The organism is Desulfosediminicola ganghwensis, assembly GCF_005116675.2.
In the GTDB taxonomy this organism is placed as follows: Bacteria; Desulfobacterota; Desulfobulbia; order Desulfobulbales; family Desulfocapsaceae; genus Desulfopila; species Desulfopila ganghwensis.
Map to the genome: position 1 here is coordinate 4,045,344 of NZ_CP050699.1, position 230,686 is coordinate 4,276,029.

191 protein-coding genes and 3 pseudogenes (2 of these 194 only partly in view) are annotated in these 230,686 nt (G+C 47.8%); 93 read left to right on the forward strand and 101 right to left on the reverse strand.

Features of this window, described 5'->3' with window-relative positions:
- Window positions 1-108, reverse strand: partial view of a sulfide/dihydroorotate dehydrogenase-like FAD/NAD-binding protein gene (locus FCL45_RS17290; RefSeq protein ID WP_136799061.1) — the 5' end (the start) only. Its footprint begins 729 nt before the window's first position; only the first 108 of its 837 coding nucleotides appear in the window; it begins with the start codon at window positions 106-108; the stop codon falls past the left edge of the window.
- A 102-nt stretch (window positions 109-210) separates the two neighbouring features.
- Entirely contained in the window at window positions 211-372 is a 162-nt protein-coding gene (locus FCL45_RS17295; protein ID WP_153305563.1) for a hypothetical protein, read from the reverse strand.
- Between the two features lie 333 nt (window positions 373-705).
- On the opposite strand from FCL45_RS17295, the gene FCL45_RS17300 reads away from it, so the two are divergent.
- Together FCL45_RS17300 and FCL45_RS17305 are read left to right on the forward strand one after the other, a co-directional pair.
- Window positions 706-1,152 carry a hotdog fold domain-containing protein gene (locus tag FCL45_RS17300; protein ID WP_136799060.1) on the forward strand — a complete coding sequence of 149 codons (447 nt, stop codon included), beginning with the start codon at window positions 706-708 and terminating at the stop codon, window positions 1,150-1,152.
- A gap of 17 nt (window positions 1,153-1,169) precedes the next feature.
- The gene (locus tag FCL45_RS17305) at window positions 1,170-1,625 is read left to right on the forward strand and encodes a MarR family winged helix-turn-helix transcriptional regulator (RefSeq protein ID WP_136799059.1); all 456 of its coding nucleotides are present in this window, start codon (window positions 1,170-1,172) and stop codon (window positions 1,623-1,625) included.
- 62 nt (window positions 1,626-1,687) lie between these two features.
- Here the strand turns inward: FCL45_RS17305 and FCL45_RS17310 are convergent, their stop codons facing one another.
- Window positions 1,688-2,755 (reverse strand): uroporphyrinogen decarboxylase/cobalamine-independent methonine synthase family protein, encoded by a 1,068-nt coding sequence (locus FCL45_RS17310; protein ID WP_136799058.1) that lies wholly within the window; start codon window positions 2,753-2,755, stop codon window positions 1,688-1,690.
- Between the two features lie 465 nt (window positions 2,756-3,220).
- Here FCL45_RS17310 and FCL45_RS17315 point away from each other — a divergent pair, with 465 nt between their 5' ends.
- From FCL45_RS17315 to FCL45_RS17390, 16 genes are all read left to right on the forward strand, one after another.
- Window positions 3,221-3,403 carry a hypothetical protein gene (locus FCL45_RS17315; protein ID WP_136799057.1) on the forward strand — a complete coding sequence of 61 codons (183 nt, stop codon included), beginning with the start codon at window positions 3,221-3,223 and terminating at the stop codon, window positions 3,401-3,403.
- A gap of 269 nt (window positions 3,404-3,672) precedes the next feature.
- Window positions 3,673-5,559 (forward strand): bifunctional homocysteine S-methyltransferase/methylenetetrahydrofolate reductase, encoded by a 1,887-nt coding sequence (locus tag FCL45_RS17320; RefSeq protein WP_136799056.1) that lies wholly within the window; start codon window positions 3,673-3,675, stop codon window positions 5,557-5,559.
- A 773-nt stretch (window positions 5,560-6,332) separates the two neighbouring features.
- Window positions 6,333-7,655 carry a (Fe-S)-binding protein gene (locus FCL45_RS17325; protein ID WP_136799055.1) on the forward strand — a complete coding sequence of 441 codons (1,323 nt, stop codon included), beginning with the start codon at window positions 6,333-6,335 and terminating at the stop codon, window positions 7,653-7,655.
- A gap of 71 nt (window positions 7,656-7,726) precedes the next feature.
- The gene (locus FCL45_RS17330; RefSeq protein WP_136799054.1) at window positions 7,727-8,599 is read left to right on the forward strand and encodes a methylenetetrahydrofolate reductase; all 873 of its coding nucleotides are present in this window, start codon (window positions 7,727-7,729) and stop codon (window positions 8,597-8,599) included.
- A gap of 78 nt (window positions 8,600-8,677) precedes the next feature.
- Entirely contained in the window at window positions 8,678-11,719 is a 3,042-nt protein-coding gene (locus tag FCL45_RS17335; protein ID WP_136799053.1) for an FAD-dependent oxidoreductase, read from the forward strand.
- Window positions 11,719-12,159, forward strand: coding sequence for a hydrogenase iron-sulfur subunit (locus FCL45_RS17340; protein ID WP_136799052.1), 441 nt, complete (start codon window positions 11,719-11,721; stop codon window positions 12,157-12,159). The genes FCL45_RS17335 and FCL45_RS17340 overlap by 1 nt, the downstream gene beginning before the upstream one ends.
- A 34-nt stretch (window positions 12,160-12,193) precedes the next feature.
- Complete coding sequence (locus tag FCL45_RS17345) at window positions 12,194-12,862, forward strand: methylenetetrahydrofolate reductase C-terminal domain-containing protein (RefSeq protein WP_136799051.1); 669 nt, start codon at window positions 12,194-12,196, stop codon at window positions 12,860-12,862.
- A complete protein-coding gene (locus FCL45_RS17350; protein ID WP_136799050.1) occupies window positions 12,859-13,782 on the forward strand; it encodes a methylenetetrahydrofolate reductase in 924 nt (307 codons plus the stop codon). The genes FCL45_RS17345 and FCL45_RS17350 overlap by 4 nt, the downstream gene beginning before the upstream one ends.
- 50 nt (window positions 13,783-13,832) lie before the next feature.
- Window positions 13,833-14,216 carry a response regulator gene (locus FCL45_RS17355; RefSeq protein WP_136799049.1) on the forward strand — a complete coding sequence of 128 codons (384 nt, stop codon included), beginning with the start codon at window positions 13,833-13,835 and terminating at the stop codon, window positions 14,214-14,216.
- Window positions 14,217-14,432: 216 nt separating this feature from the next.
- On the forward strand, window positions 14,433-14,972 hold the full coding sequence (locus FCL45_RS17360; protein ID WP_136799048.1) for a hypothetical protein: 540 nt from the start codon (window positions 14,433-14,435) through the stop codon (window positions 14,970-14,972).
- 32 nt (window positions 14,973-15,004) lie between these two features.
- Entirely contained in the window at window positions 15,005-15,535 is a 531-nt protein-coding gene (locus FCL45_RS17365; RefSeq protein ID WP_136799047.1) for an ACT domain-containing protein, read from the forward strand.
- Between the two features lie 37 nt (window positions 15,536-15,572).
- On the forward strand, window positions 15,573-17,093 hold the full coding sequence (locus FCL45_RS17370; RefSeq protein ID WP_136799046.1) for a PAS domain-containing sensor histidine kinase: 1,521 nt from the start codon (window positions 15,573-15,575) through the stop codon (window positions 17,091-17,093).
- A 662-nt stretch (window positions 17,094-17,755) separates the two neighbouring features.
- Entirely contained in the window at window positions 17,756-19,501 is a 1,746-nt protein-coding gene (locus FCL45_RS17375) for a 4Fe-4S dicluster domain-containing protein (RefSeq protein WP_136799045.1), read from the forward strand.
- The gene (locus FCL45_RS17380) at window positions 19,498-20,436 is read left to right on the forward strand and encodes a CoB--CoM heterodisulfide reductase iron-sulfur subunit B family protein (protein ID WP_136799044.1); all 939 of its coding nucleotides are present in this window, start codon (window positions 19,498-19,500) and stop codon (window positions 20,434-20,436) included. The genes FCL45_RS17375 and FCL45_RS17380 overlap by 4 nt, the downstream gene beginning before the upstream one ends.
- 310 nt (window positions 20,437-20,746) lie before the next feature.
- A complete protein-coding gene (locus FCL45_RS17385) occupies window positions 20,747-21,505 on the forward strand; it encodes an ATP-binding protein (RefSeq protein ID WP_136799043.1) in 759 nt (252 codons plus the stop codon).
- 409 nt (window positions 21,506-21,914) lie between these two features.
- Window positions 21,915-22,646: a phosphohydrolase gene (locus FCL45_RS17390; RefSeq protein ID WP_136799042.1), complete on the forward strand. Its 732-nt coding sequence runs from the start codon at window positions 21,915-21,917 to the stop codon at window positions 22,644-22,646.
- A gap of 65 nt (window positions 22,647-22,711) precedes the next feature.
- Here FCL45_RS17390 and FCL45_RS17395 read toward each other — a convergent pair whose 3' ends face one another.
- The 14 genes from FCL45_RS17395 to FCL45_RS17460 all read right to left on the reverse strand — a co-directional run bounded on the left by FCL45_RS17395 (window position 22,712) and on the right by FCL45_RS17460 (window position 42,510).
- On the reverse strand, window positions 22,712-23,254 hold the full coding sequence (locus tag FCL45_RS17395) for a DUF8082 domain-containing protein (protein ID WP_136799041.1): 543 nt from the start codon (window positions 23,252-23,254) through the stop codon (window positions 22,712-22,714).
- The gene (locus FCL45_RS17400; RefSeq protein WP_167495863.1) at window positions 23,251-24,348 is read right to left on the reverse strand and encodes a HAMP domain-containing protein; all 1,098 of its coding nucleotides are present in this window, start codon (window positions 24,346-24,348) and stop codon (window positions 23,251-23,253) included. Before FCL45_RS17400 ends, FCL45_RS17395 begins: the two co-directional genes overlap by 4 nt.
- 750 nt (window positions 24,349-25,098) lie before the next feature.
- Window positions 25,099-25,272, reverse strand: coding sequence for a TFIIB-type zinc ribbon-containing protein (locus tag FCL45_RS17405; protein ID WP_167495862.1), 174 nt, complete (start codon window positions 25,270-25,272; stop codon window positions 25,099-25,101).
- Between the two features lie 151 nt (window positions 25,273-25,423).
- A complete protein-coding gene (locus FCL45_RS17410) occupies window positions 25,424-25,840 on the reverse strand; it encodes a hypothetical protein (RefSeq protein WP_136799039.1) in 417 nt (138 codons plus the stop codon).
- Between the two features lie 115 nt (window positions 25,841-25,955).
- A complete protein-coding gene (cooS, locus tag FCL45_RS17415) occupies window positions 25,956-27,914 on the reverse strand; it encodes an anaerobic carbon-monoxide dehydrogenase catalytic subunit (RefSeq protein ID WP_136799038.1) in 1,959 nt (652 codons plus the stop codon).
- Window positions 27,915-28,790: 876 nt separating this feature from the next.
- On the reverse strand, window positions 28,791-29,570 hold the full coding sequence (locus FCL45_RS17420; RefSeq protein ID WP_420811239.1) for an ATP-binding protein: 780 nt from the start codon (window positions 29,568-29,570) through the stop codon (window positions 28,791-28,793).
- A gap of 373 nt (window positions 29,571-29,943) precedes the next feature.
- On the reverse strand, window positions 29,944-30,231 hold the full coding sequence (locus FCL45_RS17425; protein WP_136799036.1) for a hypothetical protein: 288 nt from the start codon (window positions 30,229-30,231) through the stop codon (window positions 29,944-29,946).
- A 235-nt stretch (window positions 30,232-30,466) separates the two neighbouring features.
- Window positions 30,467-31,357 carry a dihydropteroate synthase gene (locus FCL45_RS17430; protein WP_136799035.1) on the reverse strand — a complete coding sequence of 297 codons (891 nt, stop codon included), beginning with the start codon at window positions 31,355-31,357 and terminating at the stop codon, window positions 30,467-30,469.
- Window positions 31,358-31,505: 148 nt separating this feature from the next.
- Window positions 31,506-32,849: an acetyl-CoA decarbonylase/synthase complex subunit gamma gene (gene acsC, locus FCL45_RS17435; RefSeq protein ID WP_136799034.1), complete on the reverse strand. Its 1,344-nt coding sequence runs from the start codon at window positions 32,847-32,849 to the stop codon at window positions 31,506-31,508.
- A gap of 98 nt (window positions 32,850-32,947) precedes the next feature.
- Complete coding sequence (gene acsB / locus FCL45_RS17440; protein ID WP_136799033.1) at window positions 32,948-35,161, reverse strand: acetyl-CoA decarbonylase/synthase complex subunit alpha/beta; 2,214 nt, start codon at window positions 35,159-35,161, stop codon at window positions 32,948-32,950.
- Window positions 35,162-35,214: 53 nt separating this feature from the next.
- Complete coding sequence (gene cooS, locus FCL45_RS17445; protein ID WP_136799032.1) at window positions 35,215-37,242, reverse strand: anaerobic carbon-monoxide dehydrogenase catalytic subunit; 2,028 nt, start codon at window positions 37,240-37,242, stop codon at window positions 35,215-35,217.
- A 76-nt stretch (window positions 37,243-37,318) separates the two neighbouring features.
- The gene (locus FCL45_RS17450) at window positions 37,319-38,869 is read right to left on the reverse strand and encodes an acetyl-CoA decarbonylase/synthase complex subunit delta (protein WP_136799031.1); all 1,551 of its coding nucleotides are present in this window, start codon (window positions 38,867-38,869) and stop codon (window positions 37,319-37,321) included.
- A gap of 193 nt (window positions 38,870-39,062) precedes the next feature.
- Window positions 39,063-41,021 (reverse strand): ASKHA domain-containing protein, encoded by a 1,959-nt coding sequence (locus tag FCL45_RS17455; RefSeq protein WP_136799030.1) that lies wholly within the window; start codon window positions 41,019-41,021, stop codon window positions 39,063-39,065.
- A 694-nt stretch (window positions 41,022-41,715) separates the two neighbouring features.
- The gene (locus tag FCL45_RS17460; RefSeq protein WP_136799029.1) at window positions 41,716-42,510 is read right to left on the reverse strand and encodes a cytidylate kinase-like family protein; all 795 of its coding nucleotides are present in this window, start codon (window positions 42,508-42,510) and stop codon (window positions 41,716-41,718) included.
- 577 nt (window positions 42,511-43,087) lie between these two features.
- On the opposite strand from FCL45_RS17460, the gene FCL45_RS17465 reads away from it, so the two are divergent.
- Both FCL45_RS17465 and FCL45_RS17470 read left to right on the forward strand, forming a co-directional pair.
- Window positions 43,088-43,588, forward strand: coding sequence for a rubrerythrin family protein (locus FCL45_RS17465; protein ID WP_136799028.1), 501 nt, complete (start codon window positions 43,088-43,090; stop codon window positions 43,586-43,588).
- Between the two features lie 275 nt (window positions 43,589-43,863).
- Complete coding sequence (locus tag FCL45_RS17470; protein ID WP_136799027.1) at window positions 43,864-44,604, forward strand: M15 family metallopeptidase; 741 nt, start codon at window positions 43,864-43,866, stop codon at window positions 44,602-44,604.
- Window positions 44,605-45,034: 430 nt separating this feature from the next.
- On the opposite strand, the gene FCL45_RS17475 is transcribed toward FCL45_RS17470, so the two are convergent.
- Window positions 45,035-45,739, reverse strand: a complete 705-nt coding sequence (locus FCL45_RS17475; protein WP_136799026.1) for a TIGR04211 family SH3 domain-containing protein — start codon at window positions 45,737-45,739, stop codon at window positions 45,035-45,037.
- 429 nt (window positions 45,740-46,168) lie between these two features.
- Between FCL45_RS17475 and FCL45_RS17480 the strand changes: the two genes are divergently transcribed.
- Entirely contained in the window at window positions 46,169-47,581 is a 1,413-nt protein-coding gene (locus FCL45_RS17480) for a PLP-dependent transferase (RefSeq protein ID WP_136799025.1), read from the forward strand.
- A 165-nt stretch (window positions 47,582-47,746) separates the two neighbouring features.
- Window positions 47,747-47,929, forward strand: a complete 183-nt coding sequence (locus FCL45_RS17485) for a twitching motility protein (RefSeq protein ID WP_136799024.1) — start codon at window positions 47,747-47,749, stop codon at window positions 47,927-47,929.
- 162 nt (window positions 47,930-48,091) lie between these two features.
- Here FCL45_RS17485 and FCL45_RS17490 read toward each other — a convergent pair whose 3' ends face one another.
- Window positions 48,092-49,240 carry a CaiB/BaiF CoA transferase family protein gene (locus FCL45_RS17490; RefSeq protein WP_136799023.1) on the reverse strand — a complete coding sequence of 383 codons (1,149 nt, stop codon included), beginning with the start codon at window positions 49,238-49,240 and terminating at the stop codon, window positions 48,092-48,094.
- Between the two features lie 97 nt (window positions 49,241-49,337).
- The gene (gene cobO, locus FCL45_RS17495; protein ID WP_136799022.1) at window positions 49,338-49,895 is read right to left on the reverse strand and encodes a cob(I)yrinic acid a,c-diamide adenosyltransferase; all 558 of its coding nucleotides are present in this window, start codon (window positions 49,893-49,895) and stop codon (window positions 49,338-49,340) included.
- Between the two features lie 448 nt (window positions 49,896-50,343).
- Between cobO and FCL45_RS17500 the strand changes: the two genes are divergently transcribed.
- The 3 genes from FCL45_RS17500 to FCL45_RS17510 all read left to right on the forward strand — a co-directional run bounded on the left by FCL45_RS17500 (window position 50,344) and on the right by FCL45_RS17510 (window position 53,089).
- Window positions 50,344-50,604 carry a hypothetical protein gene (locus FCL45_RS17500; RefSeq protein WP_136799021.1) on the forward strand — a complete coding sequence of 87 codons (261 nt, stop codon included), beginning with the start codon at window positions 50,344-50,346 and terminating at the stop codon, window positions 50,602-50,604.
- A 22-nt stretch (window positions 50,605-50,626) separates the two neighbouring features.
- Entirely contained in the window at window positions 50,627-52,270 is a 1,644-nt protein-coding gene (locus FCL45_RS17505; RefSeq protein ID WP_136799020.1) for a sodium:solute symporter family transporter, read from the forward strand.
- Window positions 52,271-52,519: 249 nt separating this feature from the next.
- Window positions 52,520-53,089 (forward strand): YIP1 family protein, encoded by a 570-nt coding sequence (locus tag FCL45_RS17510; RefSeq protein WP_136799019.1) that lies wholly within the window; start codon window positions 52,520-52,522, stop codon window positions 53,087-53,089.
- A 96-nt stretch (window positions 53,090-53,185) separates the two neighbouring features.
- On the opposite strand, the gene FCL45_RS17515 is transcribed toward FCL45_RS17510, so the two are convergent.
- A complete protein-coding gene (locus FCL45_RS17515; protein ID WP_136799018.1) occupies window positions 53,186-54,238 on the reverse strand; it encodes a multiheme c-type cytochrome in 1,053 nt (350 codons plus the stop codon).
- A gap of 263 nt (window positions 54,239-54,501) precedes the next feature.
- Window positions 54,502-55,881, reverse strand: a complete 1,380-nt coding sequence (gene mgtE, locus FCL45_RS17520) for a magnesium transporter (protein ID WP_167495861.1) — start codon at window positions 55,879-55,881, stop codon at window positions 54,502-54,504.
- Window positions 55,882-56,458: 577 nt separating this feature from the next.
- On the opposite strand from mgtE, the gene FCL45_RS17525 reads away from it, so the two are divergent.
- On the forward strand, window positions 56,459-57,004 hold the full coding sequence (locus FCL45_RS17525; RefSeq protein ID WP_136799016.1) for an LOG family protein: 546 nt from the start codon (window positions 56,459-56,461) through the stop codon (window positions 57,002-57,004).
- A 329-nt stretch (window positions 57,005-57,333) separates the two neighbouring features.
- Here FCL45_RS17525 and FCL45_RS17530 read toward each other — a convergent pair whose 3' ends face one another.
- From FCL45_RS17530 to FCL45_RS17550, 5 genes are all read right to left on the reverse strand, one after another.
- The gene (locus FCL45_RS17530; RefSeq protein WP_136799015.1) at window positions 57,334-58,422 is read right to left on the reverse strand and encodes an HlyD family secretion protein; all 1,089 of its coding nucleotides are present in this window, start codon (window positions 58,420-58,422) and stop codon (window positions 57,334-57,336) included.
- A 14-nt stretch (window positions 58,423-58,436) separates the two neighbouring features.
- Window positions 58,437-60,671 (reverse strand): TolC family protein, encoded by a 2,235-nt coding sequence (locus tag FCL45_RS17535; protein ID WP_136799014.1) that lies wholly within the window; start codon window positions 60,669-60,671, stop codon window positions 58,437-58,439.
- 11 nt (window positions 60,672-60,682) lie between these two features.
- Window positions 60,683-62,029: a glycosyltransferase family 2 protein gene (locus tag FCL45_RS17540; protein WP_136799013.1), complete on the reverse strand. Its 1,347-nt coding sequence runs from the start codon at window positions 62,027-62,029 to the stop codon at window positions 60,683-60,685.
- 11 nt (window positions 62,030-62,040) lie between these two features.
- Complete coding sequence (locus tag FCL45_RS17545; protein WP_136799012.1) at window positions 62,041-63,456, reverse strand: TackOD1 domain-containing metal-binding protein; 1,416 nt, start codon at window positions 63,454-63,456, stop codon at window positions 62,041-62,043.
- Window positions 63,457-63,707: 251 nt separating this feature from the next.
- Complete coding sequence (locus tag FCL45_RS17550) at window positions 63,708-63,890, reverse strand: hypothetical protein (protein WP_136799011.1); 183 nt, start codon at window positions 63,888-63,890, stop codon at window positions 63,708-63,710.
- 108 nt (window positions 63,891-63,998) lie between these two features.
- On the opposite strand from FCL45_RS17550, the gene FCL45_RS17555 reads away from it, so the two are divergent.
- Complete coding sequence (locus FCL45_RS17555) at window positions 63,999-65,135, forward strand: IS4 family transposase (RefSeq protein ID WP_176360061.1); 1,137 nt, start codon at window positions 63,999-64,001, stop codon at window positions 65,133-65,135.
- Between the two features lie 43 nt (window positions 65,136-65,178).
- Here FCL45_RS17555 and FCL45_RS17560 read toward each other — a convergent pair whose 3' ends face one another.
- The 10 genes from FCL45_RS17560 to FCL45_RS17605 form a co-directional block, all read right to left on the reverse strand.
- Entirely contained in the window at window positions 65,179-65,523 is a 345-nt protein-coding gene (locus tag FCL45_RS17560; protein WP_136799009.1) for a hypothetical protein, read from the reverse strand.
- Between the two features lie 501 nt (window positions 65,524-66,024).
- On the reverse strand, window positions 66,025-66,357 hold the full coding sequence (locus FCL45_RS17565) for a putative signal transducing protein (protein ID WP_176360062.1): 333 nt from the start codon (window positions 66,355-66,357) through the stop codon (window positions 66,025-66,027).
- 92 nt (window positions 66,358-66,449) lie between these two features.
- A complete protein-coding gene (locus FCL45_RS17570) occupies window positions 66,450-66,761 on the reverse strand; it encodes a hypothetical protein (protein ID WP_136800068.1) in 312 nt (103 codons plus the stop codon).
- 221 nt (window positions 66,762-66,982) lie between these two features.
- Window positions 66,983-68,533, reverse strand: a complete 1,551-nt coding sequence (locus FCL45_RS17575; RefSeq protein WP_176360014.1) for a transposase — start codon at window positions 68,531-68,533, stop codon at window positions 66,983-66,985.
- 168 nt (window positions 68,534-68,701) lie between these two features.
- Window positions 68,702-69,268: a hypothetical protein gene (locus FCL45_RS17580; protein WP_136798320.1), complete on the reverse strand. Its 567-nt coding sequence runs from the start codon at window positions 69,266-69,268 to the stop codon at window positions 68,702-68,704.
- Window positions 69,269-69,350: 82 nt separating this feature from the next.
- Window positions 69,351-69,608: a hypothetical protein gene (locus FCL45_RS17585; RefSeq protein WP_136798321.1), complete on the reverse strand. Its 258-nt coding sequence runs from the start codon at window positions 69,606-69,608 to the stop codon at window positions 69,351-69,353.
- A gap of 101 nt (window positions 69,609-69,709) precedes the next feature.
- Complete coding sequence (gene tnpC, locus FCL45_RS17590; RefSeq protein ID WP_420811240.1) at window positions 69,710-71,281, reverse strand: IS66 family transposase; 1,572 nt, start codon at window positions 71,279-71,281, stop codon at window positions 69,710-69,712.
- Window positions 71,282-71,343: 62 nt separating this feature from the next.
- Entirely contained in the window at window positions 71,344-71,691 is a 348-nt protein-coding gene (tnpB, locus tag FCL45_RS17595; protein ID WP_136798322.1) for an IS66 family insertion sequence element accessory protein TnpB, read from the reverse strand.
- On the reverse strand, window positions 71,688-72,017 hold the full coding sequence (gene tnpA / locus FCL45_RS17600) for an IS66 family insertion sequence element accessory protein TnpA (protein ID WP_136798323.1): 330 nt from the start codon (window positions 72,015-72,017) through the stop codon (window positions 71,688-71,690). The genes tnpB and tnpA overlap by 4 nt, the downstream gene beginning before the upstream one ends.
- A gap of 327 nt (window positions 72,018-72,344) precedes the next feature.
- Window positions 72,345-72,983 carry a hypothetical protein gene (locus FCL45_RS17605; RefSeq protein WP_136798324.1) on the reverse strand — a complete coding sequence of 213 codons (639 nt, stop codon included), beginning with the start codon at window positions 72,981-72,983 and terminating at the stop codon, window positions 72,345-72,347.
- A gap of 383 nt (window positions 72,984-73,366) precedes the next feature.
- Here FCL45_RS17605 and FCL45_RS17610 point away from each other — a divergent pair, with 383 nt between their 5' ends.
- Window positions 73,367-74,668 carry an integron integrase gene (locus FCL45_RS17610; protein ID WP_217907600.1) on the forward strand — a complete coding sequence of 434 codons (1,302 nt, stop codon included), beginning with the start codon at window positions 73,367-73,369 and terminating at the stop codon, window positions 74,666-74,668.
- Between the two features lie 32 nt (window positions 74,669-74,700).
- Here the strand turns inward: FCL45_RS17610 and FCL45_RS17615 are convergent, their stop codons facing one another.
- Both FCL45_RS17615 and FCL45_RS17620 read right to left on the reverse strand, forming a co-directional pair.
- Window positions 74,701-76,587: a GNAT family N-acetyltransferase gene (locus FCL45_RS17615; RefSeq protein ID WP_136798325.1), complete on the reverse strand. Its 1,887-nt coding sequence runs from the start codon at window positions 76,585-76,587 to the stop codon at window positions 74,701-74,703.
- 168 nt (window positions 76,588-76,755) lie between these two features.
- A complete protein-coding gene (locus FCL45_RS17620; protein ID WP_136798326.1) occupies window positions 76,756-77,421 on the reverse strand; it encodes a transglutaminase-like domain-containing protein in 666 nt (221 codons plus the stop codon).
- Between the two features lie 406 nt (window positions 77,422-77,827).
- On the opposite strand from FCL45_RS17620, the gene FCL45_RS17625 reads away from it, so the two are divergent.
- Both FCL45_RS17625 and FCL45_RS17630 read left to right on the forward strand, forming a co-directional pair.
- A complete protein-coding gene (locus FCL45_RS17625; protein ID WP_136798327.1) occupies window positions 77,828-78,049 on the forward strand; it encodes a hypothetical protein in 222 nt (73 codons plus the stop codon).
- Between the two features lie 28 nt (window positions 78,050-78,077).
- Window positions 78,078-79,397 (forward strand): L,D-transpeptidase family protein, encoded by a 1,320-nt coding sequence (locus FCL45_RS17630; protein WP_136798328.1) that lies wholly within the window; start codon window positions 78,078-78,080, stop codon window positions 79,395-79,397.
- Window positions 79,398-79,435: 38 nt separating this feature from the next.
- On the opposite strand, the gene FCL45_RS17635 is transcribed toward FCL45_RS17630, so the two are convergent.
- From FCL45_RS17635 to FCL45_RS17660, 6 genes are all read right to left on the reverse strand, one after another.
- Entirely contained in the window at window positions 79,436-80,593 is a 1,158-nt protein-coding gene (locus tag FCL45_RS17635; protein ID WP_136798329.1) for an acyl-CoA dehydrogenase family protein, read from the reverse strand.
- A gap of 156 nt (window positions 80,594-80,749) precedes the next feature.
- The gene (locus FCL45_RS17640) at window positions 80,750-81,535 is read right to left on the reverse strand and encodes an enoyl-CoA hydratase-related protein (protein WP_228721356.1); all 786 of its coding nucleotides are present in this window, start codon (window positions 81,533-81,535) and stop codon (window positions 80,750-80,752) included.
- A 28-nt stretch (window positions 81,536-81,563) separates the two neighbouring features.
- On the reverse strand, window positions 81,564-82,331 hold the full coding sequence (locus FCL45_RS17645) for a DUF6125 family protein (RefSeq protein ID WP_136798330.1): 768 nt from the start codon (window positions 82,329-82,331) through the stop codon (window positions 81,564-81,566).
- 71 nt (window positions 82,332-82,402) lie between these two features.
- Window positions 82,403-83,605 (reverse strand): M24 family metallopeptidase, encoded by a 1,203-nt coding sequence (locus tag FCL45_RS17650; RefSeq protein ID WP_136798331.1) that lies wholly within the window; start codon window positions 83,603-83,605, stop codon window positions 82,403-82,405.
- Between the two features lie 199 nt (window positions 83,606-83,804).
- A complete protein-coding gene (locus FCL45_RS17655; RefSeq protein WP_136798332.1) occupies window positions 83,805-84,653 on the reverse strand; it encodes a 3-hydroxybutyryl-CoA dehydrogenase in 849 nt (282 codons plus the stop codon).
- Between the two features lie 218 nt (window positions 84,654-84,871).
- Entirely contained in the window at window positions 84,872-86,050 is a 1,179-nt protein-coding gene (locus FCL45_RS17660; protein WP_136798333.1) for an acetyl-CoA C-acetyltransferase, read from the reverse strand.
- Between the two features lie 529 nt (window positions 86,051-86,579).
- On the opposite strand from FCL45_RS17660, the gene FCL45_RS17665 reads away from it, so the two are divergent.
- The 5 genes from FCL45_RS17665 (at window position 86,580) to FCL45_RS17685 (ending at window position 96,780) form a co-directional block, all read left to right on the forward strand.
- A complete protein-coding gene (locus FCL45_RS17665; RefSeq protein ID WP_136798334.1) occupies window positions 86,580-88,346 on the forward strand; it encodes an acetate--CoA ligase in 1,767 nt (588 codons plus the stop codon).
- 223 nt (window positions 88,347-88,569) lie between these two features.
- The gene (locus FCL45_RS17670) at window positions 88,570-89,715 is read left to right on the forward strand and encodes an acyl-CoA dehydrogenase (protein ID WP_136798335.1); all 1,146 of its coding nucleotides are present in this window, start codon (window positions 88,570-88,572) and stop codon (window positions 89,713-89,715) included.
- 226 nt (window positions 89,716-89,941) lie between these two features.
- On the forward strand, window positions 89,942-90,595 hold the full coding sequence (locus FCL45_RS17675) for a TetR/AcrR family transcriptional regulator (protein ID WP_136798336.1): 654 nt from the start codon (window positions 89,942-89,944) through the stop codon (window positions 90,593-90,595).
- A 99-nt stretch (window positions 90,596-90,694) separates the two neighbouring features.
- On the forward strand, window positions 90,695-93,970 hold the full coding sequence (gene icmF / locus FCL45_RS17680) for a fused isobutyryl-CoA mutase/GTPase IcmF (protein ID WP_136798337.1): 3,276 nt from the start codon (window positions 90,695-90,697) through the stop codon (window positions 93,968-93,970).
- Between the two features lie 710 nt (window positions 93,971-94,680).
- Window positions 94,681-96,780 (forward strand): PAS domain-containing hybrid sensor histidine kinase/response regulator, encoded by a 2,100-nt coding sequence (locus FCL45_RS17685; RefSeq protein WP_136798338.1) that lies wholly within the window; start codon window positions 94,681-94,683, stop codon window positions 96,778-96,780.
- Between the two features lie 213 nt (window positions 96,781-96,993).
- Here the strand turns inward: FCL45_RS17685 and FCL45_RS17690 are convergent, their stop codons facing one another.
- Complete coding sequence (locus tag FCL45_RS17690; protein WP_136798339.1) at window positions 96,994-98,724, reverse strand: sigma-54-dependent transcriptional regulator; 1,731 nt, start codon at window positions 98,722-98,724, stop codon at window positions 96,994-96,996.
- Between the two features lie 360 nt (window positions 98,725-99,084).
- Here FCL45_RS17690 and FCL45_RS17695 point away from each other — a divergent pair, with 360 nt between their 5' ends.
- Genes FCL45_RS17695 through FCL45_RS17705 form a run of 3 tightly spaced genes read left to right on the forward strand, consistent with a single transcriptional unit; the run spans window position 99,085 to window position 102,624 of the window.
- Window positions 99,085-100,632, forward strand: coding sequence for an ABC transporter ATP-binding protein (locus FCL45_RS17695; protein ID WP_136798340.1), 1,548 nt, complete (start codon window positions 99,085-99,087; stop codon window positions 100,630-100,632).
- Entirely contained in the window at window positions 100,622-101,704 is a 1,083-nt protein-coding gene (locus FCL45_RS17700) for an ABC transporter permease (RefSeq protein WP_217907601.1), read from the forward strand. Before FCL45_RS17695 ends, FCL45_RS17700 begins: the two co-directional genes overlap by 11 nt.
- Window positions 101,704-102,624: an ABC transporter permease gene (locus FCL45_RS17705; RefSeq protein ID WP_136798341.1), complete on the forward strand. Its 921-nt coding sequence runs from the start codon at window positions 101,704-101,706 to the stop codon at window positions 102,622-102,624. The genes FCL45_RS17700 and FCL45_RS17705 overlap by 1 nt, the downstream gene beginning before the upstream one ends.
- On the opposite strand, the gene FCL45_RS17710 is transcribed toward FCL45_RS17705, so the two are convergent.
- Window positions 102,604-102,819 carry a hypothetical protein gene (locus FCL45_RS17710; protein ID WP_176360063.1) on the reverse strand — a complete coding sequence of 72 codons (216 nt, stop codon included), beginning with the start codon at window positions 102,817-102,819 and terminating at the stop codon, window positions 102,604-102,606. The two genes, FCL45_RS17705 and FCL45_RS17710, sit on opposite strands and share 21 nt — an antisense overlap.
- Window positions 102,820-102,978: 159 nt before the next feature.
- On the opposite strand from FCL45_RS17710, the gene FCL45_RS17715 reads away from it, so the two are divergent.
- Window positions 102,979-104,043, forward strand: a complete 1,065-nt coding sequence (locus FCL45_RS17715) for a BMP family ABC transporter substrate-binding protein (protein ID WP_136798342.1) — start codon at window positions 102,979-102,981, stop codon at window positions 104,041-104,043.
- A gap of 105 nt (window positions 104,044-104,148) precedes the next feature.
- Here the strand turns inward: FCL45_RS17715 and ppk2 are convergent, their stop codons facing one another.
- Window positions 104,149-104,934, reverse strand: a complete 786-nt coding sequence (gene ppk2, locus FCL45_RS17720) for a polyphosphate kinase 2 (protein ID WP_136798343.1) — start codon at window positions 104,932-104,934, stop codon at window positions 104,149-104,151.
- Between the two features lie 549 nt (window positions 104,935-105,483).
- Here ppk2 and FCL45_RS17725 point away from each other — a divergent pair.
- From FCL45_RS17725 to FCL45_RS25460, 7 genes are all read left to right on the forward strand, one after another.
- A complete protein-coding gene (locus FCL45_RS17725; protein WP_136798344.1) occupies window positions 105,484-105,798 on the forward strand; it encodes a hypothetical protein in 315 nt (104 codons plus the stop codon).
- Window positions 105,795-106,247, forward strand: coding sequence for a periplasmic heavy metal sensor (locus tag FCL45_RS17730; protein ID WP_136798345.1), 453 nt, complete (start codon window positions 105,795-105,797; stop codon window positions 106,245-106,247). The genes FCL45_RS17725 and FCL45_RS17730 overlap by 4 nt, the downstream gene beginning before the upstream one ends.
- Window positions 106,247-106,816 carry an RNA polymerase sigma factor gene (locus tag FCL45_RS17735; protein ID WP_136798346.1) on the forward strand — a complete coding sequence of 190 codons (570 nt, stop codon included), beginning with the start codon at window positions 106,247-106,249 and terminating at the stop codon, window positions 106,814-106,816. The genes FCL45_RS17730 and FCL45_RS17735 overlap by 1 nt, the downstream gene beginning before the upstream one ends.
- Before the next feature lie 79 nt (window positions 106,817-106,895).
- On the forward strand, window positions 106,896-108,125 hold the full coding sequence (locus FCL45_RS17740; protein WP_136798347.1) for a TolC family protein: 1,230 nt from the start codon (window positions 106,896-106,898) through the stop codon (window positions 108,123-108,125).
- Window positions 108,112-109,776: an efflux RND transporter periplasmic adaptor subunit gene (locus tag FCL45_RS17745; RefSeq protein ID WP_136798348.1), complete on the forward strand. Its 1,665-nt coding sequence runs from the start codon at window positions 108,112-108,114 to the stop codon at window positions 109,774-109,776. Before FCL45_RS17740 ends, FCL45_RS17745 begins: the two co-directional genes overlap by 14 nt.
- Complete coding sequence (locus tag FCL45_RS17750; RefSeq protein ID WP_136798349.1) at window positions 109,766-112,906, forward strand: efflux RND transporter permease subunit; 3,141 nt, start codon at window positions 109,766-109,768, stop codon at window positions 112,904-112,906. Before FCL45_RS17745 ends, FCL45_RS17750 begins: the two co-directional genes overlap by 11 nt.
- A 64-nt stretch (window positions 112,907-112,970) precedes the next feature.
- The gene (locus FCL45_RS25460) at window positions 112,971-113,477 is read left to right on the forward strand and encodes a copper-binding protein (protein ID WP_136798350.1); all 507 of its coding nucleotides are present in this window, start codon (window positions 112,971-112,973) and stop codon (window positions 113,475-113,477) included.
- Between the two features lie 261 nt (window positions 113,478-113,738).
- Here FCL45_RS25460 and FCL45_RS17760 read toward each other — a convergent pair whose 3' ends face one another.
- From FCL45_RS17760 to FCL45_RS17850, 19 genes are all read right to left on the reverse strand, one after another.
- On the reverse strand, window positions 113,739-115,154 hold the full coding sequence (locus FCL45_RS17760) for a sigma-54-dependent transcriptional regulator (protein ID WP_136798351.1): 1,416 nt from the start codon (window positions 115,152-115,154) through the stop codon (window positions 113,739-113,741).
- Window positions 115,151-116,203: a protein-tyrosine phosphatase family protein gene (locus FCL45_RS17765; protein ID WP_136798352.1), complete on the reverse strand. Its 1,053-nt coding sequence runs from the start codon at window positions 116,201-116,203 to the stop codon at window positions 115,151-115,153. Before FCL45_RS17765 ends, FCL45_RS17760 begins: the two co-directional genes overlap by 4 nt.
- A 46-nt stretch (window positions 116,204-116,249) precedes the next feature.
- On the reverse strand, window positions 116,250-118,718 hold the full coding sequence (locus FCL45_RS17770; protein WP_136798353.1) for a PEP/pyruvate-binding domain-containing protein: 2,469 nt from the start codon (window positions 118,716-118,718) through the stop codon (window positions 116,250-116,252).
- Window positions 118,719-118,790: 72 nt separating this feature from the next.
- Window positions 118,791-119,408, reverse strand: coding sequence for a hypothetical protein (locus FCL45_RS17775; protein ID WP_136798354.1), 618 nt, complete (start codon window positions 119,406-119,408; stop codon window positions 118,791-118,793).
- Between the two features lie 182 nt (window positions 119,409-119,590).
- Window positions 119,591-121,300: a sulfite exporter TauE/SafE family protein gene (locus FCL45_RS17780; protein ID WP_136798355.1), complete on the reverse strand. Its 1,710-nt coding sequence runs from the start codon at window positions 121,298-121,300 to the stop codon at window positions 119,591-119,593.
- A 90-nt stretch (window positions 121,301-121,390) separates the two neighbouring features.
- Window positions 121,391-121,828: a hypothetical protein gene (locus FCL45_RS17785; RefSeq protein WP_136798356.1), complete on the reverse strand. Its 438-nt coding sequence runs from the start codon at window positions 121,826-121,828 to the stop codon at window positions 121,391-121,393.
- Window positions 121,821-123,506, reverse strand: coding sequence for a GAF domain-containing protein (locus tag FCL45_RS17790; protein WP_136798357.1), 1,686 nt, complete (start codon window positions 123,504-123,506; stop codon window positions 121,821-121,823). Before FCL45_RS17790 ends, FCL45_RS17785 begins: the two co-directional genes overlap by 8 nt.
- 90 nt (window positions 123,507-123,596) lie before the next feature.
- Window positions 123,597-124,049: a 4Fe-4S dicluster domain-containing protein gene (locus FCL45_RS17795; RefSeq protein WP_136798358.1), complete on the reverse strand. Its 453-nt coding sequence runs from the start codon at window positions 124,047-124,049 to the stop codon at window positions 123,597-123,599.
- The gene (locus FCL45_RS17800; protein ID WP_136798359.1) at window positions 124,046-126,160 is read right to left on the reverse strand and encodes a molybdopterin-dependent oxidoreductase; all 2,115 of its coding nucleotides are present in this window, start codon (window positions 126,158-126,160) and stop codon (window positions 124,046-124,048) included. Before FCL45_RS17800 ends, FCL45_RS17795 begins: the two co-directional genes overlap by 4 nt.
- A 36-nt stretch (window positions 126,161-126,196) precedes the next feature.
- On the reverse strand, window positions 126,197-126,556 hold the full coding sequence (locus tag FCL45_RS17805; RefSeq protein WP_136798360.1) for a response regulator: 360 nt from the start codon (window positions 126,554-126,556) through the stop codon (window positions 126,197-126,199).
- A gap of 13 nt (window positions 126,557-126,569) precedes the next feature.
- On the reverse strand, window positions 126,570-128,120 hold the full coding sequence (locus FCL45_RS17810; protein WP_136798361.1) for a two-component system sensor histidine kinase NtrB: 1,551 nt from the start codon (window positions 128,118-128,120) through the stop codon (window positions 126,570-126,572).
- The gene (locus FCL45_RS17815) at window positions 128,117-128,581 is read right to left on the reverse strand and encodes a hypothetical protein (protein WP_136798362.1); all 465 of its coding nucleotides are present in this window, start codon (window positions 128,579-128,581) and stop codon (window positions 128,117-128,119) included. Before FCL45_RS17815 ends, FCL45_RS17810 begins: the two co-directional genes overlap by 4 nt.
- Before the next feature lie 520 nt (window positions 128,582-129,101).
- Window positions 129,102-129,590 (reverse strand): MarR family winged helix-turn-helix transcriptional regulator, encoded by a 489-nt coding sequence (locus tag FCL45_RS17820; protein WP_228721357.1) that lies wholly within the window; start codon window positions 129,588-129,590, stop codon window positions 129,102-129,104.
- 423 nt (window positions 129,591-130,013) lie between these two features.
- Complete coding sequence (locus FCL45_RS17825; RefSeq protein ID WP_136798364.1) at window positions 130,014-133,601, reverse strand: mechanosensitive ion channel domain-containing protein; 3,588 nt, start codon at window positions 133,599-133,601, stop codon at window positions 130,014-130,016.
- A 140-nt stretch (window positions 133,602-133,741) separates the two neighbouring features.
- Window positions 133,742-135,052 (reverse strand): histone deacetylase family protein, encoded by a 1,311-nt coding sequence (locus FCL45_RS17830; protein WP_136798365.1) that lies wholly within the window; start codon window positions 135,050-135,052, stop codon window positions 133,742-133,744.
- A 248-nt stretch (window positions 135,053-135,300) separates the two neighbouring features.
- Window positions 135,301-137,004 carry a hydantoinase/oxoprolinase family protein gene (locus FCL45_RS17835; protein ID WP_136798366.1) on the reverse strand — a complete coding sequence of 568 codons (1,704 nt, stop codon included), beginning with the start codon at window positions 137,002-137,004 and terminating at the stop codon, window positions 135,301-135,303.
- A 187-nt stretch (window positions 137,005-137,191) separates the two neighbouring features.
- A complete protein-coding gene (locus FCL45_RS17840; RefSeq protein ID WP_136798367.1) occupies window positions 137,192-137,788 on the reverse strand; it encodes a flavodoxin family protein in 597 nt (198 codons plus the stop codon).
- 389 nt (window positions 137,789-138,177) lie between these two features.
- Window positions 138,178-138,855: a CBS domain-containing protein gene (locus tag FCL45_RS17845; RefSeq protein WP_136798368.1), complete on the reverse strand. Its 678-nt coding sequence runs from the start codon at window positions 138,853-138,855 to the stop codon at window positions 138,178-138,180.
- A 73-nt stretch (window positions 138,856-138,928) separates the two neighbouring features.
- On the reverse strand, window positions 138,929-140,071 hold the full coding sequence (locus FCL45_RS17850; protein ID WP_228721358.1) for a histone deacetylase family protein: 1,143 nt from the start codon (window positions 140,069-140,071) through the stop codon (window positions 138,929-138,931).
- Window positions 140,072-140,710: 639 nt separating this feature from the next.
- Here FCL45_RS17850 and FCL45_RS17855 point away from each other — a divergent pair.
- The 8 genes from FCL45_RS17855 (at window position 140,711) to meaB (ending at window position 149,108) form a co-directional block, all read left to right on the forward strand.
- Window positions 140,711-142,258, forward strand: coding sequence for an acyl-CoA carboxylase subunit beta (locus FCL45_RS17855; protein WP_136798369.1), 1,548 nt, complete (start codon window positions 140,711-140,713; stop codon window positions 142,256-142,258).
- A gap of 15 nt (window positions 142,259-142,273) precedes the next feature.
- Complete coding sequence (locus FCL45_RS17860) at window positions 142,274-142,681, forward strand: OadG family protein (protein ID WP_136798370.1); 408 nt, start codon at window positions 142,274-142,276, stop codon at window positions 142,679-142,681.
- Window positions 142,682-142,693: 12 nt separating this feature from the next.
- The gene (locus FCL45_RS25025; protein ID WP_136798371.1) at window positions 142,694-143,095 is read left to right on the forward strand and encodes a biotin/lipoyl-containing protein; all 402 of its coding nucleotides are present in this window, start codon (window positions 142,694-142,696) and stop codon (window positions 143,093-143,095) included.
- A gap of 75 nt (window positions 143,096-143,170) precedes the next feature.
- On the forward strand, window positions 143,171-144,334 hold the full coding sequence (locus FCL45_RS17870; protein ID WP_136798372.1) for a sodium ion-translocating decarboxylase subunit beta: 1,164 nt from the start codon (window positions 143,171-143,173) through the stop codon (window positions 144,332-144,334).
- A 280-nt stretch (window positions 144,335-144,614) separates the two neighbouring features.
- Window positions 144,615-145,211 carry a TetR/AcrR family transcriptional regulator gene (locus tag FCL45_RS17875; RefSeq protein ID WP_136798373.1) on the forward strand — a complete coding sequence of 199 codons (597 nt, stop codon included), beginning with the start codon at window positions 144,615-144,617 and terminating at the stop codon, window positions 145,209-145,211.
- Between the two features lie 85 nt (window positions 145,212-145,296).
- The gene (gene mce, locus FCL45_RS17880; RefSeq protein ID WP_136798374.1) at window positions 145,297-145,701 is read left to right on the forward strand and encodes a methylmalonyl-CoA epimerase; all 405 of its coding nucleotides are present in this window, start codon (window positions 145,297-145,299) and stop codon (window positions 145,699-145,701) included.
- 185 nt (window positions 145,702-145,886) lie between these two features.
- On the forward strand, window positions 145,887-148,031 hold the full coding sequence (gene scpA / locus FCL45_RS17885) for a methylmalonyl-CoA mutase (RefSeq protein ID WP_136798375.1): 2,145 nt from the start codon (window positions 145,887-145,889) through the stop codon (window positions 148,029-148,031).
- A gap of 96 nt (window positions 148,032-148,127) precedes the next feature.
- On the forward strand, window positions 148,128-149,108 hold the full coding sequence (gene meaB / locus FCL45_RS17890; protein ID WP_136798376.1) for a methylmalonyl Co-A mutase-associated GTPase MeaB: 981 nt from the start codon (window positions 148,128-148,130) through the stop codon (window positions 149,106-149,108).
- Window positions 149,109-149,169: 61 nt separating this feature from the next.
- Here meaB and FCL45_RS17895 read toward each other — a convergent pair whose 3' ends face one another.
- On the reverse strand, window positions 149,170-150,243 hold the full coding sequence (locus FCL45_RS17895; RefSeq protein WP_136798377.1) for an AI-2E family transporter: 1,074 nt from the start codon (window positions 150,241-150,243) through the stop codon (window positions 149,170-149,172).
- Window positions 150,244-150,355: 112 nt separating this feature from the next.
- Window positions 150,356-152,428, reverse strand: coding sequence for an AsmA family protein (locus FCL45_RS17900; protein ID WP_136798378.1), 2,073 nt, complete (start codon window positions 152,426-152,428; stop codon window positions 150,356-150,358).
- 197 nt (window positions 152,429-152,625) lie between these two features.
- On the opposite strand from FCL45_RS17900, the gene FCL45_RS17905 reads away from it, so the two are divergent.
- The 3 genes from FCL45_RS17905 (at window position 152,626) to FCL45_RS17915 (ending at window position 155,208) form a co-directional block, all read left to right on the forward strand.
- A complete protein-coding gene (locus tag FCL45_RS17905; protein ID WP_136798379.1) occupies window positions 152,626-153,156 on the forward strand; it encodes a HupE/UreJ family protein in 531 nt (176 codons plus the stop codon).
- Window positions 153,157-153,473: 317 nt separating this feature from the next.
- Window positions 153,474-153,893 carry a hypothetical protein gene (locus FCL45_RS17910; RefSeq protein ID WP_136798380.1) on the forward strand — a complete coding sequence of 140 codons (420 nt, stop codon included), beginning with the start codon at window positions 153,474-153,476 and terminating at the stop codon, window positions 153,891-153,893.
- Window positions 153,894-154,140: 247 nt separating this feature from the next.
- Entirely contained in the window at window positions 154,141-155,208 is a 1,068-nt protein-coding gene (locus FCL45_RS17915) for a fumarylacetoacetate hydrolase family protein (RefSeq protein ID WP_136798381.1), read from the forward strand.
- Between the two features lie 278 nt (window positions 155,209-155,486).
- Here the strand turns inward: FCL45_RS17915 and FCL45_RS17920 are convergent, their stop codons facing one another.
- Entirely contained in the window at window positions 155,487-156,644 is a 1,158-nt protein-coding gene (locus tag FCL45_RS17920) for a BamA/TamA family outer membrane protein (RefSeq protein WP_136798382.1), read from the reverse strand.
- A 59-nt stretch (window positions 156,645-156,703) separates the two neighbouring features.
- A complete protein-coding gene (locus FCL45_RS17925) occupies window positions 156,704-157,279 on the reverse strand; it encodes a lipid-binding SYLF domain-containing protein (protein WP_228721359.1) in 576 nt (191 codons plus the stop codon).
- A 605-nt stretch (window positions 157,280-157,884) separates the two neighbouring features.
- Between FCL45_RS17925 and FCL45_RS17930 the strand changes: the two genes are divergently transcribed.
- The 3 genes from FCL45_RS17930 (at window position 157,885) to FCL45_RS17940 (ending at window position 162,871) form a co-directional block, all read left to right on the forward strand.
- Entirely contained in the window at window positions 157,885-158,823 is a 939-nt protein-coding gene (locus FCL45_RS17930; protein WP_136798383.1) for a PP2C family protein-serine/threonine phosphatase, read from the forward strand.
- Window positions 158,824-159,044: 221 nt separating this feature from the next.
- Complete coding sequence (locus FCL45_RS17935; protein ID WP_136798384.1) at window positions 159,045-160,748, forward strand: GH3 auxin-responsive promoter family protein; 1,704 nt, start codon at window positions 159,045-159,047, stop codon at window positions 160,746-160,748.
- A 20-nt stretch (window positions 160,749-160,768) separates the two neighbouring features.
- Complete coding sequence (locus tag FCL45_RS17940; RefSeq protein WP_136798385.1) at window positions 160,769-162,871, forward strand: serine/threonine protein kinase; 2,103 nt, start codon at window positions 160,769-160,771, stop codon at window positions 162,869-162,871.
- Window positions 162,872-163,213: 342 nt separating this feature from the next.
- Here FCL45_RS17940 and FCL45_RS17945 read toward each other — a convergent pair whose 3' ends face one another.
- On the reverse strand, window positions 163,214-164,908 hold the full coding sequence (locus tag FCL45_RS17945; protein ID WP_136798386.1) for a PAS domain S-box protein: 1,695 nt from the start codon (window positions 164,906-164,908) through the stop codon (window positions 163,214-163,216).
- A gap of 881 nt (window positions 164,909-165,789) precedes the next feature.
- Between FCL45_RS17945 and FCL45_RS17950 the strand changes: the two genes are divergently transcribed.
- Window positions 165,790-166,290 (forward strand): hypothetical protein, encoded by a 501-nt coding sequence (locus FCL45_RS17950; protein WP_136798387.1) that lies wholly within the window; start codon window positions 165,790-165,792, stop codon window positions 166,288-166,290.
- A 250-nt stretch (window positions 166,291-166,540) separates the two neighbouring features.
- Here FCL45_RS17950 and FCL45_RS17955 read toward each other — a convergent pair whose 3' ends face one another.
- Both FCL45_RS17955 and FCL45_RS25120 read right to left on the reverse strand, forming a co-directional pair.
- A complete protein-coding gene (locus FCL45_RS17955) occupies window positions 166,541-167,593 on the reverse strand; it encodes an IS91 family transposase (RefSeq protein WP_176360015.1) in 1,053 nt (350 codons plus the stop codon).
- A pseudogene (locus FCL45_RS25120) lies at window positions 167,583-168,499 on the reverse strand (tyrosine-type recombinase/integrase). Before FCL45_RS25120 ends, FCL45_RS17955 begins: the two are co-directional and overlap by 11 nt.
- Window positions 168,500-168,686: 187 nt before the next feature.
- On the opposite strand from FCL45_RS25120, the gene FCL45_RS17970 reads away from it, so the two are divergent.
- The 9 genes and pseudogenes from FCL45_RS17970 to FCL45_RS18020 all read left to right on the forward strand — a co-directional run bounded on the left by FCL45_RS17970 (window position 168,687) and on the right by FCL45_RS18020 (window position 178,758).
- Entirely contained in the window at window positions 168,687-169,148 is a 462-nt protein-coding gene (locus tag FCL45_RS17970; RefSeq protein WP_136800017.1) for a HEPN family nuclease, read from the forward strand.
- A gap of 12 nt (window positions 169,149-169,160) precedes the next feature.
- Window positions 169,161-169,439 carry a hypothetical protein gene (locus tag FCL45_RS17975; protein ID WP_136800016.1) on the forward strand — a complete coding sequence of 93 codons (279 nt, stop codon included), beginning with the start codon at window positions 169,161-169,163 and terminating at the stop codon, window positions 169,437-169,439.
- A gap of 71 nt (window positions 169,440-169,510) precedes the next feature.
- Window positions 169,511-170,617: a hypothetical protein gene (locus FCL45_RS17980; protein ID WP_217907602.1), complete on the forward strand. Its 1,107-nt coding sequence runs from the start codon at window positions 169,511-169,513 to the stop codon at window positions 170,615-170,617.
- Between the two features lie 516 nt (window positions 170,618-171,133).
- Window positions 171,134-171,904: a CHC2 zinc finger domain-containing protein gene (locus tag FCL45_RS17985; RefSeq protein ID WP_136800015.1), complete on the forward strand. Its 771-nt coding sequence runs from the start codon at window positions 171,134-171,136 to the stop codon at window positions 171,902-171,904.
- 356 nt (window positions 171,905-172,260) lie between these two features.
- Window positions 172,261-173,132: pseudogene (locus FCL45_RS17990) on the forward strand (tyrosine-type recombinase/integrase).
- Window positions 173,122-174,306 (forward strand): IS91 family transposase, encoded by a 1,185-nt coding sequence (locus FCL45_RS18000; RefSeq protein WP_176360060.1) that lies wholly within the window; start codon window positions 173,122-173,124, stop codon window positions 174,304-174,306. The pseudogene FCL45_RS17990 and the gene FCL45_RS18000 overlap by 11 nt, the downstream one beginning before the upstream one ends.
- A gap of 630 nt (window positions 174,307-174,936) precedes the next feature.
- Window positions 174,937-175,808: pseudogene (locus FCL45_RS18005) on the forward strand (tyrosine-type recombinase/integrase).
- Entirely contained in the window at window positions 175,798-176,982 is a 1,185-nt protein-coding gene (locus tag FCL45_RS18015; RefSeq protein WP_176360060.1) for an IS91 family transposase, read from the forward strand. Before FCL45_RS18005 ends, FCL45_RS18015 begins: the two are co-directional and overlap by 11 nt.
- Window positions 176,983-177,621: 639 nt before the next feature.
- Window positions 177,622-178,758: an IS4 family transposase gene (locus FCL45_RS18020; RefSeq protein WP_176359988.1), complete on the forward strand. Its 1,137-nt coding sequence runs from the start codon at window positions 177,622-177,624 to the stop codon at window positions 178,756-178,758.
- Between the two features lie 64 nt (window positions 178,759-178,822).
- Here FCL45_RS18020 and FCL45_RS18025 read toward each other — a convergent pair whose 3' ends face one another.
- Entirely contained in the window at window positions 178,823-179,119 is a 297-nt protein-coding gene (locus tag FCL45_RS18025; protein ID WP_136800011.1) for an aspartate/glutamate racemase family protein, read from the reverse strand.
- Window positions 179,120-179,256: 137 nt separating this feature from the next.
- Here FCL45_RS18025 and FCL45_RS25380 point away from each other — a divergent pair, with 137 nt between their 5' ends.
- Complete coding sequence (locus FCL45_RS25380; RefSeq protein WP_136800010.1) at window positions 179,257-179,421, forward strand: helix-turn-helix domain-containing protein; 165 nt, start codon at window positions 179,257-179,259, stop codon at window positions 179,419-179,421.
- 42 nt (window positions 179,422-179,463) lie between these two features.
- On the opposite strand, the gene FCL45_RS18035 is transcribed toward FCL45_RS25380, so the two are convergent.
- Window positions 179,464-180,327: a CoB--CoM heterodisulfide reductase iron-sulfur subunit B family protein gene (locus FCL45_RS18035; protein WP_136800009.1), complete on the reverse strand. Its 864-nt coding sequence runs from the start codon at window positions 180,325-180,327 to the stop codon at window positions 179,464-179,466.
- Window positions 180,305-180,838, reverse strand: a complete 534-nt coding sequence (locus FCL45_RS18040; RefSeq protein WP_136800008.1) for a 4Fe-4S dicluster domain-containing protein — start codon at window positions 180,836-180,838, stop codon at window positions 180,305-180,307. Before FCL45_RS18040 ends, FCL45_RS18035 begins: the two co-directional genes overlap by 23 nt.
- 421 nt (window positions 180,839-181,259) lie before the next feature.
- Here FCL45_RS18040 and FCL45_RS18045 point away from each other — a divergent pair, with 421 nt between their 5' ends.
- Window positions 181,260-181,481, forward strand: a complete 222-nt coding sequence (locus FCL45_RS18045) for a carboxymuconolactone decarboxylase family protein (protein WP_136800007.1) — start codon at window positions 181,260-181,262, stop codon at window positions 181,479-181,481.
- Between the two features lie 95 nt (window positions 181,482-181,576).
- The gene (locus tag FCL45_RS18050; protein WP_228721360.1) at window positions 181,577-181,783 is read left to right on the forward strand and encodes a tyrosine-type recombinase/integrase; all 207 of its coding nucleotides are present in this window, start codon (window positions 181,577-181,579) and stop codon (window positions 181,781-181,783) included.
- Between the two features lie 276 nt (window positions 181,784-182,059).
- Here FCL45_RS18050 and FCL45_RS18055 read toward each other — a convergent pair whose 3' ends face one another.
- A complete protein-coding gene (locus tag FCL45_RS18055) occupies window positions 182,060-182,218 on the reverse strand; it encodes a hypothetical protein (RefSeq protein WP_153305577.1) in 159 nt (52 codons plus the stop codon).
- A 200-nt stretch (window positions 182,219-182,418) separates the two neighbouring features.
- Between FCL45_RS18055 and FCL45_RS18060 the strand changes: the two genes are divergently transcribed.
- A complete protein-coding gene (locus FCL45_RS18060) occupies window positions 182,419-182,928 on the forward strand; it encodes a YgjV family protein (protein WP_136800005.1) in 510 nt (169 codons plus the stop codon).
- Window positions 182,929-183,157: 229 nt separating this feature from the next.
- On the opposite strand, the gene FCL45_RS18065 is transcribed toward FCL45_RS18060, so the two are convergent.
- Entirely contained in the window at window positions 183,158-183,403 is a 246-nt protein-coding gene (locus tag FCL45_RS18065; RefSeq protein WP_176360065.1) for a hypothetical protein, read from the reverse strand.
- 484 nt (window positions 183,404-183,887) lie between these two features.
- Here FCL45_RS18065 and FCL45_RS25125 point away from each other — a divergent pair, with 484 nt between their 5' ends.
- The 4 genes from FCL45_RS25125 to glgP all read left to right on the forward strand — a co-directional run bounded on the left by FCL45_RS25125 (window position 183,888) and on the right by glgP (window position 188,833).
- Window positions 183,888-184,484, forward strand: a complete 597-nt coding sequence (locus tag FCL45_RS25125; protein ID WP_176360019.1) for a 2,3-bisphosphoglycerate-dependent phosphoglycerate mutase — start codon at window positions 183,888-183,890, stop codon at window positions 184,482-184,484.
- A 70-nt stretch (window positions 184,485-184,554) separates the two neighbouring features.
- Complete coding sequence (locus FCL45_RS18075) at window positions 184,555-184,995, forward strand: Hsp20/alpha crystallin family protein (protein ID WP_073616346.1); 441 nt, start codon at window positions 184,555-184,557, stop codon at window positions 184,993-184,995.
- A gap of 903 nt (window positions 184,996-185,898) precedes the next feature.
- Window positions 185,899-186,144 carry a universal stress protein gene (locus FCL45_RS18080; protein WP_136800036.1) on the forward strand — a complete coding sequence of 82 codons (246 nt, stop codon included), beginning with the start codon at window positions 185,899-185,901 and terminating at the stop codon, window positions 186,142-186,144.
- Window positions 186,145-186,307: 163 nt separating this feature from the next.
- Window positions 186,308-188,833: an alpha-glucan family phosphorylase gene (gene glgP, locus FCL45_RS18085; protein ID WP_176360018.1), complete on the forward strand. Its 2,526-nt coding sequence runs from the start codon at window positions 186,308-186,310 to the stop codon at window positions 188,831-188,833.
- Between the two features lie 629 nt (window positions 188,834-189,462).
- Here glgP and FCL45_RS18090 read toward each other — a convergent pair.
- The 5 genes from FCL45_RS18090 to FCL45_RS18110 form a co-directional block, all read right to left on the reverse strand.
- Window positions 189,463-190,056 carry a DUF2238 domain-containing protein gene (locus FCL45_RS18090; RefSeq protein WP_136798478.1) on the reverse strand — a complete coding sequence of 198 codons (594 nt, stop codon included), beginning with the start codon at window positions 190,054-190,056 and terminating at the stop codon, window positions 189,463-189,465.
- Between the two features lie 101 nt (window positions 190,057-190,157).
- A complete protein-coding gene (locus tag FCL45_RS18095) occupies window positions 190,158-190,628 on the reverse strand; it encodes a hypothetical protein (protein ID WP_136798479.1) in 471 nt (156 codons plus the stop codon).
- A 65-nt stretch (window positions 190,629-190,693) separates the two neighbouring features.
- Complete coding sequence (locus tag FCL45_RS18100) at window positions 190,694-191,293, reverse strand: stage II sporulation protein M (RefSeq protein ID WP_136798480.1); 600 nt, start codon at window positions 191,291-191,293, stop codon at window positions 190,694-190,696.
- A 104-nt stretch (window positions 191,294-191,397) separates the two neighbouring features.
- Window positions 191,398-191,772, reverse strand: coding sequence for a hypothetical protein (locus tag FCL45_RS18105; protein ID WP_136798481.1), 375 nt, complete (start codon window positions 191,770-191,772; stop codon window positions 191,398-191,400).
- A gap of 376 nt (window positions 191,773-192,148) precedes the next feature.
- Window positions 192,149-192,490, reverse strand: coding sequence for a hypothetical protein (locus FCL45_RS18110; protein ID WP_136798482.1), 342 nt, complete (start codon window positions 192,488-192,490; stop codon window positions 192,149-192,151).
- 1,134 nt (window positions 192,491-193,624) lie between these two features.
- Here FCL45_RS18110 and FCL45_RS18115 point away from each other — a divergent pair.
- Window positions 193,625-194,464 (forward strand): cytidylate kinase-like family protein, encoded by an 840-nt coding sequence (locus FCL45_RS18115; RefSeq protein WP_136798483.1) that lies wholly within the window; start codon window positions 193,625-193,627, stop codon window positions 194,462-194,464.
- A 186-nt stretch (window positions 194,465-194,650) separates the two neighbouring features.
- Here FCL45_RS18115 and FCL45_RS18120 read toward each other — a convergent pair whose 3' ends face one another.
- Window positions 194,651-195,829, reverse strand: coding sequence for a mandelate racemase/muconate lactonizing enzyme family protein (locus FCL45_RS18120; RefSeq protein WP_136798484.1), 1,179 nt, complete (start codon window positions 195,827-195,829; stop codon window positions 194,651-194,653).
- 47 nt (window positions 195,830-195,876) lie between these two features.
- Window positions 195,877-196,902 (reverse strand): alpha/beta fold hydrolase, encoded by a 1,026-nt coding sequence (locus FCL45_RS18125; protein ID WP_136798485.1) that lies wholly within the window; start codon window positions 196,900-196,902, stop codon window positions 195,877-195,879.
- Window positions 196,903-197,064: 162 nt separating this feature from the next.
- Here FCL45_RS18125 and FCL45_RS18130 point away from each other — a divergent pair, with 162 nt between their 5' ends.
- The 7 genes from FCL45_RS18130 to FCL45_RS18160 all read left to right on the forward strand — a co-directional run bounded on the left by FCL45_RS18130 (window position 197,065) and on the right by FCL45_RS18160 (window position 205,607).
- The gene (locus FCL45_RS18130) at window positions 197,065-198,549 is read left to right on the forward strand and encodes an MltF family protein (RefSeq protein WP_136798486.1); all 1,485 of its coding nucleotides are present in this window, start codon (window positions 197,065-197,067) and stop codon (window positions 198,547-198,549) included.
- A gap of 304 nt (window positions 198,550-198,853) precedes the next feature.
- A complete protein-coding gene (locus FCL45_RS18135; protein ID WP_136798487.1) occupies window positions 198,854-199,972 on the forward strand; it encodes an AI-2E family transporter in 1,119 nt (372 codons plus the stop codon).
- The gene (locus FCL45_RS18140) at window positions 199,969-201,492 is read left to right on the forward strand and encodes an efflux transporter outer membrane subunit (protein WP_136798488.1); all 1,524 of its coding nucleotides are present in this window, start codon (window positions 199,969-199,971) and stop codon (window positions 201,490-201,492) included. Before FCL45_RS18135 ends, FCL45_RS18140 begins: the two co-directional genes overlap by 4 nt.
- The gene (locus FCL45_RS18145) at window positions 201,489-202,181 is read left to right on the forward strand and encodes a potassium channel family protein (RefSeq protein WP_136798489.1); all 693 of its coding nucleotides are present in this window, start codon (window positions 201,489-201,491) and stop codon (window positions 202,179-202,181) included. The genes FCL45_RS18140 and FCL45_RS18145 overlap by 4 nt, the downstream gene beginning before the upstream one ends.
- A 25-nt stretch (window positions 202,182-202,206) precedes the next feature.
- Window positions 202,207-203,358 carry an HlyD family secretion protein gene (locus tag FCL45_RS18150; protein WP_136798490.1) on the forward strand — a complete coding sequence of 384 codons (1,152 nt, stop codon included), beginning with the start codon at window positions 202,207-202,209 and terminating at the stop codon, window positions 203,356-203,358.
- A 9-nt stretch (window positions 203,359-203,367) separates the two neighbouring features.
- A complete protein-coding gene (locus tag FCL45_RS18155) occupies window positions 203,368-204,414 on the forward strand; it encodes a DUF2955 domain-containing protein (RefSeq protein WP_136798491.1) in 1,047 nt (348 codons plus the stop codon).
- A gap of 194 nt (window positions 204,415-204,608) precedes the next feature.
- The gene (locus FCL45_RS18160; RefSeq protein ID WP_136798492.1) at window positions 204,609-205,607 is read left to right on the forward strand and encodes a threonine ammonia-lyase; all 999 of its coding nucleotides are present in this window, start codon (window positions 204,609-204,611) and stop codon (window positions 205,605-205,607) included.
- Window positions 205,608-205,647: 40 nt separating this feature from the next.
- Here FCL45_RS18160 and pyrC read toward each other — a convergent pair whose 3' ends face one another.
- The 9 genes from pyrC to FCL45_RS18205 all read right to left on the reverse strand — a co-directional run bounded on the left by pyrC (window position 205,648) and on the right by FCL45_RS18205 (window position 216,042).
- Window positions 205,648-206,649, reverse strand: a complete 1,002-nt coding sequence (gene pyrC, locus FCL45_RS18165; RefSeq protein ID WP_136798493.1) for a dihydroorotase — start codon at window positions 206,647-206,649, stop codon at window positions 205,648-205,650.
- A 72-nt stretch (window positions 206,650-206,721) separates the two neighbouring features.
- Window positions 206,722-207,252: a gamma carbonic anhydrase family protein gene (locus FCL45_RS18170; protein WP_136798494.1), complete on the reverse strand. Its 531-nt coding sequence runs from the start codon at window positions 207,250-207,252 to the stop codon at window positions 206,722-206,724.
- A gap of 205 nt (window positions 207,253-207,457) precedes the next feature.
- A complete protein-coding gene (locus tag FCL45_RS18175) occupies window positions 207,458-209,428 on the reverse strand; it encodes a pyruvate carboxylase subunit B (RefSeq protein WP_136798495.1) in 1,971 nt (656 codons plus the stop codon).
- Window positions 209,429-209,563: 135 nt separating this feature from the next.
- Window positions 209,564-209,770 carry a DUF8022 family protein gene (locus FCL45_RS18180; protein ID WP_136798496.1) on the reverse strand — a complete coding sequence of 69 codons (207 nt, stop codon included), beginning with the start codon at window positions 209,768-209,770 and terminating at the stop codon, window positions 209,564-209,566.
- Window positions 209,771-209,992: 222 nt separating this feature from the next.
- Entirely contained in the window at window positions 209,993-210,271 is a 279-nt protein-coding gene (locus FCL45_RS18185; protein ID WP_136798497.1) for an antibiotic biosynthesis monooxygenase family protein, read from the reverse strand.
- A 70-nt stretch (window positions 210,272-210,341) separates the two neighbouring features.
- Window positions 210,342-211,892, reverse strand: coding sequence for an acyl-CoA carboxylase subunit beta (locus tag FCL45_RS18190; protein WP_136798498.1), 1,551 nt, complete (start codon window positions 211,890-211,892; stop codon window positions 210,342-210,344).
- 84 nt (window positions 211,893-211,976) lie between these two features.
- Window positions 211,977-212,849, reverse strand: a complete 873-nt coding sequence (gene sucD, locus FCL45_RS18195) for a succinate--CoA ligase subunit alpha (protein WP_136798499.1) — start codon at window positions 212,847-212,849, stop codon at window positions 211,977-211,979.
- A 32-nt stretch (window positions 212,850-212,881) separates the two neighbouring features.
- Window positions 212,882-214,039 carry an ADP-forming succinate--CoA ligase subunit beta gene (gene sucC, locus FCL45_RS18200; RefSeq protein WP_136798500.1) on the reverse strand — a complete coding sequence of 386 codons (1,158 nt, stop codon included), beginning with the start codon at window positions 214,037-214,039 and terminating at the stop codon, window positions 212,882-212,884.
- A gap of 107 nt (window positions 214,040-214,146) precedes the next feature.
- Window positions 214,147-216,042, reverse strand: coding sequence for a propionyl-CoA synthetase (locus FCL45_RS18205; protein WP_136798501.1), 1,896 nt, complete (start codon window positions 216,040-216,042; stop codon window positions 214,147-214,149).
- 735 nt (window positions 216,043-216,777) lie between these two features.
- Between FCL45_RS18205 and FCL45_RS18210 the strand changes: the two genes are divergently transcribed.
- From FCL45_RS18210 to FCL45_RS18220, 3 genes are all read left to right on the forward strand, one after another.
- Complete coding sequence (locus FCL45_RS18210; protein WP_136798502.1) at window positions 216,778-218,688, forward strand: cache domain-containing protein; 1,911 nt, start codon at window positions 216,778-216,780, stop codon at window positions 218,686-218,688.
- Window positions 218,685-220,136, forward strand: coding sequence for a sigma-54-dependent transcriptional regulator (locus tag FCL45_RS18215; protein ID WP_275942938.1), 1,452 nt, complete (start codon window positions 218,685-218,687; stop codon window positions 220,134-220,136). Before FCL45_RS18210 ends, FCL45_RS18215 begins: the two co-directional genes overlap by 4 nt.
- A gap of 293 nt (window positions 220,137-220,429) precedes the next feature.
- Complete coding sequence (locus FCL45_RS18220; RefSeq protein WP_136798503.1) at window positions 220,430-221,041, forward strand: acetate uptake transporter; 612 nt, start codon at window positions 220,430-220,432, stop codon at window positions 221,039-221,041.
- A gap of 255 nt (window positions 221,042-221,296) precedes the next feature.
- Here FCL45_RS18220 and FCL45_RS18225 read toward each other — a convergent pair whose 3' ends face one another.
- The 5 genes from FCL45_RS18225 to FCL45_RS18245 all read right to left on the reverse strand — a co-directional run bounded on the left by FCL45_RS18225 (window position 221,297) and on the right by FCL45_RS18245 (window position 226,514).
- Entirely contained in the window at window positions 221,297-222,538 is a 1,242-nt protein-coding gene (locus tag FCL45_RS18225) for an ABC transporter permease (RefSeq protein WP_136798504.1), read from the reverse strand.
- Entirely contained in the window at window positions 222,538-223,227 is a 690-nt protein-coding gene (locus FCL45_RS18230) for an ABC transporter ATP-binding protein (protein ID WP_136798505.1), read from the reverse strand. Before FCL45_RS18230 ends, FCL45_RS18225 begins: the two co-directional genes overlap by 1 nt.
- 17 nt (window positions 223,228-223,244) lie before the next feature.
- The gene (locus FCL45_RS18235; protein WP_167495823.1) at window positions 223,245-224,693 is read right to left on the reverse strand and encodes an efflux RND transporter periplasmic adaptor subunit; all 1,449 of its coding nucleotides are present in this window, start codon (window positions 224,691-224,693) and stop codon (window positions 223,245-223,247) included.
- Window positions 224,694-224,701: 8 nt separating this feature from the next.
- Window positions 224,702-226,213 (reverse strand): TolC family protein, encoded by a 1,512-nt coding sequence (locus tag FCL45_RS18240; RefSeq protein WP_136798507.1) that lies wholly within the window; start codon window positions 226,211-226,213, stop codon window positions 224,702-224,704.
- A 142-nt stretch (window positions 226,214-226,355) separates the two neighbouring features.
- Window positions 226,356-226,514, reverse strand: a complete 159-nt coding sequence (locus tag FCL45_RS18245; protein WP_153305559.1) for a hypothetical protein — start codon at window positions 226,512-226,514, stop codon at window positions 226,356-226,358.
- 39 nt (window positions 226,515-226,553) lie between these two features.
- On the opposite strand from FCL45_RS18245, the gene FCL45_RS18250 reads away from it, so the two are divergent.
- The 3 genes from FCL45_RS18250 (at window position 226,554) to FCL45_RS18260 (ending at window position 229,140) form a co-directional block, all read left to right on the forward strand.
- A complete protein-coding gene (locus FCL45_RS18250; protein WP_136798508.1) occupies window positions 226,554-227,201 on the forward strand; it encodes a LysE family translocator in 648 nt (215 codons plus the stop codon).
- An 18-nt stretch (window positions 227,202-227,219) separates the two neighbouring features.
- The gene (locus FCL45_RS18255; protein ID WP_136798509.1) at window positions 227,220-227,426 is read left to right on the forward strand and encodes a hypothetical protein; all 207 of its coding nucleotides are present in this window, start codon (window positions 227,220-227,222) and stop codon (window positions 227,424-227,426) included.
- Between the two features lie 535 nt (window positions 227,427-227,961).
- Window positions 227,962-229,140 (forward strand): acyl-CoA dehydrogenase family protein, encoded by a 1,179-nt coding sequence (locus FCL45_RS18260; protein ID WP_136798510.1) that lies wholly within the window; start codon window positions 227,962-227,964, stop codon window positions 229,138-229,140.
- Window positions 229,141-229,232: 92 nt separating this feature from the next.
- On the opposite strand, the gene FCL45_RS18265 is transcribed toward FCL45_RS18260, so the two are convergent.
- Complete coding sequence (locus tag FCL45_RS18265) at window positions 229,233-229,673, reverse strand: hypothetical protein (protein WP_136798511.1); 441 nt, start codon at window positions 229,671-229,673, stop codon at window positions 229,233-229,235.
- Window positions 229,674-230,000: 327 nt separating this feature from the next.
- Here FCL45_RS18265 and FCL45_RS18270 point away from each other — a divergent pair, with 327 nt between their 5' ends.
- Window positions 230,001-230,686 carry the 5' portion of a bile acid:sodium symporter gene (locus tag FCL45_RS18270; protein WP_136798512.1) on the forward strand. The gene runs 274 nt beyond the window's last position, so only the first 686 of its 960 coding nucleotides appear in the window; it begins with the start codon at window positions 230,001-230,003; its stop codon lies off the right edge, out of view.

Sequence of the window (230,686 nt, forward strand, 5' to 3'; positions counted from 1 at the left end):
GATTACAAACTGGCCAGGTTTCGCCTTCTTTGCAATGAGCGGAGCCTCAATCTCATTGAGAATCACCGTTCCTTCAGCCATTTCTTCTCGTCTTACAATCTTAAACATATTGTCCTCCGGGTTGATAAATACCATTGGCCTGAACAGGTTACCTACAGTTCAGCTATATGATGAAACGAACCACTCCCGTACTATGTTCATAATTACGTTCTACATTTCTTCGTAGCAAAATATAAGAACCTCGGGGTCCTGCACGACGATGAGCATATCGCCGCACTCGACGCTAAAAAATGAACGCTCGTTCGGATTCCCTTTCGGTTTACGTACTTCCGGGTCTTTCGGTAATTCGGGTAATTGCACTGCGTCAGCCAACGCTTAGCCCATTTACAGGGGTGTAGTCAAGACAGAAAATCTCTTTTAGATAAAATAGTTACTCCATAATGCCCTACCGTGTCAGGTGACGAAGAAATTTGTGCATCTTCGTCATGTTGTGCACATCCTCCCGCCCCGAGCCTATCCAGGTACAGCAGTTACAACAAACATTCAATTTGCATAAATTGATTTCACTTGACCAGCATCCAAAATCAATAGTACACATATGTACTATGTATCTCACATAATGTATAGTCATTGAGCAAAGAGCACTTTACCAGATAAGCTGGCATCATTAAACCGTAATCCTTTACTCAAGGAGGAAACAGGAGCATGAGCAAGCTGTATGAGCTGTACAAAGCTGTTGGTAATGAGGCGTTTTCCCATGAAATCACCAAGATTGCCCCTTATTTTGGCACAATTGACCCGATGTTTGTGGCATTGCGTCCCGGCTATGCCGAAGTGACCATGCCAAACACCCCTGAAGTCCACAATCATATCGGCAGCGTCCATGCCATAGCCATGTGTAATGCCGCTGAAGTTGCCGCGGGCCTGATGACCGAAGTATCCATCCCCAAGAACTGCCGCTGGATACCCGTCGGCATGAGTGTGAAATATCTGGCCAGGGCCTCAACCGATCTCAGAGCGATTGCTGATGGTTCCGGTATCGACTGGGAGATCCCCGGCGACAAGGATGTTCCGGTTTCAATTACTGACACTGAAGGTGTGGAGGTTTGCTGCGCTGAAATCACCATGAAAGTGAGTGAACTGACAAAGTAACGGGGATAGTTGCAGCCATGGAACATCAGCTCTTTTTCAAGCTCAACCTCTCCCAACGGGTGTTAATAAAGTGGGTAGACCGGGAAATGACCGATCTGGTCGGTGCCACCACCACCCAGATCGCCGCCATCCTCTACCTGATGGAAAACGACGGCTGTCAGCCGGTAGATTTGAGCCGGGAACTGTTGCAGAACAAATCCGCCATCACCACCCTCGCAGAACGTATGGAGAAAAAGGGCTTGATTTACCGGGCTCCATCAGCGAAGGATGGACGCGCCTCAATCCTTCATCTCACTGAAAAAGGTAGAGAAATCGGAATAAAGGCCATACCCTATATTTCTGAATACAACCGGGAATTGATGAAAGGATTCAGCGAAGTGGAGGTGGCTGTTATAGACCGTTTTTTCGAATCGATCATGCGACGCTTCGAGACTGTGCCTGATAATTACTTCAAAAGGTTGAGCGAGGAATAAAAGAGCTGGGTGAGGAGCAGAAGCTACAGCCCTACTCCTCGCTCCTTAATCCTCACATTATATCAACCAAGCTCCGCCCGGATTGCCTCAGACACTTCACGGGTCAGCCTGAGCACCTTGGTCGCCTGCTCCAGGCTGATGGTTCCGGTTCCGCAACTTGGGGTGATAAAGGTTTGCTCGTAAACAGTCTGCCTGGAGATACCAAGCTCTTCAAGTTGTGCCGCCTGCTCAAACCACTGTTTCACCAGTTCCTCGGTATTGGCTGCCTCCACAAACTCGGCATTGGTCGGCACTATTCCGGAAGCGAGCATACCGCCCCTGGCAAAGAAATCCCTGAGCTGATCAGGATAGAGCACCAGGCGGTCGAAGTAGCCATAGGCATCATAACTCAGCACATCCACCCCGGCCTCAAAGAGCAGTGACCACTCGGTATTGCCGCAGACATGTACCCCGTTCAGCCCCCCCTCTGCCTTCACCGCATCGAAGACCTCAGAAAGACAGCCAATAACGTCTTCCTTGGTAATGGTGATAAAAGCGGAAGTACCAAAACCAGACAGACCAGGTTCATCGAAGAAAACAATAGCAGGAGTCTTGATTTCCGCCATCTTGCGTGCCTGGTACTGGGCTTTCAGAGCCAGCATTTTCACAGCCGCGTCACGGAGTTGATCATTATAGAAGATCGCCCTGCCCGCCTGGTCCACGGTACCGGTACAGAAAGTGATCGGGCCGGTAATCTGCCCCTTCAAACCAACAAGTTCCTCCTTTTTACTACCGGCGAGTTCAATGAATTCAAAAAAGCCCCTGGCAATATCAGGAGTAAGAGCAAATCTTGAATCCCCGAGCGGCATGGCCCCTTCGGTGACCATCAGATAATCTTCAAAAAAGGCCAGGAACTCAGCATCAAAATTTTCGCTTTCGCCGTTAATAAAGATTTTGCCGTCACATTCATCTACGCCGGGAAAACCGGGAAGGAACTGGGGCACCATGCCCTCCTTCTTGTATATCGGCAACTGAGGCCAGATTGGCATCTCAGGAGTATATTGAAAAATAAGCTCTGCAGCCTCTTTATGATCCGCAAGCGGGAGACTGCCAATGAGCAGAGGAAGACAACATGGTTTAAAATCAGACATCTTTACAACCCTTTTGTAAGCGTTCATTCAATGATGCATCAGAAGAATACTAATAACTGTAATTCCGCTCGCACCTCTGTCACTTCGTATTTCATGTCACACGGTCCGCCCGCTGTTTTTTGATCTCAAGTTTGTATAAAATGAGTACGGAGGATCTGCTCGATAGAGCCCTGTGACAGGCACCTTCAACCAACTTCAGCTCTAAACAGCACGAATGAAAACGATATTTTTCTTAACCCACCCCTTTATTCGGCTCCATGCAGTTGCTATGATTACTGCAAGGCGATTTTTCAGGCGTTAAGTAATATTTTTTTCACTTCGTCTTTCCCGGCCGGCAGGCCCTGGGCGAAATAGCCTTCCGAAAACTTCCGCTGATGGGACTGAGGATCTTCTCGGAACACGTATCAATACCAGAGCAGCAATGAAACTTCAACATTATGATGTCCTCAAATCAAGGAGAATACAATGAAAATTGAAATCGATAATAGAGTTGTGGAGATCACTCCTGAGTCAGAAACAGAAACCGAACAGCTCGATGCACTCTGGAAAGTCATCATCGACTGTGTTGGCAGCAATAAGCGGTTATTGCCCATCGGCGAATATATTCCCGGGAAATCAGATCTGGCCAGATTTTCAATAGAAGGCTGAGAGCAATCACCTCCGGCACAAACAGATGCCGGAGGTGATTACAAGGCCGGCCCCTACAATCTTGTTACTTCAACAAGATAGCGAACACCCTTGTCAATCTCAGTATTACAACCTTGATTTTTGACCTCAACAAGACAATATTGTTTAGGTTTTAATAACTCACAATTCTCTGCCGCGCGTTCCTCACTGTGTCTGGTCACACCCCAGCTGTCTGCTCCTGCTCGCAGTAATTAGTCCGGCTTTCCCCCAATTCCTTGATTAGAATCAGCATGAAGCCCAATTTTCTTGAATATATACAGGACCGGGTCATCCTCGGCGACGGCGCACTTGGTGCCTACCTTTACCAGTGCGGAGTAAGCCGGGACAAGAACATAGACCTGCTCAACTTGCAGTCTCCCGAGACGGTACATAACGCCCATGAAGAGTACATTCGAGCCGGCAGCCAACTCATAGAGACAAACACCTTCGGCGCCAGTCGCTATCAACTCGAACCAATGGGTTTTGGCGATTCGCAACGGGAAATCAACCGGGCCGGCGCTGAAATTGCGGTAAAGGCCGCTGGCGGCAAAGTCTTTGTCGCAGGTTCCGTCGGCCCATCTGGGATCCGCTTTCCGCTTATCGATGAAGAGACAACCATAGATGAGATCAGGGATTCTTTTCGGGAACAGTTCCTGGGTCTTGCCGAAGGCGGAGTCGACGCATTCATTATCGAAACCTTCAGCAGTCTCGACGAAATGCTGCTTGCTCTTGAAGTGGCAAAAGAAACTGTTACGGATATGCCCATCATTGCCCAGATGGTCTTCCCGACCGGTGGCACCACCACCCACGGGGAGGACGCCCTCCATTGCGGTGAAGCGATGCTTCGTGCCGGAGCCGATGTTATCGGCACCAACTGCGGCCGTGGCGTCGATACCGCCGCTACCGCGATCAGAAAAATGGCCCAGGCAGGCGGTGGCAAGGCTATTCTCTCCGCTTTCCCGAATGCCGGTATGCCGGAGATGATAGGACACAGAACCATTTATCCGGCCCAGCCGGACTACATGGCCAAAAAAGCGGCCGAGATGATACGCGGCGGCGTCCATCTTATCGGCGGTTGCTGCGGCACAACACCTGCTCATATCCAGCAATTCAAATCGGTCCTCAAAATTAAACCTGTCCGCCCAACGGCACACTCTGCGGTAGCGCAGGCCGCTACTGAACCTGACAGTGAAAGAACTGCCGGGCCAGGCAAATTTCTGGCTGGCCTTACCGGTGATCGCCTGCCAATAATTGTGGAACTTGACCCGCCCACCCATCTAGACATCGAACATGTGCTGACAGGGGCTGAAAAACTTGCCGAGGCAGGTACCGATGCCATATCCCTTGCCGAGAACCCCCTGGCGATACTGCGAACCGGCAACCTTGGTCTCGCCTCGCTTATTCAGAAACAGGCAAAAATCTCAACCATTCTTCATCAGACCGGGCGGGACCTCAATGCGCTTGCTCTTCAGGCCCGGATGATGGAAGCACACCTGCTCGACATCCCTGCGGTTCTCGGGGTAACCGGCGACTCAGCCACAGGCACCGACCAGCCTGGCGTAAGCGGCGTTTTTGATCTACGCTCCCACGGCATTATCTCCATGCTGAACGGTCTCAACAATGGTGCCAACATGGCAGGGAAATCACTTAAAAAAAATACTGATTTTTCCATCGGTGCAGCCTTTAGCTTCAGGCCGCAAAACCCCGATTTCCAGATTCGCCGCCTGGAAAAGAAAGTTGAACTCGGGGCCCGCTTTGTTATGACGCAACCGCTATTTTCGGCTGAAGCGATATCGCAGATGGTGGAGAAGACTTCCCACATTAATGCCATGATCTTCCCTGGGATATTTCCACTCATCTCCCTTCGCAATGCGGAATTTCTACATAACGAAGTTCCAGGAATCCATGTCCCGTCAAAAGTGCGTGAGCAACTTGCCAGGTACGACCAGGTTGCCGACCAGCGCAAGGTCGCACTTGAGTTTACTGCCCAACTGATTGACCAGGTCGCCACCATGATAGATGGCATTTACCTGATCAGCCCTCTCAACAAGTGGGATATCGTCCTCAATTACGTAAAACAGATCCGGAACGCTCAATACCAGGGCAGTGGTCGCATTAAAGATTTCACCCGCGCCTAGCCCTTTTGTGGTGCCACAGAACCACTCCTGGCACCACATTTTCGACCAATTGTGCAAACGTTGCTGCCACGAAAATTCATTCAGATTTATTTAGTAATTTCATAACTCTTACTGATATACAGCTCTATTTATCAATTATTTTTCTGGTGCAAAATTCCAACACAATCCTAATTACCCGAAACTACTGAATTGCAGCTCACCCGCGCGTTGACGATCGGTCGCTCGGCTCCGTTTTCTCAAGCCCCTGTAGTAAGTTACAGCCTAATCTAAACAATTGACTTTTAAAAATCCTCTCAGTAAATTCGGTTCTGCCTCATTGGTTATGGCAGGAAACAGGCCAACTTAGATATGAGATAATTGTCCCCCCATGTTTGGGCCGACAACTGTCTCCAACACTGATGACACTTAACGGACACCAGCGGTATGGTATGTAACCAACTATCATATTTCCCGTTCTCTTCCGCTCGCATTTGCAAGCGTTACCGAACCGCTATGCTCCGTATCCCTGAACTGGCTTATCCCAGATCACACTCCCCCTGAAAAGATCCCGCCTTCCAGCGCCCGTGAGAGTATCACAGACGCTTATCAAGCATGCTTAAACGATTCGCGCATGCAGAGTATTCAGTAAAACCCAGAAATATAAAACGGAGGTCAACTAACAACATAATGGTGATATCAGCCATAGCAGCCTGAAAAATGATGTTTTTTGTTCTGACTGACAATCGAATTTACCTGCTCCATAACGCGGGCAGGGCAGAAAGAGGATTGAGTTTATGGCAGAAAGCAGTATCAAAATCAAAGGCAAGAAAGAGAGCTTCTTCATCGACCAGGTAAAGGAGATCCTGCCGACAGGCGGGAACCTCAATCTATGTCTCACCTGTGGCGCTTGCGCCTCAGGGTGCCCGGCTACGGGACTTTCAGACATGGATCCGCGCAAATTCCTGCGCATGTGTGCCATGGGCATGGATGAAGAGGCAACCAAATCACCATGGGTCTGGATGTGCACTATGTGCCAGAGATGTATCTACGTCTGCCCCATGCAAATCGACATTCCTCAACTGGTTTTCAACGCCCGCGCCAGCTGGCCGCGTGATGAACGCCCCAAGGGTATTCGCGACTCCTGCGACATGGCCCTGAGGAACCCCTCCAACAGCGCCATGGGAACCGCTCCCGACGACTTCATCTTCGTGGTCGAAGACGTTCTGGCCGAATATCAGGAATCACAGCCCGAGTTTAAGGATATGGCAGCGCCCATTGATAAACCCGGCGCCCATTTTTTCCTGAATCAGAACTCCCGTGAACCGGTAACCGAACCGGATGAACTGGTACCGCTCTGGAAGATCCTGCACCTGGCAGGAGTAGACTGGACGTACGGTTCCAAAGGTTGGGCGGCAGAAAATTACTGCCTGTTCCTGGCCGACAATGAATGCTGGGAGCATGTTACCCGGGTCTCGGCCAACCAGGCCAACGAGTTGGGGACAAAAGTCTTTCTCAATACGGAATGAGGACACATCACATTCTCAGTCCGGGCCGGACTGAAAAAATTCGGTGTTGAGCATAACTTTGAAGTTGCATCCATCTATCAATATTACGCCAAGTGGATCCGTGAGGGTCGACTCAAGGTGAACTCCGACTGGAACCGCGATCGCAAGATCAAGTTCACCATCCAGGATCCATGTCAGATCGTCAGAAAGGGCTATGGTGACGCTGTGGCCGATGACCTCCGTTTTGTAATAAAATCAGTGGTCGGTGAAGAAAATGTCATCGAGATGACACCAAACAAATCCAACAACTACTGCTGCGGCGGTGGCGGTGGCTTCCTGCAGTCTGGATACCCTGAAGAACGCAGGGCCTACGGCAAGAAGAAGTTCGACCAGATTATCGAAACCGGAGCCGATTACTGCATCACCGGCTGCCATAACTGTCACGCTCAGGTCCATGACATCGGCCATCATTTCGGCGGAACATACAGCACTGTCCATCTCTGGACACTCATCTGCCTCTCGCTGGGAATTTTAGGTCCCAATGAGCGGGAATATTTAGGAGAAGATTTAAAAGACGTAGACGTTTTTCACCCCGAAACAGCTCTTTTTTAGTGGCCATACGATGTTTTCACCAATGTCCTGGAGCTGATCACAACTTACAGGAATGAAGGGAGCAGAAACGTATGAGTTTTCAAAAGCGATTAGCAGCGAACGAGTTTGTTGTTCTGGCCGAGATGCACACACCCAAGGGGGTGAATATCTCAAGGCTGGTGAATGACGCCCGCAGAATGAAAGGGAAGATCGACGGAGTTGTCATCCCGGACATGGACAACGGTATTATGCGAATGAGCAGCATCGCCGGCGGCGTGCTGATGCAGCAGCAGGGTATCGAGTCAATTCTGCATGTGTATTGCCGTGACCGCAACAGAATGGCCCTGCAGGGTGACATTCTCGCGGCCCATGTACTTGGTATCCAGAACCTTATTGTTGCCCATAGCGAGGATATTGAAAATGGAGACCATCCTGAAGCTGTCGTGGTCAATGACCTCAACGAAGTTGAGTTGCTGAAAGGCATTGCTCAACTACAGCGTGGAAAGGACATGGAAGGTTTCGAACTTGACGGCGTTCCCACATTCACCACCGGTTGCACTATCGAACCTTTTGCCGATGAAGCGCAAATGGTACAGCAACTCAAACTGGCCAAAGACAAAGTGGCAGCAGGTGCCTCATTTGTCATCACCCCGGCGGTGTTTGATATAACGCACTTCAGTGGCTTTTACTCCAAGGTTCGCGAACTGGGCGTTCCTGTTATTCCGACCGTATTTCTCATCAAGTCACTGGCTATAGCCCAGTACATAGCCACCACGGAACCCAGCTCCCAAATCTCCAATGAGCTCATCAACCGTATCCGTAAATCCCCCAACCGCGACCAGGAGGGGGTCAAGATTGCAGGTGAGACCATTGCAGCATTACGTGAAATGACCCAAGGCGTGCTGGTGCAGACGCTCGGCTGGGAACACAAGCTGCCTGAGATCCTGGACGCGGCAGGAATGTAATTAGAGGCGGCATATTGCAGAAGGATTGACCGATTATTTCGTTTAACCCTGCGTAACCTGTGCAAATGAAGGGTAGAAATGCAGAACACAAATAAACTTCAAAGCAGCAACAAGGTACTTGTTATCGGTGGAGGCATGGGTGGTATTCGTACTGCTCTTGATCTTGCCGAGGCGGAGAAGGATGTTGTGCTGGTGGATAAGGCCCCCGCTATTGGCGGCCTTATGACCCAGCTGGACAGAACCTTCCCCACCAATAACTGTGATCTCTGTACACTGGCTCCCAATCTCTCTGAGAGCAGCAGGCAGGATCATATCGATCTACTGGCACTCACCAGCGTCACCGACGTTCAAGGCGAAAAAGGCAACTTCACCGTCAGCCTTACCACTGCCCCACGATACGTCAATCTTGATAAATGTACAGCCTGTGGTGAATGCCATAAGGCTTTTCCGGAGTGCGTAACCTTCACTCCCGGTCTCGATCACCGCGCGCCTACCTGCATGCGGTACCCGCAAGCCACTCCACAGGCATTCGCCATCGATCTGACTAAATGCGACGATGTGGAAGCACTTATGAAGGTGTGCCCGGCCGGCGCTATCAACCCGGACGATATCGGTCGCAATCAGGAATTGAAATGCGGAGCTATCGTTTTCAGCCCCGGCGCATCTCTTTTTGATCCGAGCCACCTCGACTATCTGGCCTATGCAACACAACCAGACGTGGTAACCAGCCTGGAGTACGAGCGTATTCTTTCTGCATCCGGTCCTACCCAGGGCAAGCTGGTTCGTCCCTCCAATGGTGAGCCACCAAAGAAAGTCGCCTGGATTCAATGTATCGGCTCACGCGGTCTGCAAAAAGGTGCCGGTGAGCATTGCTCCAGTGCCTGTTGTATGTTCGCCATGAAAGAAGCCATGGTTACCAGGGAGCGTTTCGGTGACGATATTGAAGCGACCATATTCTATATGGATATGCGTACTTTCGGTAAAGACTACGAGTTGCTTTATACCCGCGCCAAAGATGAGTTCGGCGTTCGTTTCGTACATAGCCGGCCACATAGTATCCTCCAGCCTGAAGGCGAGGAGAAACTCCTGCTCTCCTACACCAACGACGGGTCAACCGAGCAGCATGACGAAGCATTCGACATGGTGGTTCTCTCCACCGGCTTCAAGGTTGGTGACGACGTCAAGGTGCTGGCCGAAAAGATGGGTATCGAACTGCGCAGCGACGGCTTTCCTAAAACCGAGTCGTTCAACCCGCAGGCAACCTCGGTTCCCGGTATCTATGTTTGTGGTGCCTACCAGGCGCCGAAAGATATCCCCGAGACCATGATCCAGGCAAGTGCCGCTGCCTGTATGGCCTCTCGCGATGTCGAGTCCGTCAAGAAAACCAAACATGCCTCAGAACTGTTCCCAGCCGAGCGCGAAGTTGCAAATGAAGCACCCAAAGTTGGTGTCTTTGTCTGTGAATGCGGTGAGAATATAGGTAATACCGTCAATGTTGAACAACTTGTCGAGAGCGCCGGCAAGATCTCCAATGTTGCCGTGGCCCAGGCTGTCGGGCATGGCTGCAGCAGGGAATCGATGGCAACCATCAAGGCTACCATCGAGGAGCAGGGATTAAACCGCGTTGTTATAGGCGGCTGCTCCCCACGCACCCACCAGGAGAAATTCCAGGATCTGCTCCGTTCCACAGGTCTCAACAAGTATCTGCTTGAAATCGCCAATATACGTGAGCAGGCAACCTGGGTCCATCCAGGTGATCCCGCAAGAGCGACCGCCAAGGCCGAAGATCTTATCAAGATGGCTGTGGGCGGCGTATTAAAGGCACAACCTCTTGCCGACCAGACCCTGCCGATGAACAAAGACGCCCTCGTGGTAGGCGGCGGTGTGGCGGGTATGACCGCTGCTATCGAATTGGCTGATCAGGGTTCCAAGGTATATCTGGCAGAGAAGTTTGATCAGCTTGGCGGTATAACCAGTATGCTCAGCAAGACCCTCGAGGGTGCCGACGTTAAAGCATTCCTGGCAGAATTGATAGAAAAGGTTAATAGTCACGAAAACATCGAGGTTATTACCCGTGCTCTTATCGTCGACCATACCGGTATGCCCGGCATGTTCAAGACCGGCATGCAGGTAGGCAAGCAGTTATTCTATCGCCAGATCTCCCATGGCGTGACAATCCTTGCCACCGGTGCCAAACCAAACCGCCCGGATCAGTACCTGCTCGACAGGTCTGACAAGGTAGGTACCCAGATCGAGATTCAGAACATTCTCGACGAAACTCCTGAGTTGGTGAAAAGCTGGGACAACGTCGTGATGATCCAATGCGTTGGCTCCCGCAACGAGGATAATCCAAATTGTTCACGCATCTGTTGCCAGAATGCGATCAAAAATGCTCTGCGGATAACTGATATCAACCCGGAGGCCAGAATTTTCGTACTCTACCGCGACATGCGCACCTACGGTTTCCAGGAAGAGTACTATCGCAAGGCCAGAGAAAAAGGTGTCATCTTCGTCCGCTACGACCTCGACAACCTGCCACAGGTAGCCGAGGCCGACGGCCTGATCGACGTAACCTTCACCGACCCGCTTCTGGGCAGAGAGATTACCGTAAGCGCCGACCAGCTCTGTCTCTCCACCGGCCTGATCGCCGATCAGGACACCAACGAGGAGATTGCGATGATCTTCAAATTGCCGCGGACCCACGACGGCTATTTCCTTGAAGATCATATCAAGTTGCGACCGGTTGACCTCCCTGAACCCGGCTTTTTTATCGCCGGTACCGCCCACTCACCGAAGTCCATTCGCGAGAGTGTCTCCCAGGCCAGAGCTGCTGCTTCCAGAGCGCTCACCATGCTGACCAAGGATACCATCAACCTTGGCGCACGGGTGGCACGGGTTGACGGCGATAAATGTGCAGCTTGCCTGGTTTGTGTACGCGCCTGTCCTTTTGACGTGCCGTTCATTAACGCAGACGGCTATTCCGAGATTGATCCGGCCAAGTGCCAGGGTTGTGGTGCCTGTGCTTCAGAATGTCCTGCCAAGGCCATACAGCTTATGGAATTCGAGGATGACCGCATACTCGCCAAACTCCAGGAACTCTTTCTGAAGGTGAACGCATAATGGAAACTTTTGAACCGGTAATTGTGGCTTTCTGTTGCCACTACTGTGCCTATACAGCGGCGGATATGGCAGGTAGCCAGCGTATTGCCTATCCCTCCAATGTCAAAATCATTCGGGTACCCTGCTCCTGCAAAGTAGACGCCCTGCACCTGGTAAAGGCCTTTGAAAAAGGCGCCGACGGGGTCTATGTGGCCGGTTGCCTGAAAGGAGATTGTCATTTCAAGAAAGGGAACGACCAGGCTGCAAACAGGGTCAAATACGTTCAGAAATATCTTGATGAATTGGGTATCGACCCTGAACGTCTGGCCATGTACCGTATGTCGGCCGGCATGGGAAACCAGTTTGCGGAAACCGCAAAAGAGATGACGGAAAAAATTCGCGAGCTCGGCCCGAGCCCGATCAATGTCGCCACCGCCCAGCTTAAAGGGCAGGCGGCGTGATGGCAGGTAAAACCAAGAAGGAGAGTGAATTACAATGATCACCGCTGAACGTAAACCTCTAGAAGAACTGATTGAGTACATCTCACCTTACCAGAAGATTCTTCTTGTCGGCTGCAACGAGTGCGTCACCGTCTGTGCCGCCGGTGGACGCAAAGAAGTCGGCTTACTCGCCTCGGGTCTGCAGATGTCCATGTTGCAGAAAGGCAAGAATATTGAAATACGGGAACACACCCTGGAGCGCCAGTGCGACCCTGAATATGTGGAAGAACTGATCACCATGGCTGACGAGGCCGATGCCATCATGTCCATGGCCTGCGGTTGTGGCGTACAGACCCTGGCCGGTCGCTATAAAGACAAGCCTGTTTTCCCTGCTGTAAACACCAAGTTCATGGGTGCCTCGGAGCAGCAGGGAGTCTGGGCCGAAAGATGCCAGGGCTGCGGTAACTGCCTGCTTGGCGAGACCGGTGGCATCTGCCCCATCGCTCGCTGTGCCAAGAAATTGATGAATGGTCCTTGTGGTGGTTCAACGAAAGGCAGCTGCGAAATCGACCCCGAGGTCGATTGCGCCTGGCAGCTGATCTGGGATCGCCTCAAGGCTCTCGGTCAGACCGAAAACTTTGTAAAGATTAATCCTGCAAAAGACTGGCGTACCGGTTATGGCAGTGGACCCCGTAAGATCATCAGAGAGGACTTGGCAGAATGAAAACTGAGAGCAGATTAGAAAAAGTACTCGCAGCAGGCCATCTTGCAGTTACCGGGGAATGTGGTCCCCCACGCGGAGCGATGCCTGATAAGGTCCGGGAGAAAGCCAAATACCTGGAGGGTGTGGTCGATGCCGTCAACATCACCGATAACCAGACAGCTATGGTACGCATGTCCAGCTTTGCTGCCTCCGTCATCTGTAAACAAGAAGGGCTGAATCCCTTATTGCAGATGGTAACCCGTGACCGTAACCGTCTGGCCATGCAGGCAGATATCATTGGCGCCTACTCTCTTGGCATAGATACCATGCTCTGTCTCTCCGGCGATCATACCAAATTTGGCGATCACCCAATGGCAGCCAACGTTCATGATATCGACTCTGTCCAGCTGATCCAGATGGTCAAAGATATGCGTGACGAAGGCAAATTCCAGGGTGGAGCCGAAATCAAGGGTGCGCCCAAGATGTTCATCGGTGCCGCCGCCAACCCATTTGCCGATCCGTTTGAGCTTCGTGTAATGCGTCTCGCCAAGAAGATCAACGCCGGGGCTGACTTTATCCAGACCCAGTGCATCTTCAACATTCCCAAGTTTGAAGAGTGGATGGAAGGCGTACGCAAAATGGGTCTGCACAAGAAAGCCTACATTATGGCTGGTGTTACACCGATTAAATCTGTCGGTGCCGCACGTTTCATGAAGAACAGAGTGCCGGGGATGGACGTTCCTCAAGAGATTGTCGATCGCATGGCGTCTGTTCCTAAAGAGCAACAGCCTGAAGAAGGCGTCAAGATCTGCGTTGAGGCTATCGAGCGCATCAAAAAGATCGAGGGCGTCGCCGGGTTCCATATCATGGCTATCGAATGGGAAGAAAAAGTTGAGGAAATTTGCGAAAGAGCGGGACTTCTGCCACGCCCTCAAGTATAAATGCGTGTTAGGATGATATCAATTCAACCTTGTGCAAGGAGGAAGTACACGTGAGCGATAAGCAACTGATTTTGGTCGTAGATGACGATACAGATCTCGTGGAAATGGTCTCCATGAAACTGGAAAATGAACACTTCCGGGTAGCCAAGGCGTATGATGGCATTGAGGCTATGGACAGGATTCAGGAAGAACGTCCCGATCTCATGGTGCTCGATGTAATGATGCCCAGAAAGGATGGCTACACTCTGTGTGATGAACTTAAAACATCAGACGACTACAAGGATATCAATATTGTCCTGTTAACCGCTGTTACCGAGGCTATCGGTACCACCAACTATACCCATCTGGGGGGCAAGACTACCCTCGCTGATGATTTTATCTCCAAGCCGATTGACCTGGATAAACTCGTCGGGATAGTTCGTGACAATCTGTAGTATATAAAGTTCGCTCTACAGGTGACTTTACACAGTAGTACAACTGCTGCAGCGGTAGAGGCAAGTCCATACCCTGCAGCAGTTTTTCTGATATATTTCAAATTGCAGCACGTAATCCCGCATTTTCCATAAACATGTGACATTCGCGGGTTGTGTTCGTTTTTCGTTTTTTTGCATGAAAACCTCTAAAACCGCTCATCTCCACTATGGAGGTCCATGGATAGAGAGCTTGCAAGAACAGAGAATCGTCTCAGTGTTGGCGGAATAAAGCTCAGCCCCGAGCTTGTTCTATTCAAGTACTCACGCCGCATACACCAGCCGTGCGCCCTGCTTTCGGCACTCCGCACACTTTCCCGTCAACAGATCAACATTTTCTTTCTCAGCCAATCGCTGTACGCTGAAAAAAGTTCCGTTACAACCAACTTTTGCACACTCCCCGAATATACAGATACCACCCTCGCCGCGCTTACGGGAATGAAACCGGCAGGGAAGAATATTACGATTCATTCAACCGTCGGGGCACTGAGCATATACCCCCACAAACATAATTTTTCATTATTAGGTAAGGTTCTCTCAACATTAGTTGGAGATGGACTGCCAATTAATGGCCTCTGTACTTCCGTCTCGGCCTTGTCCATCCTGACTGATTTTAGCCAATACGACGCTGCACTATCAGCTTTAGCGAAGGTTCTCGATCTGCCGGATAATCACTCGCCATTTCGTCAGGAATTTCGCATTCGACAGATCAGCCCCTGATACTTTCTCCCTCAGCTTCATGGAGGTACGATTTGGAAACGATTGCAGTATATTGGGAACCGGTAGTACGGGTTTATGGCTATGAAATCAAGCGTAACATATCCCTGATCGAACTGGACTTGCCGTTTGACAAGCTTGAGGCCGCAGGTGAACGTGCAGACCAGTTAGCCCGCAATAATAAAGGTTTCACCATGACTCTGGTTCAGCAGGACTCTGAACGCAGATATCGTTTCTGTATTGCCACCGACAACGAAGATGCAGATACCGTTGTCAGAATATTCTGCCAGATTGCAGCTACATCCGAGGATGTGTTGGTACGCGAACCTCACAAGGTCGAATTGCTCTCCTTTCATGGCCCCCACTTTCAGGACAGGTATGGAATCGCCGAAGCAACCTTCAGCACTTTGGCTCAAAGCGATATACTGATTTATGCCGCGAGTTGTACCGGCACCAGTGTCTATCTGATAGTGGAGGAAGGCAAAGCCGAAGAAGCCCGAAATATACTTTCAGCATCATTTGTAGTTCCTGAACCCAAAGCCAGAAAAGACCTGCTGCGAAATTGAACACCCTTTAAATCTCATTTATGGAGTTGTTACTGGCATGGAACGTTTTTTGGACGAACTCGACTGGCGGATACGAATATTTGATTCGCTCTCTCATCCTACCCTGATACTGAACAGGGAAAGAGAGATTATTGCCGCCAACAAAGTTTTTTACGAACGATTTCAAACCAGTCGTGAAGAACTGGCAGGCCGATGCTGTTATGATAAAAAAAACAATCAGCTCCTCGCCTCATTTCTGCCCTGTACCACTGAACGGTGCCCCCATCAAATTGCGGTCGAAACCGGCACCACACAATCGATCCAGATAAAATCTACAGATCTTTCCGGTAACCTCAAGTGGGAAGAACGCTTCTTCTCCCCCATCCTCGATGATAACGGCGAAGTAAAATACATCATTGAATCAATCAGGGATATTAGTAAAATCAAGCATCTTGAGCGAAAATACTCAAAAATGCGGGAGTTGATCGATAAGGTTGTGCAAAGCTCAGTCAGCGCCATTGTTGCAGCAGACCGTAGTGGGGAAATCATTCTGGTCAATGAAGCAGCTGAAAAGTTATTCGGCTATTCACTCCTGGATGAAGAATCAATAAGCATTGAGGATTTCTACCCCCCCGGCGTGGCGCGGGCAATAATGGAGGACCTGCGTGATGAGTCCATCGGCGGCCGGGGTAAACTCCCTGTCACCAACGTGGCAATAGTCTCTCGATCAGGTGAATCGATCCCTGTGGAAATGACTGCGGCCATAATTTACGAGGATGGTACAGAGACAGCCACCGCAGCCATATTCAATGACCTTCGTGAAAAGCACGCTGTCGCCAGAAGGCTCAAGGAAACAGAGGTCCAACTGGCCCACTCTGAAAAACTCGCATCTATCGGACGCCTTGCTGCCGGAGTCGCCCACGAGATCAACAACCCGCTCACCTCGATTCTGCTTTACGGCAATATCATGTATAACGCGCTTGAGTCTGACCACCCGTTTTCTGAGAATCTCCGTTTTATTCTTGAGGACGCAGAGCGTTGCACCTCGATTGTCAAAAACCTGCTGGCCTACTCACGACAGACCAGCCCGTCACGAGCTATTTTTTATCTCAACAATATGGTCAATGAAAGTCTGGGCCTGATCCGGGATCAAAAACTCTTTATCAATGTCAAAATTATCAAGAATTACGATGAACGGCCAATACTTGTTAACGCAGATAAGAATCAGCTTTGTCAGGTGGTTATCAACCTCTTGCTGAACGCCTTCGACGCCATGGGAGGAAATGGCACCCTCACCCTTACAACCTATAAAACCGAAGACTTCAAAGCTTTTATTGAAATTAAGGACTCCGGTGACGGTATCAGCAGCGAGATTCGCTCGAAGATTTTTGATCCTTTCTTTACCACCAAACAACCCGGTAAGGGTACTGGTCTCGGACTCAGCATGGCATATGGCATAATGCAGGAAAACGCAGGAGAAATTTACCTCAAGGAAACGGGCGATGACGGTACGACAATTGTTCTCGAACTTCCGGAAGAACCGGTTAACGACGATTTTCCATATTGCTCTATCTGTTGATAGATATTCCTGATTATCCCTCACGCGCTGCTTCACGAAGCAAGAGGCGTGAGGAGCAAGGAGTTAGGTGGAAAGGTGTACTATATTAACCTTCAGGAAGCGTTTCCTGCAACACGACCTAATGAATCTATTCAAGAAAAAACATTTGCCCATCTGTCACGCCTCACACCTCTCTCCTCCCCTTTTCAAGCTAAAGATTAGGGGTAATAAGCGTCCCACAGGGCTCGCCAGGTGTAATTTAATGGCTGACAGAATTCCAATGATAAAAGCCTCATACAACTTTGGCAGTTAGAAGAAAGATATTTAAACAACCTATTCCCTTAGAAGCTTGATCAATCCCTATACAAATTTAGATATTTATGCAAAAAACTTTATAAGAATATGGATTTGGCAAACAATACACGTTATAAATCAAGGAGCCTCTGACAAACGTTTACCTCAATCTTTTTTATCAACTCCAATGCTGAACCATAAGCCCTTGAAACTATATCATACATCTAAAACTACCTAGCCAGCTGAAAAGACAACGGAGGGATCCAGCAGCACAACTACACAGATGTAATCAGTATTCGAAAGGAATATATAACCAATTACATAGCGTGTTTTTTGTGAAGCCTTAACAAGTTCAACCACGAACATAACAGAGGGTAGAGAGACCTATTATGAACTTCAACATACTTCTGACACTAGCAGTTCTCACCTGTCTGGTAGGTTTGGCGCTCCGACTCTACGCATGGTTTTCCCAGGGAATTCATCCGCCATCATTCTCTATTTCACCCTTTCAAAGACTAACCTGGGCCCTGCAAGCTGTTGTTGCCACTCTTTTCAGCGGCAAGGTCATCTCGCTCATCAAATCGATATTCACCGATCTGCTTTTTCAAAAGCGGATAATGCAGAAATCACTCCTTCGCTGGACCGCGCACAGCCTCATCTTTGCTGGTTTCATACTGCTTCTTTTGATGCACGCCATGGAGTCGGTAATCAGTGCCAACCTTTTTACGAATTACGTCTCTACCCTGAACCCATATCTCTTTCTCCGTAACCTCTTCGGAGTAATGGTTATTGCTGGCATTGGTATCGCGGTCTTCAGAAGAATCACGCTCAAGTCAAAGCGTCTCATAAGTTACAATAGTGACTGGGCTGCCTTGATTCTGGTTGGGGTAATTATTTTATCAGGAATGCTGCTGGAAGGTTCGCGCATATCCTCCTACACTGTTTTCCAGTCGATGATGGAGGAGTATGGTGCATTCGACGAGGCAGAAGCTGCCAATGTTGAGGCGTTCTGGGTCGCTGAGAATGGTCTTGTTTCACCGAATATCTCTGGCCAAATTCCAGCCGCGCAGATTGAGCTTGGTCGCGAGGCGAACAGCTTCAGCTGTATTGAGTGCCACGCCTCAAACAGTTCCGCTTTTGCCAGTTACAGCCTTAAGGGTATAACGCGTCCCTTTGCCATGATTCTTGGCGACAGTACAGCGGTAGGCTTGTTCTATTTTCTCCACGTACTGTTCTGTCTGACCTTCCTCGCCTGGCTGCCGTTCAGCAAGATGTTTCATATCATCTCCGCACCGGTCAGCCTTCTTTCAAGAAGCGTAGTCGGCCCGGGCGCCCAAGAATTAGAAGAGAATGAGGGGCCCGGTCTCGCCAACACACTTACCAGTCAGATGGTTGGCCTGTCTGCCTGCACCCACTGCGGATCATGCTCTACAGAATGTTCCTCTTCCATGTTTTTCGAATCATTTAAAAATGATTTCATCCTTCCTTCAGAGAAGATGCAGTTTCTCAAGCATCTGGCAGCCGGCAATCCGATTGACCCGCAAACCCGCAAGCAACTCCAGGAAGGGTTATACGTCTGCACAAGTTGTGACAGGTGCACCGAGATCTGCCCATCCGGAATCAACCTTAAAGGTATCTTCATCAATGCCCGTTACGCGCTTCTGGAAGACGGCATACCCGAAAAGACCCTGATCAGCCACTTTTCCTTTCCGCTGGCTCTTGCTCAACGATATCCAGACAGTCATCTCAAGGCGCTGAAGGCAGTTGAAGAAATATTTCGCAGAACCTTCCAAAAACTCACGGACCTTGCCCTGCCACTGTCTCTCTCACCAGCCGGAGGCATGCTGAATGACAGTTATAAAAGTTGTTACTCCTGCCAGCGATGCACCAACATCTGCCCCGTGGTCCGCAGTTACAGCAATCCTGTCGAGTCTCTTGATATGCTGCCACATCAGCTCATTTACAGCCTCGGAATCGGTAACAGTGAAGTCGCCATGGGCTCTCAAATGATCTGGAGTTGCTCGACCTGCTACCTGTGCCAGGAACATTGCCCCAACCAGGTTGAACTCACCGATATTTTTTACAACTTGAAAAACGCTGCATTGAAGAAAATTGATTCCGGAGAACGCTCATGAAATACGCTTTTTTTCAAGGCTGTAACATCCCAATACGCATACAGCAATATGCAACGGCGACAGAGGCTGTATTGAAAGTTTTTGATGTTGAGCTGCACGTGGAAAACGATTTTAACTGCTGTGGCTATCCAATGCGTAATGTCGATGAAAAATCGTATATTCTGCCTTCAGCAAGAAATCTCGCCCTGGCTGAGAAAGCCTGCCTCGACATCATGGTGCTCTGCAACTGCTGCTTCCAGAGCCTGAAAAAAGCACAGCATGTACTCGCAAATGACGAAGCTCTTGCCGCTGAACTCAATGAGGTACTGGCCAGAGAAGGTCTGGAATATACGGGCAAGACGCAGGTGCAACATTTCCTGACCATCCTCCATGACCAGATTGGTATTGATACCATCAAGTCCAAACTCCACTACCGATACACCAAACTCGATTGCGCAGTGATTCATGGCTGTCATCTTCTGCGACCACGAAAAATCACCAATTTCGATGACTCTTTTGTACCTGCGATTACCGATTCGCTCATGCAGGCTGCAGGGGCAAAGAGCATCGACTGGCAAGGGCGGCTCGAATGCTGCGGCGCGGCCCTGGCCGGCATCAATGATGAACTCGCCAACAGTTTACTCGATGAAAAAATCAAAGGAGCCCAGGCAGCAGGAGTTGATTTTATCGTGCCGATCTGCGCATACTGCTATCTTCAGTGTGATATCGCCCAGGTCAACAACCTGAAAAAACAGCCGGATAAAGCTACCGATACGCCCTTCCCCGTATTGTTGTATCCGCAACTGCTCGGTTTATGCCTGGGACTTCCACCCACCACTCTTGGCCTGCCCGATAATCAGACCATCAGCAGTGATGACATTGATTCGTTACAATCCCTGCTCGGTCCCCCGGTCGAGCCCAAGAAGAGTCGTAAAAAGGTCAAAACAACTACCTGAGCTCCATAGATTTTCTCGCTTTAACATAGATGAATTAAAAGCCATCCTTTTATCCGCCGGGGTGGCTTTTTACTTTCATAAATTCCATGAATGGTATTATCTATGACTTGACCCGAATGACTCATGAGACAGTCGGGTTAACCGGAGCGGAGAGTGACAAAAGAGAATCGCTCTTCGTCTTTATATTTGCCCGGAAGGATGTCGCTGTTTTAGATGGATGGCGTGTCAATTCTAAGCATGCCATACTTCTACACCAAACTTCCTGCCGGTGCAGTACAACGTGTCATTTTCAACCTGGAACGGAGATAGTATGGGTAAAGTTATAGCTTTTGCTGGCAAAGGCGGCGTTGGGAAAACCACCGTTGCATCCCTCGTTATTCGTCATCTTTCCAATACCGGTCAAACACCGATTCTCGCGGTTGACGCCGACCCCAATAGTAATCTCGGGGAAACATTGGGAGTCGAGGTACCGACCACTGTAGGAGATATCCGGGAAAACTATATGCGCGACCCGCAAGGTGTCCCTTCCGGTATGGATAAGGTGAACTATCTGGAAACACTTGTTGAGCAGGCCCTCATCGAGCGGTCAACTTTCGATTTGCTGGTAATGGGCAGACAAGAAGGCCAGGGCTGTTATTGCATGGTCAACAATATTCTCAATAATTTTACCGATCGTCTCGCCGCCAGCTATAAACACCTGATCGTCGACAACGAAGCCGGCATGGAGCACCTAAGCAGAAGGACCTCCGGCAAAGTCGATATGCTCTACCTGGTAACCGATTACTCTTTGCGTGGTTTACGCGCTCTTCGCCGTATTTACGAGATGCTCGACAGCCTGAAACTCGAAGTTGTGCGGCTCGGCATTGTAGTTACCCGGGCTCCGGAAACCTTAGGTGAGGCATTCATGGCAGAAGTCGATGAAATCGGGGTGGAAATAGTTGGAACGATTCCGAATGACCCGGCTTTGCTCGAATTCGACATGGCTAAGCGATCGCTTATGGAGCTTGATGATTCTTCACCCGCTGTGCTCGCTGTTCAGCAAATGATGGAAGAAACCATCACTGCCTGAAAAACATTTCCACCCGAATATGTCATCAACTCAGGCGGTGTCTGCCTCTAAGATATTGTCGGCACTGGTCAGAAAACTACAGGTCCCGACAGTCACCCGAGTTTATGACACTGCGAGGGCAACCTCAGGCCAACGTTGAAAAACATGGTTAACATGGAAAATCTTAATATCCCTATCCCCTTGTCCCTCTCGCCTCACTTCTTGAAGCTGGGCTTTTCAAGCTGAAGATCAGGGGGAGTCAGAATAGCAAATACCAAAAGGGTGAGTTTAGCGACTCACCCTTTTTTATTCGTCTTTTTTTGATTCAGGTCAATTACCTCAATGTTGATTTCCTGTAGAGTTGTCATAGAATAAGAAAACGCTTAAATGTTTTCTGCCACTATTATCGAATTTTGCCAGAGAGGTAGATATGCGATGCCCCGGCCAGGATACCCAGTATTGGGATGCAGAAGCGATCTATGACGTCAACTGCCCACAGTGCAACAGTATCGTTGAGTTTTACAAGGATGACACCCAGAGAAAGTGCCACTCCTGCGGACATCGCTTTGTAAACCCGAAAATGGATTTTGGTTGTGCCAGCTATTGTCAATTTGCTGAGCAATGCGTCGGGACTCTCCCCGAAGGAATGGTCATTTCCAGCGACAACCTTCTTAAAGATAAAGTCGCAATTGAAATGAAGAGATTTTTCCGAAGTGATTTTAGGCGAATAGGCAGATCGATGAGATTAGCACGTTATGCTGAGCCCATAGCCATAACGGAAGGGGCGGCCCTTGGTCCGACATTATGTGCTGCCTACCTGCTTGAGGTTCATTGCTTGGAGAGTAATGACCAGGTCGAAATGAAACAGACTACGGTCGAACAACTGCTCATCAAAGCTGGGGCCGAGCCTCCGCTGAGACAGCAAGTGCACTCTCTTCTTGGCCTCCTGACCCGATCTGATTTCGCATCATCTCCGGAAATCAGAACCCTTTATGACGCAAAACGTATTCTGGAAATTGATGAACAGATTAAAGCTGGTAAGGTTTCTGCTGAAGATCTGCAAAAATTGCCAAACACCCTGGCAACATCAACAGGAAGAGATACTGCAGAAAAAGTCATCTCGGGACACCTGAATGGCTCTGCCGAAACAACCGGATCATAGGCGGAGGGTGAAAACCACTCCTTTCGCAGGAGTGGTTTTCAATTCCGGTCATGGGTGCTCAATCGTTATAGTGAGAACTTATTCTTCATTGCAGAGCCAAATTGAACAGCCTGCTCATCTGAGGGAATCTCCTGTGCCAGTTTATCAATGGCTGTAGCCAAATCCTGCTCGTCTGCCAGATGCTCCTCACAGATTATTGTGGCCATAGGACCAATAAAGATTGCCAAGCCCTCTTCAAGTGCTTTTTTCTGGTCCTCGTTCAACATACCACCTGCATAGGTCCTCGATTCAATCGCAGGCCCCAGCCCGGCTACCGCCGACAGATAGCGTAATATCTCTTCGGTATCAGGCAACTCACAGTTAAGTTCCGGTGCACCACCGTCACTGAATCGAACCCGGCCCATTTTAATTTCGGGGATCAACCGCAGGGCTTCATCACCACGTTTATTGAAGAAGTATATATAGCTGATCTCCCCATTGTTCAGAACCAGTTGCGCCGACTGATTGGCATCGGTCGCGATGTACATCATGCCTGATCTCTTATCGGCACAATATCTTTTCAGCAGAGAAACAATTTCAGCAAATGCAATACTCTCGTCATGGCTCATTTCTTCTTCCGCAGTCTGTCAAATGCCATTTGCAAACTTACGCCCATGCGTTCAATTGCCCTCGCAAGAGCCCCTATCTCATCTCCTCTATCCCTTTCGCCAATATCTGCACTTAGATTGCCTTTACTGATATCATCGGCAATTTTCGTCAATCTCCTGATAGGTGTTGCCAGATGATTAGCGAGCAGGTAGGCCATAAGCACCACACTCACCAGCGTTGCGGCCAGCAGAATAAGTGATTGGTTTTTCGATTTAACAGCAGAGCTGTAGGCTTCATCATAGTCCTGCTGAACAATAAGCTTCCAACCCATTCTGGTTTTAAATTTATAGGCAACTATCTTTTTGCCCCTCTCGGTAAAAACAAAATTGCTCCCTGCAAGTTTCTCTCTGTACTGCATGACAGGATGATAACTCATATCCTGTAGCTGGTTTTTTACCCTGCCGAGACCATGGGCAAGCAACCGGTTGTTTTCATCAAGCAAGATCGCATATCCGGTCTTGCCAATTCGTGTTTCTGTCACCGCCTTTGAAAGATCTTCCAGTGTCATGGCGATGGCGAGTACACCTTGAATCTTTTGCCTTTCAGAAAGTATAGGTTTGGCGAGGATTAAAGCAGGTTTTCCCGAGGTCTTGCCCATCAACAGCTGTTTGCCGATAGTTTTCCCACCCATAACCTGTTTGAAATAATCACGATCACCATAAAATTTTGTTTCTTTGCCATCACTCCTGCCGATATTTTCGCCATCCGGCTGTACAGTAAAGGCCAGGTACACCCAGTCATAGGTATCCTGGATAGACTTCAGGATCGGATTCTGTCCTTCGGCAGTCATACTCAACATTGCCGGAGACTTACTGTTCTGCTCGAGAAGTCTCAGATTGAATTCAGTCCACTCATCAACCCTGTTCGCCAAGGCCGAAGTATCTTGAACCAGGGCCTGAAAAACATTCTCCGTCCAATCCTGTTTCGCCTTGTGGATACTGATGAACCACAACCCCCCAATAGGAATGACGGCAATCAGCATCATTGCTGTTAAGATCCTATAGAGAATCGTAAAACCTTTAGGCCCACTTTCGAGTGCATTAGTTGCTTCCATCTCTCTCCTCATCAAAATCAAAACTCCCTAAAAGACACCTACCACTGCCAACGGAAACTTGGTTTCACAGATGTGCGGAAGCAATTGTTTATACGCACATATCGCACAGCAAAACATTTAAAACGACTGACCGCCTGGAGGAAAATGTAAACCTTGAAAGCTACATTGAGAAAATAGATCTGTCTCAAAGTGATCAGCCCTTGTGTAACGTTTGCACCACAAAAAACTTCATACCACCGTTGAACCAAATTCTTACGTCAACCTAGCGTAAAGCCAACCCAATATCAAGCAATTTCATAAATTTCATATATTTACGTGATATGCTCAAACAGAAAAATTAACCTCGCAATTTCAGGAAGATAAGAGACAGCCGCAAAAGCCCTGATAGCAAGTTGAACTTCATCTTAATCAGGATCAAACCGTAATATCGACAACCAGTACAAGGCTGAAAATGCGCTGGTACAAGAGATATAGAAAGGAGAGTGCTAAACTAGAGGGTATTGATCCCCCATCACAAAAAGAACATTTTAGATGAGGGATCAATATGAACGAGTCCAATTACCACCAATTCCTCACCTCAATATTTGAGAGGGGTTGGGAGTGACACTACATCAAAGCATGTTTTCAATACTGTGCTCAATGGTGTTTGAGCATCAGGCACATACTGAACACTGCCTATGCGCCCGCCATCTCACATCCAACCCCTGATCAGTTCTTACTGGGTGTAAGAGGTGTAATCAGAAAATCGTTTTACATAGACACAGCATCCTTGGGTGTTATTTTAACTCCACATTCCGGACACTTAATAGTTTTATCGATTTCATCCGAAAAGATTTCAATAGTAACACCGCATTCAGGGCATTTCAATTTGACCTCATTCAAGGTCTTATTGGCCTCAAAGCCAGGACAATGTTGATCACTCATGCAGATGCCTCCTTTCATTGTAGTTTGTTGAAACTCAACATAATTTTACAGCAATCTCATTTGCTCCTATGAGATTGCCCGCAACAACCTTTGTGAAATAGCTCTCTCTGGTTCAATAAAGGTACAGTACCTCAACATCATTACAGCTGTTTTACGCAGACCCCAACTCCTTGAGTTGGCTTTTTATGATCTTTTTTTCCCCTTTAAGTGGCTTTCTCTTTTCCATGCTATAAAAAGAGGTACTCCCCATTTTCCCGCTTCTGGTAAAGACAACCACATCAAAATCACCACTGTTATCTCCAAGTTCCTCTGCCCATAGCACCTTCTCAATCTCCATCGAAAAGTCGCTGCAGACTTTCTTGGCAAATTTTTCCGGATTCTCAGAGATGGACATTCCGTCACCAGTCTTTGAATAGATGCAAATGTATGGTTTTAAGTGACGAACACCAACCCCTCTGTCTGCGAGTCTGAAGATTTTCAGGTTATATGAGCCTGGAAACCAGGCTACAGGTTCCTGCTCATCATGTTTTTTGCCATCCCAGCTATATCTGCCAGCGAAAACCTTCATGACATCCTCCACCATCAAACAGCACCCGAAGCACACCCTGCACAAACGGTTGCCCAGGCATATTTCTGGTGGAAGGACTCAACATGGTCCTTCCACCTTGTCACATCTGATAAAATTATACATCTTCCAGTGCCCGTCTGTCTGCCATATCCATCAGAACCCGCTCCTGCCCCTTGTCGATACCAAGTTGCATTCTTTTTTTGTCTATGTGGGCAATCATCAACCGCGCCATGGCTATAGGGTCATCTGCAAATCCCCACTTTCCAAAACCTTTGGTTTCAAGTTCGCTGAAAAGATGTTTTTCGAATTTAGTACCCTTAGTCATCGGGAAAGTATGCCCAAACACCGTATAAACACCTGAAGCGACAAAGTACTGACCAATTGCAATCGCTTTCTCGCTCATCCATTCCGGAGCACAGCCGGCTGCCGGTAAATCCGCAATGGAATTACCCAGCCCGCCTGTCTTAACCATTTCTGCCAGAATCATCAGTATTCGCGAATTATCCACGCAAGCACCAAGTCCTAAAACAGGTGGAATCCCAACGGTTTCACAAACTTCAGCCAAGCCTGGCCCCGCCAGGGCTGCAGCGCCCGGGGTAGTAAGCCCTGCCTTGGCCAGCGCTATCTGGGAACAACCTGTCTGCACGACCAGTACATCATTCTTGATAAGCTCTTTCACCAGTTCTACATGCGAGAAATCCTGTTTTGAACGAGGATTGGTGCAGCCCACCACTCCGGCTGCTCCCCTGATGCGACCATTGATTATATTTGCGTTCAGCGGCTCATATCCGCTCCGAAACGAGCCTCCGAGCATATATTTAATGTATTCGTTTGAAAATCCGTGAATTCCCTTGGCAGTATTTCTCGGAATCTGAATTTCTTTGGACCTTTGTTTAAAGCGGCTTATCGCCTGAATAATTATCTCGTCAGTACATTCGAGCGGAGCATGCTCGTTCATTTCGATATGCCGGGCACCTTCAATTTTTGCTCTGTAATTGGTTGTAATAAATACTGTGTCGTAGCATTCACAGACTCTTTGAAGATCCTGTTTGATACATTGCACATCGACGGTCATGGCGTCAACGGCGCCAGACACGAGCACTGCTTCTGTGGAGGAAAAGTTCCCTGCATGGGGAATGCCGTGTCTCGAAAGCACATCAAGGCCAGAACAGCACATTCCCACCAGGTTTATCCCCTTCGCACCAGCCTCTACCGCCTTCTTGTTCAGAGTGGGAGAGCCTGCTGAGACAATCATTGATTCCAGCAGAATCGGCTCATGGCCATGAACGATGATATTAACCTGATCTTCTTTCAAGACCCCCATATCCACCTCAACCTCCACCGGAGCTGGGGTACCGAAAAGAATATCTGAGATATCCGTCGACACCATTGAGCCACCCCAACCGTCGGCAAGCGCAGTCCTTGAAATCTGTTTGGTCAGATTCTCGTAATCCTGATCGACACCGATCGCGGTACGATGCATCATCTCCATAATTTCACGCATTGCACCACGGGGCACAATGCCCTCCTGCCTCCACGTCTCAAGGGTTTCGGGTGGGACACGTTTAACAAGTGGAATCTCGCCATCAACCTGGGTATAGGTCCGCTCCAACTCTTTGTAGAGATCCTTTGCTATGTCAAGCAATGGCCGGTTTTCGGTTGGAATTTCAAGAGACTCTGCAACTTCACGCAATTTGATTGGATCTTTGATCTCAAAATCTTTTACGGTACCTTCAATTACTCCACGAAACAGGTCAAGCATCGCCATGCCATGATCTGTATGAGCCGCTGTTCCCGCAGCAACCATTCGGCCAAAGTTTCTGGCTACAATTGTGTCTATGGTTGCGCCACAAATACCGACCCTGGAGTACGGGTCTTTGGTGTTCAGCCGACATGGTCCCATGGAGCAGTTCTTACAACATGCAGAATCACTACCAATAGGACATGGACGCATGTTCTCTGCCCGATCAAAAAACAACTCTACACCATCTTTCCTGGCTTTAACGATCATCTGCTGTGTAGAATCACAGGTTGTAATATCTTCAGGCCGAATCAGTTCTTTGAGCTTCGCCATACTGCCTCCGATGTAAATAAGTTGGTATACGTCTCATTGTTCCGACAAATCGCCAACGCTGATCTGGCGTGATGTCTAGTCTACGTCACTGTGTTACACATCAAGAGTCTGCTAAGACATTGTTACGGCAGTGAGATCTAATCACATTTGGCACTAGGAATCATTCCCACCTACCCAAATTTATACCTCCACATAGTGGCAGTGTCAATAGTTACTGAACACATTTAACTGGTATTCCGAAACTTTCCTTAATTGCAGCATGACCAATGAGGGCCCACTCCCTTCATTGCTGCCCAGACCAGCTGATAATTAAGTGTAAAAGAAAGAGTATGAATAATCCAAGTGTCCAGTAAAAATTTCCTCTCTATGAAGATGCTGTGGGCTCGGAGGATTTTTACTGTATCTCAATTTGGTCGTTTCAATGCAAAGGAAGTATGAAATCAGCGCTATGAGTCGGCTAAAGTGGGTTTTCTACCAGGATATTTATTGCTGTATCTCCAACGGATACCAATGATCAATCATTAAGTGAGGATTGATCATATAAGGAATAATTGTAAAATATGATTACCGCTAAAACTTCGTTTCAAGGAATGAGGCGTGAGGAGTAACAGCTTAATGCTATAACGATTCATGGGATTGGTCACTTGCCAATCGGTCGCGTCTCACAGCTCACATCTGTCACCTAACTTTCTAAGCTGACGATTATGAGAAAACCGATTGTAAGATTGACTGAATCTTTATGAGAAAAGAGACCTGAAAAAAGGCAGCTCTGCGCAGGGGAAAATCTGGAAAATTCGAGGATGACTCCAGCAGATTATCTATGAAATCTGCTGGAGTCACATCTGGAAATAGCTTGAGAAGATATTCGGGCCGGTACTAATTTTTAGCGTAGCCCTGCAGTGTTTCTGCTATATCAAGGAGCTCCTGGGGGACATCATTGATGGTGGCATCAAAAGGCCTTCGTCCCATTCGGTCCGCTTTAACTATTTCATCATGCTCAGGAATACAACCCAGCAATGGAAAGTCCGGCAGAGACTCCCGGATCAGTTCTATATCTTCTTCACTTCGAACCCGGTTGCCTAAGATAACAATATTCTTTATGCCGATGTCTTCGCCGAGCTTACGGATTTTATGGGCCGCATTCCTACTGCGTGCGCCAGGGTTTACAACTACAACCAATGCGTCAACCGAACCTGAAGTTGCCCGGCCAAGATGCTCGACCCCGGCCTCCATGTCCATTAACACAATCTCATCCCTGAACAGTACCAGGTGATTCATCAATGCTTTTAAAATTGTACTCTCAGGACAGATACACCCGGAACCACCACTCTGAACAGTTCCCATAACCAGCAGTTTGACGCCATCCTTTTCTTTTGAGAAACGATCCGGAATATCGTCAACTTTTGGGTTCAAGGTAAAAAAACCACCCATGGTTCCAGGTTTGGCCCCAGTGCGCTCTGAGATAAGATCAGAAAGCTCAGCGATAGGTGTGATCGGTTCTTCCTCCGGGATGCCCAAACCCGCAGCCAGATTCGCCACCGGGTCTGCGTCTATGGCGATCACCCTGTTCTTTCCCCCAGCGGCCAGGCAACGGGCCAGTAATGCAGTTACCGTAGTTTTTCCCACGCCACCTTTACCGCCAACAGCTATTTTCAAGCCCACGTCGATTCTCCTGTAGAGATAATTTGATCCGGCACCATTCGCATATATTCAGGTTCCGGCTTGATATCATGCAACCACTCCAAGTCCGCTTTTTCATCAGTTCAGACAGTGTCAGACGTGAAATCTTCGGCTGTAGAACTCAGCATACTAGGGAATGCGAGTTTGTACCCATTGGAATGCTTACCTGTTTACTTCTAAAATACGCAAGAAACTTAGACAATATTTACTGTCTCTAAGAGCGTTTCAGTACATCTCAGGTGAACATTGGGTATACATTAAACACGTCTTCAATTTCAATTGGCAAGAACCACCCAGACACAATACACATAAAAAAATCGGTAGAGCCCCTGATCAAAATCCAGTTCTGTTAGTTCTCTTTAATAATCTTGCCATTCCCGTCAACCAGGGTTACCAGGAAGTTATTTTTGTGTGCTACGTCGTTCAATTCCTCAACATGGACAGCCTGCACTTCATATTTTTTACCCTTTTCACGGGGTATGGAAAGGAAGCAATCGTTGGCTTCATCCTTGGTTTTAAAGGCCGGGATAAAGTTCACGTCTTTATCCTGATCGTAGAGACCGAGATAACTTTCTTCAGTTCCCACTTTATCGACATATACGTATACCCACTCGTCAGACTGCTTATCAGAGGTCATTTTTAGCTCCGTTGAACATATCAGTTTGATATCTTGCCTTTTCCACGATGATAGATCAGCCGGAATTTCTCACGATAAATTCCGGCTGGTGCTACCGCTATCCTAATACATCTGAACCGTTCAGGAAATTGGTAATAGTATATAGTGCATTTGTCAACTTGCCACCCTGTTTCAAAATAAAAAAGCCCCGCTCTAAAAAGAGCGGGGCTTTTTTACCATATCTTTCCGGAAATATTTAGATATCCAGATAAGAATCAGAGAACAGGTTCTCACCGGTGATTACCCTCACGGTCTTCACGTAATCACCAAGTTCTTTGCTCAGGGTGGATGGATCAGGAGCGGTTCCGTCCATGGCCTGATGAACAACATCAACGATATCAGGACGCTGGCCCTTAGCAACTGCGGTAAGGCCATCATCGAGAGGATCGGAGATAACAGACTTCATGCCGTAACGCTCAAGCATGATCATATAGGTGGTATTGAGAATAGGACGAAGCTCTACAGGAGGTCCATTGGAGATGTTTGAAAGACCACAGGTAGACATTGCGCCAGGAGCTATGTCTTCGAGCATCATCTGGAAGTTCAACAGACTCATACACTGCTGCTGCTGAATATTCACTGGAGTAACGATACCATCAACCCAGATTTTCTCATTTGGAATTCCTGCCTCATTTGCAGCGTAAAGCAGTTCAACACAGAGAGCGGCGCGCTCATTCTCATCACGTGGCAGGCCATCCGGTCCCCACATCAGGGCAACGATGTCAGCCTCGTACTTGGCAGCCATCGGTAACATTGCATTATATCGCTCCGGACGAGCCATGATAGAGTTGACGATATGTGGCTTGGCACATGGCTTCAACACTTTCAGTCCTTCTTCAATGGCCTGTATATTGGAAGTATCGAGAAGCAGCGGAATCTCAGGAATTACTTCCTGCACGACCTGGCATACCCATGGCATCAGCTCATGTCCGTCCTTCTTGGCCGGTCCGAGATTGATGTCAACGTAATCCATTCCTTTCTCTTTCTGCTCGAGAGCTTCTTCCTGGATTGGTTTCGGATCGCGCTCCTTGAATGCTCTTCCTATTTTAGTGGAAATAACATTCAAGCTTTCACCAAAAAGAATCATTGTACTCCTCCGTAACTGAGTTCGTAATCAATATTCCAAAGTTAATCTGGAATATTTATCATCAGCGGTAGCCTCTACATAGCTTCCCACCAGGATTGTCACTCTGCCGGTTCGAGAACCGGCAGAGTGCGTCACCAATTATCACCAATTAAACACGTGCTTTCAGAAAACCTGCTAAATGGGCCGATTCTCTTGGACCTACTGTAATTTTCCAACCGGAAAGTTCTTCCTCAACGTCACCTGCGATAGCAGCAGCGTAACCAGGAATAACCAATTCCTGATGCTTGACTTTGTCCATAATTCCGCACTTCTTCACGAACATACCAACATCATCACCACCAAACTTGCCGGCCGCCCATGCTGTAAGAACTGACAGACCTTCCGCATCCTTGATAAGCAGCCATGCGGGCACCTTACTCGCTTCAATCTCACCGGAAACGATGAAGTAGGTAAGAGCAAAGTTGGTTGTTACCAGTACAGGCGAATTGTCATCCGGGTTGCCGATCGGGTAAATACCTTCGGTTACGGTCATAGGCCGCTGAGGATCGGTGAAGATATTCAATCGTTCCAGGAGCAGCGGGAAAATAACCTCGGTCTCCAGGCTGGAGAGCACGACAATACCGGCATACTTGGAAACAAACATACCGGCAACCAGTGCTTCCATATCGGAGTTTGATGCCATCTCGGATGCAAATACGATGGTCGGGAACCCGAGGGAACGGTTGGTGTCTTTGAGCGCGGCGCGACGGATAGCGACCTGATCTTCCAGGGCCTGCTTCAGCTCACGACTTCCGGAATCAATGACCAGATCCTTGAGCCCCATACCGGTAAGTTTATCGGTAAGAGCTATAATGCCGTCGATGGAATCAGCCTTAACAGCCAATGGCAGATCGTTATCAAGCGCGATCTTACCCAATTCATCTGCATTTGCCTCAGTTGCTGCATAAATTAGCGGTCTCTTGAAGGCGGACGTTGCTACTGCCGCCTCAATGGCTGCGACATCTTCACTCATGAGGATCAGGTTGAACTCAGAGGTCTCTGCAATCTGTTTGGCAAGAGCTGCAAAAGCAACGCTATCACCATTAACATCCTTCAATGCAACCAGCTCAGGACGCAGATTCAGACCAACACGCTCATATTGCAACGCGTTCCAGGCCTTCATTTTAGCTTCCACCTCGGCCGCATCGGTGTCTGAGGTGATGGTTCCCGCAAACATGGTCGGGTTGAAAAATGTTTTTTCATGCCGGAACATGACAGTTTCACCACCGGTGGTCGCCTTACGCACACCCTGGCCAACAACAACAGGACGAATTGGTGGTGCGGAAGCCTCCGCCAGCTGAGCACGGGCCTCATCGGATACGTATGGGCAGGAATCAAGCTCGGCCTTACCGGAAGCGAGATTCATTGCAAACGCCAGACAGGTAGGAACGCCACATTCCTTACAATTGGTCTTGGGCAGGAGTTTGAATATCTGTATACCTGTTAACGCCATTTGTTTTTTCTCCTTGTCTATATGTCCACACAGACTTCAGTGGCCAGCCACTTCGGATAACATATCATACGAAGTGGCTGAACCGTCTGCGAAAATAATTAGCCAATCAGCGGATCCATGCTCAGTGCAGGGTGTCCTTTCTCCTGAAGCCATGGCATGATCTCGTCCTCAGTGATACCCACGGTCTCATCGGCGATCATATCCGCAAAATTCTTCACGCCCATCTCTTCGCCTCTGGCGTTCAGTCTATCACGAATCTCATCTTTCAGGATCTTAGGCATCCAGACCATTCTCAGGATACCACCATCACCAAGGATAAACTTCTTCTGGGTAATGTTGAACTTGGAGTGGCCAACAAAACCAGGTGAAGAAGCACCACCGCCCATAACACCGGCCAGAGTGGTGAATTTCATACCCGATGGAGTCTCGCCAGCATAGTCACGTCCAACAGTCATGATGCCGTTACAGCTTGGCAACATGGCGGCGATACACTCACAACAACCACAGGTGGTCATAGGAGCTTGAACCATGGAATAGAAGTTATAGGTATCGACGGCGCCTTTGGATGCGATCTTGATGAACTCATCTACACCCTCGAAACGTCCCAGTACCGGATCGAGAACCTTGCCTTTCTTGATCGGCTGGTTCGGACCGGTGGGGTTGATTTCGTAGGAAGCTTTACAGTCCATCCAGTTATAGGCACCACAGAGACCTGTACGCTCAGGACTTACGGTACAAACGTGGCTTGGGGCAAAAGACTGACAGAGACTACAGCTGTAGAAGGTCTCGACATCTTCATCGGTCATAGTGTCTACACGCTCGTCACGCATCTTGTACTCGGCACGTGCACGGGTAGTCATCTCATCAACATCTTTCTGATTGGTGAAAAGAGTAACCTGAACCTTGTCGACGATCTTCTGAAAATCCTGATGGAACTTGGCATGCAGTACCACACCGATATCCTTCAGAGTGAAGCCCTTGTCGATGGCAGCCTTGCTGATACGTACCCAGGAGATATCTCTCTGGCCGATATGCATGATACCCTGGATATAGTTTACAAGGTGATGGATCTGACGTTCCATAATCGGCTCGAAATCAGGCTGGAACTCACGACCGGCAATCTGTACATAGATGCCCAGCGGCAGAGTGTCACCCTCTTTCATATCGCCGATGTCCGGTCCGACAACTTCAACCTTGCCATCTTCGATATCTTTCATGTCGGCCAGTTTCACCAGCTCGGTACACTGAGTCTTACCACCACCCATCTGACCGAACAGATCTGCGCCACGTACACGCTCGCCCTCAAATGCAGGACCAAACGCACATGGAATGTCGATCTCGGTGATGTTGATCTTCAGACCGCGAACCTCAACGGACTTCTGACAGATCTCATCATGGGGAACGTTGGCGACAACATGCTCGTAGGTACAGATACCCGTTGGCAGAATCTCAGGGATATCAGTATCGGCCAGAGTCGGGAAGCCCCAGTTAACACAACCGGCGGCGGCAACGGCCCACTCTGTTCCGACATCACCAAGGGCATTAACAAAAGCGAAAACACGCTCTTTGTTGTACATCAGCATCTTGCGGAAATCACCAGGCTGAACACCACCAAAGGCCATTGCTGCCCTGTTGGCGAAACCAAGTGCGAAGACGGCCGAAGAAATATCAGGGCCAAAAGGTACGATACGGGTATTCCAACCTACCTGCATACCAGCTTCGACACACTGCTCAACCGCTGTTTTTCCGTAATGGTTTGCCGCACAGAAGATATACAGAGACTTCTTCTGGTAATCTTCAATGATCATCTTGGCAGTCTCAGCATTTGGGGCTGCACCAACGATAGCTGCAAAACCCGGTGCAGAACCATCAACAAACTCAACACCACGCTTTCTAAGAATGGTATCGTCAGCAGGACCGACCCAGATCTTTCCAGCCTCTGTATCGGGATCTTCTGTAAAGGTATAGAAATCTGGCTCATTCAGAATACGAATGGCTTCTTTAATCTCATAAGCGAAGATACCGGCCATACCGGCATCCAGCAGGGGTCCGAGATATGGCAGATGATTGGCGCCTTTCAGATGCGGTGGCAACAATCCACGGGCAAACGCCAGAGGCTTCTTCAGATCCTCGAGTGTCTCACATTTCATACCTGTGAGAGAATAGATGACCGGCAGATAATAAGCAGTGTTTCCGAAACCGATTTTGGTAGATGCATCGTAAGTCTGGAGAGCTCTTTCAAGTTCGCCCTCAACCTGTGATACGACTTTATAGCCGCCCTGTATCGCTGCAAAAGCTACTAATCTAGACATGCTTTCCTCCTTCTTTGAGGATTAATTTATCACGTGTTCGTCAACTTCGAATGTTATTCCATTCCAAGAGCTTGCCTGTCGGCCATGTCCATGAGAACCCTCTCGCGTGCCTTATCGATGCCAAGCGCAGCGCGTTTCTTATCGATATGCGCGATCATCTTATGGGCGTGCTTGATAGGATCGGCCTCGCAATCCCACTTACCGCCATACATTTTCTCCATATCTTTATAGAGATAGTCCTTGAATACAGGGGCACCTTCAACCGGCATATGATAGCCGAACACGGTATAAACACCTGAAGATACGAAATACTGTCCGATAGATATAGCTTTCTCACTCATCCACTCCGGGGCAGAACCGGCCGCCGGCAGATCAGAGATGTCATCACCAAGTCCACCAGCCTTCACAACTTCAGTGGCTGCCAGCAGGATACGACTGTTATCTACACAGGAACCGAGGTGCAGAACCGGTGGGATACCGACAGTCTCACAAACCTCAGCAAGACCAGGACCGCAGTGAACACCGGCAGCCTCAGGAGTAAGCAGCCCTTCCATACCAGCGGCAATTGCTGAACAACCTGTGGTCAGAACGATGACGTCGTTCTTGATCAGTTCCTTGATGATCTTGATATGCGCATCATTGTGCTTGGTACGGGCGTTGTTACAACCAACAACACCGGCGATACCGCGGATACGACCGTTAATGATGTTATCGTTCAAGGTGTAGTAATCGCCACGGAAAGTTCCACCAAGATGATACTGGATGGACTCAACACCAAATCCGGCGATCTGCTTGGTCTTATGACGCGGGATCATGATCTCGGCGCCACGTTCCTGGAAGTTATCGATGGCCATCTTGACGATGCGCTTGGCATCCTGCATGGCGTAATGTTCGTCAAACTCAATGTGGATGACGTTTTCCTGCTCCATCTTGGCGATCGGATGGGTGGTGATCAGCTTGGTATGGAAACACTTGGCAACGTTGGCCAGGTTCTGGAATACACACTGAACGTCAACAACCATCGCGTCACAGGCACCGGTGATAATTGCCAACTCCTGCTGGAGATAGGTTCCTGCAGGTGGCACGCCGTGGCGCTGAAGGATCTCGTTTGCGGTACAGCAGATACCACCGAGCTGGATACCCTTGGCACCTTTCTCTTTGGCGTAGTCGAGCATTTCCTGAGACTGGGAAGCGGCAACGATCATCTCGGAGAGCAGCGGCTCATGACCATGAACGATAATGTTGACGTGATCTTCCTTCATGATGCCCAGATTCGCTTCAGACTGCAGCGGGGAAGGAGTACCAAACATTACGTCCTGAAGGTCAGTACCGATCATGGAGCCACCCCAACCATCAGCCAGAGAGGCCCGTGCGCCCTGCTTCATCAGGTTTTTGTAGTCCTGATCAACGCCCATATGGGTGCGGTGCATGATCTCTACGATCTCGCGATCGATTGCGCGGGGTTTAACGCCCATTGCTTCCCACTTCTCCTGCAGCGGCTTGGGAGCGCGGTCAAGATAGAGAAGTTCTCCACCGTTCTTGCCCCATTCGGCGATAGCCGACTCGGCAACGGCCAGTGCAATCTCATCGATATCTCTATCGAGGGTCTCACCATCGGCCTCTACTGTGGTCTCTACACCGTAATATGGTGCAATGGCGCGCAGTTTGGCAGGATCTTTAATGGTGTAATCCTCGGTTTCCTTACGTGCTACGGACAAAAAGGTTTCGGCAACGCCACGACCATGGTCGGAGTGAGCTGCCGCACCACCTGCGATCATACGAATGAAGTTACGTGCTGCGATTGTGTTTGCGGTTGCACCACACAGTCCTTTACGGGTGTCTTCGCCTTGGATTCCATCTTTTGGTAAAGGCAGTCGACATGGTCCCATTGCACAGTTCTTACAGCAGATCCCCTGCATGCCGATGGCACAGGGTTTCATGGTAACTGCTCTGTCAAAAACTGTCTCTATCTGAAGTTGCTGCGCGCGACGGATCATCTCCTGGGTTGCCACGTCAATGGAAGCTTCCATCGGATCTGCTAGTTTGGGAGCTTTAGCGGGTGCTTTTGTTGCTTCTGCCATCAGAGGTTCCTCCTCAAGTATGTTCTTAGCTTGTTTCGCTTGCACTACCACATTTTCTCAACAATGCATGTCCCGTTTAACGCTTATGGAACCTGTTCAGCATGTCGAGAATTTTCTCCTGAACAGTCATCTGAACAGCATCCGGGGTTTTGGCGATCTCCCCTTCCGGTGCGGTTGGCCGTGCAGTAGCATGCTTGGCACGCTCTTTGGCACGTTCTGCGCGAATTGCTGCCTCTTCCGCCTCACGCTGCTCAACAGCCTCACGTGCAGCTGCAGCTTCAGCCTCTTGCTTGGCTTTGGCTTCTGCCTCTGCTTTGGCTTCCGCATCAGCTTTAGCTTTGGCTTCTGCCGCGGCTTTAGCTTCTGCATCTGCTTGAGCTTTGGCCTCTGCATCTGCTTTGGCTTTTGCTTCGGCCTCTGCCTTGGCTTTAGCATCTACCTCAGGAGCAACCTTTGGCTCTGCCGGCGCTTCCGGTTTGGTCTCTTTCAGCTCGGCTTTTACCTCAGGCTTGGCTGCCGGTGCCGCAGGAGCTTCTTTCTTAGCCGCAGGAGCAGCTTTCTTGGCCGGTGCCGCTTTTTTCTCTACCTCTATGGTCAGATCAGGCTCAGGAGCCAGTGCTGCAAAATCGACAGAAGCCTCGGCAAGCCGCTTAGCAATGCCTGCAGTTCCGTTTAAGGAGCCGCCATCACTCATGGCCTTGATAAACTCTTTGGTCATGCGGATGGCCTCAGGATGACGCATGATCAGGATATTTGATCCGGTCATCAGGTACGATACCGCCGCAACTGATTCCATGAGAATTCCGCGACGCTCCGGGTCACCCAGCAATGGAGCCTCTTCCACAGACAACTTAGCTTCCTTACACTTCCATACTTCATTTCCGAGATTGTTGATCATCGGGAACTGCAATTTCTCGTCGCCCTGGGTCATGGCGGCCAGGTTCAGGCGCTCCATGACAGAGTAGGTGTACTCAAGTCCATACCCCAGTCCACCGGTAGTCGGATCTACCAGTATCCTGTCCATGGGCATGCCGAGATTCTCGAGCAGAATGTTGACCTGCTTGGCAAGGTTTACATCAATCGGAGAAGAAGAAATAAGTGTATGGCCATAACCCATTGCCGCAGCACCGATTCCTTTGTAGTTCTTCTCTTCAACCGGTCCGAGAACGAGATTGCAACCCTCGCACTTCTCTGCAACAACTTTCAATACCTCCTCGTCTTTCTCAGGCGATGCACAGCCCCAGACGATAAGGGGAACATCAATAGCATCAAAAACATTCTTTACTGTCTCTGCAGCCGATTCCGGGCTGGCATCCTTATCGTTTGGATCGATGGATTTCAGTTGGAGAACGATTGCCTCTGCACCATACTCATCAACACATTTTTTGGCCCAGGCGGCAGGGTCTGCCATGACCCCCTCAAAAGGAGCTGTGACCGCTTCCGGCCAGTCCTCGGGTTCCATGTCCCAAATTTCCATCGCAATTAAGGGCTTGTTCGGCATCTCTCCCTCAAATGTGTAAAATGGGAAAGATGTCTCGCCACCAACAGTTATGGCAGAATCTCCCTTGCCTATGGAAATTTCCCTTATACCACCAGTATAGGATTCCTTCTTAATTTCAAATCCCACTTTTGCCTCCTTAATGGTGAGTGTTTGTTACCTGAAGGTTGCCGTTACCACCCAACCTCAACCTTCCCTTTTTATGACTCAAAATGTAGAGGTACATATAATGAGCAGCTAGTTTCTTTACATAAAACTTCTGTTCTCCTTTTTGACCTTATTGTGCAATTCCACCTGCCATATTAAATCGCAGCCATTTTTTTTATTGATTCCGAGACTCCATTCGAGATTTGAGTCGAGGAAACTTCTCGATCTCGGTGTGCGGTATGAACATAGCCGCAACATAGTTATTCATGTACGACGGGGTTTCAGACAGCTCGAAATTTGTCATTCTCCCGGTTACTTCCACTACATCCCTGCGAATAGCGTTGGTCAATGCGCTCATACGGGCTCCAAGCAAGGAGCCATTGCCTATATACGTTACTCTTTCAGGATCAATCTCCGGCAACAAACCGAGGGTCATTGCTTTTTCAAGATCTATATAACTGCCGAAGCCACCCGCCAGGATGATTTGTTCGATAGAGTCCATGGTCAGGCCAACTTCTTCGAGCAATGTCATGCAACCACTGTAAATAGCTCCCTTGGCGCGGATCAGATTCTCCAGATCAACCTCGGTGAGAACGATGTCGCGATCAATCTGAGTTTCTTCCTGCCAGGCTACAACATATTCCCAGATGTTCTCGCGACAGCGGATACGATCGGTATTCAGTTCACGATTAAACTTACCGTTGTTGTTAATCACACCGAGTTCGAACATCACCGCAGCCATGGTGAGCAATCCTGAGCCACAAATGCCTTTTGGGCGTTCATCGCCTATGGTCAGTATCATCGGTTCATAGGTGACCGGGTCAATCAGGAAGTCTTCAATGGCGCCTTTTGCGGCACGCATGCCGAATTCAATCCCACCCCCCTCAAAGGCCGGGCCGGCCGAACATGCTGTACAGGCCAGCCAGTCTTTATTGCCTATAACCAGTTCTGCATTGGTGCCGATATCGAGAAACAGGGTCAACTCTTCACTGCGATACATGCCTGTTCCCATGATGCCGGCAACAATATCACCGCCTACGTAACTGGAAACTTGGGGAAAAACGAGAGCAATTGCCTGATCACTCAGATCGATACCTATCGAAACCGCATCAAACGGCGGGTACAGAGTAGAAGCCGGCACGTAAGGTGCCCTGCGCAGATGCCTTGGATCAATCTCAAGCAGCAACTGGGTCATGGTGGTATTGCCGGCTATAGTAATGGTGGAGATATTCTCTTTTTCCACCCCGGCCTCTCGTACCACTGACCTGATGACCGTGTTGATGGTCTCCACCACTACTTTCTGCAAGGTCTGCAGACCGCCATCTTTTTCTGCGTACATGATCCTGCTTATGACATCCTCGCCATAGCTGATCTGACCGTTGAATTCACCTTTTTCAGCCAGACACTCACCAGTTTTTAAATCGATCAACTGGCAATATACTGTCGTGGTACCGATATCCAGCGCAATGGCAAAACTTTGAGACGATGTATCCCCAGCCTGCACGTTTGTTATCAGCGTTTTGCCATCCTCACGTACCGGCTTGATCATGGTGGCAGTTACCCGGAAATCATTTTCCCTCATAACAGCTGGCAATTTGCGGATAACGGGCAGGGTTAATTCCAACTTGTGGTAGTCCGCCTTAGTCTTTAACTCCTCAACGAGCCTCGAAACATCAGGCATATTGTTCTGGGCATCGGGTGGCGGAATTTCAAGATATTCCTTAACCACCGGTGCCACGAACAGTCCTTGCTCCTTCAGAGTATCAAAATCCAATTCCTGGATTGTTGCTGTACGTCGGGGAGTTACCTGATTATTCAGGGCACTGGCATCGATTGACGATTCTACAGGGATACGAACCGTCACATCACCTTCGATATGCGCAAGGCAAGCCAGCCTGTATCCTCGCTCAAGATCCTCAGCCGCGAGTCGCTCGGAGATCCCCCCAGCTACGCTGCCCTCTTCGATGAGCACCCTGCATTTGCCACAAACCCCGCCGCCGCCGCATGAAGCGTTTACGTGCACTCCTGCCTGCAATGCAGCTCTAATAAGACTTTCACCAGCAACAACATCAATCTCTCTGCCATGGGGCAGGAAAAGGACTCTATTCGTTTCAACTTTGGATTCTTTTAGCAAAACTTCACAATCCTTTTAAAACCATTAAACAGACAGACCTCTGCATTATCAATGCAGACACGTCTGCAATAAATAACCTAAGCCGTTTAAACAGTTACCCAACCTCGGGCCGCTGTTGTCTCGGGCAAACCACAATCCATTATATAGATAAGAGAAACTAAGGCCTGATCGCCGGGACAATGTCCGGGCTACGGCATAGAGTAAAAAACAGTATTGATAGAAAACAGTATTTTTCCGGCTTGAAACGACATCCGGGGAGAAAAGACAAAGAAATGCAGTTTCTTCACGTAAACGACATGAAGAGAGGGTCATACTCGACAAACTCAATGGGTAACAATAAATTCCCACTGAAAATTCACCTTGAGCAAATGTTTAGCATCGACACGCAGAACGGCAGTCCTTAAAAACCACCCCTCCGCACTCAATTTAACTCCGCATGGTTTAACTCGTAATTTGAGAAAAATCAACATTTAGCGCGAATAGTTTTAACATAAAAATGTTGTTTCTCAAGCGCATCAAATCCATTTCAATATTGCATAAATTCTACTGATAACAACCTGCATTCCAGGGCACACCTAGCACACCCATACCCTTAATTGTGCAAATTGTTCATCTTCAACCGCAGCGATCATACTTTCTTTGTTTGTCAGGCAGTATTCACAGCCATTATCTTGCGGTATATGCCTGACCTCATTTAGTAATAGTCAGAAATCTGAATCTCAACCGCAGTAACCCCGTAGATATCTGCCAGAGAGTTTTCCATTCGCTTTCTTACTGTCTCTCGTTGGCCCTGGGGAATTTTAACCTGCACGCGAACATGCCCTGCCTCAACTGCAACTGCAGCCTGGGGGTAATCGAACAGGGCAGCCTTAACCTCTGATTTCAGGGCCAGTTCATGAATATATCGTGTAGATTCCTCAGTCGCCTGATAGCAGTCAAATTGTGCAGTTCGTGCAACGAGTTCTGCTGCTTCTCCCACACCCATTGTGCTTATATTGAGCACTATGTCGTAGTTCTCTGGCTCTGAGATATCAATACCATATAGCAACATAGCCCATTTTCGCCTCTCTTCGTCATCCTGCATGAGCTGCTGTCGCGCAACATCAGCAGAAATCCCTTTACGACGAACCTCGGCGGCAACCCTGTCTTCGATATCAGCAATGATTCTGACTTTGATGACATGACTGACCCCTTGCACAAAAAATTGCCCGGCCAGACCATGATAAATGTGATTGTCTTTTTGCAGGAATCGCAGGAGTGACGACGCCATATAATTGATGTAGCGGTCCCGGCCAAATGAGAATCGCTCAAGAATATGAGCAGCATGTTTGACATTGGGCATCAACTTGATTTCCGGTATATCAAACACTTCACTGTTCTCCAGCAGGGAATCACGAGAGATACTTTCATATCTGAGTATCTCAGCCACCTTGTGAGCGACTTCCCTGCCGCGATGAAAACTCCCTCTCGAAATACTGATTATCGGCATACGCTTTTCCCTTATGGCAAGTTCATTCGTGTCCTTGTGAGTATTTCGTCACCATCCCTTCAGATGACGTACATCGGGCAGCCTAGCGCAATAACACTGTATTTGCAACTGAATTGTATACTGCTGGCAAGCTGCAAATGGCCACACTTGCGAACATCTTGAAGGGTCTGCCGATTATCAGCGCAAGACTTGAAATATTTCTCGTGAAAGGTACCGGAATTCAGCCAAGAAGTGGCAAGCGTTGAGCAATAGTACGTTGAGTCGATATGCTCAAAAGCTTAAATGCATAACGCTGAACCGCTAAAATATTTTTTCTAAAAACAGGGTTGAATGCTTTTTCACTCCTAACTCCTAACCCGTAACTCCTTACGCCCAGATCCTCCCTCCTCCCTCACAAACCTCAACCAGAGAATTTGTGGCAACCAGAATTTCTTTTCTCTTTCCACTCAGCCAATTGCACAGTCTTGATTCTTAATGTATAATGATTCTCAGTTTCAGTTAGTTCTATGATCTCAAATAGGTACAGAAATTCACTATCACAACTGGTTAACAGCTACTTAAAGTCGAGGAGATTATTATGGCTACCACCACAGACAATTTAAATGATGCATTTGCCGGAGAAAGTCAGGCAAACCAGAAATACAGAGCTTTTGCCAAAAAGGCTGACAAAGAGGGCTTTGCCAACATCGCCAAACTGTTCCGGACCACCGCCGAGGCAGAACGCATTCACGCAGAAGGTCATCTGCGCGCTTTGGACAAAATCAAATCCACCGCAGACAACCTCAAAGAGGCAATTGGAGGGGAAACCTACGAATTTGAAAAAATGTATCCGCCCATGCTCGAGCAGGCTGTCAAAGATGGGCACAAAGCGAAGACCATGTTCAAGTTCGCTGTAGATGCCGAGGAAGTACACGCTATGATTTACCAGAAAGCCCTTGAAGCAGTTGAAAAAGGCCAGGATCTGGATATCAGCGACTTTCAGCTCTGCCCTATCTGCGGCTATATCGAGCTGGGGGAAGCCCCTGACAAATGCCCCGTATGTGGCGCACTGAAAAAAGTCTTCCATGATGTGGCTTAGAGCCACGCCCGCTTAACGAGATATTACTCAAGCGTTCATGCCTGTCATGAACGCTTTTTTTTCCCTGTCCCCAGAACACCCAGACGAGCTGAAACTTCGCAAATCCAGGCACAAGATTCTTTTAAAAACCGTAAAATTACATTGTTTCTCTCAATTCCCTGAACAGTGCTTGTTCTTTTATATTCAATAGACTATGTATGCACCATTGAGATGAAGCATGATGCCCGGCACGTGCCAAGCACCTAACATTCCCTTATTATTGATTAGTTTTGCCCATGTTTACCAATCGTTACCTACCAATTCTCTCTTTGCTTGCCTTAATGCTTATCACCCCGCTTGATGGTTTCAGCACTGAATTCCCGAAAATCGCCAAACTTGAAGACAAGATTTACCGTGGCCAAGAAACGGTCTGGATTGGAGACAAGGAATATGATGTTCCGTACCCGTGGCGAGGAAACAAAATTCCCGCTCCGGCAATACCGCCATCAAACTTCAGCCAAATCCCTGTTGAACACACCAAGGATGGAAGCAGGCTTTACGTAACCAGGCAGACCCACGCCTCATTGCTCAAGCTTTTCGACAAGGCCAGGGAGGACGGTTTTCACTTCAAGGTTGAATCAGGCTATCGCAGCCCCGACTACCAGAGAAGAATCTTCCTGCGTAAATTCAAAGAAGGCCGGGATTTTGACGATGTCATCCGATATGTAGCTCCTCCCGGATACTCGCAACATGCGCTTGGCACATGTGTGGATTTTGCGCCTGGCAACTGGCGATTTGGCCAGAGAGAAGAGTACCAGTGGCTAAAAAGGAACGCTTCAGCGTACGGCTTCACTGAGACGTACCCACAAAAGAATAAATACAACTATCCTTGGGAATCGTGGCATTGGAACTATTCTCCGAATGATGACCCGCATATTCAGGATGATATCGACATACAACCCGAAAACAGCAAAGATCAGGAGATTAAAATTCTCGCCGAAAAGGATCTGGATAACAACCAGGTCCCCGCCTCCTGAGACGGTCTGGAGATCGTTGAACTCGACAAACAACACCGCATGTACAAAAAAAATCCCTGTTTCAGAGTAAAGATCTGAAACAGGGATTTTTTTATTCTCAAACTTTCATCATCGTTACAGACCCGGAATTCTTCACCTGGTTCACGTAAACGAGCAGAGCGAGACTTCGCAGAAAGAGTTGACTTCGACAGAGGCCAGGCCTGCCCTGGTCACCAGTTCAGGCAGGCTCCGGTTCGATCTGTTGCACGATAAATCATGGTAATCTGATATTACTGCAAAAAGACTGATGAAGATCGTGATGCTCTGACCTGCGATGTGAGCATTGTGGAAGCAGCACATTCGCCGACAACTTGCCGGCGACTTTTATCTGCCTGCTCCATGATAACGATGACACAATGCTCATACAAAATCGGGCGAGTCCGACAGGCTCCTAGAGCAGGGAAGATTTCCTGCGCCTGGAAGGACTCGGAAGCCTTCCTATAAGAATACCAATAAGGAACACACCTGCACCTGCCAGAAACCAATGGATCGCAGCCTCTTTCTTCAATTTTCTATTTTCTTCCTTTACGGAACCCAGCGTTTCCTGCAACTGCCCATTCTCGGTGGTAACCCGTTCCAGATCATTCTTGATCTGGACGACATTGGCGGTATCGTCTTTCAGTATTGTGTAATCACTAAGAATTTTGTCACGCTCGGCAAGCACAACGTCCAGGTCACCCTTGATTCGCGACAGTTCGGATGATGTCTGCTGGGCCTGTTCAGATACTTCTATATTGTTCTGCTCAAGGCGATCGCGCTCCTGCTTCAGGGCGGAAACAACCTCTCCAAGGGGTTTTTCCGCACTCAGATACCTTTTGAGCATCCAACCTTCCTTATCGTCAAAGCGGATGCGGGCATAGCTCCCTGACTCTTCGAGAAAATCAACGCGATCTCCATCCTTGACCATACCGATGATCTTGAATTCATTGCCTTGCCCTCTCCTCACCACCACTTCAGCAGTCGGCTTGACATAACGGGTTTCAATTGACGCAGCTGCAACGGAAGGTGTCAGCGCCTGAAAAGATAAAGAACAAACGAGTGTGGCAAGTGGCACAATATGACGGCCAGCTATTTTCGGTATACATTTCAACTTCATATCTATTTTCTCCAGAGACGAATACAGCGTATCGGGAATAACGCTTAAATTTGCGGTAACTCACTACTTCATGTGATAAATATCCGAGCATTCTTACCGACCACCCTATGAAAGTCAACCCGTCTTTTCATCATGCCCAGCTTCGATTGCATTGCATAACTATGAAGGCCATTACCGAATTACACCTCACTCGCCTAGCAATCACATGGACCTCACCCCAATCACCCTCCACTGCAAATTGTCGGCGCCAAATCCGTGTGGCCTGCAATACCAGGCTCAATTCAACATATCCCCCCGGCCACTCTGAATTTTAGCGCATTTTTTCTCACCTGAAATTTGACTCATTATGTCAGGAAAAGCTATTATTGTCCTGTAACCACTTTAAATTCAGCCAAAGACCAACTCACGATATCAGACCAGACGTGTACTATGGAAAACCAGAACGACACCGCCATTACTCCAGGCATGCAAGAGTATATCAACCAGAGTGATCGCATACGGGCTGAACGCACTAATTACATTAACTCCGAGGTGAAAAAATGGCGATTTGACACCATAGCCGTCCATGGTCTCTACTCTGTTCAGGATGCGCTGAACTTTCACCAGGGTGCTATTATCGAACCTGCATTTCTGAGCTCCTCCCAGGCTTATCGTGATTCTGACGAGATGGCCGCCGCTCTGGCCTATAAGATCCCCACCTGGTGTTATTCACGGATCGCCAACCCCTCCACCTATTATTATGAATGGACATTGGCGTTGCTCGAAGGTTATGGATTCAGTGGAGAGACAAGTTGCTGTTCCACCTCCTCAGGTATGTCTGCGATTTTCAGTGCTGTCACTCCGTTTCTAACGGTCAAGCGGCGGGATGAACCAATCAACTTTGTAGCTACAGCTCAATGCTATGGTGGCACATTCCAGCAGTTTACAGTGCGTCTCATGAAGGAGCGCCAGATAGAATGTCGCTGGGTTGTCGATGCCACCGATATCGATGAATGGGCCTCGAAAATCGATGGCAACACCAGATTCCTTTACGGTGAACTGCCAAGTAATCCACAGCTTGGTTTTTTTGACATAGCTCAGGTTGCAGACCTGGCCCATTCCCACGAACTACCATTGATCGTGGATTCGACTATCGCGACTCCCGCCCTGCTCCGTCCACTATGCCATGGGGCAGATATCGTGGTGCAATCTGCCACTAAGAGTCTGACCAGTAGCGGTTTCGGTATCTGTGGTGCGGTTATCTCACGCAAGCCCATCACAGCAAACCTTGAGGAGGCCGCTTTACGAGATGATTTCGCCTTCAATATCAAACTCCTTCAGAACAGGGATCTCGGACCGAATCTCCACCCGATGCAGGCAATTCTGACACTCAACGATATACGCACCCTGCGCTCCAAGATGGACCTGATGAGCCGCAATACCATGCAGGTCGCCAAATTCCTGCAGGATCATCCAAAAGTTGAGCGGGTTGAATACCTCGGCCTGAAAAACCACAAGCTGCATGAACTCGCCAGCAAGTATATGTGGCTGGTCGATGCCGAACATGACGAACTCTACCAGAAACCGGTAAACCGTTACGGGCATCTGATGTCATTCTGTGTAGCTGGCGGCATTGAACCTGCGCGCCGCTTTTTCGACAGCCTGCAACGAATCTGGCGGGCAACGGATCTGGGCCGCATAAAATCTGTCGCCACTATCCCGGCGATCTCCACCCATCAGCAGCAAGGTGAAGAGGCCCGTAAAATGGCCCATGTTCCCGGCAACATGGTGCGACTCTGTGTTGGGGCTGAGCATCCTGATGATATTATCGCAGATCTGGATCAGGCCTTACATAAAGCATGACTTTCATTGCCATAAACGAACTGAGCAAACATACGATGCATGAAATTCTACCGCAATACCAAATCCCCACAGGCAATATCAGCAGATGTTTAATGTATCAACTATTACAACCAGTGTCAGAGAAACAACGACGTACACTGACGCACAACATGAGAGGGGTAGAAGATGGAATTACAAGACAACCAGTCTGCGCTTATCCTCGATATAGACGAGCTGGGCGAAATCAGCGTCAACGTAGCTTCAATTGATCAGCAGGGTCTGACAGCCCGCATTTGTCACGCCATAGCCATCAAGTTGACCTCTGATGTATCTTTTCAAACCCATATCATGGAGATGCTGGATTCATAACTGCCGTATCACTCGCTCTGCACGGTTAAGCAAACACTAAAGCCTATCTTACATGAGATGCTGGATACTATTTCGCAGCTCTGCGAGCTACGAGTATACCTCTCGTCCCGGTTCCGCGCCCTGTCGACACTGCCCGCCACTCCATATCAACTGACACCGGGTCTAAACAACCCCCGCCCCTGCGAACTCATCAATATAACTATTGCTGTATCCCAACTCCCGCAATATCTCCCGGGTGTGCTGGCCAAATGTTGCCGGGCTACTATGGATTTCTGCCGGTGTTTCAGACAATTTCACCGGGCTGGTAAAGGTCTGACAGAGTTTTCCGTTTTGCCCGGGATAGAGGTGAATCATCTGCCTCTCCCTGAAAAATGGTGAATCCACAATCTCGTCAACAGTTGCCACCGCGCTATAGCAAACATCCAGATCAGAGAGCTCTGCATCCCACTCGGCCAAGTTCTTTTGACTAAATGTCTCCCTCAACCAATCAATCAGTTCAAGCCTCCTTGCGTTATCATATTGCAGTTCGGCAAACTCTGGTCTGCCCAAATGCTCACACAGTCTGTGCCAAAATCGATTTTCCACCGCACCTATTGCTACATAGCGGTTATCTTTGGTTTTGTAGGTATTGTAACAAGCGAATTTATGGGAAAGTGTTGTAGCGGAACGTAGCGGTTGCTCCCCTGCTTTCTGCTGGAAAAATCGGGGCAGAGTCAACAGGCCGAGCACACCTTCAGTCATCGAAATATCGATATACTGCCCACGCCCGCTCTGGGTGCGGCTGTAGAGAGCCATGAGAATACCAACCGCTGCCTGCATCGCTCCGCCGAGAATATCAGCAATCTGCACTGCCGGAATGGTCGGCGCCCCACCCTCCTCGCCTATCAAATTAAGCACTCCGGCAGTACTGAGATAATTGACATCGTGACCAACCTGATATCTCTTCGGCCCGGTCTGACCATATCCTGAAATCGAACAATAAATTATTCCTGGATTAATTTGGCAAAGAGCTTCGTAATCGACGCCGAGCCTATCAACAACGCCTGGCCGAAACCCTTCCAGCACCACATCGGCATCTCTCACCAGGCGCGAAAAGATCTCTTTTCCTTTTGGATTCTTCAGATTGAGCGACATATGGCGTTTATTTCGATACAGCTCCTCAAAAAACAAGCCATCATCCTGGAACTTCCTGTTCTCGATGGCAATGACATCTGCTCCGTGATCAGCCAGAATCATCGAGCAATATGGGCCGGGCAGCAAACGGGAAAGATCCAGCACCCGAACCCCGGCAAGCGCTCCTTTATTCGACATATCCCCTCCTTGTGCTGTATGTGCTAAACCACCGGCCCGAATTGCTCAGGAGAAATCCGGGCTGGTTTGCCTTACTGCGCTAATGCCTGGAGTCAACTTAAAACTCTATGCCTTTCTGGGCTGTAATACCTTCCTCAAAAGCATGTTTTAATGGACGAATCTCTGATACAGTGTCAGCTATTGCAATCAAATCTTCATGTGCGTTTCGCCCGGTCATGATCACACTGAGTCGTTCAGGCTTGTGGGCAATAAGCTCCACGATCCGCGACACGTCGAGAAATCCAAAGAGCGGCAGATAGGTGATCTCGTCCAGGATTACCAGGTCATACTCATCGCTGGTGACCTTCTCTTCGGCAAGCGCGAAACCTTCTTCCGCAACCTTTTTATCCTCGTCGATCTTTTCTTTGTTGAATACAAACCCCTTACCACAGATAAACCAATCCAGATTATCAAATTTATCAGCCATCAAACGCTCACCGTAAGCCCCCTGGCCTTTAAGGAACTGGATGACACATACCTTCTGGCCATGCCCGAGGGCGCGAAAGGCTGTACCGAGTGCTGCTGTAGTCTTGCCTTTGCCATCACCGGTATTGAGGATTACCCGACCGGGTTTTGCTTTTTTTGCTGTTTTGCGATCATTACTTCGATGCGCCATGGATTATTCCTCCTGTGGTATTCTCAATCTCAGCTGCACCACCAACCACCATCGACATACTTACATTTTTGAAACATTACATATAAATATAGTTGACATAACTTATAAATATATCTTACAATAGTACCGATGAGCGAGCGCTCGCTCACCTTGCTTTGTTGTACCGTGTCGTTCACAAAAACGCACTTTTTTTTATTATTGGCTCGAAAAGGAAATGTCACCTCCCAGCCTGTCAAAACACTACACGGAAACCTGGTTTCCGTAAAGAATGCATGATGAGGCAATTATATTAACCCCCAGCACAAGGAGGAAGAGAACCAACCGCAAGATACCAGCTAAAAAGACTCAATGTACAGGTAGCGAACAACAACAGAAAACAGCAGCAAAAAGTATATCAGGTTTGTCAATTAACCCACTAGGATGCATCGCAATCCTCAAGGAGGCGAAGATGAACAAAGCGTACAGAAAAGAAGTCCGGTACACGCTAGGTTTTACTGTTTTACTGCTTATGTGCGGCCACCTGGGCCTGCTCTTTGTCGCATTCCCTTCCCTGCAAGATCATATGATCTTCGGCTTTCCCTCGCAATACATCATTCCTGTCATTATGGGCTGGCTTGGCCTGATGGTAGTCGTCACCATACAAACCACGCTGACCAACAGGCTGGATGATGAAATTGAAGAAATGGACGGTGTCGTCGATAAAATATAATCCTTTTACAGGGGAATAGACCATGGAACAAGAATGGGCACTTGCCGACCCCACCATGGGGATCATATTTGTTGCTGCATCTTTTGCCTTTTTCTATTTTGTTGGCTGGTACTCCCAGCGCGCTGCAAAATCCTCGACCGATTACTGGACAGCCGGTCGCTCTATCGGCTCTCTGGCCAACGGCCTCGGCATGGCCTCCAGCTATATGAGTCTTGCCACATTTCTCGGTGTTACCGCACTAATCTTAAAGTTGAAAGTGCCGTTTGTTTATATGTGGATTCAGTTTGCACTTTCCATCCCGCTTATCACTCTCTGGTACGGTACGCCACTGAGACGTATGGGCGCTTTTACCCCTGCCCAGTTCGTTCGTGAGCGCTACGGCCTCAGAACATCGTATATTGTCGCCACATTTATGATTGTGATCATGCTTATGTATGCCCTGGGACAGATGATTGGTGTGGCCAAAGTCTTCGAGATGCTTTTCGGTATTAATTATAATGTTGCCCTTATCTGCGGTGGCGCACTTATTGTCGGGTATGTGACCATCGGTGGCATGTACGGCACATCGTATAATGCGGCCTTTCAAATGGTATTGATGGCTGTGGCCTTTATCATCCCGCTGGGCGCTATCATGAAGGCCATGGGCGGTTCCGGCTGGTACTTCCCGCCGCTGCTTTATGCAGATATGGTTCCGGCCATGCTCGAACGGGTGCCTGATTTCTTTGACATGAAGTACGGCTTTAAATGGTACTTCTCGCTCATCCCCTGCTTCACCATCGGAGCCATGGGCCTGCCCCACCTCGGCATGAGAATATACACCGCCAAAAACCTTAAGAGCGCCCGCGTCGCCATGATCTGGTTCACGTTCTTCTGCGGCATTACCTTCAGCGCTACCTACACCATGGGTTTTTCCGGCGTATTTTTTCAGGCGACCTCTGGTACCCCGATTGCCCCAACCGATCTTGATAAGATCACCCTCATCCTGAACAGTGTTTTCAATCCCCCGTGGGTACTCGCCCTGGTTATTGCCGGTGCTATCGCCGCCGGGCTCTCCACTATCAGCGCTAACCTGATGGCGATCGGAGCTCTTATCGCCCAGGATATTATCAGCACCTTCAAGCCTGATCTTGAAGAAAACAAAACCAAAATCGTCAATTACAGCGCCATGACAGGTGCCGGCCTGATCAGTATCCTGATCGCACTCAATCCTCCAACATTTCTTGTCGTATCTATTCTCTGGGCATTCGGCCTTGCCGGAGTCACCGTGGCACCGCTGGTTATTCTGGGAGTATGGTGGAAACAGGCCAACAGGTATGGTGCAATGGCTGCCGCTCTTTTGGCTGGCGGTACCTATATATTGGTATCTCCATACGTGGCACCGAACCTTACCATCGCCGGGGGCTTGCCAGCCAAGCTTGGCATGTCCGGCGCGCTGCTTTGTGTCCCCCTCAGTTTTTTCATCATGGCAGTGGTTTCGATGATTACCAATCGTATCCCTGCCCTGCTTGATAAACTCCCCCATGAGGCGGATAAGAAGCTGGTCGACGGTATCCACGGCTGGACCGTATACAATGAGCAACGTTATAACTCCACCGCTGCCGGAGTCACCATATCGGCAGTCAGTCTCTTTTTTGTGATCTGGTCCCTCACCCCGGGCGGTTGGTAGGTAATACACCTGATTTTTTTTGAGGAGAGAGAGCCTCAGCGCCTCTGCCCCGGCCCAAACGTCTTGTGGCCGGGGCGAGGGGTGCCCCTATTCAGCTTGTCATAATTACAGATGAACATTCCTCATCATACCTGTCATTCTTTACCATCAGATATTTCAGCGAAATGTGTTTTTCAGGTTTTTGCTGAATACTCATGGGAAATGCTCATTCAACTGACATTATTTTAACCAAAACTCATTCTCATATTCATGAACTACGCAGATTTTTTCAAATATAGCGTCTCCTGTGAACACCGCCTGTTCCTGTTGGCGAGCGAAGGCAAAGCCCATATCTTTTCAATAGTTAACATACTTATACTTGGCACACTCTTCGGCCTTTCAGATCTGGCTGGCAGCTTGAGCCAGGGCTCGCCGGTGCCCCTTGATGGCAAATTCGCATTTATCACACCACTGATATTTTCAATCTCAGGGCTGGTAAATATGATGATCGCGGTACTTGGGCTGACTCTTGTCTATTGGGCAGCAGCAAAAGCCTTCGGCGGTTACGGCAACATGTCCCACGCTTTTTATCTGGTATCCCTGTCCCTCGCCCCCTTTTGGGTACTGGCACCACTGCTGAACTATACCGTTCGCTTTCACCCGGACACTCTTGTCCAGATCCCAATACTGGTCCCGATTCTGCTCAGTGGGATATGGGCATACAGGTTACTCTGTAAAAGTTTGATAGCAGGCCAGGAGATTAGCCCGGTCAAAGCTCACCTTGCCGTAACAGGGATGGTGATCTTCTCGGTGAGCGCTATTTATGTACTGATTCCTTAAATAAAAAATGGCCTGGAACATCCTTTTTGTTCCAGACCATTTCCGTCAGGCCTCATACCGTGAGCATTATAGATTTTTCAGGCGCTGCGTAATTACTTACTTCTGGTCATGGTAATTCATGGCATTCTTGGAGGCCCACTCTTTATCCCTGCCGCCATGACAACTTAAACAACTGTATTCCACCGTCACAAAGCCTTGAGCAAAAGTCGACTTCTTACCGTTGTCTTCTACCTCCTTAAACATATTCGCATCCGCTGCTGTATTGATCTTGAATAAGTGTGTCCTCACATCACCGGTGTAACTGGCAACACTGATAGCAGACTTTGTTGCCTTGGGCATGTGACATTCGACACATCGGGTGCCTTGTTTTCCATGGATCGTCATGGCGTATGACTTGCCAATCTCTTCGTGGCATTCCAGACAATTATCCTTGACTAAAATTGCCCGCTGGTGCGGGTTATGGCAATCAACACAACCCATATCTTTATGCACACCTGCCTTCAACTCGTTAATCTGTTCGTGATGCCTTATAAACCCGCCTTTTGCCGGTGGCTCGGGCCCCATACCTCCCCGCTGGTGGCACTTGCCACAAGCTTCAGACGAGGTATCAATCTTAATCGTTTCCTTACTCGGCTCGCGGACGTGGTTCATCCCAGGGCCATGACACTCTTCACAACCAATACCATCCTCAGACCAGGTGCCAACCATCCCTTCCATATTATCCTGATTGCCCTCCTTGGAGTAATTGGTCATATGGCATGGACCACAGGCGTATGGCTTTTTCTCACCCTTGTGATAAAAAGACCAACTGCCGTCTTCGAGGTTATACTGTGTCTTAGCTTCCGAACCGTCTTTTGCGGCGGTTACAATATACCCTTCTTTATCTATGAATCTTGCTTTCTTGATCGCACCGCCGATAACATAGGTAATGTCATCCCAGCTATAGCCTGGCGGCAGAGGAATTTTTGCATACCGCGCTTTGTCAACTTTGCGTAATTTCCATGGATGACCAGTTGCCAGCCATTGACTGTAAATTTCCTGGTGACAGCTGAAACACTGATCCGATCCGACATAGTCATTTTCCGCCGATGCCTTTATCACTCCCAAAGGTAGCATCAGTAACGCAAGTACCAATAATTTCATTTTCATGGCTAGCCTCCCTGAAAAGCTTGAAGATTAGTTGGAACACGCTTTACAGTGTGCAAAATGCACAGAATGATGACGCTTTAAAATAATTGTATCACACCGATGCGGAGCGACAAACAGCTACAGGGGAATGGATATGCAGGAGGAAGACTCTACCCAGATGGAAGCTATCGACATCAATAGAGAGATTGAACTCACATCGCAAAAAAAAACGGACAAGCTCCACGCTCATCCGCATTCTTTTCTTCGCTGGCTGAATGAGGCAATCAGATGCCGAGCATGATTTTTGCTGTGCTGAAATATATCAATAAGCCAGTGATATCTACTACGGTGGTCAGTGCAGGGCTCGCCACAACTGCCGGATCAAGCTTCATCCTGACTGCGGCCATTGGCAGGATTGCACCAATCAATGTCGCAGTAACAACCTGCATGCCCAAAGCAATTGCAATGGTTGCACCAATCATTGGCAATGAAAATCCCAGCGGAATATCACTGCCCGATGAAAGCCACATTACCTTACCAAACGAAAGTGTCGCCAAGATCACCGCCATCAGCAACGATACCCGAAACTCTTTAAATATTACCTTGAAGGCATCGCCAGCTCGTATCTCAGACAGGGCCAAAGCACGGATGACCACAGTTGCAGACTGACTGCCGGTATTCCCGCCAGTGTCAGCGACCATTGGCATATACAGCGCCAGCACCATCAGGGCCATCAGGGAATCTTCGAAACTATGGATTATGGTACCCGATAGCAGACCAAGTATTGAAAGCCCTACGATCCAGGAAGCTCTGTTTTTGAAATGAACCCAGAATGATGTTTTCAGATACGTTCCAGCCTTATGCTGACCACTGATAGCCATCAGTTTTTCCAGATCTTCCTGTTGCTCCTGAGTAATGATATCAAGGGCATCATCGTGGGTGATGATACCGACCAAAGCATCTCTGCCGTTAATAACCGGCAAGGCGATGAGGTCATATTTCTGTATTTTTCTGGCAGCTTTCTCCTGATCGTCTTCGGCACGGGCGAACAACACCTCTTTGTGCATAAACGTTTCGATTATCGCATCAGGTTGAGCTACAATGAGATCTTTCAGCGACACAAAACCTGTCAGCCTGCGCTCATCGTCTACCACATAGGCGTAATAAACAGTCTCTTTGGTTGGAGCTTCGAGGCGTATCTGGTCGATAGCCTCAGTCGCACTCATGCTTTTGCGGAGCGCAACATAATCTGAGTTCATTACAGAGCCGGCACTTTCCTCCGGATATGAGGTAAGCTTTCGTATATTTTCCCGCTCAGCCTTAGCCAGAGCCGGATACAAATGCTCTCTCTGTTCGTCTGTAAGACGACGAAAGAGATTAGCCCTGTCATCCGAATACATTGCAGTCAAAATTAAGGCTACTACCTTACGATCAAGTGTTAAAACAAGATCGTAGAGTGTGTCCTCACCAAAGCTGCAGAGAATTTCGCGCCTTATTTCAAAAGAAGTAGCCTGAAGAACTTCCCATATTTCGTACGAAGAAAGTGTGCTGAGAGCTTCAGCCACTTCGGCAGGATGCTCGGCTTCGCAAAAATGACGGAGCGCTAGAGTGTTATTTTGTGCGAGATGGTGACGAAGATCAGTGGTGGTGTTGAGAGTGGTCATGCTGCACCTCATGTAAACCGCGCTAACCCACACGGCATGAGGCAAATGCTTTCTCAGCTTTAAAAGGCTGAAAAAACATCATCACCACATGTGTGGGAACAAGCAGGGGGTATTCTGTTTTGTGATGTATTGAGTGAGTTCATGGCTCAAACTGCCATCTGGACTACCCATGTCATTCTCCCAAATTTTTTCTATTTATGGCAACGGAACAGTACAACAAAAAACGTTCAGATAATTCCGTGCCCCCGAGCGTGCGGGAAATTAGTATAAAAGAATGGTTCTAACAAGAAAAAACATCTTCAGCATTCCTTGATATAATACTCACCACTTACCCCTAACACCTTTTTTTCATTGAAATATCAGATAATTTTAACATTCTTATGCATTATGTTAAAAATTGATTAGGTTGAGTGAAGCAATGAGCAGTTCTATACCGAGAAACTGCTCTATTTTTCATTTTGACAAAAGATCTGTCTATTAAAACTGTTACATGTATTATTTCTTTGGGCAGGATGAGAACTTTACACAGAGCTCTTGGCTCTAGACAAAATATAACAAAATATTATTTGGGAATTACATGAAATCCATATGTGTTTTTCTTGGCTCCAGCGTTGGTAAAGATCCGGCGTACATGAAATTAGCCAATCAAATGGGTACGACAATAGCTCGAAAAGGTTTGACGCTGGTGTATGGTGGTTCCTCGACCGGGTGCATGAATGAACTGGCAAACGCTGCTTTGCAAGAAGGTGGGACGGTAATTGGTGTTACCGTACAGAGCCTAAAAGACAAAGAGCAATTTCACAAAGGCCTAACTGAATTGCACGTCGTCCCAACCATGCATGAACGAAAGGACCTCATGGTCCAACTCTCCGACTCATTCGTTGCCATGCCAGGAGGTATTGGAACTTTCGAGGAATTCTTTGAAGTATACACACTTCGCCAGCTTAACTATCATAACAAACCATGCGCCATTCTTGATGTAAACGGCTTCTATGCACCACTTAAAGAGATGATGGCGGTCACAGAGCGTGAAGGTTTCTTGAAACACTCATTCAGCGAGTGGGTATTGTGGTCTGAATCACCTTTGGAACTTGTTGAGATGCTTATTCAGGGGAAAGACTAAGAGTCAACTCTGTTAGTGTAATCGACCAGATGCTGAGTGTTGGAAATCAACGGCTTACTTAAAAGTGTAAACGATGTTATGACATTGTACTGTTCACATCAATCGCCAAAGACTGAGTGCTGACATTCCCTCTTTGGATCGGGTTATAAAGAAAATGCCAAGGGATTGTCGAAGGGGCTGTTTGGCACATAACAGTGCTTTTTTGATATTGCTACGATTTAAAATTTGCCGCAGCAATACAAGGCGAATGCTTTTGCAGCACTAAAAGTGTTGCAAAAGCCTCTTTATTCTTAAGGGGTGAAAAGGTCAGGGAAAAACTCCTGGCTGGTTCACGTAAACATATTTTTCACTTTATCGATTATCTGCTGGAGAGGGGTGATGAAATTAACTTCAACGGGCAGACCATCAATGCGTTCCTCCTCGGGAATAGGATCCACGGGAACAAGATGAACAATTACCATCCGCTGGCGCCCGAGCATTGGCGTAGCAAGATAAGAAGGCAATCTTCCTGTTACACTAGGATTATATTGGACGCGGCCCTTAATGATTTTTCCAGATGGAAAAATGATATCTGCAATTTCGCCTTGCTGAACACGATCGACGTCACTTGGCTGCATAAATGAGGCGATGACTTGTCTGTCCTGACGGGCCACACTGATCATCTCTCCGCCTTTTTGCACAACCTGACCCTGCGTGACACTTATTTCTGTCACTTGTCCTGCGTAGGTTGCCATAACAGAAAGCTGCTGTCGTTTTGACTCTAATTTCTCCAACTTGGCAAACGCTTCGGTAAATTCGGGTGTTTTTCTTAGATCTTTCGGGGTCTGCTGCTGACGTTGTGACCATTGCTTGAGTTGATAATCAGCTCCGTTAAGCTGGGAGAGAGCCGTGTTCAACTGGGAAAGTGCCGCTTTCTGCTCAGCGACAGTTGCGGCTCTTTGCTGATAGAGGAAAGAGATATTAGCTAGCCGTTTCTTTTGATATACAACAGCATCTTCAGCCAGTTTTTTCTGTTTTAACAAATATTCTCCAGAGATAGAATCATCCTCAGGATCAGCCAGAAGTCCATCGATGGTTCTTTGTATACGGGCAAGTTCATAGTCAAGTTCCTGATCCTTCAAAACTATCAGCTGATCACCAATATTTACCTGTTGTCCTCTCTCAACTTTGATTTCTTGCACAACACTATCCGCAGGGCTTTGGTATGGATGGAGATCCAGGACCACAAACCCTGATGAAGGGGCGATAAACATGCTGATCATCATCTTTAGGCCAAAATAGATAAACGGACTTAAGACGATGAGCAGTGTAAGACGCCATTTTAGATTGGCTAAGGTGCGCTTGGCAGGGCCATATTGAACAGGTATCTGCCCTTCTCGGGTAGGATCTCTCCGCTTACGATTATAGCTGATCTTCATTCTCTATTCCGACTTTATTTCACTTTAGAAGCTTTCAGGAATTGTGTGTATGATACCCAGTCCTGAATATATACATCTCCGTGCCATCCAGCAGTAACATCACCAGCTATAAAGTCCTGCCTAACCTTCTCAAAGACTTCTCTATCCTGATGAGCATAACTGTTTTTAAATCCCAAGGAAGGTTCAACACTTTGAGCAATCGCAAACTGTATCTTTGGATACTCTTTAGAAAAGCTGGCCATCTGTTCAGCAACACTTTTGTGATCAGTACGATAGATCATTACCACAACTCTATTAAGCGGCAGGTTGCTCAGTCCGCAACCGAAACAGATAGTGGTCTGTTGTTTGTCGAGCAATCTTGGATGTATACTTACTTCAATTGGATGCTCGCTAACCTCAGTTGCGACCTGTGTTGTCCTCAGCAATTGAGCAGATAGGTACTCAAGTCCATAGTTCTTTACATCCAGTTGAGATGGCTCCATGTCCAGATGCACACTTGCAAAGTTAAACTGATTCACACCCTGCAGTATTTCCATCAATCGATCACGAAACTCTGGCAAAATCCATGTTGGTTCGCCAAGCAACAGGCTGACTGTCAGTCCATGCTTCTGACAATCAGCTAAAACCTGTCTCAGATGCATTGTTCCCTCAGCGCTCTTGATATAGGCAAGTAAACCTTGGTCTAAAGAGACTAAGATCTTGGCGATTGATTGTTTCTTAAAGAGCAATGGTGAGAAATCATTATCGAAAATGATTGCACCATCCCACAGATACACGGCTGTTACTGGTTTTATGCTGGTCTCTGTCAGTGAAATATTTTCTGATGCTCCCTCGACGAACGAACTCGCTAAAGATGTTTCAAGGGGCAAAATGACAGAGGTCTCACTGGAAACCAGTGATTTTCTGGTGGCTTCTTCAGGACAAAAACGCAAAATTTTGGCTGCACTCTGTAAAAAGCGAATTTCCCCATCGACAAAATCTATGGCTGAGCGGTAATATCGATATCGGGCCTGCTGATATTGTTCAAAAACATCCCCATCAACTCTGTCGAGACGAAGGGTCCTCTCTCGCAACTGTTCGGTTCTCGCTTGCAACTGCCTTGCGTTATCACTTTTTCTTGAACGTTCCGAATCGAAGTTACGCAGACGATCCGTCAAGTTGAACTTAACCTCTGCAGTTTTGGCGGCCAAATCTTGTTGATATCGCCTCAAACGCTTTTGTGTCACCAGATGATTACTTGCATCCGCCGCAAAGGGATTGAGCGGCATAATCACATCAAGGCTCACCAAGCCCCCATAACCAATATCTGTATTAACATTTTCGGAACTGGCGACAAATCCCCTCACAGTGAAGTTGCCCTTCACATCATTTTTCAGATAACGCTGTTTCTTGAGTTGCAGATCAACCATGTTTTGGTACATAAGAATTTCAGGATCTTGGTGCAGGACAGTAAGTCCGTCATCCACGTTTTCGCATGTCATCGGCAGGTCGGGCACATATGCCAGTGGGCTGGCAATACGGATTTCAGTCAACAGCTGAATGATATCACGAGCACGTTCCGCTGCATTCATATTAACTTTCCGCTCACGTTCGACACGTTCTAAAACGGTTATAAAATCATAGTAATCAGAAGGTAATATCAGGCCAAGATCTTTACGTCTGCTGAGTACATGGCGATCATTGGACTCACTGCTAAGAAACGCCTCCGCAAGAGCAATCTTTTTTTCTGTTCCCCACAATATTATATAACTGAGGCGCAATTGCTCCAAAGCCTCACGGCGGTTAAGCTCTACCTTGAGATGCGCATTTTCTGCAACAGCTTCAAGCTCCAGCAGATTTGCCGTTTCGTCTTTATACTTGCCAAACAGTGGGTAAGTAAGGCCTGCAGTAATTTGAGCAGGATAATATTCTTTGCGCTTATTCGAGCTAAGTTGCTCATTGGTGTAACCACCTCTGGCTGAACCAACTATCTTCCACCCTATAACCTTCTGTTCATGATTAAGCTGAGCCTGTAGCTCTTCTAATAATGCAATTTCTGAAATTACTGCAGGAGAACTCTCGACAGCTTGTTCAAGTGCTGCTAGTGAATAATTTGAAGCATTTTTCTTGCTCGCTGCGACATTTTTATCCGCTGAAGAAGCTGGTGAATTCGTAAAAAAGCACAACGTAATCAGGCATAGAACTGGGAGCAAAGCAGGCTTGTGCTTTAACGTACCGGGCAATTTATTTTTATTGAGCAGAGAGATCATCGGGTCCTTAGTTAAAATTTAGTTTTCTTTAAAACCCACCATGGAGCCATTGATGAATCTAAATGAGCGTTCTGGATCAATTCTTTTAGTGAGGCAACAGCAGACCAGACTCTGACCACAAATGAAAAAATAGGGAAAAACGGCAAATAAAATATCAGAGCAGCATCCTGCAACTGCCGTTCTGATAAAAATATCAAAAAGACCAAGTACATAAATGCGCTGACAACCAGGTATGCCAAATAGATAAACAACATTATTGCAGCTACAAGCTCCGGCGGGAAAACTACAATAATATAAACTGTATACAATACAATCAGAAAAGGCATGACAATTTGAAAAAACAAACCTGTCCAGACCATCATGAACGAATTGCGCCAACCAAGAAGGCCAGGTCGAATACGAGATTTATGTTTTTTCAGATAAAGGTAGAGCAGATCACCGTCCCAACGTAATCGCTGTGAAAAAAACTGACGCAATGTTACGGGTGCATCTGTATGGCCTATGGCCTTGGGAGCAAAAACAATACGTAGAGATGGGTATCTTCCAAGGTATCCTTTTATTCGAATCGTCAAATCAAGATCTTCTGCTGTCCCTGCATCCCATCCGCCGACCTGTTCTAAAAATTGCCGCCGATGTATACCAAAGGCACCTGAAATATTATTGACAATGTTAAACTCGCTCAGTCCAGTCTTACCGAGATAAATTGAGATAAGATATTCAATTGCCTGTAGTTTCGTGATTAGTGAAGATGTTATATTCCGGACTCGAAGATTGCCTGCGACAGAGACCACATTGTCATCAGTAAAAGGTCGTGTCGCTTCAAAGACCATATCGTTGTCAAAAGAAGTGTCGCCATCAAGGGCCATCACAATTTCTCCTTGTGACAGGCTAAGGCCTAGATTCATTGAGGACACACGCCCGCCCCGCTGCCATTTTGGAATAATCCGCAGGGTTCTGTTTGGGAAATTGCTCACATAGGCTTCCATTGATTTTGCAGCTCTATAGGTGGAAGCGTTCTGGGCAGCACCATCCATGATGGCGAGAATTTCTATTGGCCCTTCGTATATCTGCTCCGTCAGACTGCGAATGGTCAGTTTAACAGCATCTTCTTCAGAATAGCAGAGTGCAATGCAGGATACTGAGGGGACATAGCCGGCAGAAGGAGCAGGGGTTAATCTTTTCCTTAACAAATAAAAAAACACCCCGACGACAATCAGCAAATACAGAGGAAACTCAAGAAAAAGCGCAAATGGCACAAATTTCAAGATAAATCCATCTAAATGAGCAAGTGGTGTGACAAAAAAACCCTGGAAAATCAACAGAACATCTAAGAAAAATCCTTTTGTCTGAACCAGCATAAAACGCCTCGTTAATTGATACTTAGCTGCTGCTGTATCAGTTCGATAATTTTTTCAGGTGTATCGTGTTCCTGGGACTCGCCAGGAATTGTCATTGCTGCAATACGGAAATCAAGGCTCGTGTGGCTTCCCTTTTGCGCTACGCCGGTTTTGGTTTTTAGTATTCGTTCTATCACAACTTTGCGACCTTCAAGGTCAGTCTTTGGTAGCAGAAACCAGATATCATTCTTGCCACCTAAAGAGGTAATATCGGTAGTTCTAAGATGTGATTTAACTCGCGTGATGTATTCGTCTACCAGTTCAAGTAAACGAGCAATTCCTAAATTTTCCTCAATATCGTCAAAGTTAGTAGCTCTAATAGCAAAGATGGTAAATTCATCATCTCTATAACGTTGAGTCATTGTGAAAAGCCAACTAAATAGATAAAGAAAATAAGGATAATTTACATTATCCAAGCTGTCGAACAAAGTTGAGGCTTCTTCTATTTGACCTGTCTTGGCAGCGATAATCGCTTTTTCGGTGAGGGAATAGTTTCTATAGTTTTTAACCTCTAGATCTTCCGGTTCTGTCATTTTTCCACAACGAGGACAAACAGCGACAATAAGTGGATCCGAAAAAGTACTATGGCAGTCAGTGCAGGTATAATTCTCAAGTGGCCTGTCATAATCAGTGCCGATGTGTCGCAGTCGCTCGCTACATTGAGGGCATACCAGATGTCCTGGTTGGGTTTTAAACTCTTTTTCAGGTTTCACAGCACCGCAGGTAAAGCAATGCAAGAAGGACTCTTGTTGAATCTGGATTGAACGACAGTTGCAACAAACGTCAATATAACTTGGGTTTGCAAGTTGGCAGTGAGGGCAATTCCGTACTCGGTCAACGAGCTTTCCTTCTTCTAGCAGAGATCTCTGAACCTGCATGGCCAGCCAGTCGTCCGTTTGTCTGGAAAAGCCAATCAACAGCTCCACCTCTGGATACGTATACATAGCTGGAGATTGCCAATCCTTTACCGGGGCAATATCCTTACCACGCACATACATATAGAGAAGTACAGAGAAAAGAGGACTTGCAAGGACCTTATGAAAATCATACATCAGTCCATTGAGCCTCTCACAAATAGGTTGAGCACGCTCAAGCGCTTCTTGGGTACTACTTACAAGCCCATCGGACAGAGCATCTGGTGCAGAGCCAATTGGCTCTGTTAAAAAAATAGGTTTAAGGCAAAATTGCAGTTGAGTTCTTAGCCGAAGCAGTTGGTCTTCTTTTATCTCTATATTCTTTATGTCAAGAACAACTGCAGAATATGCGAAGATCGAAGGGTCAAGAGAGTTTCCTGTAATCCTAGGAGCTTCGAGGAGATGCACCTCTTTATCCCAGTGATTGGGTCTATCTGTGAGTACCAATATGTTCACTTGTCTATCATCTATCATCAGTTCGCATAAGTAATTATTATCAAGAAATACTGAACTGCCCCGGTTTTTTCTAAGACAGTTTTCGTTTGAGTCAAGCAGCCTTTCTTGACTCTTCCGGTTGATAATACTCTTTCTCACGTTTGAGTGGGGAATTTTTTTTATTGGTTCCAGTATCCGGCAATTATTAAAACAATCCACCCACTCCAGCGTTGCATATTCAACAGCATCACAACCCTTCCAGGGACCTCGATGGTAAAAGACTGCTGGGTTCAAATAATAAGTGCAACACTCTTACCTATAAAGGCTTCCAGGGGAGTTAGCCCTGCAAGTACATTTCTCGGTGTTAGGATTAACAATAAAAACCTATCTTCTATTTTCTGCTCAGACAGAACTGAAATATCAAATCCCTTGGGCCAGAAACGTCGAGTTCTGCCATTTGTATTTTCATTCACTGCTGTCTCCCAAATAATAACGTGATTAGGTATACATAAAGGCTCAGAGAGCTTCTTGTGTTATAGTGAATTTGCGAAAAACTATATAATAACAAGGAGATCCGAGTCATGGCTCATTCTAACACAATCCTAAATCAGATTGCTTCATTTTTCCCAAGACATGATTTTGAGAAACTGGCAAAAAAGCACCATCATGGACAAAAGTTTCGCTCCTTCAACAGATGGAGCCAGTTTCTCGCCATGACTATAGCCCAAGTCACTTCCAGAAAGAGCCTTCGTGACTTAGTCAGCAACCTGGCAGTTCAAAAGTCTCGTTTGTATCATTTGGGTATGGGGCCAACTAGCCGGGCCACCTTGGCTCGTGTCAATGAGCAACAGCCTTATGAGACTTTCAAAGCTATGTTCTTTCAGCTTTTGCATAAGTGCCAGGCGAATGCTCCGAAGCATAGGTTTAAGTTCAAGGGTAAAATTTATTTACTCGATGCAACGATGGTCAATCTCTGTCTCTCAGTGTTCCCGTGGGCTAGCTACCGCAAAAGCAAGGGTGCCATGAAATTACATTTTGGCCTTGATGCAAGTGGCTATCTTCCAGTCTTCATGGATATGACGGAGGGTAAAAAACATGAAATCGAATGGGCACGATCTCTTAACCTGCCTGCCGGTTCTTGTGTGGTTTTTGACCGAGAATTCACCGATTACACTTGGTACGACACCCTCGACAAACGCAAAATAACATTCGTAACACGGCTTAAAAGTAATGCAAAAGTCTATCGTTACGGCAACCGACGTAAACCCGATTCTCCATATGTTCTTGAAGACCAAAAGATAAAAATTCCAGGATATCAGTTCACTTTTCGACGGATTATATATGTTGATCCAGAAACGGGCATTGAGTATCAGTTTGTGACAAATTCTAGGAAACTCAAAGCCTCAGAAGTTGCTGCAATTTATAAAGAACGCTGGCAAATCGAGCTGTTCTTTAAGTGGATCAAGCAACAACTAAAAGTGAAGACGTTTCTTGGAACATCTGAAAACGCAGTACTTACAGAGCTATGGATTGCCCTCTGTGTCTATCTAATGCTGTCGTATTTTAAATTCATGGCCAAATTCAAAGGATCGCTCACGCAACTGCTCAGACTATTGCAATTGAACATTTTTGAAAGAAGACCGTTGGCTGATTTGCTAAAGCCGCCTGACAAACTGGTAAAAACACAATTTACGCCGCAACTTGCATTGTGGGATTAACTATGAGACAGCAGTGGCTTGTTATACTGTTAGTGCCTTAAGTTTATATGTTATTTTTTTCATTATCTTTAGCATTTTTTTCTTCTTCATCGGTATAAATAATTCCACCCCTCTGCGAGCTACCAGGTTTACCGATTGGCATCACATATGTTTTTTTATTCTGCTCGTTGTATTCTTTGCCATGAATAAAATTCCATATAAGAACACCCCATATTAAACCGAAGCCAAAACCGAATGCAGATAAAAGGCCAACTGTTGGTAAGTCATATGAATTGAAAATCACATAAATCACAGGAGCGGTAACCATACCTGCAAGGCCGCCATAAATTGGCTTTTTTATTGAGGCAATTCCAGAAAAAATGAAGAATGCAATTATTTTATATAGCATTTAACAACCTCATGTTTAGTAAAACAATCGAGGTACGACGGCCAGTTACCCAACCGCCCCCTCACAGATCCCTGCGTGCGGTTTTCCCGCACAAGGCTCCTCTGTATTATTCGCTTCGTACAAAAGCAATTAGCTCCAGTACCCGATTATCCGAGGCCTTGGAATCACCGTGTGGTCAGTAAACAGGTTGCTTCCACACTCATCCCAGATCAGCTCGCGTTACCCTGGTTTTGATGACGTCTGTCAACGCTGATTTCGGCACCTCGTCGGTGGTTCACTTTCGTTCATCTTCCTAAAACATACCTGACAGATTTACTTTCTGCCTTTTCCTACTCGCTCACTACCATGGCTCTTTACCACAGCAGCAGTAGGTGGTTTGAACCCAAATCCTGCAACCCGAGTTTGAAGGGCCCTCCTTCATCTTTCATAAAGTTACGGAAAGCTAGTTGCTCTTTCCTTCGTGGCACACGCGAGCTTCAGCGAGTCCGGTGGAATGTCTTGTTATCGCTTTTTTAATATTCTTCTTGGGACAAACCACCTAAAAATTAAAAACTCTATAATGACACTGATCTTCACTTTTAGTTTTTCTTCTTCATTATAGTATCCATCATTATTGTATGAATTTTCTAAGTAAATTTCTATTAGTTCATTTGCTTTCTCTACATCTTCATTTATAACGTAAATAGTTTTCTGGTTGAATAGTTCAATTGGTGGCCCTAGCCTCAATGAACCAAAAAAGTCGTTATGAACATAAAAATTTACATTTTCACTCATTAAAATACTTTTGATAAAGATTAAATCGAATTCATTTTCTGGATTGTAGATCTTTATCATCAATTTTTATTTCGAAAACGTGGAGTTCAGGGGCGCGCGCCCTTTGCGCGTCCCTTGCAACGCATGGTTATATGATAATATTTGTTACATTTCTAATTTTTAAAAGGAATATCAAAGCCAGCAAAAGCAATGCTACTTAAAACATAAAAAATACTGAATGGTATAATATTACTCAGATTCACTATAAATATAGTCGTTTTACTACCATACAGGGCAAGATATTCCTCGCGTTTTATATGGCTTATCGTGAATATGTAAGTAAGATTTGTTGAAACGGAAAGAAACCAGAATAGCACATACTTTTCTAAAGAATTATCAGTCAATACTTGATACATCGTTGCGAATACGCAGGCAATAATTATAACCCCAGTTAATATTAATGCATTTTGGATTTTAGTATTCACTTTATAATTCCTCGTGCATTACCGTTTTCTGTTCATATAACGAGCCTGTAGAAAAAGGCAGTTCAAAATCCCGAAGATTCCCTCAACCGATTTCAGGAGGGTTCCAAAAATCTACTTTCCTAGCCGCCTATTTCGATTCCACTTGTTCTTTACCTTGCTCTATTTGCCCTCAAGTCCATTTGTGAACATTCTTGGAACTATTCTCCTCTACGATCTACCTGTCAGCTGCCTACTACCGCTCCATACGAGTGGATCTTTTTCAGGTTATGGACCATGCAGAACAGGTTCCACTGCGCATTCACTTTTCGTTTTCCTCGAAGACTGAATCGATCAAGTTTCATGGTTGACCGTATATGGCCAAAGGGTGGCTCACCAACAGCGAGTCGCATGCCATAGATTGCTCGACCAATGGTTGAATCAATCTTTCGTTTCATCTTCTCTGTGAATCGCTCATTACCGTTACGCTTTTTCCCCGGAAAGTAAGCTAGCTGACGGGCCTCGGTTTTCTCTGGCTTTCGTAAACACTCACGTCGCAATTGACATGGGAGGCAGTCTCGCTTAGCTCCTTTAAACTTGTAGGCCTGATAGTCTTTCACCTTGGCGTTGCAGCCATTGCGGTAGAGTTTCTTGCCGGCCGGACAAATAGCGTGGCTCAAATCATCAGCGAAAGTAAAATGTTCAGGCCGAAAGAGTCGCTTTCCACCGGCCCTGGTCGCAAAGTGATAAGCGGGGAGATCTTTATAGCGCTCCGCTGTGGCAAAGCGAGGATCTCGTTTGCGGAAACGAGTATCCGCAACATACCCATCTATATTCTCTGTATAGAGGTACTCGAGATTCTTCTCGGAATGATAACCGCTATCCGCTACAACTTTGGCCTTACCAAATACATCTTGGTCGCCTATCTGTTCCAAGTTAGACTGTATCGACTTCAGCGAAGGTACAAGGAGATTGGACTCACTGCCCTGCCCATAGGCTTCTGCTCCAACAATGACTTGGTGCTTCTTGTCCACTGAGGCAACACCGACATACCCCTGTATTACCCCTTTCGATGTGGCCATCTTGGCAGAGTCATTATCGGTAATGTTTGATTTAACCGGTTTGCCGCCACTGCCACGTCGGTCATCATGGTCTTTCAGCCAATCCCTTATCTTGGCAGCACTTTTTTGTAGTTTCTTCTTATATTTCTCTTCATGATCCCGAACTTCCGGCTCTATCTTCTCAAGATCCATGGACTTGTGACGGATGATCATTCTGTGCAGAGCTCGCTCTATCTTTTCAACCTTTTTGGTCAAATCGGCTTTGGTGCCACTCCATTCCTTAGAGGCATTGCTTGGGAGTTTGCAGCCATCAATAGCAAACATCTCTCGGCCAATAAGGTTCTGCTGGTCACAGATCAGCAGTACTTGAAGAAAGAGAGAGACAACCTCTTTGTCCATACTGGAAACGAAACTGGCAATTGTTGTGAAGTGGGGTCTGGTATTGGCTGAAAGGGCCATGAAAAGGATGTTTTTTTCACAGCACTCGGAAATTGCACGACTAGAAGTAATACCTCGTGAATAGGCAAACAGGATAATCTTCAGCAAGATCCGTGGGTCATAGGCTGGGGCACCAGTTTCGTCGTTGGTGAACCTGGCATCAAAGATGGAAAGGTCGAGTTCGTGATCGACCAGATAGTTCAGGGTGTACTCGAAAGTCCCTTTTTGTATCTGCTCACTGAAGAATACTGGTATGAACATCCCCTGAGCGTATGAATACGGCTTGTATTTGGCCATGGCTTCCGACTTTCGGCAGGGTTAAGGGGTTGATTACCATCGAATGAAGCTAAATATAACCCTAAATGCCTGATATTGCTATGACCAATACCTTTTTCTACAGGTTCAACGTGGAATTGAGGGGCGTGCGCCTTTTGCGCGTCCCTCTCTATTGATTTGTTAGCATTATTATAATTTCGATATCAAGATTACATATTTTTGTAGCAATTCGAAGTAAACTTTAAATATATCATCACCTATTTTGTATATTTTACGGTTGTCTATTTCCAACATAGACTTTGCCATTGTAGAACCGTTTTCAATTCTATGCCCATATAGATTGTTTCTTATACCTTTCAGGCAATTAAAATGATGACTAGTTATCAACCGTAATTTCTTGATTATATTTTTTAACTCTTTCAGAGGATCAGGCCCTATCGTTTCATTCGTGATTTTTGCTATTTCTTCGCCAATAATTTTATCTTGATGATTTATTAGCTCATAACTCATATGAGCTACATTTCTAGCGAAATAATTTGCCTCATATTCGTTATTTACACTCCGTGATACATCTAAATATTTGAGGCCAACAATCAAATCAGTAAGTGAAATAGCAATATACATAGCCTTTTCATAGAACGGAAAGAGATACTTGTGTTCTGGTTTATCTAGAATTTTATGGTGTGCTTTTAAGTGTTTTGTAGTGCTGTTTAGTCGCGTTATTAAATAATCGTATGATTGAATAGTTTCGATCATATTTTTCTTAAAGTGCTAACGTGGAGTTCAGGGGCGCGCGCCTTTTGCGCGTCCCTTGCAACGTTTTGTTATAACTTGTTTATTACTTATTGTTGTCTCTAATGTTTTTTCTATTTAATATTTCTTGCTTTAATGAATTTAGGCATTCATATTTTGAGTTTAGATCATTTGTAAGATTTTGCTTCTGCTGAGAATCATTGCTTAGGCTATACTGCGCTTCTATTTCACTTATATCGTTAACCAAGGAACTTAGGTTCTGCTCTTCTTCTTTGGATAGTTCGATAATCTTCAAGAATTTATCATCTACATTATCACTCAACTTATTGATTTGCTCAATCAACAGAGTAACGTCTTGGCCTGTACGGATTAATTCGTTTTTCTTCTGTTTTAAGCTTCCAATTTCAAGCAGATCTTGGGAAGCAGATTCAAAGTAAGCGGTAATTAAACCCCACTCATGGTACCGTCTATTCTCAAATCATCAGCTTGCAGGTTCATGGGCAATAGCTTCAATAAATCTGGGCGAGATTCTGCAAAAGGTAATTTCTCAAACAGGTATCTCAGATAATTATAGGGTTCCAGATTATTGGCTTTGGCAGTCTCAACCAAGCTATAGAGCGTGGCGCTTGCTTTCGCACCTTCCTGTGTGCCTGCAAATAGCCAGTTTTTTCTGCCAACAACAAATGGACGTATTGCATTTTCAGCCGCGTTATTGTCTGGCGTCATATCTGGAAAATCGAGATAGACCAGTAGGCGCTGCCATTGATTAAGGGTGTAATTCACTGCAGCTCCCAGCAAACTCTTTGGTGCCACCTGGCCTGCTTTTTTGCTTAGCCAAAGGAAAAAATCGTCCAAAACCGGTTTGGCCTTTTTCCGACGAAAGGCCAACAATTCCATGCCGGAAAGTTTATTTCTGGTACCTTCTTTTTCCACACCATAAAGCTTACGAATATAGTTCAACGCTACATCCGTGCTGCCGGTCTTTTTCGTTTTGCCACGACCTTTCTGCACATCGACAAATTTACGGCGTACATGTGCCCAGCAACCTGCATGGGCAATGCCAGGCTGTGCATCAAGAAAATCATATGCCGCGTAACCATCTGATTGCACAGCTCCCTGATAGCCGTCCAGCAACTCTTTAGCGATCCTGGCTGAGCGGCTTGGGGCATAATGATAGAGCAATCCGGGATGATGTGGATCACCACCGCGACATATCCACATATATGACTTACTTGTTGGCGACCGCCCTGGTTCAGCCAGAACCTGAACCGAAGTTTCGTCAATATTGATCAACGGACCGGAATGAACCTTCTGCCACAGCAGTTCAAGAAGTGGTGTGCAGGAATTTGCTGCTTTCATAGCCCAGTTGGCCATGGTTGCCCGGGGTAGTTCTGCCCCTAATCGGGCAAATTGTCGTTCCTGTCGGTAGAAAGGGAGTGCATCGCAGAATTTCGCAGTAACTATATGGGCGAGTAAGCCTGCAGTGGCGATCCCCTTGTTGATAATCTGCTTTGGTGGCGGGGCGATTTTCACTACCGCCCCTTCAGTCTCCAGACCTTCACAGGATTTGCAGGCATATTTGGGACGAATGTGACGTACAACCTGGATAACTGCCGGGATAATATCCAGCTTTTCAGAAACATCTTCTCCAATGCGATCCAGTTCCGCTCCGCAGCCACAGACTTTTGCATTTTCGGGAATATCATGTACGATTTCTACTCTGGGCAGGTTGGCCGGCAATGGCTTGCGACCGCGTTTCGCTCGAGTATGCTCAGGAACTTCCACAACCTCTTCGACCGATTCCACCTCAGGTTCGGGCATATCGAATAATGGCAATTGCATCACACCTGATTCGGCAGCATCTTTTTCACTCTTTTTGCCGAACAGTTTGGCATAAAGCAGGCGGACCTGTTCTCGTAAAAGAGCGGTTTCCCGCTCATAACGACGCTGGGTTTCCACCAGCAACCGTTTGAGTTCTGCAGGATCATTCGGAAGGTTTGCGGTTTCGAAATTCATGCACGCAATATACCACAAAGCCAGTGCCATAACAGCTACTTCAGGCAATATATTCATAAATATCACGATACTGAATTATAGCTGAGTTGCCTGTGTGCCTGCTGCAAATCAAGGCCGTGTAAAAGCCACTGCAAAGCTGTCTCATGAATCTCAATCACCTCTTCCTCTGATTCGGGCCAGCGAAAGGTTTCTGCCTCCAGCCTTTTCTGCCAGATGCAGAAACCGTTTTGGTACCAGTACAAAATCTTGACCATATCGCGTTTCCTATTACTGAAAGCGAAAAGACTCCCTGAAAAAAGATCCAGGTCGAACTGATCTTCCACCAGAAGAGACAATCCGTTAATCGACTTTCGCATATCTGTGGCACCAAGAGCGATGTATACTCGGACTTTTTCCGGAGTGGGAATCATGTAAGCTGCTCCAGAGTCGTCACAACTTTTTTAAACTGCTCAGAACAAAAGTCGCCCTGAATCTCAAGCTTGAAGCGATCAATATGCACAGCCAGGGAAGCTTTAACATTTGTATCAGGGGTTGATGTTGGGACTGCAAGAGGATAAAACGCTGGCTCGTTCTCGATCCGGCAATTCAGTTTTCGTTTCCAGTAGCCGAAAGTTGCCAGGGCAATTCCGTTCGACTGACAATAGGCTTTCTGGCTTTGGCTACCTGCTTCCCAGGCACTGATATGTTTTTGCCAGTAGCCCTGCTTCTTTTGAAGTTTCGAAATGTTTCTGTCCACGATGTATACCTCCTTGGTTGTAGTGAGGCATACTGGAACATGAATTTATTGGCTTGAAAAGATGGGGTTAATTTGGCGCTTACGATTCAAATAAATCTTTTCTTTCATTGTATATCTTAACAGTTAAGCAAGGTTCATCAGAACTCATAGGTATTAGCTGCAAAGAATATGCAGAACACAATGATAAGTATACTACATGTTAGCATTCTCATTTGCACAAATATTAATTACTTAACTTATTCATGAAGCATCATTTATTTGTGGTTATAACGTGGAATTGAGGGGCGCGTGCCTTTTACGTGTCCCTCTCGAATGATTTGTTAAAATTTAGTATATTTTCTTATACTTTTTTTTAAATGACTCATTTTCAATCAAAGTAAGTTCATTTTCATTATAATCAAAACTATACTCATAATATGTCTTAGCCGTTGCTGGCCATAGTCTTAGTTTTCCATTAACAATATCGTAAATCCCTCTAACATATGATGCTTCTTGAAACATAGACAAATGGATACCATTTTCGGTGTATTCATGGGATAATCTAGGATAGTCAGGGACTTTTATGTGCCATCTGCCTACTAATGGAAATTTCGAATTATATTCTCTTTCTGGCAATCGAACAGCTTCCCATCTTTCCGACAATTCTAATGGTTTTTCTGAAACAACTGCATTAAATGTTAGGATATCACCTTTTACATTATAAAAGTATTTACGTACAGGCGGATCTACTTTAGGAGTCAACTCAGTAATAGTTAATATGTTATTTTCTAACTTATATTTAGATTCAAACACCTGGCAATAAAATAACTCAAACTTACCATTGTCTTTAAAAATGTATACATCATTGTAACGATTATCATCTTTTTCAACAGTTATCCACTTGCCAACTAAATCAATAGCGTAAACTTGATTAATATTCAAAATGACACTTACTATTAACAACAAGAAGGATATTATTTTTTTCATATTTTAACGTGTAATATAGGACTAGTCCCATTTTGGGAGTTTTTCATTAATTTAAATTTCAAAATTCCCGCATAGCCAATACCCACATAGTGGTATCATGGTTTTTTTCATTTATAAAACTCATCGTTATGTAAGTGAAATGTAATAACTTTATGCCATAGTATGCCAATCAACGACAAGTTGCAAGTTCAATATTCCTAGCCAACATATGTCTTATAATACGTTGATATCCATCATATGGGACTATGTGTATAATATGCAATTCTGATATTTTTCTTATCTTTTGCATAAGGATTGTTACTAATATGAGAGGTTTTTTTGTCCTATAATACGCATTATCCCGTCATATAGGACTAGTCCTTATAACTCACGATAATTAAGCTATGGATAAAAAAACACTGTATTCACGCTCTTTTCAAGCGTCCGATTTTGGGGAATATCTTTTAAAAAGTCCTATTGTGCCCCCTGGGAAAGAGCAGTATATGGTCAGGTGGGTTCGCAAATTTTTTCAAACAAGGGTCAAGTTTACAGAAAATGACTGGCGATTACAGCTACCGCTGTTCATAGAGATTTTAGCAAAATCTGGCTTTGATACATGGCAACTTCAACAAGCGGAAGAAGCTGTTCGATTATACTTTTTCAATTTTATAAACTCGACCGTTGAAAACCCAAGCGTCGGCAAAGTCTCAGCCGAGTCTCAAGAAGTAGTAACACCCCAAAAAGCCGTAAATGCATTTTTGTCTAACCTTAGACTGAGGCATTATGCAAGAACCACTGAAAAAATCTACCTTCAATGGGTTAAACAATTTCTTGCTTTTTGTATCAAAAAAGACAAGAAATTCAACGATACCAATGCCATTACCCAAACTCTAGCCAAAGACTTTTTAGCCTATCTTGCAATAAATAAGCACGTATCCGCTTCCACTCAAAATCAGGCCTTCAATGCTTTGCTACTCTTTTTCAAGGTGGTACTAGATGTTGAACTCTCGGAAATGCGGGACGGAATTCGGGCCAAAGTTGACCGTAAGCTTCCTGTGGTATTTTCCATAGATGAGGTAAGAATTCTACTCGAAAAAGTATCCGGAACACGAGGCCTCATGCTACAGCTTATCTATGGAGGAGGTTTGCGCGTTAATGAATGTTGCCGCTTGCGAATTCAAGATATCGACTTCACACATAATCTGATCTACGTACGTGATGGAAAAGGAGGAAAGGATAGAACTACCCTTTTGCCTGAAATGCTGAAGCCGAAACTCAAACCTCACATAGAAAATGTTATCGATTTACACCGGGAAGATATTGCAGCCGGTTATGGTGAAGTCTGGTTGCCCAATGCATTATCGAGAAAATACCCTAATGCTTCAAAACAAACAGCCTGGCAATGGCTATTTCCAAGTGGCAGGATCTCAGTTGATCCGGTTTCTGGCAGGATAGGCAGGCATCATGTATTGGATAAGATGCTCCAACGGTATTTCAAAAACATATTGAATTCAAGCGGCATTCATAAGCATGCTTCGGTGCATACTCTGCGACACTCTTTTGCCACCCATCTGCTCCTGAATGGTATCGACCTACGACAGATTCAGGAATACCTTGGACATTCACGAGTTGAAACCACCATGATATATACACATGTGATAAAAGATTTGAGAGAACCAACAGCCAGCCCGCTAGATCTGCTTTAATTAAATGACAGACATATTATTGCATCATTATCTTAAATTACATCCTCAAACTTACAGGTCAGCACAAGGTCCCCGTCTTCCAAACGCTTCTGCACCTTGTAGGGTAATGTCTGAAACAGTTTGATCATGCCCTTGTTGCCCGGGGAAGTAAAAGCCATAAGGCCCGCCAAACCGTTTTCGCGCGCTGCTTCAGCCAATTTGCGCAGGAAAATTTTACCCAGGCCTTTACCCTGCAGATCCCTGCCTACCGAAAAGGCCACCTCTGCCATATTTGCCCCCCTGAGTCGCATCATCTCAGCCACACCTACGATTTTACCAAAACCGAATTCACCGGTGACTGCCACCAGGCTCAAGGCGTTGACATAGTCGGTATGCGAACGTGCTTCAACATCGGTCCGGGTAAAATGCGATTTCTGGCAAAAAAAGCGGGACAAAACGTCTTCTTTAGGCAGCGTATAATAATGCTCCTGAATTCTTCTCTCATCCACGGGTTTGCTTGGCCGGATAGTGACTCGCTGCCCATCGAGGTCAAGGACCTCTTCAAGCTTGACCGGGTAAATTGCCTTCACGGCCTCACCAAGGGTTCGCTCTGTGCCAATCAAGCCCAATTCTTTAGACTCCTTGAAGAGCTCTTCACGGAAATCGGGGTGAGCCAGACTGATCATTGCTATAACTCGTTCCTGCAGGCTTTTGCCGAACAGATTGACAATACCATATTCAGAAGCGACAAAATGCACATCACCCCGCGGGACCAACACCACATCATCCTGCAGATGTGGAACGATATTCGATCTGATTGATCCATCTTCATTCTGAGAGGTGGAACGAATCATCAGGATGGATTTACCACCAGGTGAGCGCCGGGCTCCCCGAACAAAATCTGCAATCCCAGAGATACCGGCAAAACGCGAACTGAGCCGCGCCTCTGCCGCCATCTGCCCGGTGAGATCCATAGAATGTGCGACATTGAGGGATACCATCCTGTTATGGCGTGAAATGACGAATGGGTCGTTTACATAATCCGAGGGGTGGAAATCCACCGCAGGATTGTCGTTTAAAAATTCGTAGAGATCTTCGCTTCCCACCGCCATGGAGGCAACCATCTTGCCGTCGTTAAAGCCTTTTCGCTGGTTGGTAATATTACCACGGGCATAGAGTTGCATTATGTCATCGGTAAGAAACTGGGAGTGCACGCCAAGATCGGTCTTGTTGGAGAGGGCCTGCAATGTAGCCTGGGAGGCTGCATCGAGGCCAATTTGCAGGGTCGAACCATCTTCTATGACCCGGGCGATATGTTTACCGATTAACTGGTCTGCTTCTGAAGGATCATTGGTGTATGGGACAGAAAGAATCGGTTCCTCATGCTCGACAAATACATCTACATAGTTCACATGAAGAAAGCTCTGGCCCATTACCCGTGGCATGCGAGGGTTGATCTGGGCGATAACCAGATCAGCCGCCCGTGCGGCTGCAAGAGTGACATCCACTGAAATACCAAGGCTCATCCAACCAAAGTCATCGGGTGGCGAGACCTGGATCATGGCCACATTGATCGGCAATTTTCTGGTTGAAAAAAGCATTGGTACATCCGACATGTTCATCGGGGTGATAAAGCGCTTGTGTCTTGAAATCGCCTCTGAACGGGTTGAACCAAGGTAAATGGAACGTACATTGAGACTGGTGTCTTTGGTTCTGTCGGCAATAGCCGCAAAGGAGACCGTTTCGAGGGTAAGCAGGCGCAGGATCTCAAGCCCACTGAAACTGTTGGCTTTAGCCACCAGCGCCTTTACCAGTTCCTGGGGTTCACCGCAGCCCGAGCCAATAAACACCCGCTGACCGGATTGAATTTTCCCGATTGCAGCTTCTGCGCTTACGGTTTTCTCGACATAACTGTCTGCCCAGTGTTTTGAAGTCGGCATATCCTACGTCCTTTGAGTATGATGCCAGCCCCTTTTAGCATTGCGCGGCGCTGAAATCCTTTTTTTTTTTCTGATTTCCCCAACTACCCTTAACAGTAAAGCAAGCGTGATTAAGCTACAATATTTTTAATATTTTCAAAGTACAGCACCACTATTTACCCTGCTTTTTTACCTGGCGGTCTCTCTTGACACATCTGCGTCAAAATCCGCATCTTTACCTTGCTCTATATCCGAATAGTGCTCAGCAAAAGTCCGGCGAATCTCAGTGAGCGGCAGATCCTGGAATCTGCCCCTGTCATGCAAATATTCCATATGCCTGTTCCCTTTATTATCAAAGGGATGAAAAACAGAGTCCTCTCTGCCGTTAAATTCAAGAGGCGGAAAACCAAACTTCTCGCAGAGCTGGAGGTTAAAGGCAGGCGTTGCCTTAACCCACACACCCTCTAAATACATATCGGTAAATCCGTGCCAGTAAAATACATCGGTTTTCATCAGCCGGCGAAGCCGCTCGGTGGAAAGATGGTTACGGACGTCTCCAAAGCCCAGCCGGGCCGGAATATTCTTCGCCCGACAACATGCGGCGAGCAGCACGGCCTTGCTCACACACCAGCCATACCCTTTGCTTAAAGTCGCCGAGGCTCGTATTTCCTCAAGTGTAAGATCGACCTTATATGGATTGTAGCGGAAGTCATCACGCACTGCATAATAAAGTGACACAGCCATTTCAACAACTGATGTACCGGCAACAGTGTTGCGGTTTGCATATTCTCTTACTGCGGGATGATCACAATCGATACTCGGGGTACAGGCAAGATAGCCGTCTGGCACTGTCATTATTAATAACTCCTTTTTTATGATATCTAAAGACATTACAAGGTATAGCAGGGTTGCAGTTTTCACAAACAATTTTCGCATTTCATAAAAATCTTGCCTGGATCACATTCTGATCTTTTTTCTTCTCTTCAAAAAGCCTCTTCTTTCAGCTAGGATAATTATGACAGCCTGGAGAATGCCAAATTTAAGGGTATTCCCACAAACGGGCACCAGATTGGAACAATGCTGTAGTTATTTGCCAGCGTTACCCACACGATTCATCAGCAGTGCCTGGATAGTACCAGCGGAACAGCAGACACAGTACTTATGCAGGTTTTCAATTCTGCATCAACACTAGGAATGTGAAGATGCAGCGCCCGGCAAAGTTCCAGCCAGAGCTCTAGAATTAACAAAGGAGGATTACACAATGAAAAGGTGGAAAACTACTAAACTTTCAGCTATCGCAACACTTTTTATGGTTTGCACCATGATGTTGTCCAGTGGTTGTGCACACAAAAAAAATACCGAGCAAGAAGCTATGATGAATCGGACTGAAGCCGCCGCCACCAGGGCTGAAGATGCTGCTATGAGAGCAGAAAATGCCGCCGAGAAGATGGAGCGCATGTACGAGCATGGAATGAAGAAGTAGCTATCATTACCTTTTTAAACTTTTCTTTATGAGCTATTCGTTTAAGGCTGCCTTTGCTGGTTTGCGACGGAGCCGTAATCAACAACAGCGCAACCCTGTTGCGCTGTTGCTTTTTTCCATCCTGTGCTGCGTCCTTTTTCTGCCACCTTCGCACCTTCCTGTCGCAAACGCAGGTGAGGCCAGGGCAATGGGGCGTGACGAGCATGTTTCCCATGGCAAACTCATTGTCGTGTCCCCTAACTCCAATATAGTCATAGTCGATGCCGATCAGTCCGGCAGACAGCGCATCGTTGGTGGAAAAGTCGCTCCCGACGCCATCCTGGTAAAGGATGGGAAAAAAGTCAACCTCAAGGCTTTTCGGGTTGGAGACTATGTTAAGATTCTCTGGCGCTACACCAGTATAGGTAAACAAATCGTCTCTCTTGCCACAACCGATGAAAGACCTGCCCCCAGACCCGCTCCGGTCAAGAGCAATGGTATAATTCAACCATCCCAAACACAGGCCTCATATAATGGCTCCGGGCTCTATACCTCGCAGATCCGACCTATCATCGGTTACAAGGTCAGTCATGTGGTTGGCCCTAAAGAGACCTTGCTCAAAATCGCCCGCAAATACAGTCTTGGTTACAACGAAATAATTGATCTCTACCCGCAATACGACCCCTGGCTGCCGCCGGTAGGTCAAAGACTGGCACTTCCTACCGAACGCATCCTGCCCGATGCGCGCCAGCAGGGCATCGTCATAAATATTGCTGAGCTAAGGCTCTATTATTACCATAAGCGCAATGGCATACCCATGGTCACCACCTATCCGGTCAGCATCGGCACGCCCTCGCATCAGACGCCCCTCGGTCGCTACCATATTGCCAGCAAAACCGTTGACCCAACCTGGACCGTACCGTCGTCGCTGAGGCACAAATATTCTTTCCGCTCCGTTCCACCCGGCCCGGACAACCCGCTTGGCAAATACTGGCTTGGCCTGAGCATACGTGCTTATGGTATTCACGGCACCGATATCGCCTGGTCTGTGGGCCGCACCATTACCCAGGGTTGCATTCGGATGTACCCTGAAGATATCGAACGATTTTTCGGGGTGATAAAAATGGGGACCAAAGTCAATCTGGTCTACCAGCCCATTAAAGCTGCACGGGACGGCAACAAGATCTACATCGAAATACACAAGGACGTATACCAAAAGCACCTCAGTCTCGGCAGCCTCGCAAGGCGTGCCCTGAGCGACAAGGATCTCTGGCCGCTAGTAGATCGACACAAGCTGGCGATTGCTCTGCGGGACCAGAGCGGAGTTCCGGTGGATATAACCGATGACTCTCTGCAGGCCCGCCGATAACCGCCGCTGCCACTTCAGATATTTCCGGCAAAACCTGATCAGGACAGTTCGCTCAGGATTTCCCGCGCTATGATCATTCTCTGAATTTCGCTGGTTCCCTCGTAGATTGTGGTAATACGCGCATCCCTGGTATAGCGTTCGATCGGGTAATCCCTGGTGTAGCCATAGCCTCCGAGTATCTGCATTGCCTCGTAGCAGGCTTTGTTGGCAGTCTCAGATGCAAATAACTTGGCCATGGATGCTTCTTTGGCAAAACTTCGACCCTGTTCCTTTTTATACGCGGCGTTCATAAGCAGCAGACGACTTGCTTCAAGCGCGGTATACATGTCGGATATTTTCCACTGTATGGCCTGAAATTCACTGATCAGTTTACCGAATTGTTTGCGTTCCAGCGAATATGTGGTGGCGACGTCCATGGCAGCCAACCCTATCCCCAGTGCCAGTGAACCGATGCCGATACGCCCACCGGCGAGCTCTGTCACCGCGACCCGAAAGCCATTATTTTCCTTGCCCATCATCGCATCGGCGGGGACACGGCAATTCTGAAAAAGAATCTCGTTGGTGGCCGAAGCATTCTGGCCCATTTTCTCTTCCTTTTTGCCGACTATTAATCCTTCCGTATCTGCTTCCACCAGAAACAGACTGATTCCTTTGCCTTTCGGTGCGGCCGGATCGGTTACCGCCCAGACCACGAAAACTCCTGCACAGTTACCACTGGTGATAAAAATCTTCGAGCCGTTAAGCACCCATTCATCGCCGTCGCGCACTGCTCTGGTGGTCATGCCTGCCGGGTCTGAACCGGCACCGGGCTCTGTCAGGGCAAAGGCACCAGCCAGATACTCGCCATCACAGATCCGCCTGATATACTTTTGTTTCTGCTCTTCGCTCCCAAGTGCCTGAATTACCTCATTGACCATATTATTGACAGAAACCGTCACCGCAGTCGATGAACATGCTCTGGCAATCTCTGTGAGGGCTATGCTGAATGCAACCACACCCGCTTCTGAACCACCATATTCATCATTCACATTGAGCCCCATCAACCCCAGCTCTGCCAGCTTTTTCAAGTTGGCATGGAACGTTTCAATATTGTCACCGCGATCAAGCTCATCAGCCACCGGCGCCAGTTCGGCTGCTGCAAATTCGCGGGTCATATCCTGTATCAATCGCTGTTCTTCTGTTAAATCAAGATTCATGCTTTCTCCAATCATTTGTTGTATGACCAAAGGTCGGTACTTCCGTCCCAAGCCCGTGCTGATTAAAGATTCCAGTTGGAGCTTGTGAAGGCCGGTACAGAGCAGATGCTCTGCGAACCAGCCAACCGGATCGACTCGTGGAACAATCGACCGAAATTACTCACCGGTGAACTCGGCTCTCCGCTTTTCAAGAAATGCCTTCATCCCCTCTTTCTGGTCCGAAGTCGCAAAGCATTGACCAAATTGCACCGCCTCATACCTGCAGGCACGGCCAATATCCATCTCCAGACCATTCTTCATGGTCTCTTTACAGAGACGAATTGCCACGGGGCCTTTACTGGTGATTTTCTCCGCCATGGTCATGCAGGTTGGGAGCAACTGCTCTGCCAGCACCACCTTGTTTACCAGACCGATGCGATGCGCTTCCGTTGCGTCGATCATATCGCCGGTAAAGAGCAGTTCCGCCGCCAGCCCCCGACCAATAATCCTCGGTAATCGCTGGGTTCCGCCAAAACCTGGAATAACCCCAAGATTTACCTCGGGTTGACCGAATCTGGCATTCTCTGAGGCTATTCTGATATCGCAGGAAATAGCCAGTTCACAACCTCCGCCCAGAGCGAAACCGTTTACAGCCGCAATCACCGGTTGTTTCAGGTTTTCCACCGCACTCATCACCTGATGCCCAAGTTCGGCAAATTCTGCTCCGGCCCGGGCATCGAGTTCCTGCATATGGGCGATATCCGCACCGGCCACAAAGGCCTTCTCACCGCCACCGGTAAGGATCACCGCACCGATCTCCCGATCCATATCGATCTCATAAAAACAACATTGTAATTCTTTCAACGTTTCAAAGTTCAGTGCATTGAGTGCCTTAGGACGATCTATGGTAACTACTGCAACAGCACCTTTTTTCTCAAAACGAACATTGTTCATGGCGTGCATTGATCTCTCCTTTTTGCGGTCAGTCTTCTCATACGGCCCTGGCCTGATCCGTGTCGTTCAATACAAATCTCCAGGCACAATACCAATCTTCCGGGTGCTCATCCGGAGGACAGCCGATACATTCGGTACTGATTCTGCTGTCTATGCTTCTGGCGAAATAGGTATACTCCACCAGGCCTGCAGACTTGCATGGGTAATCAGCCATGCCCTTTCGCTTCCTGGCGCTCTGCACCCGGCACTCGTTCATCTGAAAAACAAACGATTCAGGTGTTTCCTCACATATCGACTGCGTGTTGATATTTGCATACAACCTGAGCGCCAGAGCCTGCTGTAATCCTGCCAGTCCAGACTGCTCCCCCAGCTGCAGCTTTTCTTTTATTGTTTCAGCCTCAAAAGGTGAAAAGCGCGCCCAGCATGAATCGTTGCATCGTTTGGCGTCGTTCATCCCTTCCGACTTCTCAATGGTCTGAAACCAGACACCATCGTTGACCAGCCAGTTTTTCGCTATACGCTGCCGCAGTTCATGCAGCCTGGCCTCATCCATCTCCAGAAGCGGCTCCGGTATGCCATCCACCAGATCGAACTCAAAAAGCTTGGCCAGATGTTTGAGCTGAATGTTGATTGAAGTTTTAGCGGCCTTCGAGAGTATCCTGCTTGCCTTTTCATGGCCCAACTGGTGGTGCACCTCGCTGTACCAGAGAGCGTGGTGAATGATGAGACGGTGAAAAAGATCCAGCACATAGCCTGCCGTCTCTCTCTGGTCCAGCTCCGAAACATTTTTAATATCGGTTGGCATAGTATCTCCATGTTGGATATAACCGCAGCAACTGTTTGTAATGTCGTACCCTGTCAGGATTTCACATCACTTCATACCAGGGCATGGATCTCATCCGGAAAATGCGTCAACCGCTCAAGCCCGCCCGGAGTCACCACATGGGTGTTTTCAATTCCCACCACACCTTTGCCAGGGAGAATGACTTTGGGCTCCAGGGCGATGACCATGTTCTCTGCCAGCTTCAGTTTTTGTCCCTTGGCAATGAATGGAAATTCGTCCAGTTCCAGCCCCACGCCATGACCTGTAAAACGTATTTTTCGATCTCCAACGCCCATGAAGTTTTCCGCCAGCCCTTTGGCCTCTGCCAGGGATATCATCTGCTCATAGAGTTCCCCTGCTATCGCACCGGGCACAGCGAGTCTGGCAATACATTCCTGAATCTCCAGCATCGCTTCGTGGGCTATTAAAAACTCATCCGGCACAGTGCCCAGCGAGAAGACTCTGGTGTGGTCTGAGATATAGCCATTGTAAGCGAAAACATAATCAACCAGCACCGGCTCATTGGCTGCTATTTTATTAAATCCGGCACCTTGACTGATCAAACCGCTTACCCCTTTACCACCGGTGGGTGAGGCCAGATAACTGGGGACTGCTGCGGCTGCTCCCGCCATGATGTGGCCGTAAAACAGCTCGCTGCCAAAAAGCCGCATACGTACTATGCCCTGATGCCCAAGACTTCTGGCATACGCCTCCACCTCGCCTGCCAGGGCAACTTCCGTTTTGCCCTCTGCCAGCAGCTCCGGCACCCGCGACGCCACCTTGTCTGAAAGCGCGGCTGCCGAACGTAGCAGACCCAGCTCGTGCTCCGATTTAATGGAGCGGATCAACCGGATCTCAAGGGAGACATCCTCAATCTCCGCCCCATCAAAAATTTGTTTGTATTGAAAGTAGAGTGCGGTCGGCAACACGTCCAGCTCCATTCCCAGACGCTTTGGGGACGGATAGCCATACTCCTTGAGAAGGGCCGGTATCTTTTTCGGGCTGACCAGGGGTACAATCCATTCCAGCCCAGATTCCTCCTCTGCCCTTTCAAACTCTTTGAAAATCATCAGCAGCGGCCTGCCCTCAACCGGCACGAAGAGCCAGCCCTGCTGAGAGGTTCCGCTGAAATAGTAGAAATCGGTTTTCTGTACGATCAGTGCTGCATCGATACTCTTCGCCGCCAGAGCCTGTTGTAGCTTTTGTATTCGGCTGGCCAGTTCCGACGCCGGTGTTCCGATAATTTCTGCTTTCATCACAATCCCCTGAGTTACACGACGTTCAGTTTGAAGATTGGCGAAGGTGTTTTTCTACTCCGCCCGGATTTCTCATCAGCTCAGGCAGCGTTATCTTCTGCAGCATTTTGCAGATCACAAGCAACATACTGTTCGTATAAAATATTCAATACGGTATCGACTCCCTGCCAGTCAACGGCATGTTCACGAGAAATTCGGCTTAATAGTCGTAGAACCCCTTGCCGGTCTTTCTTCCGTACCAGCCCGCCTCCACATATTTTCTGAGCAATGGACATGGCCGGTATTTCGAGTCCTTGAAACCATCGTAGAGGGTCTCCATAATAGCCAGGCAGGTGTCTAAACCAATAAGATCCGCAAGCGCCAGCGGCCCCATCGGGTGATTCATGCCGAGCATCATTACGGTATCGATATCTTCTTTCTTGCCCACACCGGTATAGAGGCAGAATATCGCCTCATTAATCATGGGCATCAGGATTCTGTTAGCAATAAAGCCCGGAAAATCATTGGCCTCGGCCGGAGTCTTGCCAAACCGCTCGCACAGTTCCCAGGTGGTTGAAAAGGTCTCATCCGAGGTGGCAATTCCCTTGATCACCTCAACCAGTTTCATGACAGGCACCGGATTCATGAAATGCATGCCGATCACCTTATCAGGTCTCCCGGTCTGGGCCGCAATTCGGCCAATGGGAATAGAGGAGGTATTGGTGCCGAGGATTACCCTGGCCGGACAGATTCGATCGAGATCACGAAAAATTGCGAATTTCAAATCCTCCTGTTCGGTCGCGGCCTCCACCACATAATCGACCTTAGCCATATCATCCAGGCTTGAGGTAATGCTGATACGGTCAATGGCTTCCTGGCGGGAGTCATCAGACATTTTTCCCCGCTCTACCATCCTGTTGAGATTTTTTATGATGTGATTCAGGCCAGTTTCAGCGAATTCCTGCTTGATATCACTCATCAGTACCTGCAGGCCGCTCATTGCCGCAACCTGGGCAATACCGTTACCCATCTGCCCTGCCCCAACCACACCAAATGTCTGTACGCTCATAACTCGCTCACCTTTCAGTAATCCGTTTGTTGAAGTACTTCTGAGGCTATACAACCTGCCTGTTATCGACTGCAGTCATAGACTGTCCCCCGGCAGCTTATGACTGCAGTCTGTCTTCTCCTTTAAACAGCACACTCAACTGCTTCAAACTTTTTGACCTGTTGCGTAATTGTTGCTTTTTGACAACGTTATGGCATTGGATTTCTTTTCAATTCAGCCTAGGGTCGACGAACAATCAACGCCACCGCTTCCCCACCGCCAAGGCAGAGAGAAACCAATCCCCGCTGTAAATCTCTACGCTCAAGTTCATAGAGCAGATCGGTCAACAGTCTTGCACCGCTTGCTCCGATTGGATGACCAAGAGCGACGGCGCCACCGTTGACGTTGACTTTGTCCGGGTCCAGTTCCAGGACCCTGTTTATACCAACCGAGGTACCGCTGAAGGCTTCGTTTATCTCGAAAAGATCAATATCCTGAATGGCAATCCCTTCTTTCTTGAGAACTTTCGGGATTGCGTAGATTGGTGCCATCAACACATATTTCAACTCTATTCCGTGGGATGCCTGGGCCCCGACCTCGGCCATTATCGTGCAACCGAGTTCCTCGGCCTTTTCCCTGCTCATGAGTACTAAAGCGGCAGCACCGTCACTGATAATCGACGCATTACCGGCTGTGCCAACCCCATCCTTGGCAAAGGCCGGCCTCATTCTGGCAAGAGTCTCATAGTCCGTAGGCTGAACACATTCATCCACAGAAAATATCTGCGGCTCCTTACCTCGTCGCGGTATGGATACCGGAGCTATCTGATCTGTAAAACGTCCTTCTTCAATCGCTTTACCTGCCCGCCTGAATGATTCTGCCGCAAACCTGTCCTGATCTTCCCGGCTGATCTGCCACTTCTGGCTGCTCAACTCATTGGACATACCCATGTGGAAATCATTGACCACATCCCAGAGTCCATCATGAACCATATGATCCTCTATCTTGCCCGGCCCCATTCTGTAGCCCCATCGCGCTTTTTCCATATAGTACGGAGCGCTACTCATGTTCTCCATACCGCCGGCTACAATGATATCAGCATCACCACATTGAATGGCCTGGGCCGCGAGCATTACCGCTTTCAATGAAGAACCACACACTTTGTTGACGGTGATCGCTTCCACCAGATCAGGAAGCCCGCCCTTGATCGCTGCCTGCTTTGCCGGGTTCTGACCGTAACCGCAGGGCAGTACCATACCCATGATACATTCATCAACAGACTCTGGAGCAAGACCAGCGCGCCCCACGGCTTCCCGAATCACATGGCCACCCAGTTCTGTTGCCCCCGTTCCGGCAAGAGAGCCGCCAAAGCTGCCCAGTGGAGTACGCACCGCACTTACGATTACAGCCTGTTTCATGACATTCCCCTCATGTTGAGTTGCTGTTCAGATAGAAGGAACAATTTTTATCTCTCTGTCAGATAGTTACGACCACTTCCCCTCGTATTTACGCGCTCCCGGAGTGCTCCTGCCGGTTTACTTCACAATTGTGTAAAAAAAATATCTTGAACTACTCTGCATTTCATTGTTTAATCGAACAAAACATAAACCGACCAAGCGCTCGCTCTCCTGTTGAAGATGTTTACTCACCGGCATCTTTTTGTCAATCATTTTCAACGAAGAGCCAAACTTTCATCTCTCTGGAGATATGAGTAAAAGATTGGACGGCTGCCCTGATCCGGCAAATTGAGATTTTTTGTTCCAGCGATACAGGCAGGTAATCTGCCAGATGCAATCTGAACCCTGGCTACAATGACGAGCGAGCGCTCGTTAGATTTTCGATGTACTGAGTGAAGTTTTTTGCAGTGTTGTGGATGTTTCTTTAGTGGGCATGGGCCTTTGGCCTGCTCTGATGTACACCTCAAAACCTGAACTGCAAGGAGTCATTATGGGTATGGAAAATCTGTACAAAGAGGTTATGGACCTCAACCTGATGGAGGACAACGATCAAAAAGAGGCGGTTGCAAAGGATTTTTTTAAAAAATTCAATGCAATGGAACTCCCGGAAACTTTTAACTGGGCCGAAGAAATCTTTGAAGGGCTCCATGTCCAGGAACGCCCCGACCATCTGGCCCTGATCTGGGCAGATATTCATACCGGTGACAGTAAACAGTTCACGTATAAAGAGTTTGCTGAGCGAGGCAACCAGTGCCTGAACGGGCTTCATAAAGCCGGGGTCGACAAAGGCGATAATATGTACCTGATGGCACCCATCGTGCCGGAGACCTGGTTCGCCAGCTATGCTTGTGTCAAGGGCGGTGTTATAGCTGTTCCCACCGCCACTACCATGACTGTCCGTGAGCTGCAATTCAGATTTGAGACGTATAAGCCCGACTGTATACTGGCAGATGAAATTTACACCGACATCATGGATGAAGCGCTGAAACTGACTGGTGTAACGCCAAAAATCAAGCTGGTGCTCGGTGAGAAAGACGGCTGGACAAATTTCAAACAGCTCAACGATGAACCCACAGAGGCAAAAGCCGCAGCCACAGCCTCCAACGACCTGTTGTTCTGTTTCTTCACCTCCGGCACCACCGGGCTTCCCAAGCGGGTCGGTCATACGGCGGCCTCCTACCCCATCGGCCATCTTTCCACCTCGGTGATGATCGGTATCCGCCCTGACGATGTGCATCACAACCTGAGCGCACCAGGCTGGGCTAAATGGGCATGGTCGAGCTTTTTCGCACCGCTCAATGTCGGCGCCACCGCCACCGGTTTTAACTTTGCCGCCCTGGATGGCGACAAGTACCTCGCCACCATCGCCAAACACAAGGTTTCCACTTTTTGCGCTCCACCAACGGCATGGCGACTGTTCATTAATCTCGATGTCTCTAAATTCGATTTTTCGGCGCTGCGTCAATCAATCGGTGCGGGCGAACCATTGAACCCGGAGGTAATCTCCAAGTGGAAGGGGCTTACCGGCACCGAGATTCGCGATTTCTACGGCCAGACAGAATCCACCGCTATGATCGGCAATCCTCCATGGATGACAGGTAAAATGCGTAGCGGATCGTTCGGCTATCCATCATTCATGTACGATGTCACCCTGGTCGATGAAGAAGGAAACGAGGTCACCAAAACCGATGAACCCGGCCATATCGTCGTTCGTCTCGACCGCTGGCGCTCGGTTGGCCTCTTTACCGAATATATCGGTAACCCCGAAAAAATGACCTCGGTATTTATCGACAATTATTACTATACCGGTGATAGAGCTTCCATCGACGAAGACGGCTACTGGTGGTTTGTCGGTCGCAGCGATGACGTTATCAAGTCTTCCGATTTCCGTATCGGTCCATTCGAGGTTGAGAGTGCGCTTATCGAACACGATTCTGTCGCCGAGTCTGCCGTAGTAGGTGTTCCCGATCCCAAACGGCATCAGCTGGTTAAAGCATTCGTCATCCTGAAAGAGGGGTATGAACCTTCCAGGGAGCTGGCGCTTGATCTCTTCCAGCACACCATTCAGATTCTTGCCAAGTTCAAGATTCCGAGAATCATCGAGTTCGTCCCTGAGCTGCCCAAGACCTTAAGCGGCAAGATCCGCCGTATCGAACTCAGGCAACAGGAAACTGATCGCCCCGATTCCGGCAAGGCTGGTGAACGTAAAGAATTCTTCTATTGGGATTTTCCAGAGCTGAGTTCTAAGAAAAACTGATCAGGCATAGACGTTCGATTTCTATGAAAAGGTTTTATTAAGACTGGCAGTTGCATCATTTGAGATCATTCTGCACCCGGCTGGCAGCACGCTTCGGCCCCTGTTACCACCGCCCACTGGAACAGCCGTACACGTCGACGACTCCTCCTCCGGGTGTGGGATGCATCTCTTTTACAGCTATTCCGACCGATAATACCATCGTCAGGCATATGGAGCGGGCTATATGAATTTTGAATTATCAGAAGAACAACGGTTGATTAAAGATATGGTTCGTGACTTCGCCGAAAACGAAGTCGCCCCAAGCGCCGCCGAGCGCGATGAAGAAGAGCGGTTCGACCGTGCTTTAATGTTTGACCGCCTTGCTGAACTCGGTCTTACCGGCATAATTTTCCCGGAAGAGTATGGCGGAGGCGGGGCCGATTATCTCAGTTATGCCCTAGCCGTTGAAGAACTCTCGAGAGTCTGTGCCTCCACCGGAGTCACCCTTTCGGCCCATATCTCACTCGGCTCAAATCCCATCTACCTGTTCGGCACCGAAGAGCAAAAACAGAAATTTCTGACTCCACTCGCCGAAGGAAGCAAGATGGGCGCTTTCGGACTTACCGAACCTTCTGCCGGATCGGATGCCGGAGGTACCAGAACCACAGCCAACCTCGAAGGCGACCAGTATATACTGAACGGCACCAAGGTCTTCATTACCAACGGTGGAGATGCGGAAACATATCTGGTGCTGGCTCGAACTGATAAAAATGCGCAAAAACATCATGGCATCAGCGCGTTCATCGTAGAAAAAGGCACTCCCGGTTTTACTTTCGGAAAAAAAGAAAAGAAAATGGGAATCCGCTCATCCCCTACCATGGAACTGGTTTTCGAAAATTGCGCGATCCCTGCCTCCAATCTCCTGGGAGAGGCCGGAGAAGGCTTCAAGATCGCCATGAAGACCCTGGACGGTGGACGTATCGGTATTGGTTCCCAGGCACTTGGTATTGCTCAGGGTGCTTTGGATCTTGCTGTCGATTACGCCAAAGAACGCAAACAGTTCGACACTCCAATTGCCAGGTTCCAGGGCGTGCAGTTCCAGCTGGCAGATATGGCCTGCCTGGTTGAGGCCGCCCGGCTGCTGATATACAAGGCGGCCTATCGGGCGAGTAATAATCTGTCGTACAGCCAGGAAGCGGCAATGGCCAAACTCGTTGCCAGCGAGGCTGCCATGAAGGTGACCACCCAGGCTGTGCAGATATTTGGCGGATATGGTTATTCCCGTGAGTTCCCGGTGGAACGCATGATGAGGGACGCCAAGATCACCGAGATATACGAAGGAACCAGCGAAATCCAGAGGCTGGTTATCGGTACTCATCTTTGCCGCTGAGCTACCGGCCCGAATTTCTCTTGAGATACGCCTTTTGTCGAGACAGAAAATAGAAACCCGGGCTGTAAGCGTTTAAGAGGTGCTGACTAAGACTGTTTGAGAGATCTGCGGACGGGGCGGTTAAATCAGGTTTTTCTTTTGTTCTTTCTTAATATTGTATAGTTTACCATCGTATTTCCTTTGCAAGATCAATAGGTAACCGAACAACGATAGGCAAAAACAACATATGAGAACGAAAGATAGCGATGCAAAAGAGGTAGTTACCCAGATCAAGAATCAGGAGCTGGTGAAAGAGAGGCGCCGTCAGATTGTCGACGCCGCTGTACCGCTCTTCATTGAACACGGCTACCACAAAACCACCACCCGATTGCTGGCGAAGGCCACCGGTCTCTCAATAGGTACCATGTATGACTATATCTCCACCAAGGAGGATGTGCTGTATCTGGTCTGCATGGCAATTTTTTCCGAAGTTGAACACGGCGTCAAAGAGGCGCTGGCCAGACCGTTGAGAGGAAAAGACGCTCTGGCAGAAGTTATTCGGGAATATTTTCTGGTCTGCGACAAAATGAGTGACCACGTGCTGCTGATGTATCAGGTCACCCAGTTCCTGTCGCCCAAATGGCAGAAAAAGGTGCTCGAAGCAGAGATAAACATCACCGACCTTTTTATCGAGGCAATGCACCAGATCAGAAGCACCGGCACCTTGCCGGAGCTCGACGACGACACCATCAACCTGATGGGCCATAACATCTCCATTCTTGGCCACTCATGGACTTTTAGAAGATGGTACTTTGCCAAACACTTCACCATTGAGAGCTACATCGCGCAGCAGACTGATTTTATCATGAACTTCCTGGACAGTAAGAAGGAGCCTGTTTAGCCCCGGCGCCTTCTGCTGTATCCTCCTGGCTGCTACGCTTCGCGTGAAAGTGTCTGGAAATCGTCGAGCGCGATTTCACCTGAAACATGAGGAAACACCATGAACGCGAATGTAGAAGTCTATTCTCCCAATCACGCTGTCAGGGTCATAACGGCCACTTCACTCTTTGACGGTCACGACGCCTCAACCAATATTATGCGGAGAATCCTGCAGGACTCCGGGGTTGAGGTCATCCACCTGGCTCATAACCGCTCCGTACAGGAACTTGTAGACACCGCCATCGAAGAAGATGCCAATGGTATTGCCATGTCCAGCTATCAGGGCGGACACATGGAGGCGTTTAAATATATGATCGACCTCCTGAAAGAACGGGGGGCATCACATATCAAGGTGTTTGGCGGTGGTGGCGGAGTAATCGTCGCCGACGAAATTAAAGAGCTCGAAGAGTATGGCGTCACCAGGATCTATTCCCCTGAAGATGGTGCGACCATGGGCCTGCAGGGCATGATCAATGACATGATCTCCCGTATGGACTTTGCCACCACCAGCCTCAAGGAGCTCAATCCCGATCAGCTGAACTGTTCTGATAAAAGAGAAGTCGCCAGATTTATCACTGCGGCCCAGCAGGCGAGGACAGAGGGCAGCGGTAATCTGGCTGAACTGCTGGCCATGATCGAGCCGATGGCCGCCAAAAACACGCCGCCGGTGATTGGCATTACCGGTACCGGTGGGGCAGGAAAATCTTCTCTCACCGATGAGTTACTGCTCAGATTCTTAAACGATATACCAGATATCAATATTGCCATTATCTGCTGTGATCCGTCCCGGCGGAAAACCGGCGGTGCCCTGCTCGGTGACAGGATTCGCATGAATTCCATCTCCGGCTCTTCACGGGTCTATATGCGCAGCCTGGCTACCCGCGATTCTGCCAACGAAGTCTCCGCGTCGCTCCCCGATGCGATAAAGGTCGCCAAAGCCGCAGGCTTTGACCTGATTATCGCCGAGACAGCCGGCATCGGCCAGGGTGATTCAAAAATTACTGACCTCTCTGATCTCTCGGTGTATGTGATGACCAGCGAGTACGGCGCCCCCTCGCAGCTCGAAAAAATCGACATGCTGGATTACGCCGATATTATCGTCATCAATAAATTTGAGAAAAAAGGCAGCGACGACGCCATTCGAGACGTACGCAAACAGGTGAAACGCAATCGCAAAGCCTGGGAAACAGACACTGAGGATTTTCCGGTGTACGGTACCATCGCCTCCAAATTCAATGATGATGGAGTCACGGCACTTTATCATGGCATCATCGAAGGGTTGGCAGCCAAAACCAGCCTGCAGCTCACTCCAGGCTTACCAAAGCCGGACAAGAAGACCCCGAGTTCAAAAACCATAGTAATCCCTGCCAACCGCATCCGTTACCTCGCGGAAATTGCCGATACCGTTCGCGGCTATCATCAGTATACCGAAACCCAGTCCCTGGCTGTTCGTAACGCCTGGCACCTCAACCAATCAATCAGTATGCTTGAAGATGCAGGTACCTGCGTACCAGAGGCATTGACCGCATTGCAGGAACAAGAAGAAGCGCTGCGGCTCCATGTTGCCAAGGAGACCGAAGAGGCTCTGGAAACCTGGGAAGACCGCCGTAAAGCGTATTCCGGTGATGAGCTGGTTTATGTAATCCGCGGCAAGGAGATCAGGGTGCCACTCTACACCACGTCTCTCTCCCATTCAAAAATCCCTAAGATCGCCCTGCCCTGGTTCAGTGATCCGGGCGATACTTACCGCTGGCTGAGAAAAGAGAATCTGCCCGGTTTCTTCCCCTTTACCGGAGGAGTCTTCCCGCTCAAACGTACCGAAGAAGACCCGACCAGAATGTTTGCCGGTGAAGGAGGTCCCGGTGAAACCAACAAGCGATTCAAACTGCTCTCTGCCAACTATGAAGCCAAGCGTCTCTCCACCGCCTTCGACTCGGTGACCCTGTATGGCTGGGACCCGCACAGCAGACCCGATATCTATGGCAAGATCGGTACCTCAGGCGTTTCAATCTGTACCCTTGATGACGTCAAGCTGCTTTATGACGGTTTCGAGCTCTGCTCACCGACCACTTCGGTCTCCATGACCATAAACGGACCCGCACCGATTATCCTGGCCATGTTCATGAACACAGCCATGGACCAACAGCTTGACAGATACCAGCAGGAGAATGGCAGAAAACCCGATGCCGAGACCGAAGCGCAGATCAGAAAGGATGTACTTGCCAATGTCCGTGGTACTGTTCAGGCAGACATTTTAAAAGAGGACCAGGGCCAGAACACCTGCATTTTTTCCATAGAGTTTGCCCTGAAGATGATGGGTGACATTCAGGAGTTCTTTATCGAAAACAGGGTCCGCAATTTCTACTCAGTCTCCGTCTCGGGTTACCATATCGCCGAAGCCGGAGCCAATCCCATCACTCAGTTGGCGCTGACACTCTCCAACGGTTTTACCTATGTAGAGTACTATCTGGCCAGAGGTATGGACATCGACAGCATCGCCCCCAACCTGTCATTCTTTTTTTCCAACGGCATGGACCCGGAATACACGGTTATCGGCAGGGTGGCCCGTCGAATCTGGGCGGTAACCATGCGCGAAAAATATGGTGCTTCCGAGCGATCGCAAAAACTGAAGTATCACATCCAGACGTCAGGCCGTTCCCTGCACTGCCAGGAGATCCAGTTCAACGATATCCGCACCTCCCTGCAGGCACTCTGTGCGATCTATGACAACTGCAACAGCCTGCACACCAACGCCTACGATGAGGCGATCACCACCCCAAGTCAGGAATCTGTTCGCAGAGCCCTGGCGATCCAGTTGATCATCAACCGCGAATGGGGCCTTGCCAAAAATGAGAACCCGCTGCAAGGCAGTTTTGTGGTCGATGAGTTGACCGATCTGGTGGAAGAAGCGGTTCTCAGCGAGTTTGAACACATCAGTGATCGGGGCGGCGTGCTTGGTGCCATGGAGACCGGCTACCAACGGAGCAAAATCCAGGAAGAGTCTCTGTATTATGAGCATCTCAAGCATTCAGGCGAGTATCCGATTATCGGCGTGAATGCCTTCAGGAACCCAGATGCCAACTTCGATGAAGAAAACGCCACACTGGAACTTTCCCGCGCATCGGATGATATCAAACAGGACCAGTTGCGCCGGCTGGCGGACTTCCATGAAAGAAATTCCACGCAAAGCCAGGAACAGCTGGAAAAATTAAAAGCGGTCGCGTTAGGCGGCGGTAACATCTTTGAACAGCTCATCGAAACGGTTCGTTACTGCAGCCTCGGTCAAATCACCACTGCTCTCTATGAAGCAGGAGGGCAATACAGAAGAAACATGTAACCCTGGAACCTTCAGGGTGTCATTTACAAATGCCGGTTTGTCTTTTTACAAACCGGCATTTGTAATCTGCCCCCCATAACATCCCCCCGTTGCAGGAATAATCGCACTATATTCGGCCTGACCTCAGCATCCATTGGCCTTGCAACCAATGGATGCGGGCTGATTGCCACCCTGATAAATATTGCCACATATGTTGCACAGATTTACTATGTAGTAAGCATGAGGCTCTATACGCTCAAATAGCGCTTTGCAATACAATACGTTTATCGATACCAAACAGCACAACCGGGCAAATACTGCCTGGACAATAGACAAAGTTATTTTGCAACATTCTAATATGATTGATTTACCCGTAACACTTCCATAACAACAGGGGCAAAAAATTGTTATAGAACAGCAAACAGACTAAGGGACTGGGACAGAATATACCGGGTTTGCCTGATGCCGCTATACCCATGCACGACGTTCCGGGCAATTTGGCTTTATTGCCTGATAACACGTTTTTTACATCACAGTTGACAATCACCTAACGTCATCAATCACCATCTCATTATCCCAGCTCCATATTCTGTCTGAGAACTGCAGCACTATGCAGCAGTAGTCCTTAAAGATCCGGCCTTAAAAACTGTTGAAGCTTTTGACACCAGTGTCAGCATGTTTCAAATCTCACCGCTGTAAGGCACTGCCCCACCCACAAAGGGAAGACCAAAATGGCAAACAAACCTCTCGACAGAAACGATAAATTTTCGGCTTTGCGCAAAAGAGCAGAAAGATGGTTACGCAAACAACCCGGTCAGACCCTACCCTCACCCGTCACCAGTGAAATGCAGAAACTGGTACATGAACTTTCTACGTATCAGGCAGAACTTGAAATCCAAAATGAGGATTTACTCCAAGCACAGAGTGAATTAGAGCGAGCCAATCAAATCTGTTTCGATCTTTACGATTTCGCTCCCGTCGGCTACCTAACCATAGACAATAAAGGCCTGATAACACAAATAAACATTGCTGCAGCAGAAATGCTTGGCAGAGACAGGCTCCGACTCCTCAACAAGTCTTTTTCTTCCTTCATTGTCCGTGACGATCTTCCAGTATATTACCGTTTTCGTAAGGATATTATTCAGACCCACCTCAAACAGAATTGTGAGCTCCAAATCCTCAGCGACGAAAAAAGTACGATTCATGTTTTATTGTCCGGCACCGAGTTCAACCACTCCGATGATGACAGGCAATTCAGAATAACCCTGACCGATATTTCTGCCCGTAAGGCCCTTGAACATGTCCTCACCCGGAAAAACAAGGAATTGGAACACGCCATCGATTCAATGCATGACATGATCACTATCCATGATAGGGAAATGAACATTATCCGGGCAAGCAAATCAATGTGCGACACCTTCAATTTAGAGATTGAAGACCTGCAGGGCAAACGCTGTTATGAGATATTTTGCGGATCATCAGAGGTCTGCCCCTCGTGCCCGTCAATTAAAGCAATAGACAAACAGAAAACATTCACTTCTGTGATCAAAAATCACCAAACAGGCAAGTCATTCCACGTAACCTGCTCGCCACTTATTAATAACGGCGACGATCGTAACCTGGCAGTTCACATAGTCCGGGATATTACCCAACAGCTCAAGCTGGATGAAGAATATCTCCAACACCAGAAGATGGAAGCCATAGGCACATTGGCTGGAGGAATTGCTCATGATTTCAACAATATTCTCACTTCGGTTCTTGGTTTCTCTGAAATTGCACAGCGCAAGATACCAGAAGGAAATGAAGCGAAAGAAGATTTAGACCACGTCATTCTTGCTGCGAAGCATGCCAAAACACTCGTTCAACAGATACTTACCTTCAGTAAAAAGAAGCAGGAAAAGAGAGAACCCATACAGATAGCACCTGTTATACATGAAGTCTTGCAGCTTATTCGCGCATCACTGCCTTCTACTATTCGGGTAATTGAAAAGATTGACGATGACTGCGGCCATATCCTGGCAACTCAGATGGGTCTTTATCAGATCACTATGGACCTCTGTAGCAACGCAGTTCACGCCATGACCAGCGCCCACGGTCAGCTCTCGGTTAACTTGCAGATAGTTGCACATTCACATTCCCCATGTGAAAATGGAACGGCGGATAGTGCCCCAAAGAATTATGTACTCCTTACGATCACCGACACCGGCATTGGCATTGAAGAGAAAATAGTAAGCCGCATCTACGAACCCTACTTCACAACCAGGTCCACAGACAAAGGAAATGGCATGGGATTGGCAATGGTTTACGGACTGGTAAACGATTTTGGAGGATATATAGAATTTGAAAGCAGCCCGGGAGAAGGGACTGGTTTCCATGTCTATTTTCCTGTAATCGGCAAGGAAACTGATATAAAGATACGAGACACTGCTGGTCCCTCTCCAAGGGGTGATGAGCATATTTTAGCTGTGGATGATGACAAGGTTATAGCTCGACTTTATCAGGCTTTTTTAGGCAAACTTGGCTACCAGGTCACCATCTTTTCAGATAGCGAACTGGCTCTTGAATATTTTCGTGCAAATCCTGATAAATTTGACCTCATCATCACAGACCAGACCATGCCCCACATTACCGGTATGGAATTATTAGAGTATATTCTGCAGATCAGAAGAGACATCCCGGTGATACTTTGTACAGGATACAGCTCTTTTATTTCCGAAAAGCAGGTTAAAGAAATCGGCTTCAAGAGTCTGATCCCAAAACCCATCAGCCAGCGCCAGCTTGCCAATACAGTTCGCACCCTCCTTGATGCAACACCGACGCAAACGATATGACAATCTTCACCCTTCGGGCGAGTTGAGACGGTCAGCCATCCCGCCTCGCTTTTGAGCTTTAGCTACTTGTTATCATAAACCTCACGTCTCCCTGGCGATCAGGCCGTCTCAACGCGAGACATATGCGGGTTGGGGGTGGTTAGTAGCCGGGACTTTTCCAGTGGAAAAATATGAAAATTGTGAACTCCGTGCAAAGACAAGGGTGCAGAGCCATCAATTGGTTAGATTGTATTTGACTATTTTTCGATAAATTGTTCTACGACTCATATTGAGCATCCTTGAGGCTTTGGCCTTGTTACCACCAGTTTCTTTCAATGCTCTTTTCAACCTTTCCAGTTCGTTATCCTGAATCGGTATCTGGCTCAAACCCTCATCATCCATGCCGCTCTCTCTTTGTATTTCCATCGGCAGGTCAGATGTTGCTATCATGCCCGTTTTGCAAAAAATGTACGCGTGCTCCAGGCAGTGCTTCAGTTCACGTATATTTCCAGGCCAGGAATACTTCTGAAAAAAGTTCTGTGCATTCTCTGTCATGCCTCTGATTTTTTTGTTATATTGACAATTGAGCTGTTGAATAAAATAACGTGTCAACAGAGGTAGGTCATCCTTACGCTCTCTCAGGGGCGGAAGGGAAATTTGAACTACTTTCAGCCTGTAATAAAGATCTTCGCGAAACTCTCCCCTGGCAACCTTTAAAGCAAGATCAGAGTTGGTCGCGGCAATGATCCGTACCTCCACTTTTTCTGTCGTTGAACTCCCGACACGTTCAAAGCACATTGTCTCGATAACCCGCAATAATTGCAGCTGCGTCTTCGGCGTAATATCACCTATCTCGTCTAAAAATATCGTGCCGCCATCCGCAAAATGAAATCGCCCATCCCGTTGAGTGGTCGCCCCGGTAAATGCGCCTTTGACATGACCAAATAGTTCACTCTCGAGAATATTCTCCGACAATGCGCCACAATTAACCTTTATGAGCGGCCCATCCGACAATTTCCCGAAGCTGTGTAACGCATCAACCGTCAGCTCCTTGCCCGTTCCACTTTCCCCAGTGATTAACACCGTTGTCCGCAACTCACCAAGAGTCCTTATGAGTTTTTTAACTAATATCATTTGGGAATTTTCACCTATCAGCTTGGCAAGCTCAGGCTCATCCACGGACAGGTTCTCCTTCTGGTGCAGTTTGGTCTCATCCCGCATAACCATTACATAACCGGAAAACCCATTGCTGTTTTCAAACAATGGCGAGACACTCAAGTTGACTATCTGATTGTGTTTATGTGTACGTTGGCATTCAATATAGCAATGTTGTTTTGCCTCATTCCCGGTAAACACATCTTGCAGGATTCCCAGACATCCTCGCCCACAATCAACAGCCTGCTCGCTGATAGGTCTGCCAACCGCATCACTCAAACCACAGAGCACCATAGCGGCCTCGTTGAGGTGCACGATCCTCATAGACGTATCGACAGTGACAATGCCATCCCTGACACTTCTGAAAATTGTTTCAAGATTTGATCTATAGTATTCGTTCTCACCAGATAGATGTTTCTGGCGCAGGGCAAGCCTGGAGGCTTTGAGAAGTTCATTGAGACGAACCGGTTTGAGAATGAAGTCGATGACTCCCAGCTTAAGCGAGATTAGAGCCTTATCGATATCCGGACTGCCGGTCACAACAATTACCTGCGTATCAGAATATGATTCGCGTACTTTCTTGAGGAAATCGAAACCGAGGCTGCCAGCGATAGCAATTTCTACGAATATTATGTCGTACTCCGTACGCGACAAAAAGATTTCCGCCTCTTCGTAACTGGTAGTCAGGGTAACCTCAAACCCCTCTTCCAGGAGGAAGTAGTTGAGAGAAAAACGGGATGTTTCCTCATCATCTATGATAAGCGTTTTCTGGGTGGGCCTCCTGTAACAGGAGAGACTCTTCTGATCCATTTTTTTGCGTTATATCATAGGCGATTACTGGAAAACAAACAAAACGGCTTGGGCTGCAAACAATCACAACCGATGCTACATTCCCACAAACAATCTTATTAAATTGTATCCTGATTAGCAGCAAATGTGAAAAGCGTTCTCCCAGTAAATCGAGTTTTGGCACAACTTTTCAGCAAAGTCGAATATCTCAGTAAATGCTTGACTCCTAAAATCATCGTGCCCATGAATTCCTTTGGATGAAAATTTTTAAAAAAAAGGGTATACGCTATGTTCCCTTTATTAACATGTTATGTTTTGCTCCAGTAATCCGCAGAGTTCACTGCGATAACCTGGCAATCTTAAAGCAGTAGCGCGAGACTGATGAAGAGTAACTCTGATAAATCCAATTTTCTATTGGAACTCCAGGGAATGACCAAAAGCTTCCCGGGAGTGTTGGCCAACGATTGTGTCGATCTGTGTCTTCAATCCGGCGAGGTGCATGCCCTCCTTGGCGAAAACGGCGCAGGCAAGTCGACCCTGGTGAAGATGATCTATGGCATCCTCAAACCAGACAGCGGCACCATCTATTACAAGGGCACACCTGTTGAAATAGACTCACCAGCCAAGGCGCGTGAGCTTGGCATTGCCATGGTATTTCAGCACTTCTCCCTGTTTGACTCCCTCTCCGTCGTTGAAAACATCTCTTTAGGCATGGATGAAGAGGTTGACCGTGAGACACTCGCCAAGGAAATCATAGAGGTTTCTGATCGTTACGGCCTTCCCCTCGATCCCCATCGCCATGTCTATACACTCTCAGTTGGCGAGCGCCAACGGATCGAGATTGTTCGTTGCCTCCTGCAGAAGCCGCAACTGCTGGTAATGGATGAGCCAACCTCGGTGCTTACGCCCCAGGAGGTGAAAAAGCTCTTTGTCACCTTGAAGCGCCTTGCCGGCGAAGGTCTTGCCATCCTTTACATCAGTCACAAACTTGACGAGATAAAAGAAATCTGCCAGAAAGCCACCATTCTGAGAACGGGCAAACATATTGCCACTGTGGATGTTGAAAAAGAATCCACCTCTTCTCTGGCCACCATGATGATGGGCGAAGAATTCACCTCCAGCCAGGCAGAACGCACAACTGACTTTGGTGAAATTCGCCTTCAGGTGAAAGGCTTGAATCTGGCCGCAGCCGAATCAACCGGTGTCTCTCTCACTGATATTGATCTTGACGTCCGGGCGGGTGAGATTGTCGGCATTGCCGGTGTGGCCGGTAATGGCCAGGATGAGTTGCTCAAGGCACTCAACGGCGAGGAGAGCTGTAAAAATAACGAATGCATCATTATTGACGGAAAACACTCCGGCAGGCTTGATCCCAACGCCAGGCGACGTGCAGGTCTGGCCAGCGTCCCTGAGAAGCGTCTCGGCCATGGTGCGGTGCCGGACATGAGCCTGGTTGACAATGCGTTTATGACAGGCTTTCAGCGGATGAAACTGATCATGCGGGGCCTGATCAATTACGGCAGGACTAAAAAATTCGCCAACCGGGTCATTGACGATTTCAGCGTCAAAACCCCCGGCTCAAATGTTCAAGCCGAGAGTCTCTCCGGCGGCAACCTGCAAAAGTTCATAATTGGCCGTGAGCTGACCCAGAACCCTGACATTCTCATTATCTCCCAACCGACCTGGGGTGTTGATGCCGGTGCTGCCCAGACCATCCGCGATGCTCTGCGCGAGCTTGCCAACAAGGGAGCGGCAATGCTCATAATATCCCAGGATCTTGATGAATTGATGGATATCTCAGACAGAATCGGCGCTATCTGCGGCGGCCGACTGTCCAGATTTTACCCTACAGACGAAATGACCGTCGAAAAGGTCGGGCTCCTGATGGCAGGTGTCTCGCTTGAAAAAGGAGAGAACAATGCTGCCTAGCCTGGTCAAACGTCAGCAGATTTCAAAATCGATGGTTTACCTTTCACCGGTGCTTGCCTTTGTGCTTTCACTGCTGGCTGGTGTGATACTTTTTATTATTATGGGTGTTTCTCCACTCGCTGCCCTGCATTCCTATTTTGTCGAGCCGCTCTCATCCAGTTATAATCTGGCCGAGCTTGCGGTGAAAGCAACCCCTCTTGTTCTCATCGGCGTGGCGCTATCTTTGGGTTTTAAAGCAGGAGTGTGGAATATCGGCGCCGAGGGCCAGCTGACAATGGGCGGCCTCTGCGGTGGTGTGGTCGCCCTGTACTTTTATGATCAGCAAGGGTTTTATATCCTGCCGCTGATGCTCGCTGCAGGTATGGCCGGTGGTATGGCCTGGGCCGGAATCGTGGCCTTTTTACGGGTGCGCTTTAACGCCAACGAAATCCTCACCAGCCTGATGCTCAGTTACGTGGCTGGTCTGTTCCTGAACCTGATGGTGCATGGTCCACTCAAGGACCCGGATGGATTTAACTTTCCTGAATCAAGACTGTTTGGGGATTCCGCCATGCTGCCTATCCTCATCGAGGGAACACGACTGCATGTTGGCGCGCTGATGGCATTGATAGCTGTCGGCCTGGGTTGGGTCATAATCTCCAGAACTCTGCTCGGTTACCAGATCAAGGTTGCCGGTTCAGCACCTGCGGCCAGTGCCCATGCCGGGTTCAGCGGTGCCCGAATTATCTGGATAACCCTCCTGATCGGAGGTGCCATGGCCGGACTCGCTGGTGTCATAGAGGTTTCCGGCCCTATCGGTCAATTATTGCCGTCCATTTCTCCCGGTTATGGCTTTACCGCCATCATTGTCGCCTATGTGGGCAGACTGCATCCGGTTGGAGCGCTTTTTGCGGGCATCTTGCTGGCGCTCACCTATCTGGGTGGCGAAATGGCGCAAATCCAACTCAACCTGCCGGTGGCTGTTACAGGCGTCTTTCAAGGCTTGCTGCTGTTTTTCCTGCTGGCCTGTGACGTACTCATTCACTATCGCGTTCAATTCGGTAAGCCTGCTCTGGCTCGGGAGAAGAGATAATGGAAGCATACATTCCCATGCTGCTCACTATCATTACAGCAGCAACACCACTATTATTTGCCGCAATCGGCGAGATGGTTACAGAAAAATCCGGGGTACTGAACCTTGGTGTCGAGGGGATGATGGTCATGGGTGCCATCATCGGTTTTCTCACCGTTCATGTCACCGGCAGTGCCACCTTCGCTATCCTGGCTGCCATCATGGCCGGTATGGTAATGGCTGCCCTGTTTGGCGTTTTAATTCTCTATTTTCACGCAAGCCAGGTGCCAACCGGCCTTGCATTAACCATTTTTGGTGTCGGCCTGAGTGCTCTGGTTGGCCAGTCAATGATCGGTGTGGCGTACCAGGGTATTCCCGATGTCTCGATCCCATTTCTCTCCGATATCCCGCTCCTTGGCGATCTGCTGTTTAACCATGACATAATGGTCTATCTCAGTGTGCTGATGGTTGGCCTAGTTCATCTCTTTTTAACACGGACCAGAGCCGGTCTCATTCTGCGTGCGGTGGGCGACTCCCACGATGCCGCTCATGCCATGGGCTATTCAGTTATTCGAATCAGATTCCTGGCTACTCTTTTCGGTGGCGCCATGGCCGGCCTGGGTGGAGCATATCTCTCCCTCGCCTACTCGCCGCTCTGGGTTGAGCAGATGACCGCAGGCAGAGGCTGGATCGCCCTGGCACTGGTGGTATTTGCCAGCTGGCGCCCATGGCGTGTGTTGTTTGGCGCATACCTCTTCGGCGGTATCTCCATCCTGCAGCTCCACGCCCAGGCGTACGGCATTGCGGTGCCGGCCCAGGTGATGTCGATGCTGCCGTACCTGGCAACCATCGTCGTGCTGGTAATTATTTCCAGGGATCTTTCCAAGATACGCATCAATGCCCCGGCAAGCCTCGGCCGCTCATTTCATCCGAGCAAATAAATCATTTTCCTTTCGCTCCAGCGACGTTGTTACGCCATCGTCGATGGAGCGCTTTTCTTTTCTCTTCTCACCTGCCATCGAAAGCTGACAGGCGAGAAGACCGTTGCCGAGTCTGCACCCTTCACGGCATCTCCAGTCTATGATTCCCCGCGTAATACCGTTATCGTTGAGCCATGCTCGTTTCAAGCGTGACAAAAACTGTAACTTTATTATATTTCAAATGTTTGTATTCAGATTGTGTATGCTTTGTAAACAGGATGGCGGGTTGAAGCGAATAGAGTTGATGCTTCCAGTTCGCGAGGGGTTGTTTACAATTTAAAATTTCACCAGTTGATTTCACAAGAGGAGAGCGAGATGTTGAAAAGAGCAGCAGTAGCATTAATGCTTGCCGCAGGGCTGGCATTTGCCGGCAGCGCGGCAGCTAAAGAGACTAAGGTTGGTTTTGTATACGTAGGCCCGATCGGTGACCACGGTTGGAGCTACCAGCATAACCAGGGACGTCTTGCGGTTGAAAAAGAGCTCGGCGTGAAGACCTCTTACGTTGAGAGCGTCTCCGAAGGTGCGGATGCTGAGCGCGTTATCCGCCAGCTGGCAAGCTCCGGTCACGACCTGATCTTCACCACCTCGTTCGGTTACATGAACCCGACCGTTAAAGTGGCAAAGCAGTTCCCCAATGTGAAGTTCGAGCACTCCACCGGTTACAAACGTGCTGATAACGTCACCACCTACTCCGCCCGCTTCTACGAGGGACGCGCCATCATCGGTGCAATGGCCGGCAAAATGACCAAATCCAACGTAGTTGGCTACATCGGCTCATTTCCTATCCCGGAGGTTATCCGCGGTATCGATGCCTTTACCATCGCTCTTCGCAAGGTAAATCCTGAAGCGACAGTGAAAGTTGTCTGGGTAAACTCCTGGTTTGATCCGGGCAAAGAGAGTGACGCGGCCAAGACTCTTATCGATCAGGGCTGTGACATTATCGCCCAGCACACCGACTCCCCTGCCCCACTGCAGGTTGCTGAGCAGCGTGGCGTATACGGTTTCGGTCAGGCTTCCGACATGATCAAGTTCGCACCGAAAGCCCAGCTCACCGCCATCGTCGACAACTGGGACCCATACTACATCGAGAGAACCAAGGCGGTAATGGACGGCACCTGGAAGTCTGAGGACACCTGGGACGGCCTGAGCACCGGTATGGTAAAAATGGCTCCTTACGGAGATGCGGTACCTGAAGATGTTCGCAAGATGGCTGAAGAGATCAAGCAGTCCATCATCGACGGCTCCTTCCACCCGTTCCAGGGACCAATCAAGAATCAGAAAGGCGAGATCGTTGTCAAAGAGGGCGAGGTGCTCTCCGACAAGGAACTTCTCGGCCTGAGCTGGTATGTTGAGGGTGTTGAAGGCTCCATCCCCAAGTAATACAGCAAAGCTGATTTACCTCAAACGGCACATTGGATAAACTTCCAATGTGCCGTTTATATTTTCCCCCACCTCACTCCTCACTCCTCACTCCTCACAATGAGACTAATACAACTCTTTAACTGTATGCCTGAAGTTGATTTTCTTCGGCATCCCTTTCACCCGTTTTTTGCGCTTGCCAAGGTCGGGCGCCTCAAATTCCAGATGTTCGTAAGGAATCATACTGAGTAGGTGAGTTATGCAGTTCAACCTGGCTTTTTTCTTGTCATCTGCCCGCACCCTGTACCAGGGAGCATGTTCACTATCCGTCTCCTGGATCATTCGATTATAGGCTGCGGTATAGTCCCACCACCTCTGATATGACTCCACATCCATCGGCGAGAGTTTCCATTGCCGCCTGGGATCGGTCAACCGCTTCCTGAACCGTCTCTCCTGTTCCTCCATGGTGACATCGAAAAAATATTTAATGAGCACGATACCGACAGTTGTGAGATACTTTTCAAATTGAGGCGTGTTCGCCAGAAAATTTTCATATTCCCACTCGCTGCAAAAGCCCATCACCTTTTCCACCCCGGCACGGTTATACCACGAGCGGTCAAAGAGAATCACTTCCCCCGCCGCCGGCATGTGCTTGATGTAGCGTTGCATATACAACTGTGTTTTTTCGCGTTCATTGGGAGCAGGCAAGGCAATCACCCTGAAAATCCGGGGACTGACCCGCTCCGTTATTCTTTTTATGACTCCGCCCTTGCCTGCAGCGTCCCTCCCCTCAAAGACCACAACCACCCTGAGGCCCTGCTCTTTTACATAACGCTGCAACAGACACAGCTCAACCTGAAGCTTCTCCAGTGCCTTTTCATATTCCTCGGTGGAGAGTTTATCCCTGGCCATGAAATCCTCCCTTTATAGTTTGAGAACCACGTATCATGCTGAAACATCTACCTGATACTCACCACCTCCCTCTCAATGTGATTAGGTAGCCCCTATTCTCTATCAATATATCAGGGAATCATCTCTTTTATGCCTCTGGCGCACTTTTATTATCAGCCTTTCAGGCCTATTCCCACTTTCACCTTGCCCGTTATAAGAGAAAAGAACGTACTCTGGGCTTGATAAAGATTCTGATTTCACTGAAAATCAATATGAATATTTTGACATCAGGCTGATTATTCGAACGAAATTTGACGGCTCATGGAAAAGCAAAAAAAAAAATTACTTTTCATATACTCCGGTTCGAGAGCCGGTAGGAATCAGAAAGCTACAACAGCATGGAGAAAATGGTGCACCAGCGTTTAGCAAAAGCAGAACCACGACACATTACAGCCGAATCAAATACCAGCCCCTGCTCCCTCAAAAATTTTTCTGAAGGTAATCGAAAATGTTTTGAGGGGTCGAAGTACTGTCTTCGTATAATTATTATTAACGAACCAGGAGGTTGATATGGATAACATAAGGCGAAAAATAGACAGTTCTCTTCGAAAGCAACCTGATTACAGGCGGCTGGAAAATTTATCTGGCGATGTCTGGGAGAGAGTGCGTTCGGCCAGGAAAGAGGACAAGACCGGTTTTGTTATACCGATAGGTTTTAAAGTCGCCACCCTCGGTCTGAGTCTGCTCGCCTTTGTCGCCTTATCGCAGGTGTTGCTTCAAGCCAACCAGTATCAGTCTGATATCTTTGACCTGAGGTATTTTTCATATCAGTCCGCCCCCTCACTCAATCTTGCGTCAGTTCAGACCTGGGAGTTTACACCATGAAATGGAAATTTTTGGTTTCCCTGGCTGTTTTTTTCTTTTGCGGTATTTCAATCGGCCTGTGGGTTGGTCAGAAAACCGCTCTCGATAACGCCCTGAAAGTTGCATGCAGACCGGCTGAACCTCAGGAACTGGACTCATTCTATACAAACGTACTGAAAGTCTCTGATGAGCAGAAAACCGAGCTCACTGAAATACAGCAAAGGTATCAAAACAAAAGAAACCATTTCACCAACAGGATGCACCAGGCGAATTTGCAACTCGCGGACGTGATCGAACATGAGGGGTACGAAAGCGATAAAATACAACCTCTGGTCTCTGAAATACATGCTGCCATGGGAGAGCTACAAACACTTTCCCTGACGCACCTCGCTACGATTGAAAAGGTTCTCGACCAGAATCAGGCTGCACTTCTCAAAAACAATGCAGTAATGAGACTCCGCCAGAATTAATGCTGAACGGTCAAGAAGAAAACGACGCAATCCTGGTTCAAAGACTCGTAGCAGGCGAAAATATTGCCCTTGATATCATCATGAAACGGTATCAGGAGCCACTCTTTTTTTTCGTGCTTCGTTATGTTCACGATGAAGATGTTGCCTACGATCTGGTGCAGGAAACATTCTTTCGTGTTTACACCAGGGCGGAAAAATATAACCCGGAATACAAATTTTCAACATGGCTGTATCAGATAGCTCTCAATCTCTGCCGCGACTTTGGGCGAAAACAGACGCTTCGAAAATTTTTTTCTTTGTCTGACCAAAGCGATGGAACAAAGGCCAAAGCCGAAATGGTGCATGATGCCCGGATTGAGGAGAGTTATGACACTGAAGTTGAGATTGACAAACTGCATGAGGAGATAGCCAGACTACCTCACAAACTGAAAGCGGCTCTTATCCTCTACACCCTTGAGGAAAAAAGTCAGGCAACATGCGGCGAGATTCTTGGCATAAGTCAGAAAGCTGTTGAAACAAGAGTTTACCGTGCCCGCAAAGTTCTCGAACAAAAAATGGCAGGACGTTGAAGGAAGAAACGACTTACCATGTATCATTAAAAGCATAAGGTTATTTTGATTCTCTTAAAATAGTTCACAGGGAGGTTTTATGAAACATGTCCTTTTCACGGTTCTCCTGACATTCAACCTTTGCATAAGTCAGGTATACGGCAAAGAACTGGGCTATTATCTCGACCTGCTTGACAAGCATCCGAAGATTCAGGCCGTGCTCGAGCAGCATAACGCTCTTCAATACCAGGCCGAAGGAGCCATGGGACTACCGGACCCATCGGTTTTCCTGGGGGTTGACAATGTCCCGATATCTGACCCGGCATTTGACCGATTTCTTCCCACCTCTAAAGTAATCGGCCTCTCACAGGATATCCCCAACACCAAGGGCAGAAAGGCACAAAGAGACATTTTCCTCTCCACTGCCGGCAGTACGGAATTGCTGGCCGAGTACACCAGATCCCGTCTCCAGGCACTCTTTTTCACACGAATAGCCGAATTGCAGAGGGTGAATAAGCAGGCTGGATATGAGGAACAAAAGAAACTGATCATCGATCAACTGCAGGATTACTATGAAGGACAGATTGTTGCAGGTGAACCGATATATCAAAAGACCTTTCTGACAGAAATTGAACTCGCTGAAGTCGAACAAAAACTCAATTCCCTGCAAGCCGAGAAGGCTTTCATCGAGGCTGACCTGATCCAGCTGATTGGAGAAATTCCCGAAATTGATGATCTCGACTTTGACGAGAAACTGTGGACAGGTGACCTGGGCGAACTGTATCCGGTCCAGCTCGCCGCCAGCAACATAGAGGTTGAAAAAGCCCGTGTCAATTTAGCCGACAGCAAATATTCACCAAATTTTGGCATGGTCGCGACCTATAAAATCAGAGAGGACGGTGAAAATGATTCATTTGATGGTGACGACTGGTTCTCTCTCCAATTCAGGATGACCATTCCTCTCTGGGCATCCAAAAATCAACATCCCAAACTTGAGGCGGCCCAAAGCGGCAGAAAAAGTGCCCAGCATATTTACGACGAGGCCATCAGGACCTGGCAAATGGAGACAACCCGCCTTTTAAGTGAAAAGCACTCCTCTTTCCTCAACATAGAGGTTCTGCAAAAGAAAGACATGGCTCTTGAAAAGAAGATTGAAGCAATGGAGAGGACCTATTCGGCAGGCCAGACAAGTCTTGAACCTGTCCTCCAGGCGGAAATAGCACGGCTTTCCCTCCTGTCGCAGATTACCGGCGAAAAAACCCAGTACAGACGTATTGCTGAAGAACTCAACGCACACATAACACCTACAGATATCCATGAAACTTATTAAGCAATTTCAGGCTACTCGTGCCGCACTGTGTACTCTTACGCTCCTCTTTACCCTGCTGAGCGGATTCATCCACGCGGCAGAAACTCAATACACCTGCCCGATGCATCCGCACTATATCTCCGACTCCTTTGGCACCTGCCCGATCTGTGGCATGGATCTGGTGGAATTGGAAGGGGGGGCGGTTATCGAGGGAGATGAAGCGGAGCACGGTCTTACTTTGCCTCCCTACATGATTCAGCGCACAGGGGTTCGGATCAAACCGGCAGAAACAGCCTATTTTGGCAGATCCATCCGGAGTTTCGGCGAAGTGGTCGTCAACCAGAGGCTGCAAACCGATGTTTCGTTACGCGTGGAGGGGTGGATAGAGGAGTTGATCGTTAACGCCGAGGGCGATGAAGTGGAACCCGAATCATTGCTGTTTCGCTTTTACAGTCCACAGCTCATTGCCGCCCAACAGGACTATATTACAGCACTCTCCTCCGGTATCACCGACAGAGTCAGGGTGACAGAAGACAGACTGCGCTCTCTTGGTGTGCAGAAGAAAGTGGTTGAGGAGATACGAAACAGAAGACAGATCAAACCCAGCCTGCCGTACTACGCGGAGCAGAAAGGGAGCGTAGAAAACATCTCGATCCGTCAGGGAAGTTATTTGCGTCCCGGAGCTATTGCCATGCGAATTCAGAGCTATGAACAGGTCTGGGTACGTGTCAACCTGGCCGAACAGGACATCTCATTCGTCAACCGGGAGAGTCGGGTAGATGTGGATTTTCCAAACATCGGCATTCACCGGGAAAATGTAACAATCGATTACATTTCACCGGCGGTTGAAGAAGCCACCCGTACGGCGCAGATGCGTCTTATTCTGGAAAACCCCGACGGTATCATCCGCCCCGGTACCTATGTGGATGTGACAATCATGTCCGATATCAGACCCCGTCTGGCTGTTCCATACGAGAGCGTCCTGCAGAACAAGGAGGGAAGCTACGTGATACTCGAACGTGGCGATGGAACCTTTCAGGCACGGGAAATCTTGACCGGTCTGCAGTACAAGGGACTTATGGAGGTTCAGGCCGGTCTTGCAGAAGGTGACCAGGTTGTGCTCTCCGGCCAGTTTCTCATTGATTCTGAAAGTTCACTGCGTGAATCTTTTCGACGTATGGAAAAGCTGGCGCTCTCCCTTGCCGAATTGGATGTGAGCGAACACCAGCTTGTACTGCTCAATCATATGGTCGAGGGAACCCTCTACGTTCATGAGGAGCTTATAGCCGGCAGACTCCCCAATCCCCAGTTACTTGATGTTGCCGAACAATCTGCACAAAAGCTGTACCATGAGATGAAAGGAAGCAGACTTGCCTTTGTGGCTGAGGATTTTCTCGCTACTTTACAAGACCGTGCCGGGATTATGACATTCAGTGGCTGGCGGGAGCTGCTTGCCGGCTCAGTAGAGGCTATCGAGCCCTGGGTTCTCGAGGGTCGCCCCCGCTATTACAACGAGCTTGGCCTGGCTTTTTTTACTACAGAAGACAGGCGTAGCTGGATACAGTTGGCCGGGGACATACAAAATCCTTTCGGCGATGATGTCACGGCACGCGAAATACCCCTTGATGAGAATAACCTGAAAGGGTCAGAGGAGCACTCACATGCACAGTAACGAAAGTGAGAGCACCGGAGCCATCGCAAGTCTCATCGCCTGGTCGGTAAAGAATCAACTGCTGGTTGCTCTATTTGTCATTACCCTCCTGGTCGCTGGGATTCGCGCTCTGGGCGAAATGCCTCTTGATGCCATCCCGGACATGAGCGATACCCAGGTGATCATCCGCACTGACTTCGCAGGTCAGGCCCCACAGATTGTTGAGGACCTCGTTACCTACCCGCTTTCAACGACCATGCTCGGCCTGCCTCGCAGTAAAGCAGTGCGCGGGTTCTCCATGTTCGGTACCTCATTTGTCTATATCATTTTTGAGGACGGGGTTGACCAGTACTGGGCCCGGTCACGGGTTATTGAAGCGCTCTCCAAAATAGGGGCCGAATTGCCGGAGACAGCCCGTCCGCAGATTGGCCCGGATGCAACAGGTGTCGGCTGGGTATATCAGTATGCCGTAATTGACCGGAACCAGATATATGATCTGGCCCAACTGCGTAGCCTGCAAGACTGGTTTCTCCGTTATGAGTTAGCCACTGTACCAGGCGTGGCCGAGGTCGCTTCGGTTGGCGGATTTGTAAAAGAGTACCAGGTCCTGGTAGATCCCAACCGGCTTCGCGCTTTTGATGTACCATTAGTCCGTTTGATCGAAGCTGTTCGTAAGGCTAGTGTAGAGGCGGGCGGCCGTGTTCTTGAACGGGGCGAAACCGAATATATCATCCGCTCCAAAGGCTATGCTGAAAACCTTGAGGATCTGCAGAAAATCGTCCTGTACTCGCGAAATAGCATTCCGGTTTTGCTTACTGATGTGGCTAGTATTGTTGAGGGACCGGAACTGCGTCGGGGTGTTACCGAGCTTGATGGTGAAGGCGAGGTTGTGGCCGGCATCGTGGTAATGCGGGTCGGCGAGAATGCCTTGAACGTCATCCGCGGCATAGAAAAGAAGATAGATGAGATAAAAAGCGGCCTGCCTGAAGGTGTTGAGATTATCCCCGTCTACAACCGCGCCCCCCTTATAGAAGGTTCCATCTCCTATCTCCAGGATAAGCTGATAGAAGAAGGTATCGTCGTCGCAATGGTCTGTCTTGTATTCCTGCTCCATGCCCGCTCGGCCCTTGTGGCGATCATCACCCTGCCGCTGGCAATTCTCGCTGCTTTCATCGTTATGACAGCCCAGGGAATTACCGCCAATATCATGTCTCTTGGCGGCATTGCCATTGCCATCGGTGCAATGGTGGACGCATCCATCGTTATGGTGGAAAACGCCCACCGTAAACTCTCTGAGCTGGGAGGTACCATAAGTAAACGGGAAAGAGCTGAAGTAATTTTACAGGCGGCCCAGGAAGTAGGTCCCGGGCTGTTTTTTTCTCTATTGATAATCACCGTCTCCTTCCTGCCCGTCTTTGCCTTAACCGGACAATCCTATAAGCTTTTTTCTCCCCTTGCCTACACCAAGACCTATTCCATGGCCTTTTCCGCCCTGCTTTCGGTAACGCTGGTACCGGTGCTGATGCTCTGGCTGATCAGGGGGCGGATACGCAGAGAAGATGAAAACTGGATTAACCGATTTTTCATATTTATTTACAGGCCTTTACTGGTACGAGCCCTTAAGTGGAAATGGCTGACCATAGTTCTTGCCCTACTGATGCTCATTTCCATGGTTTATCCAGTCTCCAAAACCGGCTCTGAGTTCATGCCTGCCCTTTACGAGGGTGAGTTACTGTACATGCCGACAACCTTACCCGGCATCTCAGTTACAAAGGCCAAAGAGATCCTGCAGAAGACCAACCTGCTGATTCGCTCCGTGCCGGAGGTGGAGATGGTTTTCGGTAAACTTGGTCGTGCCGAAACCGCTACAGATCCTGCACCTGTCTCGATGATTGAGAGTTGGATTCGCCTGAAGCCCAAAGAAGAATGGCGAGAAGGGTTGACCAAGGACGATCTGATTAAAGAACTCGACAAGAGGGTCAAGTTGCCGGGACTGGTCAACTCGTGGGGTTACCCCATCAAAATCCGTATGGATATGATTTCAACAGGTATCCGCACTCCCATCGGCATTAAAATCACCGGAGACAAGCTTGAAACAATTAACCGCCTGGCTCTTTCTGTAGAATCCGCAGTCAAGGATATAGATGGTACCCGATCTGTTTTCGCTGACCGGGTAACTGGCGGGAAATACCTGGAAATAACACCGGACCGTGACAAAATAGCCCGTTACAACATAGATCTCGGCACTGTTCAATCCATCATCGGCACCGCCCTGGGCGGCAGCAGGGTAAGCGAGGTAGTACAGGGTAGAGAACGGTACAACATTATTGTCAGGTACGACAGGGCGTTCCGGGAAGACTTTGATGATCTCACCAATATTTTAGTACCGACCCCAATGGGTCAACACATACCCCTGGGCCAATTAGCGGACGTTGAGTTTGTCGAAGGCCCGCCCATGATCAAGTCTGAAAACGCCCGGCTGACAGGTTGGGTTTTTGTGGACATCGACAGCAGGGATATTGGCAGCTATGTCGACGAGGCAAGGGATATTGTTAACCAAAAGGTTGCTCTTCCTCCCGGATATAACCTTATCTGGTCAGGTCAGTTCGAGCAGATGCAGGAAGCCGAGGAACGAATGAGGATCGCAGTGCCTGCAACGATTCTTATAATTTTCACCTTGCTTATGCTGCATTTTGGCAGACTCGACAGGACATTGATGATTATGCTCTCTCTACCGTTCGGACTGGTCGGTGGAGTGTGGGCAGTGCACCTTGCGGGTTATTACTTCTCAGTAGCGGTTGGTGTGGGTTTTATTGCCCTTGCCGGTATCGCAGTGGAGACGGGGGTGGTGATGTTGCTCTACATCGACCAACAGGTAAAGATGACCAAACCGGCAAACAGGAAAGAATTGCTGGATGCGATCATTTTCGGTGCCGCCCTCAGGGTAAGGCCCAAACTGATGACGGTTGCCACAACAATGATCGGACTTACCCCCATTTTTATAACCGAAGGCCTGGGCTCCGATGTTATGCGCCGTATTGCCCTGCCAATGATAGGTGGAATGGGCAGCACAACGCTGCTCACACTTTTTATGATTCCTGTGGTCTACTTTATCTGGGAAGCGGGAAAACTGAAAAAAAGTGAGGGATGAAAGAAACTACATCGTATTAGTATAAACAACATCCCAATCAACACATTCTACAACGAGGTGTATTATGCAATCTATGACAATCAAAGCAGTAATAGCGGCATTCGCCATTTCTCTTATCTCATCAGTGGCGATGGCTGAAAAGCATGGTTCAATGCAGGGCCATGACTCTATGGATCACAGTGCAATGGATCAATCCCAAGGAAAGCAAGCCGAAATGAATCACGGTTCAATGGATCACGGTTCAATGGATCACGGTTCAATGGATCACGGTTCAATGGATCACGGTTCAATGGATCACGGTTCAATGGATCACGGCAAAATGGGAGATACTGCTGATGGAGACACCCCAGCAATAATGGGTGTCGGGGTTATCCACCAGGTCAGCAAGCTCAACAGGATGGTCAACATGACCCACGAGCCGATTCCGGCCCTGAACTGGCCGGAAATGACCATGGATCTGCCTGTGGCAAAATCTGTGGACCTGGGAAGCATCAAGGCCGGTGAGCAGGTTAAATTTCATCTTGAGCTTGGTCCTGACAACAAATATATCATCACGGATATCATGAAATAACCTTGATGTCCCTATTCCAATTGCAGCAGGAGCGACAACCTCTTATTGTCGATACCTGCTGCAAACGGAACTGGTCGTGGAATATTTGTAAGGATCAGTTCTCTCCCGATTTTCTCTCTGTTTCCCCCCTTACGGTTATCGGATAGCATCTTAACCAGACCAGCCTGCTGAATGTTTTGGCTTGGCAGTGCAAACTGTCAATCTAGGAAGGCTCTGCACCTGTCAGGCGGAGAGAATGATTTGGTACGGGAAATGAATACTCTATGATTTAAAATCAGCTGAAACGATGTTGTAGCGCCGCATGATTCGTTGTAATCCCTGGCGTTCCAGACCGCAGGCTGCGGCAGCATTGGTCACGTTTCCCTGATGTTCCTGCAGAAGATTACGCAGATATCCCACTGAAAAGCGCCTGAGAATTTCAGATTTGGCATCATTGTAATGGATTGGATACAGATCCTCAAACCGCTCTGTCTTATTGGCAGAATCAATTTCACCTTCACCATTTTCTGCAATACCGCTATCTCCAATCAATACTATTCGTTTGATGGTATTCCGTAGTTCGCGGATGTTTCCCGGCCAGTTGTTCGAGTAAAGATATTGCAGGGTCTTGGGAGATATTTCAGCTTCCGGCCGGTTGTAATGATCTTTGAAGTATGAGAGATAATGGTGAATAAGCAACGGGACATCTTCCGACACCTCACGCAAACTCGGCATTGTAATGGTGACGACGTTTAGGCGGTAAAAGAGATCTTCCCTGAATTCTCCTGCCTCTATCTTTGCCTCAAGATCCTGATTGGTAGAAGCAACCACCCTGGCATCAATCTTCATGGTTTTATTCTGGCCAAGCGGCTGAATCTCTTTTTCCTGCAACACCCGTAAAAGTTTGGTCTGCACAGAGACAGGGATATCCGCAATTTCGTCCAGCAGGATAGTTGAGCGGTCAGCTTCCAGAAACAACCCCTTTTTCGCCTGCACTGCCCCTGTAAATGCGCCTTTTGAGTACCCGAAAAGTTCACTCTCAAGAATATGCTCAGGAAGTGCGGGACAATTCACTGTTACCATCGTATGGTTTTTACGATTGCTGAGATTATGCAGGGCTCGGGCAGCAACTTCTTTCCCCGTCCCGCTTTCACCGCGAATCAGCACCGTTGCATCCGTGTCGGCAACTCTTTTGATGAGGTCGAGAGCGCGCTTTAAGGCAGGGCTTTTACCTACAAATCCTTCAGGTTGAGCAATAGTGTTGAGCTGATTCTGTAATCGCTGATTTGTTCGAAGCAGGGCAGTGCGCTCGAGTCCTTTTGTGGCGATATGAACAATATGATTCTGATCAAACGGTTTCTCCAGAAAATCATATGCACCATCTTTTAGCGCCTGCACGGCCATATCTATGGTGCCGTAGCCCGTCATGATTATGACTGAAATCGTGGCGTCATGTTCGCGAACTTTTTTAAGCAGCTCCAAGCCGTCCAGGTCCGGCATCTTGATGTCGGTTACAATGACGTCCGGATGTGAATTTTTGAGTTTTTCAAGAGCAACCCTACCTGAAGCAGCGGTAATAACATCGCAACGGCATTTTTTTTGGATTACAAGCCGTAGCATGGCGAGCATATCCGGCTCATCATCGACTATCATGACCAGTTTGGGGTTTAATTGGGGTTTATTGCTATCGCTGGTCATGTGTTACCGGTGTTTTTTTGGGCTGCTAAAAATTGAAAGTATTTTTGTATAAACCTGCCGGATACAACATCAGTCAGCTGCACCTGCGGAAGAGATGTATTGCTGCTCACGTCAAAGACCGCGCTGAATATTTCTTTTGAAAGATTCTCCAGTTCAGCCTGAATTGTTTTCTCTACTGCAGTCACATCATGATCATGCAGCCTGCAGCTTACTGGTCTGAATTGATGCAGCAGGCAGGCGACATCGCGGTACAGCGGGCAGGTTACCTCGCTGGCTGTTGTTGTATTGTTTATAGCCTGTTTGTCCCCTGTAGAAAATGTTTTTTGTGGGCGACTGAATTGATCAATCAGATTGTTTCGCTGGTCGATGCTGAGGAATACATTAATCTTGGTATGAAGATAGAGGGCTTCGATCAGGTACAAATTGATTTCGCCGTCACAATGACTGCAAGCTTGCGGAGTTGTACATTCAGAACATTCAGGAAAGCGGGAACGTAATGATTCGAGTAGCAGTTCGTAACGCAGGAAAAACGGTTCAAGGTCATCATTCTTTCTGTTTTCAGGAGTGGGCTCCTGCAGGGAAAGCTGACCTTCTTTTTTGCCGAATTTTCTGAGTAACCACCACTGGGAAAAATTCGTCGGTGTCGCCCGTGTGCTCTTAAGCATTTTTCCGGCTTTATTTAAACTGAAGCCGCGGCGAAGCAAATAGGCTGTAATAAATGTGCCGGTTCTGCCGATTCCATGACGGCAGTGGACAAGAACTTTTTTACCAAGGTAAACTGCCTCATCAAGCCATTCAAGCCCTTTTTCCATCTCGTCCATGGATGGTGCTGTTTCATCAGGGATTGGAATCCAGAAAACCTCAAAACCGGCCTGCTCTTCAAGTTCATGTAAGTCGCTGAACTCACCGCAAAGGTTGACTATCGCATCTATTCCCTGCTCTTTGAGCCCGCCAAGTTCGTCGTAGGACATGGGTGCCCGTGATACTACGAGATTATCCGTTATCCAGAATAACGGATAATCTACCATTTTCAGATCAGCCTTTTTCATCAGCGCGCTTTTCCTGTAATAGCGTGGGATTTTTGCTAAACATTAATTATCCCTCCTGTGAAAATGAATAGCGGCCAGCAAAGAAATCTGCAGCACACGACTGAACCATTTCATCATCTTCAAGCACCATATCCATGAGTTTGGTTGCGCCGAGGAGACGCCCAAGCATATCCAGTTTTTCTTCCATGATTTCTACGGCAAGCCCGGGAAGTTTTGCCTCAAGTAAATCGCCTTTTACAACTACATGAAAACCAAGTTGTTTCAGGACCAGATGTATAAATTCTATACGCAGTGATCTATGCCAAAAGTCACCACCACCTCCGGCAAAGCGAAGCATACAGTGATTTTCTGCACTGTTCTCACTGCAGAGAACGTCTACAATAGTGAAGTGATAACCGAATCGAATATTGAAGTGGAGGTAGTCTTTGCTGATAACGGCGTAACTGGCAAAGGCAAAGCTATCTTTTTTCGGAGGGACAGCACCGGATAATTCAATTCGTTCATAGGCTTCCCAATCAAAAGGTTTCTGTTTCCACTTGACATCAGGATGGCTTAATCCCCGCCACAAAGCATGAAAAGGTATGGATTTGATGGCTGCAAGCTCCACAGGAGTGTTTGTTGAACCAGCAGATGACATTCCGCCACCCACGTCAAAAAGATAAACATCAAGTGGAATATCGGCTGCAAAACGAACTGCGCCACGCGCAGACCCTGGCTTTCCGGTAGAAAAGAGCGCCTGAAGGCCTTTTTCATGACAGAAACGGATGATGTCGTGCATAGAGCGACATCCTTCAGGAGTAAAGTTTTCGGCAGTCGGGTCGATGAGCTCAAGAGGTGCTATAAATTTCAGCATTTCTCCTATAACACGTCGATATTTATTACCTGTGACAGGACGTTGCTTTTTATTCAGTAACTCTTCAACTCTTCCTGGATATACGGTTCCCCTAAAGCCATCCACCGTGACAAGGTCCCCGGTAGTAAAACGTGTGTATGCATCATCAATAGCGCTGAGAAACGGTACTCCAAATTCACGGGCCACAGTTGCAAAATGGCTGGCCCGACTGCCACTCTGACTCAGGACTGCTGAAACCCTGTGAATGATTTTCACATAATCGGGAGGAGTATTGAGGCATACAAGTACGGCACCGGATGGAATATCATCTAAATTATGATTTTCATCCAGCCTGTAAATTATGCCTGAGGCTGTTCCTGCAGATGCACACTCGCAGTTGTCTACAAGTGCGTTTGCATTGTGTTTATGGATTACAAGCTGCTCTTCCGAATCTTGGAGTATTGAATTATGTAGTGATCTGGCCTGCAGGATAAATATTTTGTCAGAGGCATCAACTGCCCACTCGATATCCTGAGGAGTCTGGTAATACTTTTCAATATCGATAGCCAGAGCCGAAATTTTGCGAATGTGCGTTTCGGCAATCTCTGAACAGGCTTCTGAACATTTCCTGATGTCGTGTGGTGCTGTACGCTGCACCAGAAATTGAGCTGGGGTAGCCCTGCCACCGACCAGTTCTTCACCGATTCCATCAATCACATGAAGATGTATGCTGTCCCGTTTTTTGCTCAAGTCAAGAATGTCACTGGTGTATGCAACTCCACTGAATTTTGCGGGAATCATCTTCATCACCAGTACGGACATGGTGGTCTCCTCATCTCCCCACCCCTGGCGAATACGGTAATACATGGCACCCGGCGAATATTTGGAAGCGAGTACATCTTTATACGCTTTCAATACTCCTGCTCTGCTGACGTTGAGAACCGTTTCGAACTGGCCTGCAAATGAACTGTCACCATCTTCTCCCAGCGCACTGCTTCTGACAGCGACACGCAGGACCGGATTGCCTTCGGCAAGTGTATCAAAACCTGAAAGTATATCCTGCTCAAGGTCTGCTGGTGTGACTCCTGAAGTGATCAGCTCAAAGAGTTGCTTCGAGGTACTTGAGAGTGATTCAGCAGAGTGTATATCAAGGCTTGCCAGCAAGCCATCGATTGTCTCTCTAAAATTGTTGTGCTCTATGAACCGGTGAAAACTGTTGGTGGTAATAACAAATGCTTTAGGAACATCTATATTCAGTTCGTTTTGCAGCGTGGCCAGATGTTGAGCTTTGTTGCCGACACAGTCAATGTTCTCAGCTATCGAGTCCAGTGTCAGAATGTATGGTGGAGTGGTAGGTGTTCGGGGAGGTTCCAGGAGAAAGCGGGTGTAAAAATCGAATTTCTTATGGTAATTCCTGAGGGCGGAATATTTGCCTGGCTCCATCAATTCAAGCGCATCAAGCATTGCTGAAACATCAGCGGAGAACAGCCCGAAACGCTCTCGTACCCTGGCATAATCCTCAGGCTGTTCGCTATAAAGCAACTCCTGAAGTTCCGCCATCTGCTCGTGGCAGCGAACGTCGTACTGCAGGAGTTGTTTGAGCGCCTCATACTGTTCGCGCAACAGAGTGCCCGGTGCCAGAAGTTGATAACTCCAGCGTTTAAGAAGTGACGTTATCAACATAGTGAATGAAGAGGAATTATGTCTGAATTGTATTGTTATCTTCTGCTTGAGCTATGACAACATATGTAGTGATCAGCATCCCGATTCTTCGGTATGGGGCTTTACCGACCCGAAAGAGGTACTGGTTAATTTCCCAATGATCTTTGGAATAGCATACCACAGCAGATATCCTGCAATGATGGAGATTATGTACCAGACTACTGCACCAACAAAAATCGGCTCACCACTTGTTGACGGCAATTGAGTAACATATCCCCGGCCGAAAAATTCCAGCAGACGCTCAGCTCGATAAAATTCGTTAATGAAGGCGAACATGAAAAATATCGGCATAACTCTTCTGGCTAGGCCAAGAAGAAAACCTTCAAAAAAATAGTCGTAATATGCCCGGTTCAGTTCAGCCTGGTCGATATTACGAGCCAGTCGTTTACCTTTTTCGCGGTCTTCGCACTTTAACGCTTCCTGACGCAACTGGAACCAGTGCTGGAAGTTTTTTTCTAACTCCCCATAACGCTTGGTAACAATAACGCGATTGAGAACTTTGGTGACGGCTATGGTACAGAGTGCCAAAAAGCTTATCAGCACAACAGGGCCTAAAAAATGCAGATGTTGCAGCACTCCATCCAGGCTATTGCCGAGGAACTGAATTCCGGCCTCAATATATTCCCATAATCTATCTAGAAAATCTTCCATCCTGAATACTCGCTTTTAAAGTTTTCCGGCGGAGTAACGTTTGGGGTACTCCGACCTTTTTGTTACGTAGCATATTTTTACCACAGACATTGCAGAAAAAAAATTCTGTAGCAAAAATATGGTACGTATCGCATGAGGTCGCCGGGCTCAATCCCCGGCGACCTCTATTCTTATCTACTCAATTATATCCATACTTCGATCTTGAAGAAACGGAAGAAGAGGAAAAAGAGAGTGATTGCAAGAACAACCTTGAGCTGCATCTCGCTAAAAAATTTCTGAGCACGACTACCGAGCATACCGCCGGCAAAACCACCGATGATGATTGCACCCGCAAGTACCCAGTCAGGCCAGTAACCGATCATGACATAACCGAAGAAGGAACCGATAGATGAGAAACAGGTTCCGATCAGGGAGATCGGTACAGCAACGTACATTGGCAACGCGCCAAGAGTGGTCATTGCAGGTACGAGGAGGAAACCACCACCAATACCGAAAGAGCGGGAGACGATACCGATAATAATACCAAGGAATGCAAAGAGCAGCGGGTTAATGCGGAACTCTTCTCCCCAGAACTTGAAACGGTAATCGGTGAGGCCGGTCTTTACAGGCTCGATTGAACCCATCTCCATAGCGTCGCCGGTCTCTTTGGCTTTCTTTACTGCGGCGTTGAACTTCTGGGTCATTGCCTTGATGTTCTTACGCTTGTTCATCGCCTTTGGGGTCATCTCCGTGAGGGTCTTGATACCCATGATGACAACCAGAACTGCGAGCCACTCTTTGTATGCCTGCATTGGCAGCAGAGCAGAAACGTATTTACCGAGCCAGATGGAACCGATGAAAATACCGACACCAAAAGAGATACCTACAGGCCATGCAACACGCTTCTCAACAACAGCAAACCGGTAAAAAGAACCGAGTGGGGAGAAGAGAGTAAGCGCCATGTTGGAAGGCTTGAGTACGTTAGCCGCGTTGACACCAACAGGACCCATGGTGTTAACAACGAGTACCTGGAAAGCAGCCATCAACATACCACCGGCAGCACCGATCATGGAGAAGTAGGTGCCCACAAGAATAGCACCAATCACGATCCAGAGAGGGTTCATGTAACGGTAACCTTTTTTCAGCCAGAATCCTTTTCCTTCAAGGCTGAAAGAGTCGGCTTTGGCACCGTTTACATACACATCAAATTGAGTATCTGGCGGAGTGTGACGAAAGGAGGCAAAAGTTGCGGTAAATTTACCAGTCTCTTTGTCGAGATTGATCTTGGTACCTTTGTCCCAGTAGTTGGTGCTCGAATCGTCGCCAAGTACGGTTCTTGAGAAGATAACGATCTTACCAACACGGTTACCTTCTTTTACAATGGTGTTGATACCGTAGCTGGACTCATTTGCCCACTTCAGGAATTTCCACTGTTCTTCGGTCTTGATCGGGCCAAGACCTGTTTTGGCATCAGCGTCGATTGCGTTGAAATCATCGTTGAGCAGGTAACTGTAGGTTGAATAGAGACCTTTAGTACGACCTTTGCCAAGAAAAACAGACGGTCCACCGAATCTGGTGTCATCTACGCGCTTACCGAAAGCAGTTGGGTTGCTGGTCAGAACATAATAGAGAGGTGGAATGGAGGTGTCCATACCAAAACCACTTTTTGCAGTCTGTTTAGCAAACTTACTTTTCTCGTGTGGCATGGTCGCATCGCCGGGTTTGAACTCGTCCTGCTGAGCGATTGCGAGATACAGTTCTTTACCTGGCTCGATGGAGCCTTCGATGGTAACGGTGTCTCCAACGCTACCATTAGTGGTTATTTTTGTTTCGGCAAACGAAAGACTGTAGCTTGCCAGGAAAAACAGGGCAAGACTTGCCACTGCAATAAATGGAATTCGCCTTTTACTCATTCTCTTTTCTCCTTTAATCATTAAAAATTTGTTACGCGTATGCAATTGGGTTGAATTGTTTTTGCGAAACACCTCCCGTAAAATTGATGATCATAAGTTGTGTTTAAGTTGCTGACTTTTAGCGGCGATCCAGGCGCCGAAGAACGTAAAGATAAGCGATGCTACACCTGACATGAGATACCGATTCATATCCAGTAACTGTTCCCATGGACAGAACAGCGTAATGATTGTGCCCCCTGCAATGGTTAAAATGACTGCAAAGCTGAAAAGCGCTAATTTCTTCATAGGATAGGTTCCCCACTTCTCAGCCACCCCGTAACCGCCCCCGGCAGCGTTGAAACCGATGAGCACAGGAAGGGTCCATGGAAGGTTGGAGGGCACCACAATCAAGGAGAGAAATGCGAGTAAAATGACGATTCCCACAATAGCTGTTGAAAGAGCGTAGATAAAAATTCCCACCGGTGATTTGAAAATGTTTTTCACCGTTTCCACGATTACCCGTGCTCCGCCTTCACATGCATCAATCATCTTTTGCTCCTCGTTTCAGTTCGACAATGCGTGCATCACCGACATATTCCTGCGATGTAAAACCGGTCACTGCGGTCATTTCCCGCGTGAGATCGGCAATGTTTTTCAAGTTGCGGATGATCATTTCCAGATCTTCCACCAGATCTGCTGACTCAAGGTCATCTTTAAGTAACTGAGCTGAGCCAAGGGCAGCAAAGAGAGGGCTGTTGAGCTGGTGTGCAGCTGTACCCGCCATCTCGATTACGCCCTGGAGTTTCATACGCTCCATTTTTTCCTGTTCGAGAAGTTTCTGATCTGTGATATCCCGAACCGCTTCGATAACAAATTCCACCTCGCCGTTATCATCGATAATGGGTGTGAGGTGTCGCTCGAACCAGGTCGTTTTATTTTTCAGTTCAAGCTGTTCGAGTACTGCTACCGGTGCCTTGCCTGCAAACACCTGATCTAGTGCTAAATCGGCTGCATCGCCTGTGGACCAGGGAGAGACATCTTTATAGGCACCGCCGAGTGCTTCGCTCTCCTTTAGTCGCTGGGTTTGCAGAAACATCTTGTTGGCCATGACCACACGTTTATCCGTGCTTAAAACAAGCAGCTGCATCCATAACGAATCCATGATGGTCTGCAGAAATCGCTCGTGCTCCTCGATCTGGTTGAAGAGCAGTGTGATCTTTCGATAAAGCCGTGCTTTTTCGATGGCGTTGCCGCCTTCTTCAGCCACGGTCATGGCAAAACTTATTTCACCGGGTGTGAAAAAGTGGTGCTCTGTAGTGAGCAGTCGCAATACACCAATAATCTCGCGCTCGTTCCGAATGGGGAGCACAAGAATTGATTTGATACCTTCTTTTCGTATGGCCTCGTGATAATCGACCCGGGGATCAGTTGTTGCATCATAGATCGATACAGGCTCACCCTTTAACACCTTGAATATCGAATCTTCCCTGCTGATAGATCCCCGTTGCAGATATTCGTCCGAGAGCCCGGAGGCGGCAGCCATTTCAAGCCTGTTTGTTGCCGGATGCAACAAGCGAATAGTGCACCCCTTAACGCCCATGATGGTCGGGAGTTTTTCGACGATAGTGGCAAGAACCTGATCAAGATCGAGGGTTGAGTTGACCAGTCGCGAGATTTGCGTAAGTTCCTGCAGAAATTTCACCTGACTTTCAAGTTCGTTATAAAAACGGGTCTTAGTGATTGCGATTCCCACCTGTTCGGTAAGCGACATGGCAAACCCAATTTCCTGTTCAGGAAAAGTCCGCGACTGCCTGGTGAGTAACCTCAGGATTCCGATTACTTTTTTCTGATAGAGGATTGGCAGCGAGAGAGCGCTTTTTACACCCTCTCGCTGAATGTACTCACAGCTGTCATGGTCACAGGATATGTCGATATCATTTCTCGCAGTTGGATGGCCCTGTTTCAGTTCGGCCATAACCTCATGCGAATCGATAGTTGCACGGGACAGATATTCATCAGAAACTCCATATGCGGCACCAAGCAGAAAGGTATCAGACCCCTCATCCAGAAGCCGTATGGTTGCGGCATCAACTTCAAGCAGTTGAGGTAGCCGGCGCACCACCAGATCCATAACTTCCTGAGGATCATGGGCCATGCTTATGAGGCGGGTGACTTCCTGAAAGACCTTAAGAAATCCCTGCTCTTTATGTGTTTCCGTCTTGATCATGCAACTATCCCGTTACCACTGAAATTGCCTTTTAAAGCAATTTCAGCAGTCAGTTATATACTGGGCTACCTTGAGTGGATTTTATTTGAGTTATACTGGTTGTAATTCAACCAGCTTCAGTGCATGAGTGGTGCACTTCGCGACGCAGGCGGGTTTGAGGCCTTCATCGATTCTATCCATGCACAGGTCACATTTAACAGCCTTGTTGTCGTCAGGATTCTGCACCGGGATATCCCACGGGCAGGATTTTTGACAGGCCATGCAGCCGATGCATTTTTCCTGGTCGATATAGACGATGCCGTCAGCCCGCTGTACCATCGCGTCGGTAGGACAGACCGGAACACAGAGCGGGTCTTCACAATGACGACAACTTGAGAAAGTGATCTCGGTTTTGGGAACACCGCCCACCATCTGTAAAGGGGTACAGCTGATATCGCAGAGGAAAGGGCCGACCGGTAATCTTTTATTTACCTTGCAGTGCACCTCACAGCCATGGCAGGCAATGCATCTGCGACTATTGAGATGGATTGAATATTTTTTCACAGTGCGATTCTCCTCTTGGTGTTGCGGATACTCTTTTTTACATGGACAAAAACTTCGCAGAGATTGACTCCACCTCCGGCCTGATCCCAGTCGTCGAGTTTGCCGACCATCAGTTTCTGGTCGCTGAGCCCGGCTCTGAAGCTTCTTGTCTGGCGCGGAATATCCTTGCCGAAACCATGAACTGTGAAAACTGCTTCAGGGTGAACATGATCAGTGACATGGGCGGCAACGGTGGCGCTGTAGGATTTATCCGCAGAAGCGACCTCAAGCAAATCCCCTGATTCTATGCCAAGTTTTTTCGCCTGTTTGGTATGAATCCAGACGGTATTGGTGGGCATAAGCTCAGAGAGCAGTGGATTGTTAATGGTGTGTCCCTGGGTGTGTACAGCGATTTTGCCGTAGATCAGGCGGAACATTCCTTTTTCCGGTGCTTCGGGTGACTCATACTCTTTAAGTGAAGGCAGGCCGGCTTTCGTCAGTTTTTCGCTCACAATCTCAATCTTGCCGCTCGGTGTTTTGAACTGGGCATCAAGATTGTCGCGGTCAAAGAAGACCGGGGTGTCGATCATCTCGACAAAGCCCTTTTCGTCAAAATCAGCCATGGTGTAACCGGTTGGCTCAAGCTGCCATTGCCAGATATCTTCTATGGTCTTGAACGGGAAGGTCTCTTCCAAGCCGAGGCGTGATGCAAGCTCGCAGAAAATCTCCCAGTTAGCCTTGGTATCGTATTTGGGCTCAATAGCCTTGCGACGTAATGCCAGACGAGGCTTGAGACCTTTCTGCTGAACAATCGGAGTATCCCGCTCCAGATAGGTCGACTCAGGCAGGATGATATCGCTGTACCAGCCGAATTCGCTGTAGTTGGTATCGATGGAAACCAGCAGATCACACTTATCCATTGCCAGCTTCTGCTGCTCAGGATCAGGCATGCCACTGAACGGATCATGACGCATGGCGATCCAGGCCTTGATCGGGTACGGATCTTCTTTCAGCATATTGTTAAAGAAGAGATGCGCCAGTCCCGGCCCTTTATCAAAGTGGTTGTACTCCCAGCCTACACCATCACCGCGCTTGATATCAGGTTTGCCAAGATCGATGTTGCGAATGCCTTTCTTGCCGCAGTCGCCTGCGCCTTTTGGGATAAAGAGACCACCTTTCATCTCGATATTACCCATCAGCACATTCAGGATATGCATTGCACGGCTGGCATAGAACGAATCTTTATAACGAGCGAGGTTCCAACCCGGATGAAAGATGACATGTGGTGCGTCTTCAGCAATCTCATCGACAAACGCAAGAATGTTTTTCTCCTTAACACCACATTCTTTGGCTGCCCATGCCGGTGTATATTGCTCAACAAATGCACAGAGCTCTTCAAAACCGCTCACATATTTTTCGATGAATTTCTTATCGAATAACTCACGCTTAATAACCTCATGGATAACTCCGAGGGCCAGTGCGTAGTCGGTTCCCGGTCGTACCTGAAAAAAGCGGGTGGCTTTGGCACCTGTCATGGTCTGGCGTACGTCTGCGTAGGTAAGGCGACCGCCTTTATCGAGCATGTCGAGGGTCTGATGATTCTCGGCGATTCGAAGTGCAGAGAACATATCGCGGCCAAACAGGACAAGATGTTTGGCATTCTTGATATCGTAGGCAAACCCTTTACGACCAACTCCGTTGATTGAGAGGCTGGCGTGATGGGTGTTACGACCACAGGTACAGTCATGGTTGGTGTAGTTTGGCGAGCCGAATGCATGAATAAACGCTTTATACATTGCCTGCCACGGACCACCACGGGAGGAGAGAACAACAGATTCAGCTCCATGCTCTCTCTTTATGGTGCTGAGTTTGTCAGCAACATAGTCAAAGGCCTCGTCCCAGCTCGCTTCACGCCAGCGCCCTGCCCCACGGTCGCCAACTCGAATAAGTGGTTGCTGCGGTCGTTCAGAGTCTTCAACAAGCGCGGGACCAGCTGAACCTTTAGCACACAGTGCACCACCAAGCAGGTGAGGATTTCCCTCAATCCAGGTGATCGTGTTGTCTTCTGACTCCACACGAATAGGGCAGCGCACGGTGCACATGCCGCATAGGGAGTAGACTGACTTTTTCATGTAACTCTCCTCGTTCATTTCCTGATATTTACGAACTCAGATCGCTAAAACCTGAGCCACTTTCTCTTCTAATTCCGTTTTATCTATAGGCTTCACGCAATATTCCTTCGCCCCAAGCTCAAGTGCTTCACGTGCGGTTTCAATAGTCGGGTATCCGGTCAGCATGATGGCCTTCAATAGTGGATCTATTTTCTTCAACTCTTTCAGCACATCGACACCGCTCATCTTTTTCAATTTGATATCGAGGATGGCGAGGTCTACAGGGTGCCCTTTTACGAAATCAATGGCCTCTTCCTCTCCTGTAAAGGTGTGGACGGTATGACCCTGTCTTTCGAGAATTTTTTTGACCAGTATCGCTGCATCAAGTACGTCGTCTAATGCAAGTATTTCAGCCATGGTGCTATTGTTCCTATAGTAAAGTGGAAGGGTTTAATGTCTTAATCGGCAGTATGATTTGAAACTCTGCGCCGGATATTTCTTCGTTGCTCTCAGGGTCTGAAAGAGGACTGTTAACGGTGATGCTGCCCCCATGCTCCTGAATAATTCCGTATGTTACTGAGAGACCGAGGCCGGTGCCCTTTCCAACTTCTTTAGTTGTGAAAAACGGATTGAAAATTTTGTTTATGATTGTGGCCGGAATGCCTGAGCCAGTATCTCTCACGCATATTTTGATGTGACTCTCATCATGATCTGTTGTTACGATGATCTTGCCGCCTTCCGGCATGGCATACTGGGCGTTGTTAAAGAGGTTGATAAATACCTGCTGTATTTTTTCGGCATCTCCAAATACGTCAGGGAGAGTCTGGTCAAGAGTTCGTATTATTTCGATTTTATTGATATTGAGTGTGTGCTCGGTAACAGAGAGAACATCGTTAATGATGGTATTTATGTTGATGCAGGATTTCACGCTCTCAGATTGGCGCGAAAATTTCAGGAGATCAGCAACAATTCGACGGCATGCCTTGGTCTGCCGCTCTATGACCCGCATATTCTCATGGGTGTCGGTGCCACTCTCAAAGTCATCCAGCATAAGCTGGGTGTAGCCCAGGATAATGCCGAGCGGAGTGTTGATCTCATGAGCAACTCCGGCAGCCATTTCACCGACTGAAGCCATCTTTTCATGATTGATGAGCTGCTCGGTAATCGTTTTCAGCCGGGTCATATCTTTACCGATCCCCTCACAGCCTATGATGTTGCCGCGTTTATCGTGGATCGCATTTGCTGATAGCAGCAGGTGACGGGGAACACCGTCGCTTCCTACACATTCCATTTCAAGATCGCTGATAAATCCCTTTTCCCGAAGAGTGGTCAGGTAGAGATCGAGTACTGCAGGATCGTTAAAAAGCTCGTGAAAATTTATTGATTCTGCATGCTCGGATAAACCAAGCATTTTCAGGCCGCTGTTATTGATATTTGTGATATGGCCATTGATGTCGCAGAAATAGACGATGTCTTTTGAATTCTCAAAAAAGTTGCGAAACTTCTTTTCTGATTGTGAGAGATCCCTTGTTCGTGCTTCAACGATGGTCTCCAGTCCGCTATTCAGCTGTTGAAGCTCCTCCGCATTGGAGGCGAGTTTCTGATTGGCGACGGCAAGTTTCTCCGCTTCAGTCCTGATCGCTTTGTATGCAGCCAGTCCTTTATGGTAATAGATGATTACCGCAGCGACAGAGATCATCAGCATCGTGTTAAAACCGCCTGAAAACGGGGCAAGTTTATACCATGTCTCAATATTGCCTGAATGAACAAGGCTGATCCGAACAATGTGACCGACACCTCGTGAAATAGAAAAAGCGGCCATTGCAATTGAGAAATACCAGAGAAAACCCCAGATAAAATTGTCCGGCTGAAGTTTTGCCAATGCCCTGGCATAGGCTAATGCAATAAAGGCAAGTATTATTGCCAGTGCTGATCCTACAAATTCTACTATGATTGCAGGTAATAGTGATAAACCGGTCATTTTTGGGCCTCCGCTAATGCCTGCTTGTAAAGAGTCCTGAGACTGATCACGAGGGCAAACAAGGCAGGAACAACCAAAAAATGATCCATCTTGGTTAAGTAATAGAGGATTTTTATAAAGCTGAGAGGGAACGCAAGCTGCTGACTCCAGCTGTTCTTATCGATAAAGTCCTGTGATGTGAGATACTCAAGCGCTTCGTGGCCGGTAACTGCCACCACGTTCCAGCAAAAGAGAAGAATGCAAAACAGTTGAAAAGCCTTCCATCCTTTACTCGTTAACTCCTGTGTACGCCGGGTATGCCAGTACAAATAGGCAAGAGCCGCCATAAAAAGGGTATGTGCCATCTGGTGCACGTATATCCCTTCCGGCGGGCCGTGGGACTGCAAAGCCCAGGCGGCATCCGAAGAGCCTACCAATAAAAGAACGATAGTAGGTATGAGTATGAGATTTCGAGTATTCATAATTTCCTTTGCTTTGAACTTTATAGAGCACCTTCCGTGCCACTTATTCTAAACATTAAAGGTAGATTTGTGATATTCACGCAGTAACAAATGTTTATTGAGAAAAAAATGAACTTCACAGCGGAAGATGGTGAGCAATGGTGCTGTTGCAGAAATTAAAGTGCAACACAATTGTTGCAATCAACAATGGATCAGAGTGGAAGAAGGGGACGCGATGGACATCGAAAGTCGTATTACTGCTATAGAGTATAATAAATACAAGGCACTACTGAGTGCATCAAAAACGTTGCGCTGTGGGGAGAACTTCTCTGGCGGGAGCAGTTTGCTGAAGGTTTTGAATGTGTCTGGGGGGATAGTGCAGTAAAAATGTTGCACCTTGTTGATTACGAGGCGGCCTCTGGCTGATTTGCTGAAACCGCCTTGCAGACAAGGTATAAACAGATATTCATCGCAACATGCCTTGTGCGATCATCTATGAGGCGGCAGTGAGTTGCCCCTGCCGATTGAGCGTATTGACCGATCACTTCTTATCGATTGGGCCAGCAACCAAGAAGGGAGATGCCTCGATTTTTTCAGCTGACATCATAGTGACAATTCTTTTTATAGAACTGAGGATCATGAGTTGCTCCCAATCTTCAAGGGCATGAAATGATTTGGTAAAGTCATCTTGCAATGGCGACGGTGCATCTTGCAGCAGTTGCCTTCCAGTTTCAGTTATTGAGATAAGGGATCGGCGCTTATCCTGATCTGACTTTCTTCTCGTAATAAGGTCTTTTTTCTCCAAACGCGTCAGAATTTCGGTGACAGTTCCCTGGCTCAGTGAAACTGATTTTGATAATTCAGATACCGAGAGGGAGTCGAAATGTGACAATGCCTGTAGAATTACCAACTGTGGACTTGTTATTCCCGCCGTCTTAAAAAGATATTTAGAGTGAAGGTCAATTGCCTGCGTTATTTTTCGTAACCCTATCAGTAACTCTTTGCTCCGCTGGCTCGTATCGTTGTTCAAACCATTCTCCATGTTTCCTGTGGAAATCGTATCCTGTTATCTACAAGGCAGCCCAACGATTATTGGGGAACCAACGAGACTTCCTGGCGGCAGCCTCTTTACCCATCATTTCGTATACATAAAACAGATATACCTATTGTTCAGCTTCTTTATAAACCTGTCTTTGTGATTCTCATAACATTTTTTCACTCACCCCGAAACTCCGCAATCAATGCCCAGAAACCAGATGCGCTAAAGCGCTGTAACTCACCCAGTCAAAATATTGATAAGCGACTTGCCATAGCCCCCCTGAATCCGAGTCTGCTGGCTTAATACAAACTCTTGCCGTCAACAGGTACGGTTCAACACGATTACTCCTCGGAGATTCAGACCAATCATTTTTTTCCCGCTCCCTTCATCATAGTGGAAATGCCCCAACCGATTTCACTCATTTTCCTGGATTTTTACCTGCAGTGGTTGTCGGCAGTCGAGATGGACATCCCGCTGCGGGAACGGGATGCTAATATCAGCTTCACCGAACAGTCGATTGATCTCACGATGAATCTCCGTTGTGGTGGAAAGCCTGTAATCAATATTGTCGATATAGGCCCGCAAGGTAAGATTCAGGGAATTATCACCGAAGCTTTCAAAATTTACACGGGGCGGCGGATCTACCAGTACATGTTCCTGCTTCTCGGCTACCTGCAGGATTAACTCCATTGCTTTATCCACATCACTGCCGTAGGCTATGCCGATCACGACATAAATACGTGTCACCTGATCATCCAGAGACCAGTTCAGCAGACGTCCGGTTATGAATTCTTTATTGGGAACCAGCAATTCCTTCATGTCCCAGTTGCGAATGGTCGTTGCCCGAATACGGATCTTGGTTACAACACCATCCGTATCCCCGATAGTAACGATATCCCCCACCCTCACCGGCTGTTCAAAAAGAATTATCAAGCCACTGATAAAATTGGCAATTATCTCCTGCAGGCCAAAGCCTATACCTACACCCAGTGCCGCAACCAGCCACTGCAACTGCGACCACTGGGCACCGATAGTATTGAGCACCAGCACCACTCCAACCGTAATTATTGTATAATTTGTGAGTGAGATTACTGTATAACGATCGCTGTGGGTCATGGTGGTACGACGAAGCAGGATAATCTCCAACAGTGCCGGCAAGCGCCTGGCCACCATGGTGACCATCATCGCATAAATGATTGCCAGACCAAAATCAGCCAGAGTAATCGGCAGCTGTTTTTCCACACCGGCCTCTGTTACGGTGTTGTTCCACAGCACCACTTCGTCTAAAATTTTCAATGCCGGCAAAAAAGATGACCAGACCATATAGAAACCAAACAAACCCGTAAGAAATACTACAAGAGTTACGAATTCCCGGGTCTCACTCGCAAGAGCAGCCACATCAACCTCCGGTTCCTCAAACTGCATGGCTGCTTCCTCATCGCCTTCCGTTTCTGCTTCCTCAAGTTCCTCAAGCCGGGCCTTTCGTTTCTCCTGCAAAGCCTCGTAGTTCATTCTCCTGCGAACCACCATGAGCCATCTCAGCAGTAGTGCATTCAAGAGTATAAGCCCCAGCATCAGCAGCAAGGTATTGCCAAACATGTCAGCTACCACCTCCACCGAGTAGAGGTAGCCGGAGAAAGCCAGGAATATCAAGGCAATCGGGAAGAAAATCAGCAGAAAAAACAAGATGGGATAGGAGCTCATTATCCCCGAGGCATGTTCATCCTCACGCAGGTGGGAGAGCACTCCTTTAGCCGGATGCAATATGCGGTAGAGAAAAATTATCAGGGCAAGATACGTAATGAGAAAACCGAGACGGGCAAGAATTCCACCAGCATTTTCCGGATGCAATTTCACCGATACCAAAACCAGCAACCCGACCGGGATAATAATGATAAGAAATCGATCCAGTTCAATTCTAAGAAACTTCAGTTTTTCTTTAGGCCAGCGAAAATGTACCTCTGCCAGCCCTTTTGGCATACAGACACCGTGGAAAAAGCGCAGAAAGAAAAGGTAGCTAAAAATTGCAATGAACGTCTCTCCGAGATTCGTGACCTGTACATTATCACCAGAGTTTTGCAGCAACCAACCCATTGTTACCAACACCAAGGGTGCCGGCAATCTCAGCAGCGCTGTCAACAGCAAAACTGTAATTGTATTGCCCATGCTGTCTGTGGTAGGCCTACCGACAATCTTTGCTTTTTCTTCAATTGCGCGGATAATCGCTTTTCGCATAATAACCAGGCAAAAAGCGAGCGCAAGAACCAACCAGAATATCGGCTTTTTAAAGACATGCACCTTTACCACATTTACCCAAAAGGCAAAGGGCATTATGTGATAGAGCTCACGTACCTCGCGCGGCAGGTCAAGAAAGTCTACCAACTTCGTCGGCTCCGCATTACGCAACCACAATAGATTTTGCTGCAGAAATTGTTGATAAGCTTTGACCGTGCCCACCAGCTTTCGTTCTTCATCATTGAGCTGATTCAAGCCTTCGAGATACAGCTCAATCATATCCATAGCTTTGATGAGCAGCTGTTTTCGCAATTCAACCTGGGGACGAATCTGGTTAAACAACGCCTCACTTTTTTCTTCCCGTGCTTCTTCCGCAAGCTGGTTCATGAACAACATCATATCAACCATGCGCCGTGCTTCTGCCTGAAGACGCAGGCGCAACACCTCCGATTCAGCTATCTGACCATCACGCTTGCGGACTTCGTCAGTCTTCTCCTCCAGGTCTGGGAGATACTTTTTTTGCGCTAATAAGACTTTACCGAGTCCTTCTGTGAGACCACTCGACTCTAAAGTAGTACGTGCGTCCTCTAAATTTGCAGCGACTCTGGCATTAAGTTTCATGGCCAGTTCCTGGTCCCTGGCCAGAGTCTCCAACTGAGCTGCCATCGTATTTATTTGTTTTGTCAGCTCGGCATTCTCAGCTGAGAGTTGCACCAGAACAGGGTTCCCCCCCCTGGCCTGTCTCTCTACCCTCTCAACCTCACGCTGCACCATCTCGGCCTCAGCCAACCGCTCGCTATTCAATCGCTCATTTATCGTAGCCACCCGTTGATTGATCAGCTCCACCTTAGCAGCCTGCCGTTTGAGCCGTGCTTCAAGCAAAGAGGTTCGATAAGGTTTGCTCAACAATTCCTCATTGAGCATACCAATTTCTGTACTCAGCGCCACAAACCCTGTTTCATAGACCCAGCGCCGCGCTTCACCCACAGCACCCTCACCAGCAGATGCCTGCAGGGCAGCCTCCACTTCATCCTGTTCCTGCTCAGCCTCCGCCAGCCGATTCGATATCACGACAGGACGTGTATTCATATAATTGAGGCGGCGGGACAGATCTGTGCTGGTGGCATTTGCTGCTGCCAGCTCGGCCTGCTGGCTTTGCAGCAGCTGGACCAGCTCGTCCATCCGCCCGCTCAGCTCCTCCCCCATCCCCTCTACCGGTTCCTGTTGCTGTTGCTCAAGCTCGAAGATATCTGCCTGTATCGACTTTATCTGCTCAGATACAGTCTGTGTTTCTTTGCGAAAAGCCTCTGTCGCTTCAAGGTTCGATTTAATATTCTGCAGATTACTTAATGACTTACGGTACAGGTCAAGTAATTCTTTCTTTTGATCCTCAGTTAAATCCGTTGCTGACTCGACCTCATCAATGTTGGCCTTCAGGGTTTCTGCGGTAACCAATGCAGGGGGAAGCTGTGCCTCAATTTCCTCGGCTGCCAGTGCCGCGCACAAGATACCAGGTATTGAGGGAGAATTTTCTGCTATGATATTCAGCGAACAGGAAAGAACGGTAAAAATAACAGCAAACAGCAGTGCCCTCGTACTTTTTACCTGTTTATAGGAAATGTTAGCGGATGATGTGGATGATGAACAAAGGGACGGATCAATGTCATCTGAATCATCGGGTAGATGCGGAAGGTTCCTGTGAAGCGATGGCAGGATTTTTATGGATTCTCTGCACTCTCTGCCACCACCGGGGTGAACATCCAGCATAGCTCCGGCTCCAACCGGTGATGAGGGAGTCTATCTCTAAAAACGCTTCCAGCTTACTGAAAGAGGAGCTGCAGTTTTCTGCTTCCCCCTCTCCCCTTGGATTGCTTATGGACGTTTTGTCCTGAAACAGGACACTTCTCCTATTTTATCAAATATCGGTCTTTGACTCTATCCTGCAGGAAAATCTGGCTGAAATTGCCATATTCACCGTGATCAAACCATTCGTTTGCCTGATCAATACAAGCCTGGCACGCCTTTCTGGGAATATGTATGCCGAGAATATTGGCGCCGTAACTTGAACTGCTCTCTATGCGTAAAGCACCGGCACAATCATCGCAGAATCTGATTGTTTCATACTGATTTTCCAAGATATTGTCCGTATCATAAAATATCTGCCGACTGCGACTGTCGCTCCCGTCCCTGCTCCGCAGGGCTTGGGTCAGTTCATGCCTGTTAGCCCAGAGTTTGAGTGCATCTTCACACACTTTGTCAATCTCTGCCTTGATACTTGCCGGTTGTCTGAGATGATCAGGGTTATAATCAGGCTCGCGAAGGTATGAGTAATCGATACCCGCCATCGCCATGATAATCCCGGCATTGACATATGGCAGCGCTCCCTCAATTGAATAACCACCCTCGAGCACGGCAATATCCGCTTTCAACATTTCAGTTAGTCTGGCATAGCCCTGGGCTGAAAAACTCATGTTGGTAATGGGATCAGAGTAGTGATTGTCCTGACCTGCGGAGTTGATGATCAGTTCCGGCTGAAATTCATCCAGGATCGGCAGCACCGCATGCTCCACCGCGTACAGGAAACCCTCGTCACAGGTCTCCGGCGGTAGCGGCAGATTAATGGTTGTGCCCACAGCGTTCGGTCCGCCAAATTCGTTGAGGAAACCAGAGCCGGGGTACAGGGTGCGGCCATCCTGATGAATTGAGATGAAAAGCGTGTCAGGGTCATGCCAGTAAATATCCTGGGTCCCGTCACCATGATGGCAATCGGTATCAACTATAGCTACCCTGTCGACACCATAGGTCGCACGCAGATATTCGATCATCACTGCTTCAATGTTGATATTGCAAAATCCGCGGGCACCATGTACCACCCGGTTGGCGTGATGCCCGGGAGGACGCACCAGAGCAAAACCCCGCTCAATTTTTTTATCGAGCACCGCTTTGCCAATGGTCTTGGCGCCACCGGCGCTGATGAAGTGAGACTCTGTAGTCACCGCTTCGGCATCAGGAACGCAGAAGTGAACCCGGTTGATGTCTTCAACTGTAACGATATCAGGTTTCAACTCCACTATCCCATCTATATCGAGCAACCCCTCCTCCAATACCTGATCCTGGGTATAGAGAAGACGCTCCTCACGCTCGGGGTGGGTCGGCGAAATCGCCCAGTCGAAGGCGGGAAAAAAAACGAGCCCTGTGGTATTTTTTGCTCGAAGCATAATTCGCGCTCCGTTTATGGTTGATGGTCTGCAAATGGCCTTGGCGGAAGTTCTCATCAGCATAATTTCTTAGTTGAGGAGAGCTTCACACGTGCTACTTAACTGACTATAATTATAGATTAATTCTTATATTTTCCGTTTTTTATCCATAAGACTGATATTGGCAATAAAGTGTTGGGTACACCCTCATAGTCAGCTCGATGTACCACCCTAATGCTGCTGAAAAAAGCGGTGGCGGACTGATAAAATTACAAGTCGGGTCGGTTGAGCTGACCTGTCTCACAATCATAACCGTGTATAAGCCCCGGCTTGACCTGGGCCCTCACCCTGATATTCTTACCCGTGGTGTGAAAGCCGCGCACCATATTGAATTCAGATTGCTCGGTAATTTCAATCTGCAGGTATTCGGGGTTCGCCCCCTGCCTGATGGCCTTTACCTTCACCAGATCCGTCGCAATCTCAAGCACATCTTCAAGAGTGGCAGTGGCTGATAGCGAGTGTTGGAACTCCTCTCCCTGGGCGGTTAGAACTCGCCGGGCGGTGTCTGCATAGACTGTCACTTCACAGGTAGTACGCGCCAAGGCGCAGCCTTTGGCATTGGCCACCTGCCAGACTGGGACCGGAATCGCTGCGCCATACTCCAACTCAGTCTCAATCACATCCAGCCGCGCGGCAAACTGTTTTGCCGGCCCCCCCAGTACCAGTATTTGATCCGGCTGTACTTTCAGTCCCTCATACATTTCATGCACAGTATAGACCGGTCGGCTGTTTATTGTTTCAATCATCTCAGCTGCTGCCAAAAGAATCCGTCTGCATGCGGTATCAAATATTTTCCCGGCCATCTCATGGGTAGTGAGACCCAGCTGTTCGGCAAGGCCTGCCACTCCTGCTTTGGCCAAATCTTTATCACCAGCATCAAGCTGGCCAAGCACAGCAAGGGCATCGGTCGTGGTCACAACCGGGCCACCGAAGGCCATAGCCACTCCCTGCCTGTCCGGCCCTATGACAATCTCGCCCTCTGCTATACGAACCACACTGTCACCGCCAACCCCGATCGACTCTGTGTGCAGCGCCCTGATCAAAGTTTTATGTTGCCCAAGCTCAATACCATGTGGGGCGATGATCGGTGAATTGCCGAGTAGGATTGCCATATCTGTCGTTGTTCCACCTACATCAAGTACCAGGGATGTTTTTTCGCTGTCTGCTGAGGCCAACGCGCCCATCACACTGGCCGAAGGGCCACTGAGGATGGTCTGGGCCGGATATCCCTGAGATGACTTAATGTCCATGGTACCGCCATCCGGTTTCAAAATCCGAATCGGCACAGACAATCCCTGCGCTTTAAGAGACCGGTTGACCGCCTCAAAAAAATTCTTGTGAATTGGGTAGACTGCGGCATTCAGGTAGGTAGTGTTAATGCGCCGCGGAAAACTGAGTGCCCCCGAAAAAGTATGCCCCATGAATATGGTCTCGACATACGGGGTGAGAATCTCCACCATGCGCAGTTCATGGGCCGGGTTGCGTACAGAAAATTTGGAAACCACCCCCGCGCAACGTATGTTTTTAGCCTGCAGTTCTCTGCCTATGGAAGCCAACTCCAACTCATCGAGCGGCTCTATTTCGCGACCGCGATGATCCAGCGCTCCGGAGACGACATGATATTCTTCACCAACACGAAAGCATTCCGGGTTCAGGCCAGGGCCTCCAGCCACTAGCACCCCCACCTCCGGCAGCCTGTTTTGCACAACCATATTGGTAGCTAGGGTTGTGCTGAGTACTATTCTGGCGACCTCAGCCTTATCCCTGTCTGCCATCAATGTATCGAGAGCAGCCATTACTGTGTCAAACAGATGCTCAGAATCAGTGGGCACCTTCACCTTGTGGAGTATGCCTTCTGCGCCCAGCAGCACTGCATCGGTATGGGTGCCCCCGGCATCAAGTCCGATTATCATATCGAAAATCCGTATTTTATTAGCAGCCTGCTTCTAAAGTTATTGCCAGGAATCGGTCGGAGTTGAGTCATTTTTGCTTAGACCAGGGTATTGGTCAAAAAATAAACAGATCCATCTTTTTGATATTACATATAGTAATTTCAAATCAATAACCAGGAGATGGTTAAAATGACTTTGAAGCCTGCTGTTATTTTGCTTTCATTTCATGAATCGCCTCCACCAGTTCCTTACCGGCTTCAAACGCTTCATCAAGATAATCCTGCCTGCGGTCTATATCACCTTTTCGGTCAACCCCGCGGCAAAGCACTGACCGCCAGAGCCCCGCGTCAAGCACATCAAAAAAATATTTCACGGTGAGGATTGCACCATCAAAGAGTCGCTTCCCCTCAGTGGCCCCCGTTGAAATAAACAATGCCTTTCTGGTCTCCCGGGTCTTGCCCATCTCTTGTTTTTCAATCCAGTATTTACGGACCCAGAGCGACTGACAGCGATCCATAAAAATTTTGGTATGCGCGCTAACGGTATAAAAGAAAATAGGCGAGGCCAGCATAATACCGTCACTCGCCTCAAGCTTTTCCAGAATTTTCGGAAAGTCGTCTCGAATTGCACACTCTCCTGTCTTGATACACTGATAAATTTCCAGACAAGGTGAGATCTTATAATCCCTAAGATAAATCTCATCGACTTCAGCCCCCTGCCGCCGCGCACCTTCAACAGCCTTCTTCAGCAAGGCAGCACTATTCCCATCGCGCCGGGGACTGCCATAAATTGCGACAATCTGCATCGTATACACTCCAAAGAGTTTCTTGATACTTTAACCGCCTCTGCAGACAACGTTTTTCAGTCAACTCCTACATAATATCAAGTTCCACAACATTCTCATACAACTGTTTATTTTGAGCTCATCCAACCGGAATATGCTAGCAAAACCAGTGAAGAATTATCCTTCAACCACATCTGGTTTGGAAAGTGACCCTACATACCCTACAGTCACAGTCCTTTTTATCACCCAACAGGCGCAGCTGCCGATCTTCTTCCCAGTGTCATCAGCTGACCGCAGCAAGTAGCAACGGTTATTCCCTTGATGTCGTGTTTAACGTTTCAACACATACCTGAAAGTCGGACTAGACATCACATCCCTTTATTGAACCAGAGGCACACCTTTTTTAAAAATCACTGTTTTTTAGGAAGCTGATCAAAGTACCACTGCATCGGGTCAGTCAGTTCAAACCCGGCCTCAATCAATCTGGTCTTGACCCGTGCCACATTATTGGTAAGCAGATAAGGGAAGACCGCTTTTCTATCCTGTTCCAGACTCTTGGAGACCAGCACGCTACCAAGTGAAATACGCTCTTCTGTCACAATATCAACTATTTTTTTCATCTGCCCCTGCCTGTCATCGGAAAGAATGCAGAGCAGCGCACCAGGCTCATCGATTCCCATCACGTCGACAAATGCCGAGAGCAGATCGCGGGTAGACAAAATTCCCTTGAGATACCCGTCATCGTCGACCACCGGCACTGCACCCACCTTATATTTACGCATGATAAGCAGCACATCCTGGATGGTATAGTATACAAATATCTTTACGGGCTCCCGGGTCATGATTTCAGCCAGAGTAAAGTTCATGACCTTTTTGAGTGTTGCTTCATAGCTATCAGAATCAAGAAGTTTTGACGGCATTGCGCTGCGCATATCCCTGTCTGATACCATGCCAACCAGCTTGCCCTCTCCGTCGCTGACAGGCAGATGACGTATGCGCCGCTCTTTCATGAGATCATAGGCCTGACCGATTTTCATATCAGGCAAAGCAGTTATCAGGTCTGTTGACATCCTTTCAATGACAAACATAACACCCCCTATAGTCGGCACGGATTTTACACCCTCTGCCTTTCGTAATATTCCATTTTAAAATGATGGCCAACTAAACCCCGCGCAAGCCAGCCAGATGTTTTATGTGGTTTTCAACCAGTAATGGCAGTAACTCGAGGTTATAACCTCCCTCAAGAATTGAGACGACCTTGCCGTCAGTGAGGGCATTGGCCAGATTCATGATAAGCTCGGAGACAAAATCATAGCCATCTGTGGAAAGATTCACCCCGGACATCATATCAGCTGCATGGGCATCAAAGCCTGCTGAGACCAGAATCATATCAGGTTGGAATTTTTTAAAGGCAGGGATAAGGTCTTCTGTTAATTTTCGCCGATAATCGTGATCTCCGCGGCCGGGTAAAATTACGGAATTTTTGGTTGTACCTTCACCGGCGGCAACTCCACACTCAAAGTCACGACCTGTACCAGGATAGGCAAATGATGGGTGTTCGTGGATGGAGTAATAGAAGACAGTCGGATCTGTTTCAAAAATGTGCTGAGTGCCGTTTCCATGATGAACGTCGAAATCGATGATCCCTACTCGCTTCATGCCCCACTGCCGTTGCGCATACCTGGCGCCAATGGCAACATTGTTGAAGTAGCAGAAACCCATGGCCTTATCGACCTCTGCGTGGTGGCCCGGCGGGCGAACTGCACAGAATGCTGTCTCGACATCACCAACCATGATCGAATCTATGGCTTTTATTACCCCACCAGCCGCCAACAGTGCAGCCTTGAAGGATTCCCTGCAGATACTGTTCTCCTGGTGATCGAAATCGGGCAATCCCATGGCGCAGGCATCATTAAATCGCATAATGTAATTTACATGATGTACCGCCTCCACCCAGCGCTGGTTCGCTGGTTCGGCCTCAATCCTTACCAGTTTTTCCAACAGACCTGACTCTTTCAAGCCATTGACGATGACTCTCAACCGCTCCGATGATTCAGGGTGCCAGTCTCCGGTGTTATGCTGCAGGTATGTATCGTCATAAATAAAACCGGTTTTCTTCATCTGTTCCGTTTCCTGTTCGCCTGTGAAATAGTTCAACTGCATTTCCTCCTGGCTTTTCAGGGCAACACGCCGCACCGAAACCAGGTTTCCATAACTACTTCTGCCACTTCTAAGCACATTCCAGTAATTGCAGCAGGTTCTGGCAAAAAACGCTTGAACGACACCCGCGGGGAGCTCCGCCATGCAGAATACTGTTCCACTCCCCCCATGTCATTCCTATATGCCCCTACAATATATAAATTTTTTTCATTAACAAAGAAAAAAAGATTTACAACGAAGAAACCAGAGAGTAACATTGTTACCATACTGAACAGCAATCAGTTACTTCAAATTGTTTTGTATCGTTATTATATGCATTTAAGAGGCTAACACCAAGATAACACGAATCAACATTTAACTTGTCATGGTGTATCTTTGACAGGCTGAATCTCAACCAAGATATTGTATTACCATAGCTATCAACGGATAACACAATCCAAAAACTTCTCCAGGAACGAGATATGGTAACACTGTTAAACACAACATCAAGAGTATACAAATGCGCTGGAAGCCTTCAGGGCCGCCCCTTCCTCTCTTCTCCGGCGCAGCCCGGCCAGGGTCTTCCGTACCGCCCCAGCCACAATTTTCTGATACATACACACCATATATATGGAAGACAGTCCGGTATCCGCATCTCGCTGCGCATCTGTGGCTACCCCCTGCAACAGGGAAATGGACCTGAAGTCCCCCGTAACACCCCGCGCTTCTGCCGAAGTAGTGGGTAAGACACAATTGCACTACCATTCCGGTCAATAAAAGTCAGAACTCAAGGGAGCATATATTATGGCTTTTGAGAAAATTGAACAGCTGCGGAAGAAAAAAGAAAAACTTGCTCTTGGTGGTGGCCAGGCCCGCATAGACAAGCAGCATCAAAAAGGCAAAATGACGGCCAGGGAGCGACTCGACTATCTCTTTGACCCCGGTTCTTTCATAGAACTGGACGCCTTCGTCCGTAACCGTTGCACGAATTTCGGTATGGACAAGATGGAATTTGAAGGCGAATCCGTTGTAACGGGCTACGGCATGGTCGACGGAAGGCTGGTCTACGCTTTTTCACAGGATTTTACGGTTACAGGCGGTGCCCTGGGCGAAATGCACGCCACAAAGGTCGTTAAAGCCATGGATGCTGCGCTCAAAGTCGGCGCACCCATTATAGGATTAAACGACTCTGGCGGCGCCAGAATCCAGGAAGCGGTAGACGCGCTTTCCGGCTATGGCGACCTCTTTTTCAGAAACGCCACGTACTCTGGCGTCATCCCGCAAATTTCAGCAATAATGGGACCGTGTGCCGGTGGTGCAGTCTACTCACCTGCACTTACTGATTTCGTATTTATGGTAAACAAATCGGCTCAGATGTTTATTACCGGCCCCCAGGTCATTAAGACGGTTACCGGTGAAGAAGTGAGCCCGGAAGAGCTTGGCGGAGCAATGACCCATAACTCCATCAGCGGTAACGCCCATTTTATTTCTGAAACAGACCAGGACTGCATCAACGAGATTCGACGCCTGCTCAGCTATCTGCCCTCGAACAATATGGAGCATGCCCCGATCTTTGAATCTGAAGATGACATCAACCGCATTATCCCCGAACTTGACACCCTGGTTCCTGAAAATCCAAATAAGCCGTATGACATCATGGATGTCATCACCGCAATAGTTGATCAAGGCGAATTTCTCGAATACCAACCTTATTTCGCCAAGAACATCGTAACGGGCTACGCCAGGATAAATGGCAGGTCTATAGGCATTATCGCCAATCAACCCAACATGATGGCAGGCTGTCTGGACATGAACGCCGGTGACAAAGCTGCACGTTTTATCCGCACCTGCAACGCGTACAATGTCCCACTGCTCACCTTTGTTGACGTACCCGGATTTCTGCCAGGAACCAATCAGGAGCATGGCGGAATTATCAGGCACGGCGCCAAGATACTCTATGCCTACAGCGAGGCAACAGTTCCCAAGGTAACAGTGATCACCAGAAAGGCCTACGGCGGAGCCTACGTCGCCATGTGCTCCAAATCACTTGGTGCCGACATGGTCCTGGCCTGGCCAAGCGCAGAAATCGCCGTCATGGGTCCTGATGGTGCGGTAAACATCATTTTCCGTAACGAGATCAACAAAGCAGAAAACAAAGAAGAAACCCGGCAGCAGCTTCTGACAGACTACCGGGCTGAGTTCGCCACCCCGTACAAGGCGGCCGAACGCGGTTTTGTGGATGATGTCATAGAACCCGGCTCCAGTCGTCAGCGGATCATTGATGCCTTCAACATGCTCGAAGGCAAAAGGGAAACACGACCGCCGAAAAAGCACGGCAATATGCCTCTGTAAAACAAGGAGCATTATATGGACACTGTCGAATTGCTCACCAAATTTGCCGACCCGGAAGCCATGCGCGCCCTGACAGCCACTCAACGTCTGCTGGCAGGGCTTGCCACCACCATTCTTGGTATGGGCATTACCCTGGTATCACTGATCCTGGTACAGTTTGTCATCACTTTGATGGCGAAATTCACTGCGCCTCAACCTGTGACTACAGAACCGGTGGAGCCTACCGCCGAAACCGGAACGGATGCGACACAACCAGACCAGCATAAAGATGAAGAATTGGTAGCAGCAATAACCGTTGCGCTGGCCATGCAATTGCAGACCGCCACCAGCAATATCGTCATCAGGAACATCAAGCGGCGCGAAGATCGCACCCCTGCGTGGAGCAAAGCCGGTTTGGCTGAACAAATGAATATTAATTCTTAGGAGTGGTCAATAATGAGAACTTTTCGAGTAATTGTTGGTGGAAACGAGTACGAAGTTGCCATTGAGGAGATTACGGATAAGGCTACAATTGCCGCTCCCACAGAGAGCCGAAGCACGCCGGCTCCCAAGGCGAATACTGCACCTTCATCAGGTAAGCCCGCTGCATCTCCAGCCAAAGCTGCACCCAAAGTGCCTGCAGGTGATGGGACTATTCTGGCAGCAATGCCCGGAACCATAACCGAAGTGCGGGTTAACACCGGTGATCAGGTTAAACGCGGTGACACTTTGATGATTCTTGAAGCAATGAAGATGGAAAACGAAATCAAAGCTCCCATAGACGGCACTGTCTCCACAATAGAAGTTAGTAAAGGTATGGCGGTGAACGCCGGGATGGCTCTTTTGGTTCTAGCCTGAGTTGCGCTTATGACGACCTGCTCCACCAAACAAATCGGTTCATCCGATTAACCCGATTAACATTGGGGGTTCGCAATGCTGAACGCACTACTGAATTTCGCACACAGTACAGGTTTCTACGGTCTTACCTTTGGCCATATCATCATGATCCTGATCTCTTTTGTGCTGCTCTATCTAGCTATTGTTAAAGGCTTTGAACCGCTGCTGCTGGTTCCCATCGCCTTTGGCGTGTTACTGACCAACCTGCCCTTTGCCGGCCTGATGGCAGAACCGGTAATGGAGATTACCGAACATGCCGCCCATACCGTCGAGCCGGGAGGTTTGCTCTACTATCTGTTTCAGGGGGACCACCTTGGCATCTTCCCACCTCTTATATTTCTTGGAGTGGGCGCAATGACCGATTTCGGACCGCTTATCGCCAACCCCAAGTCTCTCCTGCTCGGTGCGGCTGCCCAGTTCGGAATTTTCATCACCTTCATCGGCGCTATCGCATCCGGACTATTCACCGCCCAGGAAGCTGCTTCCATCGGTATTATCGGCGGTGCCGACGGACCGACAGCTATCTTTTTATCATCCAAGCTAGCGCCGCATCTGCTCGGGGCCATCGCGATTGCAGCCTACTCATATATGGCGCTTGTCCCTATCATCCAGCCGCCCATTATGCGCTGGCTCACCAGCAAGGATGAAAGAAAGATTCGCATGACCCAGCTTCGCGAGGTCACCAAGAAAGAGAAAATCCTCTTTCCAATCATCGTCACTCTGGTTGTATCGCTTATCGTGCCACCCGCTGCAACCCTGATCGGTATGCTTATGCTCGGCAACCTGTTCCGGGAATGCGGTGTGGTCAGCAGACTTGAGGATACCTCCAAAAATGCACTGATCAATATCGTCACAATCTTTCTGGGGGTGACGGTTGGTGCAACCGCCACAGCAGAAGGTTTCCTGAACGTGAAGACTCTGGCGATCCTGGGTCTGGGCATCATAGCCTTCGGTATAGGCACCGCCTCAGGCGTATTGATCGCCAAATTAATGAACAAGTTTCTCGATGTGAAAATAAATCCGCTGATCGGCTCTGCCGGTGTCTCAGCCGTGCCAATGGCAGCGAGGGTTTCCCAGGTCGTGGGCCAGAAAGAAGAACCATCAAATTTCCTGCTCATGCACGCAATGGGTCCAAACGTTGCCGGCGTAATCGGTTCGGCAGTTTCCGCAGGCGTTCTGCTCTCCCTCTTTGGCGGCTGAAACCTGTGCAACCTAAGCCTTTACAGCATTTAATGGTCGTTCTTTTTTGTTGCAGACCAAAAGTATATGCATTACAAGCAGGTAGAACTTTGTCTTATATTAAAGTCTTACATGATGTATCCTACAGGTTTGGTCGTAAAATCAGCAAGTTAAAGCAACATCATTTCTTTACATACATACTCCGTAGACGCGATCGCCTTCCCCTCTTTCTCTTGTGCATTGTGCACCGGGCAAGCATCCCTATGGATCAGTTAATACAAGAAAAAGGACGGCAGTAACAATGGCAGAAGAACTCAATCCTGACATCCAACGAAGACTGGAAAAAGCTGTACTGGAGGTTTTCTCTCACTCCGATTTCCACAAGGCAAGCATCCGCGATATTGCGGAAAAAGCCGGTGTCAGCTTTACCACCATCTACAAACACTACGATAGCAAGGAACGATTGGTCTTTGCTTTCGTAGACATCTGGATGGGCAAGCTGACAGACCGGATTGTCGATCACCTTCAGGGCATCGAAGACCTGAAGGAGAAGCTGCGCAAGGTTTTCTGGCTGCAGCTCGACTACTATGAACGTCACGAAGGTTTAGGCAGAATCGTCTTTATGACCCTGCCCATGAAAACCTGGATGGCGGATGAAACATTTGAGCAACGCAGGATGATGAACCTGTTGATCAATGTGCTGCAGGAAGGACAGAAAGAGGGTGTACTGAACAATGATGTTCGGGCGGGTACCTTACTCGACTTCCTCATGGGTTTTGTGCAGCGCAGCTTTTTCATGTGGATACTTCGCGGCAAAAAAGAGAGCCTGGCAGGTCAGGCCAATGTGATGTTCGAAATGGTTTGGCGCGGAATGGCGAACCCACACGAAAAGAAATAGGCTTCATCCTCCTTTCAAAACAAGCAATGATCGGGTTGTCCGTATTATGCGGACAACAACACTGAACACTTTTGGGAGGCGCACCATGAAAATTTTGAAGATTGATCATCTGGGAATTGCAGTCAATTCTATCGATGCCGGTAAAACATTCTGGTCAGATGTTCTTGGACTCGAATTTGAGGGAGCGGAAACCGTAGAAGAGCAGAAAGTTACCACCGCATTTTTCCCTGTTGGGGATAGTGAAGTTGAACTTCTTGAATCCACCTCACCCGACGGCCCTGTGGCCAAATTTATCGAAAAGAAAGGCCAGGGATTTCAGCACATAGCCTTTCGCGTCGAAAATATCGAAGAAGCTCTCGAAGAACTGAAAGCTAAAGATATTCAGTTGATCGACCAGAAGCCAAGGATCGGCGCAGGTGGTGCTAAAATCGCCTTTTTGCACCCGAAAGCCACCGGCGGCGTACTGGTTGAACTCTGCCAGCGCGACTGATAACTATATAATACATTTATTGAAGACAGTGAGAGAGTAGGGAGTGTCTTCAATCAGTATCTGAATTTTTCATCCTGAAACTGTTGCTGTCCGTTACCCATCCCACAAACACCGCACCTCAGTTTCAGGGTGAGAAGTTTTTGTTGCTTACATCGGCTTCAGCCGAACATATAAAGGAGCACACCATGTCAGTACATCCCGATAAGGCCAAATGGGAAGAGGCGGCAACCAAGCTACTCAAAGGTAAGTCACCGGACTCCCTGAACTGGGCAACACCTGAAGGAATTACCGTAAAACCACTTTACACGGCAGAAGACCTGGAAGGCGTCGAATCCGTCAATACGCTGCCGGGAATGGCACCATATGTGCGTGGGCCGATGGCCACCATGTATGCGGGACGCCCCTGGACTATCCGCCAGTATGCAGGCTTTTCCACTGCCAAAGAGTCCAACGAGTTCTACCGTAAAGCACTTGCGGCCGGCCAGAAGGGCCTTTCCGTGGCGTTTGACCTGGCCACCCACCGTGGCTATGACTCTGACCATCCCCGTGTTGCCGGTGATATCGGTAAAGCGGGCGTGGCCATCGACTCCGTTGAGGACATGAAGATCCTCTTTGATGGCATTCCGCTGGATAAGATGTCGGTATCCATGACCATGAACGGCGCGGTCATTCCAATTCTTGCCGGCTACATCGTCGCTGCCGAGGAACAGGGAGTGAAGCACGAGCAGCTTTCCGGTACCATCCAGAACGATATTTTAAAAGAGTACCTGACCAGAAACACTTATATTTATCCACCCGAGCCCTCCATGCGGATTATCTCCGACATCATGGAATTCTGCTCCAAGAATATGCCGCGCTACAATACCATCAGTATCTCCGGCTATCACATGATGGAAGCCGGTGCCAACTCGGTACTGCAAACCGCCTTCACCCTGGCGGATGGTGTTGAATATGTTCGCGCTGCCTTGAAATCCGGTATGGATGTAGACACCTTCGCTCCACGCCTGTCGTTTTTCTTCGGCATCGGCATGAACTTCTTCATGGACATCGCCATGCTGCGTGCCGCCCGCTTTCTCTGGCACCGGTTGATGAGCCAGTTCAACCCGACAAACCCGAAGTCTTCCATGCTGCGTACGCATTGCCAGACCTCCGGCTGGAGCCTCACCGAGCAGGACCCGTATAACAACGTAATCCGTACCACTCTCGAGGCAATGAGTGCGGTTCTGGGCGGTACCCAGTCACTGCATACCAACTCATTTGATGAAGCTATCGGCCTGCCGACCGACTTCTCTGCCCGCATTGCCCGGAACACCCAGATTATCATCCAGGAAGAGTCCGAGGTAACGAAAGTTATCGATCCCCTCGGCGGATCCTACTATATCGAATCCCTCACCGCCTCCATCGTCGAAGAAGCGCAGAAGATCATCGACGAGGTTGAAGAGCTCGGCGGCATGGCCAAGGCCATCGAATCCGGTATGCCGAAAATGCGTATTGAAGAATCTGCCGCCAGAAAGCAGGCACGTATCGATCAAGGCAATGATGTTATCGTGGGCGTAAATAAGTATAAACTGCCGAACGAAGAGATTGATTTCGAGGTACGTGAAGTACCGTCGACTGTTCGCGATGAGCAGGTAGAACGCCTCAAGCAGATCAAGGCAACCCGTGATTCCGCAGCTGTCGAAAAAGCTCTTGCACATCTCAAAGATGTCGCCCAAAATGGTGGCAACCTGCTTGAGGCCTCCTTGCCTGCGGTTCGCGCCCGAGCAACCCTGGGAGAGATCTCAGACGCCATGGAAAGCGTATTTGACCGTTTCACCGCCACCACCCGCTGCATCTCCGGCGCGTATGCCTCTGAATACACAGACAACAACAAAGACGTGATCGACGCCCTTCGCAAACGTACAGAAACCTTCATGGAGAAAACCGGACGCCGGCCAAGAATGCTGGTCACCAAGATGGGCCAGGACGGCCATGACCGCGGCATCAAGGTTATTGCCAGCTCCTACGCTGATCTCGGTTTCGATGTGGACATCAGCCCGATGTTCCAGACCCCTGAAGAGGCAGCCAAGATGGCAGTCGAGAACGATGTACACATCGTCGGCGCGTCAAGCCTTGCCGCAGGCCACAAGACCCTTGTTCCTGCTCTTATTGAAGAACTCAAAAAACTCGATGCAGGCGATATTATCGTAGTCGCTGGCGGCGTTATTCCTCCAGGCGATTATGAGTATCTCTATGAAAAGGGCGTTCGCGCAGTATTCGGTCCAGGTACCCCGATTCCTGAGTCTGCCGACAAGACCCTGCAGCTTCTTGAGAAAAAATATATACAATGATGTGGAGGAGGTTTATCATACCGGGATAACCTGCTTTCCCTCAGGGCACGTACTTGTACGTGCCCTTTTTCTTCCAATTGCTGATTTGAGCACACTATGCAGATAGACATTGAAGCCCACATAAAAGGCCTTGAGAGTGGAAATCGGCGAATGCTCGCCCGTACTATCACCCTGATTGAATCAGTATTGCCTGCCCATCAGCAGGCCGCCCGTACCATCATCGATCGGCTGCTGCCGCGTACCGGCAAAAGTGTTCGACTTGGGATTACAGGCGTGCCGGGTGCCGGGAAGTCTACTTTCATAGAATCTTTCGGGACAATGCTGACCGGCATGGGCCACAAAGTCGCGGTGTTGGCCATCGATCCCAGTTCCACTCGCAGCGGCGGCTCCATATTAGGCGATAAAACCCGTATGGAAAAACTGTCTATTGATCACAATGCCTTCATCCGGCCCTCGCCTTCCGGCGGTAATCTCGGTGGCGTGGCCCGTAAGACACGTGAAGTAATGCTGGCCTGCGAGGCGGCAGGATTTGATGTGATTATTATTGAGACAGTGGGAGTCGGCCAGTCAGAGACCACGGTCGCGTCCATGGTCGATTTTTTCATGGTACTGATGATCGCCGGGGCTGGAGACGAGTTACAGGGCATCAAAAAGGGTGTGCTTGAGGTGGCCGATACAATCGTCATCAATAAAGCAGACGGTGATAATATCAGTCGCGCGGAAGCTGCCCAGAAAGAATACCAGGCTGCCCTTCATCTCCTGATGCCGCACAGCCTTAACTGGAATCCACCAGTGCTCACCTGCAGTTCGCTGCGTTCAACCGGCCTGGATACGATCTGGCAGACCATCCTCGATCATAAAGAAAAGCTCACAGCCTGTGGTGAACTCGAGGAGAAGCGGAAAAACCAGACTCAGGACTGGCTCACCTTCCTGCTCAATGAAGGACTTCGCGACTGGTTTTTCCAGCTTGACGAAGTGAAAAGCACTCTGCCGCAGTTGAGAAACGAGCTTGCAGAAGGCACCCTCTCCCCCACCGCGGCCGCCACGGAATTACTGCATCTTCTTCGAAGACATTGAAGAACTGCAGCAGCAGACCGATTTGGGCCGGAATATCCCCTTTATTCCGGCAGTAACATCCTTATTCCTGCTGAGATTCTCTTTTTTCGACCTCTTCCAGCCTCACCAGCACCTCTTTATTAGAACCCAGGAGTATACCGAGCCAGGAAGTGGATTCGTGTTCAGACAAGGCAATCTTTATCGCCATGGTCAGCGGCACAGACAACAGCATACCGATCGGCCCCAGCACCCAGCCCCAGAAAACCAGAGACAGGAAAACCACCAGGGCAGAAAGGCCGACACCTCTTCCCATAACTCTCGGTTCGATGATCGAGCCGATTATGACATTGACGAGCAAAAAGCCGATACCAGTTGCCGCGGCATACCCTACCCCCAACTGCACCAGCGCCAACAGGATCGGTGGGATCGATGCGATCAGTGAACCGATATTCGGTATAAAATTGAGCAGAAAAGCCAGCAACGCCCAGAGCACCGGAAAATCCACCCCCAGGAACTGCAGCAAGATATAGACAAGAACTCCTGTCGCCAGGCTGGTGGTTGATTTTATCGCCAGATAGCGGTTCACCCCTTTGGTTATCGCGGTATAACTGTCCAGTGCACCATATTTCCCATTACGGATCAGGCGTATTTTTAAAGGGATTGCTGCGCCCTCAAGAATCAGAAAGGTGAACATTAACAGAATCATGAACGCATTTTTTAAAATACCGCCCACAGAATTCAAGGTACTGGCCACCAATCGCATCAACCTGCCGGGATCAAAGATATCGTCGAGGATAGATTTATCTACCGTGAGACCATAACCTTGCAGCCACACCCAGCCTTCCCCAACCATTGCGCGAAGTCTCTCCTGATAAAGTGGGACCGAGCGTGTAAAATCGGCAACAGCCGTGCCAACCAGAAGAGCAAGCGCCACCCAGGCACCGACCACCACTACCAGGATCAACAGTAACCCAAGCAACTCGGGAACACCTTTTTTTTCCAGCCAGATGAGCAATGGCAAACAGACCACCGCCAGAAAAACTGCCAGCAAAAAAGGCACAACCAAGGCGCCTGCAGCCTTGATACCCGCTATGGTGACTACAAAAGCAGCAAAATTCAAAAGACCACGGCCGCCAGCCTGAGGTAAAGATGTCATAAATTCAATCCGTTATTTTGAGATAATCAGGCGCATAGAGTACCCTATCACCAGCTTGAGATCATTTTAGAATTGGTTAAATTTCGTTTTCCCCATTGCAAAGCCGTTTTTTTCAGTTACAGCCCGGTACCTGAATATCATCTCTCGCCTCGGCCCCTAACACCATATTACAGACGTCAGAGCCATCTTCCGGTATTTTTACGGTTACAATCTTTTTCAAGGGGGTAAACACCGGACTGGTTAAAAACCTGACAGCAGAACCCAGAACTCCTCCACCCGCTACACCAACTTTCACTTCGTCAAACCTTCCTTTAATTTCTATTGGAGTGGCGACATTGAAGTACTCAGCTTTTTTGGGTGTTGGCTGGACGAGCAGATTGAGTGAATTGTTTGCGAAATCGATCGTACCGCTCCCGCATATGCGTATTTTCCCGGTGTCCACAAACAGAACATCAGAGGTTAGGATCCCATCCTGCACACTCCACCTGCCAACCGCGCAATTGACTTTTGAACTGCTATCCTTCGTGCTTGTCAACATGGCGGTAACCAGATTCACCGCCCAGAGATCCACTGCCCCTGCTTTGATATTTTTCATCTGACCCGAGAAATCAAAATGCCCGGTGCCGCGCTCCAGAACCGTGTCCAGGGTGCTGGCAGTTGCCTGCAGATCAACATCCAGATTTACCAGCCCTCCCATCTCTGTCTCTGGGTCTTTTCTCCTGGCCAGTACTCCGATATCAAAATTGGCTATTTTCGCTGAAAGCGTCGCATCCGAATCCCGGTAGCCTGGTTTCAACGAGGCTTGCAAGGTTATGCCTCCGCCTGGGACATTCAGTTGCAACGGTTCGATTGCCAGTCTTCCTTCTTTAATGGTCAGGCTCAAAACACCCTTACCAAGCTCATCACGACCTGATCGTACGGACTGTGCCTGAATAATACCAAATGAGTCTATATTCTTCAGAACTTCCGGATCTATCAACCGCCTTAAAACCTCTGCGGATTCTTCCTTTTTTTGCTTTGGAACTTCTGAAGCATCATCTCCATTATCATCCCGTTCACTCCCACGGAACCACGACCAATCCTGAAAAATAAAATCATTGAGCTGTATCATAGGTGATTCAAGATTCACCCCCACCTCATACAATTCACCTCTTCTGGTTACCAATATATTCCCGCCAAGACTGCTGGAGCCGGTTTTTATCATGGCATCTGTCAAATGAAAGACATTATCGGCCAGACGCAGTGCGCCGGAGATTTCAAAGCTTGCGAAAGGTGGGAGGTCAAATTGCACAAGAGTATCCAAAGTACTCAGATCTTCACCGGTAACTGTTGCCTCAACCGCCAGTTCCTTGTGGCTCTCTGACAGGTTCACCGCACCCCGCAGGTCGAAAACCGTCTCGGCTATAGCGAGCTGTAACTCCGTCCAGGTGAACTCATCTTCGATTAACTCTTCAAGTGAGGCAAAGGATACCTCAAGAGAGTAGGCCTGGCCAACCAACTCTCCATCCATCCGTAACTGGGCAGGCTCTCCGGCCAACATTGTTCCAACACATTGCTCTACACGAAATTTTGGCTCCATGTGATCGCTTTCTTTTGACCCCATCCCTGCTTCATGGACAAAGAAGCTGATATCCTGCATCTTCAATTCCTTTACAACCAGGCTATCTTTTCGCAAACGTTCTGCCCTCGGTGGCCTTTGCTGATCTCCCACGCCGGCATCCTGGTCATTCACCTCTTTGCTCTGTTTTTCCTGTTTTTCACCTGTCTCCTCCTTAACCCAGTTGACTCGGCCATCGCTGGTTTCTTCGAGCGTTACTGTCAGCTCGTCCACCAAAATCCTTGAAAAGTAGATTTTCCATTCCAGCAAAGGCAGCAGTTCAAGTTCCAATTCCGCTGAACCCAGATACATAAAAGTATCTGTTTCAAATACTTCAGGATTACCTATACGTAATCCTTTTATTGCAAACACGGGATGCAATGAGGTTTTGAGCTCTATCGTTTCCTCTATGGCGACCGGACGCTCAAGCAGGTTCTCCACTGCAAGCTCAATTGGAGCCTTCACCGCCGTTAGCGGCAACGGAATCCTGAACAGGGCCAACACCACCAAACCTAACAACAGGAACAAAACGGTAAAGAAAAACAAGTATATACTTAAGCGAATAAACCTCAGAACAAGTGAGCTCATATTTGCCTCGCATGTGGTCAATATTCAATATATTAGAGATAGAGACCCTCTTCTTCACCAGCAACAAATTCACCAGAGAACCACATCTCACTCCCATTAAATCTTGTTTTCTCCAGCATGGTACGAAATAATAGCAACAGCACCTAACCAATTCTAGCAGATTATAGTCAATCAGTTAACACGCAGGAATTAACAGAATGACATCACTCTATGGAGAATCAGTGCTCTTCCTATTCAGCCCTGAGGGAGTCCTCTCTCTTATCATCTTCCTGTTTTTTAGCTGTCGCACTCGTCCATCTGCCAGTCACAACACATTGTGCATACTCGCTTTCTGCTGGCTTACAGGCAGTGCTATCGCGCTTTTTTCTCCTGTCGAACTGCTCCCTCCCCTTGACATCCTGTACCTGTTGCCTGCAATCTCCCTGCTTGTTATCGGTGCCCTGCTTGCCTTTGATGTGCAACTCTCTGTTCTGTCCATTACGTTTTTTGCTTTCAACTTCGGCTTCTTGCACGGATTTTCCCATGGCCTAATACTCGGCAATAACTTCACCCAACTGAGAGTCTTTGAGCTATTAGCCGTCCCCACCGCTATCTATGGTGCCGGTGCGCTTATAAACCGACTTATGCGGCATGTCGCGTCCCCAATTTTTCAAATCACATTTCGAATTTTTGGTGGATGGACTGCAACTACAGGAATACTGATGGGTTGTATCGTTATGTATGGATAATGATTACAACGGCACCTGCCGATCATTGAAAAGATCTCGCAATACGATGTCAGCACCTGAATCATTGGACCTCACGCATTCATTACCTGGCAGCTTTTGATCAGGATTTTGAATATTGGCAGGTTAAATAAAAAAACTATCAGGCCTAATTACCCAGGGGACTTCATTTCACACGACTAATCACAAGACACCTAACTTGCACAGAGCTGTAATGTCTTTATTTCACTAGCTTTTAAAAGCATACAGAGTAATAACGACATAGTTGTAAGAAAATGTACAATTGCTTTTTATTACATATGTTTATCCAGGAGTTCGTGATGAAGAAATATATACTGCTATTAGGGTTGATTCTGTTTGGGAGTGGTTGCGTAAACCAGGCCAGAACGATGAAGGTGGAAATTGACAGTTCTCCGGTAGCCAACAGCACGGCAACAGTCATCCTTTACCACCAATCCAATTACCAGGAAGGATTTCTTAACGAATACCCGATAACGGTTGATGGCTCCCTGGAAGGAACAGTAATCGCGGAACAACCGCTAAAACTAAGTCTTAACGAAGGCATCCACACCCTGCTCACCAACAGCTTTGGCCTGAAATCTAAAGGGGTGACACAACGATTTAAAGCCGGGAAAGTCTATTTCTTTTCTGTTCAAAAGAAATACAGTACTTTTTACGACACCCTGGTAATCGCACCAAGTGAGGAAGTACAGTATTACGAAATTATCTCTCACCGGTAAAGTTCACTTTCGCATGGTCTGCGACAAAGGCTCCGCAGCCTTGATCTAACCGGATCGTATACTCTTCGAGGCGATCTACAGGTTTTCATTGCTTACAATTAAAATTCCTCATAAGCTGAGATCCACTCCTGATGATCTGTTACAGCCATTTGACAGCCCAGTCAAGCTCGTATACCCTGTTACCATACCCCTGTAATATCAGACTCTCCAGCCGACCAGGCAACATACCCGATGCCCAGGAGACATCATGACAGAAGCCCAATCCTGCCCTAACGATAAAACTCAGTATCAGCCCTGCCCGCCTGTACTGTTTTTCTGGTTTGCTCTGATAGCAATATCACTGACTACTCTACTGAGTGGCTGCAACACCCCTAAACCCTTTAACGGAGAACCAGTACAACTTGATGTATCAGATGGTCAGTGGCAAACACTGCAGCCTGAAAACATCACGGCAATATACGGTATTGGACTCAGTTATGCTGAACATATCGTAGAAACAGGAAGAACCTGGGACCCCGACACCCCTGCACCGGTTTTTAAAAAATCATTGAATTCCCTGAATACAGGCCAGACTATCGTATATCCCGATCGGGCATCATTTCTGACCATGGCAGAAACTGTCGAACCCGGCCTGGCACGTGTGCTTGAGGAGCGTTTCCCGTATATAAACCCACTTCTTGACTACGAAGTTGAGTTGGGTATGGTCTTGCTTGAGCCCTTCGACCGCAGCCGTATAAACGATTCGAATTATCTGCCAAGGCTCGGATTTGTCCTGGCTGCTGATATCACCGCACGCTCTTTTATGGTACTCGGTGAAGATAAACCGAACCAGAGTGAGTATTGGGGAGCCGCCAAGAGTTTCCCTGGATTTTCGGCTGTCGGTAGCAAGATGTGGATACCAAGTGCGTTTTCCAACGAAACAGTAGTAAATGTGTCACTTGAGACCTGGGTGAACGGGAAACAACGACAGAATGGCAATACTTCAGACCGGGTCTACTCCGCCAAAGAGATGATTGAGTTTATTGCGGCCCAATACCCTGGTGATCCTTTACACGCCGGTACAGTTATAATGACAGGCACCCCTCCCGGTGTTGCCTTCAGGGTGCCGGGCTGGAAGCGTGCTCTCGCCAAAATGTTGGGTCTTAACAGGTTCACTCTGCTGGGAATGGTAATTGAAGCAAATGATAATAATCCCGACTTTCTCATGCCGGGAGACATTATAGGTTTCAACGTCGGTCAATACGACTCGTTGAATTACAAGGTCGTGGGCCAATCCGCCGCTGAGGAAATCACTGGATCAACTGGCAGCAACTGAACATTTACAGCACAAACCACTTTCCCGGCCCTTGCCGGTTTCGCGTCACCAAAGAGGCATTTAGAAAAAATTAAGCGGAGGCATATACCCAATATTGCGAGCCTTAATTTTATCTAAATGACGAAGAGTTGGTTACAAAGGGCTTAGTCCGACAATGGCTTCCCCCCAAACTCTTCGGAATTTCCAAAAAACAATGCTCGCAATATCTAACATATGGTTGTGCTTATTTTTTGAAAATGTCTCGATTTTGACCAAAATCCCTATTATCGGACAATCTCCTAGAACGCCTCATTAATACTCAGATAAAATCCAGCGTCATCACGCCCGATACCGAGATCCGCCCTGAGATTCATACGCTCCTGCAGCTCGAATCGGTACCCCACACCACCATTCGGCAGATCATTTCCATTAAAATCATCGTAGTCTTCACCAATGAATCCCATGCCGACCCAGGCCACCATGCCATGTCTACCTAGCTCACCAACAGAATTTTGAAACTGATGCCGATACTCCAGCAGACCATACATCATAGTCTTATCCCGGAAGCGCCCCCAGGTGTACCCCCGTAAATCGAAAGGACTACCTACCTGGGACATCTCTCCCCATGGTACCTCACCGGTGGTATAACGAGTGCTGATATTCCAGGCCAGGGTTGTTCCCTCACGCCAGAGCGGCAGGTATTGCCGGTATTCCGCCTCAATCACATCATAGTCGTTATCCGAACCCAGTGCCTCCAGGTAATGGGTGGTCATAAAATTCAAATAGATTCCCCGCCAGGCATTCACCGTTACATCGCGCGTATCATAAGAGAGAACGATACCGGCTCCGACATTGGTGTTATCATCGCCGAACTCTTGAAAAGTAGGATCATCTATCATCCCCGGAGCCTCATCGTCTGATGAGGTATGGTTCAGATCAAAAACAGCTCCCAGGAACAGGTCACCGACTGTGCGGAAGGTTGCCACCGGTGTCAACTGGTACCATGTTCTGTCGTATTCGGTTGTCAGAGGGCCGTCATCCACATCAAGACCGTTATCATAGCCGACTCCCCAGTAGTTATCAGGCATATCCTTGAACCAGAATTCGACGTTTACCCGCAGGTTGTCATCGAGCCAGAAAGAGTCGAGAAATGAACTGATAGTCATAGAACTGTTGGTACTGTAAATAAAAAAGGTAGAAAGTGATGACCGAGGCATATTGGGGTTATCCGGCTCCGTGGAAAATGTCAGTAAGCCACCAAGGGCTACTCCAAATTCCATTTCCGGGGTATACATTGGGCCAACTATAGGGGAAAGCACAAAATTGCCTGTCTCTCCTAGCGGGTAACGCAGAAAGTCACCTTCCTCCTTCTCCTCCCCGCCAAGGGCAACCCCCGTCAAACCAACAGTCAGCCACAGCGCCGCCGCTGCTACCGACCCGTTCCTGAAACTGGTCATAACTACCTCTCAAGTCGTTCAGTTAAATCCACTTTTATCTCTTACGCCCTGTCCTTGTACTATTTTGCTACAGCTTTTACCGCTGCCCTGAGTTTATCGGCATGTCCGTTGACAGCATCCCTGCGAATCAGGATATCGGTAGGACTCACTTTTCTGCCGTAATATGCACCATTCAAACCATCTCTGGTTTTAACCACTGCACCATCCAAAGAGACCCCCGCAAATACCCCCTTGGCCCTGGCATACGATATGATGTCTGCAGTCTTGGCCTTGGCTCCAACCCCAACCGGGCCCGCAGCCAAAGTGACATCAGCGCCAAGTTTAAAAGAACTGGTGAGCATGCTCTCCATACCCCTCTCCGTCATGACCATCAGGATGATCTCTGACGACTCCGCCCCAGCCTGCAAACCAATCGAAAGACTCCCCAGGGTATAGAATGCGGGATAACTCCATTGTCCTGTTTTTATATCCCGGGCCAGTAACACTCCGGAGCCGCCTGCACCACCCACCAGAAAGGCACCTTTCAGATTTTGTGGGATTATCAGAACTGCCTGCGCCCTGTATACATTTTTTCTAAACCAGTCCAAATCCGGATCAGCTGTAAAACTGGAGACAACAGTTGTAGATTTTTCCACCAAGGCTTCTGCTTCAGCCTGTTCCTTTGGCTTCGCCTGGCACCAAACTGACACAAAACAATAAATTGTAATGACTGACAATATTATGAAAAACTTTTTCACTGTGCACCTCCCTGAAAAATTGTTTCATAAACCAGCTCATTTTGGCACGTCCCAGGCTGCGCGATCAATCTTGCCTGAGCCATATGCCAAATTCATCACAAGAGCTGACAACCTATCCTCAATTTAAAAAATCTCAAAACACACCTCATTCATGATAGGTCAGCATTACATTTCATGCAAATAACTGTCTCCACTGGTGATGTATCTCCGTCCTCTTTCGCTTTGCAACCATTTGATGGTACTTCGGCCATAAGCACCAGTCGCCGGTTCATGCGGTTGGCAATCAAGGGCAACCCAACCACAATTATCAGGCCATGCAGGAACTGTAAAGGCGCACCTTTTTTCAATTATTTCTTGCCCTAAACTTAACCGTTGCGATACCCTTTCCCTAGCGCAAAAATACAAGGTTCGGGATTTTTTCTGTCACCAATTCCAATATACTTTCGTAATATTTATAAACAGGTAGAGGAGTTATTCATGGTGTTAGAGTTTACGGGTAGGCATTGAAACAATATATCGCATATGCGGATAAGCAGATAGAGGGTGCTCGTTTGCGGCAGGAAGATAGCCTGTTGGTGGTTGAGCACGTCAAACTTGCCGCTGAGCAACCAGGGACACTACTGTTAATCTGTGATGGAATGGGTGGTCACACCTCTGGAGGATTGGCCAGTAAACTGGTCACCTCGACCATAGCGCGAACGTTCCACCAAACCTATGGCACCATCCCACAGAGACTTAAGAGTGCAGCAGAATCGGCAAACGCTGCTATTGCCTCACGTATTGTCGATGATCCCCGCCTCAATGGCATGGGAACCACACTTGTAGCCGCCTTTATCTCCGATTGGAATATCTACTGGTACAGTGTTGGTGACTCCCCTTTATGGTTGATTCGCAACAACCGGTTACGACGCCTCAACGAAGACCACTCCATGGCGGCAATGTTGGACAAACAGCACAACAGAGATGAATTATCTACTGATACAGAATACTTTCATGGACGACATTTTCTCATGTCCGCCATCAACGGTAAAGTACCGGACATTGTAGATTGTCCGAGTCTCCCATTCACGTTGCAGGAGGGTGATCAGTTACTGCTTGCCACCGACGGCATTGAGACACTGAGTCTCTCACGTTTAAACGAAATACTCACCAAGACCTCTCAGCTACCAGTAGCCGGAAGCCTGGATGCTATTTTCGAGGAAATCAAACTTCAGAATCATCCACAACAGGATAATGCAAGCGCAATTCTGGTTCGCATTGGCTCAGGTGCCGACATTGAAAAGCCCCAACTATCCAGACATAGCACTTTGTTACCCGGCAGACTCAAGACCATCCGCAGGACAATCATGCATGGAGTAAAATCGAAGAAAATCATGCGTATTTTTATGATCATAGCTATGATCATAATTGCGGCACTGATAATAATTCGCCTGATAACCTAGCCTGCGAAGCAGTATCATATCATGTTTCAGATGTTGTTATTGAGTACCGGAAGTCTCATCTCCGGCAAGGCACTCATGAAGAGAGAAACGCTACGTGACCGACGAAGCTGTACAGTCAGGAAGTTGTAACAAGAAGTTCTCAAATATATGAGAAATGTGACATAAAACACATTAACCAACGCAAAAACCACCTCATGATTTTAAGCAGGAGGATTTAATATATGTCTATCGCAAGTTTTTTAATCGGATTAACAATCAAAAGATCTGCACAAAGGTTTGAGCAGGCAACCGCTCAACCGATGGTTATGCAGGAGAACAAACTGTTCTCCATACTCACCAGAAATGCGAACACGGAGTATGGGAAAAGATACGGTTTCTCCTCTATCAAAACCATAGAAGAGTATCAAAAACAGGTTCCGGTAATGACATATGAGGATATCAAACATGATATGCAGAGAATCATAGTCGGAACCAAGAACATACTAACCGCTGAAGATCCGGTGATGTTTGCCCAAACCAGCGGTACAACGGGCGATCCCAAATATATTCCCGTTACCCCTTCCTGCCAGGGCCAGGAAACCAGCGACCAGATGCGCGCCTGGACCTACCATTGCAAAAAGGATCACCCGGACATATTGGAGAAAAAAGTGCTCTCACTGGTCTCTCCCGCCGTGGAAGGTCACACACCTTCCGGGATGCCATACGGCTCCACCTCCGGGTTGATCTATAAAAATATGCCTGCACTTATTCGCTCCACCTACTCAATACCTTACGATGTTTTTGAGATCGAAGATTACGGAGCAAAGTATTTCTCCATTATGCGGATCTCCCTGGAGCATGATATCCGCTTTTTGGTCACCGCCAACCCATCATCGGTGATCAAGATGTGTGAAAAGGCCAACAGTCACAGTGAAGAGATTATTCGTGACATCCATGACGGTACCCTCTCTGCATCCTTTCCCATTGGAGCCGCTCTTTTTGAGTCGATATCCAAACGACTCAAGCCCAACCCGAATCGCGCCAAGGAATTGGCTACACTCCGTGATCTTCGCAACGGGGAACTACGCCCTGCTGATTACTGGCCGCAGCTCAGCCTGATAGGCTGCTGGAAAGGCGGTTCTGTTGGTCATTATCTGAACCGCTTCCCCCACTGGTTCAACCCGGAAGGCGGAAAAGAGATTCCTGTACGCGATATCGGCTACCTCTCCAGTGAGGCCAGAGGCTCCATTCCGCTCAGCGATGAAGGCAGCGCAGGCGTCCTTACAGTGGCGACCAATTTTGTTGAATTTGTTGAAGTGGAAAACCTGGAAAGCAACCGCAATAATCCCCAGGCTTGGAATTTCCTTACTCTGAAAGACGTTGAAATCGATCGGGAATACTACATATTCTTCACCACCACCGCAGGCCTCTACCGCTATGACATTAACGATGTGATCAAAGTGGTTGGCTATTACAATGAAACCCCCCAGATCATCTTCTTGAGAAAAGGTCGGGGGATGACCAATATCACGGGTGAGAAGGTCAGCGTCAACCAAATCATCAGCTCCTTCCAGAAGGCCAGTGAGGCGACCGGCATCAGTGTAGACCACTTTAAAGCCGAGGCAGACCACAAGAACAGCCGCTACATTTTCCGGGTTGAGTTCACCACCAGAGTTCAACCGGAGCTCGAACAACAGTTTATCCGTCAACTCGATAATCAGCTCAAATCAGTCAATATCGAATATAAAGCGAAACGGGACTCGCAGCGCCTTGACACACCTCTTATGCATGTAATGCGTGAAGGTTGGTATGAACGGAACCGCAAGCGCATGGTTGAAGGCGGTATGCGTGCCTTTCAGGCCAAAACAGAACTACTCAGCCCCAACGTTCTGGCTACCCAGCAGATCAAGCCGGAACTGGAACGAATAGTGGAAATCGAGCAGTAGGCGTAGCAGGTATTATTCTGATGATCACTAATAAGAGAGTTTTACAGATAAAGGGTGGCACCTATACGCCACAACCAAGCAACTGGATCACTACCGCCAGAATTGTGGGAGTCTCCCTGTTTGTCTTATCCCTGCTGGCTGGCATCGGTTACTGGACCTCTCACGCCGTCCGTGAAGCAATCGTCAATGTTTATGCCGCAAACCTTACCACCATTCTTGATGCGGACGTGGAAGCACTCGATATCTGGGTTCACAACGAAATGAGTTTTGCCAGATCTCATGCCCAGGACCCTCTCATTGCCAGAGAGACCATGGGATTGATCGAGATTCACCAGAAACAGCCGGGGGACACAGACAAGCTCATTAACTCGGAAAGTTTTAAAACTCTGCAGAAACATACCCTGCCAATCCTTGAAGAAAAAGAGTATTGGGGCTATTTCATCGTAGACCGGGCCGGTTACGTTTTAGCGGCAAGTATCCCGGTTCCGTTTACCGGCTTAACCATCAACCCGGAAATGGCTGAAACAGTCGCCAGAGTTTTCAACGGGGAGACAATCGTGAGCAAGCCGCAACTCTCCGGCATTTACCTGCCTGAGATACAGTTAAACCAAAGCCAGCCGATCATGCTCTCCTCAACCCCCATTTTAGCTGCCGACGGAACGATCATCGCCGCCCTTGCACTCGCGCTCAACCCGGACAAAGACTTCACCCGCATTCTCTCTGTAGCTCGAATGGGTGACTCCGGCGACACCTATGCCTTCGACAAAAACGGTTTCCTGATCTCCGATAGCAGGTTTGAAGACCAGTTACGTGAAATCGGTCTACTCCGGGACCTGCCCGATGTCCGTTCAATTCTCGCAATTCAGATTCGCGACCCCGGCGGTAACATGACCAAAGGCTTTACCCCGGAATTGCCGATTGAAGAACTCCCGCTTACCCGCATGGCAGCTTCCGCAGTAGCGGGCAATTCTGGAGTCAATGTCAAAGGCTACCGGGATTACAGAGGAGTCGAGGTTATAGGTGCCTGGCGATGGCTGGATGAATATGGCTTCGGTGTGGCCACAGAAATCCCCAAATCCGATGCATTCAAAGGACATCGACCGGTAATAATTGCTTTTTTCGGCCTATTTAGCCTGGTGATCATCAGTTGTCTCTGGTTTCTCTACTCCGCACGATCTATCCAGCGCCTGCAAAGCAAAATCGACTCCTTCCAACAACTGGGACAATACAGACTCATCAAAAAGATCGGTGAAGGCGGCATGGGCAAGGTCTATCAGGCACGGCATGCACTGCTGAAACGCCCCACCGCAGTGAAATTTTTAAAACCCGATGCCATGGATGATGAAACGGTTGAGCGATTTAAACAGGAAGTGCAGTTAACTGCCAGCCTGAGCCACCCGAACACTGTTCAGATATATGATTACGGTAAAACAGAGGAAGGTATTTTCTATTACGCCATGGAATACCTGAACGGCATCAACCTGGCCCAATTGCTTGAAATAGAGGGCAAAGTACCTCTTGAGCGAGTCATATACATCATTAAACATGTCTGCTATTCTCTGGAGGAAGCCCATAAAATAGGCTTGATCCACCGGGATATCAAACCGATGAATATCATGCTCTGCATGCGAGGCGGCAGATATGATTCACTCAAGGTTCTCGACTTCGGCCTGGCCAAAGAGCTAAACCGGCAAAGTGATCTGACCCTGACCACCCGTCAGGGAATTATCGGAACTCCCGCCTACATTGCCCCGGAACGCTTGAAAGGGACCAGAGAGATTGATATTCGCTCAGACTTCTACTCACTTGGTTCAGTAGCCTACAACCTGCTGTCTGGTAAAGACGTCTTTGACACCGAATCGCCGGTTGAGATCTGTTACCATATTATTAATACCGAAGCTCCCAGTCTCAGCGAGAGATTGGATTATGAGATACCCGCTGAATTTGAACAGCTTATCGCCACTTGCCTCGCAAAAAACCCGGATGAGAGACCAGCCAATGCGGCAGCCATAATCGCCGCTTTGAAATCACTTGAAGAGAAATACTGCTGGAGTGAGGATGACGCCCGACAGTGGTGGCAGGCGAATGAGAAGAGAATTAACGAGTTGCTTCCACCGGGGTAGCTCGTTTGTGAAAGATTCTGAACCGAGATCGTGCTCGGGCGGGCGTGCATACGACAAGACAACCGTTTTAGGTTTTCACTCAATGAGTCGAAAGGATTACATCCGGCACAAATCGTTTCGGATGAGATACGATCTGCCAACCTCAATGCTTGACTGGAAAGTACAATCCTCCACATCCTATGACTGAAATGGAGCAATTTTCGCTTGTATTGGGCTGAAGCTAAACAGGAAGAGTGTTAAATTGTAGGTCTGCTCAAATTGTTAAGACTTGCACGAAAAGTATTCTACGTGTACCAACTCGCAGAGAGTTGGCTCAAGATTTCATCTCCACCCATTTATTCTCTAATCATCATAAAGCTTAATATCAGGGTAAAGTTTTTTGGCGCACACCGGGCAAATTCCGTGACTAAATTGTGCATCAGAGTGCTTTGAGATATATGACTCAATCTGATTCCAGTACCCTCTGTCGTCACGTATTTTCTTACAAGAGGCACAAATAGGTAATAACCCGCTTAAGGCTTTAACCTCTGAGAGGGCTTTTTCCAGTCCTTTTATCAATTTCTCACGTTCTGCTTCTGCCTGCTTACGACTGGTAATATCTTGGTGGATACCTACCATGCATAAGGGTTTCCCCTCTTTGGTCCGTTCAACGACCCTGCCGATTCCATGAAGCCACCTTTCTCCGGTTAGCGGATGTCGGAACCTGACTTGGTTTTCTGATCGATCCAATTTCCCGACGGAAAGATCTTTAATGATACTCCGAACCTTTTCTTTTTCATCAGGATGGATTCTACTCAGCCACATATCAAGGGAAAAATTGTCCGCTTCCTTTCTGGTAAGACCGGTTATTTCAAAGAATTTCTGATTAGCCAAAAGCGTATTCTCATCGACGCGCCATTCCCACACGCCCAGATTTGCGATTTCAGCTGCGATTGAGATTCTTTCCTCTCTTTCCTTTAACGCATTTTCAGTTCGTCTTCTTTTGATACTCTTCCACATACCATCCATGAGCAACGTCAGTTGACGAACATCTGATTCATCGTATTCAGAGTTTTTATTTCCAACACCTGCAACAACCACAATATTCTGACCATCAAAGACCGGGATGTTCATGTGGCGCCTTATCACAACATGACCTTCTGGATATCCTTTTTTGTACGGGTTTGGTGCTTGATAATCATTAGTGACCACGGGTTTCCTCTGACGAACCGCTTCCCCCCACAGCCCGATATCTTTAGTTACGTACTCTATGGGTTTATCGATTATCTCACATTGCTTCATCGCCTCTCTCGACCATGCATACATTGTAAGAGTCGTTTCACTTTCATTCATGAAGGCAAGATAGCCAATTTTACTTTTTGTTAGCCTGATCGCTTCTTCTAAAGAGAAGTCAGCCAATTCCTGCATAGAGACTCCATACATCTGGCTGAGCTCCAAGAGCGCTTCGAGTCTTGATTCGTTCAGGCTCAATGCCTCTTCTATGATTTTTCGCTCTTCGATCTCACTTTTCAGGTTGATAGTTCGCTCTTCGACCTGTTTCTCAAGTTCAGTCTGTGCTTGTAGCAAAGACTCTTCAGCGCGCTTACGATCAGTAATGTCAATATTAACATTTACTCCACAGATTACCGATCCATCGGGCCCCATGAGTGGAAATGTATTGCCCATGCGCCATCCGACCTCTCCTTCCTTGTTGCGGTCATGCCATTCAGATCCAGTAACAATTTCCCCTTTAAAGACCCTTTCAATAATTTGATCAGTGGCTTCCCGGGTCTCTGGAGTTACAATTAATTCATAGGCGGTAGCACCGATAGCTTCAGATTCGGTATAACCATACATGTGCTCTGCGGCATTATTCCAGCTCAAAAATCGACCTTTCTGATCAAATGTGAAACAGGCAATGGGCATGTGTTGAAACAATACCTGATATTGTTTTTCATCTTCATCTGCAGGCTGGTCTACACCCATATGAACAGCAATTTTTTTCTCTAATTCCTTTACCTTTTGTTCCAATTCTTCATATGTCGGTTTTTGGTTCATCAGAACTTTCTCCAGAACAACATGTGAAAACGTCAATAACCACACAAATCCTCGAAACTGAATGTCGTTGTTGTTAAGTATAGCACCTTATCACACAATCAGTGATATCCCAGAAATTCCCTGGATATTTCAGCCAAGTTTATTTGCTGGATACGTCAAAGACATAATTGAAGAGCTGAATCCAATTAAGGCAGCCGACAGGGATGTTTAGACCAGGAAGGGCAGCAGATTGCCAAGTGTAACCTTCACGAGGACTAGAAGAATATAGCGTGATAACTCTCAGAGTAGAGATCTTCAGTTCGTGGAGTACCCCCGTAAGGGTTTCCTCAAACTTGCTAAACAAGACTTTTAACACCACTCCATTTCGTTCCGCTCGGACTCGCTGAAACTCGCCATTTATGCCAACGTTAATATTGCCAACTCCAATGTCTGTCTTTATTCAATATTCCAATCTATTACCTTCTCCCTGTGAAGTTACCGCTTGACAGGGGGTGGTGATTTGCTGAAAGGAATCTGAAGAAATTCAGGAATAATCATCAGTTACTGCGTTCTTCTACCACGTCAGATTGCTAATGAGAATATTTAATGTCGCCTTGCTTGAGAGCTGAGTGGAAAACATTGTAAAAAATACTTGATGATTAAGTCCTTCATCAAGCTAGAAACACTATCCTCATTGACCATCACATCGTCATTCGTATAGGCCATCCGAGATACACGTTGACATCCTAAGTTGATCGAAGTTAACATGCTGACTTCGCACACATTAATGAGTGGAAAAGTTCATGGACTCACGGGCAATCTTTCTGTATAACATCCGCTTTGTCATGTTATATAGATCTGTATAATTACTTGTTATGCCCTCATATAAATAGGAGATATTAATGACGAACACTTTACTAAGAGCCATGCTAGCCCTTTTATTAACAACTCTTGTAGCATGTTCTGGGACCATGCATATTACTCCACCAGAATACAGGCAAGTCAAGAATAGCTATTCTTATGAAGCCTCATACGATCAGGCGTGGCTTTTGGCTGTTGATTGGTTTGCTGAAAACAATATTACTATTGATAAAATTGAGAAAACATCCGGTTTTATTAGCGCCAAATATAATATTCGTCTCCACCCTAATGCGCTCGATTGCGGTGAAATCAAAACATCCACACTAGCAACTCTGCAGCACTATGAAGAGACAGCAAATGTAAATGTCACTGTGAGATCTGTAGGCGATAACAGGACTAAAGTTAGCGTTAATATTGCAGGTAGTTACGAAGGAATGGGGCATGATAATGGCTGGGGTAAAAAACTACCCTTCTCAGGGGCTTGTGTATCAACCGGAGTATTTGAGCAGTCCGTTGCAAATTTCATATCGACAAGGCTATAGATATAACGAATAAGGATAGATTGTGATCGCAAAGCGATCCACAATCTTATCCGTGGTTGAACAAGCCCGGCTTTTCTCCTAAGGAAATATCTTTTGAAAGTAATTACCCTGGAAGGGGGCCTTGAATTCTAGCTGTAATTATAGAGCATAGTTATCCCTTCACCTGACAAGGTGTGAAAGAAACAGATTGTTTTCATAGACTGCATTACCTCCTGCTGAATTTATGTGAGAGCAGCGTCCAGGCTAATCATTATCCTGATCTGCCGTAGTCGAATCGAAAGCGTATCACCAGCATAGCCGCCTTGCATTTTGGGCAGGAATACTTTGGCCTTTGCCGCTGTTTTGGCACTATTGGGGTAAAGACATGCAGTATAAGCTGAATGAGGGTTCTGATTTTTCTGGCATTGGCGTGCAGAAAACCGTAATCCCGCACGCGTCTGAAGCCTCTCGGCAGGACATGCTTGACCAGGATGTTCAGGAAATCCTCTGCTTTTACTGTGGAATATCTTAGCTCATCAGTCCTACTGTCACGGTACTTGAAAGTGACATTTCCGTTGTGACTTGCCACAATATTTTTCTCGCTGATGACGCCTCGATAGAGATATCTGGCCAGATATTTCAGGGCCGGGAAGCCATTGCCCACGCATTCACAATGGGCAACCCACTTTTCAGGCAGATTTTGAGGCAGGGACAGGCCTGTTGATTTCAGCATGTCGAGGAATTTGCCGCGGAAGGTTTTGGCCAGGGCAAATCCATTGAAGAGATAGTCATTTTTCACCTTTCTCCACTTGCCGAATCGTTTATCTATACCGCCGCCAGGGATGAGTACATGAATGTGGGGGTGAAACGAGAGGTCTCGCGCGTGGGTGTGCAGGATCATGGTCATGCCGATCTCCGCTCCAAGATGTTTTGGGTTCGCAGCAAAGGATCTAAGGACTTCAGCGACGCATTTGAACATCAGGGAATAGACAGTTTTCTGGTGCCCGTATGCCAGGTATCGCAGTTCATATGGTAAGGTAAAGGTGGCCAGGAAGTAGGGGACCGGCATGAGCTTCGCCTGCTGTTTATCAAGCCAGGAACTGGTCTGGTGATTGAGGCAGGTTGGGCAGTGGCGGTTGCCGCACGAGAGGGGGCGCCATTCTCCATGCTGGCAATCAGGGCATCGTGCATAGAGTTCGCCAGATTGAGGGGTTCGACACTGCTGTATGTCCCTCAAAGCCCTCAGTTGCTCTGGGATGGCATTGCCGCCATGACGAATCATGTACAGGTCGAAGTATTTGTTGATGAGTGATTTAATGTCCATGTTGCTTCCTCGTTGGGTTCAGCTCCATGGAATTGATCAGCTCGTTTATGGTGGCAATGCTATCCTTTTCCGCGGTGTAGGTGAGCTGGGCGTAACGGGCAGTGGTTGTGGGGCTTGAATGCCCGAGAAGTTCCTGGATGTGGCGAAGGCTTAAACCCGCTTCGAGGAGGTGGGTGGCAAAGCTGTGTCTGAGGGAGTGGATGGAGACTTTTTTTTAATGTTACAGGCTGCAACCACCGCTTTCATGGCCTGCTGGGTGGAACCGATGTTCATGTGAGAGGTTGCCCTGATGATGGTTTCAGCAGAGCCTCTATAGTTTGGGAAAAGCAGCTTGGGATGGCGATGATCCTGCCAGAGAATGCGTAATGCCTTCAGGGTTCGATCAGGCAGTGGAACCAGACGATCTTTATGTCCTTTGCCTCTGCGGATATGTACCCGTCTGCGATTGGCATCGATATCTCCGATCTGTAAAGAAAGTGCTTCCTGTAAACGCAACCCCATGGAGTAAGTAGTAAAGAGAAAGACCCGGTAACGGAGTTTGCGCGTGTTGTGAACAAGTAAGGCAACTTCTTCTCTAGTAAGGATATCCGGGATTGTTTTCACAGTTGGTGGCTTGACGATATTGAGCCATTGCCAGTCCTGCTCCAGGACGTGCTTCCAGAAGAACATCAGGCCGAGCCTGTCGAGCTTTACCGTACTCCAGGAATAGTTTTCTACCAGACGGGTAAAATAATCTTCGAGCTGCTCCACCGACAGTTGATCTGGGCAACAATCAAAATGTTCGGTAAGACGACGAACAGCCCGGGCATAGGCGCTGATAGTTGCCTGACTCTTGCCTTGAAGCGTAAGCTTTTTCAGGTGCCGATCGTAAAGGATTTCAAAACGTTTGGAATCTTTTGCCTTCATGGTATACTCCTTTTTCTGTAAGTGTCCGGAATTGGACTCTTTACTGAAGTATACTCAAGACCTCTGCCGCGTAGCGGCTTCGTTCAACAAGGCGCTCAAAATGGACACAAAAAGCCTAGCGGTTTTTCGGTCCATTTAGCTTAGCGTTATGTGTTAATGCATCAACAATCACCATCGAGAGAATTTAATGGGAAACTATGCCAATTTCGAACCAGATTTTATTCATAGAACTGTTGCTCTGATTGAACAATATTATCAGTTTATTGAGAGTGATAACATCGAGTTTGGAAGGCAGTACAATTACACTCTGGTAATTAATTGCTTTCTTGGTTTAGTCGTCATGCCAAAAGAACGAATTGTTGACAACATACCAAACGATCAATTGTCTCTTGAGTTTAGGTCACAACTTGGCTTAGAGAACACTGAAATTCATGAAACCATAAACACATTGAGACATTTAATTCACCAGCTTCGAAATAGTGTTGCACATTTCAACATTGAAGTCTTATCCGCAGACGCTAACTTCAGAGTCGACTATTTAAAATTTAAGCACCGCAACGGAAATACGGTTGCAAAAATTCCAGCGAATGAAATGGTTACATTTTTAAAAGCATATTCTGAAATATTATTGAACAATATTCACAATTAACTCGGGATCACAATGAACAGAAAAGATGTAATGCATAATCTTATTGAGATTCTTGCATTTGAGTTACTCCAAGAAATAAAGGACCGTGAACCTCAACACAAAGACCGCTGGGTTCCTATTGCCTCAATAAATACCGAGCTTGAGCTTAAATTCCTAGCTGTACCCAAGTCAAACACTCAATACGGAGAAAAAGGTTGGCTCGTTGCAATATTAGTTCGCATTCTTGAAGAGAAAGATCTTGTTCAATTCAATAAGATTGGTAACAACTCATTTTATCGAACATACACATAACGCCTAAATCCAGGTAACGCACGGCGCTCCTGATTTAGGCGTTATGCTTTTTAATCAACTTAAGGAGTTTTATGCCTAATCATAATCGAGATAATTTTACCCCAACAATAAAACGAATTATGGCAGAGCGTGTTGGGTGGAAATGCTCTTTCCCAGGCTGCAACATAAACACTGTTGGTCCTGATTCAGATGATCCTACAAAGAGAATCAATAATGGAATTGCAGCTCATATCTATGCTGCTGCACCAAATGGACCAAGATATAATCCTGAAATGACAAAGGATGAAAGACGACATATCACAAATGGTATTTGGATGTGTAGGCATCATGGGAGTCTTATTGATGCAGATTACACTGAATATTCTGCAGCAACACTGATGAAATGGAAGGAACAGGCAGAAAGAAAAACAGCTGATTCTCTTAAATATCCATCTTTAGAAGAGGACTTAAAAGAAAGTTCATTAATTCAAGTAGGCAGTAACAATATATTTCATGCTCGTTGGCAATCAATACACCAACACAAATGGACTTTTGAAATAATTAAAACAGAAATAGGGAATATTGATACTCTCAATGAATATGTATTATCTTTCAGCACTTTTTCACAGAGCGAGCAGTATGTAGTTTTAGAATCTCAAGGTGACGCTAGAAAAATAAAAGATATAAAGCTAACCATTACACCAGAAAACAAAAAGCAGTTAACTATTAATGTTGAAGATAAAATAGCACCTACTGATCCTAGAGAATCTGGCTCCGATATGAAGCTTGGGCCTGATGGAGATATTTTTGTTGAAAATGGTAGCTTTGTCCATGTTTCTGGTATCGAAAATGCCAAACAAATGATCTCTGTTTGCATGAGCACCTTGAAAGGCGAAATTGAAAGCCAAAAAGAGTTAGGCTCGCTCGCAACTGAGTACTACCATAAACACTCGGGCGATCTTCCATTATTCTCTCGACTCATAAAACTTGAGTTAATCAGACTATCTTTGATTCCAATAGAAAGGCAATACAATAAAGAGCTAAGAGCTTCGCTTCATTTTGTTAAAAGATTTATAGACGTAAAAATAGAGAGCAAAGAATTAATCCATAGCAGATTTCAAGCATCGGTTAAGCTGGAATGGGGGCATGGTGACCAATGGAGCGGAACTATCCCAATTTTCGTGCTAACACAAACATAACAAATGTTTCACCACGTTCATTACGCTCACTGCTCGCTGAGGCTCGCCGTTGAACTTGCCACTTCTATTCTCTATTAACTACTATTAAGCCAAAACTTAAGATGCCTACTGTACTTCAAAGGTTGAGGAGGTGCAATATTACCTGACCCACCAGATAGCCTCTTTGGAACATCAGCCGTTTTTGGTATTCAAGATTCATAGTAGTTCCTTTTTCAGCTAAGGCCGCTGGTTCTCTTTTGTTATTTCCCCGTTCTCGCCTGCTGTCAGGGACTTAGTCAGTAAGAGTTTGATTGCTTTGAAGTAGACCAGTTGGGCCTTATTTATGTACATGCTGTGACAACGCCCTGCACTTTTTCTTGAAGATCTCATACGAGTTTGAGGTTAAACACACCAATGGCTACGGAGTTAATGGATAATCACTCCACGTTTATCCTTATTTGGATCAGAGTTAACTGCTTGAGTTTCATTTATAATAGAGGCTATCTGAAATTTTTCTATATCTGAAAGAGGTCCTGATTGGATTCTGTAAAAATAATAAAACAAAAAGTTAATATTGCTCAAATTGTGATGGAATCTGGTGTGGAACTTAACCAAATTGGTTCTACTGGTCGATATATTGGTATTTGCCCATTTCATGAAGATAAAAATACACTATTCAATGTGGATAGCGTTCAACAACAATTTCATTGTTTTGGATGTGGTGCGCATGGAGATGTTTATACTTTTTTAATGAAGTATAAAAATATTATGTTCAAGGATGCATTAAAAGAACTTGCAATTCGAGTTGGCGAATCTTTAGTTGGGCAGAGGCCAAAAGGTAAAAAAGAATATGAGAAAGAACAATGTTATAAATTTATGTTACGGGCGGTAGAATATTATCATAACACATTATTTGACAAGTTCATTGGTATGGAAATTCTTGATTATCTCGAAAAAAACAATATCACAAGAAAAATGTGCGTAAAACATAAGATTGGATATGCACCAACTCCTGAAAAATATGGATACAAATATTTGTATAATAAACTGAATTCTAGTCAACAAATGATTGCGCTTAAAGTTGGATTAATTGCAAGAAGTAATGGTAAGGTCTACGATACATTCAGAAACAGAATCATTATCCCTATTAAACATAAAACCGGTCAATATGTTGGATTAACATCTAAAAATACTGGAAATGAGGGGCCGAAATATTTAGTGTCAAAAGAGTCCATGATTTTTAAAAAAGATCAGCAAAACGTTAAATTTTCGGAGAAATTAGCCTATATACTTTCCTGCCACGAATAATCCCAAAAAGTGACAAATAAGTATATAGGATCAGATCAAAAAGGAGCAACTTGAATAATAGAATTCCTAATCAAGTCTTATTGCATTTTTTGGAGTACGCGTCACAGTTTATTCATTTTATATGACTGAGCCTTAACCGTTAACTGATTGAGATGTTCGCAGCAAAGCTCTTAGCAGTTAAATATCCTCTTAATTAAAGATATCTACTGTGAACTGAACCGCTACGCGGAAAAACCGACCAACCAGCCTCCCTTTTGTCCCACCTCTTCCAGCATGAAATTCATTTCTACCATTACTTCCTTGATTGATAAGATACTGTAGTAGCGTCCTTATCAACTCAACCAAGGAGGTGCGTCATGAGTAGTCCGATCCGAGACGAGTTCGTCGAACACATGAATTTTCACGGTCTCACCCATGAGACCCAGCGTGGGTACATCAGTGGGGTCAGATGCCTGGCAAAGTACTACAATCAGTCCCCGGAGAAGCTGAGCAATGACCAGGTGCGGGGCTATTTCCGCCATCTGCTGCTGGAGAAAAAACTGGCATGGAGTTCATGCAAGACCTATCTCTCAGGCATCACCTATTTCTACCGTCATATTTGCGACCGGGAGGTTGATGACCGCTTTGGCCTGCCGCCGAAACCACGGAGCAAGAAACTACCGGCCGTACTGTCAATGGAAGAAGTAGGCCGTCTTCTGGGCTGCATTGATAACCTTAAACACCGGGTTCTGCTCAAGACCATCTACAGCGCAGGGCTTAGAGTCGGGGAAGCTATTCGCCTCAAGCCGGAGCATATTGAAAGCGATCCGTCCAGGATGGTAATCAGGGTCCAACAGGGCAAGGGACGCAAGGATCGCTATACGGTTCTGTCCAGACAGTTGCTCCCTGAACTGCGGGCCTATTGGCAGGAGTACAAGCCCAAGCTGTGGTTGTTTCCCGGCCAGAAGCCCGGAACCCATATCAGAAGTGCTTCCGTCTCGATGATGCTCTACGCAGCTAAAAAAAAATCGGCTTAACCAGGGAATGCAGTCTCCATACTCTCAGACACAGCTTTGCCACCCACCTCCTCTATAAAGGCTACGACCTTTATACCATCAGCCAACTGCTCGGCCACAGCAACATAGAAACAACGACGATCTATCTGCATCTGGTTCCAGCCAGGTATGTCCAACTCAAGAGTCCGCTTGATCTGCTGGACGAGACGAAGGAGGGAGCAGATGAAAGATAATGGCAACACACCGGAGATTGCCGATATCTTTCGCAGATATGGTAAGAAATACCGGGATATGCATGTGGTGGGATCGCAGCAATATAAGGTCATGAGACGCATCGAAATATGTCGGACCGCTGCCCTTGGAGGCCATGTCGAAGCCTGTAATCATTGCGGTTATAGCCGCAACGCATATAACTCCTGCCGGGACAGACACTGTCCGAAATGCCAGACCATGGTCAAGGAGAAATGGCTCAGTGACAGAAGGACAGAACTGCTGCCTTGCCCCTATTTTCACAACGTTTTCACTTTGCCGCATGAGCTCAACCCCCTGGTTATGGGCAATAAACACATTATGCTGACTCTGCTGTTTACCGCAGTCAAAGAAACATTGCAGGTCTTCGCCCGTGATCCGCAGTGGCGCCTTGGGGGCCAACTCGGCTTCATTTCCGTGCTTCACACATGGAATCAGAAACTCATGGACCACTACCACCTGCACTGCATCATCCCGGCAGGAGTTCTTTCATTTGATCGTACAAGCTGGACCGGCACCAGAAGAAAATATTTATTCCGGGTTCAGTCATTGGCGAAGGAGTTCAAAAAACGCTATCTGGACAAGCTAGAAAGGGCACATAAGAAAAACCTCCTTTCTTTCCCTGGCAAGGTTGCAGGGCTGCAAGAGAAAAAACAGTTCCTGACGTTCATAGAAACGTTGCGTGGCAAGCAGTGGATCACTTATGCCAAACAGCCCTTTGGTGGACCGGAACAGGTACTCGAATATCTCGGTCGCTATACCCACCGGGTGGCAATAACCAACAACCGGATCATTGCTATCGATGATGGCAAGGTTAGCTTCAGGTATCGGGACCGCAGCGACGACAATAAGGAAAAAGAACTTACCCTCAGTGCTGAAGAATTTATCAGGCGATTTCTCCTGCACGTGCTGCCGAGCGGCTTTACCAAAATCCGCTATTACGGCTTCCTGGCTCATGCTAACAAGAAAACCTGCATCGCTTTAATCCGCACCCTGATCGGTTCAGACGTCAAATATACACAGAAAACAGTGGAGACCGTTCAGGAGATGATGCTGCGCTTGACCGGCATCGACATCTGCTGCTGCCCGCAGTGCGGCAAGGGAAAGCTGGTCTATCTCAGGCCGATTACCGACCTGGCTTATGATGATAGCTCCTGATCAGGTTTCTGTATCAGGATTTATCTAATTTCCAGATATACCGATGTTGGATTCAACAGGATAGCTGCATCTTGCACAGGTGAAAATTGCGAGCAAATACGTGGGTGCCATGAAAAAATATACATTTTGTCGCAAAACCAGCGTCATCAAAGACCAGTTTCGCCGGCTATGCTCGAAAGACCCGCTTCTCAATCTTGCACCACGACCGATAAACAGTAATCAGGAACCGCAATTAATCCCCATAGCATAACGTTTCCGGCCACAACTCCCCCGCAGTTCAGTTCTCAAGGTTTATCAATAATTGCAGCATGTTTTGTTGTGAATTCAAGGACTGCCAGAGCGCAACTATTGATAAACCTATTCTGTGAAGATGAGGTTGCCCCTGTCTGGTGAGTGAGGTTGCCCGCTGCTGAGGCGGCTCTGAAGGGCTTCAGGAAGAAGCTCAACTATGACCTCTCACCACTGAGGTAAAGGTGTTCATGGAGAACTGAACCGCTACGCGGAAAAACCGACCAACCAGCCTCCCTTTTGTCCCACCTCTTCCAGCATGAAATTCATTTCTACCATTACTTTCTTGATTGATAAGATACTGTAGTAGCGTCCTTATCAACTCAACCAAGGAGGTGCGTCATGAGTAGTCCGATCCGAGACGAGTTCGTCGAACACATGAATTTTCACGGTCTCACCCATGAGACCCAGCGTGGGTACATCAGTGGGGTCAGATGCCTGGCAAAGTACTACAATAAGTCCCCGGAGAAGCTGAGCAATGACCAGGTGCGGGGCTATTTCCGCCATCTGCTGCTGGAGAAAAAACTGGCATGGAGTTCATGCAAGACCTATCTCTCAGGCATCACCTATTTCTACCGTCATATTTGCGACCGGGAGGTTGATGACCGCTTTGGCCTGCCGCCGAAACCACGGAGCAAGAAACTACCGGCCGTACTGTCAATGGAAGAAGTAGGCCGTCTTCTGGGCTGCATTGATAACCTTAAACACCGGGTTCTGCTCAAGACCATCTACAGCGCAGGGCTTAGAGTCGGGGAAGCTATTCGCCTCAAGCCGGAGCATATTGAAAGCGATCCGTCCAGGATGGTAATCAGGGTCCAACAGGGCAAGGGACGCAAGGATCGCTATACGGTTCTGTCCAGACAGTTGCTCCCTGAACTGCGGGCCTATTGGCAGGAGTACAAGCCCAAGCTGTGGTTGTTTCCCGGCCAGAAGCCCGGAACCCATATCAGAAGTGCTTCCGTCTCGATGATGCTCTACGCAGCTAAAAAAAAATCGGCTTAACCAGGGAATGCAGTCTCCATACTCTCAGACACAGCTTTGCCACCCACCTCCTCTATAAAGGCTACGACCTTTATACCATCAGCCAACTGCTCGGCCACAGCAACATAGAAACAACGACGATCTATCTGCATCTGGTTCCAGCCAGGTATGTCCAACTCAAGAGTCCGCTTGATCTGCTGGACGAGACGAAGGAGGGAGCAGATGAAAGATAATGGCAACACACCGGAGATTGCCGATATCTTTCGCAGATATGGTAAGAAATACCGGGATATGCATGTGGTGGGATCGCAGCAATATAAGGTCATGAGACGCATCGAAATATGTCGGACCGCTGCCCTTGGAGGCCATGTCGAAGCCTGTAATCATTGCGGTTATAGCCGCAACGCATATAACTCCTGCCGGGACAGACACTGTCCGAAATGCCAGACCATGGTCAAGGAGAAATGGCTCAGTGACAGAAGGACAGAACTGCTGCCTTGCCCCTATTTTCACAACGTTTTCACTTTGCCGCATGAGCTTAATCCCCTGGTTATGGGCAATAAACACATTATGCTGACTCTGCTGTTTACCGCAGTCAAAGAAACATTGCAGGTCTTCGCCCGTGATCCGCAGTGGCGCCTTGGGGGCCAACTCGGCTTCATTTCCGTGCTTCACACATGGAATCAGAAACTCATGGACCACTACCACCTGCACTGCATCATCCCGGCAGGAGTTCTTTCATTTGATCGTACAAGCTGGACCGGCACCAGAAGAAAATATTTATTCCGGGTTCAGTCATTGGCGAAGGAGTTCAAAAAACGCTATCTGGACAAGCTAGAAAGGGCACATAAGAAAAACCTCCTTTCTTTCCCTGGCAAGGTTGCAGGGCTGCAAGAGAAAAAACAGTTCCTGACGTTCATAGAAACGTTGCGTGGCAAGCAGTGGATCACTTATGCCAAACAGCCCTTTGGTGGACCGGAACAGGTACTCGAATATCTCGGTCGCTATACCCACCGGGTGGCAATAACCAACAACCGGATCATTGCTATCGATGATGGCAAGGTTAGCTTCAGGTATCGGGACCGCAGCGACGACAATAAGGAAAAAGAACTTACCCTCAGTGCTGAAGAATTTATCAGGCGATTTCTCCTGCACGTGCTGCCGAGCGGCTTTACCAAAATCCGCTATTACGGCTTCCTGGCTCATGCTAACAAGAAAACCTGCATCGCTTTAATCCGCACCCTGATCGGTTCAGACGTCAAATATACACAGAAAACAGTGGAGACCGTTCAGGAGATGATGCTGCGCTTGACCGGCATCGACATCTGCTGCTGCCCGCAGTGCGGCAAGGGAAAGCTGGTCTATCTCAGGCCGATTACCGACCTGGCTTATGATGATAGCTCCTGATCAGGTTTCTGTATCAGGATTTATCTAATTTCCAGATATACCGATGTTGGATTCAACAGGATAGCTGCGTCTTGCACAGGTGAAAATTGCGAGCAAATACGTGGGTGCCATGAAAAAATATACATTTTGTCGCAAAACCAGCGTCATCAAAGACCAGTTTCGCCGGCTATGCTCGAAAGCCCCCCTTCTCAATATTGCACCACGACCGTTAAACAGTAATCAGGAACCGCAATTAATCCCCATAGCATAACGTTTCCGGCCACAACTCCCCCGCAGTTCAGTTCTCAAGGTTTATCAATAATTGCAGCATGTTTTGTTGTGAATTCAAGGACTGCCAGAGCGCAACTATTGATAAACCTATTCTGTTTATCTCAACTTTCAGACTTCTCATTTCATGTTAGGGTTAAAGAAAATTCGAACCTTCAAAATACAGAAATAACGTAATAATTAAGTAGAAGGTGTGAGCTGTATCTTTGGTAAAATTGGGCTCTTAGATATACTCTTTACGCTCGACAGAATAGGCGACATCACTGCTGTCTCACAAATAATAACGTGATTACGGATAAATAAAGGCTCGGAGAGCTTCTTGTGTTATAGTGAATTTGCGAAAAACAATATAATAACAAGGAGATCCGAGCCATGGCTCATTCTAGCACAATCCTAAATCAGATTGCTTCATTTTTCCCAAGACATGATTTTGAGAAACTGGCAAGAAAGCATCATCATGGACAAAAGTTTCGCTCCTTCAACAGATGGAGCCAGTTTCTCGCCATGACTATAGCCCAACTCACTTCCAGAAAGAGCCTTCGTGACTTAGTCAGCAACCTGGCCGTTCAAAAGTCTCGTTTGTATCATTTGGGTATGAGGCCAACTAGTCGGGCCACCTTGGCTCGTGTCAATGAGCAACAGCCTTATGAGACTTTCAAAGCCATGTTCTTTCAGCTTTTGCATAAGTGCCAGGCGAATGCTCCGAAGCATAGGTTCAAGTTCAAGGGTAAAATTTATTTACTCGATGCAACGATGGTCAATCTCTGTCTCTCAGTGTTTCCGTGGGCTAACTACCGCAAAACCAAGGGTGCCATGAAATTGCATTTTGGCCTTGATGCAAGTGGCTATCTTCCAGTCTTCATGGATATGACGGAGGGCAAAAAACATGAAATCGAATGGGCACGATCTCTTAACCTGCCTGCCGGTTCTTGTGTAGTTTTTGACCGAGGGTTCACCGATTACACTTGGTACGAGACCCTCGACAAACGCAAAATAACGTTCGTAACACGGCTTAAAAGTAATGCAAAAGTCTATCGCTACGGCAACCGACGTAAACCCGATTCTCCTGATGTTCTTGAAGACCAAAAGATAAAAATTCCAGGATATCAGTTCACTTTTCGACGGATTATCTATGTTGATCCAGAAACGGGCATTGAGTATCAGTTTGTGACAAATTCGAGGAAACTCAAAGCATCAGAGGTTGCTGCAATTTATAAAGAACGCTGGCAAATCGAACTGTTCTTTAAGTGGATCAAGCAACAACTAAAAGTGAAGACGTTTCTTGGAACATCTGAAAACGCAGTACTTACACAGCTATGGATTGCCCTCTGTGTCTATCTAATGCTGTCGTATTTTAAATTCATGGCCAAATTCAAAGGATCGCTCACGCAACTGCTCAGGCTATTGCAATTGAACATTTTTGAAAGAAGACCGTTGGCTGACTTGTTAAAGCCGCCTGACAAACCAGGAAAAACACAATTTTCGCCACAACTTGCATTGTGGAATTAACTATGAGACAGCAGTGAGGCGACATATTCAACAAGCGAGTTGATATCGTAGACTGGCAGCCTGGTTACTGCCTAATTCTGCTTTGAAACGCGCAAAGATCTGTGCATTCGAGTAGCAAGGCGTTTAAGCTATGCTCTGTCGCGAGTTTGAAGGCTGAATCACAGATCTCTTCTTCTAACTTCACCATATCAAAGTCGTTACGCTTACCTTCGACAATGGTTTCCCAGAATTCCGAACAGCCTTCCATTCCACGAATATGAAAATCCTCAATACTAAGACTAATGTCTTTGAAATGATCAGAGTTTAAAGCTGCTGATGAACTTGCTGTGAGTATGCCGATGTTTGCTTCACCACCATGCATAATGCATAATAAGGGAAGCTGTAAAAGACTGGATGAAAAGACAGGGATGGATACCGCTTCTGATAGTTCAGCTTGAAATCTTGCCAGAAAACCGCAGCTGCCGGTGATAGCTTTTACGCCTTCCTTTTCAAGAGAAATTGCTGCATCTAGAAAAGGTCGGAGAAGCTCCGGTCCTGATCACCCCTGTCAATAATCTGAACGGGAATATTCGGCAGGCCGCAACAAAGCTAGATATTAGTCGGCCAACTATTTACAGGAAGCTTAAACAATATGGATTTTCAAATAGAGACTGTAAACAATGATTTGTTCTTTATCATCTGTTCTCAAGGTTCGATTGATGGATTTCAGACTAATCCCTTCTCTTTTAACAGCGGCACTGGGTCCACAAGATGGCGTTTGAACCATTTTTTATGATCATCGACACCAAAGGCAATACAAAGGAGCTCAGAAAAATGGAATGTTGGGATTTGTTGTTTTAATGAACATCGAATTTCAAGGTTCAGGTGGCACATTGCACAGGCTGTTACCAGACATTCGGCTTCCGATTCTATTGCGTTATCCATGATCTGGTTGACCACCTTGGTAGTAACCTCTGGCTTGGCAACCGACAAATACGTTCCGCAACACTTGGAAAAGTTTTGCCAGGAAACAGGTTCTGCACCAAGCATTTTTAGGGTTTTCTCCATAATTCCTGTATGCCGTTTGTCTTTTCTAAGGATTGGAGGCTTTGCCAGCATGCACCCGTAATATGAAGCGAAGCGAATACCGTTGAGCGGTTTGGTCATGTTCTTATCAATAACAGTCTGATCAAGTTTCGTTAACAGGTCAAAGAAATGGATTATTTCCAGATCCTGATCAAAATTTCGCTCCCATCGGTTTTTGTACATCTCCTTTGCCTGGTCATCGCTTTTCAGCTCTTCATGGGTTGAGCGCATCCTGATGTAGCAACTTGGGCAGGCAACCAGCAGGGGAAGTCCTTGTTGAGCAAGGGAGATGTTTCTTTGTGGAAGAAGGGCGGCAGCCTCAGAATCTATGCTGTGGGCAGAGGAGGAACCACAGCAGTTCCAGTCATCTAATTCCTCAAGATGTATCCCGACCTTTTCGCAGAATTTATAAATTGAGCGATTGTTTTCGTGACCGGAAGCAGCCAGGGAACACCCTGGAAAATAGGCGTAGGTGTTTTCTTTACTTTTTAAAGATGCTTTCAATGGACTGTATATCCTTAACTTTTTTGGCTCTAAGATCGAGCTTTCGTTTAGCGAGCATGGTTAAACCAAGGCCGATATCTTGAAAAAGATCCTTTTTCTTCAGCTTATACCGCATCATGATTTCAAGTTTATGGGCCCGTCCATATTTCTTGACGGACTTAAGCATCTGTTCATGAAAGTTCAAAATATCCGGTTCACCTATAGCAACCCCTTTTTCCATTGCCAATTGTCGCAGGGCATCCATAACCGTTGGGATATCGATAGCCATCGGACAACTATCACAACAGGTATTGCAACCAACACAGACCCAGATTGTGGATGATTTGAGTACGGGCTCGCCCATCCCAAACTGGAGCATTCGCATAATCACATTGGGATGAATGTCCATTGCATCTAAAAAGGGACAAGCATTGGCGCAGGTTCTGCACTGGAAACAGAGATTGAAGTTAACTTCGGAGTGGCCACGGACATCTTCTAAAACACGCTTCATCTCTTGGCTTGACAGTTTCATCAGGAATCCTTTTGGTCATACTTGATGCTGCTTATTCTCCTAATCCAAGAAAGAATATCGAATTTACAACTACTACATTGTAACCATTCAATAGGAGAAGGCCATTGACCTATGTCAAATTGATGTTTCTATTTTAGGTACTTCTTCAGACGCTTATCCTGTTCGATATATTGGAGAGTTGAATTGTACTGCTGGTGTTTTGCTGCTTAATGGTGAAATATGGTCAAGTGCATATATTTACTGCATAAAATGTTATGTGAATTCACCAAAAGAACTCTTCCTTTATAACAACATTGACAAATCAATCCTGAAGTATGAAGAAAAAATGTGGCAACTGTTCGATATCTCCAAACAGGAGATGCCAGAACTGACAGACGCTTAAAATGGTCCTGTGAAAGGTGCTGATTAAAGTGAAGGTCCCATCGATCTGAAAACAAAACGGTTGATTTCATTAGCTGTTGCTATTCAAGCAGGATGTAAGGATTGCATGATTTCTCAGACGTCACATGCAATTGAACTTGGGGCAACACCAGCAGAGATTTTTGAGACCTGCTCTGTAGCAATCAGTATGGGTGGAACGTTGGCCTGGAGTAAAGCGTTAATCATTGCCGAATACTTAAGAGAGCGGGAGATAATGAAATAAACCATAATCTGATTACCACTCATCCTCAGCACGTAATCCGAGGGATGATGTACCTGTTATTGCGGGACGATTTAAACCCGTCCATGGGGACTTGATTGTGGCCGTCCAGGCTCCGACATACCATGGTGACCCAACTCCTCAATGCCAATGCTGATCTGGTGAGTATCCAGGAAATACTGGGGCACACGAAGATCAAGATAACCCAGGGTTATAGCAAATTATCGAATCTGAAAGCGCAGAAAGATTATTTTCAGGCAATGGAAATAGTGGTAGCGAAGACCACAATCAGGCAGCTGGAATGACCACAGACGTCCAGGGGGCTCTGCCCCCTACCCCCCGAGGTTTAAAGCATTATGACCATAAGGATGGATGAAAAAAAGGAAGACCGGGTAATACAACCCGGCCGCCACCCTTACGGTGCTCATCTCGGCGCTCGGGTCGCTCCTCAGCGTTGCCCTATCCTCCGGATGAGTATTAAAAGAATAGCAGTTGATTGATCCCAGGGCAAGCGAGCACAGTCTAGTGATAGACTTGACATCGGACGCAAAGAGGCATGAAAATAGAGTATAGCTAACAGATCAATCTAAAAAGAAAAAACAGGATCTGTTACGTATATAGACTGTGAAGATGAGGTTGCCCCTGTCTGGTGAGTGAGGTTGCTCGCGGCTGAGGCGGGTCTGAAGGGCTTCAGGAAGAATCTCTACTGGTGAAAGGTAGAAGTAGGCTATAGCTGCCATTTCTAACCTCCAAAGTAGATACAGGGACGGAGAGCTGTAGCCTTGCCTGTCACATACAAGGAAGAGAAGATAGTTCTTCTCCCTTTGTATCCTTACTTTTTTCTACCAGAACGGAAAAGGCTTGCAACCAGATGGTTATTCCGTGTAAATGCGTACCTGATGCTTTCGTTTTTACTCCTTTATCTCTATAGGCAGTTGCCATGTCACTCTACACTTTATCCCAAATCCTCATTGGCTTTGCCATCATAACCGATCTGGCATCATTTCAGTTCAAGCAAAAGAAACATATCGTCTACTGTTTTCTTATCTCCTGTACCCTGATTGGCCTTCATTTCATGTGTCTTGGCCACTGGACAGCCGCAGGGCTAGCCCTGCTCTCCCTTGCTCGATTCACCGCCTGCCTATATACGACCTCTACCCGGGTACTCATTTCTTTCCTGGTGTCCGTAGCACTTATCGGTCTGTTCACCTATGACGGATACCTCACCCTGCTTGGATGCGCAGCCACGACATTCGGCACCATTGCCTCCTTTTGCAAAGACGACAAGCCACTTCGTCAGTTCATGGCCGTATGCGCCGGGCTCTGGATCATTCATAACTATCTTGCTGGCTCTCCTGGTGCCGTACTTCTGGAGACGATTTTCCTATCATCCAACTTGGTCGGGTATTTCAGATATTATATACGGCCTCGTAGGACAGCGGTGAACTAAGAGCCCTTTCCTGATCCTGAAAACTCAGAACACTTACGCCGTAGTTCCATACATTTAATCGTAACGGTTTCACCTATCGGGTAAAACTTTTCCGGTTATAGGGTACCGCCCAGATTCATGCGAAAATGCACGCTAAGGGATTTGACGGTAAACAGGTTTTGTTACGTATATAGACTGTGCATCGCCGGTTCTGATCCGCAAAAGCTTGGGATCGGCTTTCCACCTCCGTCTACCTGAAGAGCATCAGGAACAAGGTAAACCGAGGTGAAGAATCCACGGCAATGTATTGCCAGGATAAATCTGTTGCTGTCTCCATCGAGGATGGCTGCCCCATCTCCTTCAATCGTTCCGGGGTGGTTCGAGCTGATGATACTGCTCCAAAGCCAACGAGACACACCCTGTTGTGCAGGGGATATACATCACTTTTCAAGCTTGAGTCTACTTCAAACTGTTTGAAGATGGTCAGGATCGGCACCCCCCATCTCTTTGGTCGTACGCAGCTAATAGCTTTAGCAAACTGTCTTAGCAGTCCTAATGCAGCAGGGCTGTTGGTCGAGTTTTCACCCAATGGCCAACTTTTATTAAAGCCTAGAAATCAGAATTTTTCTTTGAGAACATACAGAAGAGGCTATATAATTTTAACGACTGTGGTGTATTAGGCCGAAGGGTAATTAGCGAACATTGCTCGAAAGTGCATCTATCCGATAATACGATATTTACCCAACTAGAAATCATCGATTCATGTCCGCCAATCAGGTTTCGGCTTAATAATTGCAAAAGGCCGAAAAGGTGGCTCTAAAAATTCAATATCCCAGATAGTGAATGCTGGTGCACAACATGTTCGTGGTGGACGCATATGACTACACATGACTCGCATGCAGGCCAGGATCAACTGACAGAGTGAAAGCTCAATATCCCAAAATCTTGAATTCTTATCTCCTGGATCAGGGGAGCCAATTATGGAGAGCAGGCACAAACTTGTACTCCTGCGGCACGGGTTAAGTGACTGGAACCAGCAGAACCGCTTTACCGGTTGGCAAGACGTAGACCTTGCCGAAGCCGGAATCGCCGAGGCACATAAGGCTGGTGCTGCCTTGCGCGAGGCGGGATACCGGTTCGATGTCGCCTACACCTCTTTACTCAAGCGAGCTATTCGAACGCTATGGATCGTTTTGGACGAACTCGATCGGCAGGTCCTGGTCGACCGACCGGATATCCATGGACGTGAAGCCATCCTGAAGATCCATTCCAGAAATGTGATTTTTGGTCCCGATGTCGACCTCGGCAAAATCGCCGGTCGCACACCGGGTTTTGTCGGGGCGGACCTGGCCAACATTATCAATGAAGCTTCTCTCAGAGCGCAGGGTGTCTTGAATGATCTGGCCCATATCCTTTTTGAAAAGGAAAGCGTGCAGGGAGAGGAGCTGAGGAAGATGCTGTCAGTAGCCCCATCGGGAATGGCGAACATATCTCCCGAGCAGCCATCCTCGAACAGCGCCGGAAAAAGCGATAATGAAAATGTTGACCATTCTGGAAACACAGAGAAATCCACGTAACCCCCTGATGGGCTGAATGCGGGAATCGTCCAGTTGGGAAAACAAATGCCCGCAAATATGGAGGTTCATTATGGCAATAGTACGATGGGATCCATGGCGAGAAATTGAGGATATGGTCGAACGCTACACGAGAGCTGTAGGGCAACCTCGAGCGGGAAGCCAAGAGGTTATTGCTGCAGGGGATTGGGCTCCCCGTGTAGACATCATTGAGACCGATAAGGCATTCGTAATCAAAGCAGAAATTCCCGAGGTAAATAGAGAAGATGTCAAGGTTACAGTAGACAATGGTATCTTGACGATTCGGGGGGAGAGAAAACAGGAGATAGAGGAGAAAGGAAAAAAAATCCATCGAATCGAACGATCTTTCGGAATCTTCACCCGGAGTTTTACCTTGCCCGACAATGTCGATGAAAAGAACATCAAGGCTTCGTTCAAGGATGGCATGCTGAACCTGCAGATTCTGAAGACTGAGGAGGTAAAGCAAAAAGCCATTGAGATTAAAGTAGAGTAACAAGAAATGAATTCTAACTATCAATAGGACCTGGGAAAAGCACTTGCTTTTCCCAGCCGGTTCACTGCTGAACGTTTACAAGCCGATAACGTAAGATCATATAAACTCTCTTGTCCAGCTATCAGGATGGCCAACCAACTCAAAACAATGGATTCTCCATTTCCAACTGAAGCATTACAGGACAGCCATGACATTGTCAGCTTTTCGCATATTTTATTCCCTTTGCGAGAGCTTGAAGTGAAGCACAACAGTGAGCACTAAGCATTGCGTCGCATACAAGATGCTCCAATAAAATGGGAATGGCTGCATCGACAGTGAGGGTCTAAAGGTCATATTTGCCCAAGTGGTTAAATATGACCTTTAGCCTGTGGGTGACGACACACATTCAGAGGAGGCGGCATAAGTGAATTATACTAAAAATGCAGAGTGATGGGGTGTAGAGAGAGCTGGTATCGGGCACTTAGCATGGGAATTGCTGAACTAAGATTATAGGTACACTTCTGCTGCATCTCATGTGGAAGACAGGTTCTGCCATGAGTATTCAGATGAGTCCTCTGCACGACAGCCTGATCGTGCGAAGATGGGGTGCTGCTGAACGCATACGATCGTCTCACCTTTCTTTATTTGAGGAGAATACAATGAGTGATAAAAAAAAATTACAGGAAAAGCTTAAAAACGATGTTGAACTGGCACAAGTCAAACTTGCTGAGTTCAAAGCTAACATCAAAAGCGTAGCAGGTAGTGTTTGATCCGAAAATGTCGGACGTATTGATTTGCTGGAACAGAGAATTGAAGAAGCAAAGCAGCGGTTGCTCGAATTGAATCGGACTCAGGACAGTGTGTCGGAGCAAATTATGGAAGGGGTTGAGGATACCTGGAAAGCATTGCAGGATTCCCTTCAAGATGTCATCTCCACTTTTGAAGGGCATCATTAATGCTGCCCGTGAATGCCGAAAATATCACATAATTGTGGTAGCTGGTGATATTGTCAGTGAAATTCTCACCCATGCAGAGAGCCAGAAGGCCGATATGATCATTGTCGGGACCCATGGCCAACAGACACAGGGTGAAATTGTTCTCGGCAGTATCTCCGAACAATTTCTCAGAAAGGCTCCATGCCCGGTATTGGTTATAAATCCATATAGGTAGTCAAGTGCTGAGAGAGCAAGAGCTGCCTTGAATGTCACTCAGGACAAACTACAAGTAATCCAGCTAACCGTAAACGGATGCGGATCCAGAAACTGAAAACTAGCTTTTTGAAAGACTATGAGATGATAACTGGAGTATTCAAACTGACTGAAGGAGGCGGACCATGAACCCCGAACGATACCTGCCCCGGTCTCTACCAGCTTCGCTTAAAGGGCTGACGGACTTGGCGCTGGATCTGCGATGGAACTGGAATCATTGTGCCGATGTTCTATGGCGGGCAATTGATCCGGAGATCTGGGAAGGTACGGAAGATCCATGGCTGATTCTGGAAAGTGTTTCGAGAATGCGGTTGGAAACGTTGGCTGCCGATCCAGCCTTTATGGAGGAACTTCGGAACCAGCTGGCGTATCGACAGGCGTATATGAGACAGCCCACATGGTATGATGAGAGGTATGGAAGTGATCGCCTGGGATCTGTGGTCTACTTCAGCATGGAATTCGGTTTAAGTGATGCACTGCCCATCTATTCGGGCGGTTTGGGTGTGCTCGCAGGGGATTTCCTCAAGACTGCAAGTGATCTGGGTATTCCCGTGGTGGGTATTGGACTGCTCTATCAGCAGGGGTATTTTCGTCAGGCGCTTGACACCAATGGGGTACAGCTGGCATTTTTTCCGTTCAACAATCCCACCATGCTGCCGGTGCTCCCTCTCCAGGGCCCGGATGGCGAATGGCTACGGGTCAGTGTCGAACTGCCCGGCCGGACACTGCATTTACGTGGCTGGCTGGCGCAGGTTGGAAGAGTTCCTCTGTATTTGCTCGACAGTAACGATCTGCTCAATGCGCCGGGCGACCGTGGCATCACCGGTGAATTGTATGGTGGCGGAACCGAAATGCGCCTGCGACAGGAAATCGTTTTGGGTATCGGCGGCTGGCGGTTGCTGGACGCACTGAAGATATCACCTTCGGTATGTCATCTCAATGAAGGGCATGCCGCTTTCGTCGTGCTGGAGCGAGCCCGCCGGTTTATGGATCAGCATGATCGTTCATTCAGTATTTCTTTTCAGGCAACCAGGGCTGGCAATATATTTACAACCCATACGCCCGTAGCAGCAGGTTTTGATCGTTTCCCACCAGGGCTTATGACGCAATATTTTTCCGAATATACGAAGACGCTCGGCATATCCATGGAAGCTCTACTCTCGTTGGGATGTTCACGGGAGGCCGAGAACCATGATTCCTTTAACATGGCATATCTCGCACTCCGGGGCTGCGGTAGGACAAACGGCGTCAGTCGCTTGCACGGAGAGGTGAGCCGTCAAATTTTTCGTCCCCTCTTTCCCCGTTGGCCCCAACAGGAAATCCCCATAGGACATGTCACAAACGGTGTGCACGTGCCATCGTGGGATTCTGCGGCTGCCGATACGCTCTGGACTGAACGGTGCGGCAAGGGCAGCTGGTTCAGCACCCTGGAAACCGTCGAGTATGCCTTGAAAAACGTTGACGATGAAAAATTGTGGACTATGCGCAATGAGGCACGCCAACCGCTCATTACAGCGGTGCGCCGTCGTCTAATTTGCCAGCAGGAAGCTTGCCGCCTGTCTGAAAAAGATCTTCGGCAATGCCGTGAGACGCTTGATCCGCATGTGCTGACAATCGGCTTCGCTCGCCGCTTTGCCAGTTACAAGAGACCAGGGTTGCTACTTACCGACCCGGAACGATTGACCCACCTACTCACGCACCCACAGCATCCTGTTCAGCTTATTATTGCCGGTAAGGCACATCCTCAGGATGAAGAAGGAAAAAGGCTGGTCCGCGAATGGAGTGAGTATTTGCGCCGACCGGAAGTGCGTGAGCATGGAGTTTTCCTTGAGGATTATGATATGGGCCTTGCTGCTGAACTGGTCCAGGGTGTTGATCTGTGGTTGAATACACCTCGCCGGCCCTGGGAAGCCTGCGGTACCAGTGGAATGAAGGTGCTGGTTAACGGAGGGCTCAACTTGTCCGAACTTGATGGCTGGTGGGCCGAGGCCTATGAACCTGGAGTAGGTTGGTCACTTGGTGATGGAAAGGAGCACGATCACGATCCCGCCTGGGATGCCAAAGAGGCTGAAGAATTGTATATGCTGCTGGAGGAGGAAGTGGTACCGGCATTCTACACCCGCGACGAACGCGGCATTCCCACGGCATGGGTGACCAGAATGCGGCATAGCATGGCACGACTGACGCCACTATTTTCCTGCAATCGGATGGTGCGAGAGTACACCAGCGATTACTATGTGCCGGCAGCAGCGGCGTATCAACGGAGGGCCGCAGACAATGGTAGTCTTGCAACCGCCCTGGATGAGTGGCATCTTACTCTTCTTAGTCACTGGCAGCAGCTGCGTTTTGGGCAATGCACTGTCGATGAGTCTTCCGTGCGAAACCTGTTTCTCGTTGAAGTCTATCTGGGTGAGGTGCATCCGTCAGCAGTTAGGGTTGAATTGTATGCTGACCCGCTGTCACCTGATTCGAATCCCGTCCGCATAACCATGGATCGTGGTGAGAGGCTATCAGGGTCTGTTATCGGCTATCAATATCATGCAGTTGTATCAAAAGGGCGATCTGCACAAGACTACACTCCGAGAGTGATACCATATCATGCGGATGCCTCAGTGCCTGTAGAAATCAATTTTATTCTCTGGCGGGAATGACGCTTCCATAAGAAATTGAATACTGGGGCCATTCTGGGTGCAGCATTGCTTGCTTCAATATGACATACTGTGGGCATGCTAAGGATGCCTAAATTATCGGTTAAATAGTGGCCGATAATGGCTGTACTGACATCGTTATTACCCCTGTTCCAAGTGGCTTGTGCTGGGACAAGATGCTCCATCCAATAACGCGATTAATATAGCCATTCCGAATGACTGAAGATTCCACCGAATCTTGAAGTTGAGATGTCTACTGTTCATTTATAGTCGAGCCTTCCCAGATTTTGGTCTCCAATAGTCTTAGGCAGCTTGGAAGGTAACGACACAATCGTGCAAGGCGAGATTGAAGATGTTCATCGGCTATCTGATGTGATTGGCAGATAGGACAACTGAAGACGATTCCTGATGTTTTTCAGAGCCAGGATGCTTGAAATCAAACCGACCCAAAATTTCGGGATCAGCGATGCACAGTAGGTAGAGACTATTCTAAACCATCAAGAATTTGCTGAAACACTATTTGGCAATTATTATATTTTTTGGGTTAGATTTTTCTAGTACCGAGAAAACAAATCTGTTCCATTTTCCATCCATGCCGTCGTTGTTTACGTCGCGCCGCATAAAATGCCTGATTACGTCATTCTATCGAGTTGTTTATCATGTACTCGGGCAAGAAGAATTACACTACAGATAGAACCCAATAACGCTAGTGCCATATCTGACTGAGTATCCCAAACGTAACCTTGGGTTCCCAGAAAGGCTTCTGCAGACTCACCTGTAGAAACGGCTACCCACCACTCTATGAGTTCATAAAATGCACTGAAAGCTAAACAAAAGCATACGATGAAAAAATTCATCCATGTTTTGCCGTTGATTATATTTTTTCTGATCAGGATCTCTCTGGCAACAAGTGCGGGGATAAATCCTTGAGCAAAGTGACCAACTTTATCGTAATTATTTCTATCTAGATCAAACACTTCTTTTAACCAGTCAAAGAAAGGCACTTGAGCATACGTATAATGACCACCAATCATTAAAATAATGCAATGAATTAGAATTAAAGAATAAGCAAGATACGTGAATTTGAATTTTATATATGTCAGTATTAAAACGATACAAGCTACCATTGCGGGTAACACTTCAAGAAGCCAAGTGAAGTAATCACTTGGCTTAATTGCAGACCAGAGCAAAGAAAGAAAAAATATTGTTACCCAGATATATTTCATAGATTGACCTGATCACCCTTGAAACTCAGTCAAAGCTCAAATATTGAAGAATAAATCCTGATTATATCTTCCCTTGATAATTCAGGAGACATCTGGTCAGCTTACAGCAGACTTTTAAGTACATTTACCACAGATTCCTTTCTATTCAGCAGAATAGCTTTCACCTGCTTGTCCTTTAGACCAAGGATACTTCCCATCAATATGGAATCAATATCCAGACGGCAAATCAGCACTCTCCCTCCCTGCTTCTGCTGAAGGAACTCTAATTGGCGATAAAAGCGAGGCGTTCCGTCATTTGTTACAATCAACAACCTTGACACACGGTCGCTCTTGTTATTGACCTTTTGCAATCCGTGCTGTTCATTTTCTAACGTCTTTTCTACAGACCTTGAACCAATTATCAATTCACCACGAAATTTCGCAGAGAAAATCTGCTTACGCAACTCTTGGTTGAGTTGCAAAACAGGAATATACATTTTCGAATCGCTACAAAGTTGGATGCTCTCTGTTTCTAGTGCTGCTCGAACTTCTGATTCGATTTCTTCCTTCGCTAACTGTTTGGGTAATTTCATTCGATTCCTATATTGCAGCTACGCACACAATGTTAAATCTAGGGGTGCGTGCCTGTTATGTTTTTTTAATTTCTGCTTATCTCTATAAGTGCTACTTCGATCAAACCTGCCACGATTAATAACGGGATTATTATTAATATATAGTTGTGGGCAGCTCTTTTGAGGGTGGTTTTAATGTATTCAATTTTATTTGTATTAAAAGGCCATAGCCCCAATTTTACTCCTAGTGCTATTGCAAGCACAAAAGCTGGAATTTCAAAGATACCATGGGGTATTAACCGCAATATACTTTCAAGACTACTTATGCCGATATTACTTTTTGAAGTAGAAACAACACAACCTATTATCAATCCATTAGTTATAGCAGCAAAGACAGGAAAGATGGAAAAAATAATTCCAGCTAGTATTACAATCAATGCCGCTCTCGCATTTTGATAAAAAATCTTGGTAAACAGTTCAATTCCATGAAATTTTTGAAATTGAGCTACAAAAGTTAAAACCATTTTGTTTACTTCTTCGTTAATCCCCAGAACATCAGCAAATCCCGTGATACCGCCGACAATTAACATTAATACCGTAAAAAGGGTGTATTTTTTTTGCTCTTCAAATGAAGCCGCAACATATTGTATATAGATTTGAATGATTTGGTTACTGTTAAATTTCATTTATTTCAACGTATTTCATTGGGGGCTGGCCTACTTTTCTTAGAGTGCGTGCGTAGCCGGCACTTTGCCACTAAATTTTGCCTTTAGGCACACTTAGAACAGTATCATCTGTTTGTTTCCTGTTTGCTCGCATAATAATAGCTGTACGTCATAAGAATAATCAGAGCAATTGCAAAAAGAAACAGTGCCAAATTAAATTCAATAGTTTCGCCCAGAGAAAATATGGTTCTTACCATGGTGATCAATGTAACAACGATAATAGTTGGAATCAGCACCCACTTTCGTTCAATTGGTTTTCTGTCAGCCATTAGCAACATTAAGGTCCAAGAGAATGCAATGACAGAAAAGAGCCCCATCGGATAAGCAATTTCCTCTAAACCCATCCTTTCCGGTATCCAGGCAAGGATGGCAATAACGAAATCTGCTATTGCGGCGATCCAGTAACTCAACCTCAATAATAGTATCGTTTTTTTCATCATCTGTTCCGTTAGAAGACCTCAAATTCAGAGGCTGTCATGGTGGGATGAAATGAGTAAGTGACTAACACCCCACTCTCCGGAATTTCGAGAGCGAAGCGAGTTAAACTTCCAAGTTCGGTGCTTTACCAGTATGTTTATGTTTTAAATTTATAATATTTTTTAGAATAAATTGATTTTCCTTTGATTTTTTAAAGCCCAATTCCTCCAAGAAAAACACCAAAAAGATAGGCTCCATAGCACTCATTCTGGGTCCGTCCCGAATATTTATTGCATATAATTTTTCAAGGACAAAAGACCTTTTATCTATAAGATTGGAGACGAGGTACGTTCTTAGTGAGTAAACGAAGAACGAGTGTGCCAGCTAAAAATGACACTATCAATTAACACATTCTAACTTCTCATATATTGTTTCATAGCCTTGAGATATAGTATACTCAAGACCTGGATACTTTGCAGCAAAGTAATCAATAATAATTCCCTTAACTTTGTTATAGTTACGAACTTCTAAAAAATTTACTTCTAACTGATAGGCGCCGCTACTATGTCCATCGAATTCACCCAATTTCTTATTTTCTATTATTTCAGCAAGTTCATCAACTATAGCAAGGTGGCTGTTATCCCTAAAGAATGAATTTTCTTGTATCATTACCCATAATTCATTCTCGCCATCTTCTATACCATCTGATTTTCGAAATAATTTTCCAAATATTGTAAACATATTATTCTCTTTAACTATGACGTATGCAAGATTTAAGTAATAAGTGCAACACTCTTACCTTAAAAGGCTTCCAAGGGAGTTAGCCCTCCAAGTACCTTTCTCGGTGTTAGGTTTAACAATAAAATCCTATCCTCTATTTTCTGCTCCGACAGAGATGAGATATCAAATCCCTTGGGCCAGAAGCGCCTGATCCTGCCATTTGTGTTTTCATTGGTTCCACGCTGCCAACTCGCATCTGGCTTGGCAGATTAAATCTCCGCCCCTGTCGCTTCAGAAACTGTTAAATGATCGGCAATTTTCGAACCGTTAGCCAAGGGTAATTGTTCGGACCTCAGGCACTTTCTCAACAACGCTGTCATTACTGAGGCCACCTGATCTTTTGTTTTCTTAGAACTTCGTCGAACCAGTGTGAACCTGCTCATTCGAGCAACAAGTGTCATCAGGTAACCCTTTCTTGCCGTGGACAGCCTCCCTTTCCCAGTCACCAATGCGACTGCGCCTGGCTACAATTGCAGGTCTTTTTGAAATATCCTGTCGCTGAGGTATCAAACGAAGCTCCCGCCAGATGTCTTCTCTTGCCACCTTTCCAACGTTTTTTACCATGCCTTGGCAGTCGACTGAATAACATCCATCCACACGCTTTATCGTTATAAGTTCGTGTGTAGCCAGTACTAGGCATGGGGCCGATTCAGGCGGCAATTCAACTTTCATCCTCTGACTTATTGCTTCAGGAGACCAGCCAGGTGCTAAAGATTCAGAAATAATACGATCAGTTTCCGGAGATCGTTTGTTATGTTTATGGCTTCCTGAGCGTCTTTTGTCGGTAGTTTTTGTGTTGTTTCATACAGTGCAGACCTTGGTTAAGTGTAGGAGCTGACACCATGGACAACTCTCTCGCTTTTCCATCTTCAGTCTGTTGCACCTATTGTACGAATCCAGCACCTTTCGTCATAATAAATTAGCATAAATTATTATAGAGTTATACACTACTATGTAGTGGCTGTTATCGTCAGAGAACTGCAGTTCGTTTATCAGAATGTGAGTATTTCGTTTCTTCACTCTTCAAGATCTCCTTGTATGCCATAATCGCAGATTATGATGAATGCCTTAAAAGGCCAAACCTGAGGAGGACCTATGCCGGTCATAACAATTTCCAGAGGTTCATACAGTCGTGGTAAAGAAGTGGCGGAAAGACTTGCCGGGGAACTCAATTATGAGTGTATATCCCGCGAGATTCTGGTAAGTGCTTCAGACCAGTTTAACACCCCGGAAATTAAGCTAAAAAATGCTCTTCACAATGCTCCCTCAGTGCTGGATCGTTTCAGTAATGGACGGGAGAGATACATAAGCTTTTTCAAGACCTCCTTTCTTTCCTGTATGTCGAGAGGAAATATAATTTACCACGGCTTAGCAGGTCATTTCTTCCTTCAGGATATCCCCCATGTTCTCAAAATCCGGATAAACGCGAAAATGGAAGACCGGATTCAGGAGGAAATGAGAAGGGAGAAAAACAGTTCACCTGAAAAAGTTCTCTACAACCTGAAGAAAGATGATGAAGAACGACGGAAATGGGGGCTTAGCCTCTATGGGAAGGACACATGGGACAGCCGTCTTTATGATATGGTTTTCTGTGTAGATTCGCTAACAGTCGATGACATCGTAGATATTATTATTAAAACAATAGGGAAAAAGCAATTCCAGGAAACACCTGATTCAACAGCTCAATTAAGGATAAAAGCTATGCTCGCCGAGATTGAGTCACAGGTTGTTCAATTGTCTCCCAAAACAAAAGTAACATTATCTGATGACTTTACCATTCAGCTTAGCGCAGTTAATGGGAAGCTGAAAGACTCTGATACCCGTGAACACTTTTTCAGACGGATGAAGGAGCAGTTCAATATTCAGCAGATAGTCTACCAGGAACCCTCTTCAAAAGGACATGTAAACAATTTCCATAATATTGATGCAGGCTAAACCACAAAGACCTGCCTGACAACCGTAACACTCTTACAGGAAGAGCCCCAGCAACTTGATATAATGAATCGATTCAAGGAGGGCCACTTGCCAATCTGCCACGTCTCACACCTGCCTCCTCTCACTTCACACCCCTGATCTTCTCCTTTTCAAGCCGAAGATCAGGGGTAATCAGAAATCAATACATCATTTCACTTCAACCGTTTTACGACTATAGCGCCTGAGCATTCCCTCATCCACCTCAATCCCGAATCCCGGACCGGCCGGCATTGGCGGCAGACTTCCGCCGTAACCAAACTGTTTGAGTGGGCTGACCGGATCCTCATGCAAAAGATGCAGGCCGAAACACCCTTCGGCATACCGAACCTCGGGCACAGCCGCCAATAAAATGAGCTGGGCCGAAGACAGAAGAGAAGTTTCACCAACCTGAGCGCCTACCTGGATGATCATACCAGCCTCTATTGCGCGTTTGCAGCGGTTAAACGCGGCAACCAGCCCACCACACTTGGAAATCCGCACATTGACCGAAGTACAGGCCTCCTGCTCGATAAGTTTTTCCAGCGATTCAGCATCATTAAGGCTTTCATCCACCATTACTTCAAGCCCCGTTTCATTAACGAGCCGCGCCAGACCACCAATATCATCTGCCGCTGTCGGTTGTTCGAACGAGCGAATACCAAACTTTGCCAGCTCCTGCATAACCTCGACCGCCTCATCAATTTCCCAGGCCATATTGGCATCCACCCGGATATCGAACTTGCTGCCCAGAAGCTTTCGGCAAAATCCGGCTGCTTCGACCGCATCTCTTTTTTCTACTTTTAGCTTGGCCTGACGAAAACCATACAATCTATAGACAAGCGCCATTTTTACCGCCTTCCACCCCTTCTCGGCAGAAAGCACAGCACTATAGCGGATGTTATCAGCAGGTAATGCGTTGTTGGTCAGCTTGACCGGTTCAGCAAAAGCTCTACCAAACCCATCGAGCAGGGCAAGATCCACAGCGGCCCAGGCTGCAGTCTGAGGAGTCTCCGGATCAAGCCAATCAACCGGCGCTTTGCCATTGCATTCGGACAGGAAAGGAATCAACTGGGAAAGCGAATCAAACTCCATGCCCAGCAATGCAGGGAGAAGAGTGTCTTGTAACAGTTTAAACGCTCCATCGCGTGTTTCGCCGGTGACATAGGATCTTGGCAGACATTCGCCATAACCGTAGTGCACTCCGGGGGAATCAGCCCCATCACCACTTTCGACAGTACACTTGAGGAAAATACTGGAACTGGTTTTCCTGCTTGCTGCCGCATGCTTGAAAGAGTGTTTAAACGGGATGTCCAGTAAAAACAGTTCGAATGATCGTATTGCAGCCATAATAGTCTTTACGCTAAATTGGAATAACTACTCGCCCACCCTTCCATTCAATGGTGGACAAATTCATCCCGTTCATTCAGCCAGTTGAGAAGGTCTGTAAAAAACCGTTGTCTCTCAGGGCTGTATTCCAGAATGTGCCGGGCATCCTCGTATGTTACCAGCGTCTTATCCGGGTATGGTATCTTGTCGAAGAATTTTTCATTTTTCCGGTTATCACCAATGCGATCTTCACCGGCCAGGGCGACAAAGAGAGGTACTTTGAGCAAGTCTACCTGACGGGTGATAAATTTTCTCGCTTCATTTACCTGATAATAAAAATCTCCCGTTGCTGCCCGCAAGGCAAGGGTGTCACTTTCAATAAACACTTCGTATTCATCCAACTCAGAGAAGAGTTCCGGCTGTAGCATTACCGGCACCAGAAAATCCCGTTCTCCGGATTTACTGAAACCGATCCTCAGGATATCGCTGAAAGGAATACTGGTCCTGGTGTAGAACGCCGGTGTAGTAAGTACCAGCGCCTGCACTTTACCAGGATAAAGATATGCATACACCGTCGCCGGTATCGCACCGAAGCAGTGCCCGACCAGCAAATGTCGATCATAACCATGTCTGGCAAGCGCATATTCGGCGACTTCACTGATTTCTTTCGCCCATAATTTGAAATCTTTGATATCACCACGTGGAGCGGCACTTAGCCCGGAACCGCTTCGATCAAACACATAAACCGGATGGCCACGTTCAGCCAGTAAAGACGCTGATAAAGAAAACCATGCAGAATGACTTTGCAGACCATGGGTAAAAACAACAGGATAGTTTTCTCCCTCTTCACCAAACACCCGCACGGGAATCTGCACATTGTCATCCCGCTCAAGATATATCAATGATGACTGCTCCAGTGCCTCAATATACTCCGCCGGCGCAATGATATTCGAACGCCAGCTTTCCTCGGTGATGGCAGGCGTATCTTTTAAGCCGAGGTTACTCTTACTGCACCCCAACAACGCAATAAGCAGGAACAGGCAGCTGCAGAACTGTATTGCTGCGGGATGTCTTTTTGCCAAGGTGCCGATCATGAACTATATTATCTCAGGTTGATATTGCCCTTTACGCCAGTCAGCCAAGGAGAGACTACCGGTCTGATGGAAGTTGATATTCTCGTATTTTTCCTTATGCGGTAATTTTTTACTATTGTCTAAATCCACCAATTAATCCAGTTATTCGTTTCCAGTGTGTATATGTGTAATCACTCATTACTGAACAGGGCCTATCAGTTCATCTCTATTCTGCTGACAGCAATAACCGCAACCATGCTTATCCATCCGGCCTGTACCATTGCCGCTTTTCCAAACGAGATAGATCATGAGGCGATTCTTCAAAAGAATATTCCCTTTACCGGTGATTTCGATAAAATTCTTGAGCGCAGACTTATCCGCGTCCTTATTCCATACAGCAAAACATACTTTTTCTATGACGGCGCCGAACCTCGCGGGCTCAGCTATGACAGCGCTAAAAAGTTTGAAGCATACGTCAATTCAAAATTGAATAATCCCAGCCTCAGCATCTGGTTAGTTGTGGTACCCACCGCCAGGAAAGACCTTCTGACAAAACTTAATGAGGGATTCGGCGATATTATCATGGGGAATCTCACTATCACTGAAAATCGCCTGGAACAAGTGGATTTCAGTGATCCCTTCATGACAGACGTCAACGAAATCCTGATAACTCCCAAATCATACAAAACTCTGCATAGCGTTGAAGAAATTGCAGGGATTGAAATATATGTCAGGGAATCTTCCAGTTACTATGAGAATCTGCTGAAGCTGAACGAGCAGTTCAAGGAAAAAGGAATTGAACAGATCAATCTCACTATAGCCAACGAGAACTTTGAAGACGAAGACCTGCTGGAGATGGTAAACGCCAACATGATACCGGCAATCGTTATGGACGATCATAAAGCAGATTTCTGGAATGAAATTTTTGATAATATCCGCCTTCATCCCGATGTAAAGGTCGGGACTGAAGGGAACATTGCCTGGGGCATCCGTAAAAACAACCCTGAGCTTAAAAAAATAATCGACGAATTTCTGGCAACCCACAAACGGGGCACGCTCTGGGGAAACATACAGTTTGACCGCTACCTCAAAGACACCAGCTACATTACAGATGCTACCCACGCAGACAACCTGACTAAGTTCATGACGGTTGAGCCTTTTTTCGAAAAATATGGGACGAAATACGACTTTGACCCATTACTCCTCACAGCTCTTGCCTATCAGGAATCACGACTGGACCAGAATGCTATCAGCCTTAAAGGCGCCGTCGGAATCATGCAGATACTGCCTTCGACAGCCAAATCACAAGAAGTGGCTATCGGCAATATCAATACCTTGGAAAACAATATCCACGCAGGCACCAAATACCTGAGGTTCCTGGCAGACAGATATTTTTCCGAGTCTGAGAACATGGACCAGTTCGATCGCTGGCTGATGTGTCTGGCGGCATACAATGCCGGACCTGCCAAGATAATACAACTCCAGAAAGAGGCAGAAAATGAGGGCCTGAACCCGAATATATGGTTTGACAATGTCGAAATTATCGCCTCCAGGCGAATAGGTCGGGAAACTGTACGATATGTTCAGAATATCTTAAAATACTATGTTGCGTACAAAATGCTTACGGACAAGATCAAACGTAAGCGCGGCCTCACTGACGTCAAATGAAATACCAGGACATCCCGGTTACTTTCATACTCAGTACTGGTATAGCCTTGTTGTCTCCGCCACAGCACCTTGAGCTGGCCAAAGCCTATCCTTCTCCTGCAGCCCCTCACAATACAGAGATTTCTTTAATTTTCTCAATACAGGGCCTATACTGACTGTAGTATCAGCACACTAACAGCAGGGGACTCCACCTGTCCCGGCATACTTTCGTTTTCAGGCAGCTTGACGTCGTTCCCTCGCCGCAGATATGCATTTGCCGGATATTGTTTAACGTTCTTTCCTTTTGCCGAGCCAAAGGATTGTTATGGATACACGGGAAACACAACAGTACAACCTGGAGAAAGTTTTTGTAGAAGCAGCTATTCGTATTGCTCTGATCGCTATATTGGCCTTTGCCACAGTTCGCATAGTCACGCCCTTTATTATGCCATTTCTTTGGGGGGTAATTATTGCTGTCGCAGTCGCCCCGCTGATAGAAAAGCTTTCCGCGAAAGCAGCAGGTAAAAGAAAATTTTATGCAACTTTCTTTGCTCTCACGGTGATTACTGCCTTAGTTGTGCCTACGGTTATGCTGGTGGCCGAATCGGTGGAGAGTGTACAGACGTTTTCCGAACAGCTTGAAGAGGGCAACCTGCATATCCCCGCTCCACCCGAAAATATTCGCCAATGGCCGATTATCGGAGAGCCGTCATATTCGGCCTGGAAGCTTGCCTCCACAAATCTTGAATCGGCGCTGAAGCGCTTTAAACCCCAAGTGCGCTCTTTTGCAACCTTCCTGCTTGCCAAGGCAGGTTCAGGGATTCAAGGACTTTTGATGTTTATTCTCTCCATCGCCATCTCAGCGGTGTTACTTGCCACCGCCCCAAAGGGCGCTGTGGTCATGAACAAAGTTGCCAACCGTTTTTTAGGTAACAAAGCCAAAGAAATGGTCCCTCTTGCAACCGCTACAATCAGGGGAGTTATGCAGGGAGTCATCGGCGTCGCTATCATCCAGGCAACGCTTGCTGCTATCGGCATGGTCGCGGCAGGTGTTCCCGCTGCCGGATTCTGGGCGCTCGGTGTTTTGATTCTCGCCGTAATCCAACTACCTGCGGTACTGATACTGGGCCCCATTGCCGCCTGGGTATTTACCTTTACCTCTACCGTACCGGCGGTGGTCTTTCTGATCTGGGCTCTACTGGTCAGCGGTTGCGACAGTCTTCTCAAACCGATCCTCATGGGTCGTGGTGTTAATGCACCCATGATCGTGATCCTCATCGGGGCTCTAGGCGGTATGATTTCTTCTGGCATAATCGGGCTTTTCGTCGGGGCGGTTATCGTCGCAATAAGCTATACCCTGTTCATTGCCTGGGTGAACGATTACGATGAAAACAAATCACCAAAAGACAAGAACGAGCCACAACCAGACAAAGTACAAAAATGATCAGTCATAAAATCATATGGCCGACTCTCTTGTTGCTTATCGCCAACTGCGGTTGCAGTCCACTCGGCCCTGATTTCACAACCCCAGACGCCCCTATAGCTGATCAATGGTATTCCGACCAAAGTAACTATGCCACCCTGAGTCAGCGGGAAGAGTTATCCAGCTGGTGGCAGAAATTCAACGATCCGGTGCTCAGCACCCTGATCACAATGGCGGCAAACCAGAACCTCTCCCTGCAGGTGGCAGGCCTTCGCATTCTTGAGGCGAGAGCAAATCTAGCCAGAGTACGCGGTAATCTCTACCCTCAGCTTCAGGAGGCCAACGGCGAACTCTTAAGGACCGGCATACCGGAGCCCGCTCAAGAGAGATATTTCACGTCACTGGGCGCAGGCCTTGATGTTGCCTGGGAACTTGACTTCTGGGGTAAATTTCGCCGTGCCATTGAATCCGCTGACAGCTCTCTCTTCTCCTCGCTGGCAGACTATGATGATATTCTGGTGAGTTTAACTGCGGAGGTTGCTCAGACCTACATTGATATCAGAACGCTGCAGGAACGAATTGCACTCGCCCAAAAAAATGCCAAATTGCAGCAGGAGTCTCTGCAACTTATCCAAATTCAGCTTGAGGCCGGCGTAGTCACCGAACTTGACCTATTGCAGGCAGAGACACTGCAATCCACCACCCTGGCGACTATCCCCAACCTCAAGTCATCACTTCGCACTGCTCAAAACGGGCTGGCGGTGCTACTTGGCATGCTGCCCGGAGAAATAGAGGGGCTCATTGCGGAACGGGAAGGAATCCCTGAAGTATCTGAAAAAATTGCGATTGGTGCTCCTGCAGAATTATTACGCAGACGACCGGATGTAAAGCGCTCTGAAATGCAGGCCGCCGCCCAAAGCGCTCGTGTGGGTATCGCCATAACGGAACTCTATCCAAGCTTCAGCCTGTTGGGTTCACTTGGTTATTCCACTTCTGACAGTGGCTCAGATAACTTGGGAGATCTCTTCGACTCCGACAATTTCAGTTATACCTTTGGCCCGACTTTTTCATGGAAGCTTTTCCAATACGGCAGACTGAAAAATGATATCCGTATCCAGGATGCCCGGCTACAGCAGGCCATAGTCAGTTATCAGGATACGGTACTCAATGCAGCCCGGGAAGTTGAAAATGCCATGAGCAGCCTGGTTCTGGCCAAAAGAGAGGCCGAATATCTGCAGCAGGGTGTGCTGACCTCACAACGCTCTACAGAACTGTCGACCCTGCAATATACAGAAGGACTTACCGACTATCAGCGCGTACTCGATTCCATCAGGTCGCTCACCCAGAGGCAGGATCAGCACGCCCAGGCAAAGGGACGGATAGGCAGTTTTACCATAGCGCTCTATAAAGCCATGGGCGGAGGGTGGACAGCCGACAACAGGCCTGCCGCAATCTCCCAGCTCAACATCAACGCTATGGAAGTACGAACAGACTGGGGTCAATTTCTCGATAACATCCCTGCAGCCAAGGCAACTCAATGAAACAACACCGCTCAGAAGAGGCGATCAATACCAGCAGCTTTCGAAATCTGCTCGGGTTTCTGCTGATCTATCTCTTTGGTAGTCCCTTTCTCACGCCGTATCCATCGCTTGCGATTTTTGCCCATCTTATGCTCTCGGCCATACTATTTTTCAGCATCTATTCCGTTGCCAAATATAAGCATCACCGCTCAATCGCCATAGCTCTGCTTCCTGTTGTGCTGGTTCTCTATTGGCTCGGAATTTTTGAATTTATCAGACTCAGTAAACATGGCGCCTATGTTATGCAAATCGCCTACTTCGGGCTACTGATCTGGTCGTACGCCGGGCAGCTCAGAAAGACAGAGCGGGTAACTCTTGGAGTACTCTACGCAACCCTCTGCTTCTATCTGATTATGGGGATGTTGTGGGGTTCCGCCTACACACTTATGTATTTGCTGAGCCCCGACTCTTTCAGCGGCGCCCTGCTTGAACAAACAAGTGGAAATCATTTAATTGTTTTCAATTATTTCAGCATGGTCACCCTCACGACACTAGGTTATGGAGATATAACGCCTCAGACTCCCGGTGCCGGTGCATTGTGCCAGATGGAGGCAATTTTCGGGCAATATTTCATCGCTGTGATCATCGCCTGGCTGGTCGGTAACTACGCGGCTGACCGGAGGGAGTCTGGAGATAAGGTTCAAAAGTAAAAATCCTCATTCAGCTCAACAAGATATGACAGACGACAAGCAGAATACAGTTAACGGGCACTCTCAAAAGAGCAATCAGGAGACAGAGGCAACCGCTCCTGCCGAAACCAGCCCATCATCTTCGTCAGTCAATCGCTGGATTAGGGCCGCCATTGTTCTTTGCCTGCTTATCCTTGTCTGTTATGTGCTTGCAGACAAATTCACCCCGTATACAGCCAACGCCAGACTTGAGGCCTTTGTTGTACCGATAGTACCTCAAGTATCAGGACATATAACCGAAGTTACTGTCAGCAATAACTCACGTGTTGAAGAAAAACAAATTCTAGCTGTTGTCGACAGGGCCAACTACAACCTGGCCGTACAAAGGGCCAAGACAGAACTGCAGCAGGCAACCCAAAGCTCAGAAGCCGACGTGGCCGCAGTAACCACAGCCCAGGCAAAAGTTACCGAGGCGGAGGCAAATCTGGCCAACGCCGAGGTAAAAGGGAAGCGGATCATCGGCCTGGCAGCCAAGGGCGCAGCCTCACAATCAAGAGCAGACGATGCACGATCCAGGATTGCTGCCTCAAGAGCAAAGCTTGCCAGCGCCAGGTCGGAACTGAGTAAAGCAAAAAGCCAGCTGGGTTATGCTGGAGAAGATAACGCCAAAGTTCAATCCGCACTCATTGCACTTGAATCTGCCCAGCTTGATCTATCGCGAAGTTACATTCGTGCCCCATCTGAAGGCATAATCACCAACCTGCTCATTGATGTAGGTCATTATGCCAGCATCGGCACGCCGCTGATGACCTTTATCTCCACAAAATTAATCTGGATTCAGGCTAACTTCAGGGAAAACTGCCTGATGAACATCAGACCGGGCAACACGGTTGATATTGTCCTTGATTCGGCACCGGGCCAAATTTTTGAAGGCCGGGTTATGAGCATCGGCTATGGTGTTTCCGACAACGCCGACGATCCCATTGGCGGACTTTCCACTATTCAGCCAAGTCAGGGCTGGCTCCGGCAGGCACAGCATATGCCTGTTCTCATCACCTTCACCGATGACCGGGCCAACGACTATATGCGGGTTGGCGGCCAGGCAAATGTACTGGTCTACACAGGTGATCGGCCAATCCAGAACACTCTGGCCGGTTTCTGGATTCGCTTCATCAGCATACTCTCCCATCTCCATTGACGGCAGATCATGGATAAAGCAAGCCTGACCATATTACGGTTGGCCGTTGGCGTAACAACCTCTGTGGCGATAAGCTACGGGTTCAGTTGGCCCCTCTATTTTATCACCCCGATCTTTACTTTCATGTTCCTCGCCATACCCATGTGGATGGGCGCCAGATCAGCAATCACCCTGCTGTTTCGTCTCGTCTTTGCTCTGTTTTGTGGAATAATCATCAGTGAGTTTTTTCTTAACTACCCCCTGGTCTGTATTCCCCTGTATACAGTTCTGTTTTTTCTCATTTATTATAATGACACACCTGCTTCGCCACCAATGGCAACACTGTTCATGACCCTTGGTGTTACTCTGGTTCCTATCTCAGCCTTTGCCGGAGCAGGTGTAGCTCCGGTAGTTGCCACCTATCTGGTTTTGAACATGGCTGGCGGACTGCTATTGGCAGGATTTTTCCATGGACTCTTATCGACTTCTCCACCAGCTGCTGCCAACTTAAAAGCTGATGCTCGTAGCCAAGCGGTTACAGTGACGGTGCCACACTCTGAACGTATCCGCCTGGCCCTGGTCAGTACCCTGGTTGCATTAGCCGCCGTAATGATCTTCTTCTTCTTCAACCTGGGCCAGTATGCCCTGGCGATGATCTACATCTGCATCATGGCCGGCACACCGAACAAGAACAGTTCGATCAAGACACTAAAAGCTAATGCCACTGCCACCTGCATCGGCGGCATAGCAATCATTGTAAACTATAACTTGCTGGTACTTTGTCCAACCTACATTTTCCTCATCGCTGTTACATTTCTGGCCACCCTGCTCTTTGCCAGAATTATTGTAACCGGTGGGCCGATGGCACCCGCCTTCAGTTCCGGCTTTACTACTTTTCTTGTCCTGCTTGGCAGTTCCACTCAGGTAGATGCCACAGCCAGCGCGAACTTTTATCTGCGTATCGCCCAGGTCCTCTTTGCCGGGCTCTTTACCCTGGTCGCACTCATGATTGTAGAACGCCTGACACGCCCAAAAGCGTTCAGGATACTCGCAACTATTCGCCAACTTCGCAGGTAATCTCAGCCAACCGGAGGGCAGATTACCGGAAATCCCGCCCTTCACCCCTCATTCTGTGCCGATTGGTTTTTTCTGATTTTGCATCTGTTTATCCGCCTTAACTACAGCTATTATTAGCCTTTGCAGAACAACTGCCCCCCCAATGGTGTATTTTCAGCAAACAGGATTGGTACCAAGTTTAAGGAGGAACAAATATGCAGGATTCTCTTCAATTATTGTCTTTATCCAACGTGCTGGCAGCCCGTGAAGTGCTGCGGCCTCTTCTAAGGCCAACCCCATTACGAAGTTATACCAGCCTCAACCGATTCATAGGTACTGAGGTTTATGTAAAACATGAAAATCAAAACCTCACAGGAACATTCAAAATCCGGGGCAGCATGAACCTGATGCATACCCTCAGGCGGAAGTCGTCACCACCAAACGGAGTGATCACCTATTCCACAGGCAATCATGGTATTTCTGTTGCCACCAGCGCACACCAATCTGAGCTCCCGGCAGTTGTAGTGGTACCCGAAGGTTCTAACCCGCTCAAAATGCAAGCCATTAGAGATGCCGGTGCAGAACTTATAGAACACGGCGCTAATTTTGAAGAAGCCGGCCAAAAGGTTAAACAGTTAGAAAATGAACGTGACCTTTACTTGGTCCATCCCGCCAACGAACCTCATCTGATCAATGGCGTCGCAACCGGTTTTTTAGAAATCCTTGAACAGGTGCCGGATCTGGATGTGCTTATCATCCCAATTGGCGCGGGGAGCGAGGCTGCGGCAGCCATCACCGTATGTAAACAGATCCGACCGCAGATTGATATTATAGGGGTCCAGGCCGAAGCTGCGCCTGCAGCGTATTCTTCGTGGCGGGAAAAAACTCTTGTCTCAGCTCCCAACACCACCTTTGCCGGGGGAGTCGCCACCGGCATCGCCTATGAATTACCCTTTATGCTCTATAGGGATCAATTGGCTGATTTCATTCTGCTCTCTGAAGATGAGCTTTACGAGGGAATTGCCCTGGCTGCCCACCATACCAGAAATCTGGCCGAAGGAGCGGGAGCATCGTGCTTGCGGGCGGCGATAAAAATACGTGATCGCATACAGGGCAGGAAGGTTGCCATCCAGATGAGCGGCGGCAATGCAGGGGCAGCTGAACTGAGGCAGGCGATGTCACTCCCCTGCCTGCAAGACGGTGTGGTTGATTAGCACAATTATTTCCAGCGATATAGAGGGTGACTGGCGTCTGTTATTCCCCATCCCGGTTAACAGCCCAAAACAGACGTTCACCACCATAGAATGGTCGCACCGTGCCATATAACTCAGGCACCACCCATTCTTTCTCAGTAAGTGTTATCCGTTTTTCAGGTGGTGAGATCCGGTATCGTTTGCAGGCGTTATCAGAAACAAATGATTGCAATAGATCGAGACATCCTTCCTCCGCAAAGATTTGCGCCAGGAGTGGCAAAGCCACCGGCGCCGTGAAAACACCAGCCGCGCATCCCACACACTCTTTTCTGTGTCTGGGGTGCGGGGCAGAGTCGGAGCCAAACATAATTCTGGGATTGCCTGAAAACACTGCGGATCGTAGCGCCCCACGGTCCCTTGGCGTCTTTGCTATGGGTTTGCAAAACAGATCCGGCTGCATAAAGCCACCGACTACGTCATCGAGCGTGATCATCAGGTGATGAAGAGTGACTGTAGCCGAAACATTGTCATACCTTTCCATAAACTCCACCGAATCCGCGGTGGTAATATGCTCCATAATGATATGCAGCTTCGGGAAGTTGACCGCCAGATCTCTATAGACTTCAATAAATTCCCTTTCCCGATCCATCACGAAGCCACTGGTTTCGCCATGCACCAGGAGCGGAATAGAGAGGTCCTGCATGTGCTGCAGGGTTTCCTCAATTTCTGAGAAATCTGTTACCCCCGCTTCGCTCTGGGTAGTGATGCCGGCCGGGTACAATTTCAGGCCGATCACCTGATCTTTCACCTTTTCAAGCTCAGCCAGCCTGTACGGTCTGAAAAACAGCGTCATATACGGTGTGAACAGCTCCTGCCCACATACTCTTTCAATATCCCTTCGATACTGAGAGAGTTTATGTTCAGAATCCACCGGGGAAATGAGATTTGGCATAACCACCGCACCAGCGAAATCCCTGGCTGTCAGCGGTGCCACACATTGCAGCATCTCACCTTCCCGCAGATGCAGATGCATATCCAGTGGAGAATCAAGAATTATACTCATACAGATGGCCTCTATTGAATGGGCTAAGCCCGTATTTCTTATGAGAAACCAGGGCTCATACCCGGAGCTCTGTCAGTGTTGCTCTATCAATTCTTCTTTATACCATCCGGCATATTTTATGTAACTGTCAGCAATCCGCTCAACTTCACCGGAGATCAGCTCTTGGCTGATATTTTTGACCTTTTTGGCAGGAACACCGGCATATATCGATCCGGATTCTACGTGGGTTCCCTTGGTTATTACCGCACCGGCTGCGATGATCGTGTTGCTCTCCACCACACAGTCATCCATGACGATAGCTCCCATGCCGATCAGTACATTGTCATGGATAGTACAACCGTGAACAATAGCGTTGTGCGCAATGGAAACATTATTGCCGATATTTGTCGGCGACTTCTGGTAGGTACCATGGATTACCGCGCCATCCTGTACGTTCACCTTATTCCCCATACGAATATAGTGAACATCACCTCGAACCACGGTGCTGAACCAGATAGAACAGTTATCGCCCATTATGACATCACCGATGATGGTTGCGTTCTCTGCTATAAAGCAATCCTTACCAAATTGAGGAGTGTGTCCATTTAGTTCTCGAATAATCATGATTTCGCCTTAAATGTGAATATATGCATAAAAAAACGGGTAGAATCCCTAAAGGTCTTCTACCCGTTTGCACTATTTGACCATATTTGTCAAATCAAGCAGCTATCCTGCCGGCGACTGATCATCATCAGCCCATACCTGCTTAAGTGGAACCGGCGGATTCCAAGGCTTAATACTTCGGTCACAATGTTCGTGGAAATTCAGGCTAACCAATTACAGCAAGAGTCGCGCCTTTCACCACACTGTCACCCACACTAAAATTAACCGCATTAATGCTGCCGTCACAAGGTGCAACCAGGGCATTTTCCATCTTCATCGCCTCGAGAATCATAATGGTATCACCCTTTTTCACCGCATCTCCAACCTTCTTCTCAAAGCGTACGACCATCCCGGGCATCGGCGCAGTAAGCAGTGTGCCGTTGACCTCCTGGACCGACTCACCGTTTTTAGGTGCTGCCGCTGCAGTCGGTTTCGGAGCAGCCGCTGCCGGCGCTGGTGCTGCGGCACGTACAGGAGCAGGACCGGATGCAGAAATTACCGGCGCGCCACCAACAGGATCAACATCCACCGTAAAGTACTCGTTGTCGATAAAGACATTGAAAGTCCTGGCAGCCTCTGATTTCTCCGGAGCATTTTCCGGTTTTTCAATTACTTTGCCTGCCTTGGCTTTCTTCACCAGCTCATCGCGCTCTTTCACTTGCTCCATGGTAATCGGCTTGACGCTGTCCGGCACCTCGGCCTTGCCATACTTCCATTCCAGAAACTTCTTTCCGGTAACGGGGAAGATTGCATAGAGAATCTGATCGTCGATATCCTTTGCCAAAGATCCAATTTCTGCTTTCGCCTTCTCAAGCTCTGGCTCAAGCACCTCTGCCGGACGGCTGGTGATTGGCTCCTCACCACGCGGATACCCCTTAAGCGCCTTCTTCTGTAACTCAGGATCAATTGGAACTGCGGTTTTTCCGTACAAACCGTAGCAAAGATCTTTTACCTGACCGGTGATCATCTTATACCGTTCTTCCGGGGTATCGTGCAGTACGTTATTTACAGTCTGCACACCAACGATCTGACTGGTCGGGGTAACCAGCGGAATCTGTCCAAGCTCTTTACGTACTCTCGGCAGCTCTTTGTACACCTCGTCGATCTTATCGAGCGCATCCATCTCCCGCAGCTGGTTCACCAGGTTAGAGAGCATACCTCCCGGAGTCTGATGCAGGAGAACGTTGATATCGATAATGGACATTTTTGAATCGTCCAGCAGATGCTTGTACTTGGGCATTACCTCTTTTTCGAGGATTTCATTAATTACAGCCAGTTTCTTGATATCAAAGCCGGTGTCACGGTTAGTACCCAGAAGTGTCATAACCAGTGGTTCCAACGCTGCGTGGGATGTACGGTAGGCATACGGGGTCATAACAGTATCGATAATATCAACACCCGCCTCAATTGCCTTGAGGTGCGTCATCGGCGACATACCGGAGGTAAAGTGGCTGTGCAGGTGAATCGGCGCCGTGACGTGTTTCTTCAGTTCCTTGATCAGGGCATAGGCATCATACGGGGACATCAGCCCTGCCATATCTTTCAGGCAGATAGAATCGGCACCCATCTCTTCCAGGTCGCGGGCCTTCTTCACATAATATTCGATATTGTACACTTCACCACCCAGACGGGGTGCGGTAAGAGTGTAGCAGATACAACCCTGGAAGTGCTTACCGCACTTTTTGATCTGCTTAACTACAGTCTCAAAGTTACGGTAGTCATTCAAGGCGTCGAAGGTACGGAACACGTCCATGCCGTTTTCCGCAGCCCTGTCGACAAAAGCATAGGCAAGGTCATCAGCATAATTCCGGTACCCCACCAGATTTTGCGCCCTAAGCAGCATGGAGAACGGGGTCTTCTTAATATACTTCTTCAAAGTACGCAGACGCTGCCATGGATCTTCATTCAGGAAACGATGCATGGTATCGAAAGTCGCCCCGCCCCAGGTCTCGATGGCCCAGAAGCCTACCTCGTCCATGAGTTCTGCGACCGGGATCATATCTTCAGTACGCCCTCTGGTTGCAAACAGGGACTGATGTCCGTCACGCAGGGAAAGATCCATGATTTTCACAGGATTCTTTGCCGCCGGACGGTCAGCATCGTAATTCATTGCGGTCATTCTTACCTTGTCGCTCATTGTGCTGTCTCCTCTACTCATCTCAGTAGCCCTACCGAACTACCGTGAAATTCTGCAACCCCGCGCTGCCCTTTCCCTGCTTCTTCGATTCACTCTACTTTTTAAGCAGGTCACCATCAGCCGAGGCCGGCAATTTTATCGAAAACGATCAAAAACCCGTAACTGGACCAGGCGGCGCATAGCCATCATTTCCTGCCTGCCGCTGAAACTCCATTGACTGATCCCGACCTCAGAGGACACGGATGGCACTGCCGAGGCCTGCTGCACAGCTGCCTCTTCCTCCTGCATGTAGGCGCTCACAGCAGCCAAAGCCGCTGCCATCTTTTTCTTCTTATCTGCCATCTGTTCACCCTTTTATTTCGTTCATCAAACAAACTCTTCCGGGAGCCTGTCGGTGTTTGCAGATTTTTCCCCAAGCTAAGGCATCAAGTGAAAATTAGACTGACCCGTATAACCCAATATCTACGTCTCACTCCGCTCGCTTATCTGCGAGCGGTCATTCTCCCTCGATGCCGAAGATTAGGAGAAAAAAAGCACCCTTCGACAACTACCTTTTGTGGGTAATCAGCCATATACCTCATACTCGGTCTGCTTACCGAGCAGGCTGTCAATTTCACCCTGGATTGACGCCCTGTCCGGGTTAGTAATCCAGGCGTTCCAGTCGTCCAGAGAGCGCCAGGTTGAAATCACCACACACTCACCCTCTTTGTCCATGCGTCGTAAAGTCTCACCGGAGACATAACCGGGCTGGTTCAGCGTAAGGGTACGAAGCTGTTTCAGCAGGTTTATCAATTCAACAAGACTTGCATCGGCTACCTTACGTTTAATAAAAACCTTTACCATATCTTGATCTCCCTGATGTATTACCTGATAATCGCGGGCATCCCAATCTCGTTTCCATACGAAAACAAGTCTATAGAGGAATATTCCCGTGCTTTTTCATAGGATTGGTATCCCGCTTATTCTGAAGCAACTGTAAAGCTCTGACAATACGCTCGCGTGTTCTGGCAGGTTCGATGATGTCATCGATATAACCGCGCTCGGCTGCAACATATGGGTTAGCGACAGTATTCTGGTACTCCTGCTCCTTTTCGGAAAGAAACTTCACCGGATCGTCTGTACTGTTGGCCTGCCGGCCGTACAGTACACCAACTGCGCCTTTCGCGCCCATTACAGCTATTTCTGCAGTCGGCCAGGCATAATTGATATCACCGCGAAGATGCTTGGAAGACATTACACAATAGGCGCCACCATACGCTTTTCTGGTGATGACCGTAACCTTGGGAATTGTGGCTTCGGCAAAGGCATACAGAATTTTCGCACCGTTTCTGATCACCCCGCCATACTCCTGAACGGTACCTGGCAGAAAGCCCGGCACATCGACAAAAGTGACGATGGGAATATTGAAACAGTCGCAAAAGCGGACAAAACGGGCACCTTTCACGGAAGAATCAATATCGAGAACCCCGGAAAGATGTGCCGGCTGGTTGGCAACCACACCCACACTCATGCCGTTATACCTGGCGAAGCCAACGATGATATTGGGGGCGAAATCTGCTTTCACCTCGAGGAAATTGCCGTCATCCACGGTGTTCAGGATTATCTCCTTCATGTCGTAGGCGGCATTGGGGTTTTCCGGAATAATCCCGTTCAACTCCTTCGTCGGACGTCCCGGAGGATCTTCACATGGAATAACCGGAGCGCTCTCCATGTTGTTTTGCGGCATGAAAGAAAGCAGTCCCTTGATATATTCAATCGCCTCAGCCTCGGAAGGCGCAGCGTAATCAGAAACACCGCTTCTGCTGGCATGCATTGCTGCACCGCCAAGCTCTTCAACCGTGACATCTTCATGGGTCACAGACTTCACCACTTTCGGCCCGGTCAGAAACATATATGACTGGTTCTGGACCATGGTTATGAAATCAGTCAGCGCCGGGGAGTAGACTGCGCCTCCTGCACATGGGCCGAAAATGGCAGAAATCTGCGGTACCACACCAGATGCCATTACGTTTCGCTGGAAAATTTCTGTATAGCCGGCAAGGCTCTCTATGCCTTCCTGGATGCGGGCGCCACCTGAATCATTTAGGCCTATGACAGGTGCCCCGTTTTTCATGGCAAGATCCATTATCTTGCAGATCTTTTCAGCAAAGGTCTCGCTAAGAGAGCCACCAAGCACGGTGAAATCCTGGGCAAACACATACACTACCCGGCCGTTCACTGTGCCATACCCGGTAACCACACCATCACCCGGATAGACCTGGTCCTCCATGCCGAAATCCCTGCATCTGTGGGTCTTGAACATGTCGAATTCTTCGAAGCTACCCGGGTCGAGCAACATATTAATCCTCTCCCGGGCTGTCATACTGCCTTTGGCGTGCTGCTTGTCTATTCTCTCCTGACCACCACCAAGACTCGCCTTTTGCCGCAGCTCCATCAATTGGTTGAGTCTATCACCTGTATCCATGCTGTCTCCTTGCACTGAAATTCTGCTGACAATCCTCTGCACTACAGACAAACATCTGACCCTGTCCTGTATCTGCTCAGCCTGTTATGAAAACGCCTCCTTACAAAGACGCCCCAAATGCCCCAGATCCTTACAGACGTAGATTCCACCCTCTTCCATAGCAGCTATTTTTGCTTCTGCTGTACCTTTTCCTCCACTGACGATCGCACCGGCATGCCCCATACGCCTACCTGGAGGTGCAGTCAGACCTGCAATAAAACCCACCACCGGTTTCTCCATGTTGGCCTTGATCCAGGCAGAAGCGTCCTCTTCAGCGGAGCCGCCTATTTCACCTACCATTACTACTGCGGTAGTCTCATTATCTTTGTTAAACTCCTCGAGACAATCGATAAATCCTGTTCCGTTCACCGGGTCACCACCAATACCTACACAGGTGGTCTGTCCCAGACCGACTTCGGTAAGCTGGTGAACGACTTCATAGGTCAGGGTTCCTGAACGGGAAACGACCCCGACCGGACCACCAGCTGTATGAATCGCACCCGGCATAATACCTATTTTGCACTGGCCAGGAGTGATAATTCCAGGGCAGTTAGGACCGATGAGCCTGCTGTTTGTCTGAGCCAGATAGTTCTTTACCTTGAGCATATCCATTACCGGCACGCCCTCTGTGATACAAACGATCAGCTCTATGCCCGCATCTGCTGCCTCGAGGATAGCGTCTGCGGCAAATGGCGGGGGTACAAAAATCATGGTGGCGTTGGCGCCTGTCGCTTTGCGTCCTTCGGCAACAGTGTTGTACACCGGTACATCATCCATTTTTTGACCGCCTTTACCCGGAGTAACACCGGCTACGACGTTTGTTCCATATTCAATGCATTGTCTGGTGTGAAACTGCCCTTCTTTACCCGTTATGCCCTGCACCAGTAGACGGGTTGTATTATCAATAAAAATGCTCATGTCGCACCTTCACTTTGTTATGGTCATTACAGTTAGGCCACGATCCCAGCAACCTTGCCTGCAGCATCAGCCAGGTTAGTTGCATTAATCAGATTCAACCCGGATTCAGCAAGAATACGCCTGCCCTCTTCCACGTTGGTTCCTTCCATACGCACCACTACCGGCACATTCAGTTCTACCTTCTGGGCTGCCTGGACAACTCCCTGGGCCAAAACGTCACAGCGGAGAATGCCGCCAAAAATATTGATCAGGATGCCTTTTACATTCTTATCGCTTAAGATGATTCTGAAGCCATTCTCAACCATCTCTGCACTGGCCCCACCACCGACATCAAGAAAGTTGGCAGGGTTGGCCCCGGCCTGCTTGATGATATCCATAGTCGCCATAGCGAGACCGGCGCCATTGACCATATTGCCGACATTGCCGTCAAGCTTGATATAATTGAGATTGTACTGCGCAGCTTCCGCCTCGGTCGGATCATCCTCGAACGGGTCATGCATCTCTTTGACATCCGGATGACGATATACCGCGTTTGAGTCGATATCCATCTTGGCATCGAGGGCAATCACTTCGTTGTCTTCCGTCACTATCAAAGGATTGATTTCAACCATTGAGCAGTCATAATCAACAAACAGGCTGTAGAGATTTTTCAGAATCTGCCCGAAGGGCTTCATCAATTCCTTCTCCAGCTCGAGACCAAACATCACCTCGCGCAAGTGATAGCCCTGTATTCCAATCAATGGATTGATAAAAACTTTGATAATGCGGTCGGGAGTGGATTCTGCCACCTCTTCAATATCCATACCGCCATCCTGACTCGCAACTATGGCAATGGAGGCTGTCTCCCTGTCTGGAATAATTGAGAGATACATCTCTTTTTTAATGCTTACACCTTTTTCTATGAGCAGTTTTCTTACCAATTGCCCAGAGGGTCCGGTCTGCTTGGTCACCAGCGTCATACCGAGGATATCCCCAGCTGCTGCTGTTAACTCATCCTGGGTTCTCGCGAGACGAACCCCACCACCTTTTCCTCTACCACCTGCATGAATCTGTGCTTTAACAGCAACCGGCAGGCCAAGTTCCGAGACAATTTTCTCTACCTGAGCAACTTCTTCAGCCACTCCTCCCTGCGGTGTGGGAACTTTGTATTTACGGAACAGTTCTTTGGCCTGATATTCATGAATCTTCATAAATACCCCCTCTGGGATACAACCGGCTCCCTCCCTCTCCAGGGGAGCCGGTTGTATCTATGGAAATAGTGAGATTTCAGCTATGGAACATAGCTGCTTGCTTGAAACTAAGCCTTTGGATAACCTATAGTTTTCAAGGTCTCGGTGATCTCGTCAAGAATTGCCGGATCATCGATGGTCGAAGGCATGTTGTACTCTTTGTTATTGGCGATTGCGCGCATGGTTCCACGTAGAATCTTGCCGGAGCGTGTCTTCGGCAAACGTGCAACCTGTGCTGAATCACGGAAGCAGGCAATCGGTCCGATCTGATCACGAACCATCTGTACCAGCTCTTTCTTGATATCTTCCTCCTTCCTGTCAACTCCAGCCTTCAACACAAAGAGTCCGACAGGCAGTTGGCCTTTCATGGTGTCGTGGGTTCCGAATACGGCACATTCTGCAACGTCTGGATGGGCGGAAATTACTTCTTCCATGGCACCGGTGGACAGGCGGTGACCAGCAATATTAATAACATCATCCATACGTCCCATGACGTAGACATAACCTTCTTCATCCATAAAACCGCCATCACTGGTCTCATAGTAACCAGGGAAATTGGTCATATACGACTTGACGAAGCGTTCCTCGTTGCGCCACAAGGTGGTGAGGGTGCCTGGAGGCAGAGGAAGCTTAACGACAATATTACCTTCGGTATTAGGAGGTACCGGCTGGCAGTCGTTGTCTACGACCTGCACATCCCAGCCCGGCATAGCTTTGGTCGGAGAACCAACCTTAACAGGCAGCTCCTCAATACCACGGCAGTTGCCGACGATGGCCCAGCCAGTTTCTGTTTGCCACCAGTGATCTATAACAGGTACACCCAGCATATCTTTTGCCCAGTTCAGAGTATCAGGGTCTGTACGCTCGCCTGCCAGATAAAGGCACTCGAAAGAAGATACGTCATATTTCTTGTACAGCTCGCCGTTAGGATCTTCTTTCTTGATTGCCCGAAAGGCGGTAGGTGCGGTGAACAGGGCTTTGACCTTATGCTCAGAAATGACACGCCAGAATGCACCGGCATCCGGTGTTCCCACAGGTTTACCCTCATAGAAAACTGAGGTTGCTCCATAAATCAGAGGGGCATAGACGATGTAGGAATGACCTACGACCCAGCCTACGTCGGATGCCGACCACCAAACCTCGCCCGGATTAATATCATAGAGCGCCTTCATGGTGTAATGCAGGGCTACCGCATGACCACCATTATCTCTCAAGACACCTTTCGGCATACCTGTGGTGCCGGAAGTATAGAGAATATAAAGTGGATCGGTAGCATCAAGCTCAACACAATCAGCCGGTTTGGCATCTTTCACGAAGTCCTGCCAATCGATATCCTTGCCTTCTGTCATCTCGGCAGTGATAAAATCACGCTGAAACAGCACCACGGTCTCGACCTTATGGGTCGATTGCTCAATTGCAGCATCTACCAATGGCTTGTATGCCAGTTTTTTAGCGCCTTCAAGGGCACCTGAAGCAGTTATGATCAGCTTGGGTTGAGCATGATCGATACGAATTGCCAGTTCATGGGCCGCAAAACCTCCGAAGACTACAGAGTGGATCGCGCCAATTCGGGCACATGCCAGCATGGCAACAGCCGCTTCAGGGATCATCGGCATATAGATGATGACGGTATCCCCTTTAGTTACCCCTTGGGCCTGCAGTGCACCTGCGAAATTAGCCACCTGCTCTTGCAGCTCTTTGTAAGTGATTTTGCGGATGGTGTCGGTGACAGGGCTGTCATAAATGATTGCAGTCTGATCTGCCCGACCGTTCTCCACATGACGATCGACAGCGTTGTAGCAGGTGTTCATTTTCCCGCCGGAGAACCACTTGTAAAACGGTGGATTTGATGAATCAAGTACTTTGTCGCACCACCTATACCAGGTGATACCTTTTGCAGCTTCTGCCCAAAACTCTTCTGGGTTGTTGATACTACTTTGAAAAACTGCATCAAAACTAGTCATAATCACTCCCCTTTTGGTCTGATGTTTTGTCCACCTGTCCACCCTAACCACTCCCACTTGTATACAGCAATGTCAGCAATACATCAACACCTTTATTAAACATTGTTACATAAGCTCAACCTTATCTTGAAGACAAGAACACACTTTACCATGATTAATCCTTTTATATTCAGCATCTTCAACCAACATGGCTTCCCAGGGAACTTTTCACCCACAAGGGCTTCAAACAATACCGTTATTACCTTTATACCTACTGTATATACAGTAAATAACGCTATTTAATTGACACAACAGTCAAAACTTGGAATAGTTCGGATAACATTGTTACTGTCAACTTTTTTAGTGAAATTTAATTTATGAAAACTCCAACAATTCCTTATTGTTCCAGAACAACAGCCTGTAGCAGGGAGCAAAATATGCTGAACCCTATCCCACGGTTTTCATGTTTTTTTCATATATATGACAGGCTAGATATATTTCTTTGCACCTTGAACACCCGGCACACCGGCAACCAAATCAGCACAAGCTGAACAAGGGCATTTCTGGACAGGAAAAATATTGTTTCACATCAATGGAAATGAATTGAACCCCTTGAAATGCATACAGGCACCAGCCAATTTTGCATGAACATTCTGTCGCGACATGGAACACTGATGAACAATTCGGACTAAAAATCGATTCACAGACAGTTGCCCAGGTCATATCTGCACTTTGCATTCAGAATTACAGGATAAAATGGTTTCTTCTACTTCAACAAAAGCTGCAAGGTCTGTACCGCACACCATTCCGGTAAAAATAATCCTGCCGGTACTGCTCTCCATGTTTCTTTTTATCGCTACTTTTTTTGGCTATATTCTGCCAAGGATGGAAGAGCAGCTCATGGAGCGCAAGCGCGAAATGATTCTGGCACTCAGCACCTCAGCCATGAGTTCAATTCAGCACTATGCTAAAATGGCTGACGCAGGTGAACTGTCTATCAAGGATGCTCAGGCCAAAGCTATTGCACATCTGCGTGATCTACGATATGGCCCTGAAAACAAAGATTATTTCTGGGTCAACGACACGTACCCCCGAATGATCATGCATCCGTACCGGCCTGATCTGGAGGGGCGTGACGTTACTGATGAAACCGACCCTGCGGGCCAAAAACTCTTTCAGGACTTCCTCGCCGCCGTTAAGCAGGACGGGGCCGGTTACGTCACCTACCACTGGCAGTGGCAGGACGACCCGAATCGCATATTCTCGAAAATTTCCTACGTCCAGGAGTATAAACCATGGCATTGGATTATCGGCACCGGTGTCTATGTTGAAGATGTCCATAGCCAGATAGCCGCGATCACCCAGAATATGACGTTCTTTTTTCTGGCAGTGCTGATTGTCATTGCTTTTCTTTCGGTCTATATCATCCTGCAGAGTGCCACTGTCGAGAACAGACGAAGATTGGTAGAAATTTCTTTGAAAAAGAGCGAGACCCGATACCGGTTGCTGACCGAAACCGCTCGCGAGATGATCCTGCTGCTCGACCAGGATCTGAGGGTCAACTATGCCAATACAGCCTTCAGTAAAAACTGCAACTATCCTTTCTACATGATCCACGGCACCTCCATTCTCGATATTCTTCCCCAGACCAGGCATCAGCCATTCCTCAGGAAAATCGATTATCTCAACAGTGATGCCAGTGACGCCTCAATACTCGAGACGTACTTCATAACCAATGAGAGGAAGGAACTCCCCATCGAAGCGACTTTCGCCCGCATGGAATCACCTGAAGGATTACCCACTTTTCTCCTCACAGCCAGGGACATAACAGATAAGAAACGGGCAGAGGAAGAAGCCAGACTCCGACAGGAGCAGCTGATGCAAACCAGCAAGATGGTTGCTCTCGGTACCCTGGTAGCCGGCGTCGCCCACGAAATCAACAACCCTATTTCCTCAGTTATGCTTAACTTCCAGGTATATGAACGGTTCTGGAAGGCAGCTCAGCCTGTATTGGATGAGCATTGCGAGCGAAGCGGCCAGATCGACATCGGTGGCATGAATTACCAGCAACTCAAAGAACGAATGCCAAAGCTTCTGCAATACTCCCAGGAAGGCGTCTCGCGGGTGAAACGGATCGTCGGCGAGCTTAAAGAATTTTCACGTCAACACCCGGCCGATCTGCGTGAGGCAGTCAGCCTCAACCAGGTTGTTGAAACTTCAGTGGGATTACTGGCCAGCTTCATAAAAAAGGCGACCACCAACTTCAGTGTAGAGTATGATGAAAATTTACCGACCTTCCCCGGCAACAGCCAGAGACTTGGCCAGGTGATTATCAACCTGCTGGTGAATGCCTGCCAGGCAACAAGCAGCACCGACATGCCAATTTCTGTCCGCACCTGGTATCTCGAGGAGTCTGAAGAAATCATCCTCGAAGTGCAGGATTCAGGTATAGGTATGACCCCTGAGCTGCTTGAGAGGATAAAAGACCCCTTTTTCACCACAAAACGGGACAATAACGGAACCGGCCTTGGCCTCTCTATCTCGGATACCATTATCCGCAACCACAGGGGCTGGCTGAACTTTAAATCAGAACCCGGTCGCGGCACAACCGCCACAGTAAGGTTGCCGCGTTATGACATGAACGAAGTTGCAGGAAGAATGATATGATGAACCTCAAAAATCCGTGCGACCCGATACTCGTGGTCGATGATGAAGAGTCCATTCTGCTCTCAGTTGACACCATTCTGCAAATGGCTGGCATGAACAACGTCATTACCTGTTCAGATAGTCGACAGGTACTATCCATTGTTGAACGCAATTCACCAAGTGTAGTGCTGCTTGATCTGAACATGCCCCACGTGAACGGGGAGGCGATCATTGAAAAACTGAGTGCACACTATCCGAGAATACCGATAGTCGTCATTACAGGACGAATCGATGCCGAAACCGCAGTGGATTGCCTGAAATCTGGTGCAGCCGACTATATTGTCAAACCGGTCGACGAAGAACGGCTTTTAGCAACCATCCGAAAAACACTGCGTTCAGGTGAATTGCGGGACAGCAAATCAGACTCGACCAGTAGCACTGGTGACAAAATTATCCGCCCGGAATGTTTTAGCCATATCATCACCCAGAGCCCGAAGCTGATAGAGATATTTGAGTACCTCGAATCTATCGCCTCCACCTCTGAACCGGTTCTCGTTCGCGGCGAGACAGGAACCGGCAAGGAACTCATCGCTCGGGCAATACATAATCTCAGCGGTCGAAAAGGTGAATTTGTCGCTGTTAATGTCGCAGGTCTTGATGACAACGTATTTTCCGATACATTGTTCGGCCACGTCAAAGGCGCTTTCACCGGTGCTGACATACAACGCTCCGGCCTTATCGAGCGGGCAGCTGAAGGCACCCTCTTTTTAGATGAAATAGGCGACCTCAGCCCTGCCTCCCAGGTAAAACTTCTGCGCCTGCTGCAGGAGCATGAGTATATGCCACTTGGCCAGGACAGCCTCCGCCGCAGCAGCGCCAGGATAATCACCTCCACGCATGTCGACATCTGGGATCTGCAGCGCAGGAATATTTTTCGAAAAGACCTGCACTACCGGCTGCGAACCCACCGGGTCCTTATGCCGCCACTCAGGGACAGAAAGGAAGATCTGCCGCTGCTGCTGGACCACTTCATTGACAAAGCTTCGGACTCACTCCTTAAAAACCGCCCGAACAGGCCGCCGGAATTGCTCACGCTGCTTGAGACCTACACTTTTCCTGGAAATGTACGGGAACTACAGGCAATGGTCTTTGATGCCGTGGCCCAGCACAAAAACGGCACCCTCTCAATGATTGTCTTTCGGGAACATATGGCCCGCATGAAACAGCTTGAAGCAGACGAACAGACCATACACTTCGCTGACATCACCGGAACCACGAACGAATACGCCGGCAGTCCGGCTTCATTCAAATCACTGGAGACCCTCCCGAGCATCAAACAGGCCACCAAGATGCTCATTGAAGAGGCGATGGAACGTGCGGATAACAACCAATCCATTGCCGCCTCACTCCTCGGCATCTCCCAACAGGCACTCAGCAAACGTTTAAAGAACCTCTCCCAGGAAAAATAATGTTGAGGCCCGCTATACGTTGCAGAAGCCCCTACAATAAAAGTTGTAACCACAACTTTTATTGTAGGGGCCCGGAATTGCCTGGTATAAGTGGATAAACGCTTTCCTTCCCTTCCCCTACAACTTTCGTTGTACCCCTCACCATCACACGGAATCTGCTTTAGACCCTGATTTATCGTCTATTTTATTAATATCACCATCTGGCACCAAACTTGCTCAATAATTACCAACATTAGGTCACCATCAGACAGAAAGGATGGCACACATAAACCCTTATTAATGGAGAGTAAAGTATGGCAGATGCAAAAGCTACCCCTATGGGAAATCCGGCAGTGGTCGGCCTGGCAGGTTTCGGTCTGACAACATTGATCCTCCAGTTCCATAACCTCGGTCTCTGTGGAATCGGCCCCGTCATCGCCCTGGGACTCATCTTCGGCGGTACGGCTCAGCTCATCGCCGGATATCAGGAGTTCAAGGTTGGAAACAATTTCGGCTACAGTGCCTTCTGCTCGTATGGCGCTTTCTGGATCGCACTCGCAATTATCCTGCTGATGAACAAGTTCGACATCTATAAGTCCAGCGGCACTGATGTTGGTTACTTTCTGGTAGTATGGACCCTGTATACCGGCATTATGTGGGTAGCCGCTATGCGCATCCATGGTGCCATGGCATCCACTTTCACCCTGCTTCTCGCCGGCTTCATCCTTTTGGATCTGGCCCATTTCGGCTTCCCGGCAATGACCAAAGTTGCCGCCTACGTACTTATCCTCTGTGCCCTGAATGCCTGGTACATGATGGCTCACGTCATCTTCATGCAGGTTTTCGGTCGTGACGTTCTGCCCGTCGGCAAGCCATGGATCGATCCCAAACCAGCCACAGCTGAGCTTCAATCCGCTAAAGCCTGATACAATTTGAGCACACAGTCGCTCATTTGACCCTTTCGGGAGTCAGCACCACCCACCACCCGCTGACTCCCGAAACTGCTGTACAGCTCGTCCCTGTCAGGTGACAGCTCACTTCCACCTGCCCTTCTTAAACCACCACCTTTTGAGATGGCCACCTGACAGGCATGAGTCCTCTTCTTATCGCCTGAGCGCACCAAACCGATTTCATTTGGCGTTATAACAACAGTCATTGGATGAGCAGAAAATGAGCAAATGCTACGATTCGCGCAGGGCCTCCGCCGGATCAAGCATTGAGGCACTGTAAGCTGGATGCAGGCCAAAGACGGCACCAGTTGCCAGCGCAGACAAAGGAGCAAGCACAAAAGCCGGCGTTGAAAAGGCGATCTCCCACCCGGCATAGAGCTGTACCCCATAAGCAAGCAGCACCCCTGCCAATATCCCCCAGAGACCACCGGAGAACGTCATCACCATAGAATTCCACAAATAGAACCAGAGTATTCTTGCCCGACTCGCTCCCAAGGTCTTTCTCAAACCTATTTCCCGGGTCTGCTCCGAGACATTGGCCAACATCACATTCATCACCCCGATACCGCCAACCACCAGCGAGAGTCCGGCAATTACTCCCATGACCAAAGAAAAAAGTCTCTGATTTTCACGGACTTCACGCATCAGACTGACCGGCACTACTAACCTGAAGTCTTCGATTTCACCATGATTTCGACTGAGCAGATGATGAACCTGCTCGGCAGCCTGCAACACATTTTTTTCACTGCCGTCCACCAGCCTCAGCACAAAACCATCCAGACGACGGACATCATAGATAGATTGCGATATCGGCATAGTGCTGAGCACCATCATCACACTCTTGTCAAAATTCAGGGCCGACAGACCTGTTCCTTCGGTAAGCAATCGCCCTCGAGATTTTAAAGCGCCAATGACAGTAGCTGCATATCCCCCCAGGTGGAGATGACTGCCCTGATTCAGCTTAAGTTCTCTCGCGAGTTCTGAACCAACAATACAATAACTTTGGGCATCACGTTCATCACGGGTGTCAAACCAACGTCCCCAGCCCAGTTCCAGCTTCTCTGCCTTGAACCACTCAAGGGATACCCCCATTAAGGTCCCTGTCATCCGTCCCTTATCAGACGAGATATGCAACTCATCACGTCGCTGGTAGCCACCAAGATACCCCCTTGACCCAAGCCAGTTTTCTAATCTGTAAAGATCGTCGATGGTCAACCCTTTTGACAGGTTCTGAACGTTCTCGCCAGAAGCAGCAAGACTATCGGTAGAATCTTCCACACGGAGTGTATCTGTCCCAAGCGAGCTGAGTTTTTCCACAGCCTTACGCCTGGCTCCCTCACTGATCGAAAGCATCGCGATGAGGGCCGCCACACCTATGCCGATGCCAACGCTGCTTAATACAAAGCGCAGGGGGCGTCGCCGTAAACCGAGAAATGCGTCACGTATATCACACCATAATTGTCCAGCATGCATCAGATCGCCCCGACGACTGCATTTTTACTCTTAAAAAGAGACAGGCGATAGCTGCCATACTTCACCGCATCCGCATCATGGGATACCATTATCACACTCCGCCCGAGCTCACTCTGCTGCCTGAGCAGCTTCAAAATTCGCCCTGAATTGTCCGCATCCAGACTCCCTGTAGGCTCATCTGCAAAAATAACCTCAGGATCCCGTACCAGTGCCCGGGCAAAGACCACCCGCTGCATCTCCCCTCCGGAGAGTGTCGCCGGGTAACGATTTTGCAGCTCAAGCATCCCTACATACTCAAGCATTTCACAGCTTCGCTGGTATACCTTTGTACTGCCAATCCAGGCACCATACAGAAACGGTAAGGCAACATTTTCCAGCACCGTTTTGTGAGACATGAGATGGGGGGTCTGGTGAATAAAACCAAATGATTCATTGCGCAATTGCGCAACTTTAAAATCTGAAAGCGACGCCAGGGAGGTACCACGAAACTCTACAATGCCATCGGTTGGACGGTCGAAACCACTCAGCAGATTCAACAGGGTCGTCTTACCTGAACCGCTCGGCCCGGTGACAACCCAGAACTGGCCCGCATCCACCTCTACGTCTACAGGTTCAAGCGCCCGCACTTTTCGCCTGCCGATCGCATAATCCCTACTGATATTCTGAGCTTTGAGAATCAACTCTTCCATTTGTAACCATCCCGGTTTCAATAAAGCGTGCTGCGAATACGGTCTCCTTCCTTCAAGCCCCCTACCACTTGTACCCACTGAACTCCCTGGGCACCAAGTTCGATATCGGTGAGCTCAATGGAACCACCTGCCACCTTGTACACATTGGTCGAGTCATTTTTAAAAACCACCGCCGCTGCCGGAATCACCAGAACGTCATTGACCTCCTGATGAATTATCTCCACGGTTGCAGACATTCCCACATGAACTTCCGGAATTTTCTCATCGAGCTGAATTCGTGCAAAAAACCTGCGAATGTTGGCATTTTGCCTGTCATCTTCAGCAAGTGAAGAGACGTTCTCCACTTCGCCCTGAAGTCCTACCCAGGGCATTGCATCAAGTTTGACCACCGCTCTCATTCCTGATGAAATTTTAGCGACATCCACCTCACGAATCTGTATTTCCACCACCAGTTCATGGGTATCCGGTACCTCCAGGAAGGTCTGCCCGACCCAGATCGAGTCCCCAATCTGAATTTTGCGAGTACCATTTTCTCTTGGCACCTCTGAGTATAATAAAATTCCGTCAGCTGGTGCCCGCACTACACAATTTCGCAAATCGCCCCGGGCATTTTCCAGAAGATGCAAGCCGCTGGCTACCTTTCGCCTGGCTTTTTCAACCTGCCCGACCCTATTCTGAATCTGCAAGGCAGCAGTTCGCAGAACACGCTGCAATTCACTCCTGGAAGCGTTGACCAATAACTCGGCCTCCCTCATCATCTTTGGCCACTTGAATTCATTGAAATTTGCCAGCTCTTCCCTGGCGACATTTACCTCCTCTTTTGCTGTCTCAAACTCATCCTCTGCCTTTTCGAACTCCCTCTTGCTGGCATGTCCACGCTTCAAAAGCATCCGCATATCTTCCAGATACGACGCAGCCAACCGATGACGCCGCTCTGCCTGCATCACCTTCTGCTCAACCTGTTTTTTTTCCAGCGGGCCTGAACCATTTTTGATATTTTCAGCCTCAATTGCGGCAATCTCCACTTTTCGTTCGGCCTCTTCAATCTTGCCGTGTTCTTCCTCTTCCTGAAGCATCAGCAATTTTTCCGCAGCACCCAGGGTGGCATTGGCATCGCTGTACTGCTGCTCCAGCCTGGCCACATCATCCTGAAATGGCTTCGTATCAAAACGCGCCACCACCTGTCCCTCATTGATTCGTACACCTTCCTTCATCAGCCACACGATCTTGGCCTTGTCTGACGAAATTTCACTTTTAATCGGAGCAATTCTCGCAGGCCTTACTACCCCTCGCTCTGCGATGGTCACGTTGAATGAGGCTCTTTTCACATCATAAATTGACTCGGGCGCCAAAGTTGCTTCTTCCTCCTGCCAGCTGCCTCGGGCCAAATACAGTGAAGCTGTTATGACAAGCCCGCCAACCAGCAGCCAACTCATGAAAAATAATCGTGAACGTTTGGTTTTCATAACGACTTTCACCTCACCGAAATACGCAGCCATTCGGTATTCAGAATTCCCATAACGTAGGCCAACTGGATTGCCGCGTTGTTGTACTCCACCAGCGATCGTGAAGTTCCCAACTCCGCGTCGGAGAGTGCGCTCTCGGCATCCAGCATATCCAGGTTATCGCTGAGCCCCTTCGCATAGCGACTCTTGGCCAGGTCTATTGCCAACCTTGCCTGCTCGAGTTGCCTCCGGCTCACCTGATGCCGCTGCTCTGCCATCTGCAGCTCGGCAAAGCCATCTTTTATTTCCCTCCTGATCTTTCTTCTGAGCGTCTCCCCTTCACGGCGCAAACGTGACATCTCCAGCTGTTTTCGTAAAAGCGCCGATTTTTCTGCCCTGTCATTTATCGGTGAATTCATCTGCACCTGAAATGACCAGTTCGTGTCATCCAGCTGAAGAGCCTCTTCAGCAGAATCACCTTCCCCTCGCTGCTCCACGGTAAAGCTCAGACCAACGTCGGGCAACAGGTCCCGTTCCACCTTGTACATCTCCCGCTTGGAAATCTGCACATTCATCAGATACTCCTGCCAATCCAGTCTGTTATCCAGCACGGTCCGTTCCCAGTCGGCCGGTAACACAGGCATAATTTTATCTATTCTTGCCTGCCATTCCAGTTCCGTCTCCTCAGGCAGGTGAAGCTGCTCCCTGAAATCGTCATACGCCTGTTGACGTCTGCGTTCCTGTGCTTGCAGCATACTCTCCGCATTAAGGGCAGCCAGCTCTGCCCGGTACACATCGACTTTGGAGACAAGCCCAACAGACTGCCGTGAAACAGCTGAGTCCAGGTGTTCTTTGCTTCTCACCAATGCCTGCCGGCTCTGACGCAGCAGTTGGTCTTCCAGCAGCAGGCTGTAATATTTCTGTGAAGTGGTCAATACCAGGGACTGCATCTGCCTGTCGCCATCAATGGATGTAAGTTCATTTCTCAGGCGCGCCACATCCAGATTAGTAAGGTTATATTTTCTGCCCCACCTTCTGAACAACCCCTGAGACACCCGTACAAACGCGCTGGCCGAGTTACGGTTTTCAACCACATAGTCAGTGTCTTCATCTACCCGGTTACCAACTACGCCATAGGTGATATTTGTTCCCGTTTCGACCTCCTTTCTAAACTCCACCCCAAGCTGTTGTGAGCCTGTGCCTTCGGTAAAACCTATGGATGTCAAAGGCACTATCCTGGTATCGAACTGATGTTCAGCCAGGTTGACATCTATTTCGCTTATCTGGAGCGAATCCCGCACATCCAGCGAGGTATCAGATTGGATCAATGCGACATGAACAAAGTCGAGAAGTTCATGATCGACTGAACATAGGGCCGGGATTGGCTGCAGAAACAGGGCAACCATTAGCAACATACTTCCTGTTAAGCCGTAACAACAGGACATGGGATTTGTTTTCTCCTCTACTCTTTCCACCCTGCCGGGTCGCTCAATAAACAGTACCTGTGAAATGAAATCATTATGCTCGCCTATGGTGGGCATGACTCATGGATGTCGAGTTCGCCACCGAAGCACTGCTATTCTAGAAATTATACAACATCACAGAGGCGTTTAAGGGCATTTGTGTGTCAGGCTTGGATTCCGTTTATCTCTTCTGTTTTTATCTTCAAACCTTTAAGACAAACTATCCGACCTGGCAGAATACCTGGCCGGACATTGAATTGATATACTCTGTAAACAGGTTGTTACCCTGGACGCCAACAGACCCGCAGGCAAATAGCCCCACCACAAAGTATAATGCAGCCCGCTGGAAACTTCGCTTGAGAACATCTGTTTCACTCATTATAGTACGTCGAATCCTTCATTTAACACAAATCATTTTATGGACTTTCTTCTGCCGACAATTTTCTTTTTATCCTTTCTCACAGCGCTCTCCGGAGCAGTGATGCCCGGCCCACTGTTCTCTGTTGCTGTCACCGAGACCCTGCATCGTGGTATAAGAACCGGACCTCTTATGATAATTGGTCACACAATGCTTGAGTTAGGGCTTGTAATCTGCCTGCTGGTCGGTCTGGCACCAGTTCTTACTAGGCCGGAAATCTTTATAACGATATCCCTGATTGGTTCTGTGATCCTTCTCTGGTTCGGTATCACCATGTTCCGTGACCTACCGAAACTCACCCTCGTAGTCGAAGCGGAGAACTACAGAAACAAAAATCTGGTCCTTACCGGTGCGTTGCTCAGCCTTTTCAATCCGTTCTGGTTGCTCTGGTGGTCCACAATCGGCCTTGGCTATTTGCTGCAGGCGCTACACTATGGCCTCGCCGGAGTTACCGTTTTTTTCATTGGCCACGCCCTGGCCGATCTTGGCTGGTATGCGTTTATATCTTACGGGATATGTCGAGGACGCCACGTACTCAAGAACAGCCACTACAAAGTTGTGGTTGGTTGTTGCGCCGCATTTCTCCTGGCAACCTCCGGCTGGTTCTTTTACAACGGCATTCACAAATACCTATACATTTCCAAATAGTTATACCGGAGCGCAAGAGTGAATAAAAATACTGAAAACCCTGTTCCCGAAAATTCCGCAACAGCCTCCACAAAGCCCTCATCTTCTTATGGCTGCGGTGAGTATCGTGAGGAGATGATTTTAGCAGCACTGCAACGGTCACTCCAGAATCCGGATCTGACTGATCAGCAAAAACAGACTATCGAAAAGCAGGTGAGAGAACTCGAAATATCGATGGGACTTTAAGAATATTACAATACCGCCTACAATGAATGGCCGGGAGAAGCCAGATAAAAGCGAAGGCAAGGCCAATAGCACAGGAAAGAGCAAAGCTCCTTCCTGTCTTAACCCTGCTCTGTTTTCTCATTATTCCTGAAGCCCAGCCAGAACTCGTCGGAAGTTCAACGTAACTGCGCAGGCGTATAGACTGTGAATGTAGAACTCATACACGCACTCACGGATTCAGCCATATTACAATTCATCGCATTGTAATACCAAAACCGATTTCGAGGTAGTTTCACTCTCCCCCTTTCCAGTGTCCCTTCACAAACCTTAAGCTGAAAATCAGTTATAATCAGATTACGTTTTGCACTCTTCTGCCACTCCGAGTGAACCAAATTTTCTTTTTCTATCGCTTTATTTGTGAATTACCCTGCACATTCATATACTTTAGAGAGGCATTTCAGCCAGCTTTAACCGGAAGCAATGCCCCTCAATAAAATCCGGCACAAAACCGATACGGGAGAAAAAAAATCTCACCTTCACTTAACCCGGAGGAAGAATGAAGAGTGTATTGGAACTTACAGACTACATGGGGTTTCAAGGTTTACTCGATGATGAAGAAAAGCTGGTCCGTGAAACGGCCCGCACTTTTGTCAACGAACAGGTATTGCCCATCATTGATGAGCATGCCCAAAATGAAACCTTTCCCCAGCACCTCGTTCCCATTATGGGAGAGATGGGTTTTTTCGGCCCAAGTCTGCCTGTCGAATACGGTTGTGCAGGCCTCTCCAATGTAGCCTATGGCCTTCTGATGTATGAGCTTGAGCGTGGTGACTCGGCCATTCGTTCCATGGCATCCGTACAGGGCTCGCTGGTTATGTATCCCATTTACGCCTTCGGCAGTGATGCACAGAAAAAGTACTGGTTACCAAAACTCGCTTCCGGTGAGAAAATCGGTTGCTTCGGGCTTACCGAGCCCGACTTCGGCTCTAACCCGGGGGGCATGAGGACTCACGCCGTAAAGGAAGGTAACGGACGCTGGCGAATCAATGGCACCAAGATGTGGATCACCAATGGTTCCATCGCTGACGTAGCGTTAGTCTGGGCCAGGACTGATGAAGGTATCAGCGGATTTCTGGTACCCACCGACAGCGATGGCTTTACTGCTCCACGCATGAAAGGCAAATGGAGTCTCAGGGCCTCGGTAACTTCCGAGCTGGTCCTGCAGGATGTCATGGTGGATGAAGAAGCGAGTCTTTTACCAGATTGCGTCGGCTTAAAGTGCCCGCTCAAATGTCTGACCCAGGCTCGTTATGGTATCGCCTGGGGTGCACTGGGAGCGGCGGACAACTGCTATCAGACCGCACTCGAATATGCCCAGAGCCGTATCCAGTTCGACAAACCAATTGCGGGTTTTCAGCTTCAGCAGAAAAAACTCACGGAAATGGTCACGGAACTGACCAAGGGACAGTTGCTGGCCCTGCAACTCGGACGCCTGAAAGACCAGGGGACCTTCACCCCCGCCCAGGTCAGCATGGCCAAGATGAATAATGTAAAAATTGCGCTCGATATTGCCCGTAGCGCCCGCACTATGCTGGGAGCCAACGGCATCATGGGAGAATACCCGATAATGCGGCACGCCAATAATCTTGAGTCAGTCTATACGTATGAGGGTACCCATGACATGCATACCCTGATCATCGCCGAAGCGGTTACCGGCATAGCTGCTTACAGATAAGACACCAAGCACATATCAGATCCCACGACATTGTCTGCCGCTTGTCGAACCAGTTGTCGGGCAAGCGGCAGACGTATCTCTTTTTTCGGCTCTTACAGCTCCATGATCTCCTCGGCACCAAACTCGACCACATCGCCGTCGTGGGTCAAGCCTATCCAGTTACCTTTATCATCAAGCGCTTTGACCAGACACTCGAACTGACCGCCATCGAGCAGATCGATTCGGCACTCGCCTACCTGATCCAGGGTAACGACCTGAGCCAGAGTTCTTGCTTCGACAATCTTCTTGAACCGGGCGGTACCTTCCTCGAGCTTAATTATCTGGGCGTATACTTCAGGATCAATTTCAGCGATGCTACCTTTCAGCTCATCCACACGATTTTTCATCTCGACGATCTTACCGATGATCTCTTCCATCTCCTGCTTCTGGTTCTCTTTCATTGAAACCAGAATGTTCTTATGCAGTTCGATATCTTTCTCGATAAAGCTTATTTTCTGCAGCACCTGCTCCACTTCTGTCGCGGCCTCAGTCATTATCTTCACCCTCACCTACTGTAATTTCGTGGTTCATCTGCAATAATTTCAAAGAATACACTATGCCAATTGAATGGAAAAATGGCCATCACTTTCCAATCAGGTAAGCAGCTTCTGGTGCACCGTTCAGAGAAAAACCTGCACCAGGATCAGCGTTATTTCTATTCCACAACAAGATGAAATCTATTGAAATATATGCGATCATTCGACTACATTCGCCCATGGCCTTTTAACTGCCACATTGCCGGGGTCCCAAAGTTCATAGTATGTCATACTATTATTCTTTACCCCCGTCTGAACCCTAAAATCATCGCGTGAGGAGAAATCGTGTCTCAGTGGTTGAAAAAAAACTGGTTCCTGCTTGGTCTGATAGGCGCAGGTGCTCTTCCTCTCATGGATATCAGCGGGATAACTGTTGATGCAGGCAGGTGGGCAAAAGCCAATCACGGTCCTGACATCATCATCGTACTGATATTTTTTCTCTCAGGCCTTGCCTTAAATACTCGCCAGATACGCGCCGGTTTCGCCGATTACCAGGGTACCTTACTGGCACTTCTGGTTATTTTTCTACTTTCTCCAATTGTGGCGATTGTATTTTCTTTCCTGCCACTACAGGCCGGAGTGCTGATCGGCCTGCTGCTGGTAGCCGCAATGCCTACAACGCTGAGCAGCGGAGTGGTTATGTCCGGCAGTGCCGGCGGCAATATGGCACATGCGCTTCTTATCACTATAATTGCCAACAGCCTTGCTGTGATAACAATTCCTTTCTCTCTGGAACTTCTTCTCTCTTTTGCCGGGCATGAGCAAGAGGTTGTCATCGATCAACTGCCCATTATGTTGAAAATTGCCAAGCTGGTACTGCTACCTCTTCTCTTCGGTATCTTCATTCGCAATAACTTCGGAAAATGGGTCCAGCAGGTTCTACCCTACACCTCTATACTCAACCAGACCGGGATACTCACAGTTGTCTGGATGGCCTCCTGCCAGGGTCGCGAAGCCATAGTTGGCAGCCT

Coding starts and splice junctions, on each gene's coding strand:
- FCL45_RS17300 (WP_136799060.1), top strand. CDS start 706: ATGAGCAAGCTGTATGAGCTGTACAAAGCTGTTGGTAATGAGGCGTTT.
- FCL45_RS17305 (WP_136799059.1), top strand. CDS start 1,170: ATGGAACATCAGCTCTTTTTCAAGCTCAACCTCTCCCAACGGGTGTTA.
- FCL45_RS17310 (WP_136799058.1), bottom strand. CDS start 2,755: ATGTCTGATTTTAAACCATGTTGTCTTCCTCTGCTCATTGGCAGTCTC.
- FCL45_RS17315 (WP_136799057.1), top strand. CDS start 3,221: ATGAAAATTGAAATCGATAATAGAGTTGTGGAGATCACTCCTGAGTCA.
- FCL45_RS17320 (WP_136799056.1), top strand. CDS start 3,673: ATGAAGCCCAATTTTCTTGAATATATACAGGACCGGGTCATCCTCGGC.
- FCL45_RS17330 (WP_136799054.1), top strand. CDS start 7,727: ATGAGTTTTCAAAAGCGATTAGCAGCGAACGAGTTTGTTGTTCTGGCC.
- FCL45_RS17335 (WP_136799053.1), top strand. CDS start 8,678: ATGCAGAACACAAATAAACTTCAAAGCAGCAACAAGGTACTTGTTATC.
- FCL45_RS17340 (WP_136799052.1), top strand. CDS start 11,719: ATGGAAACTTTTGAACCGGTAATTGTGGCTTTCTGTTGCCACTACTGT.
- FCL45_RS17345 (WP_136799051.1), top strand. CDS start 12,194: ATGATCACCGCTGAACGTAAACCTCTAGAAGAACTGATTGAGTACATC.
- FCL45_RS17350 (WP_136799050.1), top strand. CDS start 12,859: ATGAAAACTGAGAGCAGATTAGAAAAAGTACTCGCAGCAGGCCATCTT.
- FCL45_RS17360 (WP_136799048.1), top strand. CDS start 14,433: ATGGATAGAGAGCTTGCAAGAACAGAGAATCGTCTCAGTGTTGGCGGA.
- FCL45_RS17370 (WP_136799046.1), top strand. CDS start 15,573: ATGGAACGTTTTTTGGACGAACTCGACTGGCGGATACGAATATTTGAT.
- FCL45_RS17375 (WP_136799045.1), top strand. CDS start 17,756: ATGAACTTCAACATACTTCTGACACTAGCAGTTCTCACCTGTCTGGTA.
- FCL45_RS17380 (WP_136799044.1), top strand. CDS start 19,498: ATGAAATACGCTTTTTTTCAAGGCTGTAACATCCCAATACGCATACAG.
- FCL45_RS17385 (WP_136799043.1), top strand. CDS start 20,747: ATGGGTAAAGTTATAGCTTTTGCTGGCAAAGGCGGCGTTGGGAAAACC.
- FCL45_RS17390 (WP_136799042.1), top strand. CDS start 21,915: ATGCGATGCCCCGGCCAGGATACCCAGTATTGGGATGCAGAAGCGATC.
- FCL45_RS17395 (WP_136799041.1), bottom strand. CDS start 23,254: ATGAGCCATGACGAGAGTATTGCATTTGCTGAAATTGTTTCTCTGCTG.
- FCL45_RS17400 (WP_167495863.1), bottom strand. CDS start 24,348: ATGGAAGCAACTAATGCACTCGAAAGTGGGCCTAAAGGTTTTACGATT.
- FCL45_RS17405 (WP_167495862.1), bottom strand. CDS start 25,272: ATGAGTGATCAACATTGTCCTGGCTTTGAGGCCAATAAGACCTTGAAT.
- FCL45_RS17410 (WP_136799039.1), bottom strand. CDS start 25,840: ATGAAGGTTTTCGCTGGCAGATATAGCTGGGATGGCAAAAAACATGAT.
- cooS (WP_136799038.1), bottom strand. CDS start 27,914: ATGGCGAAGCTCAAAGAACTGATTCGGCCTGAAGATATTACAACCTGT.
- FCL45_RS17425 (WP_136799036.1), bottom strand. CDS start 30,231: ATGACCTCTGATAAGCAGTCTGACGAGTGGGTATACGTATATGTCGAT.
- FCL45_RS17430 (WP_136799035.1), bottom strand. CDS start 31,357: ATGATTCTTTTTGGTGAAAGCTTGAATGTTATTTCCACTAAAATAGGA.
- acsC (WP_136799034.1), bottom strand. CDS start 32,849: ATGGCGTTAACAGGTATACAGATATTCAAACTCCTGCCCAAGACCAAT.
- acsB (WP_136799033.1), bottom strand. CDS start 35,161: ATGTCTAGATTAGTAGCTTTTGCAGCGATACAGGGCGGCTATAAAGTC.
- cooS (WP_136799032.1), bottom strand. CDS start 37,242: ATGGCAGAAGCAACAAAAGCACCCGCTAAAGCTCCCAAACTAGCAGAT.
- FCL45_RS17460 (WP_136799029.1), bottom strand. CDS start 42,510: ATGCCGATAATCAGTATTTCGAGAGGGAGTTTTCATCGCGGCAGGGAA.
- FCL45_RS17465 (WP_136799028.1), top strand. CDS start 43,088: ATGGCTACCACCACAGACAATTTAAATGATGCATTTGCCGGAGAAAGT.
- FCL45_RS17470 (WP_136799027.1), top strand. CDS start 43,864: ATGTTTACCAATCGTTACCTACCAATTCTCTCTTTGCTTGCCTTAATG.
- FCL45_RS17475 (WP_136799026.1), bottom strand. CDS start 45,739: ATGAAGTTGAAATGTATACCGAAAATAGCTGGCCGTCATATTGTGCCA.
- FCL45_RS17480 (WP_136799025.1), top strand. CDS start 46,169: ATGGAAAACCAGAACGACACCGCCATTACTCCAGGCATGCAAGAGTAT.
- FCL45_RS17485 (WP_136799024.1), top strand. CDS start 47,747: ATGGAATTACAAGACAACCAGTCTGCGCTTATCCTCGATATAGACGAG.
- FCL45_RS17490 (WP_136799023.1), bottom strand. CDS start 49,240: ATGTCGAATAAAGGAGCGCTTGCCGGGGTTCGGGTGCTGGATCTTTCC.
- cobO (WP_136799022.1), bottom strand. CDS start 49,895: ATGGCGCATCGAAGTAATGATCGCAAAACAGCAAAAAAAGCAAAACCC.
- FCL45_RS17500 (WP_136799021.1), top strand. CDS start 50,344: ATGAACAAAGCGTACAGAAAAGAAGTCCGGTACACGCTAGGTTTTACT.
- FCL45_RS17505 (WP_136799020.1), top strand. CDS start 50,627: ATGGAACAAGAATGGGCACTTGCCGACCCCACCATGGGGATCATATTT.
- FCL45_RS17510 (WP_136799019.1), top strand. CDS start 52,520: ATGAACTACGCAGATTTTTTCAAATATAGCGTCTCCTGTGAACACCGC.
- FCL45_RS17515 (WP_136799018.1), bottom strand. CDS start 54,238: ATGAAAATGAAATTATTGGTACTTGCGTTACTGATGCTACCTTTGGGA.
- mgtE (WP_167495861.1), bottom strand. CDS start 55,881: ATGACCACTCTCAACACCACCACTGATCTTCGTCACCATCTCGCACAA.
- FCL45_RS17525 (WP_136799016.1), top strand. CDS start 56,459: ATGAAATCCATATGTGTTTTTCTTGGCTCCAGCGTTGGTAAAGATCCG.
- FCL45_RS17530 (WP_136799015.1), bottom strand. CDS start 58,422: ATGAAGATCAGCTATAATCGTAAGCGGAGAGATCCTACCCGAGAAGGG.
- FCL45_RS17535 (WP_136799014.1), bottom strand. CDS start 60,671: ATGATCTCTCTGCTCAATAAAAATAAATTGCCCGGTACGTTAAAGCAC.
- FCL45_RS17540 (WP_136799013.1), bottom strand. CDS start 62,029: ATGCTGGTTCAGACAAAAGGATTTTTCTTAGATGTTCTGTTGATTTTC.
- FCL45_RS17545 (WP_136799012.1), bottom strand. CDS start 63,456: ATGATAGATGATAGACAAGTGAACATATTGGTACTCACAGATAGACCC.
- FCL45_RS17555 (WP_176360061.1), top strand. CDS start 63,999: ATGGCTCATTCTAACACAATCCTAAATCAGATTGCTTCATTTTTCCCA.
- FCL45_RS17560 (WP_136799009.1), bottom strand. CDS start 65,523: ATGCTATATAAAATAATTGCATTCTTCATTTTTTCTGGAATTGCCTCA.
- FCL45_RS17565 (WP_176360062.1), bottom strand. CDS start 66,357: ATGATAAAGATCTACAATCCAGAAAATGAATTCGATTTAATCTTTATC.
- FCL45_RS17575 (WP_176360014.1), bottom strand. CDS start 68,533: ATGGCCAAATACAAGCCGTATTCATACGCTCAGGGGATGTTCATACCA.
- FCL45_RS17580 (WP_136798320.1), bottom strand. CDS start 69,268: ATGATCGAAACTATTCAATCATACGATTATTTAATAACGCGACTAAAC.
- tnpC (WP_420811240.1), bottom strand. CDS start 71,281: ATGAATTTCGAAACCGCAAACCTTCCGAATGATCCTGCAGAACTCAAA.
- tnpB (WP_136798322.1), bottom strand. CDS start 71,691: ATGATTCCCACTCCGGAAAAAGTCCGAGTATACATCGCTCTTGGTGCC.
- FCL45_RS17605 (WP_136798324.1), bottom strand. CDS start 72,983: ATGAAAAAAATAATATCCTTCTTGTTGTTAATAGTAAGTGTCATTTTG.
- FCL45_RS17610 (WP_217907600.1), top strand. CDS start 73,367: ATGGATAAAAAAACACTGTATTCACGCTCTTTTCAAGCGTCCGATTTT.
- FCL45_RS17615 (WP_136798325.1), bottom strand. CDS start 76,587: ATGCCGACTTCAAAACACTGGGCAGACAGTTATGTCGAGAAAACCGTA.
- FCL45_RS17620 (WP_136798326.1), bottom strand. CDS start 77,421: ATGACAGTGCCAGACGGCTATCTTGCCTGTACCCCGAGTATCGATTGT.
- FCL45_RS17625 (WP_136798327.1), top strand. CDS start 77,828: ATGAAAAGGTGGAAAACTACTAAACTTTCAGCTATCGCAACACTTTTT.
- FCL45_RS17630 (WP_136798328.1), top strand. CDS start 78,078: ATGAGCTATTCGTTTAAGGCTGCCTTTGCTGGTTTGCGACGGAGCCGT.
- FCL45_RS17635 (WP_136798329.1), bottom strand. CDS start 80,593: ATGAATCTTGATTTAACAGAAGAACAGCGATTGATACAGGATATGACC.
- FCL45_RS17640 (WP_228721356.1), bottom strand. CDS start 81,535: ATGCACGCCATGAACAATGTTCGTTTTGAGAAAAAAGGTGCTGTTGCA.
- FCL45_RS17645 (WP_136798330.1), bottom strand. CDS start 82,331: ATGCCAACCGATATTAAAAATGTTTCGGAGCTGGACCAGAGAGAGACG.
- FCL45_RS17650 (WP_136798331.1), bottom strand. CDS start 83,605: ATGAAAGCAGAAATTATCGGAACACCGGCGTCGGAACTGGCCAGCCGA.
- FCL45_RS17655 (WP_136798332.1), bottom strand. CDS start 84,653: ATGAGCGTACAGACATTTGGTGTGGTTGGGGCAGGGCAGATGGGTAAC.
- FCL45_RS17660 (WP_136798333.1), bottom strand. CDS start 86,050: ATGAAACAGGCTGTAATCGTAAGTGCGGTGCGTACTCCACTGGGCAGC.
- FCL45_RS17665 (WP_136798334.1), top strand. CDS start 86,580: ATGGGTATGGAAAATCTGTACAAAGAGGTTATGGACCTCAACCTGATG.
- FCL45_RS17670 (WP_136798335.1), top strand. CDS start 88,570: ATGAATTTTGAATTATCAGAAGAACAACGGTTGATTAAAGATATGGTT.
- FCL45_RS17675 (WP_136798336.1), top strand. CDS start 89,942: ATGAGAACGAAAGATAGCGATGCAAAAGAGGTAGTTACCCAGATCAAG.
- icmF (WP_136798337.1), top strand. CDS start 90,695: ATGAACGCGAATGTAGAAGTCTATTCTCCCAATCACGCTGTCAGGGTC.
- FCL45_RS17685 (WP_136798338.1), top strand. CDS start 94,681: ATGGCAAACAAACCTCTCGACAGAAACGATAAATTTTCGGCTTTGCGC.
- FCL45_RS17690 (WP_136798339.1), bottom strand. CDS start 98,724: ATGGATCAGAAGAGTCTCTCCTGTTACAGGAGGCCCACCCAGAAAACG.
- FCL45_RS17695 (WP_136798340.1), top strand. CDS start 99,085: ATGAAGAGTAACTCTGATAAATCCAATTTTCTATTGGAACTCCAGGGA.
- FCL45_RS17700 (WP_217907601.1), top strand. CDS start 100,622: ATGCTGCCTAGCCTGGTCAAACGTCAGCAGATTTCAAAATCGATGGTT.
- FCL45_RS17705 (WP_136798341.1), top strand. CDS start 101,704: ATGGAAGCATACATTCCCATGCTGCTCACTATCATTACAGCAGCAACA.
- FCL45_RS17715 (WP_136798342.1), top strand. CDS start 102,979: ATGTTGAAAAGAGCAGCAGTAGCATTAATGCTTGCCGCAGGGCTGGCA.
- ppk2 (WP_136798343.1), bottom strand. CDS start 104,934: ATGGCCAGGGATAAACTCTCCACCGAGGAATATGAAAAGGCACTGGAG.
- FCL45_RS17725 (WP_136798344.1), top strand. CDS start 105,484: ATGGATAACATAAGGCGAAAAATAGACAGTTCTCTTCGAAAGCAACCT.
- FCL45_RS17730 (WP_136798345.1), top strand. CDS start 105,795: ATGAAATGGAAATTTTTGGTTTCCCTGGCTGTTTTTTTCTTTTGCGGT.
- FCL45_RS17735 (WP_136798346.1), top strand. CDS start 106,247: ATGCTGAACGGTCAAGAAGAAAACGACGCAATCCTGGTTCAAAGACTC.
- FCL45_RS17740 (WP_136798347.1), top strand. CDS start 106,896: ATGAAACATGTCCTTTTCACGGTTCTCCTGACATTCAACCTTTGCATA.
- FCL45_RS17745 (WP_136798348.1), top strand. CDS start 108,112: ATGAAACTTATTAAGCAATTTCAGGCTACTCGTGCCGCACTGTGTACT.
- FCL45_RS17750 (WP_136798349.1), top strand. CDS start 109,766: ATGCACAGTAACGAAAGTGAGAGCACCGGAGCCATCGCAAGTCTCATC.
- FCL45_RS25460 (WP_136798350.1), top strand. CDS start 112,971: ATGCAATCTATGACAATCAAAGCAGTAATAGCGGCATTCGCCATTTCT.
- FCL45_RS17760 (WP_136798351.1), bottom strand. CDS start 115,154: ATGACCAGCGATAGCAATAAACCCCAATTAAACCCCAAACTGGTCATG.
- FCL45_RS17765 (WP_136798352.1), bottom strand. CDS start 116,203: ATGAAAAAGGCTGATCTGAAAATGGTAGATTATCCGTTATTCTGGATA.
- FCL45_RS17770 (WP_136798353.1), bottom strand. CDS start 118,718: ATGTTGATAACGTCACTTCTTAAACGCTGGAGTTATCAACTTCTGGCA.
- FCL45_RS17775 (WP_136798354.1), bottom strand. CDS start 119,408: ATGGAAGATTTTCTAGATAGATTATGGGAATATATTGAGGCCGGAATT.
- FCL45_RS17780 (WP_136798355.1), bottom strand. CDS start 121,300: ATGAGTAAAAGGCGAATTCCATTTATTGCAGTGGCAAGTCTTGCCCTG.
- FCL45_RS17785 (WP_136798356.1), bottom strand. CDS start 121,828: ATGATTGATGCATGTGAAGGCGGAGCACGGGTAATCGTGGAAACGGTG.
- FCL45_RS17790 (WP_136798357.1), bottom strand. CDS start 123,506: ATGATCAAGACGGAAACACATAAAGAGCAGGGATTTCTTAAGGTCTTT.
- FCL45_RS17800 (WP_136798359.1), bottom strand. CDS start 126,160: ATGAAAAAGTCAGTCTACTCCCTATGCGGCATGTGCACCGTGCGCTGC.
- FCL45_RS17805 (WP_136798360.1), bottom strand. CDS start 126,556: ATGGCTGAAATACTTGCATTAGACGACGTACTTGATGCAGCGATACTG.
- FCL45_RS17810 (WP_136798361.1), bottom strand. CDS start 128,120: ATGACCGGTTTATCACTATTACCTGCAATCATAGTAGAATTTGTAGGA.
- FCL45_RS17815 (WP_136798362.1), bottom strand. CDS start 128,581: ATGAATACTCGAAATCTCATACTCATACCTACTATCGTTCTTTTATTG.
- FCL45_RS17825 (WP_136798364.1), bottom strand. CDS start 133,601: ATGCTGGATGTTCACCCCGGTGGTGGCAGAGAGTGCAGAGAATCCATA.
- FCL45_RS17830 (WP_136798365.1), bottom strand. CDS start 135,052: ATGCTTCGAGCAAAAAATACCACAGGGCTCGTTTTTTTTCCCGCCTTC.
- FCL45_RS17835 (WP_136798366.1), bottom strand. CDS start 137,004: ATGATAATCGGACTTGATGCCGGGGGCACCCATACCGATGCAGTGCTG.
- FCL45_RS17840 (WP_136798367.1), bottom strand. CDS start 137,788: ATGCAGATTGTCGCAATTTATGGCAGTCCCCGGCGCGATGGGAATAGT.
- FCL45_RS17845 (WP_136798368.1), bottom strand. CDS start 138,855: ATGTTTGTCATTGAAAGGATGTCAACAGACCTGATAACTGCTTTGCCT.
- FCL45_RS17850 (WP_228721358.1), bottom strand. CDS start 140,071: ATGGCGGAGCTCCCCGCGGGTGTCGTTCAAGCGTTTTTTGCCAGAACC.
- FCL45_RS17855 (WP_136798369.1), top strand. CDS start 140,711: ATGGCTTTTGAGAAAATTGAACAGCTGCGGAAGAAAAAAGAAAAACTT.
- FCL45_RS17860 (WP_136798370.1), top strand. CDS start 142,274: ATGGACACTGTCGAATTGCTCACCAAATTTGCCGACCCGGAAGCCATG.
- FCL45_RS25025 (WP_136798371.1), top strand. CDS start 142,694: ATGAGAACTTTTCGAGTAATTGTTGGTGGAAACGAGTACGAAGTTGCC.
- FCL45_RS17870 (WP_136798372.1), top strand. CDS start 143,171: ATGCTGAACGCACTACTGAATTTCGCACACAGTACAGGTTTCTACGGT.
- FCL45_RS17875 (WP_136798373.1), top strand. CDS start 144,615: ATGGCAGAAGAACTCAATCCTGACATCCAACGAAGACTGGAAAAAGCT.
- mce (WP_136798374.1), top strand. CDS start 145,297: ATGAAAATTTTGAAGATTGATCATCTGGGAATTGCAGTCAATTCTATC.
- scpA (WP_136798375.1), top strand. CDS start 145,887: ATGTCAGTACATCCCGATAAGGCCAAATGGGAAGAGGCGGCAACCAAG.
- meaB (WP_136798376.1), top strand. CDS start 148,128: ATGCAGATAGACATTGAAGCCCACATAAAAGGCCTTGAGAGTGGAAAT.
- FCL45_RS17895 (WP_136798377.1), bottom strand. CDS start 150,243: ATGACATCTTTACCTCAGGCTGGCGGCCGTGGTCTTTTGAATTTTGCT.
- FCL45_RS17900 (WP_136798378.1), bottom strand. CDS start 152,428: ATGAGCTCACTTGTTCTGAGGTTTATTCGCTTAAGTATATACTTGTTT.
- FCL45_RS17905 (WP_136798379.1), top strand. CDS start 152,626: ATGACATCACTCTATGGAGAATCAGTGCTCTTCCTATTCAGCCCTGAG.
- FCL45_RS17910 (WP_136798380.1), top strand. CDS start 153,474: ATGAAGAAATATATACTGCTATTAGGGTTGATTCTGTTTGGGAGTGGT.
- FCL45_RS17915 (WP_136798381.1), top strand. CDS start 154,141: ATGACAGAAGCCCAATCCTGCCCTAACGATAAAACTCAGTATCAGCCC.
- FCL45_RS17920 (WP_136798382.1), bottom strand. CDS start 156,644: ATGACCAGTTTCAGGAACGGGTCGGTAGCAGCGGCGGCGCTGTGGCTG.
- FCL45_RS17935 (WP_136798384.1), top strand. CDS start 159,045: ATGTCTATCGCAAGTTTTTTAATCGGATTAACAATCAAAAGATCTGCA.
- FCL45_RS17940 (WP_136798385.1), top strand. CDS start 160,769: ATGATCACTAATAAGAGAGTTTTACAGATAAAGGGTGGCACCTATACG.
- FCL45_RS17945 (WP_136798386.1), bottom strand. CDS start 164,908: ATGAACCAAAAACCGACATATGAAGAATTGGAACAAAAGGTAAAGGAA.
- FCL45_RS17950 (WP_136798387.1), top strand. CDS start 165,790: ATGACGAACACTTTACTAAGAGCCATGCTAGCCCTTTTATTAACAACT.
- FCL45_RS17955 (WP_176360015.1), bottom strand. CDS start 167,593: ATGGACATTAAATCACTCATCAACAAATACTTCGACCTGTACATGATT.
- FCL45_RS17970 (WP_136800017.1), top strand. CDS start 168,687: ATGGGAAACTATGCCAATTTCGAACCAGATTTTATTCATAGAACTGTT.
- FCL45_RS17975 (WP_136800016.1), top strand. CDS start 169,161: ATGAACAGAAAAGATGTAATGCATAATCTTATTGAGATTCTTGCATTT.
- FCL45_RS17980 (WP_217907602.1), top strand. CDS start 169,511: ATGCCTAATCATAATCGAGATAATTTTACCCCAACAATAAAACGAATT.
- FCL45_RS18000 (WP_176360060.1), top strand. CDS start 173,122: ATGAAAGATAATGGCAACACACCGGAGATTGCCGATATCTTTCGCAGA.
- FCL45_RS18015 (WP_176360060.1), top strand. CDS start 175,798: ATGAAAGATAATGGCAACACACCGGAGATTGCCGATATCTTTCGCAGA.
- FCL45_RS18020 (WP_176359988.1), top strand. CDS start 177,622: ATGGCTCATTCTAGCACAATCCTAAATCAGATTGCTTCATTTTTCCCA.
- FCL45_RS18025 (WP_136800011.1), bottom strand. CDS start 179,119: ATGCATGGTGGTGAAGCAAACATCGGCATACTCACAGCAAGTTCATCA.
- FCL45_RS18040 (WP_136800008.1), bottom strand. CDS start 180,838: ATGAAACTGTCAAGCCAAGAGATGAAGCGTGTTTTAGAAGATGTCCGT.
- FCL45_RS18055 (WP_153305577.1), bottom strand. CDS start 182,218: ATGGCAGCTATAGCCTACTTCTACCTTTCACCAGTAGAGATTCTTCCT.
- FCL45_RS18060 (WP_136800005.1), top strand. CDS start 182,419: ATGTCACTCTACACTTTATCCCAAATCCTCATTGGCTTTGCCATCATA.
- FCL45_RS25125 (WP_176360019.1), top strand. CDS start 183,888: ATGGAGAGCAGGCACAAACTTGTACTCCTGCGGCACGGGTTAAGTGAC.
- FCL45_RS18075 (WP_073616346.1), top strand. CDS start 184,555: ATGGCAATAGTACGATGGGATCCATGGCGAGAAATTGAGGATATGGTC.
- FCL45_RS18080 (WP_136800036.1), top strand. CDS start 185,899: ATGTCATCTCCACTTTTGAAGGGCATCATTAATGCTGCCCGTGAATGC.
- glgP (WP_176360018.1), top strand. CDS start 186,308: ATGAACCCCGAACGATACCTGCCCCGGTCTCTACCAGCTTCGCTTAAA.
- FCL45_RS18090 (WP_136798478.1), bottom strand. CDS start 190,056: ATGAAATATATCTGGGTAACAATATTTTTTCTTTCTTTGCTCTGGTCT.
- FCL45_RS18095 (WP_136798479.1), bottom strand. CDS start 190,628: ATGAAATTACCCAAACAGTTAGCGAAGGAAGAAATCGAATCAGAAGTT.
- FCL45_RS18100 (WP_136798480.1), bottom strand. CDS start 191,293: ATGAAATTTAACAGTAACCAAATCATTCAAATCTATATACAATATGTT.
- FCL45_RS18105 (WP_136798481.1), bottom strand. CDS start 191,772: ATGATGAAAAAAACGATACTATTATTGAGGTTGAGTTACTGGATCGCC.
- FCL45_RS18110 (WP_136798482.1), bottom strand. CDS start 192,490: ATGTTTACAATATTTGGAAAATTATTTCGAAAATCAGATGGTATAGAA.
- FCL45_RS18115 (WP_136798483.1), top strand. CDS start 193,625: ATGCCGGTCATAACAATTTCCAGAGGTTCATACAGTCGTGGTAAAGAA.
- FCL45_RS18120 (WP_136798484.1), bottom strand. CDS start 195,829: ATGGCTGCAATACGATCATTCGAACTGTTTTTACTGGACATCCCGTTT.
- FCL45_RS18125 (WP_136798485.1), bottom strand. CDS start 196,902: ATGATCGGCACCTTGGCAAAAAGACATCCCGCAGCAATACAGTTCTGC.
- FCL45_RS18130 (WP_136798486.1), top strand. CDS start 197,065: ATGTGTAATCACTCATTACTGAACAGGGCCTATCAGTTCATCTCTATT.
- FCL45_RS18135 (WP_136798487.1), top strand. CDS start 198,854: ATGGATACACGGGAAACACAACAGTACAACCTGGAGAAAGTTTTTGTA.
- FCL45_RS18140 (WP_136798488.1), top strand. CDS start 199,969: ATGATCAGTCATAAAATCATATGGCCGACTCTCTTGTTGCTTATCGCC.
- FCL45_RS18145 (WP_136798489.1), top strand. CDS start 201,489: ATGAAACAACACCGCTCAGAAGAGGCGATCAATACCAGCAGCTTTCGA.
- FCL45_RS18150 (WP_136798490.1), top strand. CDS start 202,207: ATGACAGACGACAAGCAGAATACAGTTAACGGGCACTCTCAAAAGAGC.
- FCL45_RS18155 (WP_136798491.1), top strand. CDS start 203,368: ATGGATAAAGCAAGCCTGACCATATTACGGTTGGCCGTTGGCGTAACA.
- FCL45_RS18160 (WP_136798492.1), top strand. CDS start 204,609: ATGCAGGATTCTCTTCAATTATTGTCTTTATCCAACGTGCTGGCAGCC.
- pyrC (WP_136798493.1), bottom strand. CDS start 206,649: ATGAGTATAATTCTTGATTCTCCACTGGATATGCATCTGCATCTGCGG.
- FCL45_RS18170 (WP_136798494.1), bottom strand. CDS start 207,252: ATGATTATTCGAGAACTAAATGGACACACTCCTCAATTTGGTAAGGAT.
- FCL45_RS18175 (WP_136798495.1), bottom strand. CDS start 209,428: ATGAGCGACAAGGTAAGAATGACCGCAATGAATTACGATGCTGACCGT.
- FCL45_RS18180 (WP_136798496.1), bottom strand. CDS start 209,770: ATGGCAGATAAGAAGAAAAAGATGGCAGCGGCTTTGGCTGCTGTGAGC.
- FCL45_RS18185 (WP_136798497.1), bottom strand. CDS start 210,271: ATGGTAAAGGTTTTTATTAAACGTAAGGTAGCCGATGCAAGTCTTGTT.
- FCL45_RS18190 (WP_136798498.1), bottom strand. CDS start 211,892: ATGGATACAGGTGATAGACTCAACCAATTGATGGAGCTGCGGCAAAAG.
- sucD (WP_136798499.1), bottom strand. CDS start 212,849: ATGAGCATTTTTATTGATAATACAACCCGTCTACTGGTGCAGGGCATA.
- sucC (WP_136798500.1), bottom strand. CDS start 214,039: ATGAAGATTCATGAATATCAGGCCAAAGAACTGTTCCGTAAATACAAA.
- FCL45_RS18205 (WP_136798501.1), bottom strand. CDS start 216,042: ATGACTAGTTTTGATGCAGTTTTTCAAAGTAGTATCAACAACCCAGAA.
- FCL45_RS18210 (WP_136798502.1), top strand. CDS start 216,778: ATGGTTTCTTCTACTTCAACAAAAGCTGCAAGGTCTGTACCGCACACC.
- FCL45_RS18215 (WP_275942938.1), top strand. CDS start 218,685: ATGATGAACCTCAAAAATCCGTGCGACCCGATACTCGTGGTCGATGAT.
- FCL45_RS18220 (WP_136798503.1), top strand. CDS start 220,430: ATGGCAGATGCAAAAGCTACCCCTATGGGAAATCCGGCAGTGGTCGGC.
- FCL45_RS18225 (WP_136798504.1), bottom strand. CDS start 222,538: ATGCATGCTGGACAATTATGGTGTGATATACGTGACGCATTTCTCGGT.
- FCL45_RS18230 (WP_136798505.1), bottom strand. CDS start 223,227: ATGGAAGAGTTGATTCTCAAAGCTCAGAATATCAGTAGGGATTATGCG.
- FCL45_RS18235 (WP_167495823.1), bottom strand. CDS start 224,693: ATGAAAACCAAACGTTCACGATTATTTTTCATGAGTTGGCTGCTGGTT.
- FCL45_RS18240 (WP_136798507.1), bottom strand. CDS start 226,213: ATGCCCACCATAGGCGAGCATAATGATTTCATTTCACAGGTACTGTTT.
- FCL45_RS18245 (WP_153305559.1), bottom strand. CDS start 226,514: ATGAGTGAAACAGATGTTCTCAAGCGAAGTTTCCAGCGGGCTGCATTA.
- FCL45_RS18250 (WP_136798508.1), top strand. CDS start 226,554: ATGGACTTTCTTCTGCCGACAATTTTCTTTTTATCCTTTCTCACAGCG.
- FCL45_RS18260 (WP_136798510.1), top strand. CDS start 227,962: ATGAAGAGTGTATTGGAACTTACAGACTACATGGGGTTTCAAGGTTTA.
- FCL45_RS18265 (WP_136798511.1), bottom strand. CDS start 229,673: ATGACTGAGGCCGCGACAGAAGTGGAGCAGGTGCTGCAGAAAATAAGC.